Here is a 230686-nt window from a genome sequence, read left to right on the forward strand (position 1 = left end):
CTCCACGTACACGACCACTGCCGCGGCATCGCCCTGGTCCAACACAAAGGCCGACCCGGCGAGGTCTACAACATCGGCGGCGGCACCGAACTGACGAACAAGGACCTCACCGGCCGCCTCCTCGACGCCTGCGACGCCGGCTGGGACCGCGTCGTGCCCGTCACCGACCGCAAGGGCCACGACCGCCGCTACTCCCTCGACATCACCAAAATCCACCAGGAACTCGGCTACACCCCCAGCATCACCCTCGATGCGGGCCTCGCCGACACCGTCACCTGGTACCGCGACAACCGCACCTGGTGGGAACCCCTCAAGACCACACCCACCGCATGAGCTGACAAACGCCGCGGGTGGTGGCGCCGACGGAGTTCGAATCGTCGGCACCACCACCCGCGGCGGTTCTGCGTCTGGTCAGCGACCGCCGGCGCGGAAGACCTCCGAGACGGTGCGGAGCACCACCTTGACGTCCAACCACAGCGACCAGTTCTCGATGTAGTAGTTGTCGAACCGGGCCCGGTCGGAGATGGGCGTGTCGCCCCGCAGGCCGCTGACCTGGGCAAGCCCGGTGAGCCCGACGGGGACGCGGTGGCGGGCCGCGTAGTTCGGGTATTCGGCCGAGAACTTCTCCACGAAGTACGGCCGCTCCGGCCGCGGCCCGACCACGCTCATGTCACCGCGCAGGATGTTCCACAGCTGGGGCAGCTCGTCAAGCGAGGTCCGGCGCATGAACCGGCCGATCGGCCCGACCCGGTTGTCGTGCGCGATGGACCAGTTGGTCTGCGACTCCTGCTCGTTCACGGGCCGCATCGACCGGAACTTGATGACCTTGAATGGCTTGCCGTACCGGCCGATCCGCTCCTGGTAGAAGAAGATCCCGCGGCCACCGTCGATGAACGTGGCGAGGGCGCAGAGCAGCAGCACCGGGCTCAACAGCAGGAGCGCGACCCCGGCGAACAGAATGTCGGAAGCCCGCTTGATGGCCCACCGTGGGCCGCTGAGCGTGATGTCACCGATCTTGACGATCGGGAACGCGCCGATGTGGTCGGGGTAACCGCCGTGCGAGCGTGAGCCCCACAGGCGCGGCACCGCCCAGAGATCGCAGCGTGAGCTGCGGGGCTGCAGCAGGGTTTCCATGAGCGTCGACTCGTCGCAGTCCGGGTCGGCGATGATCAGGACTTCGCACTCCGTCAGCCGGACGAGGTGTTCGAGGTCCGTCATCGTGCCGCTCAGCGCAAGCGCGGCGTTGTCCTGACGGGACGAAGCGTCGACGCAGCCGACGAACCGCAGACCGTACTGAGGGTAGCGACGCAGCAACCGGGCGATCTCGAGGCCGATCGGCCCGCCGCCGACCACTAGCGCGTTGTGCTCGGCCCAGCGACGCTTGCGGGACAACACGGTGAACGACCTGCTGGCCGCACGTCCGAGGATCACCAGCAACGCCGACAGAGCGACATCGCGCATGAACCCGCCGACGTACGCCACCGAGGCGTGACGCTCGGCCGCGATGATGGCCACCACCGAGGCGGCGGCGAGCAGTCGCCCGCAGAGGCTCGGCAGCTCGTCGAGGATGCTCACGTGACGGCGTGGCCGGTAGAGGCCACCGGCGGCGAACAGGGTCAAGGTCAGGGCGGCGTAGGCCATCGTCCCGCGCCAGTAGTTCTGGCTCAGCAGCAGCGGAGCGAGCAGCGCGACGGCGTCGACCGGCGCGTTCATCATCCAGGCCCGCAGCCACCGGGTGCGCGACGAGGTGCGGGACCTGGCGTACGGCAGGACGGCGGTCGTGCCGAGACCGGGCACCTCGACCTTTGCCGGCGCCCGAACCCCAGGCTCCCTGGTCTGGGGCACGGGTGGGGCGCCGCCGTAGCGGCGGGCCCCATCGCCCGGCATGTCAAGGTCGTCCCCGTCGACTGGCGGCATGGACGAATGGCTGGTCGCCGGATGGCCTGACACTAGTGGACCTCCCCGTGAAAACCCTCGGTCATGCATCCCGACCAGAAGGGCGACCGAACTCTACGATCGACCGGGTCGTGCCACCATAGCCGGCAAGTCAGTTCCTTCTCCTACTTTGCGGCGGAGAGGATTCCCGGAACGTCATCGTTACGGACCGCATCGAAGACCTTAGCGGCCTTCTCCTTGTCCGCAAGCACCACGCTCTCGGTGCCCATCATTCCGGTGCCCTTCACCGGGCAGGTGAGGAACGTCAGGTTGCCGCTGCGCAGGTCGCGCATCTCGGATCCGAGGTCTACCAGGTTCAACTTCTTGTCCACGGCGACCGAATCCGCAGTTGCCTTGATGAAGGAGTTGAGCTTGGCCGGGTTGGCGAGAGTGCCGCCAGAGGCCGCCTTGTCCAGGATCGCCTTGATGACCTGCTGCTGGTGCTTGATCCGGGCGAAGTCGCCGTCGGCGAAGGCGTGCCGTTCGCGGGCGTAGTCCAGCGCGGCCGCCCCGTCCATCTTCTGCCGGCCGGCGTTGAACGTCCGGCTGCCGTTGAGCGCGTACAGCGTGGTGAAGCCCTTCTCCACGTCCACGTTGATGCCGCCGAGCGCGTCCACGATGTCCTTGAATCCGCTGAAGTCGACGATCGTCACGTGGTCGATCCGCACGCCGGTGAACTTCTCCACCGTCTGCACGAGCAACGGCACGCCACCCCACGCGAACGACGCATTGATCTTCGCGTCCCGGCCACCCCGGCCGCTCGAGGACTTCGGCACGCTTACCCAGGTGTCCCGGGGGATCGAGATGAGCTGGGCGCTGGACCGGTCCTTCGGCAGGTGGGCCACGATGATCGTGTCGGTGCGGGAGCCGGACTCGCTGTTCGGGTCGCGGGAGTCGCTGCCGAGGATCATGATGTTCATGGCGCCCTTGGCGTTCTCACCCACCTGCGGGCGGTCGGCCTCCGGCACGCCGTCGAAGGCGTCGACGCGCTCGATGCCGGAGTTGATCGAACGGAAGTACAAACCTCCGGCGATCATCCCGCCACCGCCGAGCAATGCCAGGACCACGAAAGTGATCAAAGCGACCTTTTGCCATCGGGGACGCCGCCGCCGCGCCTGCTTGGTCGGCTCCGGTGGTTGCTGCGCCGCGATGAACTGGGTCTCGGGCTCCGCGTACTCTTGGCGATACTGCATGCCGCGATGCTACTGATTCCCGGTTACGGGGATGTACCCCCATCCGGGTCATCGGGTTCCACGTCCCGACCGAAACTTCTCCGACGATCGTTGCGGTGAACCTGTCATGAAGCAGCGGTGGACGTCACTCGGCGGCGCGGAGCTGTCACCCCGCAGGCCATTCGGCCGGTGCGACCGCTGCGCGGTGACGCCTGACCAGGGTCGACCGCCGGCACGTGGCACGCGCCGATCACCGTCGGTCAATGCTGTCTTAGCTTTGGCTTAGCCGACTTGTCCATGCACGCCCCGTTCCGGCAGCATCGCCGTCGTGACGGACGTAAGCGTTGTCGACATCGACCTGGACCATGCTCCCCAGCAGCGGCCCGCGTCGTCGTCCCGCTCGACGCCGTGGCTCGTCGCCGCCGGCGTCACCGTCGTCGCGGCGGCAATGGGGCTCACCCTGACCATGCGGTCCGGCTCCGCCCCGGCCTGTGCCGCCGGGCGGACCCTCGCCGCCGCGCCGCCCACCGGCACCGCCACGCACAGCGGCAAGGCCACCTTCTACGACTCGAACGGCGCCGGCGGCAACTGCTCGAACCCCGCCGCCCCGGCCAACCGGCTCTACGTCGCGCTCGGCCCTGCCGAATACGCCGCCGGTGCCGCCTGCGGTGGCTTCCTCGACGTGACCGGACCGAAGGGCACCGTCCGGGTGCTGATCATGGACCAGTGCCCGGAGTGCGCCCCGGGGCATCTCGATCTGTCCCGCGAGGCGTTCGCCCGGATTGCCGAACCGGTCCAGGGCCTCGTCCCGGTCACCTACCGTGCGGTGGTCAACCCACCGCTGCCCGGTCCGCTCACCTTCCGGATCAAGGAGGGGGCGTCGCAGTTCTGGTTCGCCGTCCGGGTCGGCAACCACGGCAACCCGCTGCGGTCGGTCGAGGTCCGGCAGGGTGACAGCGGTCCGTGGCGCGCGGCCGCCCGGCAGGACTACAACTACTGGCTGATCGTCTCGGGTGCCGGAGCCGGCCCGTTCACCATCCAGGTCACCGACGTGTACGGCAACCGGGCCACCGTCAGCGGCATCCGGATGGCGCCCGGCCAGGTGCAGAACAGCGCGGTCCGGATGTACGGGCGCGCCGCCGCCACCACCCCCCGCCCGTCGGCGTCGGCCCGCCCGCCCGGCAACCGATCCGCCGCCGCGACGCCGCAGCCGACCCGCCGTCCGGTCGAGGTGGCGAAGGCGAGCGCGCCGGCCACCGGCACGCCGAGCACCCAGCCGGCCGTGTCGAACGCCCGCTGGTGCACGGGCTGACCGCTCAGTCGACAGGCGGGAGGTCCAGCCACATCAGGATCTCGTCCCGGTCGTCATCGGGCGCGACCCGCAACGCGCCCGGCAGCCGGCCGACCTCCCGGTAGCCGAGGCGACGGTAGAACCCGTCCAACCCCAACCCGTCGCGGAGCGTCACGTGCAGCGCCTCGTAGCCGAGTCGCCGGCCCAACCGGGCGGCCTCGGTCATCAGCGCCGCGCCGTAGCCGCTGCCCTGGGTGTCCGGGTGGACCATCACCCGCTTCAACACGCACCAGTGCGCCTTGAGCACGAAGCGGTTGTCGGTGAAGATCAGCAGCGCCACCAGCCGGTCGCCGGAGTGTCCGACGAGCAGGCGGTCCGGTCCGTCGGTGATGCCGGCGAAGGTCGGGTCGGCGAGCACGCGCACGTCGGCCGCGGTCACCGGAGGTACGAAGCCGACAGCGCCGCCGGCGTTGCTGACGTCAGTCCAGAGCGCGACGATCTCGGCGCGTAGCCGCGGGGTCAGATCGGGGTCGAGGGTGAGGCGCAGGTTCACACCCGCCATCCTGAACCGCCGACCAGGCCCGTGACCCTGGACAGTGACGTGCCCGACAACCGCTGACACGCGGTGCGTTGACCTGTGCGGGAGAGGGGATTCGAACCCCTACGCCCTTTCGGACAATAGGACCTAAACCTATCGCGGCTGCCGTTACGCCACTCCCGCCAACTCGCTGAGTCTAGAGCGTCCGGCTTCGACGGTGTCGAGCCCGGCCTCCCTGCGAACGATCGAGACCGTGCGGTGGCTGGTCGGCTCAGTCCAGACCGAGGTCGCGGCGGAGCTTGGCGACGTGCCCGGTGGCCCTGACGTTGTAGAGCGCTCGCTCGACCTTGCCGTCGGCGTCGATCACGAACGTCGAGCGGATCACGCCGGTCACTGTCTTGCCGTACAGCTGCTTCTCGCCGTACGCGCCGTAGGCGGTCAACACCGCCCGGTCCGGGTCGGACACCAGCGGGAAGGTGATCGCGTCGCGCTCCCGGAACTTCGCCAGCTTCTCCGGCTTGTCCGGGGAGATGCCGACGACCTCGTAGCCGGCGGCCCGGAGCGAGGCGAGCGAGTCGCGGAAGTCGCAGGCCTGCTTGGTGCAGCCGGCGGTCATCGCGGCCGGGTAGGCGTACAGGACCACCTTGCGGCCGCGCAGTTCGGCGAGGGAGAGCTGGTCGCCGGTGTCGGTGGCGAGGGTGAACTCGGGCGCGGGGTCGCCGGGGGAGAGGCGGTCGGGCGTGGTCATGGCCCGACGATACCGCCGGCCAGGTGGGCGCCGTCGCCGGCCGGTGATCGACTCGTCGTCCTTGAAACCGGGGCATCCCGGGTACGCGGACACCCCGACATCAGGGAAGGCGAGTCGACCATCAGGCGAAGGAAGGTGATCAACACCTCGCGTTGTTGCCAAGCTATGGCAACAACGAGTCTGTGGAAATAGGCTGACGCGTGCTGGCCCGGTCGGGCCCAACTGACGTGTGGGAGGTCGCGTGGAAACACGTGCGATGCACATCTCCAACGGGATCATCGACGGTCCCGTGGCAGCGCTCTTCGCTGCGCTCGCCCTGGCCGCGCTCACCGTCTGCGTCCTGCGCGGCCGGCGCGACCTGGACGACCGGCTGGCCCCGATGGCCGGGCTGGTGGCCGCGTTCATCTTCGCCGTCCAGATGCTCAACTTCCCGATCTTCACGGCCGGCGTGAGTGGTCACCTGCTCGGTGGCGCGCTCGCCGCCCTGCTCGTCGGCCCCTGGGTCGGCGCGCTCTGCGTGTCGGTGGTGCTTGTCGTGCAGGCACTGATCTTCGGTGACGGTGGCGTGGCGATGCTCGGCCTCAACATCACGAACATGGCGCTGCTCGGCACCGCCGCGGCGTACGCACTCATCGCGCTGCTGCTGCGGGTGCTGCCCCGTACCCGGGCCGGCCTGGCCGTGACCGCGTTCGTCGCCGCGACGCTGAGCGTGGTGGTCGCGTCGCAGGGCTTCGTCCTGCAGTACTGGCTGGGTGGCACCACCGACCTGGGTAGCAACCTGGCCGGCCTGTCCGCCACGATGGCCGGCGTGCACCTGCTGATCGGCATCGGCGAGGGGCTGATCACCGCGACCACAGTGCTCACCGTCGCGAAGGTGCGACCCGACCTGGTGTACGCGCTGCGCTCGCTGCGTACCCCCACCGCCCCCGCCGTCGCGGTCTCCGGAGGTGTCCGATGAAGAACCGCTCCTGGGCCTTCCTGGCCGGTGGCCTGCTGGTCGCCCTCCTGCTCGCCGGGGTGGTGAGCAACTACGCCTCGTCGCACCCGGACGGGCTGGACTCGTCACTGCTCAAGGGCTGCACTGTCGACGCCGACGACAACATCGTCGGCGGCAGCTGCCCGGCGCAGCAGGCCAAGGACCACGAGCTGGGGGACAGCCCGCTCGCCGACTACGGCGTGCGCGGCGTGGAGAACAGCTTCGTCTCCACCGGCCTGTCCGGGGTGCTCGGGGTGCTCGTCACCTTCGCGATCGGCGCCGGCGGCTTCTGGCTGCTGCGCCGCCGCGGCACCACGCCGACCGACGGCACCACGACGACGTCCGTCGAGGGCGACTCCGCGACGTCCGGCGACGTCCGTAGCCGCGCCGACGCGGCGAGCTGAGCAGGGGTACGCGGATGGGTGCCGGTCACGGGCATGTGCTGTACCGCGAGTCGGACTCGCCGGTGCACCGGCTCCCGCCCGAGGTCAAGATCGTGGCGATGGTGGTCTTCACCATCGCCGTGGTCGCCACCCCCCGCACGGCGTTCTGGGCCTTCGGCGCGTACGCCATGCTGGTGGCCGCCGTGGCGGCGCTGGCCCGGGTCGGGCCGCGGTGGCTGCTCAGCCGGGCGCTCATCGAGCTGCCGTTCGTGCTGTTCGCCGTGGCGCTGCCGTTCCTCGGCAGCGGCGACCGGGTCGACGTGCTGGGCCTGCGGTTGTCCGAGGACGGGCTGCACGGCGCGTGGAACATCCTGGCCAAGGGCACCCTGGGCGTGCTCGCCTCACTGCTGCTCGCCGCGACCACCAGCACCCGGGACCTGATCGTGGGATTGGACCGGCTGCACTGCCCGCAGGTGCTCACCCAGATTGCCACGTTCATGCTGCGCTACCTCGACGTGCTCGTCGGCGAGGCGAGGCGGATGCGGGTGGCCCGGATCTCCCGGGGTGACGACCCACGCTTCCTGTGGCAGTTGCGCGGCTTCGCCGCCGGGATCGGCGCGCTGTTCCTGCGCGCCTTCGAGCGGGGTGAGCGGGTCTACCTGGCGATGCTGTCCCGGGGCTACAACGGGCGGATGCCTGTGGTGTGGCAGGGCGAGGGCGCGGCGAGCCCCGGTCAGTGGTTGATGGCGGCGACAGTGCCCGTGCTGGCCGCCTCCATCGCCGCCACCGCCGTCGTGCTGTCATGATCGGTGTCGTGCAGACCGCCCTCTCGCTGGACGTGCGTGGCGTCCGGTACGCGTACCCGGACGGGCACGTCGCCCTGCACGGGGTGGACCTGACCGTGCCGCGCGGCGACCGGGTGGCGCTGCTCGGGCCCAACGGCGCCGGCAAGACCACCCTGGTGCTGCACCTCAACGGCATCCTCACCCCGACCGAGGGCAGCGTGAGCGTCGGCGGGCTGACCGTCACGCCGGACCGGGCCACCCTGGGCGAGGTGCGCCGCCGGGTGGGCATCGTCTTCCAGGACCCGGACGACCAGTTGTTCCTGCCCACTGTCGCGGAGGACGTGGCGTTCGGGCCGGCGAACCTGGGCCTGCGCGGAGCGGAGCTGGCCGCCCGGGTGGACGAGGCGCTCGCCGCTGTGGGAATGGGCGAGCACCGGGACCGGTCACCACAGCACCTGTCGTTCGGGCAGCGCCGCCGGGTGGCGGTGGCCACAGTGCTCGCCATGCACCCGGAGATCCTGGTGCTCGACGAGCCGTCGTCGAACCTCGACCCGGCGGCCCGCCGTGAGCTGGCCGAGATCCTGCGCGACCTGCCGGTGACGCTGCTGATGGTCACGCACGACCTGCCGTACGCGGCGGAGCTGTGCGAACGGTCGGTGATCCTCGACGGCGGTCGGATCGTCGCCGACGCCCCCACCCTCGACCTGCTGCGTGACTCGGACCTGCTGGCCCGCCACCGCCTCGAACTGCCCTACGGCTTCACCCCCCGGCCGTAGCCCCACCCCACCCACCCACCCCACCCACCCCACCCCACCCCACCCCCGCCCCACCCCACTCCCGCCTCGTCGATCAAGGAGTTGTGGTGGCGACAAAGGGTCCACGAGGGTGCCATACGGGCACCACAAGTCCATGATCGACGGGGATGGGGGTGCTACCCCTTGGCGGGGTGGGGTGTGGCGGGGTGGGGTGTGGCGGGGTGGGACGCGGCGTGTAGGCGGAGGGTGCCGGCGGCCGTCGCTCCGGCACCGACGATCAGCACCGACGCCACCATGACGCGGGCGACCTCGGGCGACCAGGGCACCGGGGCGATGGACCGGGCGAACACCGTGGCGTTCGCCGCGCCGGCGAAGAGCGCCAGGCAGGCCCCGGCAAGCGCCACCACGAAGTCGGCTGCCGGACGGCGGGCCAGCGCGTACCACCCGGCGGCGATCGCGCCGAGGCCGGTGAACAGGGCCCAGATCTGCCCGGACAGCAGCCCGACCAGCACCCCGCCCGCACCCTGGGCGCCGGCGTCCAGCTCCCGCCCGATCGGATAGACCACTGCCAGTACGCCGCCGAGGACAAGCAACGCGCCGAGCGCGGACAACGCCCGACCACCGGCCGGGGCGGCGGCGGCGAGCAGGCCGAGCGCGCCCACCGCGAGCAGGCCCACGATCGTCACAGCCCACCAGGTGTACGCGTCCGGCGGCGGCACCCAGTCAAGCGTCCCGCCGATCGTCACCGGGTCGGCACCGTCCCGCAGTGGGATCGTCCAGTCCCGGACCCGGTGCTCCCGGTCCGGCGCGGCGCGTACCGCCGCCGGTGCTGCCGACTCCTGCCACAGGGCCCGGCTGTCGTGCCAGCGCACGGTGCTGCCGTCGGCGATGCGCCGCCAGGTCGGTGGGGCGGCCGGGTCGGCCTCGGCCGGGAGCGCGGTGTCCCCGGCGATTGTCTGGTTCAGGTAGGTGGCGGGGGAGCGGCTGTTCTCGAAGACTCCGTCCGGGGCGACCCGCAGGTACGGCTCACCGGAGTAGCCGATGACCTCGACCGCTCGGCCGGTGTTGTTCGTCAACTCCAGTCGGGCACCGGCCTCGACGACGCGTACCTCCAGTCCGGGCCGCTGCGGGGTGACCCCGGTGGTCCGGGTCCGGTAGTTGGTGCCGTCGGGGGCGTCCGCGCCGTGCGCGGCGGCGGGCGCCGCGCTGATCAGCGTCACCAGGCCGGCGGCGGCGGCGACCAGGCCGGCGCGGGCCAGCAGGGTACGGATCACTTGCCGGCCGCCGCCACGGCCGCGGTGAGCGCGTCCGGAGTGGGGTTTTCCAGGGGCTGACCGTTGACCCTTACCGTCGGCGTGCCGGTGACCTTGCTCTGGCTGGCGTCCTCGGTGACGTGTTCGGTCCACGTCTTGTACGTCTGCTCCTGCACACAGCCGCCGAACGAGCTCCGGTCCAGGCCCACGCCGGCACCGATGTCGATCAGCTCGTCGTTGGTGAGCCCGGCGCTGCCCTCCGGCGGCTGCCTGTCGAAGAGGGCTCTGGCGTACTCGCGGAACTTGCCGCCGGCCGCGGCGCAGCCGGAGGCGGCCGAGGACCGGGTGGAGTATCCGGTGGTGGAGAAGCGGTTGAGGAACGCCACCGGGTGGTAGACCACCTTCGCCTTGTGCTCGGCCACCAACTGCTCAAGTGTCGACCCACTGGTCTGCTCGAACTGCTTGCAGACCGGGCAGAGGAAATCCTCGTAGACGTCGACGGTGACCGGCCCGTCGCCGCTGACGATGCCGGTGCCTGGCGCGTTCGCGCCGGGCGGGGTGGTGAAGTCGTCGGAGCGCTGGTTGGACCAGACGACCCAGCCGACGACACCGGCGATGACCAGGACGACGACCGCCGCGGCGGAGACCCAGACCGTGCGCCGACGTCGCCGCTCGCGGGCGAGTTGCTCGCGGACGACCCGGGCGGCGTCCCGTTGCCCCTTGCGACTACTCATCTTCGTCCTCCACAGCGGGTTCGCCGGCCAACCACCCGTCCACCGATACCGGCGTATGCGGCCAGCTCACCAGAAATCCGGCAAGTACCAAGAATCCCAGGTCCCGGAGGATCTCCGGGAGGTAACTGGGTGCCTGCCCCTCGCCCAGTTGCCCACCGCTGCCGAAGCAGCCACAGTCGATGGCCAGCCCACGGGTCCACGCCGAGGCGATCCCCACGATGAAGACCACAAGCAGCGCGACCGACACCCCGGCGACGAGCCGGGTGGCCAGCCCGAGCAGTAACAGCACGCCCAACGCCAGCTCGACGAAGGGCAGCGCCGCGCCGACCACCGTCGCCACGTCGTAGGGCAGCACCTGGTACGCGTTGACGGCGCGCCCGGAGGCGGCGAGGTCACCGACCTTCGACGCGCCGGCGACGAGCCAGACGGCGGCGAGGCCGAGCCGTGCCACAGTGCCGAGCCAGGGCCGGACGACCGGCCAACGGCCGCCCCGGGGGGAAGGTGCAGTCACGCTCATTTGTCGTCCCGTCAGCGCCGGAAGTTCCCCGCTCAGCCGGTCAGGGCGTCGCCGACCGCCTCGACCAGCTCGTCGCGGGCCCGGGCGACCCGGGAACGGATGGTGCCCACCGGCACGCCTTCGACGGCGGCCGCCTCGGCGTACGAGAGGCCGAGCATCTGGGTGAGCACGAACGCGGCCCGTCGCTCGGCGCTGAGCCGGCGGACCAGATCCGCCGCACCGAACTGGCCGGCCGGGTCCGGGTGCGGGTGGTCGGTGTACGCGTTCGCGGCCAGCCGCTCGTCGAGCCGGCGGCGGCGGATCACCGTCCGCAGGTGGTCGGCGCAGGCCCGTCGGGCGATGCCGAGCAGCCAGGTGCGGGCGCTGGACCGGCCCTCGAACGCGGGCAGGGCCCGAAACGCCCGCAGGTAGGTCTCCTGGGTCAGGTCGTCGGCGCTGTCCGGGTCGACCAGCGCGGCGGCGAAGCGCCAGACCTCGAGCTGGGTCAGCCGGACGAACGCCGCCTGCGCTTGCGGATCACCGTCGCGCGCACGGAACGCCCACGCGGTTGCCGGGTCCCGCGCGACGTCACCGGCCGGCGCTGCCGGACCGGCGGCACCGGTGTCACGCGGGACGGGGATCACGAAAAACCAGGTTACGCGGCACCCGGCGCAGCGCCAGGGTCCTTCGGCCCCTGGATGGTCTGCGCCACGTCGGGAACTTTTCCGCGACCCGAGCCGACTACCCCGTCATGACACGCGATCCCTCTGGTGCGGCGCGGGCGGCTGAGCCGAGTTGAGCCCTCTGCCCGACTCGGCTCGCCGAGAGTTACAGCGGTCGGCGACCATGGCTGGCATGACTGTCGCCCCCCGCCGCTGGCTCACCCGGCTGGCCGCCGCCGCCGGCCTGCTGGTCACCGTCGTCGCCCTGTTGATCGCGCCAGCCACCCCGGCCAGCGCCCACGCGGTGCTGGACAGCACCAGCCCGGCCACCTCCTCGATCGTGCCGAGCGCGCCGTCCGAGGTGGTCCTCAGGTTCAGTGAGTCGGTCCGCAAGGTGCCCGGCAAGATCCGGGTCATCGCCCCGGATGGCTCCCGCGCCGATCGGGGGGAGCCGTCCTTCGACGGCGGCGCGGTGCGCATTCCGGTGGACCCGGCCGGCGGGCGCGGCACCTACCTGGTCAGCTTCCGGGTGATTTCCGCCGACAGTCACCCGGTGTCCGGGGCGTTCACCTACTCGGTCGGCGCGCCGTCGACGCCACCTGTCGACTCCGGCACCGACAGCCGCGCCAACCCGGTGGTGGGTACGGCGGTGAAGGTGGCTCGCTTCCTCGGCTACGCCGGGCTGGTGCTGCTCGTCGGGCCGGCGCTGGTGCTCGCCGCGCTGTGGCCGCGACGGCTCTCCCGGCGGGGGCCGGCCCGGCTGGCCTGGACCGGTCTCGGCCTGGTGACCGTCGCCACCCTCGCCGACCTGTGGTTGCAGGTGCCCTACACGGCCGGCGGTGGTCTCTTCGACGTGACCGGTGAGGGGTTCGGAAGTGTGTTCGGCAGCGCGTTCGGTGCCGCCCACCTGGTCCGACTCGGCCTGCTGGCGGCGTCCGTCTTCCTGCTCCGGCCGCTGCTGACCCGGCCGGCCGGCCGCACCGACTCGATCATCCTGGCCGTGCTCGGCGGCGCTGCCCTGCTGACCTGGCCGTTGGCCGGCCACCCGGCGGCCTCCCCGGCGCCGGCGGTCTCGGTGGTGGTCGACGCTGTCCACCTGGGCAGCATGGCGGTCTGGCTGGGTGGTCTGCTGATGCTCGCCGGATTCCTGCTGCGCCAGGCCGACGAGCGGGAGTTGGGCGCGATCCTGCCCATCTGGTCGCGCTGGGCGGCGCTCGCCGTCTCGGCCCTCCTGCTGGCCGGCACCGTCCAGGCGCTGATCGAGGTGGCCACTCCGCAGGCGCTCGTCGACACCACGTACGGGCGGCTGCTACTGGCCAAGATCGGGCTGTTCGCGGTGGTGATCGCCGTGGCCGCGTACTCCCGGCAGTTGGTGCGTCGTCGGGTCGCGGCGCAGCGCCCGGCCCCGATCCGCCGGGCGGTCTGGGTGGAGTTGGCCGTCACAGTGGTGGTGCTGGGCCTGTCCGCAACGCTCGTGCAGACGACGCCGGCCCGCACCGCGGTGGCCGGCCCGGCCAGCGCCGAGGCGGGCGACTTCAGGACCCGGCTGACCAGTCCGCTCTACTCCATGGAGGTCGAGTTGAGCCCGGCCCAGCGGGGCAACAACTCGGTGCACCTGTACGCGTACGGCAAGGACGACCAGCCGCTGCCGGTGGTGGAGTGGCGGGCGACCGCCGCGCTGCCCTCGGCCGGGATCGAGCCGATCGAGATTCCGTTGCTGGGGTTGACCGACAACCACGCCTACGGCGACATCAGCCTGCCGGCCGCCGGCGACTGGCAAATCAAGATCACCGCCCGAACGACCGACATCGACCAGGCCACGGTGACCGCCACCGTGCCGATCCGTTAGAGAGGTTCGCGAAACCCATGACCCGATTCCGGCGCACCGCAACCGCCGCTGCCGCCCTGGCGTTCACCGCCGCCGCCACCGCTGTGCTCGGCTTCGCCGGACCGGCGTCCGCGCACGTCACGGTCAACCCGAAGGAGGCGGCCCAGGGCGGGTACGCCCGGGTGGCGTTCCGGGTGCCGAACGAGAGCGACACCGCCTCGACCACCAAGTTGGAGGTGACGCTGCCGGAGAACGCCCCGGTCGGCTCGGTGTCGACAATGCCGGTGCCCGGCTGGACTGTCGCGACGGAGAAGCGCAAGGTGGACCCGCCGATCGAGGTGCACGGCAGCCCGCTCACCGAGGCGGTTTCCAAGATCACTTGGACGGCCACCGGCGACGCGGCGGTGAAGCCCGGTCAGTTCCAGGAGTTCCCCGTTTCGATGGGGCCGCTGCCGCAGGTCGACTCGATGGTCTTCAAGGTCCTGCAGACCTACTCGGATGGCAACATCTCGCGCTGGATCGACCCGCCGGCGCCGGGTGCGGAGGAGCCGGAGAACCCCGCGCCGGTGCTCACCCTCACCGCCGCCGCGGCGTCGACAAGCTCAGGCGGGTCGAGCGCCGCCGCCGTCGTGTCGTCGCCGGACGACGACGATGACGACGAGGGCAACGGGCTCGCGGTCGGCCTCGGCGTGGCCGGTCTCGTCGCCGGACTGGCTGGACTGGTGCTGGGCGGGCTGGCGTTCACCCGGACCCGTCGGGAGCCGGTCGCCAAGTCCTGACCCTGTCGCGCCCGCTGGCCCGCCGGAACCATCCGGCGGGCCAGCGCGCTTTCACGTGGTCGGACCTGACGGTGCCGTGGATATCCCCTGATCACCGCCCCTGCGTCGGTAAGGTCGGCCGGGTATCTGGCTACGGAGGGAGACGGTGCGAATGCGTGTCGTGCGGGCGATCGTCGGTGTGCTGCTGTTGGCGGTGGGGATTCCGGCGCTGTTCGTTGGTGGCGGGTTGTGGTTGGTGACCCGACACGCCGACCCCGACGGGGCCTTCGCCGCCCGCTTCGAGACGCTCCGCACACCCGGCCACGCGGTGGTGGTCACCGACCTCGACCAGCTGCTGCGCCAGGGGGCGCCGTTCGCGCGTACCGGGCAGACCCGGCTGCGGCTGGAGGCCCGCAGCACCGACGGGCCGGCTTTCGTGGGGCTCGCGCCCACCGCCGAGGTGCGTGACTGGCTGGCGCCGGTGCCGCACGCCGTGCTCCGCCGGGTGGCGCTGGCCCAGGGCCCGCTGCCGGTTCGGCTGGACCCGGCCGGTCCCGCTGCCGGCGCTCCGGTCGATCCGGCCGCCGTCGTGCCGGTCGGCCCATCGGACCGGCCGTCCTGGGTACGCGAGGGCGTCGGCTCGCTTGAGTGGAGCGCGGACGACCTGGCCGGTGAGCCGATGAGTCTGGTGCTGATGCGCCCCGACGGTGCCGCCGACCTGGCGCTGGACCTGCGCGCCGAGGTGCACGCGGGGTGGACCGGCCCGGCCACCTGGAGCCTGCTGTCCGGTGGCGTTCTGCTCGTGGCGTGCGCCCTGCTGCTCCTGCTGCGACCGTTGCGGCCCCGCGAGGTGATCTTCGTGGTGGAGCCGGACCAGGTGCCGGTGCTCGCCGGCCGGCTCGGGGTCACCTCGCTCAGTGGCCTGGGCACCCGGGAGCCCGCGCCGGCCGCGCCCTATCCGGCCGTGCGGCAGCTCAGCATGGTCGGCTCGGGGGCGGGGGAGCGGTCTCGGTCGATCGGTGCCGCACCGGCCCGGTCCGCTGCCCGCACGGACCTGGAGCAGTCGGCCCGGGTGCCCCGGCCCGAGGCGACAGTGAGCCTCGCGTGGCCGCCGGCGGGCGCGAAGGCCACCGTCCGGCCGGTGCGGGTCGACGAAACAGCGGGTGGCCCTCCACGCTGCCGACGCGGAGGGCCACCCTCACCGGGGGATCGGTGCTACCCGAGCGACGCTTGAGGTAGTTGGGCCAGATTAGCGCCACTGGTGGTTACTAGGTAGATCCGTCCATTTGGTGCGATTTTTCCGCAGGTTGCGGTTGGTCGTCGGCGAGGCGCCGGCGAGCGGAGCGCACCGGCAGGGCCACCAACAGCAGCAGGCTGATCAGCACGTAGGCGTTCTGCACAACGAAGTCCACCGGGTTGTGCGTGCGGATCGGTCCCGCCCCCCATTTCTGGAACGTCACCACGCCGTAGACCGTCACGGCGGTGATGCCCAGCGCGAGCCCGGCCAGCCACCATCGCCGACGTGCCTGGTCCGGACGGTCGGCGCGCAACGCCGCGTCGGCGAGCAGCACCACCGCCGGCACGAACCAGTAGATGTGATGGGTCCAGGTGATCGGGCTCGCCAGGGCACCGACCAACCCGGTCAACGTCAGCCCCGTCAACGGGTCACCGGCCCGCGCCGCACGGGCGGCCCGCCACAGCCCGTAGGCGGCCACCACGGCCACCAACAGCAGCCAGAGCAGTCGGTCCGGCTTCGCCGGCTCGGTGAACCGGCTGAGCAGGCCGAACAGCGACTGGTTGCTAACGATGTCGGTGCGGCCGACCCGCTCGGTGGTCCACAACTCGTGCGTCCAGAACCGCCACGAGTCGGCCGGGGCGACCGCCGCCGCGAGCAGTGTCGCCGCCGCCGCGGTCGCGCTCGCCACCGCCGCGGCCCGCCACCGCCTGGTGGCCAGCAGGTACACGATGAAGATTCCGGGAAAGAGCTTGAGCGCCGTCGCCAGCCCCACGCCGACGCCGGCCCAGCGCCGCGCCTGCGGTACGGCGAACAGCAGGTCGGCCAGGATCAGCACGACAAGCAGCATGTTGATCTGCCCGAAGGTGAGCGTTTCGCGGGTGCTCTCCATGGCCAGCACCAGCAGCACGGCGGCGGTGAGCGTGAACGCCCGGGGCAGGTCGTGCCGGGCGATGACCGGCGACACCAGCCAGCGGGTGGTCAGCACCACGGCCGCCGCGGTGAGCACCGTGAAGATCGCCACGGTGGCACCGAGCTTCAGCAGCCCGAACGGCCACAGCAGCAGCGCGCTGAACGGCGGGTAGGTGAAGTACAGCTCGCCCTGCACCCGGTCGGGTTGGACGTAGTCGTAGAGCGGGTGGCCGACGCGCCACCAGTCGACCGCCGACATGTAGATCTTGAGGTCGAGGAATTTGTGGTTCAGGCCCGGCAGGTAGAGCGCTGGCAGCACGGCGATGAGGGCCACCACCGTGACCAGGCGACGGACCGTACGGCCGCCGGGGTCGTCGTCGGTGACGGCGGGCGGTGCTACGGGATCGGCTGGCACCCCGAAACCCTAGCGGTCTGCTCCGCCGAGAGCGCGCAGCCGCGAGGCGTGGGCTGCGCGTAGGCTGTGCCGGTGGCTGATCTTCTTGTCTGGATCGACTGTGAGATGACCGGGCTGGACCTTGGCAGGGACAAACTGATCGAGGTTGCGGCACTTGTCACCGATCCTGATCTCAACGTGCTCGGTGATGGGGTCGACGTGGTGATCCACGCCGACGAGGTGGCACTGGCGGGGATGCCGGAGATCGTCCAGACGATGCACGCCAAGTCCGGCCTCACCGAGGAGGTCCGCCGTTCGGTGGTCACCCTCACCGAGGCGGAGGACCTGGTCCTGGACTACGTCCGCACCTTCGTCAAGGAGCCGCGGACGGCCCCGCTGTGCGGCAACTCGATCGCGACCGACCGGGGCTTCATCGCCCGCGACATGCCACGGCTCGACGCCCACCTGCACTACCGGATGATCGATGTCTCCTCGATCAAGGAACTGTGCCGGCGCTGGTACCCGCGCGTGTACTTCGGCCAGCCGCAGAAGGGCCTGGCGCACCGGGCGCTGGCCGACGTCCGGGAGAGCATCCGGGAGTTGGAGTACTACCGGCGTACGCTCTTCGTCCCGCTGCCCGGCCCGGACGTGGAGACCGCCAAGGCGATCGCCGCCGAACTCTGACCCCACGCGCGGGCGGCCCCGGATACCCGCTGGACGGGGCCGGCCGTGGTGCGGCTATTATTGGTCCGCACCCCGCCCGGGGCGATCGACCGGGCGACGGCGGCATGGTGGCTGTAGCTCAGTTGGCAGAGCACCGGGTTGTGGTCCCGGTTGTCGTGGGTTCAATTCCCATCAGTCACCCAGATGGTCGTACGACTGAGGCCCCCTCCCCGGAGGGGGCCTCAGTCGTGTTCGACGACCCTGATCCACACCGGTTACGCGAAAACCGGGGCATCCCCTCGCTGGGATGCCCCGGTTTCCTGTGACGCGAGTCGACCTTGGCTCAGGCGGTCGGCGTGGCGGACGGGGTGCCAGCGCCGTCCGGGGTCGGCGGGGTGGTGTCCGGGTCGGCGGGCGGCTCGTACGGCAGGGCGCTGCCCTTGACGTACTCGTCCCAGCTCATGTTCCAGTCGGTCCAGCCGTTGCCGTTCTGCAGCTTGCGCTCGGTGCCCTTGACCGTGATCGGGTCACCGATCTGGGTGTTCTTGAACAGCCAGTCGCCGTTGGCCATCGACACGTTCACGCAGCCGTGCGAGACGTTCACGCTGCCCTGCTGCCCCTCGGACCAGGGTGCCGCGTGGATGAACTCCCCGCCCCAGGTGAGACGCTGCGCGAAGTCGATGTTGGTGCGGTAGCCCTCCTCCGGGCCGAGCTCCTCCATCGTGTCGAAGACCGTCTTGCGCAGCTTCTCGATGACCACCATGGTGCCGCTCGACGACGGGGTGCTCTTCTTGCCCAGGCTGACCGGAATGGTCTTGATCACAGCGCCGTTGCGGGTCACCGTCATCCGCTTGGTCTTGTTGTCCACCGTCATGATCACCGACGGGCCGATCTTGACGTCCACCGCGAGGTCGGCGCGGCCGTACCAACCCTCACCCATCGGCAGGCCGCCGGCCTGCACCCGGTAGGAGACCTTGCTGTTGGCCTTCCAGAACTCCTTCGGCCGGTACCGGACCTCGGTGGGGCTGACCCAGTGCCAGATGCCCTCCTGGGCCGGGGTCGAGGTCACCGTCATCCGGCGCTGCACGTCGTCGCGGTAGTCCTCCGGGATGCCCCGGCTGAACTTCACGATCAGCGGCATGCCGACCCCGACCACCTGGTTGTCGCCGAGGAAGCTGCTCACCCGGACCTGGTTGGCCGGCTTGGCCATTGTGGTGAAGGTGCTTGTCGTGGTGGCCGGACGGCCGTCGTCGCCGGTGGCGGTCACTGTCGCCGTGTAACTCGTGCCGTACGCCAACGCGCCGGCCGGCTGCCACGTCTTGCCATCCGGGGCGACCGCGCCCTCGACCGCCTTGCCGGCCGCGTCCTTGAGCTCGACGGCGGTCTGCACGGCGTCCTTGGTGGTGAAGGTGATGCCGGTCGAGGCCGGCACGTCCTTGGCGTCGGCCGCCGGCTCGCTTATCGTCGCGGCGGCCTTCGGTGGCGGGCTCTCGTCGCCGCCGTGCCATGAGGACGGCTTGCCGTCGCCACCGCCGGTGCAGGCCGCGGTGAAGGCCAGCGCCACGGCGAGGAACCCCGCCGCGAACACACGGCGTCGCCAACGTTGCCTGATCAGCTGATCCTGGCTAGCTCGCATGATTCCCTCACAGTCGTGGTCGCTGCCCCATCGTCTCCTACTGACGCACCAGAGCCGGCCCGGGTTGCCGAGGGTGAACCGAAACACGCCGAGAATCCTGCCGGATTTTGCTACTATCCGGCGTTTCGTGAGCGTGATTCGTCTCCGTCCGGGGTGGTGGGGTCGCCGCGGCGTCGTCGCCTCGCCGGAGTGCAAGGGTACGCGCCGGCCCCGCCATCGGCAGGACCAGCGCGTAGGGGACCGACGAGGCTCAGAGCAGCGGGCCGGCGCCACCCTTTGGTACGGGGAGCGCGCTGCCCTTGACGAACGCCGACCAGCTCAGGCTCCACGCCGTCCAGCCGTTGCCGGCGACGATCTTGCGTTCGGTGCCCTTGATGGTGATCGGGTCACCGATCCGGGTCTTGTCGAACAGCCACTTGGCGTTTGCCATCGACACGTTCACGCAGCCGTGCGAGACGTTCTGCCGCCCCTGCACGTGCTCCGACCAGGGCGCGGCGTGGATGTACTCGCCACCCCAGGTGAGCCGCTGGGCGAACTGGATGTCGGTGACGTAGCGGTTGGCCGGGTCCGGGTCGTCGCGGGTGTCGAAGACGGTGGCTTCCTTCTTCTCCATCACGACCATCGTGCCGCTCGACGACGGCGTGCTCTTCTTGCCCAGGCTCACCGGGATGGTGCGCACCAGCGCGCCGCCCTCGTACACCATCATCTTCTTGTTGGCGTTGTCGACCTTCATCACGAACGACCGGCCGATCTTGGCGGTGGCCTTGCGGTCCAGGTCGCCGTACTTGCCGTTGCTCAGCGGCATCCCGGCCAGGGCGATCCGCACCGTGATGGTCGTGCCGGGCTTCCAGTACTCCGGCGCCCGGTAGTAGGCCTGGGTGCCGTTGTCCACCCAGTGCCAGGCCCCCGGCTGCGGCGGATCGGTGCGGACGAACATCCGCTTCTGCACCGCCGCCCGGTCCTTCTTCGGGATGCCCGGGTGGAACTCGGTGACCACCGGCATGGCCACCCCGTAGCTCTTGTCGTCGAAGAGGTACAGACCGGACCCGATCGTCGACTTCGGTTTGGCCATCGTGGTGAAGCTGCTGGTGCCCTGGCTGGTCGTGCCGTCGGCCGCGTTGGCCGTGACCGTGGCGGTGTAGCGGGTGCCCCACTTCAGCGGGGCGGACGGCACCCAGGCGGAGCCGTCGGTGCGTAGCTTGCCCTCCACGGTGCCGCCGCCGTCCGCGGTCAGGGTGACCGCGGCGACCTTCCCGCCGTCCGGGACCTTGGCGCTGATCTCCGTGCTCACCGGCCGGTTCTTCGTGCCGTCGGCCGGGCTCAGCATGAGCGTCGGTCCGGTTGGCGCGCTCGGCGTGGTCGGTGCCGAGGGCACGGACGAGTCCGGCGCGGCGCTCGTGTCGGCCGCCGCCGTCCCGCCGACGAATGCCGGCTTCTTCTGCTCGTCGCCACACCCGGTCAGTGCCAGCGACGCCACCAGAGTCAGCGTGCCCACCACCGCTCCGGCTCGCATGAACCGTGCCATGCCCACCTCTGTTCTCGCGTACCTGGCGGACATCGTGCCGCATCACCGCCGCAACTCAAGCCCCCGTCCCGGGAGCGCTGACCGGTTCGTGGAGTTTTGCCCGCAAAGCTCGACCGAAGGGGGGAGCCGGGTAACCGAATTGGAGCCCGGCTCGTGGGGGTGCTAATCTTCTCTCCGTTGCCGAACGAGCGCCGCTAGCTCAACTGGCAGAGCAGCGGACTCTTAATCCGCGGGTTCGGGGTTCGAGTCCCTGGCGGCGCACCAACTAAAGGCCCTGACCAGCAAAAAGCTGGCCAGGGCCTTTATGCTGATCTATGTAGTTTCGAACCCTCCCCCGAAAACCCCCCAGTAACGGTCGGGGCGATCAGGTTCGGCGGGCCGGGTGGTAGGCGTACCGGCCGCCACCCGCCCCCGGCTATCCGATCGGGGCCGGGCCAGAGTTGTGGGGTTCGGAATCGCCTGGCTCCGGCCTGCCCCCGAGCTGTTCGAGGATGGCAGAGCTGTCGGGGGCAAGGGCTGGCTTGACGATGTAGTGCTTCTTGGTGGTCTCCTTACTCCCGTGGCCGAGTTGTGCGGCGGCGCTGTCGGTGTTGGCCTCCTTGTCGATCAAGGTGGCAACGGTCTTGCGGAACGTGTGGGGAGTGACCCATTCAAGGCCGGTGTCAGCGCGGGCTGCACGCCACTGGCGGCGAACGTTGGGCGGAGACAGCCAGGTGCCACGTCGGGAGGGGAAGATCGCGTCGTTGGGGTCGGCGGCGGCGGTGAGCTTGCGCTCCAAGAGCATCCCGACGGCGAATCGGGGCAGGACGACTGACCGGTAGCCGGCATCGCTCTTTGTCCATTCCTGCCGGAAGAAGCCTTTGCCCTTGATGTAGATGATGGTGCCGCAGATCGTGAGGGTGGGATGTTCAGCGGCGAGGTCGGCGTCTTCCCACCGCACTGCCAGGATCTCGCCGATGCGGGCGCCGGTGGCGAGCATGAGGTCAACGATGTCGGCCAGGTCGCTCGTGGGCCGAGGCCCCGACTTGCCCGGGGTGGGCTGCTGCCACTTCCGGATCGCCGAACGAACGTCGTCCAGTTGCTCCCGATCAAGCGCGACGACCCTCTTGCGGGGCTTTCGCAGTTGGCCGGTGTCGCGGATGGGGTTTGTCGTGAGCGCACCCCGACGGACGGCCAGGGCGAACATCTGGCCGAGGACGACCTTGGCGGTCTTGGCGGCTGAGGGACGGTCCTCGGCGATCCTCCGCAGGAACTTGTCGAGGCGGCCTGCGCTGGCCTCTCGGATTCGTAGTTCGCCTAGAGCGGGCACGATCGAGACGCGCACGCTGATCTCGTACCTGCTGATGCTTTGCAGCGATACCCGTTCCTCTGCGGCTATCTCCTCCAGCCACAGAGCGGCGAGCGTGCTGACGTGCGTCTCCCTGGTGATTTCGTCGTCGTCGTTAGGGGCGACCCGGTCGCGGACTTTGACCTTGAGCGCCCGTATGGCGGCGGGGGCGGTGGTGTCGGTGGCTTCGACGTCGCGGGTTTTGCCGTCGTGGTCGCGGTATCGGGCTCGGGCGCAGTACCGGTTGGACCCGAGCTTCTCGGTACGGATCGTGCCCAAGGTGCCGATGGGTAGTGGGGGTCGGGCCATGGTTCAGCGCTCCGGGTCGGTGTGGTCGTCGAGCCAGCGTTCGACTTCGCTGCGCCGGTAGCGCAGGGTGTTGCCGACGCGGATGGCGCGTGGTCCCTTGCCTCGGCTGTGCCAGGCGTAGAGGGTGTTCTTCGGCTTGCCCAGCCAGGCGGCGACGTCATCGATGGTCAGGAGAGGGTCGGGCCGCCACTGGGCGGGAGTCGGGGCGGTCATCGCTGATCCGGCGTGACGGGCGATCCGGGCTGCGGGTATGGCTTGCCGGGGTCGGTGGTTGCGTTGGGCCGTATGACCCCGGGGATGGGCTGTGAGTTGGGCGGGCACGGATCGGGTGTCCTTTCAACGTCCCGGCCCGCGTGGGACCGGGTGTCGGTGGCGCTGCCGTTGGGATTGCTGTTCGCTGGGCACGCCGGGTGTGCACGTCGATCCATCCGGGACGGGGTGAAGGCATCAAGCCGATCAGTGTGCGCACGGGCGCTGGCTGATCCGCTCTGGGTGAAGTCGTGCCGGGGTGACCGCGGGGCGCGGAGGACCACGACGTCTTCGTGCTGGACGAGCCACTGCGGGTCACCGGTGGCGATGGCGTCACGGGTGTTCTTCTGCTGGAAGAACGAGGCCCTGGGAATGATCACGCTGTCGCGGACGCCGCAGATGAGGGCGATGCATTCCTCGACGAGTTCGAGGCCGGCGTTGATGCCGGCGGCGGCGACCATGCCGGGGATGTCGATGAGTTCGCCGTGGCGGCGGTAGGGGCGGGCGGTGACGACGACATGCCCGCCGGGCCGCAGCAGAGCCCGGCAGCCGGCAAGGATCGCGGTGAACCCGTCAGCGAGCTGGCCGTGACTGCGGTAGGCGAGGTTGTCCGTGCCGCCGTACCTGTGGTTGATCTTGCGGACCTTGCCGCGTCTCGGTCCGGGGGTGCGGACGTGGCCGTGGGTGGACGGCCCGTACGGCGGTGAGGTGATCACCAAGGAGACCTGTCCGTGCAGGCTTGCCGGCAGCAGGGACGGCAGCGCGGTGGAGTCCCCGTGATAGATCTCGCCCCTGCCCGGTGCCCCGGCCTGGACGGTGTGGCGGATGTTGTCCGCTGCCTTGGCGACCCATTCCGCCTCGTACTCGACCCCGATGCCGTGACGGCCGAGACGCATGGCCTCGATGACGGTGGTGCCGATGCCGGCCATGGGGTCGAGCACCACGTCACCGGGACTGGTGTAGGTGCGGATGGCGTAGCGGGGGATGGTCGGCAGCATCTTGCCGGGGTGTGTCAACGACTCCGGGGTGTACCGGCCGCGCCGCAGGTCCCGCGACGCGGTTTGACCGGTGAGCCAGACCGAGCCGAGGTAACCCTCGGCGAGCAGGGCGGCCAGGTCGGACGCGTTGGGCTGCGGCGGTTCGAGGTCGTTGGGCTCGGCGGGGTGGAACGGCGGACGGGGCTCAGGCACGGGCGTTCTCCTCACCGGTGGCGGTAGTGGCGAACACGAGCAGGTCTCGGAAGGTCGGCAGGTGGCGGCCGGCGAGCAGCCGGCGACCGTCGTCGGCCTCGTCGGGGTGTTCCGGGGCGGTGCGCGGCTCGTGCTCGGGCAGCGGGACGAGGACGGCGGGGATGTGCTGGTGGTAGAAGAGTCCGGCGGTACGGGCGGCGGCGATGACCGTGGCGCGGTGGCTGAACTCACCCGGCTGAGGCTGCGAGGCGGTGAGGCCGACAAGCAGGAACCCGCCGGGGCGCAGCAGAGGCCGCCAGGCGGTCATCGCTGTGGCGATGCCGTCTCGGGCGAGGCCCTGTTCGCCCTTCGGCAGGGTCGCCAGCATCAGGTCGACACGTGCGCCGGGACGTCGCATGGCGTGGCGGGTCGGGCGATCGGGAGTGGGCGGCAGGAGCCGCACATGCAGGCGGTGGCGACCGGTGACCAGCCGGGCCGGAACCCGGTCCAGGTAGGCGGTCGCGGCGATGGCGGCGGGGTGCGCGTCGAGGTCGAGCACCACCTCACCGACGCGGGTGTAGCGGCGGATGAGGTAGGCGAGGTGGCTCGGGGAGAGCCCGTGCCAGTCCGGCATCCCCGTTTGGGGCGTGCGGGGGAAGCGGGTACGGGCGAGGAGCAGGCCGACGGGTGCCGGCTGGGGCCGGTCACCGGGGGCGGTGGAGCTGGGCTTCGGCATGGGCGTGTGGGCCACGTCCGCCGACGAGCGCTGACACTAGGGGATTACAAATCCGGGCCTCGGATTGGAAACCCCGCCGCGCGCCAACCTCGGCACCCTGCCCGATACCGAGGGGGTTGAACAAGATCATCGACGGGTTGAACACGCAGGTCAGGGCCGTCGAAACGCACTCTGCTCGCACCATCTGGCCGGCAGAGGACCACGACGGGGCTGTGACCGGTTGAACAAGATCGTTAACCGGGTTGAACAAGATCCTCGTCTGCTTGAACACGATCGGGCTGATCGCCCCCGGGCTTGAACAGGATCGTCCCGGGCGCGTTCCGTGGCCTCTCCTGGCCCTCCGACTGGTTCCGTATAGGTGGATTCGTGGCGGGCGTGTTCAAGCCGGCTTCCTCGAAGCGGCTACGGCCGGCGCGGAGTGCTTGAACAGCCTGACCACGGGTGGAACACCTCGGCTCGGGGTGTCGGCGGGCCGCTGCCGGGCGCATTGACGGGCATTGGCGACGGCCGGGTTGAACATTTGTCGAGCCCGTTTGAACAAGATCATGAGTGTTCATGATCTGTTCAAAGGCCCTGGTGGCGTGGTGGCACAGCGCCGACCGGCACTCCCGCCGGACGGCACACGGTCATCACGAGGGAGCACCACCATGGACCGTCGTACCCCTACCACCGAGCCGGCCGCCCCACAGCGGGGCGAGACGCTGCTCAACGACATCGAGTACCGATTCCGGCTGCTGGGGCAGGGACCGAGCCCGCTGTCGGTGGACGGCCGCAGCCTCGGTCACGGCCTGCCCCGGCGGGCCATCGCCCTGCCCGAGCTGTCGGCGATCCTCATGCACCCGTCCTGCGGTTACGCCGCCCGGGACGCCGCATGGCGGCTGCTGGTGCAGCACGCCCGTACCGGCGACCCGGCATGGCGTGCGGGTGCGGTCGGTGTCGCGCTGCCGGGCCTGCGGTTCAAGGCGTACCTGCTGGCCAAGCTGTCCACCGGCGACGTGCAGGCCGCCATCGTCGAGCACTTCCTCCGCGCCCTCGGCACCGTCGATGTGTCCAAGCCCGGCGTGGTCGGCAACCTGCTTTCGGCGGCGTTCTCCAAGGCCCGCGCCGAGCTGCGCGACCTGGAGCCCGCCTCGTCCGGGGCGCCGAACCACGCCCCGGGGGCGGTGGTGCCGCCGGCCCCGTACGGCCACCCGGATCTTGTCCTCGCCCGCGCGGTCAACGTCGGGGCCATCACCTCGCAGGAGGCGGAGCTGATCGGCGCGACGTACCTGGAGGATGTCAGCCTGACCGAGTACGCCGAACGGAGCGGCCAGCCCCGCTGGAACCTGTACAAGCGGCGCACGGCCGCCGTCGCCCGACTCAAGGACGCGATCGAGTCCGGCGAGCTGTCCGACCCGTACGCCGACGCGATCAACGAGGCCACCGCAACCCTGGTCCTCGATGCTCCGACTGCCCGGAAGCGTCCGTAAGTAGGTTGCCTGAGCTGCGGCTTTCCAATTCGAGGCCCGGATTTGTAATCCCTTAGTGCGGGACTCTTCCGCGCAGGTGACCTGCTCCGACCGGACCCGTTGACGGCGCTGACACCCCGTACGGTCCCCGGCTCACCGCCTTCCCAGTGAGGAGGACGGCCGCGCCGGTCGGCACCACAGGTCACCCACGAGCGCACCGCCCGGTCCCGCCTTCGTCGCCCACTCGCGCACCCACGTCCCGTTGAGGGCTGCCTAGGCGTGCGCACCGGAGGTGCCCAATCCCATGAATCACAACCCCTCTGGGCGTTCCGAGGCGGCGGCTCGCCGCCGCCTCGGGACCGCCGGGCGGGGACGGCCGTCCGTCCGCCGTCCGCGCCGAGACCTATCTCGTCCGGCCCGCGCCTCGCTGATGCTGCTCGGGGTCGCCGCGGTGACGGTCGCCTTCGTCGCCGCCTCGGGAGCGGCGTACGCGGCCGAGCCCGCCCCGGTGGTGCTTGCCGTCGAGTCGATCACGCAGGTGATCGACAACATCCGTCTCTGGCTGCTCGGCATCCTCGCCGCCTGGGCGACCCTGTGCCTGACGGTGGGGTTCCTGCGCTACACCAGCGGCGAGCCCGGCGAGGTCGAGAAGGGCAAGCTCGCCTTCCGTAGCGCCGCCATCGGCTACGCGGGAGCCCTGCTCGCCCCGCTGCTGGTCACGATCGTCGGTCAGTGGGTGGCCTGATGACCATCCGCATCGTGACCCGCCGCGTAGCGCTGCTCGGCGTGGTGATCCTCGCCGGCCTGACCTTCGCCTTTGCCAGCCCGGCGCACGCCGAGCCCAGCCCGGCACCCGGCCCGCCCGCAACCGCGCCGGGGACGCCGCCGAGCCCTGGCGTGCCTGACCCTGGTGTCCGTCCGCCGGGCGTGGAACCAGCTCCGTCCACGCCGCCGACGCCGGCACCCACGCCCGGCCCGGCCCCGACTCCCGGCCAGCCCTCCTACGACGATGATCCGGCCTGGTACGACATCGGAGGCCAGATCCGCAAGGCCGTCGTGGACCTGGTCGTGTGGGTCGCTGAGCAAGCCCTTCAGCCGGTGATGGAAGCCCTCGGCGCGTCGTGGCTGTCGACCCCAGACCTCACCACCAACGAGCACGTCAAGGCGATCTGGACGACCAGCCTGATCGTCGCCAACGGCGTCATCGTGCTGTTCATCGTCGCTGGCGGATTCCTGGTCAGCGCCCGGGAGACCCTGCAAGCCCGGTACGGCCTCAAGCAGGTGCTACCCCGCATCGCTGTCGGCGTGGTCCTCGCCAATTGCAGCCTGCTCCTCGGGCAGAAGGCGATCGAGCTGACCAACGCACTCACCGTTGCCATCGCGGGTAACACGATCGACGGCCCGACCGCCGCGACCGCGATTCGGCAGATCGTGGACAACGCCCTGCAAGGCGATGGGTTCCTGATGGCCCTGATGGCCATCGCCGTGATCGTGATGTGCGTCGTCCTGGAGTTCACGTTCGTGCTGCGGCTCGCCGCGTTGATCATCCTGTTCGGTTTCGCCCCGGCGGCGTTGATCTGCCACGCGAGCCCGCTTACCGAAGGCGTGGCGAACCTGTGGTGGCGCTGCGTCCTGGCCTGCCTGGGACTGCAACTCGGTCAGGCCGTCATCGTCATGTCCAGCATCAAGGTGTTCCTCACCCCCGCCGGGCCGACCGTGATGGGCGTGCCCGCGACCGGAGCCGGACTTCTCGGCGTCGTGGTCTGCCTGACGATGCTGTGGCTACTGATCAAGCTGCCGGGCTGGATGCGTCAGTTCATCCTCGGCCCACTCGGACAGCGCAGCGGCCGAGGACTGCTCGGCCAACTCGTCCACGCCGTCCTGATGATCAAGACGCTCGGCACGGCGGCCGGCTTGCTGGGCGCAGCGAGCACGGCCGGGGGCGGCGGACGGACGGCTCCCCGTCCGTCCGGCCCCCGTCCGTCACCCGGTGGCCCCCGTCCGCCTCGCCCGCCTCGTCCGGGAGCGGCTCCCGTCCCGCCACCCCCACCCGGACCAGTGCCCTTCAGCCACGCCCCGGTCACCCACACTCCGCTGCCCGCGCCGTCCGGGACGACCGCCCCCACCTTCAGCCACCCGGCGGCCCCGTCCACACCATCCGCACCGCCGTCCGGCGGTGTCCCGGCCGCGCAGTTCTCCCATCCGGCCCCGCCCCAGCCGAGTTCGCCGTCCCCGGCCGCACCACCGGCACGCGTCGCCTTCAGCGATGCCACGACGACCGCGCCGAGATCCGCACCCAGCGGTCCGGCACCGGCGGTCACGTTCTCGGCCGCACCAGCGAAGCAGAGCGCGCCACGCCGGGCACCCGTCCCGGTCACGCCGGTGTTCTCCGCAGCTCCGACGGCATCGCCAGCCGGCGGGCCACGACGTGCCTCGACCCCGGGGACGCGGCCCACGGCGGCGAGGCGCGCCAGCCCGAGCGGACAAGCCCTCGGCAACGGAGGAGCCCCGGCGGTTGTGGGCACCACCGCCGCTCGACGGACACCGGCGGCGAGTACGGCCCGGCTTCGTCCGGCGGTCCCGTCCGTACCGCCGTCCCCGGGCGAACGCGGATCGGTCGTCCCGGTCCCGCCGTCGCGCCCGTCCGCGCCTGCGCGGCCGAGGCCGTCCCCGGCGGCCAGTACGGCTCCAGTGCGGTCGACAGCCGTCCGTCCGGGGCCGTCCCCGTCCCCGGTGATTCGGCCGTCCGCGCCGGTCGTCCGCCCGTCATCGAGTTCGATGGGTGATCAGTAGTGAACCGGCTCAGCGACGAGGCCCCGATGCGGGCTCGGGTGCCCGCCGACATCGAGCGTCCCGACCGGATCGCGTTCGGCATGTCGGGACGGCAGGTGGTGATCCTGGCCGTCACGGGACTGCTGCTCTACGCCGCGTGGACGGCGGTGGCGACGCTCGTGCATCCGTTGGTGTACCTCGTGGGGGCGATGCCGATCGCCGCCGGGGCGTTCTCACTCGCGGTCGGCCGCCGGGACGGCATTCCGCTCGACGCCTGGGTCCTCGCGGCGCTGCGGCACCGCCGCAGTCCGCGTCGACTCGTACCGGCCGACGGGCCGGTCACCCCGGCTCCGGCGTGGGTTGCCACCACCGCCGGGCCGGGTGACCGGCTACCGCTGCCCGCACCGCTGCGGCTGCCCGCGAAGGGCATCACCGGCAACGGGCTGATCGATCTCGGCGCGGACGGCACGACGAGCCTGGTCGCCGCCTCCACGGTGGCGTTCGGGCTGCGGACCCCGGGGGAGCAGAACGGCCTGGTGGCCGGGTTCGCGCGGTGGCTGCACAGCCTCGACGGCCCGGCGCAGATCGTCGTGCGGGCGCAGCGGGTCGACCTGACCTACCTCGCCGACCGGTTCCTCGCCGCCGCGCCAGGGCTGCGGCATCCCGCATTGGAGGAGGCAGCCCGCGCGCACGTGGCGTTCATCGATGACCTGGCCGGGCAGCGCGAGCTGCTGCACCGGCAGGTCACCGTCGCCGTGCGCAGCCGACGCGGCCCGCAGCATGCCGCGCACCACGCGGCCGAGGTGGTCCGCGCGCTCGGCGGCTGCGAGGTTCCCGCCCGAGTGCTGGACGGGCCGGACGCGGCGGTGCGGCTGGCGGCCAGCCTCGACCCCACCGCCCCGACCTTCACGCCCTACGCCACATCTGACGGAGGTGACGACCTGTGATCCCGCTCCCCGCGCTGCTGCCGAAACGGCGGCGTGCCATGCCCGAGTCGACCACGATCCTGCCCGGTTCCCCGGACGCCGTCGAGGTCGACGGCCGACACGTGCGGGTCGGTGACGGCCACAGCGCCACCCTGGCCGTCATCGGCTACCCGGCCGAAGTCGGCCCCGGGTGGGCCGAACCGATCCTGTCCTACCCGGGCCTGGTCGACGCCTCCTTCCACATCGAGCCGGTCCCGCCGGCGGTGGCCTCCGAGCGGCTGCGCAAGCAGCGCGGCCGGTTCGAGTCCTCCCGCCGCCACGACGCGGCCAAGGGCCGCCTCGACGATCCCGAACTCGACGCCGCTGCGGCCGACGCGGCCGAGCTGGCCACGCGGGTCGCCCGAGGCGAGGCCCGGCTGTTCCGGCTCGGCCTGTACCTGACCGTCCACGGCACCAGCCCCGACGACCTCGCGCAGAGGGTGGCCGAGGTGCGGTCCCTGGCCGCCTCGCTGCTGCTCACCACCGCGCCGGTGACCTGGCGGCAGTTGCAGGGCTGGATCAGCGGCCTACCCCTCGCGTTCGACGCGCTCGGGATGAAACGGGTCTTCGACACCGACGCCCTCGCCGCAGCCTTTCCGTTCACCAGCCCCGACCTGCCCGACACCGCCGGGGACAACGGCATGGGCGTGCTGTTCGGGCTCAACCTGCACTCGGCCGGAGTCGTCGTCTGGGACCGGTGGGCGCAGTCCAACTACAACGCCGTCATCCTCGCCCGCTCCGGGGAAGGGAAGTCCTACCTGGCCAAGCTTGACCTGCTGCGCAACCTGTGCCTCGGGGTGGAGGCGTTCGTCATCGACCCCGAAGACGAATACCTGCGGCTGGCTGATGCGGTTGGCGGTACCGTCATCCGCCTCGGCGCGGCCGGGGTGAAGATCAACCCTCTTGACCTGCCGGCCGATGATGACGATGCCCTCAACGACCGGGCGCGGTTCATGCAGACCCTGGTCGCGGTCATGGGCAGCGGTGACACCGCTGTCAGCGCGCCCCTGCCCGGCGACGAGGCCCGGTCCCTCGATGTTTCGGTCCTCGCGGCGTACCGGGCCAAGGGCATCACCACCGACCCACGCACCTGGAGGCGGCCGGCGCCGCTCCTCGCTGATGTGATGGCCGCCTTGGAGGGCACCGACGACGCTGGCCGCCGAGTCGCCGCCCGCCTGCACCCCTACGTCGCCGGCAGCATGAAGGGCCTGTTCGACGGGCCGACCACCACCGCCGCGCAGGGGCACCTCGTGGTCTTCGCCATCAAGGACCTGCCCGAGCAACTTCACCCGGTCGGCACGCTGCTCACCCTGGACACGATCTGGCGCACCGTACGCGGCGCGACCGCCTCCGGCGCTCGCCCGGACGTGCTGCGGATGGTGTTGGTGGACGAGGCGTGGAAACTGCTGTCCGGCGGTCGCGGCGGCGTGTTCCTGGAGACCCTGGCCAAGTCCGCCCGCAAATACGGCGTCGGTCTGACCGTCGTGACCCAGGACGCCGCTGACGTGCTCGCCACCAAGACCGGCCGCGCCGTCGTCTCCAACGCCGCCACGCAGGTCCTTTTGCGGCAGGCACCGCAGGCGATCGACGCCGTGGCCGAGGCGTTCGGGCTCACCGACGGCGAGCGGGCGTTCCTGCTGTCCTGCCAGCGCGGCGACGCGCTCCTCACGGCCGGGTCGGCGCGGGTGGCCTTCCACAGTCACGCCTCCGCGACCGAGCACGAGTTGATCGTCACCGGCCCGGTCACCGGCCCGCCTGCCCGCCGCCGCTGACCCCAGCCCACGACCCCCTCCTTCCGTCGATCGGAGTCCCCGATGGTTCCCACCCCTGCCCTGTCCTCACCATCGTCGCCGGAGCCTGCCGGATGTGTTCCTGGTCAGGGCGGCGTGCCCGGCTCCTTCGTGGGCGAGGTGCTGTGCGGCTCCTGGGGCGACCCCACCGACTTCGTGTGGCGTCTCGTCCGAGACCGGTGGCCGCTACTCGTCGCCGCCGGGGCGGTGCTCATTGCCATCCGAGTCCTGTGGGCGGTGTGGCGGCGGCGCGCCTGGCGGCGGCACGCCGCCGGAGCACGGTGGCTGCAGATCACCCCGCCCGTGACCGCCACCCCGGCCGCGACGATCGGCCTGTGGCGGCTGCTCGCCACCGTGCTGCCCGCGCCGCGCCGCTGGGCGCTGCGCCCGGCGCGGCTCGTCTGGGAGGTCGCCGCCGACCCCGACGGGATGCGCTGCGGACTGTGGCTGCCACCAGGGGTCAACCCGACCGCCGTCGTACGGCTGCTGCAACGCGGCTGGCCCGGCGCACGCGCTGAACAGACCACCCCACCGGCCGTCCGGACGACCGGGGCCGTGGCCGCTCTCGCGGTCTGGCCCACCCAGCCGGAATGGCTGCCCCTGGTTGAGGACGCCACACCGGTCCCGCGCCGAGGCGTGGACGTCGGCGCCCCCGAGGAGGACCGGCTACGGGCCGTCTACGGTGGGCTCGCCTCGGCCGGGCGCACCGGCGGTGCGCTCCTGCAAGTCCACCTTGGCCGGGCACCGGCCCACCGCTTGCGGCGGCTCCGCCGCGCGATGACCAACCCGCAGCGCCCCCGCCGAGCCCGGGGAACGGCCCGCGCCGCGACTCTCCTCACCCATGGGCTAAGAGCGCTGCTCATCGGTGTCCTGGACATCTTCACCCCCGGCTCGTCAAGCACGAGGCGACGCCCCAGCCCGACCGACCCGTACACCGCCGAGCTGGCCCGGCAGGCGCGGGCAAAGTACGCCGACGCACCACACCTGCTCGTCGCCGTACACGCCGTCGCCACCGGCCCGACCAAGCCGGCCGCCCTCGCCGCCGCTGCTGATGTCAGCTCGGGGTTCGGGCTGCTGTCGGCCCACTTCACCCGCCGCCGGCTACGGCATGGCGCGGTCACGGCGGCCGACCGGTGGGTGCCCGAGGCCCGGATGAGCCTCGTCTCCGTCGCGGAAGCCGCCGCCTTCGCCGGACTGCCCGCCGAACCGGCCGCGTACGGCCTGCCCGGCGCGGCGTCTCGGCGTCGGGCCGCCACCCGCGAGGTCTTCCGCGCCGCTCCGGCCCCGCGCCGCCGGCCCCTCGCCGATCCACCAGCCGAGTCGGAACAGCCCCACGATCCACCGACCGTTTGGAGCACACCTTGAACAAGATCAAGACCAAGGCGGCCGGGTCGAACACCCGCGCCGAGGGTCGCAGGCTCAACCTGGTGCCGCTCGATCAGCGGCACGGCCTGGGCGGCAAGGTCATCGGCGTTGCCAACGCCGGCCCCGCGATGCGGGTCGGGATCTCCCTGACCGATTGCCGGTACCACGTCCACGCGCTCGGACCGACCGGTACGGGCAAGACGACGCTGCTGATGCGGATGATCCTGGACGACGTGGAGGCCGGGCGCGGTGTCGCCGCTTTTGACCCGGCCAAGGGCGACCTCATCCGCGACCTCCTGGCCCGGCTGCCCAAGTCATGCGGTGACCGGCTCGTCTTGATCGACCCGGATGAGCGGGCCGCGCCCCCGGCGATCAACCTGCTCGACCCGAGTGTGCACGGCGGTAGCGCGCATGACGTGGCCGCGAATCTCACGGCGGTGATGGCGAAGGTGTGGTCGCGGTGGTGGGGCCACCGGACCGCCGATATCTGCTACCACGGCCTGCTCACCCTCGCTCACCTCGACGGCGCCACCCTCGCTCAGCTACCGCGGCTGCTGTCGGACTCGGCGTGGAGGGCCGTCCGGGTCAACGCCGTCACCGGCAGGTTGAACGCGTGGGAGGGCAACACGCTGGGCGAGTTCTGGGAAGGGTTCAACGAGTTGCCCGCCGCGCAGCGCTCCGGCCTCGTGGCTCCGCTGCTGTCCCGGCTGCGTCTCGTGCTGGCGCACCCCATGGCGAACAGCCTGTTCGGGGTGCCAGCGACCACGTTCTCCTTCGCTGACATCCTCGACGGCGGCATCATGCTCGCGCGGCTACCCAAGGGCGTCATCGGCGAGGACGGCACCCGCCTGGTCGGCTCCCTGCTCCTCGCTGGGCTGTGGCAGGCCACCACCGCCCGCGCCCGCATCCCCGAGGACGAGCGTCCCGACGCGATGATCGTGCTGGACGAGTGCCACAACTTCCTGCACCTGCCCATCGGCATCGATGACGCGCTCGCCGAGGCCCGCGGCTTGCACACCTCGTTCGTCCTCGCCCATCAGTACCTCGGCCAACTGTCCGGGGACATGGTGGAGGCGATCGACGCCAACGCGAGGAACAAGGTGTACTTCGCCCTCGCCCCTCGCGATGCCATCGATCAGGCCCGGCACCTGCGCCCGTACCTCGATGACGGTGACCTGATCCGCCTCGGCGGCTACGAAGTCGTCCTGCGACCGGTCGCCAACGGGCGGGTCGTACCACCGGTCACCGCCGACACCGAGCCCCCGTCACCTCCTCTGCCGGGCCGAGCCGGCGAGTTGCGCCGCGCCGCCCGTGACCACACCGGCCTCGCCGCCGAGGAACGTCGCCGGCTGCTCGGCGAGACCGCTACCGCTGCCGAACCGGCCGAGCGGTCGACACCCGTCGAGGGTGCGGTGGTGGAACTGGTGGGCCGCAACACCTTCGCTGTTCAGGGCGAGTGGTCTAACGAGACCTCTAACGAGTGGTCCAACGAGGAACGCAACGACCACGAACAGCCGGGTGAACACCCCCCCTTGAACACGTCATACGCGCACGTGGACGGCGGTGAGGAGGACCCGTGGACCGGAACCGACTGATAAGAGATATCCCTCCTACCAACACATCTGCCAAGGGCAGTCTTCGCCTCACGGCGTCCGTGGTGGCCGCCGAACTCGGTCGACTCACCCCCCGAGACCGGCTCCTCCTGGACCTGCTCGACCAACACCGGACGTTCACCACCGACCAGCTCGTCGACCTGGCCTTCGGCTCGGTCGGTCGTGCCCGAAACCGGCTCAACACCTTGCACGATCGAGACATCCTCGACCGGTTCCGCCACTACCAGCGGCCCGGTTCGCAAGCCTGGCGATGGACCCTCGGCCCGGTCGGCGCGGCCCTCATCGCGGCCGGACGAGGCGAGGCGTTGCCCCGTCCGGCCGTCGTACGCGACGCCACCGCGCGTCTGGCCATGTCCCCGACGTTGGCGCACCTGGTGACCGTGAACGGGTTCTTCGTCGCGCTCACGGCTCATGCCCGCGCGCACCCCGGCGCACGGTTGGTGCGCTGGTGGAACGAGGCACGGTGTCGGGACGCGTGCGGCAACCTGGTCCGCCCGGACGGGCACGGCGTATGGGCCGACAACGGGCGGGCGGTGCCGTTCTGGTTGGAGGCCGACCTCGGCACCGAAACGCTGGGCCGGGTGGTGGACAAGCTGACCGGCTACGCCGCCCTACCGCCCCGGCGGGCGTACCCGGTGCTGTTCTGGCTACCCACCACCGCCCGTGAGACCAACCTCCGCGCCCACCTAAACCGGGCCGGGGTGCCGGACGGGGTGACCGTCGCCACCGCCGCCACCGACCACGCCGCCGCGTCCGGCGGCCCGGCGGGGCCAGCGTGGCGCATAGTGGGGCACCCCGACCGGGTGAGCCTGACCGGGCTACCCGCGCCGACCGGCGACGGTGGCACGCCGTGGGACGGGTAGTCGGGTGGGTCGCGGCCGGGGTCGCCGTGGTGTTGCTGCTGATCATCGCCGCTACCGCCGGCGTCGTCTCCTCGGTGTTCGGTGGCGGCGGTGGCGGCGGTAGTTGCGTCGGCGCGGTCACCGCGCCGGGTGCCACCCCGCCGGGGTTGACGGCGGAACAGGCCCGTAACGCCGGGGTGATCGTGGCCGTGGGTGAGCGGACGCGGGTACCGGTGCGCGGGTGGGTGATCGCCGTAGCCACCGCGTTGCAAGAATCGTCATTGATCAATCACGGCGACCTCGGGCCGGACAACGATCATGACTCGTTGGGGCTGTTCCAACAGCGACCGTCGCAAGGATGGGGCACCCCGGAACAGATCATGAGCCCCGACTACGCCGCCGGGAAGTTCTACGAGGCGTTGCTACGGGTGCCGGGCTGGGAACGGCTACCGCTCACCGACGCGGTGCAACGGGTGCAACGGTCGGCGTACCCGGACGCGTACGCCAAACACGAGACGCGGGCAACCGAGATCGTTGCGGCGTACACCGGCGGGACACTGCCCGTCTGCGACGACGCCCCGGTTAGTGCCTCCGGGTGGACGCGTCCGGTGGCGGGCACGGCGGGTTCCGGGTTCCGTACCGGTGAGCGGCCCGGACATGACGGCGTTGACATCATGGCCGGGAAGGGCACCGTCATCCGTGCCGCGTCCGGGGGCGTGGTGGTGCGCGTGCGGTGCAACGTCGGGGGCGACTCGTGGGAACCTACCGGCGGGCCGATGCCGTGCGACAGTGACGGCTACCCCGGGCTCGGCGGGTGTGGCTGGTACGCGGAGATCCGCCACGCGGGGGACATCGTTTCGCGTTACTGCCACATGGTGCGACAGCCGATGGTGCGCATAGGGCAGATGGTGATCGCGGGGCAGCCTATCGGCCACGTCGGCAGTTCCGGAAACTCGTCCGGCCCTCATTTGCACTACGAGATTCACGAAGGCTATCCCGCCACCGGGAACAATGCCGTTGACCCGGTCCCTTTCATGCGCCGAAAAGGCGTGGCCCTGTAAATTCATGAAGTGATTTTCCGCACATTCTAAGAAGGCCCCCGTGGGTTGCCGTGAGCGCCGCGCGTCCGGTCCGCCGGGCGCGCGGCGTAGTCGTTTCGACCCGGAAACCACGACCCCGTAAGGCGGTGTGAGCGGCCCCCGTACCGCCGACCCTATGCAGCACCAGGGAGCCGCGTCGAACGTGTCACAGCGTCGGACATGGGGCCGTCAATGGCGTTTCGGGCGGCGGTAGTGGTTCCTGAATCGAGAACGGAAGTGGCGCGGCGCGGTCCCCGTAAAGAGTCTTGCGCAACGGGGTTGACAATCGTCGCGTGCAGAGGGTCCATGGACGTGGGCAACAAAAACCGCCCCGGCGGAACCGCAAACAATGCGCACCACGCGCACCACGCGCACGCGGAATCGCTATTGCCGACCCCTATTGCACGGAGGTTTATTCGCCATGTCCACCAACGCCAACGCCGCGCCGACCACCACCGCCGCCACCGTCACCCGGACCCTCGCCAACCACCCCGACGGCATCACCGTCCGTGACCTCGCGGCCGAGGCCGGGGTGGGTCAGTCCACCGCCTCCAAGGCCCTCGCCGCGATGGAGGCCGACGGTACCGCCACCCGCACCCCCGGCCCGACCAACGGCAACCGCAAGAGCGCCGACATCTGGCACCCCGCCACCACCGACGCGACCGACGAGCCGACTCCGGCCGACGACGCCACCGACGCGACCGATGAGGCGATCCCCGGCGACGACGCGACCGACGCGACCGACGAGGCGACCCAGGGCGACGACGACACCGACGCGACCCCGGACGCCACCGACGAGGCGACCCCCGCGACCGACGCCACCGACGCCACCGACGAGGCGACCCCGAGCCACGACGACACCGACGCGGCCCCGGACGCCACCGACGAGGCGACCCCCGCCGACGACGCGAACGGGGGCGGCGGGGCGGACGAGTCCGCGCTCCCGGAGGCCCCCGTGTCCGGTGCGCCGGTGTCGGGGGTGCCGGTGTCGGGGGTGCCGGTCGCCCCGCGTCAGCCTGACCTCAAGGTGTTGATCATGGCTGGCGTGTTGGGCGGGCACCCGGACGGCATTACCGCCGACAACGCGATCAACGAGAGCGGTCTGTCGGTCGTCATGGGCGACACGATCCTCGCCGCGATGGAGGTTGCCGGGGCCGCGCGTCGCCTGCCGGTTGACGACGACGGTAACGAGTTGTGGGTCATCGGGGACGGTGACCTCGCCACGGTGGACCCGGCCAACGCCCCGACGCACACGACGTGCCCGACGTGCGGTCACACCCGCAAGATCCGCCGCCCCTCGGCCCGGCGCACCACCGGCACCGGCCGCACGACCGGCGAGATCAACAGTGACGGGTCGGTGAAGCTGGCTAAGAACGAGTTGCGGCACCGGGTTGAGGCGTTCATGCGCGACCTCGGCACCGGCCACGACGTGACCCCCGGCACCGTCGCCCGTGAGATCGGCGGACGCAGCCCCGGCGCGGTCCGCAACGCCATGGAAAAGCTCGCCGGGGCCGGGGTGCTGATCCTGACCCGCGAGGCCCCGGAAACCTACGCCCTCGCGGACAACCCGCCCGCCCCGCCCGCCGAGGTTCGCGCGTTCATGGCCCCGCCCCAGACCGACGACACCACCGCCACCGAGGCCGCCGCCGCGCCGGTAGCGGCCTGACCGACCGCCCCGCCGGGGCCGGGCACCACGCCCGGCCCCGGCACCCGCACGCCCACCCACAAGCGCACGGAAGGAACGGACAATGACCACCCCCGAAGGCCACCCCGACCACGACCACGACGCTCACGGCCCGACGTTCGCGCCGGGGTCGCTGCGCTGCCCCGAATGCGGGGAACCGGCCCGGCCAGTACCGCCGCGTGACTGGTCCCTCAACGGATTCACCCCGCGTCCGGCCGCGTCCCACCACGACGGCACGTCGCTATGCCCGGTGCCCGGTCCGAACGGCTCACAACCGGCGGACCCAATCGGCATCTCGCCACGCCTGACCATGTGGCAAGCCGTACGGCAATCGTGGCTCGTCCATCCTTATTGGACCGTCGCCGATCACCTCGCGTGGCTCGATGGCGAGGGCTACGACACCGACGACATGACCGGCGACCCGGCCGAGGTGGTCGGCCGGTGGCTGGCCGAGCACCGCCGTAACGCCCCGGTTCCCCGGCCCGTCGATGACCGCCGCGTCTACATGGTTGCCGGGGGTGACATGGTGGCCGTGTTCGACTCGGCGGAAGAGGCCGACATCATGGCCGTGACGATGACCGCTGCGAACCTCGAACCGGTCACCCTGCCTCTGACCGAGGCGCAATGGGAAAAGGCGCACGCCGTGTTGCGGTCACAGCTACCGCATATCACCGTGACCGACGTCCGGCCCGGCCGTGCGGACGATGCGTCGTGACCGGCCCATTGGCTACCGGTCCGACCGCCGATCGGCCCGACATCCCGCCCTCGCTGGCCGCGCGTCCCCACGACGCGCGGCGCGGCCTGCCCATCCCGCCGGTCAACATCCACCCCGACCCGACCGGCGACGGGTCGCACGTGGACTTCACCACGATCAACACCACCACCTCAACCCGCCTCGCGGTCGAACGGAGGTGTTCGCTGTGCGGTGAGGCAATGGGCTATTGGGTCGCGTTCCTCGGCGGACCCCGGGCCGCTGAGTTGATGCGCTACGCCGACCCGCCGGGGCACCCCGAGTGCATGACCGCCGCACTGTCGCTGTGCCCCCATCTGGCGCTCGGGCGGCACCGCCGCGCCCGTGCCGACCGTCCCGGGGCGGGCATCATCCCGCCGGGGTCGCACGGCGACAAACCCGACCGGTACCTGTTGGGCATCACCCGTGACTACCGCACCCGGTTCATCCCCGAACACGGGTTCGCCGTGTACCTACCGGCCCCGTTCAAAACCGTCCACGTGTACCTGTACGGCCCGGACGGGCGGCTAAACCCGGCCACCGACACCCGGTAGGCCACGCCCGACGGCGGGCGTCAGATTCGCCGCAGAAACCTTCATCGACTCCAACCGATCGTCTTGATCCACCGATAGAGGTAGGAAACATTGTTAGTGACGGCGCGGCCGGGGTTGCAATCCCCGGCCCGCCGCCCGCCAACACACAACCTGGAAGGGGTGCCACCGTGGCACACGAACTGGAAACCTTCGCGAATGGGCAGACCGCCTTCGCCTCAGCGCGGTTGACCGCCTGGCACCAGCTCGGCACCGTGGCCGACGAGTGCATGACCGCCGAGGAGGTCATGAGCAAGGCGTGGCTCGGCGGCTGGGAGGTCCGCAAGATCGCCATCCAGGGCATCGAGGTCACCGAGCGCGGCGTGACGAAGGTCGACTGCCCCGACAAGTACATGACCGTTCGCACCAACCCTGCCACCGGCGAGACCGAGTACCTCGGCGTGGTCGGCGAGGACTACAGCGTGGTGCAGAACGAGCAGGTCGCCGAGACCCTCAACCTCCTGGTCGACGCCTCCGGCGCGCACTTCGAGACCGCCGGCTCGATGCGCAAAGGCCGCTCGGTGTTCGTCACGATGAAGCTGCCTACCGCGATGCAGATCGCCGGGGTGGACGACATGGATCTCTACCTCGCGGCCACCACCTCCCACGACGGCACCGCCGCCCTACGCCTCGATGCGACCCCCGTGCGGATCGTCTGCAAGAACACGCAGAACCTGGCCTTCGCCCGGTCGGTCAGCTCATACACCTTCCGGCACACCTCGAACGTCACCAGCAAAATCGCCGAGGCCCGGCAAGCCCTCGGCCTGATGTGGAAAGCGTTCGCCGACTTCGAGACCGAAGCCGAAAAGATGATCAACGAGTCGTTGACCATGGGCGAGTTCGAGAAGATCGTCGCGCAGGTTTGGCCTGTTGCGCCCGACGCCTCGGACGTGGCAAAGAACAACTCCAAGCAGCGCACGGCCACGTTGCGGTACCTGATTCGGGACGCGGACACGCAGAAGGCGATCAGGGGCACCCGGTGGGCCGGGTACCAGGCCATTACCGAGTACGTGGACCACTTCGCCCCCGCCAAGACCGACCTCGCCCGCGCCACGCGGGCGCTGACCGGTGCCGGTGCGGACCTCAAGGCCCGCGCGTTCGAGCTGCTGGCGGTCTGACGTGGCCCGGCACGGGGGCCGGGCCACCACGCCCGGACCCGGTACCGGCGCGCACCCCGCCACCGGCACCGCACCCGTCCCTACGCCCGCAACCGAGCCCATGCTCGCGCCGGAGCCCACCGCCGCCTCCATGATCGGGCTGGCCAACGACGTGTCCCGCCACTTCGCGGCGGCCGAGGTCGCCCGCGCGATGGCCGAACACTCGACCAGCGAAGCCGAACACGCCCACCTGATCGCCCGCGCCGAGCACTGGGAAGCCCTCGTCAACGAGCAGTGGAACGCACTCTGCTCAGCGATCTGGGCGACCGCACCCGGCGGGGCGACGGTCGAGCGGTTCATGCCGGTCCGGCCGCTGACCAACGGCCACGTCGAGCTGCACACCTACAGCACCGAAGGCCGCCGCCTCGTCGTGCTGCTCACCGGCGCACAGGCCCTCGCCGTCGGCGCGCACCTGACCGCGTACGGGGCGCTCAGCCTCGACCGCAGCGGCCAGAAACTCGACCCCGGCCTACCCCACATCAAGGCCGCACCACCCTTCGCCGACGGCACCACCGAGGCGTGCACCGCCCTGGACAACGCCGCCGGACAGCCACCCGCCAACTCCTGACCGCCCCGACGAGCCGCGCGGCCACGGTCGCACCCCGGGCCGCGCGGCACGCCCCGGCGTCCCCTCGACATCATCGCGGAGCATCCATGAGACCCGAACACCTGTTCGCAGTCGCCGTCGAATTCGCGGAGGCGACCGGCAAAGCCGAACGCGCCCGCGCCCTCGCGGCCAGCGCCACCGGCGACGAGCGCACCGTCCTCACGAACACGGCAACACGCTGGGAGGCGGTTGCCATGCGCCGAGGTGAGTTCCTCCGCGCCTCGCTGCGCGAGGCCCTGAGCGGAGCCGTCATCGCCGAGCCAGACACCGAGCAGCCCGCCGCGCTCTGGCGGCGGCGCCACGTCGAGGTCCGCGCCCGCACCGACGACGGCTCCCGCGTCCGCGTGCGCTGCACCCCGACGCAAGCCGTCGCCCTCGGCACCGCCCTCATCGGCCTCGCGGCCCTGACCGACCAACTCGGCGGCGGCGTCCTCGGCGACACCATCGCCACCTTCCCACCCACCCTCGACCCCACCGCGGAGCCCGAGGCGAGCGACGAGAACGGGAAGCCGGCATGACGAACCCGACCGACCCCTCCGAGGACACCGACGGCATCAGCGACGGCCAGCGCATCCTCGACGGTCAGCAGCTCACGGGCGCACTCGCTCTGCTCGGCGCGGTCGACCCTGTCTGCGTCGAGGTGCTGACCCGGCTCAACCTGCGGATCTACCCCGGCGAGCCCGGCGACCGCACCGCCTACGTCGTCCTCGACGTGCACGGCGTCTCCATCGGCGTCAAACGCCGCGCCGACGACCTCTACCTGCACGCCGACACCACCGAGACCGACGACCGGTACATCGCCTTCGAGATCAACGGCCACGGCGAGACCGACCACACCACCCACCCCTTCTCGTGAACGGAGCACCGATGTACCGATCCATGGACCTCGGCGACACCGCCCGCGTCATCACCCCCGCCGACGCCACCGAATACCGCCTCGGCACCGTCACCGACGTCACCTACTCGACCCCGCACACCACCCACGCACACCGCTACACCCTGCGCTTCCCCAGCGGCACCGAGCGCACCTACCCGGCCGACCGCGTTGCTCGGCGTACTCGCGCCGACGACCACGCCGCCCTGGAGGCCGCCTTCACCCAAGCGAGCGCGGCTCTGCGCGACGCCTGCCGCATCGCCCACGACTACAACCCCGACCTCAGTGCGGGCACTGCGAGCCTGCTCCGGCGGCTGGTCGACCTCGCCCGCCTGCGCCTCGGGCTGCCCCTTGACCCCGCCCGGCCACACACCGGTACCCAGGACGGAGGCGACCAGTGATGCCACCGCACTTCCCACGTCCCGAGGAATTCGCCCATCCGCCCGAGGCCGCAGCGCTCGACACGGGCATGACGCCAGGCCAGGAGCCGACCTACTGCCGCCGCTGCCGTCGAGGACTCAACATCCGCTTCGACGACCTCGGCCTCATCGTCGGATACCTCCACGCAGCCGAGCAACGCGGCCAGCAAAGCGACCACCGCCCCGAGCCCGCACCCATCACCGACATTCCCGATCCGATCATCGAGTGCGACTTCTGCTCCGCACCCGAGGCCGCCTGGATCTACCAATGCGCCAACCAGGTCACCGACGCGCGCCGGATCACCGGGCAAGTGGTGTCCGTCAACGACTACCGATCCCGCAACCACGCGGCCAGGGTGCGCCGTACCGACACCGAGCACGCCATCACCCAGGCGTGGGGCGAGCGCTGGACGGCCTGCCAGGGGTGCGCCGACCTCATCGAGGCCCGCGACCTGTACGGGCTGATCCGCCGCGTGACCGACGCGATGCCCGCGAAGCTCACTCGAGGTAAACACCTGATGCGGACCCGGGGTGAGTTGCACGACAGGTTCTCCGCAGTGTTCGACACCCTCGCACCCGGCCGAGGCCAGATCACCCCCGGCCACCCCCTCGGCATCTGGCCCGACACGACAGAGAAGACGTCATGACCGACGCCGCACGGCACCAGCGGCCGGCGTTCATCCACGCGAAGGCCCGACGCCGCCTCGGCGCGGTGTGCGCAGCCGACGACGAGCCGCTGAACCGCATCACTGACGACCCGCACCTCGTCACTTGCCCGGACTGCGAAGGACTGGTCGAGTTCGACGCGCTACCCGACGACGCCACCGCAGGCGATCCGCGAGTCATCGAGGTACTACGCGAAGTCACACGCGGCAACTGCCGCAAGATCGACGGGGTGATGGTGGACATGACCACCGCTGCCGCGATCCTGACCGTCTACGACGCGCTCAAGCCCGCCACACGGGTGAAACTGGCCGCGCTGCGCATCGACCGAATGGCGCAGGTGGCGTGGCGGCTGCTACGCCCGCACGTCTAGGCCGAGTGGGTCGGTGGCCGGCGGGCACACCCGAGGGTGCGTGCAATTCCCGACCGGCCACCTCGCCCACTTCGGGCCGCCTGCGGACACACGGCCGCTTCTACCCGAGCCAGGGCGTGCCGCCGATCCTACGGCGAGTCCTGCCCTGCCCGCCTCGGCGGCACGGCGCCGGCAGCGAGCCACCACCGGAGGGAGGATGGGGGCCGTGGCACAACGCATGATCGGCGGACGGACCGCCCTCGACCGGGCCGAAGTCGCCGCGTTCACCGGCGCGGCCTACTCCACGGTCAACCACTGGCACCGCCACCGCGACCGCTTCGACTTCCCGCAAGGCTTCCAACACGACGGCCGCGACTGGTTCTGGCTCGACGACATCAAGGCGTTCCACGTCACGCACCAGGCGGCGAAACGCGCCGAGCTGACGAAGGTCGACCGCCGCGGCGACCCCGAAGACCTCATCGGCTCCGGCGCGGCGGCGAGGGTCCTCGGATACGGCTCGTATCGCAACCTGCCCGACACCCTGTACGACCACCCCGACCGAGTTGAGGTGCTGCCGGACGGGCGGCTGCGCCGACTGTGGTTCCGGCGCACCGTGTGGGCCGTGGCCGACGCCCGTACGGGCCGACAGTCCACCGGCCGCACGCCCGGCACGACCGGTGCCCGCAAACCACACCCATACGCCGACGACCCTCGATTCCCGGCCGCCGTCGCGCTGCTGGCCGAGGCCGACCGCACCGGGCTTGACCAGCGTGGGCTCGGCGTGACGCTGGCGCGGAAGCTCGGCATCACCCAGCGCACCGCACAACGACTGCTTGCCGCTGCCTGTGAGGTGAGCGGGCACCCTTCCGAGTAGGCGGCCCGGCTTGATTTGTGGGAATAGCAGCCAGAGGCTTAGGGACCGATCGGTGGCTGTTGTGGGATTGGTGGGTGGACTTGTCCGGCCGGTCAATGCGCAGGGCTGCGAATGCGCGGACAGAGCCTGTACGCTCTCGGAGGGTTGAACAGAAGATGATGGGAGCGTCGTGGATCCACTTATTAGGGGCCTCTTCAAGGAATTCAGGGAGACCCAGGAACTCCTCGGCATGGCGGAGTCGGACGCTTTTGAGCTATTTGTTGCAACCTTACTGCTCCGCGATGACGTGTTGGATCAAGTGGACATGACGGATCTCTTGTTGGATCCCGCCACCATCGGCATCGACTTGGCGATCCTCGAGGTCAACGGTGAACTCGTGACGCAGCGTAGCGAAGTGTCGGGTGTGTGCGAAAATAAGAGAAGCCTCGACGTCGTGCTCACCTTGATGCAGGTCAAGGCCTCGACGAGTATCAGCAGTTCGGAGATTTTGAACTTTGGGGATGCGACAAAGAAGGTTCTTTCAAATACAGTTCCTTCGCAGCATCCGAAGCTTGCAGCCGTCTCCGACGCACTGTTCGGAATCTTTGATGACTATGCATCGAAACTGAAGGGGCGGCCTCGCGTAAACTTGGCGTTCGTCAGCACGGCCAACGATGCTTCGCTCGTGGATGGGAACGTGCTCGACAGGGCGGCGACAGTCCAGCGGGAAGTGCAGGCCCTTAGTTACGTTGGCGAGTTGGCGTTTGAGCTTTATGGGGCGACCCGCATTTATGAGGCGTCGAGGAAAAAGACTCAGGCTAACGAGACGGACATCGTGCTCGAAAAGGCCGTAAACTTGCCTGAGATGCCTGGCATTAATCAGGCTATTCTCGGCGTTGTTTCCGTTCGGGAGCTTCTCAAGCTCATTCAGACTGAGGATGGAACTCTGAATGAGAGAGTGTTCTACGATAACGTGCGAGGCTTCAAAGGTGAAGAAAACGACGTAAATCAGCAGATAATAGAGACTCTAGGATCGCCGCAGCGTGCACTGCTACCCGTCTTGAATAACGGCGTCACGGTGGTTGCTCGGTCGTATGCGCCCAAGCCCGGCGACGCCGTGTCTTTGACTGGTTACCAGGTTGTCAACGGGTGCCAGACGAGCCATTGCATTTACTTGGCGCAGGAGTCACTTGGTGATGCTGCTGACTCTGTCTACGTGCCTATTCGTCTCGTAGTTACGGATGACGAAGAGGTGGCGACACGCATCATTCGCGCAACAAACTCCCAGACCGCTGTCAATGACAGCGACTTGGTCGCCCTTACGAAGTTTCAAAAGCGCCTTGAGGACTTTTACTTGCAAGACCAGCTCGGGGCTGGTTTGACTTACGAGCGACGCGCTGGACAGTTCTACTACCGTGACGTCACGCGTACGCGCATCGTTACTATTAGTGAGCAGATGCGAGCCGTCGCGGCTACGTTCCTTGACCTACCGCACCTTGCTGCTCGATACCCCCAGCACCTTTACGCAGAGGTCGGGGACTCGATCTTTGACGACGACCACCGCCTTGCCCCGTACGTTGCCTCGGCCTTCGCCGCATATCGACTAGAAACGGCTTTTCGTACAAGTCTAGAGGCTGAATACAAGCCTATTCGCTACCACATACTGATGGCCTATAAATATGAGTTGTTTGAAGGTCGAGCCGCGCGGCTGAATGAGCGATCCATCGATCAACGAAGTCAACAGATGGTTGATTTGCTGCGTCAGGCCGACTACGTGTCGGCCTTCAGGGCAACCGCGCAAAGGATCGTTGAGGTGGCAGGTGGACAACTGCCGACGGCGGACCGACTGAAGCGCCCACCCTTCACACAGGAATTGATTAGCCGTCTTATCCGGGGTTAGGGGCGGCCGAAGCACCGACAGGTGCCGTCGCGCGTCCACGATGGTGTGGAACCGACGGCACCCGTCTGCGGGCTGTCTCAGTCCTCGTCGTCGTCCGTAGCGGCCCGAGGTGTCGGAACCTCCATCAGGTAGCGCAGCGCGCCGTTGATGTCCGTGCCTCGGCTGTCGGCAGTGCGCTTCAGCAGGTCGTACACCTCGTCAGCGACCTCGATCGTCCGGACGCCGGGCGTTCTGTCGGTCATGCGTGGTCCCTTCTGGCAGCGTTCGGTGTGGTGCCCGTTCGGGCAACCGTGCCTATCCACGCTGACCTCGACGGAGCGATCAAGACGGCCGCTGGTCCCGGGCCAGGCTCACGACTGAGGCGCTATTCGAGGGTGGAGCGTCGCCCTTCGCGTTTGGTGTGTGTCACTGGGGGCGTCGCCTCGAATGGCCGCGTCGGCGGCGCGAGGCAGGGCGGCGGCGAGGCCGCGAGCGTGCTCCGGGTTGAGACTTAGTTGTAGGCCGTCTTGGGCCGGAACGCTGGACTCGACGCAGGGGCGTTCCAGATCGGCAGGGTTGGTGCCGATCCAGCTCGGGGCCTTGTACCAAAACGCGACGCGCACGTGTGCCTCTAAGAGGCACGCCTGGTCGCAGACGTGCACGGTGTCCGCGACGCCTCGGTGTAGGGGTGCCCGAGGCGAGAAAGGGTCGGCGTCATCGTGGCGGCACTCGGTACACCAGGGCGGGCAGTGCTGCGGGTGCGGTGGGCGGGCGGCGCTGGCCGCTCGGGCAGGCTCGCTCACCTACGGCCTCCTCGCGCGTTTGATCATGTGTGGTGAGCCGACGATGGCACGTTAGACCGATGCGGTGGGGCGAGAGCCGTTGACCGAACGGACCTCCTGGCGCAGCGTGGCGAGAAGTTCCGACACGGCACTGTTGCGGATCGAATGGCCGTTCTGGCGTATGCGGCGCGCAAGCGCATCTCGACTGACGGTCTGGCCCTCGCGGATCAGCTCGTCACGGGCCGCGCGGGCGATGGGCAGCAGCGGTACGAGATCCGGGGCAAGGTCCACATCGGCATAGTCCGTGTCGTCGGACGAGTCGTCATCGTGGGATTCTGCGTCGAGGTCATGACTAGTCTGATTGGCATCTGATTCGTGGTCCTCCTCCGGGCGTTCGCCGGTGTCAGGAGCCTCATCGAGACGCGACCTGTCGACATCCACATCCACGTCCACATCGACGGGCGGGCGCTCGGGTAGCGGTCCCCGATCGGGTGGTGGGGATTCGTTGTTGCCGGGCGAGGGCTCGAGAGGTGCCGCTGTGGCGCGCTCGGCTGGTGACGGTGCCGCTGGTGCCTCGGCTAGCACGGCGTGTGGTTGGTTCTCGGCTTCGCGGCGGCGGGCGGCGAGTTCCACGAGCGATACCGAGGCGACGATGATCAGTCCGTCTACCGAGAGCGGTAGGAGGTAGGGCACGGTGCCGGTCTCGCCGTATCGGGCGACGACTCCGACCATGTGGTGATAGCTGATCCACGAGGCGATGGCGGCGATAGCCGAGGCGGCGACGACTCGGATGGCGCCGAGTGAACGCCGGTGCACGGGTACCCGGGTGACCAGCTCGACCGTGATCAGCAATGCCAGAGGTGGCCACGCCGCGATGGCCTGGGAGATCGGGTTTGCTTGCGCGTGCAGGACGTTCGCGGTGACCGAGGCCGCCACGCCGAGGGCCAGCGTCGCCCGCACGGCCCATTGCATCCGCTGGAGCTGGCTGTCGTTCATAGCCGTCCTCCACTGGCAGGGGCGACGGGTCGGAGCTGCCGTTCGGCGACGCGGCGGGTGGCCTGGGACGGTTCGGCGTCGCCGAGGTCGGCGAGACGTTCCTCCAAACGGCGCAGGGTGCGCCGCACGGCGTCGGGCCGTTGCTGCCTGCCGTGGATGCGCATGATCCGCTGGTACAGCTCCTCGTTGACCGGGTCCAGGTCGGCGGTGCGTTCGAGGACGGCGATGGCCTGGTCGGGGTGGTCAGGTTCGAGGATCTCGGCGATCCGGGCGTAGGCGGTGAGGATCTGATGGCGGTAGCTGGTGGCGTAGTCGGTGGCCCAGGTGTGGTCACGGCCTTCGGCGAAGTCACCTCCGTACAGCTCGGTTGCCCGGCGCAGCGCGGCCAGCATCATCGCCTCGTCGTCGGTGGTGGTGGCCCGTTCGATGGCGGTCAGCATCTGCCAGAGGTCCACGGTGACGGCCTCGGGGTCGAGCTGGTATCGGCCGGTGGCCGGGTCGTAGACGATGAACATGGGCTCCTCGTGGCCGGTTGCGGCGCGTAGCACCCGCCGGGCGGAGGTGATGTCGGTCCGGACGCGTTTGACGGCGGCGGTCGGTTCGATGTCGGGGTGCAGGTCGGCGGCGAGCTGATCGAGGGTGCGGCCGGTGGGGTGGGCGGCGAGTACGGCGAGCGCGGTGTAGGAGCCGCTACGCATTCCGGTGGCGATCGGACCGGCGTCGGTGGAGACGGTGACGGGGCCGAGCACCCGAAGCCGGACCAAGGCCGCCGCGTCGTCGGGCTGGACCGGTACCGCCTCGTTCGTCTCGACGGTCGCCGCGGCCGGCGAGATCTCGGCGGGCGGGTCGTCGACGTCAGCGCCGGCCTCGGGTCGGGCTATCGCGTCGGTGAGCATGGAGAGGATGGCGGCGAGGTCATCCGCGCCGAGGGTGGACAGCCGGGTCACTGGATGCGGTTCGTCGCCGGTGGCGGTGCCCTCGGCGCTGATCTCGACGGTGGGGATGCCGTCGTGCGGGCCGAGGATGACGGGGTGCAGGTCCAGGGCGGCGCGATGGGTGGCGACGGCCTGGAGGCGGGCGGCGTGCCGGGGGCTGGACTCGATGAGCAGCAGGTACGGCGGTTGCGTCTCGGCGTGGTCGGTGCGGGCGTTGAGGTCGCTGATTGTCTCGGCGTCGAAGGTGTCCAGCAGCCGGCGACGGCCGATCATCTCCTCCTCGGCGTGGGTGATCGCCGCAGCGATGTCGGCGAGCATGATGAGGCGTTCTCCGTCGTAGGCGGTGCCGTCGGGGTCCAGCCCTATCAGCGGGGCGCCCGGGGGCAGAAGTCGGGCGAGTAGGTCTGCCGTGGTGACGACTACCGGGCGGGCGGTGGCGCTGTCGGTGACGCCGGTGGTCAGGACAGCGGCGAGGACGGCGCGGGCTGCCGGGATGGCTGCGTTTCCCTTGAGGGCAAGGCCAGGACCGGGCAGGTGGAACAGGCTCACCTCGTTGCCCTCCACGTCGACGCCGATCGGAGCCGGTACGGCGGGGCTGGCATGGCGGTGGTCACCGACGGCGGTGCTGAGGTCGCGGCTGCCGATGGTCTCGACGTGAGTGAGAGACGGCGGCATCGGAGAGGGCTGCGGACCCGGGTTGAGCGCCTCCGGGAAGATCAGCCGGGCGCGGCGGCGTCGGTGGAGACGGAGTAGGGCGGCTACGGCGGCGATGGCTGTGGCCAAGCCGAGGCTGATCCAGCCCTGCGTTGGCAGTGCGATCCCAGCCTTGTCGGCTGGCTGATCGCGGGGCGATTCGGAGGCGGGCGCCGTGCCGTCGGCAGGGACGCTCGGTTTGCTAGGCGCGGGGGTGGGCGGCCTCGGCGTACTCGTTGTCGGGGTGTCGGGGGCCGGTATGGCGCTGGCTGGTGGTGTCGGCGGCGGGGTGGGCGCGGTGTCGGTGGCCCGGGGTGCCGCGACGTCAGGGCTGCCGGGGGTGGGGGCGGTGGGATCAGGTAGGGCAGTTGCTGGCGCGGGTTTACGGGCGGGGAGCGCGAGTGTCCATCCGACGTGGATCTCGTCGGGGTCGGTGAGGGCGTAGCCGTTGGCCTGCTTGTGCCCGCGGTTGAGTGTGTAGATCTCCCGCCAACGTGTTGGGTCACCGAGATGCTTCGCGGCGAGATCCCACAAGGTGTCTGCGGCGACGACTCGGCACGTCCCGCCCGGGGCGGCGCGAGTCACGTTGGCGCCGGCCTCCTGGCGAAAGGCCGGCGGCGGGGTGGATCGGACGGAGACGGTCAGGGCCGTTGGCGTTTCCAGGGTTTCCCCTCCTGGAACTCGTGATGCGGGTGCCGGAGGGGCATCCAGGGTGTCGAGGGTGAGTCGCCTCTCGGCTACCGACGAGGGGGCGTCTGGTGGCGGCTCGACGTCCATCGCGGTGGTGTTGTCGGCGGCAGCGGGCAAAGCGGCCACGGTGGTGACGGCGGTGGTGCCGAGCAACACCGCCGTGAGCGTTTGCAGTGGCCGGGGCAAGTGCAGCACGACGTGCCAGCGCAGGCGATCGGCGAGGTGCTGGTGGGTGTGTTCCGCGATAGCAGTGACTAGGAGCAGCCACAGCAGCCAGGCCCCGACTTGCCCCAGCAAGGCGAGGAAGTCGGCGCTCAATGGCTGGCTCAGCCACACGCGCAACTGGTCCGCCGACACCACCCCCGGGCTGATCCAGCCGGCCCGGTAGAGCACCACCGGCGGTGCCAGCGCGAGCACGAAGGTTCCGGCGCGTACGAGCAATGCTGAGGATCGTCTCGCCATGGCGTGTCTCCCTCCCGAGGTGCGCAAGGGGCGGTGAGACTGACCGTAGGAGCTGGATGCGCTGCTGATACCGATGCCGGTGCTAACAGCACCTCACACGGCCTTACACGGCCTTACATCCGCAGGTCACAGCCTTGCGGTCCTCCGTGCCTCCGACTTGGGGTAGTGAGGTGACGATGCGGATTCGTTGCCGCTTCCTCCTCTCTTCACAAACACGCTCTTCGATGGACATGATCGCTGTAGACGATTGCCGTCTACCCGATGTCGAGGAGGCCGCTATGCGGATACGACTCTCTGCCCGCTTCCCCCGCGCTGTGCAGACCGCCGTGGTTGCTGCCGCCGTCGTCGCGAGCGCTGGACTCGTCGGCGTCAGCGCGCAGCCGGCGTCCGCTACGCCCCCGGGTATCCCATCGAAGGCGACCGCGCAATCGCAGCTCAACGCGTTGACCGTGGCCACAGAGGGCTCGAGCAGCGGCTACTCTCGGGACCTGTTCCCGCACTGGATCACCATTAGCGGCAGCTGCAACACTCGGGAGCAGGTCCTCAAGCGCGACGGCACCTCGGTGGTCGTCGACAGCTCCTGCGCGGCTACCTCAGGTCGTTGGTACAGCCCGTACGACGGAGCGACCTGGTCGGCTGCCTCCGACGTCGACATCGACCACGTTGTGCCCCTCGCGGAGGCGTGGCGCTCCGGCGCCAACTCCTGGACCACCAGCCGCCGGCAGAGCTTCGCCAATGACCTGAGCCGCCCACAGTTGATCGCGGTCACGGACAACGTCAACCAGTCCAAGGGTGACCAGGACCCGTCCACGTGGCAGCCGTCGTTGTCGTCGTACCGATGCACGTACAGCAAGATGTGGATCACGGTGAAGTACAACTGGGGCCTGAGACTGCAGTCGTCGGAGAAGTCCGCGCTACAGGCCATGCTCAACACCTGCAGCTCCTGACCTCAACGTCGGCCAGCGGCGGCATCACACACAGGATGCCGCCGCCGGCCGGATGCGTCGTTAGAGCTCGTCATCCATGAAGCGATGAGCTGCCGAGCGCGCGGAGGGTACGCGAGTAGACGGACCGATGCCGGTTCAGGTTAGGCGAGTCGGGCTACTGCCGGCTGACGCCGGTTGCGCTGCTGTCCCTGCTCGGGAGACTATCGGGGGCCTCGTCGTCAAGCCCTGCCTCCGACAGCAGTCGCAGGTAGCGGCCCTGCAGATCGGTGGCCGCTTCGTGGTCACCGTGAGCGGTGAGCGCGCGGCGGGCACGGGCATGGAGGTCCGCGTTGTACGGGTCGATGCGGAGGCCTGCCTGCAACACGGCAAGGCTGTGCCCCGGGTCAGGTTCGGCGTCGGCGAGGGCGGCGCAGATGTCGATGACATGCCGGCGGGTCGCTTCGCGAATGGGATCGAGCCATGGCCAGATGCGTCCGGCGGCGAGGTCAGCGGGGTAGGCGTCAACGATGGCCTGCCAGGCAGCGGTGGTGTTGGTGACGGCGCTGGCGGCGTGGTGAATGGCGGCTTGCAGCTGCCACAGGTCGACGTTCACGTTTGCCGGGTTGAGGCGATAGCGGTCGTCGGTGTGTTCGATGACGTGCAGCCCGCTGGCATCCCGGATGGCAGTGCGGAGTTCGCTGAGGGTGGTGTAGAGCCGCCCGGTGAGGGACCGGCGGGGGACACCCGGCCAGATGGCATCGGCCAGCTGTGAGGTGTTAGCGCCGGTGGGGTGACTGGTGGCGAGGAAGACGAGGATCTGGAGGGCGGCGCTGCGGCGGATGGTGAGGGGTTCACCATCGACGAGAAGGGTGGGCTCGCCCAAGACGCGTAGGCGAAGCCGCCGATTGGAAGCACCGGGCCGGAGGTGGGGCTCGCCTCGGGTTGCCTGCCGCGGCAGCCGGGCCTTCGGTGGCACCACGTGCCGCGGGGGAGGGCCCGGAGTCGCTGGGGCGGGCGGTGCCGGGTCGGGGTGGACGATGACGGCGAGCAGGTCAGTCGCCGCCACCTGGTCCAGGACACACAGTCGAAGCCCAGGCTCTTCGGGACGCAAGGGGTCGTGCAAATGGCCTGTCGGGGCGGCCTGCCAGGTCGGACCCGCCGGCCATCCTCCCAGCACAACGACCCGACCACCCGCCATGGCCGCGACATCAGCGACGTCTCTCACGTCGTGGGTGTCGCACTCCTCTTCCAGCAGGAGGACGATCCTCGGTGAGAGGGCCGACTCGACGAGCCGCGCTGCGTCGTGGATGGTCTCCACGGCAGTGAGCTGCGGTAGACGGCGGGCGAGCGCCTGCGCGCCGCCGCCCAGGAGGCTGGTCAGCGTTGTCCTGGTGGTGACCAGCGTTCGGGTGCGGAGGTGATGCCCGGCCAGCATGGCGGTGACCAGCAGACCTCGCCCGATCGACAGAGCGCCTGGTCCGCTGACGCCCAGACCACTCACCGGGAGAGCATTGACGAGGTCGGCGAAGCTGCCCGACGGCTCCGATGCAACCGGCGGGGCGGGGGCGTCGGCGAGGGCTGCCTGCACGGCCGCGACGGTCGGGGGCAGTCCTGCGGCATCGAGTTGCTCGCGCCGGTGTGGGTCAGGTGGGCGGGGCTGGTAGTCGCGGCGGCGGCGCAGCCAGACGAGGGCTGCGGCAGCAACGACTTGCCCGGCGACCTCATCAGGCAGCCACCCTCCGGTGAGGTGAATCCCGTCATCGCTCGCCGTCGTGTCGTTATTTATGGGGCTGACCCCGTCGGAATTCTCGGGCGTCCCTGCGGCGAGCGGAGGCGATGGTTGCGGCGGGGCGGTGGTAGCCGTGTTGGTGGCGATGCCGAAGACTGCGGCTCCGGCCATTCCGCTTGCCGTCGCCTGCAGTGGTGTCGGTAGCGGAAGCCGGCGCAGCCATCCCGCGGTCGTGCGCAGACGGGTCAAGACGCGTATGGCGACGGTATAGGCGAGCAGCAGCCACAGCAGCCACGCTCCGATCGTTAACGCGGCGGTGAGGGTCTGCTCGGTCAGCGGCTGCTGCACCCACGCCCGTACCTGTTCCGTGCTCGGCCATCCACGTACCGGTGGACCGACCAGAAGTACCAGCACCACGGGCGGGCCGGCCAGGAGCGCGAGGACGACCAGCAGCGACATCACCTGGCGCGGCCACCGCACCTCACCCACCCCCACCCGACGGCCCGGCACCCGCTGATCGCCGCGCAGTGACAGGGCTCGTGGCGGCGGGGCGGACGATCCTGGTCCACAACCGGGCCGCCCACCACATCGCCACCGCCACGGCGTAGCTGACCCCGAGGATGCCGGCGGCCTGGTTGCTGACGATCGCGGCGGTGATCACCGCGACCGGGGCACCGAGTATGAGGCGGAACATCAGCGGCGCCACCAGCGCCATGACCAACCCGACGCCGAGGAGAAGACCACCGACGCGCCCGGAGATGTCGATCCACAACAGCCGATCCGGCCACCTGTCGGCCGTCAGCGAGTATTGGATCAACACCATGCCGAGTGCTGCGGTGACGATCGAACCGGTCGGCGCGGCGAGCAGCGCCGACCAGCCGCCGTGCGGGGCACGCCATTGTCGGGCGGCCACCAGTGCCATCGCTACGGCCATCAGCAAGATCGGAGTGATCGGCCACAACGCCCACCTCAGGAAGGGGCCCACGGGTTCGCCGAAGTACTGGCTGGTGACGACCGCGTAGAGACCGGCAATCGCCGCGCCGAGGCTCGCTGCGGCGAGGATGCCGATACTGACCCTCCCGCCCTCGGTGCGGGTACTCGGCGTTGGGTTCCGTGCGGCAATCACTGAACCAAGGACGGTTCCTGCGGCGAGGCATGCCAGCAGGGCGAACACGGCGGCCATCGTGAACTCGCCCCAGTTCAAGCGCACCGAGCGATACACCAATACGTTGTGCTCTTCGGCGGTCAGCAGACACTGCCAGATCAGGGCTAGTGACGCGAAGCCGGGCACCGCGATTGCCACGGCCCGTCGCACTGGCGGAACCGGCACCTCGACCGCGACCGTCCCCGCGTTCGTCGAGCCAGCGTCGGCAGCGCCCCGGGCCGCGACCAGTTGAGGTTCGGAGACAACTGTGGGGGTGATGCCCGTGCGCTCGGCGACGACTGTGTCCAGGTGCGGCAGGTGTGCGCTGCCGCCGACACAATAGATCCCTGCCAGGTCGCTGGGGGAGAGTTCGGCGGCAGCGATGGTCTCCCCGACCAGCTCCGCCACGCGTCGAATTACTGGCAGAGCGGCATCGACGAGCATGGCCCTGCTCGCGATGACCGGCGCCTGCCCCGCGAGAGGCACCGTGACCGCGGGGTGGACTCCCAAGGTTTCCTTCGCCGCGCGGACGCTCTCCGCTACCGCCCAATCGCCTACGCCGTCGCTGGGCGCGCTCCGAAAGACGGTCAGAGCGGCAGCTAAGGCTAGGTCGACGGCGTTGCCGCCAGCGGCAGAGTCCGCGAGGGTCGAGAGGACCTCAAACCCCGCCGGGCCGCGGCGAAGCACTGTCACCTCCGCGCCCGCGCCGATGTCGCAGACCACGATGAACGCCCCAACCGGCAATTGCAGACCGGTCGCGAGGAGATGTTCGGCGACGGCTACTGGAGCCTCGACAAGACGCGGCTGCGCAAGACCCGCCCGATGCGCAGCCTGCCTCATCCAAGTACGCCGGCGCGGCCCCCAATCTGCCGGTACCACCAGCCGGACATCCCGCACCGGCCCGCCGGCAACCCGCTCGGCCTCGGCCGCCGCCGTGCGCAGCGGCGCCGCCGCGAGCGCTAGTGCCTCTACCGGCGTCTCATCGATCACCACGCCGCCCTCGACGGCGCGGCGAGGGCTCGGAATGAGCCTGCTCGGCTGCTCTACGGCGGCCTGCCACGCCCGCTGCCCTGTCCGTACCTCCCCGTCGGGGCCTACGTATACAGCGCTGGGCAGATACGGCAACCCGTCAAACGACAGCGCAGACGCACTGCCGTCAGCCCAGGCAAGAACAGCCACGGTGCTGGCGTCACCACAATCGATTGACAGCCGCGCTTCCCCCGCCTGCATGAAGACAGTCAAACATGAAGATCTCGTTCACGTCATCTGTTGATCACGCAGAGGTAGCTCGGTGCCGCCCCGTCTGCCGGCGATACCGCTACCAGCTGAGTGGGCGTCGCTGGTAGAAGAGTCCCCCGGTCGGGCCGTCTGGCGGCAGCGTGGCAAGCCATACGAAGGTGTCCGCCGCTTCGTCGGGCGTGGAGTTCGCCTTTCCATAGGCCAACCGGGTGTCGACCTTTCCCGGGGACGCCGCGTTTACCAAGATGCCGTCGTCCTTGAGCTCAGCTGCGAGGATGCACGTTAGGGCGTTCACCCCAGCCTTCGACACTCGGTAGGAAACGCTTCCGGTTCCCATCTCGCCAAAGGTCCCCATGTGGCTGGTGACGTTGACGATCCTGCCGTACCCGCTCTTCCTCATCTCGGGGATGGCTGCGGTGCAGCAGCGCCAGGTCCCCATGATGTTGGTGTCCAGGGTGGCTCGCACCTTCTCGATGTCGGCGCTGGCCGCTGCCTGGCCCCGGTCGATGGCGATGCCGGCATTGTTGACGAGGATGTCTAGCCGGCCGTGCTGGTAGCCCACGTCCGCCATGGCGCGAGCGACGCTGGCCGGATCGGCGATGTCTAGTTGCTGTCCGGATGCAGAGAGTCCGTCCACGAGTAGCTCGGTGGCGGCCCGATGTGCGGCTCCCTCGGTACGGGCCGTGACGACCACGTGGGCGCCGGTCTCGGCTAAGCCGCGGGCGATGGCCTTGCCGAGGCCGCGGTTGGAGCCGGTGACAACTGCGACCCTATTGGCCTCACTCATGTCAGCAGACTACGCACGCACTCGTCCAGTGCTGCTGCGGCCGGGTGTCGATGCACCACGAGACGACCGTGAATGTCCAGCAATCGGCGGTGGTTGCGTACCGATCGCGTGGCGACGACATCTGGAGCAGCCTGGGCAACGAGGCTGCATGCCTGCTCGACATCTCCGAGATTCAGTACGGAATCGGCACGCCAGATCAGATAGGTTGCGCGGTCCCGGCTGCGCTCGGCCGGTTGGAGTGCGAGGGTCTGTTGAAGCCAGTAGTCGCTGGCTTGGTGGCGCTGTAGAAGCAGGTAGCAGGCCGCCACCTGGGCCGAGTACTCCGCATGATCAAAGTAGCTGGCCCAGGCCGGGCTTGCTTCATCGTCAGCGCGTGACATCTCTGTGTCGGCCTCTGCGAGTCTTCGCTCGCACGCTACCGATTCACCAAGCACTGCATGTGTACGAGCCAAACGCGTAGTGAGCATGGCTCGCACGCGGGCGGGCGCATCCTTCGCCCCAGCTCGCGCAGCGTCGGCCAAACGGAGGGCCTCGGCGGGGCGTTCAGTGTCGACCCGTTGAAGGCTCATGCACTTCAGGATGTTCGCGCCTGCCGCGCGGTCGGCTGCGGAGTGGGCAGCGTGGAGGGCGGTGAACCAGTAACGCTCGGCCGCCGCGTGGAATCCTGCATCGAAACTGGCCCAGCCAGCGATTCGTCCCAACTCGGCGGCGACAACCAGCAGGCGATTGCCGGCACCCTCTGAGTAACTGCTATGTCGCAGGAGATCCGTCACCAGCCGAAGCTCGGCGTCAACCAGCGACCGCACGCTCCCGCCGCCGAGGCTGGCGTCCATGCGGCGCAGGGCCGGGAGCCGCTGTTCAAAGCAATCTAGGAGATCTGTGTCGACGCGGCCTCCCTCAAGCGCTGCGTTGATCTTAGGAGGCTCGGTTGCGAGCCACCGTTCGGCTATCGCGGCAGCTAACCCGGCCTGCATGATCAGAAACCCTCGGCGGTCTAGCACTGCTGGTCCTGCAGTCTCGTCAAGCAAGTCCACTGCTCCCTTGACGGTCCAGGGCGCTGACGCGCTGATTGCGGGACCGGTAGGGAGCCAGTGGGGCCACCCGAGTGCCTTAACTGTTTGCCTATCAACGCCGAGCTCGTCGGCCAATGCGACCTGCGAATCCTCATCCGGCACCACGCCCCATCGCTCCCAGCGCCAAGCCTTCTCGCGCCGGGCTGCAGTGTTTAGACGGCGCGCGATGGCATCGACGAGATCTTGCTGCGTCCAGCTTCGCTGTTCTCGAACGTAGCTCAACGGATGCACCAAGAGCTGACTCCGTGGCGATGGCGTCCGCGTCATCCTGCCTCCCCGATCGTCGCCACCACTCTAGTCCGATCGGGTCAAAGAAACGTGCTCCCAACTGCGGAAACTGCTCGGATTCGGCATGAGACAACAGCGAGACAACAAGCTAAGCGTCGATTTGCTCTGATCGTTCGGCTTTCCTGAACGGGGCAATCCATTTCGGTGCCGACCGGTCGCTGTCGGTGATTGGACTGCGCAGAAATTAGGTCGCTGGCTCGGCGGTGAGGAGGGATGGTCCCGCCCAGAGGCGCTGGCGAGCCTCTGCCTGGAGGTGCCAAGTTGAGGCGGAGAGAAGGGTGACATATCGATGTGCCGGAGAAAGTGGTTTCTTCCTGCCGACGATCGGTCGTTCGACCCCGTGGGCAGCGACGTGACGCGGCACAGGGCGATCGAGGCGCGGGTAGAGACGTGCGCGGGAGGCCCGAAGACCAGTCGGACCCTGCTCAGCGCTCGTGGTGTCCGCGTGCCCAGGACGAGCCGGCGCAATGGCTGACCTGGGACTCTTCCTGGCGGTCGCCCTCGCCTCGCACGGCCGAGCCGCCGACCACTTCTGGTCGTTCATGGAGGACCGTAGCGTGCGGCTGCTTCCGCATCAGTTTGCGCCGGTGTTCTTCTCAACGCTTGGCCGGGTGGTCGCAGGTCGGGGTGATCCAGCTGGTCGGCGTGCGGCGTTCGCGGTGCTGGGTCGGATGCACCGGCGTTTAGATCTTCAGTCGTATCACGAGACGGCCATCGCGGCTGCGTTGGTCGATACGGTGCGCCAGTTCGCGGGCGAGGGCTGGGAGCTCGAGCTGGCAGGTCAGTGGGAGCTTGGTTGTCGTCGGGCGCTGCGGCTCGCGGAGCGGGCGGCGGGGGCGTTGGGCGATGGCCCGCACGTGACGTTCGGCGAGGTGGAGGTGTGTGAGCGAGTCTCCGAGGGTGTCGCGGTGTTGACTGTCCGACCGATGCGGAGGCTGCGGCATCTGCCTGGTCAGGCGATGCCGGTGTGCACGCCTCGGCTGCCGGGGCTGTGGCGGTGGTATTCGCCGGCGAGCGTTCCTCGCCCGGATGGGCGGGTGGAGTTCCACGTTCGTGCGGTACCGGAGGGTGTGGTCTCGCCTGTTCTGGTCGAGCAGGTGGCCCCGGGGGAGATGTTGTGGCTGGGGCCGGCCTTCGATGTCGGGTTGTCGCTGGAGGCCGCTGGTGACAGCGATCTGCTGTTGGCTGCCGGGGGTACTGGTCTTGCGCCGCTGCGGGCGCTGGTCGAGCAAGTTGCCGTGTCGCCGAAGGGGCGACGGGTGACGTTGGTGGTGGGTGTGCGGACGTTTCTGGATCTTTACGACGCGGTCGCGGTGGACAAGCTTCAGCAGGCGTATGGCGAGTGGCTCACGGTGGTGCCGGCTCTCTCGAACGACCGTGAAGTGGAGCAGGCAGCGCAGGGCGACCTGCTCAGCATGGCTCTGTATCACTATCGGCCGGGGCAGGCGGTCTATGTCTGCGGCTCACCGCGGTTGATCGAGGCCGCGCGGAAGCGGCTGCCTCTCGCGGGGGTCGCTGCTGACAGCCTGCATCTCGCCGCGACTTTCCATCGCGCGCTCGATTCGGCGCTGTGGGCGTCTCGGCAACGCTCAGCACACGCTGCCCACCTGGTAGCCGTGCTGGAGGCGGCCGGGGGCGGTAGTGGGCTCGGCAAATCCCGGGGGGATGCGCCGTGAGCTTGAGGGGGGCGGCGGTCCGTCGCGCGACCGGCGAAGACGTTGAGGATTTGTCGTCGGTTATGGCTGACGCGCTGATGACGCAGCCCATGGGTGTTTGGCTGGTTCCCGATGTGGCCATGCGCGCAGTGGTTCTGCGTCGTTGGGCGCGGCTTGTGCTGTTGCAAGGGCTGGAGCGCGGTCGAGTCGATACGACCGACGATCGCGCGGCGGTGGCGGTGTGGTACCCGCGGTTGGAGCCATCCCCGCCGGCTGCCGCATGGGTGTACGACCTTCACAGGCTCCTCGGCCCGCATGCGGCTCGGTTCGCCTTGCTGCATGCCTGTGTCGATGGGCTGCGCCCTCACCGTCCGCATCACCAGCTGGCCCACGTCGCGGTCCGTCGCGGGCACGGGGATGCCGCGCGGGCGTTGCTGGCTGCCCATCACCAGACCCTGGACCGTGCGGGGCTGCCGTCGTGTGCGGAACACAGCAGCGACCTGCCCGGAGACGGACTGCTCGCGGAAGTCGGCTATCAGCCGCGTTCGCCGGTGCTGCTCGCGCCCGGAGGTCCCGCTCTGTGGCGGATGTGGCGCCCCCAACCTCGCGACGAGCAGCCCCACGGATCGGCTGGAGGTGAGCTGCCGCGACGAGTCCGCCTGGACCGCACCGTGACTCCTTTTCTTGGCCGCGTTCTCCCGGCGACACCGGCGCGTTCTCCCTGACCACCCAGTAAGGCGCCCGATTCATTACCTGCTGGCGGCGACATCTCGGCTAGCGGGCCACGTCCTCACACCCTCATGCCGAAGGAAGGCACCCCTCATGCTGACCCGAGCCGATCAGCCCACCACCGCATTGCGACCACTGAGTCCCGTCTTGGGGCGCTGGTTGAGGTTGGATGCGCCGAACGCGATTGCCGGCACCGGCACCGACCTCACGCTCGCAGCCGACGTGACGTCAACGGAGTACGCGTGGGGGTATGCGATCCGGCGCGAGTGGCCAGACGGGGCGCACGACCTGTTTGGATTCACGCCCGATACCGACACCGCGATCCGCCGGCTGCACCGCGACCGAAGCTTCTGGCGCGGCGGCCCGGTACGGCCGACGGCGGTCTACCTCGTGCCCACCAACGCCGCCGAGGTGGACGGGCATCCAGTAGATGGCTGCCGCAGGTCGGGGTGCCCGGACTCCCCGCAGCGGGGGCAGCGGTGAAGTCGGCGCAGGTGCAGGTGGGGCTCGCGCGGCGGACGCTGACGCCGTTCGGGTTGTGGGTGTTTGGGGCGGCGGCGTCGGCGCCCATGGTGGTGCTTACCGGAGGCATCGTCGAGACGTACAAGACGACGCAGGTGACGGCGCTGCCGCTGACCTTCGTGATCGTGGCGGGCACGGTCGCGCTGCTGGCGGTGGGGTACGCGGCGATGGCCCGCCAGCTCGGGCACCCGGCGGCCTACTACGCGATCCTCGCGCACGGGCTGGGCCGGAGTTGGGGTGTCGCAGCCGGCATGGTCGCGCTGGTGGCCTACAACGCCATCCAGATCAGCCTGTATGGGCCGTTCGGGGCGACGATGGCTGCGCACCTGGGCGGCGCGTGGTGGGTGTGGGCGGGCCTCGCCCTGGCCGTCGTCGGAGTGCTCGGTGTGCGGGCGATCATGTTGTCGACCCGGGTCTTGGCCGTCGTGCTGGCCGTGTCGTTGCTGATCGTCGCGGCGTTCGTCCTCGCCGGGGTGGGACAGCCGGCCGGCGGGGAGGTGTCCTGGGACGGCTTCCACGTCTCAGGTCTGGCGGTCAGCGGCATCGGCGGTGCGGTCGCCTTCGGCGTAGCAGCGGTGATGGGCTTCGACGCGCCGGGGTCGCTCGTCGAGGAGGCCGTTGACCGCAGGTCGGTTGGCCGGGCCACTGTCGGCGGGGTACTTGTTCTCGGCGGTGTGTATGCCGTTGCCGCGTTCGCGATGGGGGTGGCGGTCGGCCCTGACGTCGTTGGGGAGGTGGCCGCTGATCCGGCGGCCGGATTGCCGTTCTCGGTCCTGGCGCGCCTGGGTAGCTGGTGGACGGCCCTCGCGAACGTGGTGCTGATCTTCGCGATCGTCACGTCGATGCTGGCGTTCCATGCGGTGCTCGCCCGGTACGTGTTCGCGATGGCTCGGGAGAAGGTGCTGCCGGCGGGTCTTGCCCGGAGCAGTAGCGCGACCCGGGTCAGTGCGCCGCGTGGTGGGTCGTTGGTGCAGACGGCCGTCGCGGTGGTGGTGGTGGGGGTGTTCGCGGTCAGCGGCGCTGACCCGGTGGCGGTGATGTTCACCTGGTTGTCGGCGTTGGGGGCGATGGGTCTGCTGTGTCTGCTGCTGGCCGCGTCGGTGGCCGCGATGACGGCACCGGCCAGGGTGCGCGGCCCGCAGGCCGGTGCGTGGGAGTGGCGGCTTGCGCCCGCCCTGGGTGTGCTCGGTGGATCGGTGGTGCTCGCGCTGATGGTCGGCAACGCCGGGTCTCTGCTCGGTGCCGCGCCCGGGTCGCTGTATCCGTTCTTGCTGCCCCTGATCCTCCTTGCCACCGCTGTCGGTGGCGGAGTGTGGGCCGGTCATCTGCGGCAGGCCCGCCCGGAGGTCTACGCCGGTATCGGCCGTGGCACACCAAAGCGACATGCCGTTCCCGACGCCATGAACCTCTCGATCTGAGGAGGGTGTTGATGAGGACTCACGCGGCTACGTCACCTGGTGGGCACTACGACGTCGATCCCCTCAACCCGCGCTGGCGAGCGGGCTACCCGCCCGCCGCACCACCTGCCAGTCACCCTGAGTCTGCGCCCGCCGCGCTGCCGCTCGGCTACGGCGCGGCACCTGTTCCCACCGGGTACCAGCGGCCACCCGACGCCGCCGTGCCCCCGATCCCGCCCCCGGGCCCGTCCGGCTATGACCAGCGCTCTGCCGACGGCGAGATGCCGGCTGACCTGCGTTGGGCTGACCTGCGGCTACAGGTCGTGTACCGGTCCAAGCGGCTGAACACCGGTCACCTTATTGAAGCCGACCAGGCGTTTGGGGGGCGCGGCGCTGTCGGTCCTCACGCGCTGATGTTGTTCTTCGTCTCTGACGCGCCCAATGAGCCGCACGGCTACCGGTTGCACACCGCCCACCGCACGTGGCCGCAGTCGCCGGACTCGGATGTTTTGCCGCAGCTACTCGCGGAGATGGCTGAGGTCGCCGGAGACAACATCGCCTCCATCGGACGCGGGTGGAGTCCCCTCGGTCCAGAGGGTTCCATGGTCAACGGCGGGGACATGACCCTGCCTCCAGGTGCGTGGTACGTCGGCGTGGGCGTCAGCACCCTCGACTCCGACCAGGGCCGCTGGTACCAAGTCGCCCGGACACTACGCGACGCCGCCGCCGCTGGCCGATACATGTCGGCGTTCAACCTCAAAGGTCAGTGCTACATCCTGTTAACCGACGGCACCGCCCTACATATCGACCGCGACCCGCAGGCCCGCGTCGGCGACGACGGCGTGCGCTGCAACAAAACCCTCAACCCGGACCGGATCACCTACTACAACCCGTACGAACATCTCACCGAGCAGGGCGACGACGAGACCCGCGATATCTGGCGGCAGCTCAGCGGGCTGCATCACACCCTCACTACGCACCTGCTCGCGGGGCGGCGGGCATGACCGGTCACCAGAGCCTCAGCCTCGCCGACGCCGCGGACCTCAGCCACGCGCCAATCGACGTCACGGTCGTCCTCGACCACCTGATCCAGGAGGCCGACGCCGCCGCTGCGACGAGCATCGGGTTTCCCGGCGCCGTAGACCTCGACTATGGCGAGGTCTTGACCCGCCTCGGGAACCGGCTGTGGAACAACATCGGCGACCCGGCAGACCTCGGCGGAGTCGCCCACACCCGCGTGCTGGAACGGGCCGTCATCGCCTGGGTCGCCGACACCCTCGCCATGCCCCGAGACGACCGGTGGGGCTACGTCACAGCCGGCGGCACCGAAGGCAACCTTTCCGCCCTGCACACCGCCCACCACCGCCACCCCACCGCCCGCATCTACTACTCGACCGCCGCCCACTACTCCGTACCCAAGATCGTCCGGATACTCGGGGCGCGCGGCGTCGTGGTCAACGCCGACGCGGGCGGGGAGATGGACTACGCGCACCTCGGCGCGCAAGTCGGCCGCCATCGACGCTGGCCCGCGATTGTGGTGGCCACCGCTGGCACGACTCTGACCGAAGCCGTGGACGACACCACCGCCATCCGCGCCGTCCTCAATGAGCACCAGGTCACCGGACACCTGCACGTCGACGCGGCGCTGTCCGGCATCCCCCTCGCACTCGACGGCCGGCTACGCCTCGATGACGACAGCGGCATCAGCAGCATCACCATCAGCGGCCACAAATTCCTGGGCGTGCCAACGCCCTGCGGAGTTGTCCTCATCCGCGACAGCGCCCGCCACGCGGCTAGCCGCGTCACCTACACCGCCGCCCTCGACACCACCATCACCGGCTCTCGCTGCGGTCTGGCCGCCGCCCTGCTCTGGCACGCCATCGCCACCCACGGCCACGAAGGGCACCGCTGGCGAGCCACCCAAGCCCGCCGCCTCGCCGCCTACACCGTGGATCAACTGAACGCCGTCGGTTGGGCCGCCTGGCGACATCCACACGCCTTCACCGTCGTCCTGCCCACCCCACCCGAGCAGGTGCGCAAGAAGTGGCTACTTGCCACCGACGGAGCCACCAGCCACCTCATCTGCATGCCCGGCGTCACCCACGGCCAGGTCGACGCCTTCGTCGCCGACCTCACCGCTACCGCGCCGCCACGGTTGATCCCGAGACCCCGGGCGGACGGTCTATCCACCCCGAGCAGGACGTCATGAGCCCCATCCTCACCAGCCCTCAGAGCTGTCCCGGCGATGACATGGCCCCACCGCGGACTGTCCTTTCGGGCGGTGTGGACACCCGCACTCCGTCTCTATCCTCCGTCGCCGCCTCTGGCCGGCGGGCACATCACGCGACAATCGGGGTGGCCGTCCTCGTCACTGCCCTCATCGCCGGACAGGTCCCACCGCCGCCCAGTCAAGAATCGCCGCTTCTGCTCGCCGCATCGGACGGTTGCGACGTGCCGTCGCCGAACGATGACCTCGCCGGCACCGCGCACACCCCGATGTCGACAAAGCTGCGGCCCGGCCAACCGGCCCGCTCGATCCTGCTCCACCTAGCGCACCACACAGCAGCGGACCCCTGCGACTCGGCGGTCGGCCGATTCAATCTGGTCCACCACCGCGCCTGGTACGACAACGAAGGCGAGCAGAGCACGCGGGACATCGTGCGCTGGTACGCCGACGACGACTCCGGTGCGGAGTTGATGACCCAGCACCCGAGTGATGGGTTCGGTGTCATCGAGGACTTCTGGCCACCAGGGTGGCTACACGACAGAAACCTGTTCCACGCCTACCGCAGCACCGATTGGCTCCGCGCCAAGTCAAGGCTGCAAAACGGGCAGCTCAACAGGACCACACAGCTCGTGGCCGGTCTCGCCGCGCTCGCCACCTGGCACAGCCCCGGCCCGCCGCAACGCGCCCTCGCCGCGCAAGCCCTCGCAGACACCACCGGGCTGACCGCACACCCCAACACGCCCGACCACGCCGGCCGCACCGGCATCGCCGTAGCCGCCACCAGCGACAACGGCCGTGAGCGGCACCTGCTGATCCTGCGTCCCAGCAGTGGAGCTGTCCTGGCCTACGAACGCGCCATCCTCACGCCGACCGGCTGGCGCACACGCGTCTACCTGCTCCTGCTCACCCACACCCACACGTCCCACCGCTATTGGGAGCCACCCGCCACCAACACGCCACCCGTGGCCTTAACGGTCCAACGGGAGATGCCCCGCCGGTCCGGTGTGTGGCTTGTCCCCGCCGAGCACCCCTGCACGCCCGAACTCGAACCAGAAGAGGTATCACCGCGATGACGACTACTCACAGCGGCCAACTGCGCCCTGCCCGGCTGCGTGAACTGCTCAACCCGATCATCCGGCAGCAGCTGGACCGGCTCGACATTCAACCCGGCCAGCGCGTCCTGGAAATCGGCGCCGGTGGCGGCGAGGTCACCGCCTACCTGGCCCGCCTCGTCGGCCCCCACGGCAGGGTCACCGCGGTCGACAAGGACACCACCCACCTCAACCCAACGAGCATCATCGACGTCTACCAGCGCGACCTGAACGGTGACGACCTTCCCGGCGAGCCCGACAGCTTCGATGTCGTCGTCGCCCGATGGCTGCACGGCGCACTGCCACACCCCGCCGAGGCGCTGGAACTGATGATCGCCCGGCTGCGTCCCGGTGGCTGGCTCGTCCTGGCCGACGTCACCGACACCCCGCCACGAGTCTTCTGGGCAACCGACGACGACACCCGGCTGATCCACACCGTCATGCGACGCGTCTACCGCACCATCGCCGGACTCGACGGTGCCGGCACCTGGACGGCCGACACCCCCGCCCTGCTCATCGTCAAGGGCATGCCGCAGGTCTGTACCCACGCGTCCACCGAGACCTGGACCGGAGGCGGTCCCGGATGCCAGCTACTCGCCAACGTGGTCGACCACCTCCGTCCCGTCCTGACCACACCCGATGTCACCGATGCCGACCTCGACCGGTTCGTCACGCTCATGGCCGACCCAAACGTGCTCTTGGGCTCCTACGAAGGCAGGGCTATCCACGCCCGCAAGGCAACCGCATGACATGTGTCGCACGGCGCGCGGGCAGGGTGCGATCCGTCCGGCTGAGTCTGTGGCAGACACGACGGAAATCATCTCAATCTCCTACGTCAAGAACTTGGGCCACCGGCAGGCCGCCACCTACAACCAGCCATTTCCGACCTGGGTAGTCGCCGTGCGACGACTACCCAACCGGCCGCCGCTCATCGAGATGGGCGCGGTGGCCGGTCCCGGCCGGCGGCAGGGGTGCCCCCGTTCCCCTGCCGCCCCCGGCCTGACGCTCCGCAAAAGTCCGTGCCGGTAGCTGCGGGGGCTACCTGCCCACCGGTCATCCCAACTCCCTAGGAGGAACCATGAACGACCTGCTCGCCGTCAACGACGACCCGTTCCAGCTGGACGTCCAGATCGTCACGGACGGTCCGGTCGCCGCCCTGTTGGCCGACACGGACGACGGCTGCGACACCCAGAAGAACGGCGACTGCTAGTCGCTTGTCCTTGCCGGTTCCGGTGAGCGACCCGAACGCCACCGGAACCGGCGACCCCCTGCAACCGAGCAAATTCCCGTGTGAGGAGTGGATCGTGGTGGCGAGAAGCAGTCTGTACCGGCATGTTGATGCCGCCACGATCCGCATCGCCGTGCACTCGTGGCGAAGCGGCGGCCTGCCGTGGCCGCATCGAGGCGATGCCGCAGGCATTGACGGTTGGCTGCGGGAAACGTGGAAGCTCCCCGGCGCGGCCGAAGCCGTGTGGACCGCCAGTCCTGAGTTCGCATCCCGGATCAAGGCGGTGTGCGCCGGAGGGACACTCGATGCCGGCCGCGGCTGGCGGATGGCTCTGGCACTGGCGCGGTACCTGGTGCGTGCTCAGCGGCGGGCAACGCCCTTTGGGTTGTTCTCGGGGATCGCCGCACTGCGCTTCGACTGGGCTGCCTCGGTCGTACCGTCAGGGCACTCGACCATCCGGGTACGGCCGGACGCGGGCTGGCTCGCGTCTCTGATCGCGCGGCTCGAAGCCAACCCGCATGTGCGCCGCAACCTGCGGGTGCAGGCAAACAACCTCACGGTGGGACAGGGACTTCGGCTCGCGGTAGGGCGCCGGCCACACGCCTCGCTACCAGCAGACGGCGTCTCCTCGGTGAGAAACACGACAGCCGTGCGGCTGGCCGTGTCGCTAGCCGCCGCGCCGGTGTCGTGGACGGAGTTGGTCAACAAGGTGACCGCCGCGTGCCCACAAACTCCGCGTGAGTCCGCGGACGCGCTGGTTGCCGATCTGGTCGACCACGGCGTGCTGATCTCCAACCTCCGGCCGCCGTCGACCTGCGCCGACCCGCTGCGACACATCCTGGACCAGCTCGACACCGTGCAGGATGACCACCTCAACGAACAGCAGCCCGTCGCGGCTGCACTCGGGTCGTTGCACATTGACCTGGGTGGCATCGCAGCCGGTACGACACATCTTCGTGAACTGGCTGACCGGATGAGTCGGGTGGCGGCGGATCCACAGCCGGTCGCGGTGGATCTTCGGCTTGCGGATCAGGTCATCCTGCCGATCCAGGTCGCTGCCGAGATCGCGAGCGCTGTAGGCGTGCTACAACGCTTGACGTCACATCCGGGCGGTCGGCCGGAGTGGCGCACGTACCGTGCCCGGTTCGTCGACCGCTACGGCATAACGGCGATAGTGCCGCTGGCTGAGGTGCTCGATCCCCTGACGGGGCTGGGCTACCCGGAACACTTCACCCGCGCGGCCGAAGCACCCCCAGCCTCGTTGTCCAGCCGTGACGAACGGCTCTTGGCACTGGCCCAGCAGGCAGTGATCAACGGTGTCCACGAGGTGAAGCTCGACGACGCCGCCGTGAAGGTTCTGGCCAGCCCTGCGCCCGAAGAGGGTCACATCAGCCCACACGTCGACGTCACGGCAGAGATCCGCGCGGCATCGCTGGACGCACTGGCGAAAGGGCGCTTCACGATCGCGCTGACCGGCATGGGTCGCTCGGCGATGGCGACGAGCGGACGCTTCCTCGACGTGCTGCCCGCTCCCGAGCGGGAGCGAATGTGCAAGGAGTTCGCGCGGCTACCCGTCGCGGTGGACGGGGCCATGCAAGCGCAATTGAGCTTCCCACCACACCGCCTGCATGCGCAGAACGTACTGAATGCCCCGCTGGTCCTTCCGTGGCTGATTTCCTTGGCTGAGCATCGTCCGGCAACCGAGGATGTCATCAACATCGGTGATCTTGGTGTGGTCGCCGGTCGGGATCGGCTGATGTTGGTATCGATGTCGCGGGGGAGGGTTGTCGAGCCGACGGTCGCGCATGCCGCCGCCCTGCACACGATGCCGCTGCTCGGTCGGTTTCTCGTGGAGTTGCCACGAGCCATGGACGCCCGGCTGAAACCATTCGACTGGGGCGCGGCTTCCTGCCTGCCCTTTCGGCCCGCGCTGCGATACGGGCGGATCCTGCTCACGGCCGCCCGGTGGCGCGTCGACCCGGCCTGCCTGCCCGCTGCGGACGCGAGCGACAGCGAATGGTTGTCAGCCTGGGAATTAGTGCGTGCGAGGCTGCGGCTACCCGGGTGGGTGCAGGTCGGCAGCGGCGACCAGAGGCTCCGGCTCAACCTCGATCAGGCCATGGACCGGTCCCTGTTGCGCGCCCACCTGGACGCCAACACCGAACCGATCACCGTGGTCGAGGCGGCGGGTCCGAAGGACTTCGGGTGGCTGTCCGGGCGTGCCCACGAGATCGTCGTACCGGTCGCCTCCACGGCCGAGCCCGCCGTGGTGCCGGCCGTCGTCTCCGCACGAGGCTCGGGGCCGCCGCCCGCTCCTGCCCCGCCGGTCATGCCCGGAGCAGGCGACATCGTGTCCGCGTCGCTGGCCGTCGAGCCGCCAATGATGGAGCTGGTCTTACTCCGAGGGCTTCCACCGCTGCTCGCCGACTGGCCCGAGCCGCCGCTGCGATGGTTCGTCCGCCTCCGACGCCCCACATCGCACCTACGACTGCGGCTGCACACCGACGACTACGGCCACGCGGCCGTACGGATCGGCCGGTGGGCCGCTGCCCTTCGACGGCAGGGCCTCGCCGGAGACCTGAGCCTGGACACCTACCATCCCGAGTCCGGCCGATACGGAGACGGCCAGCCGCTGGTCGCTGCGCATGAGTTGTTCGCCGCCGACTCCACCGCGGCCTTGGCGCAGCTCAGCGCGCACCCCGAGGGTCAGGTCAATCGGCACGTTCTTACCGCCGCGAGCATGATCGATCTGGCAGCCGCGATGCTCGGCAGTCGCAACGACGCATGTGAGTGGCTGGTCGGCCACCCGGAGCAGGCCGGCCCGACGCCCATCGACCGGCATCTGCTGCGCCAGGCAGTCACCCTCGACCCGACCCTCCTGCCGGAGCCGGTCCAGCGGGCATGGCAGGAGCGATCCCGGGCCGCGGCCCGCTACGCCGACACACTGTCCACCTCTCGCGGCCCACTGACCCCTACCGCCGTGCTCACCTCGCTGCTACACCTGCACTTCGTTCGCGCTCACGGTCCCGACGAGCCAGCCGAGCAGGTCACATATCGGCTCGCTCGCCACATCGCACTGGCGACCGTACGCCGCCGCGTCCGCACCGCAGGAGCGTCTCAATGACCGCCGTGCCCCTCCCGAGTCCACTGCTACGGGCAGCCGAAACGATGGCCTCGTGCATCACCCACACTCTCACCCAGCCACCCCCTCCGGACTTCACGGCGGACGACTACGGGCCACGAAGTACCCGCTGGCACGCCCAATCCCTATCGCGAGGTGCCGCCGGGGTAGCGATCCTGCACGGCGTGCGCGCCCAAACTGGGCACGGAGGATGGGAACCGGCCTACGAATGGCTGCGACACGCGACCACTGACACCCTGAACAACGGCAGCGGAGCAGGACTGTGGTTCGGTGCACCGGCAGTCACCCACGCGCTGACCACGGCCGCGCCGCACGCCCACCCGGCATCCCTCGACGCGCTCGACTACTCGGTCGCGGACCTGACCAGACGGCGTCTGGCCGCCGCGGAGGCGCGCATCGCGGCATGCACCCGGCCCACCCTGTCGGAGTTCGACCTCGTACGCGGACTGACCGGCCTCGGCGCCCACCTGCTACGCCGCGAACCAGACGGACAACTGCTCCGGCAGGTGCTGACATACCTGGTGCGGCTCACCGACCCGATCGACGCCGACGACGAGGCCGGACGGCTCGCACCAGGCTGGTGGAGCAGCGACCCGCCCGACCCCGACAGCCCTGCATCAGGTGGGCACGCCAACTTCGGCATGGCGCACGGCATCACCGGCCCCTTGGCGCTCCTGGCGCTCGCCATGCGCCACAACATCATGGTGCCGGGACAGGCCGAAGCAATCGGCCGGATCAACACCTGGCTGGACGACTGGCGGCAGACCAGCCCAGCCGGACCATGGTGGCCCGAGAGGATCACGGCAGCCGAGCTGCACGCCGGCAAGCCCGCAGCACGCGGACCGGCTCGGCCGTCCTGGTGCTACGGCACCCCCGGCATAGCCCGTGCGCAACAGCTCGCCGGGATTGCCCTTCCCGATTCCGCCAGGCAGCAGACAGCGGAGGACGCCCTGGCCCGCTGCCTGGCCGACCCCGTTCAGCTCAACCGACTCGTCGATCCATCGCTGTGCCACGGCTGGGCAGGACTCGCCGCGACGGCTTGGTACGCCGCCGTTGACGCCCAGACCACCAGTCTGCACACCCATATGACCCACGTGATGCGCCTGTTGATCCAGCACGCCACCGACGCCACCCCGGCGCGATCCGGCCTGATCGCCGGCCACGCCGGAGTCGCTCTCACCCTGCACACCATGGCCGCCGGCACCGACATCCGCTGGGCAACCAGCCTGCTAATCCACTAGACGAGGAGACCACCCATGGACGTCGACCTCGGCTCCGACATCGCCCCACCCGTCCAGGTGGATTCGGTGAGCCGGTGGCGTCAGGTCAATCTGACCTTTGCCGACTGGCAAACCGCCGAAAAGTACGCCGCAACCCGACTCGCCTCCGCGCTAACCAGCGCCGAGGACAGCGGTGTGATCACCGCCTTCTGGTTCATCCGCAAGATGCAGACATGGCGGTTGCGGCTCTTGCCCGGCGACCGGCAAGCCAGGGTCTATGCCCTCCTCGCTGACCTCACCAACGACGACCGCATCCGCGGCGTCACCGAGCCCATCTACCGGCCCGAGGCATACGCGTTCGGCGGCGACCAAGCGATGACGGTCGCGCATACTCTCTTCCACGCCGACAGCCGCCACATCCTCGACCATCTCGCTGCTGGCGGCGCCCATCGACGCGAACTCGGTGTCGTGCTTGCCACCCGCCTCATGCGTGCTGCCGGACTGGAGTTCGCCGAGCAAGGCGATGTCTGGCGACTCCTCGCGATCCGCCGCCACCAGTCCAACGCGCCAGGACCAAGCCCTCAGCTGATCGCCGCCGTGCAGCGGCTGCTCATCGCCGTCGACGACGCGCCGGGTAGCCCGCTGGCAGCCACCCCCCAATGGCCGCAAGCCCACGAGCGGGCGGGGGCAGACCTCGGCTTCCTCGACCGGCACGGCGCACTGACCCGCGACCTGCGCGGGGTGCTAACCCACCACCTGCTGTTCCTCTTCAATCGGCTCGGCATCTCGGCCGCCGACGCCTGGCTCCTCGCGACGGCAGCCACGCACGTCACCTTCCACCACTCGTCCACCGACGCCTACGACAAGCATCAACTCGGCCAAACAACAGAGAGAAGCACACACATGGTCTACTCGTCTGACGCTTCCAGCGCAGCCGTGCTTCGCGAACAGCTCGTCAGCGCTTTGAAACAGCGCGGCCACGTCCGCTCGGCTTCCGTCGAGCAGGCGTTCCGCAGAGTGCCCCGCGAGCAGTTCCTCCCCGGTGTCGATGTGGAGACCGTCTATACCCGCCGCCAGATCGTCACGAAGCGCGATTCCAGCGGTGCCGCGCTGTCCTCGGCGTCGAGCCCCAGCCTCGTCGCGGACATGCTCGAACAGCTCGATCCGCACCCCGGACATCGCGTCCTGGAGATCGGCGCTGCTACCGGCATCAACGCAGCCCTGCTGGCCGAGCTGACCACCCCCAGCGGCAAGGTCGTCACCATCGAACTCGACCAAGACCTCGCCGACGGCGCCCGCGCCAGCCTCGCCCGCGCCGGCTACGACACCGTCGACGTGATCCACGGCGACGGAGCCCTCGGCCACCCCGCCACCGCGCCCTACGACCGGATCATCGTCACCGCCGGAGCGTGGGACATCCCTACCGCCTGGTGGGACCAACTCGCCAACCACGGCCGCATCGTCGTACCCCTGCGCGTACACGAGAGCGGCCTGACCCGATGCTTCGCCTTCGACCGCACCGACACCCACCAACTTCTCAGCACCACGACACCGCTGGTCTGCGGATTCGTCCCCATGCGCGGCACCGCAGAACACACCGACCACCACGTACGCCTCGACACCGACGTCGCCCTCAAACTCGACGCCGCCGACCACCCCGACCGACAGGCGCTCAGCCGCGCCCTGAGCCACCCCCGGCGCGAACGCTGGACCGGCATCGAAGTCGCCGATGCGGACCCCGTCGGCCATCTCGACCTATGGCTACTCGTGCACAGCAGCACACCGTTCGGCCGCCTCGGCGTCGGCGACACCGCCCGCACCAGCGGACTGGTCACCCCTGCCTACAGGTGGGCCGGAGTTGCCATCTACCAGGGGGGCACCATCGCCTACCTCGCCTTCCAACCAACCAGCGAAGGCCACCACGAAATCGGCGCCGTCGCGCACGGACCAGACGCTGACAAGCTCGCCGCCGAACTCACCAATCTGCTCGATCAATGGGACGAAGCAGGCCGCCCCAACCAACCCACCGTCACCGCCCAGCCAGCAGGAATGCGACCCGCCGAGCCCGGCGACGTCCAACGGTCCGATACCACCTTCACCATCTCCTTCTGACGGCAGACGACGGGGCGGGGACCAACCCCGCCCCGGCCACCCCAGGCACAAGGACCGCCAACCACTACGCATCAATAAACAGACCTCGATGCCAATACGCGCCTCAGCCGTACGTGAGGACACCATGACACTGCCCCTTGCCTCCACCATCGCCGAACGCTTCCCCCTCGTCCCCCGCAAACGACCGCCAGCCAAACCGCTCGGCGCACGAGTGAACCGACTCATTGCACTCGCCGAGACCGCCCACCGCGAACGCGATCCGGAAAGGGCGTCCATGGTTTTCAACGGAGCTGCCCTCGTCGCCTCCGACTGCGGAGACGCGGAACTCGCCCGCACCTGGTGCCACCAACACGCGAACCTCTACCTCAGCAGAACGCCGCTCAACGGGCACACCGCCCGCTTCGCCCTCGAACCAGTCATCAACCTCGCCCGCCTACGCATCCGAGACGGCGACGGCGACGGCGCACACCGCCTGCTCACCGACCTACACACAGCAACCGTCAGCGACAGGCACGCCGTCATTGACCACCTGGAGATACATCCCCAGCAGCTCACTGCCGATCCCGGCGAACTCCAACAGATCATCGATTGGCTACGCGGCATCCTGCTTTCCGATGGAACCCGCGCCCTCACCCTGTCCGGCCGCTGGGCCGACGCACTGGCTCACGTGCAGCACTACGACGGAATCAGCACCGCCCTGCTCGACGGGCGACAGGCCACGATCGTCGCCCACCTCATGCAGGGCAACGGCATCGAAGCCGCCGACCTGCTCAGCCGAACGAAGATCGAACAGCCATGGGAGCAAACGGTGCACGACCTCCTCCATAGTTGGCACGCAACGACGATCAGAGGCACCCCCACAACTGATTACGCTGCCCTGATTGACCGAGCGTCGGCCACCGCGGCGGGCAGAGGAATTTCGGTGTTCCGCGTGCGGCTCAGTCTTACGGCTCTGGAGCTGTCCACCGGCGTGCCGCCGCACATCGCAGATGACTTCATCAAGCGGCTCGCGGCAGACGTGATCCGCGACGAGGATGCCAACGCGGCGCGCGATCTTCTCAACCACCCAGCCGTCGGCGCTGAGCACCAGGGGTCGCTGGGTCTCCTGGTCGAGTCGAGCGGGTTGGGTCTGGGGACCTTGCCAGACGCAGCACGGGACCCACTGTCGTTAGCCGTCGCTCTGGCCGGCACCGTCATAAGCGGTGCGCTTAGCTCGGCGTAACCCGTTGAATGAGCAGATACACGTCAGGGCCAAAGACGAATCCATCGCCGACACCAGTACGCCTCGACACCGATGTGGTCCTCAAGCTCTACGCCACCGATCAGACCGGACGTGCCGTCCTCGCCAGCGCCCAGGGCAATCCCCGGCTCGACCGCTGGACCGGCATCCAGGTCACCGACGCGGACCACATCGGCCACCTCGACCTATGCTCCTCGTGCACGCCAACAAGCCGTTCGGCCGCCACGGCGTCGGCGACACCGCCTGCACCAACGGACTGGTCACCCCCGCCTACCGTTGGGCCGGTGCCGCCGTCTACCACGGCGACACCATCGCCTACCTCGCCTTCCAGGACGCTGGGCAACGGCCACCACGAACTCGGCGCGATCGCCCACGGAACGCACGCCACCGACCTGACCAACCTGCTCGACCAATGGGACGCGGCGGCCCGCCCCAATCAGCCCACCCTCACCGCCTACGAGGTAGGACCCCGGCCCGTCCGGCCTGGCGACATCAGGAGATCCGACACCATCCTCACGATCACATCTGACTGCATGCTCGGGCCGGGCGGCGTACCGTCCGGCGAAGCCGGCCGACTTCGCGCACTACAGCCTCTGAGAGGCCGGTGGGACGCGGTGAGAGGCAGAGCCGACCATGCGGTCGTGCGGTCTGGGGACCATGTCCGCCCACTGAGATCGTTGCTCCTGGATGGCGACGAACTCGTCACGACGGCGGCGCGGCCACGACAGCCCGTCGGTGGGCCCTAGTAGGTTGGGCCGACGTCCGCAGATTGATCACACGCCCGTGGCGTGGAGGAGATCCACTCGAACATGAACCAGTTGACAAGAAGCTGCACGATCGACCCTAGCGCGAGGGTAGTGGTGTGGTAGTGACTCCTAAGACGAAGGAAGCTCAGCGCGCCGAGCTGCACAGAACCATCTGGAGGATCGCGAACGACCTGCGCGGCAGTGTCGACGGCTGGGATTTCAAGAGCTATGTCCTGGGAATGCTGTTCTACCGGTTCATCTCGGAGAACCTGACCGCCTACCTTAACGACCTGGAGCGCAAGGCGGGTGATGCGGACTTCGACTACGCGAAGCTCAGCGACAGGGACGCCGAGTTCGGCCGTAAGGACACGGTGGAGGAAAAGGGCTTCTACATACTCCCGTCGGAACTGTTCGCGAACGTTCGCAAGCGTGCACCGCGGGACGAGAACCTCAATGAGACGCTCGAGCGGGTCTTCAACAACATTGAGGGTTCCGCAGTCGGTGCTGAGAGCGAGGACGCCATTAAGGGCCTCTTCGACGACCTCGACGTGAATTCGGCCAAACTGGGCAACACCGTCGCGAAGCGTAACGAGAAGCTTGTCAAGCTACTTGGAGCAATCGGAGACTTGAACCTCGGCGGTTATTCTGACCACACGATCGACACGTTTGGCGATGCCTACGAGTATCTCATGCAGATGTACGCCTCGGCAGCCGGCAAGTCAGGCGGCGAGTACTACACCCCGCAGGAAGTCTCCGAACTGCTCGCTCGCATCACCGTTGTCGGAAAGAAGTCGGTGAACAAGGTCTACGACCCGGCTGTTGGTTCGGGCTCGCTACTTCTGAAGTTCCAGAAAGTCCTCGGGCCCGGCAACGTCCGCCAGGGCTTCTTCGGTCAAGAGATCAACTTGACTACGTACAACCTCGCGCGGATCAACATGTTTTTGCATAACGTCCCTTACGAACAATTCAGCCTCGCCCACGGCGACACCCTGATCGACCCACATCACTGGGACGAGGAGCCGTTCGAAGCGATCGTCTCCAACCCTCCGTACTCGATCAGGTGGGAAGGCGATGCAAATTCGCTACTGATCAACGATCCGCGGTTCTCGCCGGCCGGGGTACTCGCCCCGAAGTCGAAGGCTGACCTCGCGTTCACAATGCACATCCTCAGCTGGCTTGCCGTCAGCGGGACTGCGGCGATCGTCGAGTTCCCTGGGGTGCTCTACCGTGGTGGCGCGGAGCAGAAGATCCGCAAGTACCTGGTTGACAACAACTACGTCGATGCGGTCATTCAGCTCCCGCCGGACTTGTTCTTCGGCACAGGCATCGCGACCTGCATTATCGTTCTGAAAAAATCGAAGAGGGACAACGCGATCCTCTTCATCGATGCCTCGGCCGAATTCGTTCGGGGCGGTAACAAGAACAGACTCGGAAGCGCGAACCGGGAGCGGATCCTCGACGCCTTCACGAAACGTGCGGCCATCGAATATTTCGCGGCGCTCGTGCCTTACTACGAGATCCGCGATAACAACTACAACATCGCAGTCTCGTCCTACGTCCAGCCCAATGACACTCGCGTAGCCACAGACATCACGGAGCTGAACGCCGAAATCGCCCGTATAGTCACCCGCCAGTCAGCGCTCCGCGCCGCCATCGACGAGATGGTCGCCGACTTGGGGAATGCGCCGTGAGCCGTATCGACGACGTGATAGCAGAGCTGACGTCGGGTGGGGTGCGCGAGGCGTGTATGGGCGAAATCGGCAAATTCATCAGGGGGCGGCGGTTCACCAAGGACGACATCGTCCGAGATGGCATCCCGAGCATCCACTATGGCGAGATTTATACCCACTACGGAGTTGCGGCGACATCTGCTCTGTCGCATGTGCGACGAGATCTCGAGGATCGGCTGCGGTTCGCGAGACCAGGCGACGTGATCATCGCGGCGGTCGGTGAGACGGTCGAGGATGTAGCGAAGGCGGTCGCTTGGCTTGGCGCTGAGCCGGTTGCGATTCACGACGATACCTTCCTCTTCCGCAGCGCGCTGAATCCAACATTCGTCTCGTACTTCATGCGAACAAAAGCCTTCCACGTGCAGAAAGATAGGTACGTGGCGCGGGCGAAGGTGAAGCGGCTATCTGGTGAAAGCCTCGCAAAAATCCGAATCCCTGTTCCGCCGCCCAAGGTGCAAGCCGAGATCGTTAAAGTCTTGGACCGTTTTAGTGAATTGAAGGAGGAGTTGGAGGTGGGGCTGAAGGCGGAGCTGGAAGCGCGCCGCCGCCAGTTTGCCTTCTACAAAGAATCGCTTCTGACTTTCCGCGACACGGATGAGGTCCGAAGGATCCCTATGGGCGATCTCGGCACCTGGTACGGTGGCGGAACCCCGTCGAAGGCCGTCCGTGAGTACTGGACGGATGCGACGATTCCGTGGCTTTCCCCGAAAGACATGGGTGTGGACACTGTGATGTCAACGGTGGACCGGGTCGCGCAGATCGCGCTCGAACGCACCGCACTGAAGCTTGTTCCGCCTGGCTCTATTGCGTTCGTGGTTAGATCGAATATCCTTCGTCGGCACCTGCCGATCGCCTTCGTGCCGATTTCAGTGACCCTCAACCAAGACATGCGCGCACTGATCCCGCGCGACGACATCCTTCCGGCGTATGTCGCTCAAGTGTGTCAGGCAAGGCGGGAAGAAATCCTCGCGATCGCTGGTCGCACGGACGGCTCAATGGCCGCAATTCAAAGTAAAGAATTAATGGCATATCGTATTCCTGTTCCATCACTCGTCGAGCAGAAGCGTATTGTTGCGGTCCTCGACAAGTTCGACGCGTTCGTGAAAGGCCTTAGCGCGGGCCTTCATGCCGAGATCGCGTCCCGCCGCAGGCAGTATGAGTACTACCGCGACCGTCTGTTGACCTTCGAGGAGGCTGCCGCATGAGCGAAGCATCTCGCTCTTGCTACGAACCGATCGCGGTGAGTAGCGAGGATACAGTAGTCGCTGGATTTATCCCGAGCACCACAGTTGTGGCGGCTGTCCGCCAGTCTGAAGCTGACCTCGAGCGCGAGTTCATCAGTCTGCTGCAGGGGCAGGCGTACGAATACCTGCAGGTCAGGGACGAGGCGCACCTGATAGCCAACCTGCGCACCCAGCTTGAATCGCTGAACGGCATCACGTTCTCAGATGACGAATGGGAGCGGTTCTTCGCCAACTCAGTGGCGGGTGCGAACGAGGGTGCGGCGGAAAAGACGTTCCGCATCCAGGAAGACTCCGTCCAGCTCTTGGTACGCGATGACGGCTCGACGAAGAATGTATCGTTGATCGACAAAAAGAACATTCACAACAATCGACTGCAGGTCATCAACCAGTATGAGATCAACCAGGCCGAGGGTGGCGCTTTAAGGTCGAACCGCTACGACGTCACTGTGCTCGTCAACGGACTACCGATGGTGCACGTCGAGTTGAAGCGTCGCGGGGTTGACATTCGTGAGGCGTTCAACCAGATCGACCGTTATCAGCGCGACAGCTTCTGGGCGGGCTCAGGGCTCTTTGACTACGTGCAGCTCTTCGTGATCAGCAACGGCACCCTGACGAAGTACTACAGCAACACCACTCGCCGCCGGCACGTTGAGGACGTGAGGGGCAAGAAGCGGGTCCGGAAGACAAGCAACACATTCGAGTTCACCTCGTGGTGGGCAGATGCGACAAACAAGCCGATCCAGGATCTGTCCGATTTCACGAGGACGTTCTTTGCGAAGCATGCGCTGCTGGCGATACTGACCCGGTACTGCGTGCTGACCGCTGACCGGATGTTGCTTGTCATGCGGCCCTACCAAATTGCAGCGACCGAGAAGATCCTTCAGAAGGTCGAGGTCTCGACCAACTACAAGAAACTCGGCACAACGGCCGCTGGTGGCTATGTCTGGCATACCACCGGCTCTGGCAAGACCCTGACCTCATTCAAGACTGCACAGCTCGCCTCGCGGCTGCCGAGCGTGGACAAGGTGCTATTCGTCGTGGACCGCAAGGACCTCGACTACCAGACGATGCGCGAGTACGACCGGTTCGAGAAGGGAGCCGCGAACTCGAATACCTCGACGCGGGTCCTGAAGAAGCAACTCGAAGACCCTGGCGCGCGGATAATCATTACGACGATTCAGAAGCTCTCGACCTTTATCAACGCGCCAGCAAACAGAGGCCACGCAATCTTTGATGGTCACGTCGTGATCATCTTCGACGAGTGTCACCGGTCGCAGTTTGGAGACATGCACACCGCAATCACCAAAGCATTCAAGCGGTACAACCTGTTCGGCTTCACCGGCACGCCGATCTTCGCCATCAATGCCGGCCGCGGTGGCAACCCGCGACTCAAGACCACCGAGCAGGCATTCGGAGAGAAGCTTCACACCTACACGATCGTTGACGCGATCAACGACAAGAATGTGCTGCCGTTCCGCGTCGATTACGTCAACACGATCAAGCTGCCCGAGCGCCTCACTGACAAGCAGGTGTCGAGGATCGATACCGAGCGGGCGCTGCTTGCGCCGGAGCGGGTGCGCCAGGTCGTCGGGTATATGTTGGAGCATTTCGACCAGAAGACCCGCCGCAGCGAGCGCTACGCCCTCAAGGATCGTCGGGTGAGCGGCTTTAACGCGCTGTTCGCGACTGCCTCCATCGAGGCTGCCCGGATCTACTACAACCAGTTCTTCCTGCAGCAGGAAAACCGCACACCGGACCAGCGGCTGAAAGTCGGGCTGATTTACTCCTACGCACCAAACGTCGTTCTGGAGGACGACTACCTGGACGAGGAAGGCTTCGAGACCGACACGCTCACCAACGATGCGCGCTCGTTCCTGGAAGATGCGATCCAGGACTACAACGAGATGTTCGGCACGTCGTTCGACGCGTCCAGCGAGAACTTCCAGAACTATTACAAGGATCTGTCGCTTCGGCTCAAAAACCGCGAGATCGATCTCGTCATCGTCGTCAACATGTTCCTGACCGGCTTCGACGCGACGACGCTGAACACTCTCTGGGTCGATAAGAACCTGCGCTCGCACGGACTCATCCAGGCATACTCGCGCACCAACCGGATCCTCAACTCCGTCAAGACCTACGGCAATATCGTCAGCTTCCGCGATCTGGAACAGGAGACGAACGACGCCATCGCGCTGTTCGGCAACAAGGATGCCCGTGGTGTCGTGCTGCTCAAGCCGTACAACGACTACTACAGCGACTATTCTGAAAAGGTGCGCGAGCTGCTCGAGCGTTTCCCGCTCGGCACTCCAATTGTCGGCGAGTCTGCGCAAAAGGACTTCATTGTCCTGTTTGGCGCGATCCTGCGGCTGCAGAACATCCTGGCTTCGTTCGACGAGTTCGCTGGTAACGAGATTCTGACGGATCGCCAGGCGCAAGACTACCGCAGTATTTACCTCGACCTTTACGCCGAGTTCCGCAAAGACAAGGATGCCGAGAAGGAGTCGATCAACGATGACATCGTCTTCGAGATCGAACTCGTCAAGCGGGTCGAGATCAACGTCGACTACATCCTGATGCTCGTTCAGAAGTACCGCGAAGCGCGCGGTGACGGTGACGACAAGGAGATCCGCGCCGAGATCACTCGCGCGGTCGACGCCAGCCCGAGCCTGCGGAACAAGAAGGACCTAATCGTAGCCTTCGTAGACCGTGTCTCAGCTGACAGCACCGTCGATGCGCAGTGGGCAGCGTACGTCGAGGCACGTCGTAGGGCTGAACTCGACCGCATCATCGACGAGGAGAATCTGCGCCCAGACGAAGCTCGCGAATTCGTCGAACGGGCATTTCGTGACGGTGTCATACAGACGAGCGGGACGGCGATCACGAAGGTGTTACCTCCGGCCTCGCGCTTCGCGGGCGGCGGCGGGCACGGTGAGAAGAAGCAGCGCGTCCTCGCCAAGCTCGTCGAGTTCTTGGAGCGCTTCATGGGGCTGAACGCTGGTGCCGATTGACGGATCAGGGAGCAGGCCCAAGTGCTGGTACGCGGCGGGGCCTAGAGGCTGCGGGCCTGCCAGGGGGTGTCCGTCAGGCGCCAGCCCGCATGCCGTCGAGCTGGTGTCTCGCCACACCCCCAGTACGCGGAGACCTGCATACTTCCGCGCTCCACTGCGGCCCCCAGGACGGCCGGACGGGCGATCTCACCGTGAGACCTTGCGCCTTTCAAGCCTGCCAGGGCTCACATGCACTACCCTCGATCGGCCTGCATCCTAGTTGAGTTCATGCAGGCCGGGTGGACGGATCGATGATGCGAAGGGGAGTAGCCACATGACGGCGATCTTTATCGATCATCAACCGAGAGACCGCATCGCCTTCACCGACAAGCTCGGACGCGACAGCTACACCGACAGCGCCCCAATCGGCAACGACCTGCCGAAGTACGCTGTGGCGGTCATCTGCGCGCGGTCTTCATCGGAGCCCATGTCCGTTGAAGCGATCGCGATCGGATCGTTTCGCCGCAGCGTGCGGGTAACCAGCTTCGCCCGACGGTACGAGGTCTCCGGCATTTCGTTGCTCAAGCGTCCCGTTCCGTTCGGAGCTGTGCTGGATCGGGTGTCGTCGCAGATCAAACCGCACGTCGCCCCGGCGCGCACCGCGAAAAGCGCTCTGCCCGAGGGAAGCTCCACCGCCGTTGTTCGTGTATTGAGCGAGCTGGCCAGCGACGCAGCCGACCTGATCGAACAGGCGAGGGGCTACCCCACCGGGACCAGGCAGATCACCGAAGCGCGGCGAACCTTGCTTGCCGAGGAGAAGGACACCCTCGGGCTTATCGCTGAGATATCCGGCCTCGGTCGTCGCCTAGGTCAGCCAGGCCGCGTGCTGATGACTCCGCCGGACGAACTGGACACGCGACGCACCCTGATGGAGACGGTGCGGCTCAGCTACAACGATGAGGATGCGCTCATCGAGCGTGACATGGAACGGTTCGACGGCATTCTGGGGCAGCGCGCACGCAGAAACGCGCGGGGCATGCTGATCCCCCTTCGCGGCGGCGGCCGGCTCACCGTCCTTAACACGAACAAGCGCGACTTGGAAAACACCAGAGGCAGCGACCTCATCTACTACCACGCCGACCGGCACTGCGGGATCCTTGTGCAGTACAAGCGCATGAAGAAGGACCCTGACGGCGGATGGACCTACCGCGGCGATCCCCAACTGGCGGCGCAACTTCGCAGCATGCGCGCGCTCGAAGTAGGGAAACAACCCGGCACTGTCGGGCAATACCGGCTCAGCACCCAGCCGCACTACCTCAAGATCGTTCGGCCCAGCGACTACGACGGCCAGTCCGCGGAACTAATGAAGGGCCTCTATCTTCCGCTGGACCTCGTCGGCCTCATGCACGAATCCACAGCCGATACGACCAGGGGAGGCGGCAACCTACGCATCACGTGGGACGACGAGCGGTGGCCAACTCAACGGCATTTGAACAACACCGACTTCACGCAGCTCTTCCGTGACGGCTGGATCGGTTCGTACGGCACCACAAGCGATGAGATCCGAAGTTGGTTGGAGCCACTGTTCGACGCAGACGAACTGATCACTGTCGCCATCGCCGAAGGGGCATCGGTAAGAGCCAGAACGTAACGGCACGCTGTATCGACGGCGCAGCGCGGCCTACCCTGGTCTGGTGCCTACGCATCGCGGCCAGGCGCCCACCAAGCCGATCAAGGGCCGAGGAGTCGCCTTCGGGATGAGGAGTACCTAAGGCGGACCGCTGAAGCGATAGAATGTATCGCCGAAGCGGTCGCCGGTCCCATAATCCCCATTGGGGCTGAAGCTCTATCAAGCTATCCCGTCCTTGCCGCAGACCGCACCGAGCCGCAGCGAACCGATGCATCCGAGCTGTACCTCGGCTGCTGGGCCGGGTCGCTCTACTTCACTGTGTGCACCCTCTGCCCGGGGACGCCCGGCCAAGCCGTCGACCCAGGCGCCTCGTCCACCTGGCTGGAGCACGCCCAGTCATCCCACGACCCGGACGAGCGACGCGCTGCCCTGACCCGCCACCTCCAGTTTGCCGACCCCACCGCAGCACTGCCGATCTGGACGTGACCGGGACCCCTTGCTGGCTGGGCAGACGCCCTAGAGGTGGCGGGGAGCGGTCCTGTCCGTCCACGCTTCCGTGCCGTTCCGGATGTCACGGCCATGAACTACGTCGGTTAGCAACTGCTGCGGCAGTGCCGGACGGACGGTGTCAGTTCCACCATGTCCTAGGCTATCGAGGCACCTGCCGGTCCAGTCTTTGAGGGATTCCACCAAGATGAGGACGGCATTTTCTTGTGACGGTGGTGATTTTGTGACAACCGTGGAGCGTTCCGATGTACCGCGTTTGACGGTGGTGGGCGCGGGCGAGCAGCCCGTCGGCGCGCAGGGCTTGCGTGCGTTGGTGGTCGATGGGTCGGCTGTCATCGCGGTAGGGGGCCTGGTCGCCGGAACGTTTCTGACGGAGGTGGGCAAGTCGCTGATGACCGGTGAGAAGCCGGGCCGGCTGGGGTTCGTGGTGGCCGTCGTCGTGGGTCTGATCGTCATGGCGGTCGGCTTCTGGCTGCGGCACCGGGCTCGGATGGGGCTGCGGGTGGGGATCATCGTGAATGCAGTGGATGTCCATCGAGGTCGGGCCCGTGCCGAGCAGCGGAATCAGCAGGCGGAGCGGTTCAGTCAGGCTTCAGCGGCGGTAACGCTGAAGGCGGAGATCGAGCTGTCGGGTTATCCCGTTCGTGATCGTGAACTGGTCGATCTGCTGGCGGAGGAGACGCTACGGGCCACGACGATCGCGGAGCGGCTCGCTCCGGACGCGGCCCACGTCAATGTGATCCCCACGATGCCGCTGCATGTGGCGTTCTGGTTGGGTGCGCGGCTGGGGTACACGCACGCCCAGCATGTCGCCGTGCATGAGCTTCGGCAGGACACGGGGTCTCCGGCGTTCTTCGCGGCGACGTCGCTGCGGGCGGTGGACGTGAACGCCGCCCCGCTCACGGTGGAGCGGCTGGAGGCGGTCGATGGCGGCGACATGACGAAGGTGGCGCTCGCGCTCGATCTGCAGAATCGCGGGGATCAGTTCCGGGACGCGGTGGTGAAGGCGTGTCGTGAGCGCGGCATCGGGTGGCTGCTGCTGCTTCGCAACGAGAACCGGCTGCTGAAGCAGAACATAAGGACGTTCAACGGGGTCATCTCGCAGACGTGCAACGCGTGGGACACCGCGCCGTTGCCGGCCGAGGCGCGGACGGGTCACCACGCAATCTTTCTGAGTGGGCCGGTAGCGATCGCTGTGGCGCTCGGCGCCCGGCTGGCTGCGCCGACCCCCGGGCAGTGGACGGCGTACACCTTCAACCCTGTTGCGAACGTGTACGAGCCGTTCCCTGCTCCCCCGAACGGCTGACGTGGCGTTCCGCCGGTACACCCAAGGCTGGCGGCCGGTCCTGCTGGCGGGGCGAGGTTGTCGTACCCGCGCCGTACCGTCTCGTCGGTGCTCGGCTCTTTCGGGAATGCGGGTGCCGACCACAGCGTCGTAGAAGCTGGCCGTGACCTCACCCCCTCGGCGGCCGTACCAGGCGCACCTGCCAGCCCAGGGAACGGAGAGCACATGGCCACGCTGGCCACCCACTTCAAGACGGCACTGAGCAACATCGAGCCGAGCGAAGACGCCAAGAACGCCCAGTCGGCGCATGCCGAGGTCACGGCGGCGCTGGAGGCGGACGACCTCCTGGTGAAGCTCGGGGTCGATCCGTTGCTGATCGGCTCCTACGGCCGGCACGTGTCCATCCGTCGGGTCAAGGACGTCGACGTGTTCGCCCGGCTGAGCAAGGCCGGTAAAGACCTGCGCCCCGGCAAGATCCTCGACCACGTCGAGGCTGTTCTGGAGGCGGCGTTCCCCGGCCGGGTCACGCGCCAGCACCGGTCCGTGATGGTGGACTTCCCGGACTACGATCTGTCCGTCGATGTGGTCATCGCCCGGCCGTGCGGGGATCACTGGGAGATCCCGGAGAAGATTGAGAAAGACGGGAATGCCCGGTGGGTCGAGACCAACCCCACCAAGATGGCCGAGCTGACGACGCAGGCGAACAAGGACTACCTGCTTTACGACGACGATCCCGGCAGCGGGGTCTACGTTCCCGTGGTCAAGCTCGTCCGTCAGATCCGCCGGGTCTGGGTCGATGACCAGCCCGGCGGTTACTTCTTCGAGGTTCTCACGTATCACGCGTTCAGGAACGTCAAGCCGGACGAGACGACGTACGCCGGGTACCTGACCGTCGTGCTCCGCGAGATCGCCGACCTGCTCGTGGACGTCGCTGACGAGGGCCTCGACGACCCGACGCTGGACGGCAAGAAGATCAAGACCAAGGCCACGGCGGATCAGTTGGCTGCCGCGGCCGACCGGATCGCCGAGTCGGCGACGCTGGCCGAAGACGCCCTGGACGCGGAGGACTGCCCGGCCGCGGTGAAGTGGCGTGAGCTGATCGGCACGACCAAGAACACCACGACCGAGGAGTACGTCTTCCCGCTGCCGGTGTACTGCAACGCCGATGGCACCAGGAAGCAGACGTCGGCGGTGACCCGGGGCGCGTCTACCGTTCCGGCCGGGAGCGGCCGCTACGCATGAGCAGCTCCTGGCAGAGCGACCTCGTCGCCGAAGCCGACTCCTGGCGTGCGCGCCTCGGGGAACTCGGCTTCGGCGACGACGGGCATCGGCTACGCGGCGACCTGGCTTGGCAGCACCCGGTTTACGGCCTCGTCCATGCCCGCATCGAGGTGGAGCTGACCGATCGGTTTCCGTTCGCCGCGCCAGCGGTTCGGGTGCTCGATCCCGGAACAACGATGGAGCTGACCTTCCACATCGACCGGCCTGCCCTGCCGGGGCTTCACGGCAACCTTTGCCTCTGGGACGGCAGTGCCCATCCGGTCGACGCCGCGCCATGGCGCGAACCCCAAGTTCTGCTGGATCGGGTGCGGAACTGGCTGGAACAGACGGCCGTCGGCTGGCCGGACGACGATGTCTGCGACCTTGAGCGGTACCTGGAGCAGGACGCCGACACTTTCGTGCTTTACGACACCGACGTGCTCACCGGGAAAGTCGGGCTCTACAAGACGGCACCGGGGCCCACACCGCGCACCATCGAGGTGACCGGCAACCGGCGGCCGGGGGTCATCGCGCTGCGAGGACCTCAGCAGTTACACCCAAAGGACCGTGGACTCGCGTGGGTCGATGATCTCGGGGAGGTCAGTTCCCCACCTCGGGAATGGTCCGATCTCGCGCAGGCTCTTGGGCGTGCCGATGAAGTCACTCGTCTGATCGCGCTCGGCGCCGTTGGCTATCTCCTGTTGCGGTACGCCCGCAACGGCCACCGCGCGGCCCTGGCTGTTGCCGTACAGCGCGGCGGCCCCGTTCCGTCGATCACAGCCTGCGAAAGCGCCGACACCAGCTTGGCCACGCGGTCGATACGCGCCGGTAACACCGCTGTGGAACTGGCTGATGTCCGGATCGCCGTGGTCGGTGCTGGCGCGCTCGGGTCTTTCGCCGCCGACATCCTGTTCCGCTCCGGCGTCCGCCGTCTCACTCTGGTCGACGGTGAACGTCTGCGTCCCGGCAACGTCGTGCGGCACCTCGCCGCCGGTAGCGACGTCGGGAAGTACAAGGTCACCGCTGTCATGGACCGGCTGGCGGCCACGGGGTTCGACGTTGGCGAGGTGGAGCGGCGGAACCGGGACCTCACCCGGCTGGGCGACGCCGTCGAACTGGTCAAGACCCACAACGTGGTGCTCGACGCCACCGCCCACGCCGGTGCCAGCAGCCTGCTCACGACGGCCGCTAACATCGTCGGTGCGTGGACCGGTCACACGGTCATCTCCGCCTGTGTGCAGCGCGAGGGCGACATCATCAGGGCTGACCGTTTCCCTCTGCGTCGCGCAGAGCAACACCTACCGGCCCTGGCCCGCGAACCAGTCCGCGCAGGAGTACGGGAGGCCGGGTGCGGTGAACCTGTCTCGCGGACGCCTCCAGCGGCGGTCATCGCCGCCGCCGAGCTCGCTTGCCGGATGATCATCGACGAGGCGACCCACCAATGCGCCCTGCCGGCGACTATGGCCGACGTTCGCCGGCCCCAGCCTGTTCCGCCCTTCGACCGGCTCGGTCTGCTCACACCAGATGCCGTTTCCGTCCCCGTGGCGTTGTGACCGGCCCTGTTCCAGTGGTGATTCACTCTGACGCTCGTCAGACGATCACCAAAGCGGCCGGACATGCCGCACCGCTGGAGGCCGGCGGCCTGCTCCTTGGGTGGTGGGACAGCGGCAGGGTGATCGTCCATGCTGCCGTCGAGGTAGTGGATCCGGCCGCCTCCGGCACCTCGTGGATCAGGCGCGAGAACCTTGCCCAGCAGGCCCTCGACCGGGCGATGGCCGCTCTCGAGCACCCCTGGATGGGTTATGTCGGCGACTGGCACAGCCACCCCGCGCCGTGTGGGGCAAGCGTGCAGGACCTTAAATCCATCCGAATGGCATCCCGTGCCTATCCCCAGCCACTGCTACTCATCGTGCACCGTTCCGACGGCGTCCTCGACATACGAGCGGCTCGTCGTGGCAGGTCACAGATCGTTCTCGAGGTTACGGCCTGAAGCGATCGGGATAGCGCCCCCCGTTTACCCCCCGAAAATCCGTGCTGGGCCGTGACCACTAACAACAAGTTGTGATCGACGGCTGGCTGCGTTTGTGCAGGCCAAAGCTGGTTCTCGACGATTGATGACAAGGCCGCGAGGGCATCGATCGACAACCGCGGGTTCGGGGTTCGAGTCCCTGGCGGCGCACCAACACGTAAGGCCCTGGTCTGGTATTCGTTACCGGTTCGGGGCCTTTTCCGTGTCCGGCCGTGGCACCTGCTGGTCGGGCAGCCGGTGGACCTCGTCCGGCGTGCGCCTGTCTGCCGCGGAGGCGCGGGTGCGCTGGATCAGTACGACGCAGGCCAGCACCACCACTGCGGCCCCGATCGAGGCCGGGGTGACGGTCTCTCCGAGCAGCAGCGCCGACCAGATCAGGGTGAGCACCGGCTGGGCGAGCTGAAGCTGGCCGACCCGGGCGACGCCACCCCGGGCCAGCCCCGCGTACCAGGCGAAGAAGCCCAGGAACATGGAGATCACGGTGAGGTACCCGAACGCCGTCCAGGCGGCGGCGTCGGGGCCCGGCGGGTGGGCCCGGGCGGCGACGAGCGTGATCGGCAGGGTGACGGGCACCGAGAGCAGCAGCGCCCAACAGATCGTCCGGGCCCCGCCCAGCTCGCGGGCGAGCGCGCCGCCCTCGGCGTACCCCAGTCCGCACAGCACGACCGCGGCGAGCAGGAAGAGATCGGCGGCCGACAGTTCCCCGCGCACCGTGCCGCTGGTTGCCAGGAAGGCGAGGACTGCCGTCAGCCCGCCGGCGCTGGCGACCCAGAACGGCAGTGGTGGGCGTTCGCCGGCCCGCAACACCGCCGACACGGCGGTCAGGGCCGGCAGCACGGTGATGACGACCGCGCTGTGTGCGGACGTCCGGGTGGTGAGCGCCAGCGAGGTGAACAGCGGGAACCCCACCACCACACCCAGGGCGACGACGGCCAGCCGTCGCCACTGGTCGCGGGTGGGCCGCGGCGCGCCGGTCAGCCGCAGGTACGCCCACGCCAGCAGTGCCGCGCCCACGGCCCTGCCGAAGGCGACGAACCAGGGGTCGAGCTCCTGCACGGCGACGCGGGTGGCGGGCAGCGACATGCTGAACGCGAGCACGCCCAGCGCGCCGAGTCCGAGGCCGGCGACCCGAGTCGCCGTTACCGGCGTCGGTGCAGTAGCGCTACTCTTCTCTCTCATGGATGACGGTAACGCAGCCGCACGTGTTATCCAAGATCTACGTCGGCTGGTGGCCGCCGCGCGCCCCGGGACGCAGCTGCCGTCGGTGCGGGAGCTGACCGCCCGGCACCAGGCCTCGCCGGTCACCGTGGCGACAGCGATCCGGCAGCTGGTGGCGCAGGGGCTCATCGAGACCCGACCGGGCAGGGGCACCTTCGTGGCCGCCCGATCCGACGAGCGGCGCACCCCCGACCTGTCCTGGCAGACCGTGGCCCTCGGCGCCCGCAGGCCGGGCGAGGACGAGATGCAGTCCCTGCTCGCGTTGCCGTCACCGGGGGCGATCCCGCTGTCCGGCGGCTACCTGGACGCGGAGCTGCAGCCGGCCGCCGCGCTCGGCGCCGCGCTCGCCCGCGCCGCCCGCCAGCCGGCGGCGTGGCTGCGCGGGCCGACGGAGGGCCGCGAGGACCTGCGAGTGTGGTTCGCCCGGGAGGCGGGGGCCGGGCTGCGGGCCGACGACATGGTGATCTGCCCGGGTGGGCAGGCGGCGCTGTCATCGGCGATACGCGCGCTCACCGCACCCGGCGACACCCTGCTTGTCGAATCCCCGACCTACCTGGGGGCGCTGGCAGTCGCCCGGGCGGCGGGGCTGCGGGTGGTGCCGGTGCCCGCCGACGCCGACGGCGTCCTGCCCGACCAACTCGCCGCCGCCTTCGCCCGCACCGGCGCCCGGCTGTTCTACTGCCAACCGCTGCACGCCAACCCGACCGGCGCGACCCTGGCCGCTCATCGCCGCCGCGCGGTCGCCAACGCCGTACGCGACGCCGGCGCCTTTCTGATCGAGGACGACTACGCGCGCGACCTCACCATCGACGGGGAGGCTCCGCCACCGCTGACCGCTGACGACGCGGACGGCCACGTGATCTACCTGCGCTCGCTGACCAAGTCGACAGCTCCCGGCCTGCGCATCGCCGCGATCGGCGCCCGCGGCCCCGCCGGTGCCCGGCTGCGCGCGGGCAGGTTGCTCGACGACCTCCTCGTCGCCGGGCCGCTGCAGCAGGCCGCGCTGGAGTTCGTCACCGCACCAGCCTGGACGCGGCACCGCCGGACCCTGTCCACGGCGCTCCGGACGCGGCGGGAGGCGCTGCTGACCGCCCTGCGCCGGGACCTGCCGGAGCTCGTCCCACCGACGATCCCCCGCGGTGGCCTGCACCTGTGGGTGCGCCTGCCCGACGGCGTCGACGACGTGGCGCTGGCCACCAGAGCTGCGACCGAGGGCGTCACGGTCTTCCCCGGCCGCCCCTGGTACGCGGCCGAACCGCCGGCGCCGCACCTTCGGCTGACGTACGCCGCAACGCCACCCGACCGCATGGACGATGCCGTTCGCCGCCTCGCCCGCGCACTCGGACGAGGGACGACACGTCCGGGGACCGCCGACTGAGGCGCGGACCGGTCGCTCGTCGGAGCGTCGCCCTGTGGCGATCACCGGCGGCTCGTCGCCCGGCGCGCAAACGATCAAGACCCTGACCTGGCAGTCACCTGCCGGGCCGGGGACTTCTCCGTTCCTGGTCACGTCCCACCCTCGGTTGCCGTCGCGGGTCGTGGTCACCCGCCGGGAAAGCTCCGCCGATACGCCTGCGGGCTGGTGCCGGTGATCCGCTTGAAGTGCTCCCGGAAGGCGGTGGTGGAGCCGAAGCCGACACGCGTCGCCACCCGGTCGACGGGATGGGTGGTGGTCTCGAGAAGGTGTTGCGCCTGGTGGACGCGGACCCGGTGCAGCCACCGCAGCGGGGTGGTGCCGGTCTGGTCGCGGAAACGCCTGTTCAACGTCCGGGTACTCATGCCGGCGTGGCGGGCGATGTCGGCGAGGGTCAGCTCGCGCGGGGCGTTGTCCCGCATCCAGGCCAGCAGCGGTTCCAGTGTCGCCCCCTCCGGGGCCGGTGGTTCGTGCGTGATGAACTGCGCCTGTCCGCCCGCGCGTTCCAACGGCATGACTGACAACCTCGCCGCGTCGGCGGCGACGGCGGCACCGTGGTCGCGGCGGACCAGGTGCAGGCACAGGTCGAGCCCGGCCGCCGCGCCGGCGGAGGTCAGAAACTGGCCGTTGTCCACGTAGAGCACGTTGGGGTCGACCTGGATCCGCGGATGCTGGGCGGCGAGCCGGTCGGTGGCCAGCCAGTGCGTGGTGGCGCGGTGCCCGTCGAGCAGGCCGGTGGCCGCCAGGGTGAACGCGCCACCGCAGATCGAGGCGATCCGGGCGCCGTTCGCGGCGGCGGCACGCAGCGAGTCGAGCACCGGGGCGGGTGTCGCGGCGGCGGGGTCGGAGACCCCCGGCACGACGAGGGTGTCGGCGTCGACGAGGACGTCCAGGCCCCACGGCACCGCCATGCTGAACGCGCCGGTGGTGACCGTCGGTGTGGCGGCGCAGACGAGGACGCGGTAGCCGGCGCGCCCGTCGGGCAGGCGGGTGCGGTGGAAGACCTCCATCGGGGTGGCCAGGTCGAACGGGACGACGCTGTCGAGGGCGAGCACGGCCACTGTGTGCATGGCGGAATTCAACCAGTCAGGACTGGGCGCTGACCGCCGGGCGCGCGTCGTGCGCCCGCCGCACGACCCGGTCGTACAGGTCTCTGACCGACAGGCCACCGGCGAAGCACCACAGCGCGATGACCGGGTCGCAGAGCGCGCAGCCGAAGGACGAGTCGTGCAGCGACGGGATGATCGGGGTGCCGCGTCGGTGGTGCAGGACGTCCCAGACGGTGTGCAGGAGCCATCCGACGCCGATGAAGGTGTACGAGGTGAGCCCGGCGTAGCTCACCACCACCAGCAGTACGCAGAAGGCCAGCTCCCACAGCCCGAACCCGCCACCGCTGATGTAGGCGGCCCCGGCACCGGTCACGACGAGCGCGTTCAGGCGCCGCCGGTGCGGCTCCGGCACGAGGGAGTTGAGCCCGACGAAGACCAGCCCGATCACCACGGGCATGACATAGCGAAGCACGATCCAGCACCGTTCTCGTTCCCGTTGAAGCATGTCGGGAAGGAGCCTAGGAAGGCCCGCGGTGGAGGACGAGAGGCGAAAATGCCACGGTCCGCCGGATTCTCGCCACCCCCCAGCGCCGCCGCTCGCTCCCGCGCCGCGACGGTCCACACAGGAGCGACGAGGTCCGTACAATCGGCACCTCCCTGCCCCGCGCGGCTCCGCCGGGACTGCCCAGCGCCGCTCCGAAGGAGATCTGTGATGCCCGCCGACCCCAGGGTGCCCAACCGACGCCCACGACCCGGGTGGGGCCGGGCCCTCGCCGTCGCCGTGGCGGCTCTGCTGGCCACCGGCGGCCCGGCTGCGCCCGGCAGCACCCCGGCCGCCGCGGCCGGTGCGGCGGACGTCTCGTTCCGCGACGACTTCCAACGCACGGACGGGCCGGTCGGCAACGGCTGGGCCGCGCCCCGTGGCACGTGGTCCATCGCGGCCGGCACCGCCCAGGCCGCCGGTCCCGCCGAGCGGGTGCTGGTCCGGGACTCGCTCTTCCTCGGCCCTACCTACGACATCACCACCTCGCTCGGGCTGCCCACCCCGGCCGGGTCCACCCGGCTCTGGGCAGGCATCGCCTTCCAGGTCATCGATCACGCCGACGGCACACAGACCTTCTACGCCCTGCGCGTCGGGCAGAACCAGGTCGACGGGGCGCGGGCCCGGTGGCAGTTGGTGCGGATCGACAACTCCGCCGGCGCGACGGACGCCGGACTGCTGGGCGAGGGAGATCTCGCCGCCGCCCCCGGTGCCACGCTGGGCGTACGGGTTACCGGCACCGCGGACGGCCGGGGAGCCGTGGTCCGGATCAGCGCGGGCGCCACCCAGGTGGACCAGACCGTCCCGCTGCGCCTGGCCGACCGGATCAACGGCGGCAAGGTCGGGCTCTATTCGCAGGCCGGCACCGTCGGCCTGCGCGACTTCACGGTGACCGCCACGACGTCGCCCGGCTACCGCTCGTTCCACGACGGGTTCGACCGGGCCGACGGGGCGGTCGGCAGCGGCTGGCGGGTCGCCCGGGGCACCTGGCGTGTGGCCGGCGGGACCGCCGTCCCGTCCGGCACCGCCGATCGGCTGATGTACCCGAGCGGATTCACCCTGGGCGAGACATTCCTGCTCAAGACGTCGTTGACCCTGCCGAAACCGGCCCTGACCTACCGGCCGTGGACCGGCATCGCCTTCAACATCGTCGATCACGGGGACAGCACCCAGACCTACTACGTGCTGCGGGTCGGCCAGTCGCAGGCGGACGGCGGGCAGGCCCAGTGGCAGCTGGTCCGGATGACCCGGTCGTCAGCCGGCGCCTCCGACGCCCTGCTCGCCGGTGGGGGCGTCACCGCGCAGCCCGGTGCGACGCTCAGCATGAGCATCGACGGCAAGAACCGGGGCAGCGGCGTCCACGTCGCCATCGACGGCGCGGGCGTCGCGGCCGGACAGGCCGTCGACAGGTACGTCGGGCTCCGCTGGCGGGACCTGCTCACCGGGGGTGGCGCGGGCCTGTACTCGCAGGGCGGTTCGGTGAGCCTGCCGTTCTTCGCCGCGGAGACCAGCAGGGCACCGGCCGTCGCGCCCGCCGAGCCCGGGCCGCTGGACTGCTCGCCCCGCGCGCCCGGCGACTACCCGCTGCCGGGCGCGTCCCGGGCCGTCAGCCAGGTCATCGACGTGGGGACCACCTGGGCGGGGCATCCGGTCGAGCAGGCGGTCCTGACCTCCGGGGCCGACCAGTACGTGGCGTACTACGACGCCGACCGCAGGATGACAGTGGCGAAGCGCTCGCTCGACAGCACCACCTGGACGCGCCGGACGCTGGACTCCACAGTCGGCTGGGACAGCCACAACGGCATCACGATGGCGCTGGACAGCACCGGGAACCTGCACGTGGCGGGCAACATGCACGCCGTGCCGCTTGTCTACTTCCGGACCTCGGTGCCGGGTGACGTGTCCACGCTGACCCGCATCCCCACCATGGTCAACAGCTCCGTCGAGGGGTCCGTCACCTATCCGCGCTTCCTCCGCCACACCAACGGTGACCTGCTGTTCAGTTACCGCAACGGGGTCAGCGGCGACGGTGCCGACTACTACAACCGGTACGACCCGGTCAGCCGTACCTGGTCCAGCCTGCTCGGCCGCCCACTGGTCGACGGAGCCGGCCGCAACGCCTACCCCGAGGGGCCGCTGCGCGGGCCGGACGGCTACTGGCACCTGGCGCTGGTCTGGCGGGACACCCAGGATGCCGGCAGTTCCAGCATGCCGTCGTACGCCCGCAGCCGTGACCTGGTCACCTGGGAGGACAGCGCGGGCCGGCCACTGGCCCTGCCGCTGACCTACCTCCGGTCCGAGGTCATCGACCCGGTGCCCACCTACGGTGGCGTGGTGAACGGCAACGTCCGGCTCGGCTTCGACGCCGCCAACCGGGTCGTGGTGACCTACACCAAGTACGACGCCTACCTCGGCAACCAGCTCTACGCGGCACAGCCGGACGGCGCGGGCGGCTGGCGGATCACCCGCCTCACCGACTGGACCGGCCGGTGGGAGATCCTCGGGTCCGGCACCCTGGCCTTCCCTGTCTCGTTGCAGTCCGCCGCGAGCGGGCTGCCGGACGGCAAACTGCGGGTGCCGTACACGTGCCGTGGGGTCAAGCGGTCCCTGATCGTCGACCCGTCCCTGATGAGCGTCGTGGCCGACGTGCCCGATCCGCAACTGCCCAGCGAGATCACTCAGGTGCGGTCGACGTTCCCCGGCATCGGCGTGCGGACCGCGACCTCGGTGGCTGGTGACCGCACCTACGTGCTGCGCTGGGAGAGCATGCCCTCCAACCAGGACCAGCCCCGGCCTGCCGACCAGACACCGCCGGCCCAGCCCGTGCAGATGTACGTGCTGGCCACCTCGTGACGGGACGGCCCGCACCCTCGCGGCGCGGCGCTGGGTGGCTGAGCCACCCGACCGGGCCTGTGCTAGCGTCTCGTCCCGTTGTCGGTGAGCGCCGCTAGCTCAACTGGCAGAGCAGCGGACTCTTAATCCGCGGGTTCGGGGTTCGAGTCCCTGGCGGCGCACCAACCAAAGGCCCTGGCCAGCAAGAAGTTGGCCAGGGCCTTGATGGCTGTCCGGGTGGTTCGGAACCTTCCCCGAGCTCCGGCCTGCCCCGAGCTGTTCGAGGCTGGCCGGAGCGGGCGTTCGAGGTGTGGACAGGCCTGCGGCAGGAGTGGTGGGCCACGTCCGCCGGCACGGAGATCAGCCAGCCGCTGCCTCGTCTGTCGCCCTCATCCCGTGCAGGTCGTAGCTCAGTTCGCCGGCCTCCAGGCGCGCCCGCAGTCGGGTCTCCTTCGCTATCCGGGCCGTGGCCGCCGCAGCCACCTCCGCGAGGCTGTCCCTGTCGACGACCACCGCGCCGTCGGCGTCGAGCAGCACGATGTCGCCGGGTGCGATGCTGGCGCCGCCCACCTGTACCACGACGTCGAGGGAGCCCCGCTCCTGTTTGGTCGCGCCCCGTACGCGGCACCAGCGGGCCCAGACCGGCAGGCCGAGTGCGCGCAACTCATCCACGTCCCGGACCGCCGCGTCGACAAGTACGGCAACCGCACCGGCCACCTTGGCCTGCGTTGCCAACAACTCGCCGATCAACGCGACCGGTGCGGGCTCGGGCATGCTGAGAACCAGGACCTCGCCGGGCCTGAGCACCGTCATGGCCTCGTGTACGGCCCGGTTGTCGCCCTGTCCGCACTGGACGGTGCGGGCCGGGCCGGCGACAGTGGTGCCCGGCACGATCTGCGTCAGCTCCACGTCGATCAGGCCTCGCCGCCCGGACGCCTCGTACGCGGTGGCAACGCCACCGGCGATCAACGCGGCAAGGGCGTCACTGTCGGTCCCGGCGGGCGAAGGGGTGGCGCTCACAGCGTACCGACCACATTCGGGATCAGCCGCTGGAACGCCTCGGCCTGCCGGATCGCGCTGTTGCCGGTGACCCGGCGAGCGTGATTGCCTCGCTGGTCGGCCCGCTGGGTGTAGTACTCACGGAGGTAGCCCTGGGCACCCATCGCGGCCATCGCCTCCTGCTTGGCGGGCATCACGTCCGTGATGTCGACGAAGACGGTGGGTGTGAAGCCACACAGCTCCGGCTGGTGTGGCTCGAAGACCAGGAACTCCGAGGGCGGTGCGGTCTTGAAGCCGCTGGCGACGCCCGCACCTGCGGTGAGCTGCCGGGCGGTCGCCACTGCGGCGTGCGCGGCCGGGTGGTCCGGATTGAACGGGTCCCGGTCCGGGTGAGTGAGCACCACGTGGGGGGCGTAGTCGCGCATCAGCTCGGCCAGCCGATCGATGTCCTCGTTGCCGATGCGCAGGGGGTAGTCGCCCAGGTCGAACGCCTCGAATCTGGCGCCCACGGCGGCTGCGGCCCGCTCCGCCTCGGCGTGCCGGATCCGCTTGACGCCCTCGATCGTCTGGTTCGGGTCCTTCCACAGCTCGCCGGACTCGCCCCGTTCGCCGTACGAAAGGGCCAGCACGAGGGCCTCCCCGCCGGTGGCGGTGTGGGCGGCGACAGTGCCGGCCGCCCGCCAGACGAAGTCCGCGCTGTGTGCCCCGACCACCAGCAGCCTGCGCTCACTCATGCCGGCACCTCCGTCTTCGCCGCCGCGACGCGCCGGGAGTTGACCACTGCCATCGTGTGGATGTCCTGCTCGCTGAAGCCGGCGTCCAGCAGACGGTCGGCGAAGAGCGCGAGACCGTCTTCGACTGGCGGGTTGAATGGTTGTCCCAGGTCGCTGGAGAGGATCGAGTGTTCGGCGCCGACCTGCCGGATGTTGGCGAACAGGTCGTCCCAGTCAACCTTCCCGGTGTGCGGCGTGGTGAAGCACCGTTCCAGCAGAGCGCCGGCCTCGGCCAGTTCCCGCTGTCGATGCACCGGCAGACGCTGGGAGGTGAATTCGGGGTGGGTGACGACGACGCGACGTACGCCCTCCTCCTTCGCGGCCCGGACCACGGCGAGGATCTCGTCGCCGTTCAGGTGCCCGGTGGCCAGCACCAGGTCGTGACGGGCGATGACCCGCAGCACCTGCCGCACCTGGTTCAGCACCTGGCCCTCCTCGTCGACGACCTCGACGACGGCCGGCACGATTCCCTGGGCGTGCAGGTCGGCCTGGAGCGCTCCCCACATCGCCGGCTTGGCGCCGGGTAGGTCGGTGGCGCTGCTGCGGCGTTGGTTGCCCGAGTCGACGGTGGGCATCCAGACGATCCGCGCGCCCTGACGGCCCGCGATCTCGACTGCGGCCGGGTTCATGCCACCCATCGATCCGTTCAGCGTGACCGCGCCGAGCACGTCCACGTCGGGGACGACCTTGCGGACTACCGCCGCGCGCTCAGCGGTCGCCACGTAGTGGGACTTCAGTACGAAGCCGGCGAGGCCGACCTCGGCGCACCGTCGGGCCAGGTCGAGATCGTCGATCCGCCGATCCATCACGTCGGGAGCGACGTGGACGTGGGTGTCGTACGCCCCGGTGACCAGGGCGCGGGCGCGCGGGGACGGGGTGGGATGGTCTGACATTCTGCTCCTTGGAAGGGCTGGTGAGGTGACGCTCGACTCAGGCCGCGTGGGTGGAGTCGACAGGACTGGACCGCCGCCGGATCGCGGTAGCGGTCTTGTCCAATGCGGATACGACGCTCAGAAGGTGCTGGCGCATGGCGAACTCCGCGGCGTCGGGATCGCGATCGACGATGGCCTCCACGATCGCGGTGTGCTCGGCGAGCGACTTGGGTGGTCGGCCGGCGACCAGGATCGTGCGGAACTGGAACCGGACGAGTTGTGCGCGCAGGCCGGCAATGAGCTGCGCGGCGGTCCCGTGCCGGGCGGCCGCGATGATCGCCGCGTGTAGCTTGGCATTTCCCTCGGAATAGCCGAGCAGGTCATCCTGCTTGAGCTTCAGGGCCATCTGGTCGAGCTGCCGCCGGATCGCGGCGATCTCCTGGTCGGTTGCGTTCACCGCCGCCTGCCGCGCGGTCAGCGCTTCCAGGGCGGCACGCACCTGGAGGATCTCGACCGCCTCGGCCTCGGTGAACATCCGCACGTGTGCCCCGCGGTTGGGGGTACGAACGACCAGACCATCCTGGGTCAGTCGGATCAGCGCGGTGCGCACCACACCGCGGGTGACCTGAAGCCGGTCGGCCAAGGTGGCTTCGACAAGGCGTTCGTTGGGCCCGAGATCACCACTGTGGATCGCCTGGCGCAGCTGCTCGTAAGCCTCGTCGGCAGAGATGCCTGCCGGACGTCGTGGCGAAGTACCCATGGCTACGGTCACCGATTTTCCGTGTCGCCGGGCCCGGCTTGCCGAGCCCGAACCGATTGGACACCACCAGGTGCCGTGCCCCTTGCGGTGGATCGCCGGGGGCCGTGGCGGCCCGGCCGCAACCCCGCTACCGGAGGGCGCCTGCAAACTGTGCGCGAAATCTCGCACAATCTTGTAGACAGGATCGTTGCTCATGATCCGGATGTCAACACGCCGTTGAGCTGCCGAAAGAGCCAGATGGCCGACTGCTGGGGTGGTCACCGTCGCATCTCGGCGGTGACAGGCGCGGCGTGAATCCTCTACAGTCCACGATCGATGATCAGTGGCGGGCTCTACCCAACCTGCTCGGGCGCTCCCCGCGTCCGCTTCTCAAACCCCCCTGGAAGCTGGAGAAATGATGATTGAGCGGTCCCGTGTGCTGGTAGCCGCGGTCCTTGCCGCGGCCCTCGTAGCCGTGAGCGGCTGCAGCGGCTCAGACGCCGACACCAAGGAGTCGAAGAAGGTCGACAAAGTCGCCTACATCACGGCCTTCGGTGCTGTCGGCCGGGACGCCTTCGCGTGGGTGGCCAAGGAGAAGGGCTTCTTCGCCGAGGCCGGCATCGAGGTGGAGATCAAGGAGGGGTCCGGAAACGTACCGAACCTGACCGCACTCAAGGCTGGCCAGGTTCAGTTCGGCGCCCTCGACTTCACCGGCGCGGTGATTCAGGCAGGCAAGGGCGAGTTCACCGACTGGCGCGCCATCGCCGCTGTCCACCAGCAGACCCTGGTCGCCGTGATGACCACCAAGGACACCGGTATCAGCGCGCCGCGGGACCTCGCGGGCAAGACGATGGCCACCGGCGCCGGCTCGGTCACGGAGCTGCTCTTTCCCGCCTACGCCAGGATGGCCGGACTCGACCCCAACACGGTCAAGATCCAGGGCGCGCAGACCACCGCACTGAACGGGCTGATGGCCAGTCGCCAGGTGGACGCGCTCGGCACCTTCCTGCTCAGCCGTGGCGCCCTGGCGACGGTATCGAAGAAGGAGGTCGTGGTGTTGCCGTACAGCGACTACCTCGGCGACCTCTTCGGCAACGCCATCATCACCACCCCGGCCCTGATCAAGGACAACCCGGACCTGGTCCGTCGCTTCACCGAGGCGATCCTCAAGGGACTGCAGTACAGCGTCAAGAACCCGCAGGAAGCCGCGACGATCCTGAACAAGGTGAAGCCGACCTACACCGTAGCGGCGGGCGTGGGTGAGATCGAGGCGATGGCCGCGTACGTGGCACCGGCCGGTGGAGCCCCGATCGGATCCATGGACGAGGTGCGGGTGTCGCGGTCGATCGCCATCCTGCAGGGCGCCGGCGTGGTTCCGAACGGTCTGACCCCGAAGGACATCGTCGACAACAGCTTCATCCCCAAGGGCTGACGAGAAGCGTCACCTCGCGGACCTGGCGTGGGGGGATGGTTGCCGCAGGTGGCGCCATCCCCTCACTGCCACCGGGCACAACCCCTGCCACCCGACCTCCACGGAGAAAGCCACCATGCCTGTCGAACGGACCAGCTCCAGGTCAACACACATATGGTCGACTGCCGGGCTGCCTGTCCTGGGCGCGGTGCTGGCGGTCGCCCTGTGGTGGCTGGCCACCAAAGCCTTCAATATCGAGCCATTCTTCCTGCCTGCCCCACCCGACGTCGTCGATGCGTTCCTCCGCCTGCCGGACTATCTCCTCAGGGAAGCCTGGGTGACCCTCCTGGAGACGGTCACCGGCTTCGGCATCGCCGCGGTTGGCGGACTGGCGATCGCGATCCTGCTGGCCGCCTCCCGAACGGTAGAACGAATGACGCTACCGCTCATTGCCGGGATCAACGCGGTACCGAAGGTTGCGCTCGCGCCTCTCCTCCTGGTCTGGATCGGGTTCGGCACCCAACCCAAGATCGTGATGGTCGTCCTTCTCTGCTTCTTCCCGATCCTGGTCTCCGCCATGGCCGGCCTCACCTCGACGCCGAACGACCTGAGCGAGCTGGCCAACTCGCTCGCCGCGTCGTGGTGGCAGACCTTCGTGAAGGTCCGCCTCCCCTGGGCGCTGCCGCAGGTCTTCGTGGGCCTGAAGGTAGCTACCTCACTGGCCATCGTCGGTGCGATCATCGGTGAGGTCATCCAGCCTGACCGGGGTCTCGGCTCGGTAGTCGTCAGCTCCGGACAGTCCGCCGACACCCCGCTCGCCTTCGCCGCACTGACCCTGCTCGCGCTCATGGGAGCCGGCCTGTTCTACCTCGTCGGCGCACTCGAGCGAATCCTCGTGCCATGGGCCCGGGCGATCTCATCATGACCGGCGCTCGGACCTCTGGGAGCATGATGATCAATCTTAGTGAAGTGTCACGGACGTTCAAGAGCCGGACCGGCACCGTCAAGGCACTGGAGAACATCAATCTGGACATCCGCGACGGCGAGTTCATGGCCGTGATCGGGCGTTCCGGATGTGGCAAATCCACACTGCTGCGGCTCATCGCCGGGCTGATCCCGCAGTCGGCGGGTGACGTCCGGGTCGGCGGCGAGCCGGTGACCCGACCTCGCCGTGATGTCGCCATGATGTTCCAACGCCCCGCGCTGCTGCCCTGGCGGACGGTCCTCGGTAACGTGCTGCTGCCAGTCGAGATATTCCGGTGGCATCGGTCGGAGCACCGCGATCACGCCATGCGCCTGCTGGAGATGACCGGGCTCGACGGATTCGCCAAGCGGCTTCCCCACGAACTCTCCGGCGGCATGCAGCAACGGGTCTCGCTCTGCCGAGCGCTCATCCAGCGACCAAAGGTCCTGTTGATGGACGAGCCGTTCTCCGCACTCGACGCGCTGACCCGGGAGGAGATGGCGGCGGAGTTGCAGCGCATCCACATGGACCTCGGCACGACCGTCGTCTTCGTGACCCACTCCATCCAGGAGGCCGTCCTGCTGGCGGACCGGGTCGCGGTGCTGAGCGCCCGGCCCGGCCGGCTGCAACGGCTCGTGGACATCGACATCCCACGGCCGCGTTCCTTCGGACACAACGCCCACATGGACCAGGTGGCCGCCTGCTCGGCAGAACTACACCAACTGCTGCTGGGCGACGACTACTCGCCGGACGGAGCCAAGTCGTCTGACCTTCCCGTCTGACATCGGTCGCGGGCCGCCGCGGCTGCGGCTCACCGTGCAGCATCCAGGGGACAGGACCGACAGGTCCTGTCCCCTGAGCCATTTCTTCAGCGGCAGGGCTGTCCCGCGTCGCGATGCAGGATGGGCCCCCGTCCCCGCTCGTCTGCGGGCTTGGCGGGGGCCAGCTCGGTGTCGGCGCGATGGTCGGCAATGAGACACCGACCGGAAGCGCGCAGCGCCCGACCTTGTACCGCCATAGATGCGCACCTATAGTTGCGCGAATCGCACCCCTTCCTGACCGTGGTGGTGCGGTGGCATCGTCGAAGCGCTTCGACGATCCGTCGTTCAGGCCCGTCAGCCGGGTGTCGAGCCTGGCCGCGCCGGTCTCGGCGCCCCTTGGCGCCGGTCGTACGACATGAGGAGAAGCAAATGGGGAACAAGCGCCTTCGGCGCGGAATCGCCGTGCTCGCGCTCGCCCTGCTGGCTCTACCGGCCGTTCCCGGCACCGCCCTCGCCGAACCCACCTACCCGTTCCGAGATCCACACCTACCGGTGCAGGCCCGGGTCGACGACCTGCTCGGCCGGCTCACCCTGGACGAGAAGATCTCCTGGCTGCACCAGTACCAGCCGGCCGTGCCCCGGCTGGGCATCGGCCTGTTCAAGACCGGCACCGAGGCCCTGCACGGGGTCGCCTGGTCGACCGACATCGACAACAACGGTGCTGTCGTCAAGGCCCGCGGCACTACCTTTCCCCAGCCGGTGGGCATGGCGAGCACCTGGGACACCGACCTGATCAACCGGGTCGGCTCGGCCGTCGGCGACGAGGCGCGCGGCTACCACGCGCAGAACCCGCGCGTCTGGGGTCTCAACCTGTGGGCACCGGTGGTCAACCTGCTGCGCGACCCCCGCTGGGGCCGCAACGAGGAGGGCTACTCCGAGGACCCGCTGCTCACCGCCGAGATCTCCACCGCGTACGGCTCGGGGATGACCGGCGGGGACCCGGACCACCTGAAGAGCGCGCCGACGCTCAAGCACTACCTGGCGTACAACAACGAGGTCCGTCGCGACGTGACCTCGTCGAACGTGCCTCCCCGCGTGCTCAACGAGTACGACCGGGCGGCGTTCAAGCCGGCCATCGCCGCCGACGCGGCGACCGGGGTGATGGCCTCGTACAACCTGGTGAACGGGCGGCCCGCCACTGTGGACCCGGACCTGGCCACTGTGGTACGCGGCTGGACCGACCAGCCGCTGATGAACGTCACCGACGCCTGGGCCCCCAACAACCTCGTCGCCTCCCAGGGGTACTACGCCACCCAGCCCGAGGCGAACGCCGCGATCGTCAAGGCCGGCCTCAACAGCTTCATCACCGACGACACCAACGCCCAACCGACGGTGACGGCCCTCAAGCAGGCGCTCGCGACCGGTCTGCTCACCGAGGCGGACATCGACGCCCGGATCCGGGAGATCCTGAACGTGCGGTTCCGGCTTGGTGAGTTCGACCCGGGCGGTGGCCGCCATGGCGGCATCACCCCGGACGTCATCAACAGCCCGGAACACCAGCGGTTGGCCCGGCAGGCTGCCGGTGCGGCGATGGTGCTGCTGAAGAACTCCCGACAGGCGCTTCCGCTGGACCCGGCCCGCACCCGCAAGGTGGCGGTGCTCGGCCCGCTGGCCGACACCCTCTACTCCGACTGGTACGGCGCCGACCTGCCGTACCAGGTGACCGCGCTGGACGGGATCCGCGAGCGGCTGGGCAACTCCGCACGTGTCAGCGGGCTCGACGGGGCGGACCGGATCGCCCTGAAGGACGTGGCGACCGGCCGGTACGTCTCGGCCACCGGCACCACCGACGCCGACCTGGTCCTCGGGACCGGCGCCACCCCGGCGCTTGTCGCCCAGTTCGACGCGGTCGACTGGGGTCAGGACGTGGTGACGCTGCGCAACGCGGCCAACGGCCGGTACCTCGGCTACAACTGGGGTCCGTTCATCACCCGCGACGAGCAGCCGAACGGCTGGTACGTCCAGCAACAGTTCACGTTTGAGCCGCAGGACGACGGCACGGTGGTGCTGCGCTACGTCGGCTACGAGACCAAGGAGAGCTGGTTCGCCGCCGAAAAGTACGTCACTGTCGGCGAGGACGGCGCGCTCAAGCTCGGCGCGTCCACCCCGGCCGCCGCTACCCACTTCAGCCGTGAGGTGATCAGCAGCGGGATCGACCGGGCCGTGGCGGCGGCCAAGGCGGCGGACACCGCAGTGCTGGTGGTGGGCAGCAACCCGTTCATCAACGGACGCGAGGCGCACGACCGCGCCTCCACGGCCCTCAGCGCCGGCCAGGAGGCGCTGGTCAAGGCCGTCGTCAAGGCCAACCCGCGTACGGTGCTGGTGCTCCAGACCAGCTACCCGGTCACCCTGACCTGGGAGCAGGAGCACGTCCCGGCGATCGTGTGGACCACCCACGCGGGCGCCGAGACCGGGCACGCAGTGGCCGACGTCCTGTTCGGCGACCGCAACCCGTCCGGCCGGCTCACCCAGACCTGGTACCGCTCGGACAACCAACTGCCACCGGACCTGCTGGAGTACGACATCATCTCGTCCGGGCAGACCTACCTGTACAGCACCGCGAAGCCGCTCTACCCGTTCGGGCACGGGCTGTCGTACTCCCGGTTCCGCTACGGCCAGGCGCGCACCGGCGACCGGCCGATCGCTGCCGACGGCACCATCACGGTGAGCGTCGACGTGACGAACACCGGCAGCCGGGCCGGGTCCGAGGTGGTGCAGCTCTACACCCACCAGCGCACCTCGCGGGTGAAGACCCCGATCCGTCAGCTCAAGGCCTTCCAGCGGGTGCAACTCGCACCCGGGCAGACCCGGACCGTGACGTTGCGGCTGCCCGCCGCCGAGTTGGCGCACTGGGACGTCACCCGTAGCCGCTGGGTTGTCGAATCGTCCACCTACGACCTGATGGTGGGGGCGTCCGCCGAGGACATCCGGGCCCGCACCGCGGTTCGGGTCCGCGGCGAGACAGTGCCCGCCCGGGACCTGTCCCGGCCCACCCGGGCGGAAAACTTCGACAGGTACGCGGGGGTCCGGCTGGTCGACGAGACGAAGGCGCGGGGCACCTCCGTCGGCGCCACAGCGGCCGGCCAGTGGATCTCGTTCGCCGGTTCCGCCCTGCGTCCGGGCGCCCACACCTTCACCGCCACTGTCGCCAGGGCCGGCGCGGACGCCGGCACGATCCAGGTCCGCCTGGGCTCGCCCACCGGCCGGCTGCTAGGCACGGCCACCGTGCCCAGCACCGGCGACGACTACCGGTACGTGAACGTCAGCGCCGAGTTGGCCCGCGCCGCCGGCACCCACGACGTGTACCTGGTGTTCGACTCCCCGCTACGGCTGGCCGACTTCGCCATCAGGTGACCGCAACCCGGGCCGGGACGATAGTCGTCCCGGCCCGGGTCGGCCGGCGCTCTGACCTGGTCAGCGGGTCGCGCTACAGCTCAGGGTGGGTGTGCTGGGGGTGCCGGTGGACGAGCCGAGGAAACCGAAGGTGGTGCTGGCGCCCGCGCCGAGGGCGCCGTTGTAGGCGACGTTGCGGGCGGTGACGGTGGATCCCTGACTCGTGACTGTCGCGTTCCAGGCCTGGGTGACGTTCTGCCCGTTGGCGAAGGTCCATGTCACAGTCCAGCCGCTGATCGCCGCTGTCCCCGCGGTGACCCGTACCTCGCCCTGGAAGCCGCCGGTCCACTGGCTGGTCAGCGCGTACGTGGCGGTACAGCCGGCCGACGGCGGCGGGGTGGTCGGAGACGGCGGCGGCGTCGTGGGTGACGGCGGCGGTGTCGTCGGGGAGGGCGGCGGCGTCGTGGGTGACGGCGGCGGCGTGGTGACGGACCCACCCCAGCCGGCGGTGGAGTCCAACCAGGCGGCGCGGCGCAGCATCCAGTCCTGCATCACCTGGACCTGACCCTGCCAGGTGGGTGAGGTCGGGGTGCGGAAGAAGCTGACCGTCGGCGACGTCAGGTTGGGCCAGCGTTGGAAGTTGCGCTGCGCGGCGTTGGTGAGTGGGGTGGCGAGCGCGTTGATCCGAGCCTGTAGCGCGGTGTCGGAGAGCAGGCCGCGTCGCAGCGTCTGCCAGCGCGAGCGGGCCTGGTTGACGAAGGCGGGGTCCCGCAGCAGCTGGGCGAACCAGTCGTTCGCCGACGGCTGCCTGGTCTGCTGGTACTGCCAGCCCGTCACCTGGTCGTTCGCGAAGAACCCACCCACGCCGAAGCTCAGGTCGAAGTCCCACAGCGGACCGGCGAAGATCTTGCTGTCCCGGTCCTTGTAGAAGTGGGAGCTGCGCACGTACGCGTCCATCTCCCGGCTCAGCTCGTTGACGATCATGAGGTCGACGAACGAGTCGACATCGATGTACCTGCGGTAACCGGTGGTCGGGTCGGCGAAGTTCGACGCGTGCAGCACGTCGTTGAACTCCTGGAGGTGACCGCGCAGCCAGTCGCGCTGTTGCGGTTGCAGCGGCGACGGGTCGACCACCTCGAGGTAGTTCCAGCAGGTGGCGGCCGGTCCGGTGCAGGGCAACGTGGGCTCCTCGGCCGCCATCCACTCGAACTTCCAGATGTACCCGCCCTGGATCTTCGGCAGGGTCACGTCGTCGGAGTCCAACTGCTTGAGGTCGAGACGGTCCTTGGAGTTCTTGATCGTCTCCACGATCATGTAGACGCCCAGGTAGTCACCGGCGCCCACCGGGGTCGCGTCCGTGTTGAGGTAGAACTCGGCGAACGCGTAACGCGGAGCGGGCAGCCCCATCTCCCGGCCGAGGTCGTAGACGAGCGCCTCCCGGATCAGCGCCTTGTCGGTGAACGGGCCGCGCAACGCCCAGTCCGAGTCGGCGGGCATGCCCAGCACCGGATAGTCGGCGTCGTCGTCCTCGTTGTCCCAGAACTCGACGCGGAACGGCGTCTTCTCGAATGTGGCCGACGAGTTGCCGCGCAACCGGAAACCCGCCCGGGTGCTGACCGTCGGGGTGGCTGCCAGCGAGGTGGTGCCGTTGGCACCCGGCTCGAAGATCATGGCGGTGGCGTCGAGGTACTCGCGGTCGGGCCGACCGGCACCGTACGAGTCGATGAGCACCACCGGCAGATCGTGGGCGGTGGTGACGTTCTGCGCGGCGTACATGGCGGTGCCGGGCGCACCCGTGGGCGTCTGACCGACGAACGCCTGCGCCCGCAACTGGGTGGTACGGGTGAAGCGCAGCGCCGAGCCCGAGTAGAGCGACGACTGGGCGGTGGGCGGTGTGCCATTGGTGGTGTAGCGGATCTGCGCGCCGACGACCGTGCTGCTCAGCGTCACCGTCACCTCGCCCTGGAAGGTGCCGCTGGGAACGGAGAAGACGATGTCGCCGACCAGGTCGTCCGCCGCGGCAAGGGCATCGGCGGCCGCGGTGTCCCGGTCCGTGCCGGTGCCGGTCCAACCGGTGGCCGGTTCGGCGGCATTGGGGCCGGTGGATGCGCCGGCCATCGGTTGGGCGCCGGCCATCGGGTGGGCTCCGGCGAGCGGCTCGGCTCCGGCCGATGGTGAGGACACCACGAGGAGGCCCGCGACGAGGATGGCGGCGGCGGTGATCCCGGCGGCCCGGAAGCCGGCCGGAACGCGGGTGCTGCGGACGGTCATGAGCACGATGCCTCCTGTTCTGATCGGATGGGGACGGTCGAGGCCGGACCCGCCAGCGGCGGGCGGGCAGGGAAGTGGCGGCGCAACGTCCGTCGCCACGGCACGTCGGGCAGATCCAGGCGCAGCGCCGCGAGGCCGGTGGCGTACTTCGAGATGCGGACGGGTCGGATCCCGCGCTGCCACAGCATGCGGTCGACAAGTGAGGCGGCCGAACTGGTCTTGGTCTCGACCACGGCGATGCCTGGCAACTGCAGGGTGCGGTCACCGGCCTGCCAGGTGAGCCCGGTGTCGATGGTGACTCGACTCGCGGTTGCTGGCAGCAGCAGAGTGCTACGGCGGTAGTTGGTGGTCAGCACCGGATCAAGCGGGCTGGTGGCGAGGCTGGGCCAGATCAACTCCCGGACGAGGGCCTCCTCCACGAACCCGCGCCCGGACCGGACGGTGTGCCGGTCCTCGGCGAGGTATGGCAGCCGGTGCTTGGTGACAAGCCCTCTCGCCCCGCTGATCTTGACCTCCAGCCAGCACTGGGCGGAGTCGAGGTAGGTGCGGGTCCGTACCTTGAAGCGCCGCCGCCGCCGGTACGCCGCGCAGTGGTAACTGGCCAGGCACGGCGTGTCGAAGTACACCGACTCGTACGCGAAGACGCGCCGGCCGTCGATGTCCAGCACCCGGGCGTACGGGGTGAGCTGGTGCAGCAGGTGCGGCACCTCGTCCACCGCTACCACGTACTTGCGGTCCACCCGGCACTGCAGGGCGGCCCGCTCCATCAGTTCGGCGAGCGCGATCGGGGCGATCCCGGCCAGCGGTGACGGGGTCATCGGGCCGCTCCGGCCCGTGCCGGTCTGGTGGCCCTGGCCGCCCCGCTGCGCCCGGCAACCGAGTATCGGACGTCGACGATTGTCGTCTCGTTGACCATGTCGACTCGTTGCACGGTGGCGGTGTGCACCCGGGCGTTGAGCAGCTGCTCCAGCTGGGCGACGAGAGCGACCTGATCGGTGACGGCGGAGTCGAGCACCATGATCTGGTGCCGGTAGTGCCGGAGCATCCGCCGGTGGTCGCCGACGAACATCACCGCGACGATGAGCGCCATCAGGCCGCCGCTGAGCCAGACCGAGGTGGTGCTGAGCGCGCCGAGGATGCCGAGCGCGAGAGCGGAGAAGTAGTACGCGACCTCGTGTTGGTCGAGTTCGGTCGACCGGAGCCGGATGATGGAGAGCACCCCGAACAGCGCCAGACCCAGCCCGAGCCCGGCCCCGACGTCGCTCGCGCTCAGTGCGCTCGCCACCGCGAGGACGCCGACGTTGACCCCCAGGTAGGCGACGACCAGGTCGCGCCGGCGGTGCCGCGGGAAGTAGAGCCCGAAGACGAGCAGCGCCACCGCGCAGATGTCGATTGCGAACAGGACGAGCTGCGACATCTCTGGGGTTCCTCCTGGTCACCAGGTGGTTCCGGTAAACTTTCGGTATATATCTGGTGACTGTAAGGATGGCATCAGTGTGTGTCAATGTCTTGAGAGTGCGGTAGGCAGGGAAGCGGCCTCCCACAAGGGAGTGCGGCTCTCGACTCGCCGCCGAAAGTTTCGGAGCAGGTGATGCTCGTCCCGGAGGTTGCGGTCCCGGCTGGCCCTTCGGGCTCGGGTCGCCGCCGTCTGCGGGGTGCGGTGTTACGTCTCGTCCCGTTGCCGGCGAGCGCCGCCAACTCACCTGGTAGAGCAGCGGACTCTTGATCCGCGGGTTCGGGGTTCGAGTCCCTGGCGGCGCACCAACGAGATAGGCCCTGACCTGGTGGTTCACACCGGGTCAGGGCCTTCTTCGTGTACGGCCGCGGCGGATGGTGGCTCGGCGGGTGCTCGGAAGCCGTTGGACCTGGCCGGGGTCGGTGGGACGCGGTGCGATGCCGGCGAGCGCCGTTCAAGCGGCTTCGGGCACGGTGACAGCCGGTGGGTCGGACACGGTCGAGATCAGCGCTGATGGCAGGGCGGCATGGCTCACTTCGGACGATCGACAAGGCGTAGGAACCGCGATGGTCACCTGAACCGGCCAGCCCTGCCCTGCTACCACCAGCAAGGGCGCGTCTGCACCGACCACATCAGGCCGGGCACCTCATGACCTTGCCGGGGCCCTGGCCGCCGGCCGTCTCCGCCGGCTTTCTCCACGCGTTCCATCCGCCCCAGGCCACATTTGTGATTGATCACGACGCGCACGACCCGGCCACGGGTCGGGTTTACCACCACGATGCCGGATCTGAGGCAGGGCATTTCGGAACGGGGATTTCAAGCCACTGGCGTGTTCGCCCACTGGGCGAGCAACTTCAGTGCCTCGTGGGATGGGCTGTCTGGTTCGGCGGTGAACACCACGAGGTGCTGGTCGGACTTGCCGTTGACGTCGAATTGCTGCGAATCGAGGGTGAGTGGGCCGACCAGCGGGTGCTGGTAAATCTTGCGGCGCAGTGCGGCGCCGGTCACCTGCTGGCTGCCCCACCATGTGCGGAAGTCCGCGTCTTTGACGGAGAGAGTCCCGACAAGTTCAGCCAGTCGCTGATCGCTAGGGTAGTTACGGGCCTCCATGCGTAGGTAGGCGACGCATTCCTGGGCGGCCCTGGCCCAGTCGGTGTTCATTACCCGATAATCTGGATCGAGAAAGGTGAGCCAGATAAGGTTCCGGTGCCGCTCCGGTAGCGCCCGATAGTCGGTGAACAAGGCGGCGGCCAGGGGATTCCAGGCGAGGATGTCCAGTCTCCGGCCGAATACGTAGGCGGGAACTTCGTACAGGCTATCGAGCAATCGCTGGGTCTGCGGGTCAACCCGCGACGTGGTCTGAGTACGGGATCCTGGGCGCTGTTTCGGCCCTGCGATCGAGTGCAAGTACTCGCGGCCGTCGCGGTCGAGACCAAGCGCGTCCGCGAGGGCGTCGAGGACCTCGGGTGACGCAGTGGTGACGCGGCCCTGCTCGAGCCGGGCCAGATAGTCCGCGCTGACATTGGCCAGTTGAGCGACCTCTTCACGGCGCAGCCCGGGAACGCGGCGCCGCCGGCCGCCGTCGGGTAGGCCGACGTCGTCCGGTCGGATACGTGCACGACTGGCCCGCAGAAACTCGGCAAGCGGATTGCTCACGCTGAACTCCGGGCGCTTGGACATGAAACCCAATCTACCCCCGGGCTCCGGCGGATACCTGGGACTGTCTTTCCCATGAAAAACCGAACCTGGCCGGCCCGACCTACCACGGTGAGACTAGGACGCATCAGCAAGCCACCCCCTGCCCGGACAGCAGCAAAGCCCAGAAAGGGCACTGATGTCCGGGCGGGACGAACTAATAGGTGAGGAAGCCCTCTATGTCGAAAACGATCGTGGTGACCGGTACCGCAACTGGAATAGGCCGGGCCATCGTCGAGAAGTTCGCCTCCGAAGGCTGGAACGTGGTCGCGACAGTCCGCAAGGAGGCCGACCTGACGGTGCACGACGGATTGCAGCGGATCAGGACGCTGCTGCTGGACGTCGATGACGAGCAGGCGGCAGGGCCCTTCGCGCAGACCGCCGTGGAGCAGTTCGGACAGGTCGACGTCTTGGTCAACAATGCGGGTTTCTACCAGATGGGGCCGGTGGAGGTGAGCAGCATGGACCAGATCCACCGGCAGTTCCAGACCAACGTGTTCGGACTGATCGCGCTCAGTCGGGCCTTCCTGCCGATCTTCCGCGCCCAGCGCTCCGGAACGATCATCAACATCTCCTCGTTGACCGCCGAGCAGGGTTATCCGTACAGCGCCGTCTACGCCGCCTCCAAGGCAGCCGTGGCGGCCCTCAGTGAGGGGATGAGCCTGGAGGTGGCCGGTTTCGGCATCGCGGTCAAGGCCGTCCTGCCCGGACAGCACTCGACCCGCATCTTCACGAAGATCGACATTGCGCAGGACGTCCCTGCGGACTATCAGGCTGGAATCGATGCGTTCTTCTCCAAGAACGCGCCAACCGGCTCCGACCCGTCGATCACCGCCGACGTCGTGTACCGAGCCGCCGTCGACGGGGACAACATCAAGGTTCGTTACTACTCCGCACCTGACTCGGCAGCCATTCCCAGGGCCAAGCAGATCCTGGGCACCGACGGCTACTGGGCGGAGTTCCGTAGCGCCGTCCTCGCAGAGCCCAGCCCGCTGTTCACTGCGTTGATCCCGCGCCCGGGCGAGCATCCGATCGATTGGCAGATTTCCTGACCATGCGCTGACTCCGTCTCGGGTGACAGGCGGGGCGGTCGGCTGGCCGATCCCGGCAACCGCCACCGGGGCCGACCAGCGGCCGTCAGCCATGGCTCCCACAGACGCTGCCCGGTCCCGACATGCGACTTGATCAGCTCGACTGAGGTGACGATCCTCGGTCGCCTTCGAAATGCCGGATCTCGCCTTCTTTGTCCTTATGGATGGGAGAGTGATTATCGTGACGACGAACCATCCGACAGACCCGCGGTACGCCGCCGCGCTGGACACTGCTGAGCGTCTGCTGGGCTTCCGCTTGGAGCGCTTTCTTGGCGCCACGCCTGGTGAGCCAGCTAACGGCGCAGACTTCAAACGGATCGCGACGATGCACGCCTTCGGCGACGTCTGGCCGCGCACCGAGCACCTAGATACACGGACGCGGGCACTGGTGTCCGTCACCATCGCGGCGACACTCGGGGTCCTGGAGCCCCTCCGTGGTCAACTTCGCATCGCGCTCAACGCCGGCGCAGCCAAGGAAGAGATCGCCGAAGTCTTCCTTCAGGTCGCGGCCTACGCTGGCGTAGCACGCGCGTTCGACGGCTACCAGGTCGCGGCCCAGGTCTTCGCGGAGAACCCGCAACGCTCAGACCCTGGTAAGTAAGGGGTTCAGGGGTCAGGCCCGGTACGGTTGGACCGGGCCTGGTCCCTTCCGGCCAGCGCCATGAGCCGGACGAAGTGCCGGTTCAGAGCACCGACCCTGGCTGTGGAAGCCTCAGTAGTCGATGTTGATGGCCGCGATCTGGCGGCTGCCGTTGGAGACGATGGCGGGGCCGGCGAAGCGGGAGCTGGCGTAGGTCAGCGCCGTCTTGTGATCGGGGCTGTTGAACCAGGCCTCGATCATCCCCTCGGGCGTGGCGGTCCCCGAGGACGCGAAGAGGACCTCATGGCCGCAGTGCGTCATCGTGCCCGCATCCAGGTTCTTCTTGACGCACTCTTCCGCGGCGCGGTGCTCCGTCGTGCGCAGCGCGACCGCCGGCAGCCCGAGCGCGCGGCGCCGCTCGTTGAGCAGCACCAGCAGCCGCTGTTCCGTGGCGGACACGCCGGCGGGCGCGCTGGCCGCCTTCGTCGGCGCCTTCGTCGGTGACGTGCTCGGCGTCGGCGATCTGGTCGGCGTGGCTGACCTGGTGGGGATGGAACTCGCGCGCGAGGTGGACGGCGACGCCGTGACCGCCGTCGGGGAAGGCGACGCGAACGCGGGTTCGGTGGTCTCATCGCCCGATTCGGTGGTCGTGGTGGAGGGCTGGACGCCGGTCGCGCTCACCGGCCGTTGCCTCGGCTCGTTCGTGTAACCGGCGAAGACGATCGCACCCCCTCCGATCACTGCGGCCGCCGCGAAGGCACCGATCAGGGCCTTGGGCAGGGACAGTGCCGCGACGCCGGCCCGCTGCGCCGCCCCGGCGGTCCTCGCGGACGTGACGCCCCGCAGCGCCCCGGCGGTCTTCACAGGCGCGCCGGTCGGCGCGACTCCCCGCGACGCGCCAGAGACGGTGTACGCCGTGCGCGCCAGGTCCGACGCGAGGCCGGTCGGGAGCGGTGTGAGCGCCAGGCCGGCCAGCAGCCGCTCGGCCGGAACCAGATCCGACGTCGCGTTCGGGCACTGCCCGCAGGTGCGGATGTGCCGCGCCAACCGCTTGCGCCACACCTGCGCGGGCCGACCGTCCCAGTCGGAGGCCGTGTCGATCAGGCCTGCGCAGCCGGGCCGGGCGGAGAGAGCCCGCACCACCAGCCGGGCGGTGTCCAACTGCGCCTTCATCCGGGCCACGCGGACGGTCACGTGGTGTGGGTCCAGTTGGAGGGCATCGACCAGGTCGGCGCGGGAAAGGTGACCGGCCTCGACCAGCCACCACAGGGACAGCAGGTGGCGGTGGTCGTCGTCCAGCCAGCGCGTGGCCAGAACCACCTCCCGGCGCTCGTCCGACAGGCGCAGCTTCGTCAGGGTCAGGTCCTCGAAGTCGGAACCCGGGACGACCAGACTGTCGATGTCCTCCGGCGGCGTCGGCGTGGTGTGCTGGTACTGCCGGTAGGCCCGTACCTCGTTCATGGTGACGGCCACCAACCACGACCGGAAGAGCCGCGGATCGCGTACGCCCGCCAGCCCTCGCACGACGCTCAACATCGTGTTCTGCACCACGTCGTCGACGTCCACCGACCGGCTCAGTGCCCGGCCCACGATGTTGTACACCAGTGGCAGATAGTGCGAGACCAACGCGTCCATCGCCGCCGGGTCGCCGCGGCGTGCCGCGTCCACCACCGCAGACATGTCGGTCCTGTTCGGGTACGCGTGATCGGTCACGCTCACAACCTCGCCTTCACGGGCATCTTCTTACATCGTGGAGACTGGTTGACGCCCGTCCAGGTCACACAAACTGGCAGCGTTACGCAAAGGTTGGGGAGCGGTGGCCGGAGGGTGCCTCAGCGAAGGGCTGACGCCAACCCTCGGCCGAGGAGCACCACAGAGTTCATCAGTTGCTGTTGAGGCGGACGATGGTGCCGTTGAGGGCTGTGGCGAACAGCGTCCACGCGACGTAGGGGGCGAGTGCGGCAGCCGCGATACCGTCGGCCCGCGAAGCGCGGCGGAGCAGCGCGAAGTTGGAGGCGTTGAGCGCGGCGATCTCGGCCAGCGCCACCGCGGGTTTGCGGGCCTTGAAGAACAGCGCGCTCCACCCGAAGTTGAGAGCCAGGTTGAGCGCGTAGGCGCGGGTGAACGCGGCGCGTTCGGCGTCGCTGGTGCGGTCCAGCACGCGGGCGCCGGCCACCGCGATCAGCGCGTACAGCGGCGTCCACGCCAGCGGGAACACGACGGGCGGCGGCTGCCAGGTCGGCTTGCGCAGCCGCTGGTACCAGCGATTGTTCGTGTCGTTCACCGCCGTCCCGGCGGCGGCCGTGGCGGCGACAGCCGCCGCGGTCTTGACCAGAGTTGGAAGTCGCATGCGGTTCTGCTACCCGGCCTGCGCCGGGCCAACCCCCGCCCGGTCAACGGTCATCGGGCGGGGGACGAGCGCGAAATACGTGTCGGAGTGCTCGATTAGTCTCTGCGCCATGCCGTTGATCACAGTCGTCGAGCAAACAACCGGAGCGTCGAGCGGGCCCGAGTGGACCATGGAGGTCTTCGAGGAGACACTCCGTCTCGACGAGTTGATCCGTCGACGGACATTCCTGGAGGTCGCCGAGTCCGGTGCGCAGGTCGACCCCGAGGAACGCACCCGGGTGGCGCTCGAGGGATTCACCCGTAACCGTTTCGTGGTGCTTGTCGACGACCGGCAGGTGACCGCCCTGGACGAGAAGGTCCGCCTGCACGCCGGGTCCCGGGTCACCTTCCTGAAGCTCGTGCCGCTGGTGGGTGGCTGATGGGCACCTACGACTCGGAACTGGACCTGCAACTCCTCGCCGCGCAACCGGTGCCTGTGCGGCAGGCGCTGTTCGACGAATGGACGGTGCCGGGCCAGGACAGCAACCAGTTGTACGGGCGGATCCGCGCTCTGCTCTCGGGCGGCGGCTTGACCGGATCGGGGTGGTTGGACCGACTGGGCGGTCAGGCATGGCTGGGATTCGGTAGGTGGAGCAGGTTGCTCGTGACATTCACCCGGGAGTCGCTACGAACCGAGTACCTCGCTGGGCGTTCGCACCCGGCGGCCCTGGCGACCTGGCGTCGTACGCGCATCGAGTTCTCGTTCCGCGACATGGGCGACGAGGACGCGGCGATGTGGCCCACCGTCAACGTCGGCGAGAAGTGGGCTGACCGGGCCATCGCGGAGATCGAGGCGATGTCGGAGGAGCGCCGATCCCGGTGGCAGGCGTTGCTTTCTCATTGCCTGCTCGGTGCGGACAAGGCACGACCGACGGCCGCCTGGCAGAAGAGTGCCCGGGCCCTGCTCGACGCGGTCGGCGTCGACGAGTTCACCGATCGGCTCGACGACTGGCTTCCGCTGGTGGGTCTGCCACGCAGTCTGCCGCTGCGGATGACCACGTGCTGCCCCGGTCACATCGACGATTTCCCGCCGCGGTTGGCCGACCGCCACAACGTCGGGGTGTTGTGGGGCCTGCTCTGGATGCGGGCGATGTGCCCGCCGTCGGAGGAGACCCTGCGCAGCCTCGGCCACATCGCGGAACGGGCCGCCCGCAAGGTTCCCGGCCACGGCCCGTCGAGCCCGAAGCTGGCGAACGTCGCGGTCGCGGTGCTCGTCGACACCGAGCACCCCGCCGCCCTCGCGCAACTGGCGCGATTGGCGTCGCGACTGACCTACAAGAGCACGCTCCGCATCGTCGAGAAGGGCCTGACCAAGCACGCCGAAGCGCTCGGCGTCGGCCGCGAGGACGTCGAGGAGATGGCCCTGCCCGGCTTCGGGCTGCCGCTCGCCGACAAGCTGGGCGACTGCGCGTACGAGCTCGAGGTGCGCGGCATCGACGCTGTAGTGGTGTGGCGCAACGCGGACGGCAAGGTGGTCAAGGCCCCTCCGGCGCAGGTGCGCAAGGAGCACGGCGAGGAGTTGAAGGAGCTGAAGGCGACGGTCACCGACGTCGGCGTCACCTTGATCGCCACCCGTGATCGCCTGGAGGGGCTGCTGCGGCGCGACCGTACGTGGACCGTCGAGCAGTGGCGGGAGCGGTTCCTGGACCATCCGCTGGCCCGAACCCTGGCCCGCCGCCTGATCTGGTCCGTGGACGGCGTCGCCTGCTGCTGGAGCGGCGACGCCCTGCGGACCGCGGACGACACCGTCTTCGAGCCCACCGCCGACGCGACGGTCCGACTCTGGCATCCGGTGGACGACCCGACCTCGGCACCAGCCTGGCGGGACTTCCTGGCCCGGCACGCGATCACCCAGCCGTTCAAACAGGCACACCGCGAGCAGTACCTGCTGACCGACGCGGAGCGGGCCACCGGCACGTACTCCAACCGGTTCGCCGCGCACATCGTGCGCCAGCAGCGCCTCAACGCACTGCTGTCCCGGCGCGGATGGTCGTACGTCCAGCACCGCGACAACGGCGCCAGCTACGACGCGCCCTGGGTGGCGCTTGCGGACTGGGGGCTGCGCGCCGAGCTGAACATCGCCGGCATCAGTGACGCGTCCGTCGACGGGGTGTTCGACACCATGGTCACCGACCAGCTGTGGTTCGCCAGGGACGGGCGCACACCGGTGCCGCTGGAGGAAATTCCGCCGGTCGTGCTGAGCGAGGTGATGCGCGACGTCGACCTGTTCGTGGCCGCCGCCGGGGTGGGCAACGACCCGAACTGGTTCGACGGTGGTCCGCAGGGCCGCTACCGCGACTACTGGTCGCAGAACAGCTTCGGTGACCTCACCCCGACGGCCCAGACCCGCCGGGAGGTGCTGGCCGAGCTGATTCCCCGGCTGGCGATCGGCAGCCGGTGCACGGTCACCGACCGGTTCCTCGAAGTCCGGGGTGACCTGCACACGTACCGCATCCACTGCGGCTCGGGCAACATCCTGATCGCCCCGGAGGACCGGTACCTGTGCATCATTCCGGATTCGGCGAAGGCGAAGGAGCCGGAGATGTTCCTGCCCTTCGAGGGTGACAGCCGGCTCGCCGAGATCATCAGCAAGGCGTTGCTGCTCGCGGCCGACAAGAAGATCAAGGACCCGGTGATCCTGCGCCAACTGTGAGGCGGCAGGTGACGGCGCCCGGCTGAGGCCACGGCGTCGTCACCTGGATGCCCGCTTCGGGAGTAGCAGCTCCTCGTGGTCGAGTTCGCGTTCCAGGATGCGGAGCTCCTCGTCCGGGAGTCGGCCGGAGTCGCGCCAGCGTACGAGCTCCTCGCGCTGCGCGTCGATGGCTGTCCGGCGGACCCGAAGTGCTGTCTCGTACTGCGGTGAGGTGGGGATCTCGGAGGAGTCGCTCTGCTCCAGAAGGTCGAGCCGTCCCCGGTAGCGCGCCAGTCGGGCCAGCAGTTGGGTACGGGTGGTGCTGACCGCCGTCGCGCTGTCCGGCTCGCTGGCGGCGACCTCGTCGAGGCGGGCCAGGGCGGCCTCGACCGCCGCCGAGCGGGCCTCGTTGCGTACCCGCGCCTGGTCTGTCTCGTTGGCGCGAAGCCCCAGCTTCCGCACGAGCGGCGCGAACGTCAGGCCCTGCCCGACGAGCGTCACCAGGACGACCACGAAGGTGCAGAACAGCAGAAGGTCACGGTCGGGGAAGGGCGCGCCGCTGTCGGTGGTCAGCGGCAGGGTGAAGATCGCGGCCAGGCTGATCACGCCGCGGGTGCCGGACCAGCTCAGCGCCGTCACCTCGCGGAGCGAGAGCCGACGGGCGTTGCGGTCGGCGCGGGCGACCTGTCGGGCGCTGGCCGGCTCGTCGGGGTCGTCCTGCTCGGAGATGCCGCCCAGTCGGGTGTGCAGCGAGCGGGGGAGGGACTGGGTCAGCACCAGCCAGGCGGGGCGCAGGAGCAGCACCACGCCGACCGAGACCGCGACAGCGATGACGATCGTCGAGGTCTCGTACTGCCGCAGGTTCTTGATGACCTCGGGAAGCTGCTGACCGATCAGCAGGAAGACGAAGCCTTCGAGGAGGAAGTCGACAAGCCGCCACACCGCGCTGGTCTGCAGCCGGGCGGCGCCCGAGGTGAGCTGGGGCGTCTGGTGGCCGACGATCAGCCCGGCGATCACCACGGCGAGCACCCCGGAGACGTGCAGTTCCTCGCCCAAGAGGTACGCCACGAACGGTGTCGCGAGGGAGACGGCGTTCGCCAACAGTGGGTCCGCGGTGAACGGTCGGGCCAGGCGAACGACCCAGGCGACGGCGGCGCCCACGGCGATTCCGCCGACCGCCGCCACCAGGAACTTCCCCACCGCTCCCGGGAACGAGAACTCGCCACCCACGGCTGCCGCCACCGCGACGCTGAGCATCGTCAGCGCGGTGGCGTCGTTCAGCAGCCCCTCACCCTGGATGATCGTGACCATCTTCGGTGGCAGGTTGACCCGGCGGCCAACCGCCAGGGCGGCCACCGGGTCGGGCGGCGCGACGGCGGCACCGACCGCGATGCCGGCGGCCAGCGTCGCCCCGGCGACGAACAGGTGGAACCCGATGCCGACGAGCACCCCGGTGAGGAGCACCAGCAGCACGGACAGGCTGACCACGATCCGCAGGTTGCGGCGGATGTCCAGCAGTGAGGAGTCCAGCGCCGCGCTGTAGAGCAACGGCGGCAGCACGACCATGAGCACCAGGTCGGGATCAAGGCCGACGTTGGGGCCGGGGAGCAGCGCGTACGCGATGCCGATGAGCGGCAGAAGCGCCGCCGCTGGCAGACCGGTACGGGCCGCCACCCACCGGACGGCGACGATGACCGCGACGGCGGCGAGCACGAACAGCAGCATCGAATGGGTGCTCACCTGGTTACTTCCCCTGGATCGACGCGAGGTTCCTCGGAGCCACTGCGGGCTTGCGGCCGAGCCGGCCGTCCGGCGCCGTTGGTGCCGGGCAGCGCAGCGTGCAGCGGTAACGAGCCTACCCGCTTGATCAACCGGGCCTGGCCGGCTGCTGCATTGCGGCCACCATGCCCAGCGTCGGCGACCACTACCGGTACGTCACCGTCACGGCTGGGACCGGTCCCCGACAGAGCGTGCGGAGACCGGCCGTCGCGCCCCTACAGTCCGCACCATGAGGTGGACGGTGCGACTCGCGGCCACATTTCCCGTACTGCTGAGCGCCCTGGCCGCCGGCACGGTGAGCGCCGCCGCGGCCCCCGCCGACGGCGGCCTCGGCCTGGCCCTGCGGCCCGGCCAGGCCGTCTACCGGGCCGGCGACCAGGTCCGTCTCGACCTCACTGTCACGAACACCACCGACGCGGCGTGCGCGCTGCCGACCAGCGCCGTCGGCACCGTCCAGGTGACCGGGGTACGCCTCGACGGGCGCGACCTCACGCCGACGCTGGCCCGCAGTTTCCACGACGACGGCATCGGTGCTGCCGCCACCGCCGGTCTCACCACCGTGGAAGCCGGTGCGGCAACGACGGTGAGCCTGACCGGCGTACGCCTGCACGACGGTGACACGCCCGACGCGGTGCTGCTCCGCTCGGTGGCCGCCACCCCGGACGGCGGTGGACTGGACACGCTCTGGCCGGTCGGCGCGCCCGGCCGGTACGAGGTGACCGCCGGCTACCTGCCACTGCCGGTGACCGGCGCGACAAGCCTCTGCGCGGGCGGGACCACACTGCGCAGCGCCACCTTCACCGTTGGCGACGGCGGCGGCCCGACCGGACGGCGCTGGCTGTGGCTGGCCGGCGGAGGGCTGCTGCTGGCGCTGCTCGGCGTCGCGCTGGTGATGGTCCTGCTGCGGACGCGCCACCGCCGGCTGACCGCCGCCGCGGTGGTCCTGTCGCTGGTGTCCGCCGGCGCGCTTGTCGTCGGCGGCTCCCGCCCGGCCCGTGCCGACTACGCTGTCGACCCGACCGGTGGCGTGCCGGTCAGCGGCGTCGACTTCCAGAGCGCTGTCGACAACTGCCTGAAGGGGTTCGCCGCGCCCGGCGGAGACCCGTCCGGCCTGCTGCCACGGCTGCGGGACAAGAAGTCTCCCCGGGTTCGGATCATTCCGACCCCCGGCGGCTCGGGAGCGTTCGAGACCCCGGACAGCCCCGACGGGAAGGGCTCCTCGACTGTCACCTGGAATCCGACCTCCGTCGACCCGTACGGGGACGGCGTGTCCCGGGACCCCTGCGCCGCGCTCTACCACGAGCTGAACCACGCCGACGACATCTCCCAGGGCAAGGTTCCGCAGGGCGACTGCGGCGGCACCGGCATCCGCACCGCCGAGGTGAAGGCGACACTCGCGGAGAACCGCTACCGGACGGCGAAGGGACTGCCGCCACGCACCGAGTACGACGGGAAGCAGCTGCCGAAGAACCTCGACGAGTGCAGGAAACCGGCGAAGAAGACGCCCCCGCAGAAGGGTCCGGTGAAACTCTGCGAGGAGGGCGCGAACTGCGGCGGCAGCAACGGCGACCCGCACCTGGTCACGTTCGACCGGGTCGCCTACGACTTCCAGGCCGTCGGCGAGTTCACGCTTGTCACCGCCACCGGCAACGACCCGCTGGAGGTGCAGGTCCGACAGGCGCCGATGGCCGGCAGCCGGGCCGCCTCGGTCAACTCGGCTGTCGCGTTCCGGGTCGGCGCCCACCGGGTCGCGCTCACGCTCACCGACGGCGGCACCCGGGCGCACGTCGACGGCGCACCACTTGCCGCGCCGCCGGAACGCACCGACCTGCCCGGCGGCGGCACCCTCACCCGCCGTCCCTCCGACACCGGGCCCACCGACGGGTACGACGTGACGTGGCCGGACGGCTCCGCGGCGGCGGTGGACCAGATCGGCCACTACGGCTACCGGGTGCTGGTCAAGCTCGCCGACGGCCGGGCCGGGAAGGTACGCGGCCTGCTCGGCGACTTCGACGGCGACCCGACCGACGACATCGAGTCCTCCTCCGGGACCGCGCTCACCCAACCGGTGCCGTTCGCGCAGCTCTACCCGACGTACGCGGACAGTTGGCGGATCACCCCGGACCGATCGCTGCTGCACTACGACGACGGGCAGGACACCGGCACGTTCACCGATCGCTCCTTCCCCGAACGGGAGGTCACGGTCGGCGACCTCGACCCGGCCCGCCGCGCCACGGCCGAGCAGATCTGCCGGTGGGCCGGCGTCACGGCCCCCGCCCAACTCACCGAGTGCGTCTTCGACGTCGCGGTCAGCGGCCGACCCGAGTTCGCGGTGGCCGGCGCCACCACCGAACGGGTCGTCCCGCCCGCCACCACGCCGATCACCGCCGTGCCCGTGGCGACCGCCAGCCTGACCCCCGGCGGGGCGCCGCTGACGTTCCCCGGCCGGGCCGGTGACGCCGTCTTCGTCGACGCCACCGCGCCCGGGATCGCCAACCGCTGCTCGCCGTACACGCTCATCGACCCGACCGGCCGGGAGATCGCGAGCGGCTGCAACATCAACGGCGTCGGGCACATCGACCGCGTCGACCTCACCGCCACCGGCACGTACACCGTGCGGGTCATCGCCGCCCCCGGCGACACCGGACGGGCCGCCGTCGGTGTGTACGCGGCTCGGGACGTGGACGGCACGCTGCAGGCGAACGGCCCGGCGGTCACCGCGACCCTGGACCAGCCCGGCGCGCGGGCCCGGTACCGGTTCACCGGGAGGCAGGGTGAGCGCGTCTTCGTCGAGGTGCCCACGAGCACACTTACCGACCAGTGCTCCCCGCTGGAACTACGCGACACCGAGGGCCGGCTGCTGCACAGCGGCTGCGTGATCAACGGCGTCGGCGAGATCGACGGCACGCTGCTGCCCGCCGACGGGACGTACACAGTGGTGGTCGACCCGACCGGACGCGGCACCGGCGCGACCACACTGCGGCTGGTCAGCAGCCGCGACCGGGCGGCGACGATCACCGTCGGCGGGCCACAGGTCGTCGCCACCGTCGACCAACCCGGCGCGGTCACCACCTACCGGTTCATCGCCAGCGCCGGCACGTCGGTGCGGCTGACCGCGACCGCCTCCGACCTACCCGACCAGTGTGGCGTACTGGAACTACGCGCCCCCGATGGCAGCCCGATCACCAGCGGCTGCGTGGTCAACGGCGCCGGCGACATCGGGCCGACAGTCCTGCCGGCCTCCGGCACGTACGCCCTGGTGGTGGACCCGTCCGGGGCCGCGACCGGGCAGGTCACGCTGACGCTGCGGTAATGCTTGTTCGGGGCGGCGGCCGGGCGTGCCACCGTCTCGTCCCGTTGTCGGCGAGCGCCGCTAGCTCAACTGGCAGAGCAGCGGACTCTTAATCCGCGGGGTTCGGGGTTCGAGTCCCTGGCGGCGCACCAACGAGATAGGCCCTGACCTGGTGGTTCACACTGGGTCGGGGCCTTTTTCGTGTGCTTCGGTGGTGGGCGGTCGCTCGGTGGGTGCTCGGGAGCCGTTGGACGGCTCAGGCGCTGTCGGGCTCAGGCGCTGTGCTCGTGGGCATCAGCTTCATCGGGTGGCGCCGGTGTTGTGCAGCCACGACCCGGGCCGGGCTGAATCCACTGCTTGTCGGTCGAGTGCGGCAGGGGCATTGCCGTCCTACCGTCTGGCCGGCGAGCGATTGCAGGGTCGTCAGCCGGTGCGACCGCGACACCTCCGTGTTTTTCATGGCCGGCCGCCCCGTACGTGGCCAGGGTAGATTTCCGCTTGTCTTGAGCGGCCTCTAAGTGTGATCCTTCATGCTGGACATGAAGGACGTACGAAATGGCATACGCCCGTTGGCGCCACATCCTGACCGAGTCGCAGCGACACGCCCTAAAGGCAGTGGACGAGTGGAACTGCTCAAGCGGCAACTACTGCGACTTCCTCACCCACATGCACAAGGCCTGGCACTACCTGTTGCATGCTGAGTTCCACCAGGCAAAGATCGACTATCACTACAAGGACGCCCAGACCGGCGAGTACAAGTTGATCGACGGCGAACCGAAGGCGTGGGATCTTGAATTCTGCTTGAAGCAGCGCTATCCCAACAGCAGCGACCCGGTCAGGCTGAACGCAGAGCTATTCGTAGCGCTGCGTAATAAGGTAGAGCATCGATACGAGCACAACGCGAAGGTCGCGACAGGCGGCAAGGCGCAGGCGCTTGTCATGAACTACGAGCATGAGATGGTTAGCCACTTCGGAGGCGCCTTCAGCCTCGCCGAACGACTCCGCTTCCCCGTCTCGCTCCAGTCCCTGACCGCCGAAGGACGTGAGCAGCTTCGAGCGACTGCCGCGAAGTTGCCGAAGGGCACTCGCGATCTGGTCGCGAAGTTCGAAGCGGCCATCGATCCGGCTGTGCTGGATGACTTGAAGTACGACTACCGGGTTCGGCTGGTGCCAGTCATCGGTTCGAAGACCGATGCCGACTTGGCGATCGACTTCGTCAAGCTCGATGACCTGAGCGAGGATGAACGCAAGGTCATGATGGAGGCGGGCCGGCAAGGCACAGTCATCATCAAGAATCGGCATGTCGAGGTGGCGGACAAGGACAAACTGCTTCCCAGTCGCGTTGCTTGTCTTGTCGAAAGCCAGTTGCCCTTTGAGTTCAACGTTCAGCGCGAGCACATCGAGATGTGGAGGCGGCTCGCGGTACGGCCTACTGCCGGGGCTTCCGATCCGTGTGACACCGACGCGCGGTACTGCGTCTACAACGAGGCTTTCAAGAGCTACGCCTACACTCCGGCTTGGGTGAAGCGGATCGTCAAGGAGATCGGCACCGTGGAGAAGTATCGGGCCTTCTTCGGGCGCGAGCCCCGCATGAAGAAGGTGACCAGCCTGCCGAGGCAGGAGGGCCCGACGTCCTCCTCCCTGCACGATGGGCAGCCCATGAGGGAGACAGCCTGAGCTTGCCGAGAGCTCATCCAGCCTGGTTAGTGATCTTATGGTCGCCCGGATCCTCTATGAGATGTCCCAACGGGCCGATGTCGGTTGGGACATGGGGGCCTTCGGCGAGGCCGACCTCATCCTGACCCCTTTGGTCAGGGCGTCCAGGTGTGCGCAGTGCTGCATCACATTCTCGTTTGCAGCGGTGAGTGGACCGTAGGTGTTGAGGAGGCTCTCGCGTAGGTCTGGGCGGAGGGGCCAGATGCGGGTGGCGAGGCGTACGAGGTCGCGGGGCGCGAGGTCGTAGCGGCTGTGTTCGAAGTCGATCAGCCGGACTATGCCGTCGCCGCCGTAGATCATGTTGCGAGGCATGAAGTCGAGGTGACACGGCACGGTCGATAGCGGTGCGAGTTTCTCGTAGTGCTCGCATGTGGGCCCGTACCTCGTTGCCGTCGCTGGATGTGATCCGATCTTCGGCGACATGAATCCAGTACTCGGCTCGGTCGGCGAGCCAGGCCGTCCAGTCCGGTTCGAGGTGGGGCGGTCCGGCGGCGTGCAGTGTCCTGAGTAGTTGTCCTGCCTGCCGGTAAGCGTCCTGCTCGGCTTCGGGGTCGAGCCGCCGCTGGCTGAGCGGGATGCCCGGTACGGCAGTGATGACGATGGCCGGTGGGTCGTCGGTTGTCGCGAGCAGCCGGGGTGCCCGGTCACCGAGGGCGGGGACCCAGGTGAGGTAAGCCTGGACTTCCTGAGTGTGGCGTTCCGCGCTGCGGTGGATCTTGACGATCACCTCACCCTGTGCGGGCCTGGATCCGGACCTTCTCACGCCGGACCCGGGCTGCCGCGTTCATGCCACCACCAGCCGGATACCTCATCACCCCGACCTATCCAAACCATCGACGCAGATCACGTAGACACGTCGAGAGACGTCAGCCTTTCAATCTCTGTAGCGCATTCCAGTCGATGGAGCTTCCTCGGTTGAGCACGATGTCGGTGAGCCGTGTTTGCATCCACTGTTCGGCGGGGTCGTAACCTTCTTCGACGAAGTGGTCGCGGAGCGCTCCAGGTACGCTCGCGAGGCGGTCACCCCTGCTGGAGGTCATCAATTCCTTGATTTGCCGGGTCAATTCCCGTCCAAGTTCGATGTCGTCCCCAACGGCACGGCGCGTCAGGTAAGCAACACCACTGCGCCGGTCAACCAGAGAGATCGTCGCATCCGGGGGTGGAGCCGGGAACCCTCCGCTTTCTGCTCCATGCCATACACAGTTGGCTAACGTCATCTCAACACACCACATCATAAATGCTTCGGGATCGGAGCGCTGGTCCCATCCCCAGCCGATAACGCAGCCACATCCTTGCTCGATGGGCGTCCACTGCCCCTGTTCCGGGTACGGCACGAGGCCCAGCGGCGACGTGCTTCCCGCCGCTGGGAAGATCAGCTCATGGAGGGTTGCGTCCACTTGGGCGGCGATCCCAAGAAGCCTAGCGGCCATGGGGTCTCCTGAGTCCAAGGACCGCCGGATCCACGGCATCGCCTCGTCCGTGTGTCCATGGGTGTACAGGAAAATTCCGTAGCGGGCGTGTATCGCCGGTTCCGGGTATTCGGTAGCCAGTTTGGCCATCCACCGTCGTGCGCCTTCGAGATCTCCGAGGTCTTCCAGTTGCTCGGCAAGCCATCCCACCGCGTTGACCTGGCCGGCTTCGGCGCCGCGAGTAAGCCACCCAAGACCGTCCTCGACGTGACCCTGTTGAGCGAGCAGTTGTCCCAGCAGGCCCCATGCCGGCGCGTAACCGGCGTCCGATGCCTTGCGAGCCCAGTCCATGGCTTCCTCGTGCTGTTCGTGCCCGAGTAGTTGCTCAGCGAGCATTCCCATGGCCTCGACGACGCCGAGTTCTGCGGCTGCTCGCCACCACCGTTCCGCGCCGAGCGTCTTGCCCATGTTCAGGTCGTAACGGGCCAGATTCATCATCGCCATCGGTTCACCGCCTGCGGCCGCCCGTTTCCAGAAGGCCATGGCCTGCTCATCCTCGCCGCGCTTGGCGTGAAGACCGCCGAGACCAGAAGCGGCGGGCACGAACCCTCGATCCAGGGATTGCCTATACCAGTGGAATGCCCCGGTGTCGTCGCCTTGGTCTTCGTGGAGTTGCCCCAAGCCGAACATCGCGGATCTGTCGCCGGCTTCCGCGGCGATGGTAAGCCACCGCCGCGCTTCATCGGTCTCGCCCCGGCTGTGGTAGACGACCGCGATGAGAGCTGCGGCATCGGGTTCGCCGTAGTCGTAGCTTGTGGTGAGCCAAGTCAGAGCTTCAACGAGGTTGCCGCCGTCGAGGTACGACAGTCCGAGCATCGTTGCGGCGTGGCCCACGCCCTGTTGCGCACAGTGTCGCAGCGCCTTCTGCCCGCTGTGGACGTGTCCCGAACGGAGGGCGTTGAACCCGATAAACAGGCATGACTCGATGTCGGTGGTGTCCGCGAGGAGCGCCCAGGTACTCGCTTGCACGTTGCGTGGCGTGAAACCTGACCGCCAGACGTGGGAGGCGACGATGTCGCTGACCTCGTAGCCCGCCAGGACGCCGATTTCCCGGGCGTACGGCTTGAGCAGCGAGACGACGCCGCATACGGGCTGGCGCGCCCATGTAATCGCGTCGTTGAACCAGTCAGCCGGCGAGGTTGCTTTGTCTTCCGGAGTCATTCTAACTGTGGCAAGCCGTTGAAGGAGATCGGCCGGGACAACCTTTGAGTGACCAGACAATCGGGCTTCCACGGCCGCCTCGACGACGAGCCTTCCGGGCGAGTTTGGTGCGGTCGTGAATCGGGATATCAGGTCTGGCGCGCACGCCAGAACGGCGATCGGTGACTGCCCAGCGACTGCGTAGTGCGCCGCCTCGTCGATTCGGGGATCTACGTCGCTGAGAGACCTCGTCTCGTTGAATTCCGCCTCGCTCAGTGAAGCCGGCAGGTCCCAGCGTCGGGCCAACTTCAGCAGCCGACGCGCTGCCTGGAATGGATCTGGTTGGGCCTGCGCCGGTTGCTCGGAGAGTTGGTCGTGGTGCTCGGGCCACATCGTGCCGACGATGATGACAGGGCGGTCGGGGTTGCTGATCAGATCGCGGAATGCCCGCATGGAAAGGTCCGGGTCGATGAGCAGAGGCAGGAGCTCGTCGACCCAGACGATGATCCGCCCGTCGCCGATTTCAGCCTCCGCAAGGCCGTTGACTTCGGCGGCATCAGACGGCACAAAGATCCGCCACGCGGATAGCTCTGCCTTGATTGCCTCGTACGCGGTGCGGGACTTGCCGCACGCTGCCCTTCCCACCAGGACGATGAAGCCCCCGCGGCTGAGATCTTCGCGAAGGGCCGTGCGGAGGTCTGTGTCGAGGTCGCGGCGTATGTAGGTCGGTAGCTGAGAATCCAGGCCCTCCACCGATGTCTTCAGAGGGATCGCCCGGTGGATTCCCAGTAGGACCGGGTCGGTGACTGTGCCGACGGTGCCGAAGGTTTGCGGGTGGAGTGGAGTTACCGGTCGGCGTGCCTGTGCGGGGCGGGCGATGTCGATACCTTCGAGGCGCTGCTCGACCCACCGCTCATGTTCATGCTTGACTTCCAAGAGCCACTCGACGGTGTAGGTCGCCGGCTGGGAGTCGATGAGCTGGTGGTGCACATTGCACAGCAAGATCAAATTTTCGTAGCGGTTGCGTTCGGGCTCCGATAGGGGCGAATCGCCGCGTGGTCCACCGGGGCTCTCGGCGACGATGTGCGCGACTTCGCTCACCACAACGGCCGGGTCCGCGCCGGTGCCCGCCGACGTCAGCCTGACGGTGCATCCCGGGTAGGCACACACATTGCCCGATCGCTGAAGAAGCTTACGCAGTTCAGTGATAGCGACGGTCACTTGGCGCGACCACCTTCATGGTTCAGGCCCGCCATCGTGGGCCGCAACGATGAGGAGACGCTACCGCACCCGCGGCCGGGCGATGTAGGTGCGGGCGCGGGGGTCGTGGCCCGCGCGGACCAGGGCGACGGTGTAGAGGGCGCGGTTTAGGCGTCGGTAGCCGCCGTGGTTGTGTCGGTCGCGGCGGGTGCTGCCCGATGACGCCGAAGCGGTGAGGCTCCGGCCAGCGCAGCGAAGGCCGCCGCGTTGCGGATGCGTCCGGGATGCGACCAGGTGAGCAGGCGGTGGCGACGACGACGGCGCCACCGTGCCGCCCGGGATCTATCTTGAAGGCCGGTCATGGCGTATTGATGGTGGCAGCCCTCGGGGCCGTTGGTCGTTTACTGTGTCGCGGTGCCGAGGTCGTGGGAGGGCGGAGATGGCGAAGACCTTCGAGAGTGGCGACGTTCCCTTGTCGGACTTGCTCAGCCAGGCGCACCAGGGGGTCCTGCAGTTGCCGGATTTCCAGCGCGGCTGGGTCTGGGACGACGACCACATCGTGAGTCTGCTGGCGTCGGTTTCTCGATCCTTCCCGATCGGCGCGATGATGACGTTGGAGACCGGCAACGCGGAGGTCCGGTTCCAGCCGCGGCCGTTGGAGGGGGTTCCGACCCCGACACTCAGGACGGACCCAAAGTACCTGTTGCTGGACGGGCAGCAGCGAACAACGTCGCTGTATCTGGCCTTGCGTTCTGGTGCGCCGGTGCCGACTTGCGACGCGCGGAAGAAGGATGTCGACCGCTGGTATTTCGCTGACATTGACGCCTGCATCGACCCGGATGCCGACCGCAGCGACGCCATCGTGTCGTTGCCGGCGGACAAGCGTCGTGTGGATGGCCGCGGCAACGTGGTGCTCGACGCATCGACGACCGAGGCGCAGGTACGGGCCGGACGGGCGGGCCTGTTCCCGCTTGACATTGTGCTCGACTCGGCGGCCATCACGGACTGGCAGATGGCGTATCTGGACGCCGGGGCACCGAAGGAGCAGGTGCAGATCTGGAAACGGTTCCACGAGGCGTTGATCCAGCCGTTCCAGCATTACAGCGTGCCACGAATCGCGCTGAACCAGAACACCAGCAAGGAGGCCGTCTGCCAGGTCTTCGAAAAGGTCAACACCGGCGGTGTTGAGCTGACGGTGTTCGAGTTGCTGACCGCGACGTTCGCTGCGGAGAACTTCCGCCTGCGCCCGGACTGGGAACGGCGACAGGCCACGTGGTCCGACGAGCCGTTACTCGCTGACCTCGACGCCACCACGTTCCTGCAGATCGTCACGCTGCTCTGGACCCACGGCCGCCGGACCGAGAACCGCCGAGGTGGCCCACGGGACCGTGTACCAGCCGTATCGGCGAAGCGGCGCGACATGCTGTCACTTCCGGTGGACGAGTACCGGCGCTGGGCCGACGCCGTCACTGACACCCTGGACCGAGTTGTGCGATTTCTGCACGGAGAGCGGATCTTCCGCGCCCGCGACCTTCCCTACAGCACACAGCTTGTCCCGCTGACCGCGATCCTCACGCTGCTCGGTGAAAACGCGTTCACGGCGGGGCCTCGCGCGAAGCTGCGCCAATGGTACTGGTGCGGCGTGTTGGGCGAACTGTATGGCGGAACCACCGAGACCCGCTTCGCCAACGACCTCCAGGATGTCCTCCCCTGGATCCAGGACGGTGGCGACGAGCCACGCACCGTGCGAGAGTCCCAATTTCAAGCGGAGCGGCTGCTCAGCCTACGTACCCGAAACAGCGCAGCGTACAAGGGTCTCTACGCGCTCATGATGAAGCGGGGCGGCCAGGATTTCCGCACCGGCGAGCCGATCGACGCCAAGGCGTACATGGCCGACTCGATCGACATCCGCCACGTATTCCCACAGAGGTGGTGTGCCGCGAACAAGATCGACGCCGCGTTCGCCAACTGCATCGTCAACAAGACTGCCATCGACGGCCAGACCTGGAGCTACATCGGTAGCAGCGCACCTAGCCACTATCTGGCGGCGATCGAGACCGGGGTGCCGATCGATCAGCAGGATCTCGACGTGATCATCACGAGCCATGACATCGACCCGGTCGCCCTACGCCAAGACGACTTCGGAACGTTCTTCGACGCCCGCTACGAGCGGCTGATCCGCCAGATCGAAGCCGCGACCGGCCGGCCGGTGAACCGGGGCGACAGCCACGGCAGTCCGTTCGCCGCACACCGGAGCGGTGCGGCGGTCGCGCAGGCCATCCAGTCGCTGATCAAGGCGGGTGAAAGCAAGGTCGTCGAGTTCAAATCGACTGGCCGGAAGAACCTGTCCACCGGCGTGAAGGACTCAGCGATCGAGTGGTCGGTGGTCAAGACGATCGCCGGCTTCATGAACAGTCACGGCGGTACCCTGCTCGTCGGTGTCCAGGACGACGGCTCCGTCCTCGGTCTGGAGGATGACTTCACCGTGTTCTCCAAGAAGGACACCGATAGCTGGGAACAGTGGCTAACCCAGCTGCTGATCAATTACTTCGGAAAGCCGGTGACGACCAATGTCACCGTCAGGTTCGGCACCGTCAACGACCGCACGGTCGCACGGATCGACGTGGCGCCGGCTCCCGAGCCGGTATACACACTGCTAACGAAGACAGGGGCAAAGGGCGAGTCATTCCTCGCGCGGATTAATAACACCACTCAGGAGCTGACCGGATCACAGGCCGCTTCCTACCAGCACAAACGGTGGGCCAGATAGTCCGGCGGCCACCTGGCGCAGCGCCGTCATCCTGTTCCACCCCGGGGTTGATAGAGACACGAGCAGTCGCGGCCTTCCTTCACGCACTGCGGGGCGAACGGTCTCGATTCCCATCGAGCGCAGTCCGATGATCCAGGCTCCGTCCTACCCGGCGTGCTGCTGGGCAAGACGGGCGGCGCTCGGGGCCTATGTCACCTGATCGAGTGAACAGAATGCGCAGGACGAACGCCGAACGTCATACCCGGGCGGTAGGTTCTCCGGCCGTGGATACCTCGGATTCTCGCCTGGATGCCTGCACGCCGGCGGACCGGTCGCCGCGTGGTGCCAGGTTTGCACGGGGCACTCTGTTGCGCGACATGTTTCCGCAGCTGCTGCCGCTGATTCATCCGACCAAGAATCCTGACGTGGACCTGACGACGTTGACGGCCGGGAGTGGGCGGAAGCTATGGTGGCTGTGCCCAGTGGGTGGCGACCACGTGTGGTCGGCGGTCGTATCGAACATGACCCGGCCGAACAGCCGCTGCCCGTTCTGCGTGAACCAGCGGGTGTCAGTGACCAATTCCCTGGCGTCGCGGTATCCGGAGGTGGCGGCGGAGTGGCATCCGACCGCGAACGAGGGCCGCCGCCCGGATCAGGTGGTGTATGGCAGCAACGAACGTGCGTGGTGGCAGTGCGCTGTTGATGCTCATCATCAGTGGGAGACGCAGATTGTCCAGCGCACCGCGGACGGTACGCGGTGCCCGTACTGCACGAACAAACGGGCGTCGGCAACGAACAACCTCGCGGTGCGGTACCCCGAGGTGGCCGAGCAGTGGCATCCAACTCGGAACGGGGCGCTGACGCCGACGACCGTCCCGGCCGGCAGCGGCACGAGAGCCTGGTGGACATGCCCAGCCGGCCCTGACCACGAATGGCAAGTACGGGTAGTGGAACGTACCACCGGCGGATCCTCCTGCCCGTTCTGTGTGAACCAGCGGGTGTCGGTGACCAACTCGCTCGCCACGCTGTTTCCTGAGGTGGCCGCGCAGCTCGACGCCGAACTGAACGACGGGCTGACCGCGACCGAGGTGATCGCCGGGAGTAACCGTCGGCACTGGTGGCGCTGCCTAGCCGGACCCGACCACATCTGGAAGGCGATGCCCAGGGACCGGACGGCCAAGGGCGGGACCGGCTGCCCGGCTTGCTCAGGAAACCAGGTGTCGGTGACGAACTCGCTCGCGACCTTGTTGCCGGAGGTGGCCGCGCAGTGGCATCCGACCCGCAACGGCGTCCAAGGGCCGCAGGACGTGACTGCGTACAGCAACAAACCGGTTTGGTGGCATTGCCTGCAGGACTCCAACCACGAATGGGAAGCCGCACCGAACCAGCGCAACCCGGACGGCACTTGCCCGTACTGCAAGAACCGGCGGGTGTCGGCGACGAACAACCTCGCCGTGATGCATCCCAGTCTGGCGGCCCAATTCGATCCCATCCTCAACGATGGTCGCACCCCGGATCAGGTAGTCGCCGGCAGTTCCTTGTGGGCTGTGTGGCGGTGCACTATGGGCGAGGATCATGTATGGGCAATGCCGGTAGTCTCGCGCGTGGTCCGGGATGCCGGTTGCCCGGCCTGTCGCGGCCGACAGGTGTCGGTGACCAATTCGCTTTCGACGCGGCGCCCGGATCTGGCCGCACAGTGGCACCCGACCCGCAACGGCGATCTCACCCCGGCCGACGTGGTGGCTACAAGTAGCACGACTCCGGTCTGGTGGAAGTGCCCGCAGGGGTCAGACCATGAGTGGTCGACGATGGCATACCAGCGGACTGTCGTCGGCACCGGCTGCCCCTGCTGCGTTAACCTGCAGCTATCGGTGACCAACTCCCTCGCAACACGGCGCCCGGACCTGGCAGCCCAGTGGCACCCCACCCGCAACGGCGACCTCACCCCTGACCACGTGGTATTCGGTGCCAGGACCTCGGTCTGGTGGAAGTGTCCGAAGGGCCAAGACCACGAATGGTCCGCGACGCTCGACAAACGGGCGGGGCGAGAGTCGACCGGCTGCCCAGCCTGCGCCGGAGTGCAGGTGTCGGTCACCAACTCCCTCGCCACCCGATCTCCGCGGATCGCCGCCCAACTCGACTCCCTGCTCAACGACGGGCTCACTGGAGACCGGGTAAACAACGGCAGCGGTGACAAATTGTGGTGGCGATGCCCGGAAGGACCTGACCACACATGGCCGGCCGTCGTGTCCAGCCGCACCGCCGCCAACGCCGGTTGTCCCTGCTGCGCCGGCCAACGCCTGTCGGTGACCAACTCCCTCGCCACCCGGTTCCCGGACATCGCTGCCGAGCTCGACCCGGAACTCAACGAGGGGGTAACCGCCGACCAGCTCACCGCCGGCACCCACAGGCGAATCGGATGGCGCTGCCGCAACAATCCCGAGCACACCTGGACCACCAAGGTGTCGATGCGGACGGCCGGCGACACCAACTGCCCAATCTGCGCCGTCACCGGCTACAACCCGGCCAAGCCTGGGTTTCTCTACCTGCTGCGCCGCGAGTTCGACGGCCGGGAACAACGCAAGATCGGCATCACCAACGTGCCCGATGCCCGGCTGGCCAAGCTACGCCGGTACGGATGGCAGCCGATCGAGGTCTCACCGCCACTGGACGCGACCGTGGCTCGTGAACGGGAGCAGGCGTTCCTGGCCGTCCTGGTCGCTCATGGCCTACGCAGCAGCCGCACGCGGGCATTAACAGCCAAGGAGGACGGCTACACCGAAACGTGGAACTACGCTGACCTGCCGGTTGGGTCGTTGATCGATATCGCTACGACGTCAACTGCGGTGAGCTGTGCGTCTCCTTAGAGGGCGCCCGAGGGGCTGGCCGAGCGGATCCAGGCGCGGCAGCCGGCTGCGGCCCCCAACCGGCGGCGGCGTAGTACGCATCGGTCAGGCGGCCGCGGGTGCAGGTGAACTCCTTCAACTCTGTGGCGTGTGGGAACGTAACCACGAGGTCGCGCTGCATCCGGGACATGAGAGTGAACTGGGCCAGCACGGCGTGGATCATCTCGTCGATCGGCGCCAGCACGACACAGACGGGGCGGACGCGTTGGCGTCCGCCCTGTCGGTCAAACCCGTTCCCATGTTCTACGTGCCCCCGGCAGGGCACCAACCTGCGGTATGCAACGCATCAGCCCCGGCCATGTGGGTGACGGGCAATCATCCCCCGTTTCCCCCGAAAACCCTTGCCAACGGTCGACCAGCGGCGACAAGCGGTGATCACCTTGCCGGGACGTTTGGACAGGTCAGTGCCAAGTTCTGATGGTCGGTAACTAGTTCAAGGTCACGATGTTCGAGGACCGCGGGTTCGGGGTTCGAGTCCCTGGCGGCGCACCAACGAGATAGGCTCTGACCTGGTGGTTCACACTGGGTCGGGGCCTTTTCGTGTCTGAGGGCGATGGGTGGTCGCTCGGTGGGTGCTCGGGAGCCGTTGGACCCGGCCGTCGTCCGATTGGATGCCTGGCTGTCGTCATGGACTCATGGGTCAGATGTCCGGCTGTCTTTCCCGTCGTACGCGGTCGAGGAACCTGTCGGCGTGGCGTCGGCTGGTGAGAGTGATGAGCTGGACGTGTGGCTCGTGATGACGGAGCAGGCTTCGGACGCGAGGTCGCATGGTGTGCCGGTAGCTGACGATGTAGCGGACGAAGTTCCAGGTGATTCGGTCGTAGACGCCGTTGGCCTGGTGCTGGCCGCCGCGGTATCGCCACCGTCGTTGGACGATGCCCCACAGGCATGCGGCGGCGGGTAGGTCGAGGAAGATCACGGTGTCGGCGGCGGCGAGCCGGATGGGCAGGCTGCTGGCGTAGTTGCCCTCGATGATCCACCGCTCGCCGCTGACGAGCTTCTCCTGTTGGGCGGCGAACTCATCCCTGGGGAGCGGCGTCCAGCGCTCGTCGTAGTAAATCGCGTCGAGGTGGACCAGCGGTACGTCGAGGATCCGAGCGAGCTTCCTGACAACGGTGGATTTGCCGCTGCCGCCGCAGCCGATGATGGCGATCCGATCCACGTCTTCCACGGTAGGGCCGAGGAGGCGCACTCCGGCGGAAGGAGGGTTAGCGGCGCTCGGATCCTGCGCTTCATCCCATGGGGACATGGTGAGGCCCCATCGTGGTGTTCCGGATGCTGCCGCATGGGTCAACTCTGAGGTGAGCGCCAACGACTCGACGTGTCGCTGACTTGATGTGACGGCACGCATGCGCTGTGCTTGCAACTGGTCGTCGTTCGATCGGGGTGAATCGTGGCTGCACAGGTGGATCCTGAGTGGTGGAGTTCGGGGCTTTGGAACGGTCGACCGATCAGTGAGTTTCTGCGGCGGCGCGACATCACCGCGGTCTTCCACTTCCTCCACGCCAGGGGCGTGTCATACGGCCGGATTGCGGCTCTTGTTGGCGTCTCGCCCAACCGCGCTGCTGAAATCGCCAAAGGCGTCCGCCAGGTCACGGCCTACGAGGTTTTGGAACGGATCGCAGCCGGTCTGAACATTCCGCGTCCGGCCATGGGACTCGGGCTCGACGAGGACATCGTTGTGCCTCGCGACCCCGACCGCCTGGCTGTGGAGGGTGGAGCGGACCGATCGCCGGCCGGTGCCGCCGCCCGCATCGAGGTCAGCAATCTGGTCAGGCTCCGACTGGGACTGGACGAGGCTCTGGCAGCGGCGAGTGTCGCTCCTCGGCAGCTCGAGCTGATTGAACAAGCTGCGGGCGAGCATATGAGGGTCTACCCCTCGGCCTCGCCGCAGATCATGCTTGCGCTACTGGCTGCCGATTGCCGAGAGGTCCAGGCGCTGTCGCTTCGGCGGCAGCCGGCGGCACTCCAGTCCCGGCTGTCCGGGGTGGCGGCGTTGCTGGCGACGATGTGCGCTGATGCGTTGATGAGGCTCGGAGACGTGTCCGAGGCTCGACGGTGGTACGGCACGGCGATCCACGCGGCGGACGACAGCGGGGATGCTCGTTTCAGGGTGCTCGTGCGGGCCCAAGCGGCGATGCTGCCGTACTACTTCGGGGATCCAACCCAAACCGTTGCCCTGGCAGATGCGGCTCTGGCGGTGACGTCGAAAGCATCGTCGCCGGGTGCCCTGGCGGCGGCGGGCCGGGCGCGTGCTCTGGCCCGGATCGGCGCCATCGAGCAGGCGCGGTCGGCCATCGATCAGGCACGGCGGCTGTTCGATCAGGCTGGCGACGAGGACACCGACGTGGCGTTCAGGTTTCCGGCGAAGCGGCTGCTGTTCTACCTCTCCGGGGCATACACCTGGCTCGGTGACACGGTGGAGGCGTACCGGGTCCAGGACGAGGCATTGCGGCTCTACGGCGCGATACCGGCCGTACCGATCGACGCGGCGCTCATCGCCCTGGACCGATCGATGTGCCTCGCGCAGGACCGGCGGGCGACCGAAGCGGCCCTGACCGCGCGTGATGCCGTCGCGGACCTGCCCGAGACGCAGCGTACGGAGATCATCCTGACCAGGGCCACCGACGTGGCCACGGCGATCCCCGAGAGAAAGGGGCGCGGCGAGGTTGCCAGCTTGACGGATTACCTACGGGCGTGCCGCGAGCGCGCCCGTAGTCTTGGGACCACAGCCGCACTCGGTCCCTAGGAGCCCCATGTTCGTCGAGGCGCGCACCCGACCGGTGCTCGCCGAGGTGTGTCGTCTCCTCGGCTATTCCGACTCGGACGCGGTCCTGCTGCGGCACCACACCAACGCCGTCTACGCAGTCGGTGACGTGGTCGTCAAGATCGCCCCTGGCGATCATGACCTGGAACGGGTGCGCGGGATGGTGGCCGTGCTCGCCTGGCTGGTGGCCCGAGGTTTCCCCACGGTAGGCCTTCATCCGGGCGTCTCCCAGCCGATGCGGGTGGGCGGGTACGCCGTTACGGTCTGGCAGCGTCTGGACCCGGCATACGACGACCCCATCACCCTCTCCGAGCTCGGAAGCCTTCTCCGGGACCTGCACGACTTGCCCGCTCCGCCGGTGCCGCTGCCCGCACTGCGACCGATCCACGGCATCGAGCGGGCCGTCACCCGTTCGGAGATCCTCAACGGCAAGGAACAGGATCTGTTGATGGGCAGGCTCGAGGCGCTGGCCGCAGGCTGGGAGGCGATGCGGTTTCCCCGCGGCACGAGTTTGATTCAGTCAGATCCGCAGGTCCGCAACGCGCTCCGGCGCTTCGACGGCACGCCCGTATTGGCCGACTGGGACGGCGCCGCCCTCGGGCCCCGAGAGTGGGACATCGCCACGGTCGCTGTCCACTGCCGTCGGTTCGACCCGCCCGGTCCCGATGCCTTCGCCGGCTTCACCGCCGCCTACGGCTGGGATGCCACATCCTGGCCGAGATTCGAAGAGTTGTGCCAGCTCCGTGAGCTGCAGATGATCGCCACCAACGCTCGCAAGTCGCGGCCCGGAACTGACGCCGCCGACGAGGTGCACCACCGCATCGCGGGCCTCGTCGATGATGCGTCGGAACTCCGCCGCTGGCACATCCTCTGAGCCGAGCCTTTTAGGGCGGGCACCGCCAGTCCTCTCCGCATTGGCTCAGGCGGGACACGGTGAGGCCCACCGTGGCCCACCACGCTGGGTCTGTCTCCCGGCCAGTGCCGCAAGCGATTGTGGACGTCAGGAACACGTCGGCGAACGGTCCAGGACCATCCTGACCCCCATGGCGCGCCGACGGGCCAGCGGCAATGTCACGCCAGGGAGACCCAGATGGATGTGCCGATCGGCGACAGGTCGGAATGCGACCCGACGCACCGGCAAGTGCTCGCGCTGGGCACTCCGTCGACCGCGAGGGTGACTCCCCGTTCGCGTACCGTCAGTAGGGCTGCGTGGGCGGGTGACCGGCGGTCTGCTCCCAGCCGCTGGCCGACAGTGGTGGGCTTGCCGGTACGCCGGCAAGCCCACCCCGCACCGAGGCCAGCACCGGCCGAGGGCCGGCCATGACGGTGTACGTGTCGCGGTACGCCGTGACCGGCGAGCTGACGACAGACCGCGCAGCGGTGGCCCCGGCGGCGGTGGGACCGGGTTCGGCCGACCCACCGCTGTTGACGCACGTCTGGTGGGTCTTGTTCGAGCAACAGGCACGGAAGCACCGCCGCCGATGAGTACGGACGGGACCGGTGCGGCCGAGCAGCACCGGCCCGTGCCGGCGGAGCATCTGCCGTTGCGTCCGCTCTGGCTGTGTCGCCGCTGCGGGCAGCCCTGGCCCTGCGGACGGGCGCGGCTCATACTGGTCGCCGAGTACCGCGACAACACAGTCGGTCTCTTCCTCTACCTGGCCGGCCTACTCGCTGAGGCCATCGACGATCTTCACCAGCTCACCCCGAGCGCCGGCGGCGACGTCACGCACCTGTTCGACCGGTTCCTCGGCTGGCCCGCCCGACGCCACGGCGGGGCCGAATCGCCGCGCTGACCGGGATCTCCCACCGTCTAACCGCTTTCCTTCCACCGCCTTCTCGGCCGCGACCACTGATCGCGTACTTGCTCTGCGACGTCTGGTGGCGTTGGAGCCGTGCCGGTAGGTTCAACCCTCCTGAGAGCTCTCGTCGTCAGGTGGAGGAATCCGGCAGCGTGTCGCAGGTCGAGAAAATCACTACGGAGCTACGTACGCTGTCGGCCGGGGTCGAGCGCGCGCAGGGCCTCGCTGCCGCTGCTGATCAGCAGGCGCAGGAGGTCGCGCTGCGGGCGGCGGGTGCCGGGTTCGCTGCGGTCGCTGCCGGTGTGGCGCGGGTTCGCGGGGCCATCGCCACCATCCGGGGTGGACTGGGCGGCCTCGGCGGGGCTGTCGGTGATGCCGCGAAGGCGGCCGCTGCTGTCCCGAAGCAGGCCAGTCCGGGGGAGACGATCAGCGGGCTGACTCCGGTCCAGAGTGCGGTCGACGGCATCCGTGACCAGACGGCCGCCACGATCACGCAGGTCGGTGAGGCGCAGCAGCTTGTCGTCGGGGTCTTGCAGGGTGGGCAGCCGGGGCCGCTGATACAAGGTCTGGAGAGCGTCAAACAGGTGCTTGTCATGCTGGTCCAGCGCACCGCCACCACCCGACAGGCCGTTGACGCGGCGATCGCCGAGGCACGACAGTTGGGGTCTTCGGGAAACTGAGCGGGGCTGGCGGTGCCGTACCGGCCAGCCCTGCCTCGGTTCCCACGCCATCCCCCGGCAGGGGCGTGACGACGCCATGGACGCGCAAGCCCACCGGAGAGCGCGGCGGCTCGCCTACCGGCCGGCGTACCCGGATCCCTCCGAAGGAGGACGAACGCGTGCGGCGCTCCCTGGAACTGGAGAACCAGTGCGCCGATACCGTCGCTGCCCAGGGGTACCGACTCCACCAGAACCCGACCCGGCAGGAGATCGCCGATGCCCGGCTCGGTACCGGTGATTCCGGGAAAGCGGGCAAGGATCCCGACTACCTGATCGAGGGACATGTCTTCGACTGTTACTCCCCGATGCCGGCGAAGAGCGTGCGAGGTGTGTGGAGCGGGGTATCCGACAAGATCGCCAGCGAGCAGACCCAACGGGTGATGGTGAACCTCCACGACTGGCGTGGCGATCTCGGGTCGTTGCAGAAGCAGTTCGACGACTGGCCGATCGCAGGATTGAAGGAACTGGTCGCGGTGACGCGCAGCGGGGCGATAATCCAGATTCTGCGACGAGACTGAAGGGCTGTCCATGGCGACCGAGTACCGCTTGACGCTGGCCGGCGATATTCCTCTCGATGTGCTGGCCGGTGTCGTCGCTCCGGACGGCACCGAGGAGTCGGCGGTGGATGGCAGGCCACGGGTGTTGAGTGCGGACCTCAGCGATCGGTGCGGTTACACGGTGAGCATCCACGCCGGATCCCACGGCTACTTCGAGGCCGAGGATGGTGGTGGCGCGATGTGGGAGTGGGAACCGGAGCGGTACGTGACCATCGGCTTCCGGCTGGTTAAGGGCGAATCCTCCGACCGGGCGACGCGGGCGATGCTGGCGTCCGTGGCCCGGGTGCTGGACGAGCGGTCGGAGGACGCCGCGCTGATCCTCGACGCCGACTGGCTGCTGCTGACCCGCTTCTCGGGAACGCTGCGCAGGCACGCGCCGAGTTGGTGGAGCGTGCACGGCGGGGAAGATCTTGTCGACCGGTGACTGGTTCGGAGCCGATCGTCGGCGAACGATCAGACGTTATGGCTTGACCGAGACCACGGCCCTGGACGAGGCCGCCCAGGCCCTCGCGGCTGCCGCCGGGCCAGCCCAGACCGGCCACGACGACGACACGCTTCCACCCGTCGGGTCCCCGTAGAGCGGCCCAGTCAGTTACCGATGATGCAGTGCCGACCACGGCACGAGGGCGGCCAGTGCCCGACAAGGTCATGGCCGTGGCCGGCGTCGGTGGTTCCGGGCCCGCGACGCCAGCCAGTGGTGAGCCCCGGGCCCTCGGGCTACAGGTTGCTGATGCGGGCCAACAGCTCTGCCTCGGTCAGGTTCTCCAGGGCCGCGTCCTGCTTGCGGTCCAGGACCGCCAGCAGCTTTTCCTTCTCCAGCTTCTTGGCCGCCGCCGCCTTCGCCGCCTGGTCCTCCGCGATGCGGATGGCGATGACGTGCTTGACGACCTCCAGCTTGGACTCCAGGGTCGCCTTGGCCGGATTGGCCTCGGTGGCCACGAACGAATCGGTGTCGACGGCCTTGAGTTCGGCGTTGACCGCCTTGGCCACGTCGTCAAGGCTGAAGCCGGACTTGGCGGTCAGCGGAAGCTCCCACAGCTGTTCCGTGGTCAGCAGTCCCTTAATCGACGGGTAGCGGAACTTCTCCCGCGTGGCCTGCTCGAAAATGGTCACGATGGCCTCTCTAGGAAATCAGAACTGGATGCTGATGAGGTGGCGCCGGCCGCCGGCCATTGTCACCTTGGCGATCACCGAGTCGCGGACCGTGGAACTGAAGCCGAGGCCGGACAGCTGATCGGGGGAAGGCTCGCACTTGGTGCGATCGCCGAGAACCTCGAACACCTTGCGGTGCGGCTGCAGGTCGCCACGGAGAAACTCGTTGTAGATGCCCCGGGTCGGCTGGTCGTTCACGCACCCCTTCAGCATGAAGAAGTAGTGGCGATTGCCGACTTCGTTGTCGTCGAAGTAGTTCGGCGAGTACATGATGGTGGACAGCGGCACGAACTGTTCGGTGGTAACACCCCACAGGTCCTGGCTCGCGCTGCCCTGCTGCATGTCCTTGCCCGGGCGGAAGGCGGTGATCACCTCGTCGGCGACCGTCATCCGGCCCACCTCGATGGTCTCCTTCTGGCCGACCGCCCGCTCGTGGCGGTACTGCTCGATCTTTCCGTTGCTCTCGGTCTCGATCACGAAGCCGACCTGCGCGCTGTCCCGCTTGCGGTACTGGTTCACCTCGATCCGGTACTCCCCGTCGGGGATACGGCCTCTCCAGGTGACGTTCTCCACCGGCTCGCGGGAGAGCGTCCCGCCGGCGTTCATGTCGACGTCCAGCTTGTTGCGCCTCTCCTGGTACCAGATGTGTTCGCCGTTGGGTTCATACACGTGCAGGTCGAGGTCGTCACGGTTGAACCAGGACAGACTCACCCGCAGCTTGCCGGTGACGTTGCCGCCCGCCCGCTTGACCCTCTCCCTGATCGAGTCGGTGACGTTGCCGCCGTAGGACCAGGCGAAATCGTTGTCCCACCGGAACAACCTCGGAGCCGTCGGATGCTGGCCGGTGGTGAGGCTGACCAGGTGCGGTTCGTGGGTGCTGGCGACCCACAGGTCGATGGCGGTGGCGCCGGGCAGGATGTTCTTCATGAAGGCGACCACGGGCATCTCCTCCGGCTTGGCGTCGCGGAGGAACGCACCCGACCGGGTGGTGGCCGCCTGCATGAGCAGCCCTTCGAGGCCGTCCTTCATCCGCGGCTGTGTGTCGTTGTCGACCCACAGCACATTGGTGACCGACATGTCGGATAGCCGGGCGAACCGTCGCTGCAACGACTCCTCGATGCCCAGCTCGGCGATGGTCTTCATGGCGGCCTTGACCATGCTTGGGGTGATCAACGCGGTGGGGCGCTGGTAGTTCTGCGGTGCCACCTTCGCCTCGAACGACCGGACCGCCTGCTCCAGGTCCGCACCAGTGGACAGGTCCTGGACGAGGGTGCCGATCACTGTGTTGCGGAACCGGGCCGCCGGGTTCGCGGCGTTGGCGAAGACGAAGGCGCGTCGGTCGGTCGCCTGGGTCCACCGCTTCTGCAGTGAGCGGAACTCGGTCACCGCCGGGCGATGTTCCGCGCCGCGGTAGAGGGCGTTGTCGTCGATGAGGCCGAAGACGGTGTCCAGAGCGTGCGGGGTCAGTTCGTCCAGGCCACGCTGGAAGACCTGCACCGCAGCGTCGAAGGTGCCCTGTGCCGCGCCGACGTCCTCGGTGCGGTGCCGCTTCTCCACCGGGCCGTGCAGGTGGTGCCACACCTCGACCTGGCCGTCGCGCAACGACCGGGTGGTCCTCGTCCCGTACTGCGCCTGACTCGACCGGAAGATGGTGGACAACGGCAGCGTGCCGACGAATTCGTCCATTGCGGCGGCGACCACTGAGAAGACCGGGTCGGATGCAGACACCCCGGACCAGACGGAGCGGACCTGACCGTCGCGGATCTCGACGACGTTACCGAAGTGCTTGATGAACCCGCGGCAGGTCGCGCAGTCGTACGCGGCTCGCTCACGGAACCGCGGGTTGGTACCGGGAGGGAAGGAGTCGAGGAAGGTGAGCCAGAGTGAGTCCCTGTCGAGTCCGTCGCCGACGACGTACAACTCGCCCTTGGCCATAGTGGACAGACGTTGCGTCACATCCTCCACGAACCGCTGGAAATCGCCCACCGAGTCATCCTCCTTGATTGTTGGAGATCTTATGGAGTCCCTGCAATCGAAGGAACACATTTCCAGCCTGTCCGCAGGCTCAGCGACGCATGGTCGTGGGGCAGTGACCGAACGCTCCGTTCTGAGGTCTCCTCCTCGTGAACAAGACGGCACCTCGTTCAGGGTCTGAGGTCCCTGGGTGGTAGCAGCCCGCAGCGTCGGCGTCAGGTACGGCGACCAGGCCCTGTAGCAGCAGCGCATGAGCGCATCCTCGGCTAACGCGGTGGTGAGACGTACAACCCGGTGTTGCAACCCATCTCGCCCGGTTCCAGCCACTCCCGGTCGTACCCCGGTTGTTTGATGGCTCCGTCGGCGGTGCGGACCAGCAGGACGCACTCCCGCTCGGCGGGCACGGCCAGCACGGCGACCAGGGCGTTCTGGTGGGTGGTCGTGTCGACGGTGACGTGCTTCTCGGGGAAGGCGGCCCGCACGGCGGCCGCGAGGGTGTCGGGCGTGGCGGTGCGCAGCACCGCGGTGAGTCGTTCGACAGCGTCCTTGGGCATGTCCGGGTACGGCTTGGCCGTGGGCACCGGAGGGGTCACCACGGACGGGCAGTCGATCTCCTTGAATGATGCGGAGCGATAGAGTTTCAGCAGGTACCTGTAGCACCGGGTGGCCTGGCCGGCGGAGTTGCCGGGAGCGCCGAAGTTCCCGTGACTCTCCTCGACCCGCACGGTGATCCGGACGTCGATGATGGCCTGCTCGTCCCCGAAGACCCGGCCTGACCAGGCCAGCGGCTCACGTTGGACGCCCGGCGGGTCGGCGCTTGTCGGTTCGAGGATGGCGGTCGCGGCGATGTACTCGGCATCCCGCACCCGGTTCGGCGTACCGAGCTTCTCGTTGAGGTTTCTCGCCTCGGCCGCGGCCTGATTCCGTGCCATCGAGTCGCCGTCGCCGTACTGCGCGCAGCCGGCCGACAGCAGGCAGAGCGCCACCACAATTGCACTGGCCAGTGGCGAGGCGATGGCGCGACGACGGGTGCCGGCAGGTCGTCGAGGCGTTGTCCGTCGCCGGCCACGCGGCCGTAGCGGGAAAGCCGCAGTGCCTCGATCGACGTGGTCGGTCGTTGGGTGGGGATGAGCCATGGCGTCGAGCATGCCGACCGACGGTAGCGGCAGGATGAGTGCTCGTACTCATCCTGCTTGGACCGTCCCGGATGCGGTCCGGTCCTCGGCGCGGATTCATCGGACGATGCAGGCAGGCCGTGGAGTGGGCGTCGGACGATCTGCCCGGTACGGGGGACTTTGCGTATTGACCACTCTTAATTGCTGTTGCATTCGTCACACGTTCGACATACAGTCCGGGGGAGAGCTTCGTAGCGATTGGAAAAAGAGTGCGGTCGGGCAACAGCAGCCCTCCGCCAGTCCTTAGTGGCGTCGCTGTTCCGTGCTCGTCGCTCGATACCCACATTCGGCATCCCGTCGACGGCAAGTGAAGGGAACAGTACGTGAAATCAGCCATATCCACCGCTCGAACGTCGTTGTTGGCGCTCGCGGTCTTCGTCTCGGCCGCAGTGCCGGCCGTGCTGACGAATCAGTTGCCGGCCTCGGCCGCGGTCCAGGCGACCTACTATGTCGCCCCGAACGGTAACGACGCGAACGCGGGCACGCTCGACTCCCCATTCAAGACTCTGCAACGCGCCCGGGACGTCGTTCGTACGGTGAACACGAATATGACCGGCGACATCAACGTGTTGCTGCGCGGCGGCAGTTATCCGATCAGCAGCACTGTCGAATTCGGCGCGAGTGACTCGGGCACCAACGGATTCCGGATCAGCTACGGCGCCTACCCCGGTGAGCGGCCCGTCCTCGACGGCGGTGTCCAGGTGACCGGGTGGACCCAGCACAGCGGCAACATCTGGAAGGCGCCACTGGACCGCGCCAACAAGCTGCGGGCGCTGTACGTCAATGACAAGCGGGCCGTCATGGCGACGAAGACGGTCAGCTCCGGGGGCTGCTACGGGACGTACAACATCACGGCCAACCAGGCCGCGTGGGCCTGGGAGTCGGGGTCGCAGTGTGACGGCGCGAAATACAGCCAGAGCGACTTCCCCGCCATCGCGCGCAACCAGGACGACATCGAAATCGAGACGGGCACGACCTGGACCACTGCCATCGTGGGCGTCCGCCAGGTGACCACCGACGGCGCGAACCGGGTTGCCCTGTTCCAGCAGCCGGGTGCCGCGATCGCCCAGGGCGCGTTCAACGGCAACGCCCAGGTCGGCGGCACCCACAAACTCATGAACGCCTACGAGTTCCTGGACGCACCCGGCGAGTTCTACTTCGACAAGGGCACCAAGACGGTCTACTACTACAAGGCCAGCGCCGACAACATGTCGACCGCGACGGTCTACGCACCGAACAACGTCACCACGCTGCTGCGAATCGCCGGCACCTCGACGAGCAGCCACGCCCGCAACATCACCATCTCCGGCCTGACGATCCAGCACTCCGACTGGAACCTGTTCAACGTCGCCGGCTCGTCCTTCAAGCAGGCGCAGCAGGGCAACCTCGGCGCCCAGGTGTACGCGAAGGGCAACTTCCACGTCTACTACTACCGCAACGTCGACGTCACTCCCGGCATCGTCCAGGTGCAGAACGCCGACGGGATCCTGCTTCAGCGCAACAAGATCCAACACACCGGCGCTGATGGCGTCAGCATGGTCAACGACGTGCAGAACTCACAGTTGATCGGCAACCACACGAACGATGTCGCGGGATCGGCCATCGATGTCGGCCATCCCCAGCACGTCTACATCGGAGACGGCACGTCGACCAACCGGGAGAAGTACTCCGCGCAGGTCGAGGGGCTGCCGAAGAACATCGACATCAAGAACAACTATCTGTACGACAGTGCCGTCCTGTTCAACGGGCACAGCCCCATCTCGGCGTACTTCGTCGACACCCTCACCATCCAGCGCAACCGGATCGAGAAGGCGCCGTGGTCCGGCATCACGATGGGCTGGGGCTGGTGGAACTTCGACGGGTCGTCGGGCTCGATCGTGCCCAACCGGCCGACCACGACGGCGCGGAACAACACCATCAGCTACAACCACATCATCGACACGGTGCAGCGCCTCAGTGACACCGCGCCGATCTACACGCTCGGCAGTCAGCCCGGGACGACGATCACCAACAACTACCTTCAGGGCGTGCCCTCGGGTCACAAGTACGGGCTGCACCCGGACGAGGGATCGGCGTTCATCACCTTCCGCGACAACGTGCTGAGCATCGACAAGAACGTCACCTGGATGATCAACTCGGACGACTTCGGCCGCAAGCACGACCTGAGCATCACCCAGATCTACGGTCCCATCAACAAGGTCTCGAACAAGAACCTGCCGAACAGCACTGTCGCCGACATCCTCGTCTCCTCCGACTATGTCTGGCCGGCGGCGGCGTACAGCATCGCGGCGAACTCCGGCCTTGAGGACGCGTACCGGGACATCATCCCGGCGGGCAACTTCTCCGCGCCGAACTACGTGTTGCCGGCCAGTACGTTCGTCGCCAGTGCCACGGCGTCGATCCCGATCCGGAGCACCGGCGACGCCACCAAGTCGGTCTGGCTGGCGCCGTACGGCACTACCACCTTCACCGCCGGGGCGACGATGACCAGGGCGGCCGGCACCGCCACCTCCATCGCCGTACCGGCGACCCAGGGCGAGTACCGCCTCTACGTCGTCGACGCACAGGGCAACCGGTCGGCGGAGTCGACCTCGATCGTCCGGCAGCAACAGGGTGGTGGCAGCGGTACGGGCAGCGGGCAGCTCGTGGGTAGCCAGTCCGGCCGCTGTGTCGAGGTGCCCAACTCCTCGACCACCAACGGCACCCAGACGCAACTCTGGGACTGCTCCAACGGCACGAACCAGCGTTGGACCCAGACCGCCAGCAAGCAGCTGACCGTGTACGGCAACAAGTGCCTGGACGCCTCCGGGGCCGGTACCGCCAACGGCACCCAGGTCATCATCTGGGACTGCCACGGTGGCACGAACCAGCAGTGGAACGTCAACAGCAACGGCACCATCACGAACGGTCAGTCCGGGCTCTGCCTCGATGCCAACGGCGCCGCCACCGCCAACGGCACCAAGATGATCCTCTGGTCGTGCAACGGCGGCGCGAACCAGCAGTGGACGCTGCGTAGCTGACCGATCAGACCCCGGGGCCAGGCCGACACGGGCCTGGCCCCGGGCTTTTTCTGGCCCTCCCCGGGGTGTGCGGCTCGGGTGTCCACACTGGTCGGTGTGTCACTGCTGGCCACGGCCGCGGAGCAACCGAATGTTACGGATTGTCGTTCTTCATTGGTGATATCTATCGCGCTGACGTCCCGTCGCGGGCTGCGGCCTGCCGGGACTAGCGTGACGACGGTTCGAAGATCATCGTGGGCGGCCGGCACCGGTCGCACCGCGGGAACCGGGTAATCACCCGAAGGAGGTTCCATGGCACGCACCCGCATAGCTGGGGCGCTCGCCGCCGTCCTCGTCCTACCGGCGCTCACCGTGGTGGCCGCTACCTCGCCGGCGTCGGCGCAAGCCGTCGCACCGAAGGTCGCCCCGCCGAGTGACATGCGTGAGCTCACCCGCAAGGACTTCACGCTCGACGGGCAGCCGGTCGAGACACCGTCGCGGTACCAGCCGCGCACCGGCGCGCGGAAGCAGGCGCAGTCGGTCGAGACGCCGGCGGTCGGCACTGTCCGTCAGTGGCTCGGCCTCGACGACGTCCAGGGCTCGATCTACCGCAAGGACTACACCCTGCGGGCCGTCGGTGAACACATCGAGGTCTGGGTCGCCAACGACCTGGCGTTCCCGGCCGGTGACTGCCGGGCGCAGGTGCCGTCGTCGACGCAGATCACCGACGCGCAGGTGCAGCACCTGGTCGACGCGTTCGACACGAACATGTACCCGAAGGAGACAACCGCCTTCAGCACCCCGCCGGACCGGGACGGCACCAACGCCCTGATCGGGCCGGACGCCAACGGCGGTGGTGGGGTCTACACCGGTGCCGGCAACAAGACCGTCACGCTCGTGGACAACGTGCGGGACGACAACTACTACACGTTCCCGGCCGCGCCGACGTACATCGCCGGGTTCTTCTCCGCGCAGTTCAACGAGTTGTTCGACCGCAACGTGATGACCGTCGACGCGTTCGACTGGCTGCACCGGATGACGGCGAACCCGCCGGACGAGCCGACGAACGACCTGTGCACCAGTCGGGGCGCCCGGCCGAACAGCTACGAGGGCACGTTCGCGCACGAGTGGCAGCACCTCACGCACTACTACGCGGACCCGTTCGAGGGTAACTGGATCAACGAGGGGCTCTCCGACTTCGCCATGTCGCTGACCGGGTACAGCGACTCGAAGGCGACCGTCTTCGACCGGGGCGCCGACAGTCACCTCTACTGCTACCAGGGGTTCGGCACGGTCCAGACGCCGTACAACACCAACCCGCGTGACTGCGGCGGACCGGAGAACTCCCTCACCCTGTGGGACGAGAGCCCCAACCCGAACGCGGTCCTCGCCGACTACGGCAGCGCGTACTCGATGATGTTGTTCCTGTACGACCGCTACGGGGCCGCCTTCATGTCGCGGCTGCACCGCGACGGGGAGCGGCAGGGCCTCGCGAGCCTGGACGCCGCGCTGGAGACGGTCGGGGTGCACGACGTCTACCAGGTCATCCACGACTTCCAGTCGATGACGCTGCTGGACAAGCTCGTCGGCGAGTCGAAGTTCGGCATCACCCTCGGCGTAGCCCGGAGCCGGGTCACCACGCCGAGCCTGCGCTCCACTGTCAACCTCGCCAGCACCGCGGCGAACGGTACGCCGGGGGCCGCCCCGAACGGCGCCGACTACGTGCAGCTGGGCACGGCCAAGGGCAAGGTGCTCAGCGGTCGCGACCTGCGGTCGGTGAAGTTCTGGGGCGCGCAGACGCTGCCCGCGCTCCCGCTGTCCTGGACGACCACCAGCCAGGACCCGGACCGGCCGGGCAACGCCGTGCTCTTCTCCGGCAATGCCAACAGCCTCGACTCGGTGGCTGTCACCTCCGTCGCCGTGCCGACCGCCGACCCGACGCTGCGGTTCCAGGCCAAGTACGGCGCGGAGGCCGGTTACGACTACGGCTACGTCACGGTGTCGACGGACGGCGGCGCCACGTACACCGCGATCCCCGGTGACCGGACCGTGGACGGGCCGCGCGGCCCGGCGCTCAACGGCACGACCACCGGCTTCGAGGCGCACTCGTACGACCTGTCGGCGTACGCCGGGAAGACCGTGCTGCTCGGCTTCGAATATGTGAGCGATGGCGGCACCAACGAGGGCGGCCTGCTGATCGACGACATCACCGTCGGCGGCAAGCTGGTCAGCGACGGCAGCAGCCTGGCGCCGTTCGACTCGCCTACCGAGATCCGGCCGATCCGGGTCAGCAACTGGAACCTGCGGCTCATCGGCATCGACGAGAAGCACTCGATCGCCTGGCAGTTCGAGTCCAACGGGCGCTCCGAGGTCACCATTGGCAAGCTTGAGCTGGCCGTGCTGGACGCCTTCCCGAAGGTCGTCGCCGTGGTGGCGTACGACGAGCCGACCGAGCAGGTGCGGCAGTACGCGCCGTACCAGCTCACCGTGAACGGTGTGGTGCAGCCCGGGGGTAGCGGCTCGCTGAGCTGATCTCCACCCAGGTCGCGGGGCACCCGGCGTCGACATCGACGGCGGGTGCCCCGCCCGCGCCGCCAGGTCGACGGGCCCGGAAATTGTCGGCGGGGGAGGTGCTGGCGCTCGACGTGCGGGTAAAGCGGGGTGATGAAGTCGACCTGGAAACCCCACGAGAAGCACGGCGGCCTGTCGAGCAAGGACAAGCGCGAGCTGCCGGAGACCGTCTTCGCGTTCCCCAAGGAGCGCAAGGAACCCATGACCGACGCGGGTCACGTCCGTAACGCCATCGCCCGGTTCGACCAGGTGCAGGGCGTCACCGACGCGGACCGGGAACTGGCCTTCCAGAACATCCTCGCCGCCGCCAAGCACTACGGCGTCGAGGTCGCGGAGACCGACTGGCGGCAGCTCGGCAAACTCCCGCACACCCCCAATCCCGCCCACTGACCGGGCCACCCACCCGGTTCGCGGATAGGTACGCCGTCGGCGGGTAAGCGGCGCGAATGCCCGCGAAGCAGGAGCCGACGGCCCACCCCGGCCCGGAACCGAACGGGGTGTCCCGACGGTTGGCCGGCCTGCGCGAGCGGGCTTGGCGCACGGTACGCATCCGCGCCTGGCGGTTGCGCCTGTTCGGGCTGCTCGCCGTGCAGGCCGGCGTCGCGGCGTCAGTCGCCTGGTTCGTGGGGTACCAGTTCCTGGACAATCCGACCCCGGTCCTCGCGCCCACCACGGCGGTCGGCATCGTGGCCGCCTCGATGGGGTCACGGGTGCGGCGCACCATCGAGCTGCTGGTCGGGGTGGTCCTCGGGCTTGCCGTCGGTGACCTGCTCATGCCGCTGTTCGGCATCGGCGCCTGGCAGACCGGTGTGGTCGTCGTGCTGGCGATCATCGTCGCCGTGCTGCTCAAGGGTGGTGGATCACTGCTCACCCAGGCCGGAGGCACGGCGGTGCTCATCGCCACCCTGGAACCACCCGTGCGTGATCTGTCCATCCCCCGCTTCGTCGACGCCGCGGTCGGCGGGTTGGTCGGGTTGGTGGTCGGCCTGCTGTTGGTGCCCATCCACCCGCGGCGGACGGTGCGGCGGCTGGCCGAACCGATCATCGACCCGACACTCGCCATCCTGCACGACCTGGCCACGGCGCTGCGTCGTCGGGACCTTGGGGTTGCCGAGCAGAGTTTGGGCAAGCTACGGACTCTTGGACCGCGGATGACCGCGCTGGACGAGGGTCTCGGGGCTGCCCAGGAAGTGGCGCGACTGGCACCGACACGGTGGCACGAACGTCGGTCAGTGGACTTCTACTCCGAGGCCGTCCGACATATGGAGCGCAGCTTCTACGCCTTTCGGGCCATCGCGCGCAGACTCGTCAAAGCGCTCCGGGATGAGGAGCCGCTGCCGGAGGAGTTCGCCACGGCCGTCGACCTGCTGGCCACCAGCATCCAGACCCTGAGATGCGCCATCCGCGCAAAGGCCGAGCCGAAGGTTGCGCGCCAGCAGATCCTGACGGCCGTCGAGCTGATCGGAAAGGCCCAGGGGGGCGCCGCGCCAGATCCCACCCGCCCGCACACCCACCGGCTGGGCTACTCGGGAATGATCGCCACGGGTGATTTCCGCACCGCCGCCCAGGACCTCCTCATCGCCAGCGGGTTGGAGACCGACAGGGCGGCAGCGCTGGTGCGGCAGACGGCGGACCGGGAAGAGTGGGACTGAGCCGACAAGCGGCGCCCGCGTGGGAGCCGGCCACGTCAGGTCGGCTTGAGCGAGGCCAGCACGGAAAGGTGGTGCGCGCCACCGAGTGGTTTCGACGGTGTCGGGGCGTGTACGCACCCCGGTTCCCGGGTAGTCGCCGCCGTCGCGACGACTGATGGCGGGGGAGAGCGTGGAGAGCTACCCGGCGGTCGAGAACCACGGGCTGATCGGTGACCTGCAGACCGCGGCGCTGATCAGCACGGATGGGACAGTCGACTGGTTCTGTGCGCCGCGTTTCGACTCGCCGAGCGTCTTCGCCGCGCTGCTGGACCGTCGCAGGGGCGGCCACTTCCAGCTGTCGCCCGACGGCGTCGACTACACGAGCAAGCAGCTCTACCTGCCCGGTACGCCGATCCTGATCACCCGTTTCCACAGCGCCGACGGCGTGGGCGAGCTGTTGGACTTCATGCCCGTCACCGGCGAACGCGCCACCGACCAGCACCGCCTGATCCGACTGGTCCGAATGGTCCGGGGCAGCATGCGCTTCCGCTTCGACTGCCGCCCACGGTTCAACTACGGGCGCGACCCGTACGAGCTGGAGGTGCACCCCGAGGGCGACGTCTTCCGGAGTCGGACGCTCACCCTCACCCTCGCCGCCTTCAAGAACGTGGAACGGATCTTCAACGCGACGGACATCCGACGTGACACCGAGGGCGTGTCCGCGTCGTTCACGCTTCGCCACGGCGACATCGGCGGGGTCACCCTGGAGACGGCCTCCCCACACGCGCCCCGAGCGCTCAGCACCGACGAGGCGTGCGAACTGCTCGCCGAGACCCGCGACTACTGGCGGCGGTGGGCGGGCGGTTCCCGCTACACGGGTCGCTGGCGGGAGATGGTCGAGCGGTCGGCGATGACCATCAAACTGATGACGTACGCGCCGACCGGCGCCCTGGTCGCCGCGCCCACCGCGGGCCTACCGGAGCAGATCGGCGGGCAGCGCAACTGGGACTACCGCTTCACCTGGATCCGGGACGCGTCCTTCTCGGTGCACGCGTTGCTGAGCCTGGGCTTCACCGAGGAGGCCCAGAAGTATCTGCTCTGGTTGGACGCCCGTATTCGTGCGGCCCGCGACGGCGACATCCCCCTCCAGGTGATGTACCGGATCGACGGCTCACCGGACCTGTCGGAGGAGGTGCTGGATCACCTGGAGGGGTACTGCGGTTCGGCCCCGGTGCGGATCGGAAACGGTGCGGCGGGCCAACTGCAACTCGACATCTACGGGGAGGCGCTCCTCTCGTTGGAACTCGCCGACCGCAACGGGCTGATCCCGCCGTACGAGGGTTGGCGCAAGACGACAGGGCTGATGGACTGGCTCTGTGCGCACTGGGACCAACCCGAGGACGGCATCTGGGAGACCCGGTCCGGCCGTCAGGACTTCACCTACGGGCGGGTGTTGTCCTGGGTCGCACTCGACAGTGCAATCCGCATCGCGCAGCGCAGGGGGCGCCCCGGTGACACCGCCCGCTGGGCTGCCGAACGCGACGCGATCTACGAGCAGGTCATGACCCGTGGGTTCAGCCAGCAGCGGCGCGCGTTCGTGCAGCACTACCGGTCGGAGATCCTGGATGCTTCGCTCCTGGCGATGCCCGGGCTGAACTTCATCTCACCTACCGACCCGATGTGGGAGTCGACGCTGAAGGCGATGGACGCCGAACTCGTCTCCGACAGCCTGGTCTACCGCTACGACCCGAGGGCCTCGCCGGACGGCCTGGCCGGCACCGAGGGCACCTTCAACATGTGCACCTTCTGGTACGTCCAGGCGCTCGCCCAGGCCGGTCGACTCGATGACGCACGGTTGACCTTCGAGAAGATGCTCACCTACGCCAGCCCGCTCGGGCTGTACTCGGAGGAGATCGCCCCGACCGGTGCGCAGATCGGCAACTTCCCGCAGGCGTTCAGCCACCTGTCGCTGATCAGCACCGCCGCCCACCTGGACGGCCTCCTCGACGAGCGGCGCTGAGCACCCCGGGTCAGAAGAGGGTGAGGGGCTCGACCGGTATCGGTTCGGGCAGCGCGTCGAGTGCGGGTACGCGGGCCCGTACCTCGTCGTGGAATCGGCGGGCGAGCACCGGCGCGTCGGCGTTGTCCGGGGTGTGGATGAACACCGTCGGCGAGCGCCCCTCGCGGAGCCAGGTGACAGTGGTGTCGACCCAGCGCTGCCACCCCTCGACGGTGCGCACCGGGTCGTCGCGGCCGAGGTAGCGCACGATCGGCCGGTCGGTGAGCGCCACCGTTCGGCGCGGCACGCGTGGTTTCTTGGTCCAGGCGTCCCGCTCGGCGTCGCTGCTGGGTGGGCTCGCGAAGAAGGCGGTGGTGTCGAACGGGATCCACTCGGCGGACGCGACGTCGAGGGTCGCCTCCAGCAGCCGGGCCGCGTCGGCGTCGGTGAAGAACGCGGGATGGCGGACCTCCACCGCGTACCGGTGTGACTGCGGGAGTTGACCGAGGAAGCGGCGCAGGGTCGGGACGTCGGCGGGGGCGAACGAGCCGGGCAACTGGATCCAGAGGGCGTGTACGCGCGGGCCGAGCGGTTCGATCGCGTCCAGGAAGGCGTGCAGCGGTTCGCCGACGGCGGTGAGCCGGCGTTCGTGGGTGATCACCTTCGGAAGCTTGAGGACGAACCGGAAGTCGGAATCCGTCTGCGCGGCCCACGACGACACGGTGTCCCGGGCCGGGGTCGCGTAGAACGTCGTGTTGCCCTCCACGGCGTCACACCAGCTGGCGTAGTGCCGCAGGCGCTCCGCCGGTGGCAGCGGGTGTCCCGGCCACGACCGGTGGCTCCACATCGCGCACCCCACGTGCAGACGCATGCCCGCCCTTCCCGCCGGTGACCCCGCGCTTCGACCGGAGCCCACCGTAGCGGGCCACCGCGCCCACCAACCGCCGACCGTCGTCAACTCGTGGTTGACGAAGTCAGGTCGTCAACCTATGGTTGACGCATGACAGAACCTCTTCCGATGAGCAACACCGTCAAGCTCGACGACCTGATCCAGGCCATCAAGAAGGCACACACCGACGCGCTCGACCAGCTCACCGACGCGGTCATCGCCGCCGATCACCTCGGCGAGGTCGCCGACCACCTGATCGGGCACTTCGTCGACCAGGCCCGCCGCTCGGGCGCCTCCTGGACCGACATCGGCCGCAGTATGGGGGTCACCAAGCAGGCGGCCCAGAAGCGCTTCGTGCCGAAGGCGACAGATGGCACGCCGCTCGACCTGAACGAATCCTTCGGGCGGTTCACGCCCCGGGCCCGCAATGTGGTGATTTCCTCCCAGGAGGAGGCCCGCGCCAGCGGAAACGCCGAGATCCGCCCCGAGCACCTGGTGCTGGGCCTGCTGGCCGAGCCGGAGGGGCTGGCGGCCAGGGTGATGGCCGGCCGGGGTGCCACCGCCGAGGCCGTGCGGGAGGCGGTCGCCGCCGTCCTCCCGCCGCCGGCCGCGCAGGTCCCGGACCTCATCCCGTACGACGCGCGCGGCAGGAAGGCGCTGGAGTTGACCTTCCGGGAGGCGCTGCGCCTCGGGCACAACTACATCGGCACCGAACACCTCCTGCTCGCCCTGCTGGAGCAGGAGGACGGCACCGGCGTGCTGACCGATCTCGGCCTGGACAAGGCGACGGTCGAGGCCGACCTGGCCGCCGCGCTCGCCGCCTTCACCGCGCCGCAGTGAGGACCCGACGTCAGGGTGCCTCGGGGAAGCCGTAACGCAGGGCGTGCTCCGGATCGGTCGGATCGATCTGGCGCACGCCCGCGTCGGCGAGGCGCTTGTTGACCTCGTCAAGTTGCTCGCGCACCAGTCGGGCCTCCTCCTCGGTGACCCGGCCGCGGTGTGGCTTGCCGGCGTGCTCGAGCGTGCTGTAGTCGATCTTCTCGGCGCTCTTGCGGGCCTTCGGCGGGCGGACCCGCTCGGCCGTCCGCAGCAACCGCGCCATCGGTACGTCGGTGGCCATCGCGTCGAACTCGCTCGCCGTCAACACCACTCGACGCGGCTCGCCGCCACCGTGCCGGTCGTGGATCTCCACCACCGCCACGTCCAGGGCGGCGTCGTCGATGTTCTCCACCTCGCCCGGGGTGGCGTCCAACTGCACGGGCCCGGCGACCAGGTCCGGGTGCTCCAGCACGACGACGCGCACCACCTCGTCGTCCTGCTGCAGAACCGTGCCGGTGAAGTCGGAGACGTGGATCGTCTTCTTGCCCATGCGCGGAGCTTCTCCTGTCGTAGGCCGGGATGCCGGACCACAAGAAATTACCCGACAGGTGTGCGAAAGCCCGCGCTGGACCTCCCCGGTGTGTCGCCACCCGACGCACCGCGGGCACCCGGGCCGGCGGGTCAGTGCGTGTTCGGCCGGTGCCGGCTGGAACTGCCGGCGGCCAGGTTGTTCAGCCCCGCCCAGGACAGGACGCTCCCGCCGATTCGGCGGGGATTCCGGTAACGGGGCTGCGGCGGGATGCCGCGTGCGGTCTGCGCCGCGTGCCAGCGCGACTCGGGGTCCTGCTGATAGCGATGGTACGGCTCATTCGGCATGGCCCTACCGTTGCAAACAAAGGTGTCCAGGTAAGGAAATACCTATGACGGTCGATCGGTGCGTCCGGTCGAGGTGTCCCGACCGATCGTCCGCCCGGCCGGCCCAGCCGGCGTACGGTGATCCACGACGGGTGGACCGACGGGGAGGTGGACATGCTCGACCGGCGGGTCCATCTGCATCTGGCCACCTGGCTCGGCCAGTGGCCAGCCGGAGCGGGGCTGCACGTGGTCGCCTCGCACCGGCGGGCCGCACCGGCCTGGGACGGCAGGCTGCGCCCCGCGCTCGCCGTGGACACCGGGCGCAGTGGCGTGCTCTCCGTCGCGCCGGACCGGGTGGCGGCGATCCGCTCGCTGCTCCGGCGTACCCCGGACCGGTTGCTCGCCGCGCTGCCGCAGGCCGTGGGGCTGCCCGACTGGTGCGTGCACGACGGCTCCTTCCGGTGGAGTGTGTCCCCCGCGCCGCTTCCCGACGTGGGGGAGTGGACCCCGCCGACGGCTCCCGGGCTGCCGCCCTGGCTGCGGCTCTTCGACCGGCCGGTGCTCGTGGTCCGCGACCCGGACGGCGACTACCTGGCCGGTGTCGGGATCAAACGGCACGACGCGTACGGGCACGAGTTGGCCGTCGGCACCGCACCGGTGGCCCGGGGTCGCGGCCTGGCCCGCCAACTCGTGGCACAGGCGGCCCGGCGGGTCCTCGACGAGGGGGCGGTGCCGACCTACCTGCACGAGCGGGACAACGTCGCCTCGGCCCGGGTCGCCGACGCGGCCGGGTTTCCGGATCGGGGCTGGCGGGCGTACGGGGTCTATCCGCGCTGAGCGGCGCCGGGCGCGGGCGGACCGTGGATCCCGGGCCGGATCCACGGTCCGCAACCTCCCCCCCAGGCCCCGGTTTCGGAATGCCGACCCACCTCGGGCCGGCACGTGTCGATCACGCTACGTATCGAATTGGCGTGGGGCAAGGTGTGAGCTGTCGGTTCGGAGTGTCGAAAAGTGGACTTGACCTGCGGTTGAGCTGATTGAGGGTGTCGGCCGGCTCGGTAACGTAGCGTGCACCATCGTGACCTGTCGGGACCGGTGGCCGCCGTGAGACGCTCAGCGGGCCAGCCCGAGCGCCTCGGCGGCCGCGCGGCCGTTGGCGTGGCTCGCGCCGTAGGTGGTGACGAAGGCGCGTACGCCCGCGGGGCGCCACTGTGCCGGCCACCCCATCTCCACCACTGTCACCGGATGCTCGGCGGCCAGCCCGGCGACCAGTTCCGGGCCGCCGGGCAGGCGGTGCAGGTGCCGCCCCACCAGCACGATGGGACGGTCCCCGGCCAACCCGCGCAGCGTCGCCGGGTCGGTCTCGGTGGCGATCACGCGGATTTCCGGGACCCCGTCGAGGTGGGGGCCGAGTCCCCACGGCACCCGCCCCTCGGCGATCGTCGATTCGGTGTGCAGCTGCACCACGAGCGGGCGGTCCAGGCCGGTGAGCTCCCCGTCCACCCGGACCGCGCGCCGCGCTGCCGCGTACCCCAACTCGGTGTCCCCGGCCGTCGACGACCCGGCGGCGGCCCGGGTCCAGGCGGCGAGCTCGGCGGCGCGACCGGCGGCCTGCTCGACCCGGGCCATCGCCAGCCGGCCGTCGGCGAGGGCGTCGACGATCTCGGCGGCCACCCGCTCGACAAGGTCGGCGTCGACCCGCGCGCCGATGCAGAGCAGGTCGGCGCCGGCCGCCAGGGCACGGACCGCGGCCGGGCCGACCCCGCCGGCAGCCAGGGCGGCCCCCTTCATCTCCAGCGCGTCGGTGATGATGGTGCCGGTGAAGCCGAGGTCGGCGCGGAGCAGGTCGACAAGGACGGCCCGGCTGAAGGTGGCCGGATCGGCGCCGGTGAGCGACGGCACCCGGATGTGCGCGGTCATCACGGCGCGGGCCCCGGCGGCGACGACCGCCCCGAACGGCGGCAGGTCCCGTTGGCGGAGCAGGCTCAGCGATGCGTCCACTGTGGGCAGTTCGTGGTGGGAGTCGGCGACTGTGGCGCCGTGGCCGGGGAAGTGCTTCGCGCAGGCGGCCACACCGGCGGCCTGCAACCCGGTCACGGCGGCGGCCGAGTGGGCGGCCACCCGCACCGGTTCCGCGCCGAAGGACCGGGTGCCGATCACCGGGTTCTCGTCGGCGGTGTTGACGTCCACCGTCGGGGCGAGGTTGACGGTGATGCCCAGCGCCGCCAGTTCGGCGCCGATCGACTGGTAGACCCGGCGGGTGAGCGCCACGTCGCCGATCGCGCCGAGGGCGGCGTTTCCGGGGTACGGGCTGCCGGTGGAGTGCGCCAGCCGGGTCACGTCACCGCCCTCCTCGTCGATGGCGATCAGGGCGTCCGGTCGACCGGAGCGCAGCGCGGCGGTGCTCGCTGCCACCTGGGCCGGGTCGTGCACGTTGGTGCCGAACAGGGTGTGCCCGGCCAGGCCGTCGGCCAGCAGGTCGATCGCCCAGTCCGGCGGGACCGGTCCCGGGTACGCGGCGAGCAACGTGCCGAGCGCCAGCCGGCGCAGTCCTGGATCCAGCCCCACGCGATCTCCCCCTTCGGTGCCCCTGCGGGTACGAAACGTCGTACCGGTGGTGGTGCCCGCCCTGCCGAATCGGCGGAGCGTCCCACCTCCGGGTGGCCGATACGCTACGGCTACCCGTTCGCAGGTCGGTTTACAGTTAGCAAAGTTTACTAAAACTAGAGGACGTGTCATGAGTGCGACCCGGCTGCCCGGCACCCCCCGTCTGTTGCGGGCGCTCAACGACCGTGCGGCACTGGAACTGCTCCTCGAACGCGGTCCACTCACCCGGGCCCGGCTCGGCGAGCTGACCGGGCTGTCGAAGGTCACCGCCTCCCAACTCGTCGAGCGGTTGGAGGAGCGCGGTCTCGTCACGCGGGTCGGCGAGCAGGCCGGCGGGCGGGGGCCGAACGCCCAGCTCTACGCGGTCAGCCCTGGCAGCGCGCACGTGGTGGGCGTGGACGTCGGGCCGGACCGCGTGGTGGCCGCCTGTGCCGACATCACCGGCTCGGTCATCGGCCGGGTGGAGCAGTCGACCCGGGACACCGACGACCCGGTGGGCGTCGTGCACAACGCGGTGGTGCGGGCCGCCAGCAGCGCCCAGGCGCAGCTCAGCAGCGTACGACGGATCGTGCTCGGCACCCCGGGCCTGGTCGATCCGGGCACCGGCGACATCACGTTCGCCTTCAACCTGCCGCGCTGGCACAGCGGTCTGCTCGCCGCGCTGCGCGACGACCTGCGCACCCCTGTGGTCTTCGAGAACGACGTCAACCTGGCCGCCGTGGCCGAGGCGCAGTCCGGCGCCGCGCAGGGGTTGGCGGACTTCGTGCTGGTCTGGGTGGGCGCGGGCGTGGGCCTGGCGATCATGTTGGGTGGGCGGTTGCACCACGGCAGCACTGGTGCGGCCGGTGAGATCGGCTATCTGCCGGTGCCCGGCACGCCCATCCCACGCGACGTCTCCCGCCGCGCCAAGCCCGCCTTCCAGCAGTTGGTCGGTGCGGATTCGGTCCGGGAACTGGCCCGTGAACACGGCTACCCGGACACCGACGCCGCCGGGGCGGTGCGCGCGGCAGTCGCGGCCGGCGCCGACGGCGGCCCGATGCTCGACGAGTTGGCGCGTCGGCTCGCGCTCGGTGTGGCAAGCACCTGCGTGGTGCTCGACCCGCCGCTTGTCGTGCTCGCCGGCGAGGTGGGCCAGGCCGGCGGCGCCGCACTCGCCGAACGGGTGCAGCACGAGGTGGCCGCGATCACCCTGGTTCAGCCGCGCGTCGTGCCGACCGGGCTGACCGAGGAGCCGATCCTGCACGGCGCGCTGCGCACCGCCCTGGACGCCGTGCGCGACGAGGTCTTCGGCTCCACCGTCGGCTGAGCCCGCTGCGCCGGTCATGTGAAGGAATATTTCACCGGTGCTTGAAAGGTTGCAAGCTCTTGTCGTGCTGCCACGGCGCCCGGAGAGCGCTCGGGTCGCCGGGGCACGGCTCGCCACCGGGCCGCCCGCGGCTGGGCGGGCGGCCCGGTGGACCGCGACTCAGAGCAGGTCGCGGCGACGGAACACGGCGAACGCCGCAGCGGTCAGGCCGCCGGTCAGCACGAGCAACACCGCCAGGGCCGGGCCCCAGGTCAGGCTGTAGGTGCCGTCGCAGAAGCCGGTGTCGGAGGAACACCGCTGCGGATCCCAGAACTCGCCCTTGCCGGTGAGCCACGCCGCGATGTAGCTGGAGAGCATGTACTGGTCCGGCCGGCGGGCATCAACGATTTCCAGGACCAGTCGCGCCCCCAACTCCCACACCACCAGGTACGCGGCAGCCGCCCCCAGCGCCGCCGAGGTGTGCCGACCCAGCGTGGCGATCGAGAAGCCAAGCGCCGTGGCCAGCAACACAAGCACCAGGCCACGGCCGTGTACCGCACCGAGGGACGCCCAGAAATCGCCGTCCAACTGGCTGGGCAACCCGGCGGTCTGCCCGATCACCCAGAACGTGGCGAGGTAGGCCACCGAGGCCAGCAGCGCCAGGACCAGCACCGTACCGAGCAGGGTGCCCAACTTGGCCCCGAGCACCGTCAACCGGCGTGGCCGCCAGAGCAGCAGGTTCACCACACCGCCGGAGTTCAGGTCAGCGCCGATGTAGGAGGCACCGACCAGGAAACCGAACAGCACCAGGAACGCGATGAGGAAGTAGAGCAGCGGCCGCGCCTCCTGGGCGAAGCTGAACACCCCCGGCAGGAAGTCGGCGACGATCGGCAAGCGCTCCTGACGCACCGGGTCGATTTCGGAGCAGTCGGCGGGCAGGTACCGTCCGCTGTCCTCACCCGGGAACGACCCGCTCTGCCGGGCCAGGCACTCCTGGTAGGCAGCCTCCATGCTCTGCCGCCGCTCGGCGGCCTGCTCCCGCGCCGAGTTCAGCTCGCTGGCACTCGGCTTGTGCGAGCCGGCCAGGGTGGTCGCCGCCGTCACGGCGAACGCCAACGCCAACAGGACGACCATGAGCTGCACGAAGCGACGACCGGAGAGCCGCTCCACCTCGGCACGAACCAGGTTCACGCGTCCACTCCCCGATCGAGGTCAATCACAGCTTCGCCCCGCTCGCCGTCCGGCGGCGCCGAGCCGTCGACCTGCCGGGGCACCGACGGCGACTGGTACCCGCCGGTCAGTTCCAGGAAGACGCTCTCCAGATCCGGCCGCAGCGGCGTCAGCTCGCCCACCCACAGCCCCTGCTCGCCGAGCACCCGACTGACCTCCGTCGGGTCACTCACGCCACTCACCACGAGCGCCTCGCCGTCGACGACCGCCGTCAGCCCGGCCGCGTGCAGCAGCTCGACAGCGCGCTCCCGCTCGGCCACCCGCACCAGGAACTCGTGCCGGTCGTGGCCCGCCAGCACCTCGTCCACCCGACCGGCCGCCACCCGGCGCCCGCGCGAAATGATCGTGACGTGGTCGCAGATCAACTGGATCTCACCCAGGATGTGACTGGACACCAACACGGTCACGCCGTTGGCCGCCAGCGACCGCATCAGGTCACGCATCTCCCGGATGCCCGCCGGGTCCAGCCCGTTCGCCGGCTCGTCCAGGATCAGCAACCGTGGGTCCTTCAGCAGCGCGGACGCCACCGCGAGGCGCTGCTTCATGCCGAGCGAGTAGCCCTTCACCCGCTCGTCGGCCCGGTCACGCAGACCCACCAGGTCCAGCGTCTCGTCCACCCGCGAGACCGGCACCCCACCGGCCCTGGCCAACAGGCGCAGCGTGCGGTACCCGGTGAAGTTGCCGAAGAACTGCGGGCTCTCGACGATCGCGCCGACCTGTCCCGCCACCCGGGGCAGCAGCTCCGGCGACGGTTCACCGAGCACTGTCATCCGCCCACCGTCGGCGCGGACCAGCCCGAGCAGGGCCCGCAGGGTGGTGGTCTTGCCAGAACCGTTCGGGCCCAGGAAGCCGTGCACCTGACCGGCCTCGACCAGCAGGTCGAACCCGTCCACCGCCACCCGCCGGCCGTTGCGCAGGCTGCGGAAGGTCTTGCGCAGACCCTCGATCTCGATGACCGCGCTCATCCGCGCGGCTCCGAATCTTGCCGGTACATCAGCGTCCTCAGGGTTGGTGATCAACGACACGGCGCTTCACCCTATGGCCGGGGCGCTGCCCGTGGGGGGCGCTGCGCCCTTGCGTGGTTGGATGGTGCCGTGACTGGTGACCTGATCCCTGGCGCTGCCGGCGCCGTGCCTGTGGACCCGGATCTGGTGGTCAGCCTGGACGGCGTCGGGGTACGCCGCTCCGGCACCGCCCTCCTGCAGGACCTGACCTGGCGCGTCGAGTTGGACGAGCGCTGGGTGGTGCTCGGCTCCAACGGTGCCGGCAAGACCACACTGCTCAACCTGGCCGCGGGTCGGCTGCACCCCAGCACCGGTGTCGCGCACGTGCTCGGCGAGCGGATCGGCCGCACCGACGTCAACGAGCTGCGTACCCGGATCGGGCTCACCACCGCCGCGCTCGCCGAACGGCTCCCCGCCGACGAGCGGGTCAGCGACGTGGTGGTGACCGCCGCCTGGTCGGTGGTCGGCCGCTGGCGGGAAAACTACGACCCGGGCGACGAGGCGCGGGCGCGCGCACTGCTCAGCCAACTGGGCGTCGGTGGGCTCGCCGAGCGCCGCTACGGCACCCTCTCCGAGGGTGAGCGCAAGCGGGTGCAGATCGCCCGCGCCCTGATGACCGACCCGGAGCTGTTGCTGCTCGACGAGCCCGCCGCCGGGCTCGACCTGGGCGGTCGGGAAGACCTGGTCGCCCGACTCGCCGAGCTGGCGTACGACCCGGACGCCCCGGCGATGGTGCTTGTCACCCACCACGTGGAGGAGATCCCGCCCGGGTTCACCCACGCGTTGCTGCTGCGCGAGGGCGGGGTGGTCGCCCAGGGTCTGCTCGCCGAGACGCTCACCGGCGACAACCTCTCCAAGACGTTCGGCCTGCCGCTGGTGGTCGAACGCCGGGGCGACCGCTACACCGCCCGGGCCGCCTGAGCGCCAGGACAGGGCGGAGACGACAGTGCCGCAGACCCGCGTTGCCGTGGTGGGCAGCGCCAACATGGACCTTGTCGCGATGGCACCCGCGTTGCCGCGACCGGGCGAGACCACGCTCGGCACCGACTTCGTGATGGTGCCCGGCGGTAAGGGCGCCAACCAGGCCGTCGCCGCGGTCCGGGCCGGCGCCACCTGCGCCTTCCTCGGCGCGATCGGCTCGGACGCCTTCGGCGTCACCCTCAAGGCCCGCATCACCGCGGCCGGGGTGGACACCAGCCAGCTGCGCGTTGTCTACGGCACCTCCGGGGTCGCGCTGGTGATGGTCAACGCCCAGGGGGAGAACGCCATCATGGTGACCCCCGGCGCCAACGACGCGCTCGTCGGCCTCAGCGAGGAGGAGTTGGCCACGGTACGCGCGGCTGACGTCCTGGTCGCCCAACTGGAGATCCCGGTGCAGACCGTGACGGCCGCCGCGGTGGCCGCCCGCGCCGCCGGCACCCGGGTCATCCTGAACGCCGCACCGGCCCGCGACCTCCCGGCCGACCTGCTCGCCGCCGTGGACGTCCTCGTCGTCAACGAGGGCGAGGCGCAGACGCTCACCGGCCGTGGCCGGGAGGATCCCCGGGCGTTGCTCGCCCTGACCCCCCGGGCCGTGCTCACTCTCGGCGGGGAGGGCGCCCGGTACGTCGACCGGGACGGCACCGACGTGCACGTGCCGGCGGTACGTGTCGACGTGGTCGACTCCACCGCCGCCGGTGACGCGTTCACCGCCGCGCTTGCCGTCGGCTGGGGTGAGGGACGCGACATTGTCGACGCGGTGCGGTGGGCCTCGGCGGCCGGCGCGGCCTGCGTACGCAAGCTCGGCGCCTCGGTGGCGCTACCGAGCCGCGCCGAGATCGACGAGCTGTACGCGCCGGTCTGACCCACCCGCGTCACGCCGGCCGGCCCGCGCCCGTCCGGAAGGCCCGGCGGTGCGCCGACGGTGAGGTCAGCACGACCCGGCCGAAGTGGTGTCGGAAGATCGCGCGGGCGGGCGAGGCCTCAGCTCACGGGTTCGTCGGCGAGCTTCTCGCCGCGTCGCCGCAGCATGCCCAGCCCGGGAATGCCAGCCACGGCGAGCTTGAGGTCGCGGGTCACGTCCAGCAGGTCGTGCAGGTCGGGCCCGACCCGGTCCAGGGTGGCCAGGATCGGCAGGATGTCGGCAGTCAGGTGCTCCTTGAGCTTGGGCAACTCGTCGACCAGGTGGATCGCCGCGCTGATCTCCTCGTGACTCAGCTCCTCGACGAACCGCCCGGCCATCGGCGCGGCCCGGCGCAGCGCCGGCTCGTACGCCGCAAGCAACTCAGCGGCCGTGGCGGCGGCCTCCGCCGCGGTGCCCACGGTGCCGGCGGCCTGGCCCGCCACCCGATCGGCCTCGGCCACCACCGTGCTCGCCGCCCGGGACACCCGGTCGGCCTCGGCCACCACCACGGCGGCGGCGGTGGCCACCTCGGTGGCGGTGTCGATGGCGGTGGTCGCGGCGGCGCTGATGACTGCCACCTCGCGAACCGCCGCCTCAGCGTCGGTGAGCACCTGATCGGTCCGGTCCAGTGTCGTCTCGATCCGGTCCACCACGCCGTTGATCCGGGCCAGCAGGGCCTCCACCCCGTCCAGCACCGCGAACGCGCGGGCGGGCACGGCGGCCATCGAGGTGGCCGAGCCGAGCGCCTGGTCGAGAGCGGAGCGGGTCAGACCGACCACGGCTGCCGGGGTGGGGAGGGGAATCGCCATGGGGTCAAGTGTGCGTCGGCCGCGCCGCAACCGCTCGACCGTCTCAGCTCAGCGCCGACCGTCAATGCTCACTCTGCTGCTCGACGGCACGCTGCACGGCCCGGTAGATCTGCCCGAACCGCAGCGCGTCCGGGGTGCGCACCAGCAGATCCTCCCGGCCGTGGTGCTGCACCCACAACTCGTGCACGTGGCTGCCGCGCTCGTAGGAGCGGTCCAGCCAGCCGAGCGGGATCTCCAGGAACGGCAGCGCCACCAACGCCCCCACCGCGCAGGCGGCGAGGATGATCAGCGCCAACTGCCAGTTACCCCGGTCCTGTGCCGACCAGGCCAGGGACAGCACGCAGACCACGGCGACCAGCGGCGGCAACGACAGCAGCAGGACCAGGACACCGCGACCGAGTACGCGACCGCGTACGGCGAGGGTCTTCTGCCCGCGCGCGTGCCAGACGAACGTCACGTCGGACAGCGCGATCACGTGACCACCGGCCCGGATCGACTCGGAGGTAACCTGCACCGCGTCGTCCCGGTAATAGAGGGCCATCACTAAGCCTAACCACCGACGGGCAACCCCGCGCCTCGTCGGACCCCGCTCAGTCGGCCTCTGTTCACCCGGCCTCCGCCGCGGCGGGTTTCGACGGAGGCCGCCCAAGGGCGAATGTCGGTGCAGCGCCCTTTGGAGCTGAATCGCTTGTGACATCGCGCGGTGCCCTCTCGGCGCAGCGGCAACGAGGGCTTCGGTCGAGGCGACGGGGAGTTGCAGCCGATTCGTTTGCGGCATCAGCTCCAAAGGCAGTCTCGGAACATCGCTGTCCGCTGCGGGCTGTCCGTTTTGCGGCCCGTCCCCTCGCTGTCGCTGTCCGTTGCCGCTGTCCGTTGCCGCTGTCCGTTGCCGCCGTCGGCGGCGCTGGTGAGCGTGGTCGCTCCGCGGGTGGCACCGGGCCGGGCCGGGGTGGGTTGGTGCGGTCCGGTGCGTTGGGGTGCGGTGGGTGGGGGTGGGTTGGGGCGAGGTGCGGTGGGGTGGGGCGAGGTGTGTGGAGGCCAGGGTGATTAGCGGCGGATGGCGGGGCGGGCCGGTTGGCTCTGCTCGACCGCGCGCTGCACCGCCCGGTAGATCTGCCCAAAGCGCAACGCGTCGCCGGTGCGCAGCAACCGCACCGGCTGGCCGCGCCAGCGGGCCCAGATCTCCAGTTGGCGGCTGCCCCGGGTGTACGAGCGGTCCAGGTGCTCGAAGAGGAAATCGGCGACCGGCCCGACGGCCAAGCCGACCAGCACCGACGCGCCGACGATCGCGATCGTCACGGTGGGTGAGCGGTGCAGCCAGACGGCTACGCCGATGCCGAGCACCGCGGCGACCAGCGGCCCGGCGAGCGCCGCACCGATCGCGCCGCGCCCCACCAGGACGCGCCAGGAACGGCTGCCGCGCCGGTGCCAGATCATTGTGATGTCGGTGAGCGCGTAGCTGCGGCCGTCGGCTCGGAGGGTGGTGGAGGTGACCTGCACCGACCTGTCGTCGTAATACGTGACCATTGTTGGACTCCCGCCCATCGGGCTGACACCACACTACTTACCCAAACGAGCCGGGTCGTAAGGTTGGCACGCGACTTCGACGAGGAAGTGAGGCAGCGTGGGCGAGTTCGTTCGGCTGGAGATCAACGGCGGCATCGGCACGATCCGGCTGGAGCGGCCGCCGATGAACGCGCTGAACACCCAGGTGCAGGAGGAGTTGCGCGCCGCCGCCGCGGTGGCCACCGCCGACCCCGAGGTCCGCGCCGTCATCCTGTACGGCGGGGAGAAGGTCTTCGCCGCCGGTGCGGACATCAAGCAGATGGCCGAGATGTCCTACGTGGACATGGTGGACCGGGCCCCCAACCTGTCGAGCGCGCTCGGCGCGATCGCCCGGATCCCCAAGCCGGTGGTCGCCGCGATCACCGGGTACGCCCTCGGTGGCGGCTGTGAACTGGCGTTGGCCTGCGACTGGCGGGTGGTCGCCGAGGACGCCAAGCTCGGCCAGCCGGAGATCAGGCTGGGCATCATCCCCGGCGCGGGCGGCACCCAGCGGCTGGCCCGGCTGATCGGCCCGGCCCGCGCCAAGGACCTGATCATGTCGGGGCGGATGGTGGACGCGCAGGAGGCGCTGCGGATCGGCCTGGCCGACCGGGTCGCGCCGGCCGCCGAGGTGTACGACACCGCCGTCGCGCTGATCACTCCGTACCTGACCGGCCCGGCGCAGGCGCTGCGCGCGGCGAAGCTGGCTGTCGACGGCGGCCTGGACATGGATCTGAACTCGGGCCTGGCCTGGGAGACCCAGCTCTTCGCGGCGCTGTTCGCCACCGACGACCGGCGCGAGGGCATGACCGCCTTCGTCGAGAAGCGCAAGCCGGACTTCACCGGTCGTTGACCCGGCGGCCGCCCGCAACCGCCCGTGACCTCGGTGGCGCCCGTCGGCCGGGACCACGCTCGGACGGCCAAGTGACTGGCCGGTAACCTGTGATCCCGGCCACGGACGATGGGAGCGACATGACGGAGCGGATCGAGGGTCACGGCGGCGAGTTGGCGCTCGCGGCCCTACGCGCGCACGGCGTACGGGAGATGTTCACCCTCTCCGGCGGGCACGTCTTCCCGCTCTACGATGCCGCGCACAAGACCGACTTCCCGATCTACGACGTCCGGCACGAGCAGTCCGCTGTCTTCGCCGCCGAGGCGGTGGCCAAGCTGCAGCGCCGGCCCGGTCTCGCGGTGCTCACCGCGGGCCCCGGTGTCACGAACGGCATCTCCGGCATGACAAGCGCGTTCTTCAACGCCTCCCCGGTGCTGGTGCTCGGCGGGCGGGCGCCCGCGTTCCGCTGGGGCTCCGGCAGCCTCCAGGAGATGGACCACCTGCCACTGGTCACCCCGGTCACCAAGCACGCCGAGACGGTGTTCAGCACCGACGACATCCCGCGGGCGGTGGGTGCGGCGCTCACCGCCGCGCTCACCCCGCACCGCGGTCCGGCCTTCCTCGACTTCCCGCTGGAGACGGTCTTCTCGGTCGCCGAGGTCGACCTGCCCGCCGTCTCGGGCGTCGACCCGGTAGCGCCGGACCCGGAGGAGATCGGCCGCGCCGCGCTCCTCATCGCCGCGGCGCAGCGACCGGTCATCATCGCCGGCTCCGACGTGTACGCGGGCGACGCGGTCGCCGCACTGCGCGAGGCGGCCGAGGCGTTGCAGGTGCCGGTCTTCACAAACGGCATGGGTCGCGGCGCACTCCCGCCGACGCACCCGCTCGCGTTCGCCAAGGCCCGCCGGGCCGCGCTCGGAGGCGCCGACGTGGTGGTGGTGGTGGGCACCCCGCTTGACTTCCGGCTCAGCTTCGGTGACTTCGGCGACGCGAAGGTGGTGCACATCGTCGACGCGCCAAGCCAGCGGGCGACGCACGTGCAGCCCGCCGTGGCCCCCGCCGGCGACCTGCGCCTGATCCTCTCGGCGCTCGCCGATCACTCAGGTGACCGGGCCGACCACACCGACTGGATCGCCGACCTGCGCCTGGCCGAGGACGCGGCGAAGGCCCGCGACGCCGCCGAGATGGCCGCCGAGACCGACCCGATCCGCCCCGCCCGGATCTACGGCGAGCTGCGTCGGGTGCTGGCCCCGGACGCGATCACCATCGGCGACGGTGGCGACTTCGTGTCGTACGCCGGGCGCTACCTGGAGCCGTCCCAGCCCGGCACCTGGCTGGACCCGGGCCCGTACGGCTGCCTCGGCACCGGCATGGGCTACGCGATGGGCGCCCGGGTCAGCCACCCGGACCGGCAGATCTGTGTGCTGATGGGCGACGGCGCCGCCGGGTTCTCGCTGATGGACGTCGAGTCGCTGGTCCGGCAGAAGTTGCCGGTGGTGATCGTGGTCGGCAACAACGGCATCTGGGGGCTGGAGAAGCACCCGATGAAGGCCATGTACGGCTACGACGTGGCCGCCGACCTCCAGCCGGAACTGCGCTACGACACGGTGGTCAGCGCGCTCGGCGGTGCGGGGGAGACGGTCGCCAAGGCGGCCGACCTGGGCCCGGCCCTGCAGCGGGCATTCGACGCCGGAGTGCCGTACCTGGTGAACGTGCTCACCGACCCGACCGACGCGTACCCCCGCTCGTCGAACCTGGCCTGACGCGCACCCGTCGCCGTCGTCGCTCCGCAGGGGGCGACGGCGGCGCGCTCACACCTCCGGCCGGTCACCCTCGCGGGGTGGCTCACCGTCGTGCCGGCGCAGGTCGTCCTCGCGCCGGCGCAGGTCCTCCTCCCAGCGGCGGAAGAGCTCCTGGTCGTCCTGCTTGGCGCGGTCCTGCACGGAGCGCAGGAACTCCGGGTCGTCGTCCGGCGCGACCGGCCGGGGGCGTTGCCGCTCGGGCAGCCCGGCGCTGCCGGGCCAGCTCGGCCGGGCACCTGGGGTGGGCTCCCGGCCGGCGACGAACCAGGCGATCGAGCCGACCAGCGGGAAGAACAGGATGATCAGCACCCAGGCGATCCGGGGAAGGGCACGGATCTGGCCCTCCTCGGCGGAGAGACAACTGATAAGCGCGCAGACGGCGAGAACGATCTGCACCAGGAAGAGGAGTACGCCAAGCCGGGCCATGCACCCATGATGACGCACCGAGTCGCGTCACCACAGTCCGCGAAGCACCAGCAGCACCCCCAGTAGCGCGAGCCCTACGGTGCCCACCGCGACCAGCGGCAGGGTCCGACCGCCGGTGCGAGCAGGCCCGGTGCCGGTGCCGCGCGGCCAGCAGAGCACCAACAGGGTGCCCCAGACCAGCACGGTGACCCCGGCGAGCAGCGCCCCGAACGGGCCGCCCTCCGCCGCCAACCGGACGGCGAGCGCTGTCACCACCGTCACCGTGAGCAGTGTGCGTCGCCAGGCCAGCCGGGTGCGCTCCGGTTGCAGCCCGGCGTCGCGCCCGGTGTTCATCGCCCACCGATCGCCCGGGCCAGGACGGCGATCACCAGTAGCACCGCGCCGGCACCCACGGCCAGGGCCAGGATGGCGGGAAACCGGGACGCGGGCAGCTCCTGACCGAGCCGGATGGCCCGCTCCGTCCGCGCCCAGTGGTCCACGGCGCGGACCGCGACCGCTCCGCCGAGCAGCAGCAGCGCCACCGCGATCACCTCCCGCAGGTGGCTCATCGGCAGCGGCGGCAGGAACTGCGCGGCGGCCAACCCGCCGCCGACGAGTGCCAAGCCGGTGCGCAGCCAGGCGAGGAAGGTGCGTTCGTTGGCAAGCGAGAACCGGTAGTCCGGCGGTTCACCTACCGAACGCAGCTCCGCCGGGTCGAACCATCGCCTGATCGCCGCCCACACGCTGGGAGAATATCCGCTTCCCGTGCCGCTTAGCCTGACTCGGTGACTGATCTCGACGCCATGACCCTGCGTGCCGCCTACGACAACCAACTCCGCCCGGAGATCCCCGACCCGGTTCCGGCCGGGGTGACCGTGGAGCGGGATGGGCCGCTGGTCCGGATCACCGGGCTCGACGCCGGGGGTTTCCTCACCTACCGCGACCTGGGCGGCTTGACCGGGGACGCGCTCGACGAGTTGATCGCCCGGCAGGTGGCGCTGTTCCGCGAGCGCGGCCAGTCGGTCGAGTGGAAGCTCAACGGGCACGACGAACCGGCCGACCTGGCGGACCGGCTGCGCGCCGCCGGCTTCGTGCCGGAGGACCGGGAGACAGTCGTGGTCGGGCCGGTCGCCCCGCTGGCCGCCGCGCTGCCCGTCGTCCCCGAGGGGGTACGCCTGCGTGAGGTGACCGCCCGGGAGGACCTGGAGCGGATCGCCGCGATGGAAGAGGAGGTCTGGCAGGAGGACCGCTCGCACCTCGTGTGGGGGCTGGCCAAGGAGATCGACGCCGACCCGAACTCGATCACCGTGGTGGTGGCCGAGGCGGACGACGCGGTGGTGAGCGCCGGCTGGGTGCGCTTCCCGGCGAACACCGGCTTCGCCACCCTGTGGGGCGGCTCGACCCTGCCGCAGTGGCGGCGCAAGGGCATCTACCGGGCGCTTGTCAACTACCGGGCGCGGCTGGCCGAGCAGCGCGGTCGGACGCTCATGCAGGTCGACTGTTCCGAGGACAGCCGGCCGATCCTCCAGCGGCTCGGCCTCGTCGCGGTCACCACCACCACCCCGTACGTCTACACTCCGTGATCATGGTGCAGCGGTTGACGGACGAGGAGCGGTTGACGCTCAAGACCGGTGCCTTCGGTGCCGTCTTCCTGGTTTCCAACGCCGACCCGGGGGTGCTGGGGGTGATCCGGGAGAGCGTCGCCGCGTCCAGCGCGCTCGCCGACGCCAGCGGAACGGTGAAGGAGGCTCTCACCACCGGTCCGCTGCCGAGCCTTCCCCGTGACTCGCAGTTGGAGATCGAGTCGGTGGTGCTGCCGGCGTTGCGGCTGGCGGTGCGGATCCTGCGGGACAAGTCGCCGCAGGACGTGGCGGCGTACCGCTCGGTGGTGTTGGGCGCGGCGGACCGGGTGGCCCGGGCGCACGCCGGGGTGGCGCCGGCCGAGGCGGCGGCCATCGACCAGATCCGGGGGGCGTTGGCCGACCCGGCCTGACCGGCTGCTCGTCGGTGAGCTGTGTCACTCTGAGTGCCTCGGGGAGCGCAACCTACCGGCAGGTAACATTGCGTCGTGGGCAACTGCACAACAGCCCGCGGTTGACCTGGCGTCGACCGACGCGCGACGCTGCGCCCCAGACCGGGCGAGCGAATCGCATCACCACACAGGAGGGTCGTCGAAGCGCGATGAATATCGTCGTACTCGTCAAGCAGGTGCCTGATTCGGGCGCGGACCGCAACCTGCGCAATGACGACAACACCGTCGACCGCGGTTCGGCGAACAACGTGATCAACGAGATGGACGAGTACGCCATCGAGGAGGCGCTGAAGATCAAGGAGGCGCACGGCGGCGAGGTCACCATCCTGACCATGGGTCCAGACCGGGCGACCGAGTCGATCCGCAAGGCGCTCTCCATGGGCCCGGACAAGGCCGTGCACGTGCTGGACGACGCCCTGCACGGCTCGTGTGCCGTCGCCACCTCGAAGGTGCTCGCCGCCGCGCTCGGTCAGCTCAATGCCGACCTGGTCATCTGCGGTGCGGAGTCCACCGACGGTCGGGTCCAGGTCATGCCGCACATGATCGCCGAGCGGCTGGGCGTCGCTGCGCTCACCGGTGCCCGCAAGCTCACCGTCGACGGCAGCACGCTCACCGTCGAGCGGCAGACCGAGGAGGGCTACGAGGTGGTCACCGCCGCCACCCCGGCCGTGGTCTCCGTCTGGGACACCATCAACGAGCCGCGCTACCCCTCCTTCAAGGGCATCATGGCCGCCAAGAAGAAGCCGGTGCAGACGTTCTCCCTGGCCGACCTGGGCGTCGCGCCCACCGAGGTGGGCTTCGACGGCGCGACAAGCGCCGTCGTCGAGCACACCAAGCGCCCCCCGCGCTCCGGCGGCGCCAAGATCACTGATGAGGGCGAGGGCGGCGTCAAGCTTGTCGAGTTCCTCGCCACCGAGAAGTTCGTGTGAGAGGCGGGTTCTGACATGTCTGAGGTTCTCGTCGTCGTCGAAGCCACAAAGGAATTCGGCGTCAAGAAGGTCACCCTGGAAATGCTCACCCTCGCCCGTGAGCTGGGCACCCCGAGCGCTGTGGTGCTCGGCGGCGCCGGTGCCGCCGAGGCGCTGAGCGGCAAGCTGGGCGAGTACGGCGCGGAGAAGATCTACGCCGCCGAGGGTGACGAGATCGACGGCTACCTGGTGGCCCCCAAGGCCACAGTGCTGGCCGAGCTGGTCCGGCGGGTGCAGCCGGCCGCCGTGCTGCTGGCGTCGGCCCAGGAGGGCAAGGAGATCGCCGCCCGGCTCGCCGTCAAGCTCGACAACGGCATCCTGACCGACGTGGTCGGCCTCGACGCCGACGGCACCGCGACCCAGGTCGCCTTCGCCGGCTCCACGATCGTCAAGTCCAAGGTCACCAAGGGCCTGCCGCTGGTCACCGTCCGACCCAACTCGGTCACCCCCGCCCCGGCGGCGGCCACCCCGACGGTCGAGCAGCTCACCGTGTCGGTGGGTGAGGCGGACAAGCTGGCGAAGGTCGTCGAGCGGGTCGCCGAGCAGAAGGGCTCGCGCCCCGAGCTGACCGAGGCCGGCGTGGTCGTCTCCGGTGGTCGTGGTGTCGGTAACGCCGACAACTTCAAGCTGGTCGAGGAGCTTGCCGACCTGCTCGGCGGCGCGGTCGGCGCGTCCCGTGCGGCTGTCGACTCCGGCTTCTACCCCCACCAGTTCCAGGTGGGCCAGACCGGTAAGACGGTGTCCCCGCAGCTCTACGTGGCGCTCGGCATCTCCGGTGCCATCCAGCACCGGGCCGGCATGCAGACCTCGAAGACCATCGTCGCGGTCAACAAGGACGGCGAGGCGCCGATCTTCGAGCTTGCCGACTTCGGCGTGGTGGGCGACCTGTTCAAGATCGTCCCGCAGGCCGCCGAGGAGATCCGCAAGCGCAAGTAACCCGTCAACGAGACGGTGGCCGCCCCCTCCAGGGGGCGGCCACCGCTTTTCCGATGGGAGCTGATCGGCGGGCCGGGGAGCTGAACCGGCCCGCCGATCAGCCCGTCAGGGTGCCCCTCAACAGGCTGTCGCCGGAGTGGCGGGTGTTGTTGTCGTACTGCTCGGCGGAGACGTCGACCACCGAATAGCTGGTCAGGTCGACATTCGGGGGCAGCGGCAGCAGCGCGTCCGAACCACCTCCCAGGGTGCCCACCGAGAACATCGCCATCGTCGTCGGATTGATGAGCCAGACCTCGTAGTACCCCGGGACGCGCGGGAGATTCGCCACATGCAGATGTAGTTGGCCGTCGCGCAGCACCCGGGCGTCGCCCTTGGCCGTCGGGGGCGTCGACCCGTACGCCGCCAGCGGCGCGCTCGCCACCACCGCCTGCGTCGGGGCGGGCGCCGGGTCGTCCGGGCGCAGCACGGAGACAGTGCCCACCACACCGACCGCCGCGGCGGCTGCCGCGGTCACCGCGGTGGCCGCCCAGCGCGACCAGCCGGAGCCCCGGCGGGACCGGTGGGACCGGCGGGTCGGATCCAGCCGGGTGACCGTCGCCTCCGTCGTGCCGGTGGTCGGCCCCGACGATGTGTCGTCGTCGGTCTGCTCGGCCACCGTGCCGACGGCTTGACCGGGGACCTGCTGCCGACGGGTCTCGACCCGTGACGGCTGGGCCTCGGCCGCTCTGACCTCGGTGACGGCCTCGGCCGCTCTGACCTCGGCGACGATGCCGTGCCAGATGTGCTCCGGTGGGGCGGGCAGATCGGTCAGGCCCTGCGTCTCGGCGCCGAGCCCCGCCACCCGTTGCAGGGTCGCCAGCTCCGCCCGGCATTCCGCGCAGGTCCCGAGGTGGGTGCTCTCCCCGTTGTCCGCCTCGCTCTCACCGAGCGCCAGAAAGACCAGCCGCTCGTGGTCCAGGTGCTGCACCGTCCACCTCCCATCTGCGTTTCAAGCTCGCCATGCCGCGCCGGATGTGGCTCTTCACGGTGCCCAGCGGCACCCCTGTCATCGCCGATATCTGCTGGTGTGTCAGATCGTCGTAGAAGGCCAACTCCAGCATGCGCCGCTGGTCGTCGGGGAGGCGGGCCAGCTCGTCGGCGATCACCAGGCGGTCCACCACCTGATCCGGTCCGGGGCCGGTCTGCGCCGGCTCGGGCAACTGCCGGACCGTGTCCACGACCCGGGTCTCGCGGGCCGAGGCGCGCATCCGGTCGATCACCTTGCGCCGGCCGATGCCGAGCAGCCAGCCGATCAGCGATCCCTTGGTGGGGTCGAAAGTGTCCCTCCCCAGCCAGGCGGCGACGAATGTCGCCTGGGTCACGTCCTCGGCGTCGGCGCGGTTGGCCAGCATGGAGGTGGCCAGGTGGAGCACGGCACGGCCGTAGCGGTCGTACGCCTCGCGCAGCGCCACCTCGTCGCCAGCGCGGAACCGGAGGGCGATGTCGTCCACCGGGGGGTCTGGATTCTGGGGTGGCGCCGTCATCGGGCGGCTCGCCTTCGATGGGGCATACCCGACTGTAGCTGCCACAGCCTCCGCCCCAGTCTCCCGGTCGATGTCATCTCACCTGCTCTTCGTCTCGGGACCCCGATCTGGATGCGGTCCGGGCCGAAAAAAGAAACTGCGTCCAGAGCGCATCCGTCCGTCCCGCGGCCGGCGTAACCCGTTCTGCAAGCCAGGTGTGACGAATCAGCAGTAATCACCAGGAGGCAGACATGCAGCTCTCGTACTTTCGTCGGGTCGCCGCCGGCGGCGCCGTCGCCGCGCTGGCCTTCACGGGTGTCGGCGCGTTGACGGCAACCCCCGCGTACGCCGCCACGTCGAAGGTCTCCGTCGTGCACGGCATTCCGGACACCCCTGTCGACGTCTACGTCAACGGCAAGAAGACGCTCGAGAACTTCAAGCCCGGTGACGTGGCCGGCCCGCTGAACCTGGAGGAGGGCGACTACGACATCGCGCTCACCAAGCCGGGCGAGCCGATCGGCAGCGCGATCCTCAAGGCCGACAACGCGGCGGTGCCGGGTGGGGCCAACATCAGCATCGCGGCCCACCTCGACGCCGCCGGCCAGCCGAAGATCACCCCGTTCGTGAACGACGTGTCGAAGGTCGACGCCGGCAAGGCCCGGCTGATCGTCCGGCACACCGCCGCCGCCCCCGAGGTGGACGTGCGCGCCGGCGGCACCCCGGTCTTCAAGGGCCTCACCAACCCGAACGAGGCCAAGGGTGACGTCGACGCGGGCAGCGTGAAGGCGGACGTGGTGCTGGCCGGCACCGACACCGTGGCCATCGGCCCGGCGGACCTCAACCTCAAGGAGGGCACCGCGACGATCGTCTACGCGATCGGCTCGGCCGAGGGCAAGAACCTCGATGTGGTGGCCCAGACCATCACCGGCCTGCACTCCGCCCCCGGCGGCGTGCCGAGCGGTGACGGCGGTCAGGCCGGCACGGGCGTGGACACCTGGTGGTACGCGCTCACCGGTGCCGGCGTACTCCTGCTGCTCGCCGGTGGGGTGCGGATGGCGACCGCGCGGACCGGTCGCAAGTGACGGTGCGCAACCGCGGCGCGCTGGCGGCCCTGGCCGCCGGCGTTGCCGCGCTCACCGTCGCCACGTTGGTGGCCTGCGGCTCCCAGCCGGCCGAGGACGTTGGCGCGGAGGAGGCGAGCACCCTGGCTGCCACGCCCGCGACCCCACCGGCCGGCGGTGACGCGACAGTTCCGGTGACCACCGGCGACCTGCCGGCCAGCGCGGACATCGTCCCGCCGGTCCGGCTGGTGATCCCGGGGATCGACGTCACCGCCACCGTCAACGCGGTAGGCATCAACAAGCGGACGAACGAGTTCGAGGTGCCGCCGAGCGTCGACCAGATCGGCTGGTACCGCTACGGGCCCGGCCTGGAGACCGACGCCGGCTCGGTGGTCGTCGCCGGTCACGTGGACAGCGCCACGCAGGGCAAGGGCGCGTTCTTCCGACTGCGGGAACTGGACCAGGGCGACACCCTGACCGCGACCGGCAGCGACGGCAGGGAACGGCAGTACCGGGTCGTCGCCCGGGAGGAGTACGCCAAGACCAAGATCCCGTTGGACCGGTACTTCGCCCGGGACGGCAAACCGCGGCTGACGCTGATCACCTGCGGCGGGCCGTTCGACGCCAAGGCCCGCAAGTACCGCGACAACATCGTCGTCACCGCGGTGCCCGCCTGACCGACCGCGCCGCCACGGCCGGGGTGGGGAATCCCGCCCCGGCCGTCGCGCGGGTCCCCTCCGGCATCGGGGTGTCACCAGGTCGGCCGTAGGCTGAACGGTGATGGCATACCTGGATCACGCGGCGACGACTCCGATGCTCGATGAGGCACTGGAGGCGTACGTCGCTACCACCCGCGAGGTCGGCAACGCGTCCTCCCTGCACGCGGCGGGTCGTCGTGCCCGCCGCCGGGTGGAAGAGTCCCGCGAGCGGGTGGCCGCGGTGCTGGGCGCCCGACCGTCCGAGGTGATCTTCACGGGCGGTGGCACGGAGAGCGACAACCTCGCGGTCAAGGGCGTCTTCTGGGCCCGCCGGGGAGCCACCCCGGGCCGCCGTCGGGTGGTGTCCAGCGCCGTCGAGCACCACGCGGTGCTCGACGCGGTCGACTGGCTCGTCGAGCACGAGGGGGCCGAGGTCGGTTGGCTGCCGGTGGACGCCGCCGGTCGGCTCGACCCGGGAGACCTGCGCGCCGAGTTGGCCGCGCACCCCGACCAGGTGGCAGTGGTCACCGCGATGTGGGCCAACAACGAGGTGGGCACCGTCCAGCCGGTCGCCGAGCTGGCCGCCGTCGCGACCGAGCACGGTGTGCCGTTCCACACCGACGCCATCCAGGCGGTCGGCCAGGTGCCTGTGGACTTCGGCGCCAGCGGCGTCGCCGCACTGACAGTGACCGGGCACAAGTTGGGCGGCCCGACCGGGGTGGGCGCGTTGCTGCTCGCCCGGGACGTGGCGGCCACCCCACTGCTGCACGGCGGTGGCCAGGAACGTGACATCCGGTCCGGCACCCTGGACACGGCCGGCATCGTGGCCTTCGCGGTCGCCGTCGAGACGGCGGTGAAGGGCCAGCAGGAGTACGCGGCCCGGGTGGCCGCACTCCGCGACGACCTGATCGAGCGGGTGCGTCGGGCGGTGCCCGAGGTGATCTACAACGGTGACCCGATCGACCGACTGCCCGGCAACGCGCACTTCTCCTTTCCGGGTTGCGAGGGCGACGCCCTGCTGTTGTTGCTCGACGCGCAGGGTATCGCCTGCTCGACGGGGTCGGCCTGCTCCGCGGGGGTGGCCCAGCCCTCCCACGTGCTGCTGGCGATGGGCGCCGACGATGACCGCGCCCGTTCCTCGCTGCGCTTCTCCCTCGGCCACACGAGCACCCAGGCCGACGTCGACGCCCTCATCGCGGCCCTGCCCGCGGCGGTGGACCGAGCCCGCCGAGCCGCCGCCCTCCGCACCCCCCGCCCCTAACCACCACTCCCTCGTCGGGTCGATCATGGAGTGGTGGTGGGCACAAAAGGTGCTTCTTTGTCGCCTTCGGGCACCACAACTCCATGATCGGCGGGGTTGGGGCGGGCGTGGCGTGGGGGGCGGGGATTTCGGGCTGGTGGATAGGGTTGTGGTGGTGGAACGGGTGGGTCGGGGGAAGGGGAGTGGGTCGGTGAGGGTTCTGGCGGCGATGTCGGGCGGGGTTGACTCGGCAGTGGCGGCGGCGCGGGCCGTGGCGGCCGGGCACGACGTGACGGGCGTACACCTGGCGCTGGCCCGCAATCCACAGACCTATCGGACCGGTGCGCGCGGCTGCTGCACGCTCGAAGACTCCCGGGACGCACGACGGGCCGCCGACGTGATCGGCATCCCGTTCTACGTGTGGGACATGGCCGACCGTTTCCACGAGGACGTGGTGGACGACTTCGTCGCCGAGTACGCCGCCGGCCGCACGCCGAACCCCTGCCTGCGCTGCAATGAGAAGATCAAGTTCGCGGCCGTGCTGGACCGCGCGGTGGCCCTGGGCTTCGACGCGGTGGTCACCGGGCACCACGCCCGGCTCGGCCCGGACGGGCTGCTGCGGCGCAGTGTCGACCTCGCCAAGGACCAGTCGTACGTGCTGGCCGTGCTCACCCGCGAGCAGCTGGACCGGTCGATCTTCCCGCTGGGCGACTCGACGAAGGCGCAGGTGCGCGCGGAGGCCGCCGAGCGTGGCCTGGCGGTGGCCGACAAGCCGGACTCGCACGACATCTGCTTCATCGCCGACGGCGACACCCGCGGCTTCCTGGCCGGCCGGCTCGGCGAGGCGCCCGGCGACGTGGTGGACGCCAGCACCGGCGCGGTGGTCGGCAGTCACAGCGGCGCGTACGCGTACACGGTGGGGCAGCGGCGCGGGCTGCACCTGGACCGGCCGGCCCCGGACGGTCGACCGCGTTACGTGCTCTCCATCACGCCGAAGACCAACACGGTGACCGTCGGCCCCGCCGAGGCGCTCGAGGTGTCCGAGGTCCGGGCCGTCCGAACGGTCTGGACCGGCGGCGCGCGTCCGGACACGCCGGTGGAGTGCGAGGTGCAGCTGCGGGCGCACGGCGACGTGGTGCCGGCGACCGTCGCCCTCGACGGCGACCTGCTGCACGCCGAGCTGCGCCGGCCGGTACGCGGCGTCGCCGCCGGCCAGGCCGTGGTCGCCTACCGGGCGGACCCGGCCGGTGACGTGGTGCTCGGCTCCGCCACCATCACCGGCTGACCGCACGGCCCAGGTGTCCGCGGGATAGCCTTCGGCCGTGACAGATCAGGCGTGGCCCTGGCCGGCCGGAGCGGCAACCGGAATCGGTTCGCTGCCCGGCACCGACATCGGCGAGGCCCAGCGGGTGATCCTCGGTGAGCTTCCCGACCTGCCCCACCTTGCCGAACTGCCCGCCCGGGGTCCCGGTGCCGACCTGATCGGCAGGTCCGCCGGGTTGCTCGTCGACCTGCCCGTCGAGGTCTACGCCGGCCGGTGGCGGGTCGCCCCGCGCCCGGGCCGCGACCTGCGCCGGGCCGCTGACCTGATGGAACGCGACCTGGACCAGCTCGCCGAGCAGGCCGAGGAGTACGCCGGGCCGATCAAGGTGCAGGCCGCCGGTCCACTGACCCTGGCCGCCTCCGTGGAGTTGCCGATCGGTGGTCGCCTGCTGCGCGACCCCGGCGCGGTCCGCGACCTGACCGGCTCCCTCGCCGAAGGGCTGCGCGCGCACCTCGCGGCGGTCACCCGGCGGCTGCCCCGGGCGTCGGTGCTGCTCCAACTGGACGAGCCGTCGCTGCCGACGGTGCTGGCCGGGCGGGTGCCGACCGAGAGCGGGCTGGGCGCGTACCGGGCGGTCGACGCGGTGGACGCCGCCGCACTGCTGCGCACCGTCGTCGACGCGGTAGGCGTACCGACGCTTGTGCACTGCTGCGCCCCGGACGTGCCGCTGGAGCTGATCCGCTCCGCCGGCGCCGTCGCGGTCGCCCTCGACCTGGACCTGGTCACCAAGCTGGACCCGCTCGGCGAAGCGCTCGACGCCGGCCTCGGACTGCTGGCCGGGGCCGCGCCGACCCGACCACCGGCGGCCGGCGGCGGGCCGACCTCCGCGCAGATCGCCGACCGGGTACGCCAGGTCTGGGACCGCCTCGGCTTCCCCCGTCGGCAGCTCGCCGAGCAGGTGGTGATCACGCCGGCCTGCGGTCTCGCCGGTGCCACCCCGGAGTACGCGCGGGCGGTGCTCGCCGCGTGCCGGGACGCCGGTCGGCGACTCGCTGAGGTGTGAGGTTTCCTGTCGTACCCGGTGGCAGGATGACTGTCATGATTGGACAGCTGCGTTCAGTGGTGATCGACTGCCCGGATCCGCGCGCGCTCGCGGAGTTCTACGCCGAGCTGCTCGGCGTGCCTCTCGCCGAGGGTGAGACGGAGGACGACTGGGTGGTGCTGGGCGGTCCGCCCGGTCACCAGCCGCGTCTGGCCTTCCAGCAGGCGCCCAACCTGCGGCCACCGGCGTGGCCGGATCCGGAGCGCCCGCAGCAGTTCCACCTGGATGTGACGGTGGACGACATCGAGAGCGCGGAGCAGGCGGCGCTGGCGCTCGGTGCCCGGCGACTGCCGGGCGAGGGCGAGGGTTTCCGGGTCTACGCGGATCCGGCCGGCCACCCGTTCTGCCTCTGCTGGGACTGAGCTGGCGCGGGTCACGGCGGCCGGGCATCATGGCCGCCGTGATCTCCACCTCCGCGCTGCGCGCCTCCGGGTCGCTCTTCGGTCTTGCCTACGGCGACGCGCTGGGCAGGCCGACCGAGTTCCTCACCGTCGCCGAGATCGAGCGCCGGTACGGCCCGGCCGGCCCCCGTGAGCTGTCCGGGGAGCCGGCGTTGGTGACCGACGACACGCAGATGGCGTTGGCGGTGGCCTGGGCGCTGCACGAGGCGTCCGCGCTCACTCCGGAGGTGGTGGAGCCGCTGGTGCGCAGGCGTTTCCTGGCCTGGGCGGTCAGCCCGGACAACAACCGTGCGCCGGGGATGACGTGTCTGCGCGCCTGCGCGGAGTTGGGCCGGGGCCTGCGGTGGCAGGAGGCGACGGTGGCCGGCTCGAAGGGGTGCGGGGCCAACATGCGGGTTACTCCGGTCGGCCTGCTCGACGTCGACCTGGACACGCTTGCCGGGTTGGCCCAGTTGCAGGCCGGGTTGACCCACGGGCACCCGACCGGGCTGGCCGCCAGCGAACTCACCGCTTACGCCGTCCACGCGCTGCGGGCGGGCGCCACGCTCGCCGAACTCCCCGCCGTGCTCATCGAGCGGGCGCGGTCTCAGCGCCAGGTCTACCGGGAGCAGTGGTTGGGTGATCTCTGGCAGCGCCCGGGGGTCGGCACACCTGAGGAGTTCATCGCCCGAGGTTGGGACGAGTGCCTGGCGGCGCTCGGCCGACTGACGAACGCGCTGGGGCAGCCGGACGACGGCGGCGACCCGTGCCGGGCCACCGGCGAGGGTTGGGTGGCGGAGGAGGCCCTGGCCACCGCGCTGCTCTGCGCCGTACGGCACGCCGACGATCCGGTGGCCGCGCTGGCCCGGGGCGCCACCACCGCCGGCGACTCCGACTCGATCGCCGCCCTGGCTGGCGCGTTCGTGGGCGCGGCGGTCGGGATGGTGGCCTGGCCGACCGAATGGGCCGACCGCATCGAGTACGCCGACCAGCTCGCCACCCTCGGCGCCAGCTGGGACTGACCCGCCGTGGCGCTGGGTGCGCCGGGCCGGTCGGCTTGATCGGCGCTGGGTACGCCGGGCCGGCCGGCTTGATCGAGTCGGATTCCTGGAAGCCGGGGTGTCGTGGGGCCGTTGATGCCGCGCCTTTCAGGAAGCCGAGTGGATCACGGCGCGGGGACACACCTTCGGCGGCGGCCGGCGGCCGGCGGCTGGCGGGGCGACCGGACGACCGGGCGGCGGGTGGTCAGGCGGTGGGTAGGTGGCGCAGGCTGCGTACCGTGCGCCACAGGTCGGCGTCGCAGCGACCCGCGTGGTCGGCGAAGGCGGCCGAGTCGATGCGGATCGGCTCGGCCAGGCTGAGGTAGCTGTCGTGCTCCGCGTCGGGGTCCCAGTCCCGGGTGGGGATCCGTACGTGGTCGTCCCGGTCGCTCTTGTCCTGGCTGGTGATCTTCAGGACGTCGGCGCCCCGGGAGTCGACGCGCAGCACCAGGCAGGGACGGACCTTCGATCCGCTGCCGTCGGCGTACGGCACGTCGGCCCACCAGATCTCTCCCGGTGCCGGAGCGCCGGTCGCACGGTCGGTGCCGCGGGAGCGGGGCTTGGTGGCCGGTCGGTCGGTGCCGCGTGGCCTCGGCGCCGTGGAACGGCGGTCAGGCCGGGTGCCCCGATCCGGCCGGGTGCCCGGACGCCGGTTGGCCACCCGGTGCCGCCAGCTGTTCCACGCCCAACCGGCGGTCACCGCCAGCAGGATCGCCACCGCCCAGAGCAGCGCCTCGGGCATCCGTACCTCCGCCTTTCGGCGACCCCGGGGGTCGCACCGTCCGGCGATCCTCGCACGTCGCAGCCCGTCCCGCCCGTCGACGACACCGCAGCGTGACCGAATCCAGGTCGCCGCTGTGGTGTCGGTCATCGTGCGGACGGAGCCCGAACGACCACGGGACGGGGTGCGGGCGGCGTCGCCTCCGGCACGGCCGGACGACGGATTGTCCCACCGGCCCGATACCGTGCCGGAGTAGCGTGATCAGGGAGGTCGCAGGCGTGTCCGAAGGTGGCGGTGTGTCCGAGGAGCAGATCGGTCAGCAGGTCAGCCCGGCCCAGGAGGCGGCGGCCGGGGCTGAGCCGACGCCGCAGGCCCGGGAGCGGCATGCCACGCTCAGCCAGGAGTTGACCGAGCATCAGTACCGCTACTACGTGCTGGACACGCCGACCATTCCCGACGCCGACTTCGACAGGCAGTTGCGCGAGTTGGAGGCGTTGGAGGCGGAGTTCCCGGCGCTTCGGACACCCGACTCGCCCACCCAACGCGTCGGCGGCACCTTCTCCACCGACTTCACCCCGGTCACCCACGCCGAACGCATGCTCTCGCTCGACAACGCCTTCGCCGACGAGGAGTTGGCCGCCTGGGCCGAGCGGGTCGAACGGGACGCGGGCGGCCCGGTGCCCTACCTGTGCGAGCTGAAGGTCGACGGGCTGGCCATCAACCTGACCTACGAGAAGGGCCGGCTGGTCCGGGCGGCGACCCGGGGTGACGGCCGCACCGGCGAGGACGTCACCGCCAACGTGCGCAGCATCCGGGACGTGCCCAGCCAGCTCACCCCGTCCGCCGAGTTCCCGGACATCCCCGAGCTGGTGGAGGTGCGGGGCGAGATCTACTTCCCGGTCGCCGCGTTCGCCGACCTCAACGCCGGCCTGGTCGAGCAGGGCCGGGCGCCCTTCGCCAACCCCCGTAACGCCGCTGCGGGCAGCCTCCGCCAGAAGGACCCACGGGTCACCGCCTCCCGGCCGCTGCGCCTGGTGGTGCACGGCATCGGCGCTCGCAAGGGCTTCCAGCCGACCGCGCAGTCCGAGTCGTACGCGGCGCTCAAGTCGTGGGGGTTGCCGACAAGCGACCGTTGGCGGGTCGTGCCCGACCTGGCCGGCGTGGCCGAATACATCGGCTACTACGCCGAGCACCGGCACGACGTCGAGCACGAGATCGACGGGGTGGTGGTCAAGGTCGACCCGGTGTCCATCCAGGGCCGGCTCGGCTCCACCAGCCGCGCGCCGAGGTGGGCGATCGCCTTCAAGTACCCGCCGGAGGAGGTCACCACCACGCTGCTCGACATCGACGTCAACGTGGGCCGCACCGGGCGGGTCACCCCGTTCGCCGTGCTCGAGCCGGTGCGGGTGGCCGGCTCGACAGTCGCGCTCGCCACCCTGCACAACGCCCGCGAGGTCGAACGCAAGGGCGTGCTGATCGGCGACACGGTGGTGCTGCGTAAGGCCGGCGACGTGATCCCCGAGGTGCTCGGCCCGGTGATCGACAGGCGGCCCGCCGACGCCCGGCCGTTCGTCATGCCGACCACCTGCCCGGCGTGCGGCACCCCGCTCGCGCCGTCGAAGGAGGGCGACATCGACATCCGTTGCCCCAACACCCGCAGCTGCCCGGCCCAGCTGCGCGAGCGGGTGTTCCACCTCGCCGGTCGTGGTGCCTTCGACATCGAGGCGCTCGGCTACAAGGGCGCGGCGGCGCTGCTGGACGCGGAGGTCATCGCGGACGAGGGCGATCTGTTCCAGCTCGACGCCGAGCAGCTGTCCCGGTCCCCGTTCTTCGTCAACAAGGACGGCAGCCTGGGCAGCAACGCCAGCAAGTTGCTCGACAACCTGGCGGTCGCCCGGGAACGGGAGCTGTGGCGGGTGCTGGTGGCGCTCTCCATCCGGCACGTCGGCCCGACCGCGGCCCAGGCGCTCGCCCGGCACTTCCGGTCGATGGACGCCATCGACGCCGCCACCGAGGAGGAGCTGTCCTCGGTCGACGGCGTCGGGCCGACAATCGCGGCCAGCCTCCGGGAGTGGTTCACGGTGGACTGGCATCGCGAGGTCGTCCGCAAGTGGGCCGAGGCCGGCGTACGGATGGCGGAGGAGGCGGGCGACGAGGGGCCGCGCCCGCTTGAGGGCTTGACAGTGGTGGTGACCGGCACGCTCGCCGGTTTCTCCCGGGACCAGGCAGCCGAGGCCGTGCAGAGCCGGGGCGGCAAGGTCAGCGGGTCGGTCTCCAAGAAGACGAGCTTCGTCGTGGTGGGGGACAACCCGGGGTCCAAGGCCGACAAGGCGGCCAGCCTCAAGGTGCCGGTGCTCGACGAGGCCGGGTTCCAGCTCCTGCTGGACGCCGGCCCGGACGCCGCACGGGAGGTCGCGCAACCGGGCGGCTGATCGCGCGTCCGCGTCGCGCGACCACCGGTCACGTATACCAACTTAATTACGACTACGACCGATTCGTGACTGTCATACCGGGAAACCAGGGCCCGAGGGCGTTTCATTGGGTCACGGCGTGCGCACCGGCACGTCGACGGTCGGTCGGGAGGTGTGGTGGAGGTCGCCGACCCACGCAACTCGCTGCCCCCGGGACGGGTGGCACCGTTCGCCACCTTCGTCGTCGGCATCCTGGTGGTGGCCACGGTGACCGCCGCCGTTCCCCTCGCGACGGTTCCCGATCAGGTGTCCCGGCTGCCGGTGGCGTTCTGGACGATGGCCGCGCTCGCCGTGGTCTGCGACGCCCGCCCGTTCGTCCCGCCGGGGCGCCGGCAGACCTCGGCGGTGTTCCCCTCCACCTGCTTCACCTTCGCGATCCTGCTCGGCTGGGGCCTCGGCCCGGCGGTGCTGGTGCAGGCGGTGGGGGTGGTCGTCTCGGGTTGGCGGATGCGGCACGCGGCGTGGCGGACGGCGTTCAACGTCGGGCAGTACGCATGTGCGCTCGCCGCCGCTTACGGCGTACTCCTGCTCGGGCCCGGCACCATCTTCCCCGGCGGGGGGTTGCACTGGCCCGACGTGGCTGCCGTCGGCGGCGCGACGCTCGCCTGGTTCGTCGTCAACTACGGGTTGGTCAGCTGGGCGGTGCGGCTGCGCTTCGGTGACCGGTGGTGGCCCACCCTGCGGCAGGGGCTCGGCTTCGAGTTGCTCTCCACCGGCTCCCTGCTGCTCCTCGCGCCGGTGCTGGTCGCGGCGGCGCGGGTCAGCGCGGCACTGATCCCGCTGGTGCTGGTGCCGCTGTTCGCCGTCTACCGGATGGCGCGGCTGACCGTCGAACAGCAGCACCTCGCCGCCGCCGACCCGCTCACCGGCCTCCCCAACCGCAAGGCCCTGTTGGCCGAGGTGGCCGAGCAGGTGCACGTGCATGCCGAGCGGACGGCCCGCGGCGAACCCGACGGCCAGCTGGCACTGCTGTTGATCGACCTGGACCGCTTCAAGAACGTGAACGACGCCCTCGGGCACGCCGTGGGCGACCGGCTGCTTGTCGAGGTGAGCGCGCGGCTCACCGACGTGCGGCCCCGACCGCAGATGATCGCCCGGCTCGGCGGCGACGAGTTCGCCATCGTGATGACCGGGCTGACCGACGTCGGTCAGGCGCGGGAGTTGGCCGACCAGGTGGTCCAGGCGCTGGCCGAGCCGGTGCCGCTGGACGGGCTTCCGTTGGACGTGGGCGGGTCGATCGGGATCGCCCTCTTCCCCGAACATGGCGAGGACTTCGCCACCCTGATGCGCCACGCCGACGTGGCGATGTACGACGCCAAGCACCGCAACGACACGGTGGCCGTCTACGCCCCCGAGTCCGACCACAACTCCGCCGAGCGTCTCGGTCTGCTCGCCGACCTGCGCCGGGTGCTGGAGTCCGGCCCACCGGTCGACGAACCGTTCGACGCCGCCGGTCACCGCGACCGCGAGCCGGCCGACCAGGTCGAGTCGGCCGAACGGGGCGACCGGCACGACCACGCCGGTGGGCCGGGTCAGGTGGCCGGCACGGAGCGGGTGGTCGACGTACCCCGTAACGCGACGGCCGAGGTGCGCGGCGGTGACGGGGCGGCGCTGCCCACCGGGGCGCCGGCCGAGACCGTGCCACACGCGGACCTGGCACCGGCGATCGTGGCGGCACCGGCGTCCGGCGGCCGGTGGTGGGGACGCCGACGGCGCGACGCCGCCGAGCCGCCGCACGCCGACGAGCTGATCAACCAGATCGCCACCGGTGCCGACCCGATCCGGGGTCGCAACACCCGGGCCGCGGTGACCGGCAACCGGTCGGGTCGGGCCCGGGAGCGCCGTGCCGGACTCGGCAACGGCCGGCGGTCCCCGAACGCAAGCGCGGTCGCCGCGCTGGGCAACGGCGGCCTCGGACCGCGCCGGGGCATCGGGCCGGACACACCGGGACGACAGTTCGACCCGACGGGCTGGGTGCACGCCACCGGTGGGCTGGCCGACGACGCCGGCGAAATCACCATGTACTACCAGCCGCAGATCGCCATCGCGACCGGCGAGGTGGTAGGTGTCGAGGCCCTGCTGCGGTGGCGACACCCGAGGCGGGGCATGGTCGACCCGGAGGAACTCATCCGCGTCGCCGAGCAGAGCGCCGTGATGCGGCTGCTGACCCGGCGGGTGGTCGACGACGTGGTGGAGCAGCTCGCCAAGTGGTCGGCGGCCGGCATCGGCCTACGCGCGGCGCTGAACGTGAGCGTGCGTGACCTGCACACCGGCGAGATCGCCGACCAGATCGCCGACCGGCTGGCCCGCTACGGGGTGCCGGCCGAGCGGCTACAGGTGGAGATCACCGAAGGCGCGTTGATGGCCGACCCGCGCCGGGTGCTGGCGACCATCTCCCAGCTGCACCGGATCGGGGTGGGCATCGCGCTTGACGACTTCGGCACCGGCTATTCGTCGCTGCAACACCTCCGCCGGTTGCCGCTGTCCGAGGTGAAGGTGGACCGGTCGTTCGTACTCGGCATGGCCGACGACGCCGACGACGCGGCGATCGTCCGGTCGATGATCGAGTTGGCCGGCGCGTTGGGGTTGCGGGTGGTGGCCGAGGGCGTCGAGGACGAGCGGACCTGGCGGCTGCTGCACGCCGCTGGTTGTGACGCGGCACAGGGCTGGTTCTACGCCCGGCCGATGCCCGCCGCGGAGCTGGTCACCTGGCTGGCCCGGTACCGGCCGGTGCGCCCCACCGGCGGGCACCCGCAGTCGGACGTGGCACGCCGCCCCACCCGCTGACCCGGCACGAGGGCCGCCGGAGGGGGAGTCCGGGGACGCGGCACCGAGGCGGAACAATAGACTCGCTCCGGTCACCGCGCGTCACGCTCCAGTCGTGGCGCGGCGGGCACACCGCCCGACCAGCAGGACATCAGAAGGGGGCACGGATGGCCGCCATCTCCCGCGAGGAGGTCGCGCACCTGGCGCGCCTGTCGCGGCTCGCCGTCACCGAGGAGGAGCTGGACACGTTCGCCGGTCAGCTCGACGTGATCCTCCAGGCGGTCGCCCAGGTCGGCGAGGTCGCCGCCGCGGACATTCCGCCGACCTCGCACTCGGTGCCGTTGACGAACGTGTTCCGTGAGGACGTGGTCACGCCGTGCCTGACCCCGCAGGAGGCGCTGTCGGGCGCGCCCGACGCCGAGGACCAGCGGTTCCGCGTGCCGCGGATCCTGACCGAGGATGTGGCCTCATGAGCGAGCGCGAGCGAGCGAATCAGCAGTGCAGCGCTGTGCTGCCTCATGGCGTCGCGGAGCGAAGCGGAGTGACGGCATGAGCGACTTGATCAAGATGACCGCGACGGAGATCGCGTCCCTGGTCGCCGGGGGCGAGGCCTCCGCCGTCGAGGTGACCCAGGCGCACCTGGACCGGATCGCCGCTGTCGACGACCGGGTGCACGCCTTCCTGCACGTGGACAGCGACGGCGCGCTCGCCGCCGCCCGCGCGGTGGACGAGCGCCGGGCCGCCGGCGAGGTGCTGGGCCCGCTCGCGGGTGTGCCGGTCGCGGTGAAGGACGTGCTCGCCACCCGCGGGGTGCCGACCACCGTGGGGTCGAAGATCCTGGAGGGCTGGCGTCCTCCGTACGACGCGACGATCGTGCAGCGGCTGCGCGACGCCGGCACGGTGATGCTCGGCAAGACGAACATGGACGAGTTCGCCATGGGCTCCTCCACGGAGTACTCGGCGTACGGGCCGACGCACAACCCGTGGGACCTGAGCCGGATCCCGGGCGGCTCGGGCGGTGGCAGCGCTGCCGCGCTGGCCGCGTACGAGGCGCCGCTGGCGATCGGCTCGGACACCGGCGGTTCGATCCGCCAGCCGGGCGCGGTCACCGGCACGGTGGGTGCGAAGCCCACCTACGGCGGCACCTCCCGCTACGGGCTCGTCGCCTTCTCCTCGTCGCTGGACACCCCCGGCCCGTGCGCCCGGAACGTGCTCGACGCGGCCCTGCTGCACCAGGTGATCGGCGGGCACGACCCGCGGGACTCCACCTCGATCCCGCTGCCGGTGCCGGACGTGGTGGCGGCGGCGAAGCTCGGCGCGACAGGCGACCTGACCGGCATGCGGCTCGGCATCGTGAGCGAGTTCGTCGGCGAGGGCGCCGAGCCGGGCGTGATGGCGGCGTTCCGCGAGTCGGTGGACGCGCTCACCAAGATGGGCGCCGAGATCGTGGAGATCTCCTGCCCGACGTTCGCGTACGCGCTGCCGGCGTACTACCTGATCGCTCCGAGTGAGTGCTCCTCCAACCTGGCCCGGTTCGACGGCGTCCGGTTCGGCCTGCGGGTCGGCGACGACGGCAACCGGTCGCTTGAGGAGGTCATGTCGCTGACCCGGGAGGCCGGCTTCGGCCCGGAGGTCAAGCGCCGCATCATGATCGGCACGTACGCGTTGTCGTCTGGTTACTACGACGCGTACTACGGGCAGGCGCAGAAGGTCCGGACGCTCATCACGCGGGACTTCACCGCCGCGTTCGAGCAGGTCGACGCGTTGATCTCGCCGACCACGCCGTCGGTGGCGTTCCCGATCGGCGCGCGTACCGCCGATCCGTACCAGATGTACCTGGCCGATCTGTACACGATTCCGACAAACCTGTACGGCGGGCCGGGCATCTCGGTGCCCTGCGGGCTCTCCGAAGGGCTGCCGGTCGGTCTGCAGGTGATGGCCCCGACGATGGCCGACGACCGGATGTACCGGGTCGCCGCCGCGTTGGAGTCCGCGATCGGCACGTTCACCCCACCGACGCTCTGAACCCACTTGGTACGGAGGCAGGTCGCCCGCGTCCGTACCGGACGTCGTCACGCGCCCGGCGCGGTCACCACGACCGCGCCGGGCGCCGTGTCGTCGCGGCGACAACACGACGATCTGCGGTCGGTGGATTGTCCGTGTCCAGTTGCACTGGTCGAATAAGCTCCGAGTCTGCTGGATCGACTGGACCTGGTCCGCTGGCGGTCGCGAGCGGTCCCGATCAAGACCTGGATGTGCGATGGGGACACTTCGCCCGGTCATGGCCCTGACGATGGCTGTCGCAATGCTGCTGGGCGCCGCGCCGCCAGCCGCCGCCGCCCCCGCCCCCGCCCCCGCCGAGACCGTAACGATCACCTCGGGTAAGCCCCGCTCGCTCATGTATCTCGGGCAGACGTACGCGATCCATACCGTCGAGGCGACCGGTGGCACCGGGCCGTACGCGTTGTCGGTGGTGTCGGGCAGTCTGCCGCCGGGGATGCTGGTGGTGGGGACGTCGCTCGGTGGCGCGCCGAACACGCCGGGCACGTACACGTTCACGCTGCGGATGACCGACAAGAACGGCCTCTTCGGCCAGCAGAAGGCGACGATCGAGGTACGCCACCAGAAGGTCGTCATCACCTCGGGCAAGCCCCGGTCGCCCAGGTATCTCGGGCAGACGTATGCGATCCATACCGTCGAGGCGACCGGTGGCATCGGGCCGTACGCGTTGTCGGTGGTGTCGGGCAGTCTGCCGCCGGGGATGCTGGTGGTGGGGACGTCGCTCGGTGGCGCGCCGAACACGCCGGGCACGTACACGTTCACGCTACGGATGACCGACAAGAACAAGCTCTTCGACGAGCAGGACGCCACGATCGTCGTCGCCACGGCCGCGGCCGCGTTCACCTCCGACGATCCGCCGACCGGCACGGTCGGCCGGCCCTACTCCTTCCGGTTCACCGCCGACGGTGATTCGGACATCGCGTTCGCCCTGGCCGGCGGGGCGCTGCCGGGCGGCCTCACCCTGGACAAGGATGGCCTGCTCAGCGGCGTCCCCGGCAGCGTCGGCACGTTCACCTTCACCGTCGGAGCGAAGGGGCGCAGCACCAGCGCCACGAGCGAGGTGTCGCTGATCGTCGCCGCCCGGGCCCCCAGCACCCCCACGACGACCCCGACCGGCCCGACGGCCACGCCGACAGTGAGCGATCCGGCCGCCACACCGTCGGAGAGCAGCCCTGCGGCGTCCCAGCCGACGCCCGTGCCCACGCCGTCGAAGTCGATGGCGAGTGGCGGGTGGCTGCCGGTCACCGGACCGGGCTCGCCCCTCGTGCTGCTGCTGATGGGCGTCGTGGCGTTCTCCATCGGCGGCATTCTGCTCGTGCTGGCCTACAACCGTCGGCGCTTCACCACACCCGAGTGACGCCCGGCCCCGGGCCGTCCCGCCCGTGCCGGCGGCCGGCCCGCGCGCGTCCGGGCGGGGTGGGTGTGGATCAGGGCTGGTTCGGCGGCCCGGCGAGGTAGCGGCGGGCCTCCCGCAGGCCACGCCAGTGATACCAGGCGGCACCTCCCCAGAGCAGGAGCAGCGGTACGGCCAGCACGCGGGTGAACGGGTTGACCGGACTCACCAGGGGTGGCAGTTGGCTGAGGAAGCCTGCCGTGAACAGCAACAGCAGCCAGCGTCGACTGATGCGGGATCGAGCCTCCTCGCGAGTCAGCGCGTCCAGACGAGGGTCGTCGGTGGATCCGTCGCGTAACACCTGCGCGATCCGCCGCTTGGTCGTCGGGTCGGCACCGGCCGTCGGGGGGAACCGCCTGATCAGCCGGCGGCCGATGACGAGGGCGACGACCGCGCCGACCAGCGGCGGAATGAGCATCAGCCCGAACGCCGCGAGGAGGTCGGGCCGCCCGGTGTCGCCGTCGGTCAGCGCGGCGGTGCCCATTGCGGCAGTGCCGACCACGGCTATCGCGGCGACGGCGTAGGTGCTGGGGCGGTGCCGCCTCTGCGTCACCTGGTCATCGGCGGTGCCACGGCCCTCGGTGGTCATTGTCGCTCCCTACCTCGCTGCCAGCGACGCCACGCGCGCCGGTGTCACGACTTCGCCCGGTCGCGCTGACGCCACTCCACCAATCTGCCCGTCCCCCAGGCGACGGCCAGCCCGATCAGGCCCGGGATGATGAGCAGGACCACAAGTAGACCGAGGTCGTCGGGCTGCCGTTCACCGTCGGCGACGGCCCAGCCGATCAGAGCGACAACGGCCCCCACTGCCCATGCGGCCAATAGCACAAGCAGGATCTGTCTGTTGTTGTACCGACGCCCCGACCCGGCCTGGGTGACGGATCGATCATTCCCCGTATTCGTCATGGTCGACAGATACCCCGGTGTTGGTACGGACACACTCGGTCACGGGCATCGCCGGTGGGTCGGGAAACCCGGGCGACGCCCACCCCGGCAACCCCATTAGGCTGGACAGGTTCTGTCCGGATCGCGCCTGGAGCGTCTCATGACCACGACACTGCCCGCGTACGACGAGGTCGTTGCGCGCTTCGAACCGGTGATCGGCCTGGAGACCCACGTCGAGCTGGGCACGAACACCAAGATGTGGTGCGGCTGCCCGACCGACTTCGGTGGCGAGCCGAACACCCGGGTCTGCCCGGTCTGCCTGGGCCTGCCCGGGTCGCTGCCGGTGGCCAACAAGGCGGCGATCGAGGCGATCATCCGGATCGGCCTGGCCCTGAACTGCTCGATCGCCGAGTGGTGCCGGTTCGCCCGGAAGAACTACTTCTACCCGGACATGCCGAAGAACTTCCAGATCAGCCAGTACGACGAGCCGATCTGCGTCGACGGCTACCTGGACGTCGAGGTCGGCGGCGAGACGGTGCGGATCGAGATCGAGCGGGTGCACCTGGAGGAGGACACCGGCAAGACGCTGCACGTCGGTGGGGCCACCGGCCGCATCCACGGCGCTACCGAATCGCTTGTCGACTACAACCGGGCCGGCATCCCGCTTGTCGAGATCGTCACCAAGCCGATCACGGGCACCGGGGCGCTCGCCCCCGAGGTGGCCAAGGCGTACGTCGCCGAGCTGCGCGACGTGATCCGCACCCTCGGCGTCTCGGACGTGCGGATGGAGGAGGGTTCGCTGCGCTGCGACGTGAACACCTCGCTCAACCTGCCGGGTCAGGAGTGGGGGACCCGTACCGAGACGAAGAACGTCAACTCGCTGCGGTCGGTGGAGCGGGCGGTCCGCTCGGAGATGCTGCGGCAGGCGTCGGTGCTCGACGCGGGCGGCCGGATCACCCAGGAGACGCGGCACTTCCACGAGGACACCGGCGACACCACCCCGGGCCGCTCGAAGGAGACGGCCACCGACTACCGGTACTTCCCGGAGCCGGACCTGGTGCCGATCGCCCCGGACCCGGCCTGGGTCGCCGAGTTGAAGGCGGCGCTGCCGGAGTTGCCCCGGGTGCACCGGCGTCGGCTCCAGGAGCAGTGGGGCCTGTCGGACCTGGACATGCAGTCGGTGCTGAACGCGGGCGCGGTCGAGCTGATCGAGGCCACCGTGGCCGCCGGCACCACCCCGGCGGCGGCCCGCAAGTGGTGGCTGGGTGAGTTGTCCCGCCGGGCCAACGAGAACGGCGTGGAGCTGGCCGACATCGGTGCCACCCCCGCCCAGGTCGCCGAGCTGCAGGGGCTTGTCGACGCCGGCAAGCTCAACGACAAGATGGCCCGGACGGTGCTGGAGGGCGTGGTCGACGGTGAGGGCTCGCCCACCGAGATCATGACCAGTCGGGGCCTGGAGGTCGTGTCGGACACCGGCGCGCTCACCGCCGCCGTGGACGAGGCGATCGCCGCGAACCCCGGCATCGCCGACAAGATCCGCAGTGGCAAGGTCGCGGCGGCCGGTGCGCTTGTCGGCGCGGTCATGAAGAGCACCCGTGGCCAGGCCGACGCCGCCGCCGTCCGCACGCTGATCCTGGAGCGCCTCGGCGTCCAGGGCTGAGACCGACCGGAGCAGGCCGCCGCCGTGACCGGCGGCGGCCTTCCGTCACCCCTGTCGACCACGCGGCCACCCCGCACCCCCGCACGAGGGCGTCAACGGCGACGCCTGGATGGAGCCACAGTGAACCAGCACGACCTCGATGTCCTCGACGAGATCCAGCGGCGGGTGCTCTGGCTCGCCACCCGGATCGTGGACGCCGCCAACCACGACCGCACCACCGGCGACGGGGTGAAGGTCGGCGGCCACCAGGCGTCCAGCGCCTCCCTGGTCACCGCGATGACAGCGCTCTGGTTCGCGCACCTGGACGCCGAGGACCGGGTGGCCGTGAAGCCGCACGCGTCCCCGGTGTTCCACGCCATCCAGTACCTGCTCGGCAACCTGGACCGCTCGTACCTGCCCCGGCTGCGGGCCCGGGGCGGCCTCCAGTCGTACCCGTCGCGCACCAAGGACCCGGACGCCGTGGACTTCTCCACCGGCTCGGTGGGGCTCGGCGCGGCGGCGCCGCTCTTCGCCGCCGCCACCCGGCGGTACGTCGACGCGCACTTCGGGGCCCGCCCCCACTCCCGGTTCGTGGCGCTGATCGGCGACGCCGAGCTGGACGAGGGCAACATCTGGGAGGCGGTCGCCGACCCGGCCACCACCGGGCTGGGCAACGTCATGTGGCTCGTCGACTTCAACAGGCAGTCGCTGGACCGGGTGGTGCCGGGCATCCGGATCAACCAGTGGCGCGGCCAGTTCGAGGCGGCCGGCTGGCACGTGGTGGAGGTCAAGTACGGCCGGCGGCTCGCCGAGGCGTACGCCCGGCCGGGTGGCGAGGCGCTGCGCGACTGGATCGACGCGATGCCCAACGAGCAGTACCAGTCGCTGTTCGGGCTGACCGGCCCGGTGCTGCGCAAGCAGTTCCTGGACGGCGCGCCGGCCGGCATCGACGAGCTGATCGCCCACGTCAGCGACGAGGAACTGAGCCCGCTCGTCACCGACCTGGGCGGGCACGACCTGTCCGCGATGCTCGACGCGTACGCCCAGTGCGACGCGGTCACCGACCGGCCCAGCGTCGTCTTCGCGTACACAGTGAAGGGTTGGGGTCTGCCCATCGCCGGCAACCCGCGCAACCATTCCGCGCTGCTCAGCTCGGAGCAGGTCGCCACGCTGCGGGCCGCGCAGGGGTTGACCGCCGAGACCGAGTGGGACCGTCTCGACCCGGCGTCACCGGCCGGCATCCGGGCCGGCGCCCGCCGGGAGGCACTGTCCCGCGCGCCCCGCGAGCGCGCGCTGGGGGTCACCGTCCCGGAGAGCACGGGAGTACGCGCCACCAAGCCGATCTCCACCCAGGAGGTCTTCGGTCGGGTGCTCGTGGACCTGGCGCGGCACCGGGAGGTGGGCCGCTACCTGGTGACCACCGCCCCGGACGTGGCCACCTCCACCAACCTGGCCGGGTTCATCAACAAGACCGGGGTGTTCGCCCCCACCGAGCAGCGTTCCTGGACCGAGGACCGGATGCTGCGCTGGACGGAGAGCCCGGCCGGGCAGCACATCGAGCTGGGCATCTCGGAGATGAACCTGTTCCTGCTGCTGGGTCAGCTCGGCCTGTCCTGGGACCTGTCCGGGCAGCCGCTGCTGCCGGTGGGCACCGTCTACGACCCGTTCGTGCTGCGCGGCCTGGACGCGTTCCTCTACGGCACCTACTCGGGGTCCCGGTTCGTGGTGGCCGGCACCCCGTCCGGCATCACCCTCGCGCCCGAGGGCGGTGCCCACCAGTCCACGATCACCGCGTCGGTGGGCCTGGAACTGCCCGGGGTGACGTTCGTGGAGCCGGCGTACGCGGCCAGCCTGGACTGGCTGCTCTGCGACGCGCTGGGGCAGATCGCCGGCGGGTCGACCCCGGCGGCGACCGCCGCGCCCGCCGAGGACGGCGCGTACTACTTCCGGTTGAGCACCCGCCCGCTGGACCAGGCGCCGTTCGAGGCGGCCCGGACCCGACTCGGTGACGCGGTGCTGCGTCGGCAGGTGGTCGCCGGGGCGTACCGGCTTGTCGACGCGCACCAGGCGTACCCGCATCTGGTCGACGCCCCGGTGGTGCAGTTGGCCGCCTCCGGTGCGGTGCTGCCCGAGGTGCTGGCCGCCGCCGCGGAGCTGGCCGAGGAGGGCGTCGCCGCGCACGTGGTGGACGTGACGAGCCTGGACCGGCTCTACCGGGCCTGGCAGCGCACCCTGCGGCAGGGCGTACGGACGGCCACCGTGCCCAGCGTGCCGGGTGCGCTGCGGTCCGCGTTCGCCGACCGGGTGCCGGTGGTGACGGTGCACGACGCCGCCTCGCACGCGATGGCCTGGCTCGGTTCGGCGGTCGGCGCTCCGGCGGTGCCGCTCGGGGTGGACGAGTTCGGCCAGTCCGGCAGCGTCGCCGAGCTGTACGACCTGCACGACCTGCTCCCCGGCAGCATCGTCAACGCCGCCCTCGCCGCCATCGCCCTACGCTGACCCCGCCGCACCGCGTCCTGCCGCGCCTCGCCTCGGCCCCGCCGCGCTGGGTCGCGGCGCGGCGCTGCGCCGGCGGCGTGGGGCCAGGATCAGCTGGTCGGGCTGGGGGTGGGGCTCTGCAGCGGGTTCGGTGACTCCGGCCCGCCCCGGGTCGGCGTCGGGGTGACCGACGCCGGCGCGCCCTGCGCGGGATCGGCCACCACGTGCCGCTCCAGGTTCACCTGGGACTGGCCGGTGCCGCCCACTGTGATGTCGTCGTACGCCTGGAGCATCTTCTGCTGGTCGAAGTAGAGCACCGTCATCGTCAGCGGGGTGGGTTTCTCGCCCTCCAGGCCGCGCAGGCCGGCGCCGCCGGTGGAGCCCTCGACCATCAGGGCGGTGGGCTGCTGGCCGGGCGCCTCGGGCAACCGGGACACCTGCCGGGCGTGGGTGTGCCCGGCCAGCACCAGCGGGCAGGTGCCGGCGAGCGGCCCGGCCGACGCCGGGTCGTGCACCAACGCGATGTTCACCGGCCGGGGTGAGCGGCGCACCGTGGTCGCGAGCTGCTCCCCGGCGTCGATCACCTGGTCGGCGACCTGTTGGGTGAGGCCGCTGCCGGCGGGTGAGGTGTTCTTGTCCGGGGTGAACCGGGGGTCGCCGATGCCGGCGATGGTCAGCCCGGCGACGGTGGTCGTGGAGTTGTTCAACACGATCGCGTTCGGCTGGCGGGCGACCGCGGCGGCGGTCTTGCCGGAGTCGTGGTTGCCCCGGATGAAGACGTACGGCTTCTTGAGCAGGCCGATCGAGCCGACGAAGGACGCCTCCGGCTCGCTGCCCCAGTCGGTGATGTCACCGGTGTCGATCACCACGTCGATGCCGAACTGCTCCACCACGGTCCGGATCAGTTGCCAGCCGGTCGGGTTGAGGTGCATGTCGGAGACGTGCAGCACCCGCGTGGTGCCCGGGGTCGGCTCCAACAACGGCAGCGCCGAGACTGTGGTGTAGAGCTGGCTGACGTTGCCGACCAGGCGTTGCAACTGCTCGGCGTACTTGGTGTAGTCGTTGGCGATCCGGCGCGCGTCGCCGACGATGGCCGGCGCGTTGACAAGCAACCCCTCGTAGCGTGGCTCCTCGATCGCCTGGGGACGGATGGTGGCCGCCGCCGCGCCGAGGCTCCCGGCGGTGACCAACAGCGCCAGCCCACCCGCCCAGGCGGTCCGGCGGACGTTGCGGAAGATCAGCCCGGCCAGGATCAGGGTGACAAGCACCGACGCGCCGAGCGTCCGCAGGCCGAGTCGCATCACCCCGGAGCGGACGTCCTCCACGGCGCTCTGGCTGGCCCGGCTGATGCTGGCCGGGTCGTCGATGAGCGCCTCGGTGCGGCCCTGGTCGAGTGCACCCAACCGCACTGTGAGATGGGTCGGCCCGTCGTGGCTGTCGAGCAGCAACGCGCCGAGCGGCGGTATGTCGACGGTGGTGCCGCCGTGGCGGGCGGGGGAGATGCTGAGGCTGGCCCGGAACGGCCCGATGTCGGTGTCGACCTGACCGCCGGCCAGCACCCCGAGCACCGCCCCGGCCAGAGCCACGGCGAGGACGGCGACGATCAGCCCGAGGCGGCGCAGCGGGCCGTTGGGGCCGACAAGCGAACGCGTCGGGCGTGGCGAACCGCTGTCGGTCACCGGGGTGTCCCGGTCACCGGCGTCGTCGTGCTGCTCGTCGCGCTGCCCGTCCATGCTGAGATTCTGACCTGCCCGTCGGAAGATCTTGGTAAACCTGAACGGATGGTGACGAAGGTCAGCTGCGGCCGCCGTCGCCGCCGGCGAAGACCACCCGCAGGAGCCGGTCGTCGTCGCCGCCGGGGTTGCCCCGCCCATCGTGGTTGGAGGTGCTCACCCAGAGCGAACCATCCGGCGCGGCGGCCACCGCGCGCAGCCGGCCGTACCGGTTGGTGAGCAGTTCACTGGGCTGGCCGAGCAGCGTGCCGGTGTCGGTCAGCTCCATCACCCAGAGGCGTTTGCCGCGTAGGCAGCCGGTGACCAGCAGCCGGTCCGTGGCGGCCAGACCCGAACAGGACGCGTCCTCGGTCGCCCACTGCGTGATCGGGTCGGTGAACCGCCGGTCGCCGGCCCGCCCCTCGACCTCCGGCCAGCCGTAGTTGCCGCCCTTGGTGATCTGGTTGATCTCGTCCCAGGTGTTCTGGCCGAACTCGACTGCGTACATCCGCTTGGCGGCGTCCCAGGCGAAGCCCTGGACGTTGCGGTGGCCCTGGGACCAGACCGGGGAGCCGGGGTACGGGTTGCCCGGGGCGGGCTTGCCGTCCCGGGTGATCCGGAGGATCTTGCCGCCGAGGCTCTTCACGTCCTGCGAGAGAGGGCGCTGACCGGCGTCACCGGTGCTGACGTAGAGCTGCCCGTCCGGGCCGAAACCCAACCCGCCGCCGTTGTGCACGTTGGCCTTGGGGATGCCGGTGAGGATCGGGGTGGGCTGCCCGCCGAGTTGCAGCCGAACGACCCGGTTGTCCCGCTCGGCGGTGTGGTAGACGAAGACCGTCCGGTCGCGCGCGTAGTCGGGGGAGACGGCGATGCCGAGCAGGCCGCCCTCGCCGGCCGCGGCCACGTCGGCGATCGTCTGCACCACGCGGATCCGCAGCCCGTCCGGCCCGGACTCGGGGCCGACCTGCAGGATCCGCCCGCTGTCCCGTTCGGTGACAAGCGCGCCCCCGTCCGGCAGGAAGGCGATGGCCCACGGCACCCGCAAACCCTTCGCGAGGACCGTCGCCACCGCCTGCTGGCCGGCGCCGCCGGCGCTCGCCGACGCGGACGGGGTGGGCAGGTTGGGTGGCTCGCCGGCCGGGTCGGGCTCCGGTTCGCCGAAGCTGCAACCCGTGCTGAGCAGCAGGGCCGCGCAGGACGCCGCGAGCGTCACCCGGAGGCTACGGACGCGAGGGTACGGGGGACGGGCTCTCACCCGGCCCAGGGTAGCCCGCCGGACGGCCCGGTCGAGTCCGATGGGTGCCGGCGACCCCGGCCGGTGCACCGTTCACCGGGCCCGTACGGCCAGCAGTGCGGTGTCGTCCTCCCGGTGACCGATGGCGGCGAGCAGCAGGTCGCACAGCGTGTCGAGGGGCAGCGTGTCGGTGCCGGTCAGCCGGGCCATCAGCTCGGCCAACCCCTCGTCGATGGGCCGGTCCCGCCGCTCGATCAGCCCGTCGGTGTAGAGCAGCAGGGTGTCGCCGGTGGCGAGGCTCGTCGACTGGCTGGTCCGCGGCGACGGCCGGGCCAGGCCGAGCAGCGGCTCCGGTGTCGCCTCGAGCATCTCGACCGAGCCGCCGACGCGGATCACCAGGGCCGGCGGGTGCCCGGCGTTTGACCAGGTCACCTCGTGGACACCGGCGTCCTGCGGACAGATCCGGACCAGCGTCGCGGTGGCGGCGATCGGCAGCCGCAGGCCGCGGATCGCGCCGTCCAGGTTGCTCAGCAGCGCCCCGACCGTGTCCGGCCGGCCGAAGGCGTTGCCCCGCACCAGGTTGCGCAGCTGACCCATCGTCGCCGCCGCCTCGATGTCGTGCCCGGCCACGTCCCCGATCGCCGCGATCAGATCGCCGTCGGGCTGGATGAACGCGTCGTACCAGTCGCCGCCCACCTGCACCCGGTCGGCCGCCGGCTGGTAGCGGGCCGCCAGCTCCAGCTCCGCCACGACCGGCAGCCGCGGCAGCATGCTGTGTTGCAGCACCTCGGCGACGTGTCGCTGTTCGCCGTACATCGAGCTGTTGCCGACGGCCTGGCCGGCCCGGCGGCCGATATCGACGGCCGTGAGCAGGTCGCGGTCGTCGAACTGCTGCCGCTCGGCGCCGTTGACGAGCGTGATCGCGCCCAACACGGTGCCGCCGGCGCCCCGGACCGGCACACTCAGGTAGGACGCGATGCCCAGGCGGTCGGCGATCGACGTCATCTCCGGGTCGGTGGTGCCCCTCGTCACGTCGGCCAGCGAGGCGACGCTGCCGAGCCGGGGCTGGCCGGTCCGGAGCACCGCCCGGATCGACGATTCTGGGCTCAGCCCGGTGCGCAGCAACTCACCGAAGCGCTCGATGTCCGCCGTGCGGGCCGGATCGCGGTGCACCGAGACCACCTCACGCGGCACGCCGGTCGGGTCGATCAGGGTGAGCAGGCACCAGTCGGCGAGCAGCGGCACCATGGCGGCGGCGAGTCGGCGCAGCGCGGTGCCCACGTCCAGGGTGCCGGCAAGCGTCTCGCTCACCCCGGCCAGCAGCTCCAGCCGCTCGTGTGCCTGCACGACCCGCCGCCGTGCCTCCTGTGCGCCGTCCAGCGCGATGCGCAGCCGCAGCTCCGACGAGCAGGCGGCCGCCAGGTCGGCCAGGGTCCGCAGCTGCGCGGCGGTCCACGCGCGGGGCTTGCTGTCGATGGCGCAGAGCGAACCGAGCACCCGACCGGAGAGGTCGGTCAACGGCATCCCGGCGTACGCGACAACACCGAGGTCTTCGATGGCCAGATTGTTGCGAACGCGGGGGTAGAGCCGGGCGTCCGGCAACACCATCGGCACCTCGATGTCCACCACGTGCTGGCAGAACGAGTGGCTCAACGGTGTCTGCCGCCGCTCCGACCAGGGCTCCGGCAACCCGAACGCGCCGGGGAAGAACTGCCGGTCGGCGGAGACCAGGGAGACCAGCGCGACAGGCACGTCCAGCAGGTCGCTCACCAGCCGGGCGAACCTGTCGAACGCCTCGTCCGGGGCGGCGCCGAGCCCGGTGTCGCCGAGCGCGCGCAACCGCTCCGGGTCGGCGAGTGCCGCGGGTGCGGCGATCGGGCGCCGGGCGGTGGCGGGGGAGCCGTCGGTCATCGAGAACCTGTCTGCTGGGGCGGAGGCCGACCGGCCCTCCGGCCCTTCGTTATACCTCGTTCAGGCCCGCGTCGAACATCTGTGTGCTGAGTCTCGCCCGCCCCGGCGGCGCGCGCCATCCCCCGGCACGCCGGTTCGCGCCCGTGCCCGCGCCAGCCGCGGCGGTGGGGACTATCGTCGGCTGACGTGAAGGTATGGATTCCGAACCCGGCCGGCCTCAACCTGATGGGCGAGCTGCCCGCGGATGTGACGGTGGAGGTCCTGGAGCACGCCGACCGGCTGCCCTCGTCGGTGGCCGACGTCCGCATCTGGGTGCCACCGTTCCTGACCGGCGGCGACGCGACGGCGCTGTTGGGTGAGCTGCCCGACCTGGCGGTGGTCCAGTTGCTCTCGGCAGGTGCCGACGCCTGGGCCGGCCGGACGCCGCCGGGCGTCACCCTCTGCGACGCCCGGGGCGTGCACGACCCGTCCACCGCCGAGTGGGTGGTCACCGCGGTCCTCACCCAGCTGCGGGCGTTCCCGGCGTTCGTCCGCGCCCAGGCCGACCGGCGCTGGGCGTACCAGGGCAACGCCCCGACCGACGAGCTGACCGGCAAGCGGGTGCTCATCATCGGCGCCGGTTCGATCGGCACCGCGGTGCGCGACCGGCTCGCCCCCTTCGAGGTGAGCTTCACCCTGGTCGCCCGGACGGCCCGCCCGGAGCAGGGGGTGCACGCGGTCGAGGAGTTGCCCCGGCTGCTGCCCGAGGCGGACGTGGTGGTGGTGCTGGTGCCGCTCACCGACCAGACGCGGGGCCTGATCGACAAGGACTTTCTGGCGGCGATGCCGGACGGGGCGCTGCTCGTCAACGCCGCCCGCGGGCCGGTGGCGCACACCGAGGCGCTCGTCGCCGAGCTGGGCACCGGCCGGATCTCGGCCGCGCTGGACGTCACCGACCCGGAGCCGCTGCCTGCCGACTCGCCGCTCTGGGTGATGCCGAACGTGCTGCTCACCCCGCACGTGGCCGGGTCGGTGCGCGGCCTGCTGCCGCGGGCCTACCGACTTGTCGGTGATCAGGTTCGCCGGTTCGCCGCCGGCCAGCCGCTGATCAACGCGGTGGTCGACGGTTACTGACCGGACACCTCAGCCGGCGTGCGGCAGGCTCTGACCGGTGGCCGAGATCAGTCGGGGCAGGTCCACGCCCCGGACGGCCGGCAGGGTGACCTGCTGGCCGTCGTCGAGCCGGGCGATCGCCCGCCCGCGCTTGTCGGTGGCGAGCTCGACGACCTGGTCCCAGGTGAGGCGGCGTTGCCCGACCAACGCCCGCAACCGTAGCTCCCGCGCGTCGGCGTCGGTGCCGGCCCGCCAGGCCCAGACCCCGACGGCGAGCGGAACGAGCAGCACCGGCAGCAGGTAGACCCGGGCGTTGGCAAGTGGCAGCGCACCGAAGAAGGCGATGACCGCGGCGATCAGGATGGCTTGGTTGTAGCGGAAGCGGACCGTGTCGGACTTACTCACCCTCCGATGATCCCACCCCCGACCGGTCCGGCTCGCGGCGGGCGGTGCCGAGGGGGTGCAACGTCGTAGAGTGACACAGGTCGTTGTCTCCTCTGGGTGACCGACACGTAACCGATTTGGCCGCCGATCGTTCACAATTGTTGGACAGCGGACCAGGAATGTTCGATGTCCCGCACCGTCGTACCGCCCCGTGCCCCCTCACGAAGGCGACCGCCGTGCTCCTCGCGTACCCGTTCCGCGTCCTCGTCCCCCGCCGGGCCCCGGAGACCGCCACGTCCACGGCGGTGGCGCTGCTCCTCTTCGCCGGTGCCCTCGACCTGGTGCCGACCGCGGTGGTGATCGCGTCGGCAGCCGGTGCCGGCGCCACGCTCGCCGGGCTACGGCTCTCCCGGCTGGCCGTCTCGCGCCGCGTGGGCCGGTCACCGCGAACGGCAGGCGTGCTGCTCGACGCGGCGGTGGTGACGGCCGGGCTGACCGCCGTCGCACTGCCGTTGGCCGGTGGCGGGCACGGCGTCGCCGTGCTGGTCGGGGCGCTACTCGTGGCGGCCCTCGCCGGGGCCGGGCTGCGCCGGCTGCCCGGCCGGACGCGCCCGGCTGTCCGGGTTCGGCTGCGCGGGCTCGTCGAGTCGGCCGGGCCGGCCGTCGGGCTCGCCCTTGCCGGCTGGTTGCTGCTGCCCGGTGCCGGCCCGCCGGTTGCGCCCCGGCTGCTTGCCGCGTTGGCGCTCGGTGGGCTCGGCATGGCCGCGCTCACCGCGTTCGCCGGGCCGCGGCCACGCTCGGGGACAGCGGTCTGCCGGGGCGGTGTCCTGCTGACCCTCGGCGGGCTGGTGCTGCTCGCCGCGCTGCCGTCCGCGCCGACCGGTCGGGTGGCCCTGCTGGCCGTACCCCCGCTGGTGCTCGGAATGTTGCTGGTCGCGGTCGGAGCTGTCGACGCGGCGGACGCGGACGGCACCGAGCCGGCGGCGGCGATCGCTTCGGCCTGGCCCCGGTCGGTGCTGCCCGCCGCGGTGGTCCTGCTGGCGACGGGTCTGCACGTGGCCTCCGGCCACGCACCGGATCGGACGAGCGTGTTGCTGGCCCTGGCGGCGGTGCCGCCCCTGGTGCTCCGCGAGCTGCTGCGTGCGGGTGACGCGGCCGGTATGGCGCGACCCGCCGCCCACCGTCGATCCGCCGGCAGCCAGGTGCGGCACCGCCATGCGGTCCAGCCACGCTGGCTTGGTGCTCTTCCGTCGGCGGACCCCGGGCACGACCAATCCCACCCCGCCGGTGACACGGCCGACCCGGCGACCGCGCAGGGTGCCGGCTCGGCCTGGACCCCGGCGGATGGCACCGGCTGGTCGGCGCTGAGCCGGCTGCCCGTTCCGGCGGGCGGTGGTCCGCCCGGTGACCGGGCGGCCCTGCTGGACGCCCTCGCCGCGATCGGCGACGTGCCGGCACCGTCCGGCGCGCTGCTGCTTGTGGACCTGCACGTCGCCGACGTGATCGGCCCGACCGCCCGGGAGGACGTGCTGGCCGAGGCGGTGCACCGGGTGCGCGCCGTGATCGCTCCCGAGGACCTGGTCACCGGCTGCGCGGGTGCCGGCTTCGCCGTGGTCACCCCCGCCGGCCCGGTGCTGGCGTACGCGCTGGGCACCCGGCTGCTCGGCGCGCTGGCCCCGCCCTACCTGTTGGCCGGCTCGGCGGTGCGCGTACAGGCCAGCATCGGGCTGGCCGAGGTGCGCGGGGACCGACCGGCGGACGTGCTCCGTCAGGCCGAGCTGGCCCGACGGCGGGCGGTGCAACTGGGCCGGGACCGGGTCGAGTGGTACGACGCGTTCCTGGAGGAACAACTGGTACGCCGGCTCGACCTGGAACGCGAACTGCCCGGGGCGGTGGCCCGGGGCGAGTTGGATCTCGTCTACCAGCCGGTGGTCGACCTGGCCGACGGGCAACCGGTGGGCGCGGAGGCACTGCTGCGCTGGCGGAGCCCGGTGCTCGGCACTGTGCTTCCGACCGAGTTGCTGCCGGTCGCCGAGGACCTGGACCTGGTCGGCGAGTTGGAGTGGTGGGTGCTGGACCGGGCCTGCCGGCAGCTGTCCAACTGGTCGGTGGGCGTCCGGGAGTTGTGGATGGCGGTCAACGTCACCACCCGGGAGTTGACGACGCCGGACTTCGTGCAGCGGACGGCGGCGGTGCTGGCCGCGTACGGGGTGCCGCCGGAGCGGCTCGTGGTGGAGGTGAGCGAGCCGAGGGTGGCGGGTGACCTGACGACAGTGGTGGCCCGGCTGGCCGGGCTACGGTCGCTTGGCGTCCGCACCGCGCTTGACGACTTCCGGGCCGAGCACGCCTCGCTCGCCCAGCTTCGTCGGCTGCCGATCGACCTGCTCAAGGTGGGCCCGGAGTTGGTGAGCGCCCGGCCGGACGGGCAACCACCGCTGATCGACGTGGTGGTCAACGTCGGTGAGCGGCTGGGCGTCGAGATCGTCGCCGAGGAGTTGGAGTCGTCGACGCAGGTCGAGGTGGCCCGCCGGGGTGGCTGCCGGTACGGGCAGGGGTTCGCGTTGGCCCGCCCGGCGACCGCCGAACGGGTGGAGGCGTACTTCGAGGAGTTTCCGTCAGCATCTCGCTGAACCGGTTCATCTCTCTCGGGGTGGTGCGGTGCTGCCCCGCGGGGTCAGCTGCGGCGTCTCGTCCTGCACCCGGCGCGCCGGCTCCCCACCGATGACGGCGAGCAGTTGCCGGGCGGCGTGGGCGCCGTACGCCGGGATGTCCCGGCCCAGCGCGGTCAGCGCGGGGTGCACCAGCCGGCACAGCGGTGAGTCGTCCCAGGCCACGATGGACAGGTCGGCGGGAACGCCGAGCCCCATCTCCTGAGCGACGGAGAGCCCGGCGATGGCCATCACGTCGTTGTCGTAGATGACAGCGGTGGGCCGCCGGGCGGAGCTGAGCAGCCGGCGGGTGGCCCGCCCGCCCTCCTCGCCGGTGTAGTCGGACCAGACGGTGACCGCGTCGAGCAGACCGAGCCGTTGACACACCGTCGCGAACGCCTCGGTGCGGATCTCGGTGTGCCGCAGGTCGGGCAGGCCGGCGACCCGGGCGATCCGCCGGTGCCCGAGCGCGACCAGGTACTCCACCGTCTCGGTCAACGCCGCCGCGTCGTCGGACCAGAGACTGGCCAGCGCGCCGGTGCCACCGGGCCCGCCGATCACCACGGCGGGCAGTTGGAGCTGCTCCAGGGCGGGGATGCGGCGGTCGTCGGTGCGCAGGTCGCAGACGAGCACCCCGTCCACCCGACGCTCGCCCCACCAGCGCCGGTAGACCGCGATCTCGGCGTCCGGGTCGGCCACCACCTGGAGGGTCAGCGCGTACGAGCGGGCGGACAGTTCGGCTTCGACGCCACTGATCAGCGCCATGAAGAACGGCTCGATGCCGAGGATCCGGGCCGGTCGGCACAGGGCCAGGCCGACCGCCCCGGCGGTGGCGGCGGAGAGCGCGCGGGCGGCGCTGCTCGGGCGGAACCCGATCTCCGTGGCGATGGCCAGGATGCGCTGTCGGGTGGCCTCGGAGACCCCGGGTTGCCCGTTCAACGCGTACGACACCGCGCCCTTGGACACGCCGGCGTGCCGGGCGACGTCGGCGATGGTCGGCCGCTTCACCGGCGTGCTCCTTCGCTAGCTGGCCGTTGACAGTCCGAAATCCGAACCATACGGTGGCTCAGCTTATCCGGTTCAGTGGACGTCTCTCGATGCGGAAGGTGCGGTGCGGAGTTGAGCCGACAGGCACTCTACGACGGTTGGACCCTGCGGGCGGCACCCGGAGCGGAGGTTCCCGACACCATCGCCGGTCGGGCCGTGCCCGCGACAGTGCCGGGGTGCGTCCACACCGACCTGCTCGACGCCGGGTTGATCCCCGACCCCTACCTCGACGACAACGAACTGGCGGTGGCCTGGATCGGGCGCACCGACTGGCACTACCGGACGAGCATCCGGCGCCCCGTCGGCGAACACGACCGGGTGGACCTGGTCTGCGCCGGCCTGGACACCGTGGCCACGCTCACCGTCAACGGCGTCGAGGTAGGCCGCACCGCGAACATGCACCGTGGCTACCGGTTCGACGTCCGCGCGTTGCTGCGCGACGGCGACAACGACCTGTCCGTGGCGTTCGACTCCGCGTACCGCTACGCCGAGGCGCAGCGGGAGCGGCTCGGCGACCGGCCCAACGCCTATCCGGAGCCGTTCCACTTCATCCGCAAGATGGCCTGCAACTTCGGTTGGGACTGGGGGCCGACCCTGGTCACGGCCGGCATCTGGCAGGACATCAGCCTGCACGCCTGGTCCACCGCCCGGCTGGCCGCCGTCCGGCCACTCGTCACGATGGACGGCCGCGACGGCCGGGTCGAGCTGCACATCGACATCGAGCGGGTCGCCGACGTTCCGCTTACCGTCCGGGCCGTCGTCGCCGGCACGCACGCCGAGGTGTTCGTTCCGGCCGGGCAGCGCACGGCCGTGCTGACCCTCACGGTCCGCGAGCCCGCGCTCTGGTGGCCCCGGGGGTACGGCGCGCAGGCACGCCACCCGATCGAGGTGACAGTGCACGCAGCGGCTGGCGACACCCTGGACACCTGGTCACACCGGATCGGCTTCCGCTCGGTGCGACTCGACACCACCCCTGACGAGCACGGCACCCCGTTCACACTGTCGGTGAACGACGTCCCGGTGTTCGTCCGTGGGGTCAACTGGATCCCGGACGACACGTTCCCCACCCGGATCACCCGCGACCGGCTCGCCCACCGGTTCGACCAGGCCGCCGAGGCCAACGTCAACCTGCTGCGGGTCTGGGGCGGAGGCCGGTACGAGTCGGCGGACTTCTACGACCTCGCCGACGAGCGGGGGCTCCTCGTCCAGCAGGACTTCCTCTTCGCCTGCGCCGCGTACCCGGAGGAGGAGCCGTTCGCCAGCGAGGTGGCCGCCGAGGCCGCCGAGCAGGTCACCCGGTTGACGCCCCACCCGTCGCTGGTGCTGTGGACCGGCAACAACGAGAACATCTGGGGCTGGCACGACTGGGACTGGCAGGAGCCGCTGGCCGGGCGGACCTGGGGGCGCGGCTACTACCTCGACGTACTACCCCGGACCGTCGCCGAGCTGGACCCGACCCGCCCGTACTGGCCGGGCAGCCCCTGGTCGGGCACCGAGACGATCCACCCGAACGACCCGGCGCACGGCACCACCCACATCTGGGACGTGTGGAACACCGACGACTACACCAGATACCGGGAGTACGTGCCCCGCTTCGTCGCCGAGTTCGGCTACCAGGCCCCACCGGCGTACGCGACAGTGCGCCGGGCGCTGAGCGACGACCCCCTGGCGCACGACTCACCGGGCATGGCGCACCACCAGAAGGCGGCAAACGGCGACGCCAAGCTCCAACGAGGGCTGGACGCCCACCTGCCCGCACCTGCGGACTTCGACGACTGGCACTACCTGACGCAACTCAATCAAGCCCGCGCCATCCAGCTCGGGGTGGAGCAGTTCCGGTCCCACCGGGGCATCTGCGCCGGCACCATCGTCTGGCAGCTCAACGACTGCTGGCCGGTCACCTCCTGGTCGGCCGTCGACGGCGACGGCCGTCGCAAACCCCTGTGGTACGCCCTGCGCCACGCGTACGCCGACCGGCTGCTCACCGTCCAGCCCCGCGACGGAGGGCTGGCCCTGGTCGCGGTGAACGACGGCGGCACGCCCTGGCAGGCCTCGGCCTCGGTGAGCCGGGTGGCCCTCACCGGCGAGCCCAGGGCGAAGACGACGGTGGAGCTGGACGTCCCGGCGTACTCGGCGGTGACGCTGGCGCTGCCGGCGGAGCTGGCACGACCGGAGGATGCCCGGCGTGAGTTGCTTGTCGCGGAGGCCGGTGACACCGCGGAGCGGGCGCTGTGGTTCTTCGCCGAGGACCGGGACGTGGACTGGCCGGCGGCGGTCTGGGACGCGACTGTCGAGCCGGTCGACGGTGGGCAGCGGGTCCGGGTCACGGCCGGTACGGTGCTGCGCGACCTGGTCCTGTTCCCGGACCGCCTGGACGGCTCAGCCACTGTGGACGCCGCGCTTGTCACAGTGCTGCCGGGTGAGTCGACGACCTTCACCGTGCGGGCGAGCGGGCCGCTGGACCCTGCGGCGCTGACCAGCCGTCCGGTGCTGCGTTGCGTCAACGACATCGAGCGGAGCTAGGTAAAGGGCCGGACGAGATCACCGGGACGTGGCCGAGACCGCCGCTGAGTAACCGTGTCCGAGGAATACCGCGCGGTGCCCGCCGAGTCGCAGAAGTCGCGAGGCGGCCCGTGGCGTGGGGCGGGCGACGCCCGCCCCACGCGTCGGTCAACGTCGAGTCCAGCCACCGTTGAAGAGTGTGGTCAAACGGTTGTTCACCGCAATGGAGTAAGCCGTCTGCCCTGAAGACTTGGGGTGGAAGCTGCCGGAAGCATCGTATGGAAGTGCGCCGGCAGCGGTTTGATTGATGTATTCGCCGTTCGTCGAGCAGGCCGCGTGGCCGTCGAACTGGGCCACCGTCTCGTCCACGGCTTCCATGACCCCGGCTGTGCGAGCCGCGTCCTTGATCACTGCATTCAGTCGAGCGCCGAGGCGCAGAATCATGTACTTCTCGTCATCCTTCAATTGAAGGTTGACGAACAGATTGCAGTCGCCTGATCCTGGCGGCTCGATCAGTAAGGGGTAGCCGGCGACCACGATATCGGCGCCCGGAACCTGGGTTCGAATGTCCGAATACAGCGACACCAAGCTGGGCTTGAGGTTGTCGATCTTGTCAGCGATGGACGGTTCGAGGCCAGCGCAGGAAGAAGTCTGGGTCAGGCAGGTCTGCAGCGAGTTGCCGAAGCCGACGTCGTTCCCACCGATGGTGAGTGTTACCAACCCCTCCTCGCCTGGGTTGTGGAAGACGGTGGAAAGTTGTCCGGCCCGCAAGCTCGGGATGGTCGCACCCGAGCAGGCCTGGTGATCGAAACTCGACCGGTCGAAGGGCGCTACGAAGTAGGGCCAGGCGTTTGTCGTTCGCTTGCAGTTGCCACCCGTGTAGCCGCCCTGCCCACCGGCGCCCAGCCCTGAGGAGTAGGAATCTCCAAGGGAGTTGATCTTCTTGTAACGGTCAAACGGCCGTCCCTTTGTGCGCGCCTCGACAGGCAGCGAGGGTGTGCCTTCGTTGAACCCGTTTACCGGAACAACCCGAAACCTGTACCAGTGGCCAGGATAGAGGACGTCCTGCGTGAAAGTGGTGCCAGGAATTGGCCAGGGTAGGCGAATCCAGTTCGGTTCGGTGCGGTACTTCGTCAGGTCGAGATATTCAATGTGGTAGCCGCTCGCGTTCGGGACCGCGCTCCACGATAGCCGAATTGAGTTTTCGGTCGCGGGAGCGGCCGTCAGCGTCGGTCGGCTGGACGGGTCGGGTCCGCCGACCGTAACTGCCGTGGGAGTGCCGGGGCGGCCGATCATGGTGCCCTTTGTGGGCACTATTCGGAATTCCACTCGTGCCCCCGGAGCGAGAGACTTCGAGACGAAGCTGGTGCCGTTCGCCGGGTAGGGGAGCCGGGTGAAGGCGGTTTCGCCGAGCGTGACGTTGCGCTGTTCGACGAGGTACCCAGTTGCCCCCGGTTTGCTGGCCCAGGTGAGCGAGGCTGCGCTGTCGAGCGGTGCGACGCTCGGCTGATTACCGGTGCTGTTCCACTGGACGAACGATGGCCGGCTTCCGTACGGCGAACCAATCCCCAATCCGGCGAGCGCATCCGTGAAGGCAGCAGCAATTCGTGCCTCGCCTGTCGAATTCGGGTGAGTTCCGTCCCAGGTGTAGTATTCGGGGTACCATTCGAAATCGGGGCTGGCGATGGTGACTCGCGAATTGGAGGTGTTGAGTTCCGCCGCGAGTTGATCGTAGAGCACGTTCAGTTGCCTGGTGTCCTGGACGTTTTCCGGAGTGGACTGCCAGATGTCGTACCGGGAGAGGGTGTGACCGATGATGAAATCCACCCCGGGGTTGGCCGACCTCGCGTTGGCGATGAAGCCCCGCATGTCTTGGGCAACCTGACTCGGGCTTGCTCCCTGCACGAGGTCGTTGATTCCGAGTAGCACGAGCAGGACGCCGGCCCCCGACGTTGCGACTTTGCCGGAAATTGCAATCTTCTCGTCGGACAGCCGGCGGCCCCAAAATGCGTTGTGGGCCTGGTCGAATGACGGGTTTGCGTAGGCGGTCGAGCCGTGTTGATTCGTTACATTATTGTAGAGGTCGGTTTTTGGGCCCACGAAATCAACTGCACCCGGAGCGGTTGTGGCCAGTCTCTCGTGAAGACGGAAGCGCCAGGTGAAGTCACCAGAGGATCCCTGGCTGATCGAGTCGCCGACAATCATCATTTTGGTAACCGCCGCCTGTGCCGGTGTGGGCGCTACTGCTAGAAATCCCGCCATCAGCAGCAATGAGCACAGCAAACGTCCAATATTGCGCATGTCACCCCCGTGACAACTCATGAAAATACGTGGTTGACACATTAGGATCTGACGACTCTGCGCGTAACAGCCCTATGGGCCATTGACCTGTATGCGTGCCGATGCTAGTGATCTCCACGTGAGAGGAGCGGCCTGGCCGTACGGATCAGGTGGATTGACCAGATTCCGCCGCTCACCGCGATTGCGCATCGCGCCGGCCGGAGTAATCAGCGGGCGCTGTGGTTCTTCGCCGTGGACCGGGACGTGGACTGGCCGGCGCCGGCCCGGGACGCCGCGGTCGAGCCGGTCGACGGTGGGCAGCGGGTCCGGGTCACGGCCGGTGCGGCGCTGCGCGACTGTGCCCGAGCCGTCTCGACGCCTCCGCCACTGTGGACGCCGTCCTCGCCACCCTGCTCCCGGGTGAGTCGGCGACCTTCACCGTGCGCGCCGACGCCGCGTTGGGCCCGCCGGCGTTGACCAGCCGCCCGGTGCTGCACTGCGTCGACGACATCTGAGCGGACAGGCCTTTGGTCAGACCCTTGGTGGTGGAGGGCCTGATTGATCACGTGGCGGACCACTAGCCCGCACGGCCCACGATTGAAGACTTCTTCAAGTGCTAAAGTCTTCGCATCCATAGGGAGAGGTGCTCATGTCGGTCCCGCTGTACCAGGCGAAGGCGGAACTTTTCCGCACCCTCGGGCACCCGGTGCGCATCCGGGTCCTCGAACTGCTCCAGGACGGCCCGAAGCCGGTCCGCGACCTGCTCGCCGTCATCGAGGTCGAGGCATCCAACCTCTCCCAGCAACTCGCCGTGCTGCGCCGCGCCGGGATGGTCACCTCACATCGCGACGGACCCCTCGTCATGTACGCGCTGAGCACCCCGGACGTGGCCGACCTGCTGGCCGCCGGGCGGCGGATCCTCGGCGCGGTCCTCACCGACCGGGACGGCCTCCTCGGGGAGCTACGCGCCACCGGCGCGGACAGGTGAGCCGCGCCATCCCGGTGGCCCGAGAGCGGATCCTCGGGCTGCTGCCCGGTCGGGCCGACTGGGCGGCCGTCCACCGCTCACCGCGCCGGGACCTGCTGGCCGGGCTCACCGTGGCGGTGGTGGCGCTGCCGTTGGCCTTGGCGTTCGGCGTCACCTCCGGGCTGGGCGCCGAGGCCGGATTGATCACCGCCGTGATCGCCGGCGCGGTGGCCGCTGTCTTCGGTGGCTCCAACCTCCAGGTTTCCGGGCCGACCGGGGCGATGACAGTGGTGCTGGTCCCGGTGGTGCAGCAGTTCGGAGCCACCGGCGTGCTCATGGTCGGGGCGATGGCCGGCCTGGTGCTCATCGCGCTCGCCCTGGCCCGCCTGGGCCGGTACGTCCGCTACCTGCCCACCCCGGTGCTGGAGGGTTTCACCGCCGGCATCGCCGTGGTCATCGCGCTGCAACAGGTACCCGCCGCACTCGGCATCAGCGACGCGCACGGAGAGAAGGTCTGGGCCGTCGCCTTCGACGCGGTCGCCCGTTTCGTCGTACACCCGCAGCCGGCCGCACTGGCGGTGGCCCTCGCCGTCGCGGCGCTGATGCTGCTGGGTGCCCGGTGGCGACCCGGCCTGCCGTTCTCCCTGCTCGGCGTGGGAGCCGCCACCGTCCTCGCCGAGTTCATCCCGGTCGATCTGGCCCGGATCGGCGCGCTGCCGCAGGGCCTGCCGGCGCCCTCCCTCGGCTTCCTCGACCTCGACGCGCTGGGCGTGCTGCTGCCCAGTGCGCTCGCCGTCGCCGCGCTCGCCGCCCTGGAGAGCCTGCTCTCCGCCACCGTCGCCGATGGCATGACCGTCGGCCAGCGGCATGACCCGGACCGGGAGTTGTTCGGTCAAGGGCTGGCCAACCTCGCCGCCCCACTCTTCGGCGGCATCCCGGCGACCGCCGCCATCGCCCGGACGGCGGTCAATGTCCGCGCCGGGGCGGCATCGAAGTTGGCGGCCCTCACCCACGCCGTCGCCCTCGCGGCGATCGTGCTCGCCGCCGCGCCGTTGGTCGGCCGGATCCCGCTCGCCGCCCTGGCCGGGGTGCTGCTGGCCACCACCGTCCGCATGGTGGAGGCCGGCTCGCTGTGGGCGCTGGCCCGGGCCACCCGAGGTGATGCGGTAGTGCTGGTACTCACCTTCGCCGTCACCGTGATCTGGGACCTCGTCACCGCCGTCGCGGTCGGCGTCGGCGTTGCAGTGGTGCTCGCCCTGCGCGCGGTGGCCCGCAGCGCCCGGTTGGAACAGGTGCCCCTCGACCCCGGGGAACACAACGCCGAGGAGTACGCGCTGCTCACCGAACACATCGTCGCGTACCGGCTGGACGGGCCACTCTTCTTCGCTGCCGCCCACACCTTCCTCCTCGAACTCTCCGAGGTCAGCGACGTCCGTGTCGTCATCCTGCGGATGTCCCGGGTGACCACGATGGACGCCACCGGTGCACACGTCCTCGGCGATGCGATCCGGCGGCTACGCGGACGCGGGATCACCGTCCTGCTCTCCGGCATCACCCCCGCCCACGACCAGGTCCTCGCCACCCTCGGAGTCGCTGACGACCTGCGCCGCGAAGGGCTGGTCTTCCCGGACACCCCCGCCGCCATCCGGTACGCCCGCGCGGTAGCGCTTCCTGCGATGGGCCAGCCGACGGTCGTACCCGCCGACTGAGCGGTACGGCCTGCTGTCGCCTTCCGGATAGCGGGGGACGTGCGGTGGCGCGGTGACCGTTCAATGACAGACATGCGGGAATTCAGCGCCACAGTCGTGGCGAAGGCACTTGTCGTGGCCGCCATTCCTGTCGGTGCCGTGGGGTTCGTCGTCCCCGATCCGTGGGCCGTCGCCTCGATCGTGGCCAGCCTCGTCCTCGTGGTCGCCGCCGGCGCGGTGTGGTGGTTGATCGTCCGCACCCTGGGGCGGTGGCACCGTCGACACGGCACCGGTGAAGCTGGCGGCCCGGCTGCGACAGGCGGCGGCAGCGACTACTACTACGACCCCGAGCTTGTGGTGTATGCCTCCCGGTCTGTCCGCAGGCACCAGCTGATGGTGTCGAGCACCAGCCGTGTCCGCCGGGCCGGCATGAGGCGCAACGTGGCGCGCATCGCGACACTGGCCGCTTCCGCGCAGCGGAGCGCCCGGCGCGAGCAACTGTGGTGGCTGGTCGTGGGCCTGGCGGCGTCCATCCCGATCGGCGTCGCCATCAACCTCGCCACCGGGTGACTATGCGCTGACGCGGTCGGCTGCCTCGCTGATCAGGTGGGCGAGTTTGCTGGCCTTCTCGGCAGCCGTTCTATTCTCTGTCACTACGCCGTTGCGGGTGGGTGTCCGGGCGACTCCCGAGACACCCACCGAAGCCTCAGCGGATGGTGGCGGTCGCTTGGACGAACGTGGCCCAGGCGACGGGAGCAAAGGTGAGGGCCGGACCGTGCGGATCTTTGCTGTCGCGTACGGCGACAACGTCGGGCAGGTTGTCGGCGACTTCGACGCACTCGCCGCCGTTGCCCGCGCTGCGGGTGCTCTTGCGCCACCGGGCGGCGGTCAGGTCAACCATTGTGAACCTCTCCGATGATCTTATTGATCAGTTGGAACGATTGTCCCTCATCGAGGGCGAGTGACAGCAAGCTCGACCAGACCTTCTCGTAGGTCGCAAACTCGTGGGGACGGTCGAGGTAGAGGGCGCCGGTGATCGCCTCGCTGTAAACCAACGGAGGCTCAGGGGTGGTGCGGTTCCCGAGCGGAAAGTCAAGAAGCACGAACTCGCCCCCAACGGTGCCGTGATGCGGTCCGGCGGCCAAGGGCAACACGCGAATCGAGATGTTCGGCAGGCGAGTCAGTCGTAGCAAGTTGTGGAGTTGGTCCGCCATAATCTCGGGGCTGCTGACCGGCCGTAGGAGCACCGATTCGCAGAGCATCACCTGCACCTGCGGAGCCTGGGGTAGGCGACGGGTCAGCAGGGACTGCCGTTGCAGTCGAAGTTCGACCGCGCGCTCTCGGTCGTCGTCGCTCATGTCGGGCTGGTCGATGCGGTAGATGCCCCTGGCGTAGTCCCGGCTCTGAAGGATGCCGGGCACGAGGCTGTTTTTGTAGAAGCGGAGCTTCGACGCGGCGGATTCCAGGCCCACGTACAGCTCGAACCACTCCGGGACGGCGTCGCCGTACGCGTGCCACCAGCCCTTCGCCTTTGTCTCGCTGGCCAGTGAGGTCAGCGCCCGGGTCAGCTCGCCCGTTGCCCCGTACAGCTCGCACATCGCCCGGACGTCGACGCCGCGCACCGAACCGAGCCCACTTTCGATCCGCCACACCTTCTGACGGCTGCACTCCAGCGCTTCGGCGACCGCGTCGAGGGTCGCGCCCGCCTCGGTGCGCAAGTCACGTAACGCCCTGCCGAGCTGGCGTCGGGGCACCGTCGAGCCCATGTCATCGGCCACCCGGCTCTCCTTCCTGTTGAGTTTTGCAACATCCCGACAGCCGTTCTGCAACAGGTAAATGTTGCGCACGAATACTGGAACAATGTGATCGGATATCCATTGTGATAGCGCCCTGACCTTACAAGACGGTTCCGAAAACGGCGGTGGACGCGCAATTACCGCGCCGATGAGTGTCGGTCGGAATTTCAGGAAGGGTGGTGCTGCTTCGTGCGCGCCCTTCCGGCGCGACGACGACGGGGTACGCCTTCTCGCTCGGACCCGTGACCCGCGCCGCCAGCGGTAGGAGTTGGAAGCTGGACGGGCGGTGGAGCGTCCTGCAATGACCGCACCCGTGGCTACGGAGCGTGAGATGACGTGTCCGCTCTGCCAAGCTCTGGCACGGTATCGATACCGATCATCCTGACATCTTCCTTACCTGCCGCCACATAGCCTTCCGGTGTTCCTGACCGTGATCGATCCTGGAGGCTGCAACGTGTGGATCAACGGACGGCTGCTCGTGCCGATCTCGTTGGTGTTGGTGATGGCGACCGCCGCCTGTGACACGGCGATGGCGCCGGCTTCCGGGCGGGGCGATGTTCCGCGCTCAGGTCCGAGTGCTGCGCGTCCCGGTGATACACCGACCTCCAGCCCGACTCCGGATATTCCGACCGACGAGCAGATCCCCACCCGGGCTGCTGGCACCTTCACCACCGCCACCGGCAACGGTCGCGTGATCGGTACGGGCCGGAAGCGGGTGCGCTACAGCGTCTCGGTGGAGAAGGGCATCGCCTGGGGTGACATCCCGGCCTGGAAGCCGGACCGGTTCGCCGAGAGCATCGAGCAGGTGTTGGCGGCACCGAACGGGTGGGCCGATTCCGCAGAACACCCGGTCACCAACTCCGCGGTGAACCTGAACCGGGCGTCGTGGTCCTTCCAGCGGGTCGGCAGCTCGAAGGTCGACGTCGACGTGAGGCTCGCGACACCGAGGACAGTGGACCGACTCTGCGGCGCGAGCGGCGTCGACACCGAGGGCGTCTACTCGTGCAAGTACGGCAAGACGATCATGATCAATTTGCGGCGGTGGCTCCAGGGCTCACCGGGATATCCGGTCAGCATCGACGAGTACCACGCGGGCGTCATCAACCACGAGTTCGGCCACTTCCTCGGATTCGCGCACATGAAGTGCGGCGGTCGCGGCAAGCCGGCCCCGGTCATGATGACGCAGACGATAGATCTGGGCGGGTGCGTGCCCAACGTCAGCCCGTTCGTCGGCAACGGGCAGTTCGTCAGCGGACCGTGGGCACCATCCTGACCCGGTGATCCCCGCCCCGCCGCAACGTTGATCAACGAAGCGCAGCGATCATGTGCCCAACGGAGGTCGACGGATTGCCGTCCGGGGGCGGGTCGAGTTGACCAGCCCGCCGACAGGCGTCCTCAATCCGGTCGCGGAAGTTGCCGAAGTTGAGTCTGGTCTTGTCCCAGGAGGGGTCATGCTCCCGCAGCAGGTCGCGGGCTCTTTTGGCGTTCTCCACGAACCGGGTGCAGTTGCCATAGTGGAGCAGTAGCCACACCTCGAAGCAGGGATTGGACCAGGCTAGATTGACGTCGTTAGCGGCAGATTCGCGGTTTGCCGGCTCAGTGGCGAAGTCGTCGACGTAGCAGACGGCCCATGCTTCGTCGAAGTCGTCGCGCTGCCGCCGCCGCGCCGCACCTCGTACCACGTTGACCGGGGACCCGCGCTCTGCCACGACGACCACCCGAGGGCGCACCCACGCCTCCTGCTTGAGACCGTTGAAGTAGTCCCGTTCGGTGGATTCACCATTGGTGGCGATCAGTATGGTCTTCCGCTGCTCTCGGGTCGATGCGCGTCGGCGGAGATCGGTCTCGTGGCCACGGCCGGACCGTATCGAGCCCGAGGCACGCCGATCACCCTGCCGGGGCGTCATCCGAGCCTCCACGGGTGGCAAGGGCCTGCTCAAACAGGTCGGTGGACAGGTTGGGAACTGCGCCGTAGTTGCCGTTCAAGTAACGGCGCTGACGGTTCTCACCTTCTTTCCGAGGCTTGAAGTCGGTCAACGGATACAGCGAGGAGGCGCCCTCGTTATCCTTCTCCACGAACCAGATTTCGTCGCGGCGCAGGATCTCCTCAGCGTCGAGGGTGCCGAGCAGGGCGGCGTCGTGGCTGGTGAAGATGAGTTGGCCACCGAGCGGGTTCGCGGCCGGGCTACGGAACAGGCTGATGAGCTTGGCGGTCAGGATCGGGTGCAAGCTCGCATCGATCTCGTCGATCAGCATTGTGGTGCCGGTACGTAGCATCGCTGCGGCATGCAGACCCAGGGTCAGCAGTTGCCGGGTGCCGGTCGACTGGTCCTGCAGGTCAAGCAGTGCTGTGCCGTGCGGGCCCTGATGAGCGAACTGAACGCGGGGCGAGGGCCGGATAGCCGCGACGGCTTTCTTTAGTCGGTCGCTTAATCTTCTGGCTGGCAGGTCGGACCAGACGGCCTGATCATCACCCGAATCAGAGGCGATCACGACGTCAACGATCCCCACGTCGGCGGCCTGCAACAGGTCAACGACCAGGCGGCGTACCTCATCGGCATCCGACTGGCCGATACGGACGAGGGCGGACAGCCCGGAGTTGGGGTCAGTCCGTTGGCCTGTCAGGTAGAACCACCGGTAGGTGTCATGCAACGGCTGTGGGTTTGTCGGATCCGGTTGGGGTCGGCTGTGGCCAAAGCGCGCGACCGTGCTGAGAAATAGAGCTGTTGGCGCGGTGATACCAGCGATCTGCTCCAGGTCGCTGCGCCGGCCCGACTCCTCACCCCAGTTGAAGACGTCACCGTCGCGCTCGAAGACGCGCCGGCGTGTCCCAGTGGATAGTGGTAGAGCCACTCCTCCAGCACCCGGTCGTCGTCGATCGTGAAGCCATAGGTGTGTCTGATCCCGCCGAGCCGAAGGTCGACGACGTAGCGCGATGGTTGGGTGCCGGCTAGCGGATCCAACCGGAACGGCTCCCGGGACAGCCCCACCCCGGGCTCGACCGCCCGGTCAGACTCCACGACCATCTGTCGCATGAACGCCAGCGCGCCCAGACAGTTCGACTTGCCCGACGCGTTGGCTCCGAAGATGCCGACGACCTGGACCGCCTTGCGGAGCCGGCTCGTCGGCCTCGGCCCCGTCGCCGTAGACGGGCGTCAGGTTCAGCTGATGCTCGTCGTGAAAAGAACGATGGTTGGCGAAGCGGAAACTCAGCAGCATTGGCCGCATGCCCCTAGCTCGTGGGCGGTTACAAGTACATCTCTGCGAGTAAACCACGAGAAGGCGGCGCAACGGGCCGATGCAGGCCAGCCTTGCCGCTGGCGGCGTTTTAATCGCGGCGTATGCAGTCGCTGCCGAAGCTGCGCGCCTCAGGCCCGTGAGGCGATCCTGACCGCCTCGGCGAGCATGGCATCCAGCTCGTTGTCGGTCAGGTTTTCCTCCGTAAGGATTTTCTGCACCGTGGCCGCCTGGATGCGACCGATCATCTCCTGACTGATCGAGTAGTCGATTGACGGATCGATGATCGACATGATCAGTGTCTCGGCGGCCTCAGCATCGATCTCGGGTCCACCGTCAGCGAGCCCTGCTCGGAGGCCACCGACGAACGTGATGACCTCAGCACGCCCGGTGGTTTCGCCGAAGCGACGATCGACGGCGAGGAAGAAGACCGCCGCGAGGAAGCGAGGAAGCCCGTCCCACCCTTCGACGTCAAGCCTTGCCTCAACCGCATCGTTGGCGGCGTGATCGCCGCGCACCATCGTCCGGATGTACTCCGGCAGCTCAGGCCTGATCATCTTCGTCTCGCTCCCTCGCTCGTCGAGCTTTGCCATGGTTCCATATGGCCTTCGCGGTCACCGCCAACGCGCCAGCTGCCATCACTACGGCGGTCACCGGGTTGTCTACCTGCGGGCGTTCGTGAGCCGGCGTGGGTTGAGGGCTCGTCGTGCCGCTTGTGGGGCGTTCCTGCTGTTGCTTGAAAAACTTGAATACTGCTTTGGCGTTGGTCTCGGCATTCTTCAGGCTGTCCTCGGTGTTGTCGGCCTTCTGGACCTGTTTGCGCCAGGCGATGTCGGCCCGGCGCCCACGCCTTTCGGCTTCGGTCAGTAGACGTTCCCCCGTCGGGGAGGCGTCGCCCCCTGCCGGTTCGGTAGGGGCGGCACCGGGGGCGATGGTGTTGACATACCCGGTGATGTGCCGGGCAGCCTCGGCCAGGAGGCGGGCGTAGCGGCCGGCTTTGTCGCGGGCCACCTCGGCGTCCGCGACTGCCGCGCTCAACCCTCGGTCAGCGCTGCCCCGCTGCACCCCGGCCAGGTGCGCCAGGGCCTGCTCCGCGTCCGTCCGGGCGCGCAGCGCCGTAACGGCTGCGGTGTCGAGCTTTCCGCGTACGGCGAGAAGCTGCGCGACGACCTCGGCGATGCTGCCACTCATCCGAGGCGGGTGAGGTAGGTGTTTGCGTGTTTGGCGGCGTTGTCGAAGCGGCGGCGGGTCGGTTCGACCTCTGCGCTTGCTGCGACAAGCGCCTGATGTACCGCTTCCACGTCGTCGTCGCGGCTGCCCCGCAGCACGGCGTCCGCCATTCGGGTGGCTGCCTCCGTGTCAGAGGCTGCCTGGTCGAAAACCCGCCGTCCCTGGCGGGCGGCTTCGATGGCGGCGCGGAGAGACGCCTTGACCTCGCCAACGCTCATCGCTGCGGCCGATACTCAGCCGAGGACGCTGATGTAGCGGCGTGCCGCCTCTGAGCTGCCCTGCACCAGGGTCATGGCTTCGGCCAGGCGCTGCTTGCTCTGCTCACCTCGGGCGATGGCCTCGGCGATCGTCGGATGCCCGGTGCCGGCGGAGATTGCGCGTAGCCGGGCCAGCATCTGTTCGGTGTTGTCGGCGGCGGCCCGGATCTGGTTGATGGTGGCGTTGCCCTGCTCGGCGGCCTGCATCAGCGCTGCCTTGACTTCCTCGATGCTCGCCATGCCGCCCTCCGTCTGACGATCCCGCAACGAGTTCACGTTTGCGTGGTCGGACGGACACTATCGGAGATGAAGGTGGCACGCAGCCCCGCCGCTTACAGGTATTCCGCCGCCATCCGTTCCACGTCGGCGATGAACTCTTCAAGCTGTGTCTCGGTGGGACCGCGGTCCTGAAGCGGTCTTTGCTGCCGCGGACCGCGACGATGCCGGGCAGGTTACGGCGCTGCCCGGCCGGTGCGTCTCTTCGCCGGCCGGGCAGCGGGGCGGTGCTTGTCAGGTGGTGGTGGTGAGGCGGCTCTTCAGCATCTCGGCCAGGTCAGCGGTCTCCGCCGCCGGCGGCGCCTCGATGGTCACCGTCTTGCCGTAGTCGGTGTAGTCGATGACCATGTCGCTGACCTTGCCCATGACCAGGCTCACCCGGCGCGGCCGGTACTGCTCGTCGACCCACAGGTCGAGCTTGATCTCCTTGACGCCCTGCGCGGTGAACGCCTGCTCGCTGGCGGCCCGCATCTTGGCGTCGATCTGCTTGAGGTAGGTCGCCACCGGCGTGGTGACGGTGTAGTGGACGGTCGTCGCCCCGTTCACCGTCTCCTGCCCGACCACGGTCGTGCCCTCGATGCCCAGCAACGTCCTGACCTGCTTGATCGGGTCCATGTCATCGAACTGCTTGGCGAAGTCGGTGCCCGTCTTGCCGCCGTTCATCGCGGTCATGTCCATCTTCATCCAGCGCTTCCCGCCGGTGGTCGCGCGTTGCGCCGCCGGAACCTCGACGAAGACCACCGGGCCGATCATCCGAGCGGTGACCTCGGGGCCGTCCGGGACTGTCATCCTCAACTCGGCCTGGGCCGGGTCACCCAGGTTCAGGTGACCCTGCATCGAGATGCTCTGACCGTTGACGTTGCCCTTCATCGTCAGGGCCACCGAGTCGGTCTTGGCGGTGCTGTCGACCGTCTTCTGCAGCGACCCCTTGAGGTCGCTGGCAAGCAACTCCAGGACGCTTGGCTGCTTGTCTGACGCCTCGGTCGAATCGGTCTGCGGGCTGCAGGCAGCCCCGGCGAACGCGGTGAGCGCCGCGATCGTCAACCCGGCGGTCTTCTTCCACAGTGCCACGTTCATGCCTCTTCCCCCGTAGGAACCTGGCTTTCCAGATAGACCGACGCCACGCTAGTCCATGGAGTCCACCCAAGGGCACTCGGTTTACCTGCCCACCAGGGTGTGCATGTGGCGATCAGGCGAGCGTGACGGTGGTCCCGGCTGGGGTCGACGCCCCTACTCCGGGACGCGGCGGTAGGCCCCGTCGCTGGCCGAGGTGGCCATCGACGCGTACGCGCGCAGCGCCGCCGACACGGGCCGCTGCCGATCAACCGGCGTGTACGGCTTGTCGCGCTTCTCCTCCGCCACCCGTCGCGCCTCCAACTCGTCCTGCGGCACGTTCAGCTCGATGGACCGGCCCGGGATGTCGATGACGATCTCGTCGCCCTCGCGGACCAGGGCGATCAGCCCGCCGGAGGCCGCCTCGGGGGAGGCGTGACCGATGGAGAGCCCCGAGGTGCCGCCGGAGAAGCGGCCGTCGGTGAGCAGCGCGCAGGACCTACCCAGCCCGCGGCCCTTCAGGAACGAGGTGGGGTAGAGCATCTCCTGCATGCCCGGCCCGCCCCGGGGGCCCTCGTACCGGATCACCACGACGTCGCCCGCGACTACTTCCTTGGCGAGGATCGCGGTCACCGCGTCGTCCTGCGACTCGTAGACCTTCGCCGGGCCGCGGAAGGTCAGGCAGTCGTCCGGCACCCCGGCGGTCTTCACCACGCAGCCGTCCGGAGCCAGGTTGCCGTGCAGGATGGCCAGGCCGCCGTCGGCCGAGTAGGCGTGCTCGCGGTCCCGGATGCAGCCACCGACCGCGTCGGTGTCCAGCGACGACCACCGGTTGGTGGTGGAGAACGGCACGACGGTACGCACGCCACCGGGCGCGGCGTGGAACAGCTCGACCGCCTTCGGGGTCGGGGAGCCGCCGCGCACGTCCCAGTCGGTGAGCCACTGGGCCAGCGAGGGGGAGTGCACGGCGTGCACGTCCCGGTTGAGCTGCCCGGCCCGGTCCAACTCGCCGAGGATCGCGGGGATGCCGCCGGCCCGGTGCACGTCCTCCATGTGGTAGTTCGGCGAGTTCGGTGCGACCTTCGCCAGGCAGGGCACCCGCCGGGAGATGGCGTCGATGTCGGTGACGCCGAAGTCCAACTCGGCCTCGCGGGCCGCGGCGAGCAGGTGCAGCACCGTGTTCGTGGAGCCGCCCATCGCCACGTCCAGGGCGACCGCGTTCTCGAAGGCGGCCTTGGAGGCGACGGTGCGGGGCAGCACCGAGTCGTCGTCACCGTCGTACCACCGCTTGGAGATCTCCACGACGGTGCGGCCGGCCTCGACGAAGAGGGACCGGCGCGCGGCGTGGGTGGCGAGCGTCGAGCCGTTGCCGGGCAGCGCCAGCCCGATCGCCTCGGTGAGGCAGTTCATCGAGTTGGCGGTGAACATGCCGGAGCACGAGCCGCAGGTCGGGCAGGCGGAGCGTTCGATCTCACCGAGCTGCTCGTCGGTGACCGACTCGTTCGAGGAGGCGATCATCGCGTCGATCAGGTCGATCTTGCTGTGCACGACGCCCTCGATCGCCATCGTCTTGCCGGCCTCCATCGGGCCACCGGAGACGAAGACTGTCGGGATATTGAGCCGCAGGGCGGCCAGCAGCATGCCGGGCGTGATCTTGTCGCAGTTGGAGATGCAGACCAGGGCGTCCGCGCAGTGCGCGTTGACCATGTACTCCACCGCGTCGGCGATCAACTCCCGGCTGGGCAGCGAGTAGAGCATGCCGCCGTGGCCCATCGCGATGCCGTCGTCGACAGCGATGGTGTTGAACTCCCGGCCCACTCCGCCGGCCTCGGCGACCGCGTCGGCGACCAGGCCGCCCATGTCCTTGAGGTGTACGTGACCAGGCACGAACTGGGTGAAACTGTTGGCGATGGCGACGATCGGCTTACCGAAATCGTCGTCGGTCATCCCGGTGGCCCGCCAGAGGGCCCGGGCGCCGGCCATCGTCCGACCGTGTGTGGAAGTCCTCGACCGCAGCTCAGGCATACGTACCAGCATGACACCGTCGCCGCGCCGAGCCACCCGCGTATGCGCCGTGTCCCAACAGTTGCACACCCAGCCCCCCATGGCGTGCGTCGATCCGGCACTCTTGAAAGGTGCAACTCCCCCCGGGCCTGGTCGCTGTCGCGGGGCTCAGTGGGCTCGTCGCCGCTGTGGCCACCGTGCTGCTGACCCTGGTCGCCCGGCGGCGCAGCGGGCCTCGTCGACCGGCGCACGTGCTGCTCGCGGCGGCCGCCGGCGTCGCCCTTCTCAGCCTGCTGACCGGGGTGGTCGCCGCGCTCAACGCGCACCCCCACTGGGCTCACGAGCAGGGGCAGCGCACCGGCTGGGCGATCGCTGTGGCGATCGGCACGGCGGTGAGTGGGCTGGCCTTCGCCGCCGGGCTGCTCCGGCTGCCGGGGGTGGCCGCCACCGCGGCGGGCACGGCCCGGCTCGCCCTGGACGGGCTGGTGATGGCGGCGGCGCTGTGGTTCGTCGGCTGGGTGCTGTTCTCCGAGCCCACCCGGTTGCTCGGCGCCGCCACCCCGACGGCCTGCCCGGCGATCCTGGTGGTCACGGTGAGTGCCGCGCTCGGGGCCGGGCTCGCCGTGATCGTCATCTTCCGGGCGGCCGCCCCACGTCGGCGCCTCGCCGCCCTGGGCGTCGGCATCACCGCGGTCAGCTGCGGCGGGATGGGGCTCAGCGCCGGGCTCTGCCAGACCGGGCCGACCATGGCGTTGGCCGGCGCGGCGATGCTCGCCGCCGGGCTGCTGACCGTCGCGCTCGCCGTGCACCGGGCGGGCCGGCCGGGGCAGGTCGAGGTCGATCTGATCGGCCGCGACGGCGAGTACGCGATCGCCCCGATGGTCGCGATGGCCGGCTCGGCGATGTACCACCTCGCCCAGAACGGCCGCTTCACCGCGGCGGGCATCGTGGCCGGCAGTGTGGAGGGCTTCGCCCTGGTGGCGCGGCAATACCTCACCCTGCGCGACGTCCGGGGGTACGCGGGCCGCCTGGCCGAGCGGGAGGCGCACTTCCGCGAGCTGGCGCACACCGACCCGCTGACGTCCCTGGCCAACCGGCGCGGGCTGCTGCGCGCACTGCACGACAGCGCCGCGGCGCGCATTCCGTGTGTGCTGCTCGGTCTCGACCTGGACGGCTTCAAGAACGTCAACGACATACGGGGTCACGACGTGGGTGACGCCGTGCTGGCCGAGGTCGGCCGGCGGCTGCGGAGCAACCTGCGCCCCGGCGACGTGGCCGCCCGGCTGGGCGGCGACGAGTTCGCCGTGCTGATGCAGGGCCGCCCGGCCGAGGCGGACCGCGTCGCCGAGCGGTTGCTCGGGGTGCTCAACCGGCCGTACGACGAGCCGGAGGGGCCGGTCTTCCTCTCGGTGAGCATCGGGGTGGCCGGCTGGGCCGGCGAACCGGACGTGGAGTTGCTCCTGCGCCACGCCGACCTGGCCCTGCGCTACGCGAAGCAGCGCGGCAAGAACCGGATCGAACGCTACGACGCCGCGTACGACCAACTGCTGCGCCGGCGGACGACTGTGGAGCACGAGCTGCGCGGTGCCATCGATCGCGACGAGCTGCGGTTGGCCTTCCAGCCGGTGGCGTCGCTGCCGTCGGTGCGTCCGGTCGGCGCCGAGGCGCTGTTGCGCTGGCACCACCCGGAGCTGGGCAACGTCGGTCCGGACGAGTTCATCCCGCTCGCCGAGGAGTGCGGCATGATCTCCCCGCTGGGCGCGTGGGTGCTGCACCAGGCCTGCTACCAGCTCTCCCGTTGGCTGGCGGACGGCCACGACGTCTGGGTGTCGGTGAACGTCTCCCCGCGCGAGTTGCACGCACCGGAGTACGTGGTCCAGGTCGCCGAGGCGCTGCGCGCCCACCATGTGCCGCCGCAGCGGCTGGTGCTGGAGGTCACCGAGCACGCGGTCGCCACCGACCTGGACGAGCTGATCCGGCGGCTGACCGCGCTGCGGTTGACAGGTGTCCGGATCGCGCTCGACGACTTCGGGGCCGGCTACTCGTCGTTGGGGCAGTTGCGCCGGCTGCCGATCGACATCCTGAAGATCGACCACAGCCTGGTGGCGGAGCACGAGCCGGTCCGGCCGGTCGGTCAGGACGGTCCGGCGTTCGCCCCGATGGTCGACATCGTCATGCGACTGGGCCACCAGCTGGGGCTGGAGGTGATCGCCGAGGGGGTGACCACGCCGACCGAGTTGGCCGCGGTGGTGGCCGCCGGTTGCCGCTTCGGTCAGGGCGCTCTCTTCGGCTGGGGGGTGCCGGCCGAGCACCTGGAGGCGATGCTGGAGGCGGCGACGTCACCGGGCGCACGGTCCACGCCGGTGCCCGCGCAGCGCCGGGTTCCGGGCGGGTACGCGCAGGTCACTTCGCCCTCCGATGGCGAGTCGCCGGGCGACGCGCCGACGTCCGTTGACCAACATGTGGGAGCAGTTGACTCATCGCGTGAGATGCGTCAGGCTTAGCCGCATGTCGTCGTACCGGTCGCTGCGAGTACTTACCTGAGCGCACTCTCCCCCGTCGAGAGTGCGCTGGCCCCGTGCATCTGCACGAGGGCCGTTTTTATTGCCATCGGAACCTGGCGAAGCGGGCCCCGCCCGTGTCGCATCGCTTGACTAGCCACCAGCCACTCCAGCCGAAGGCCAGAAACCGTCATGACGAGACCCACGCCCGAGACCCTCGCCCACTCCGCCCGGCGGGCCCGCGCGGCCACCGACCCGACCATCGACGTCGACCAGGCCGTCGCACGTCCCGCGGCCACCCCGGCCGCTCCGGCGGTACGGCCCTCCGCCCCGGCCCAGGTCTCCGGGGCCGGCTCCCTCGTGCGGTCCCTTGAGGCGCTCGACGTCGACGTCGTCTTCGGCATCCCGGGCGGCGCGATCCTGCCGGCGTACGACCCGCTCTACGACTCCACGGTCCGGCACATCCTGGTGCGCCACGAGCAGGGCGCGGGGCACGCCGCCACCGGGTACGCGCAGGCCACCGGCAAGGTCGGCGTGTGCATCGCCACCTCCGGCCCGGGTGCGACGAACCTGGTCACCCCGATCGCCGACGCGTACATGGATTCGGTGGCGATGGTGGCGATCACGGGGCAGGTGGCCCGCCCGTCGATCGGCACCGACGCCTTCCAGGAGGCCGACATCCAGGGCATCACCCTGCCGATCACCAAGCACAACTTCCTCGTGCAGAACGCCGAGGAGATCCCGCAGGTGCTGGCCGAGGCCTTCCACCTGGCCAGCAGTGGTCGGCCCGGCCCGGTGCTCGTCGACATCCCCAAGGACGTGCTCCAGGCGCAGACCACCTTCACCTGGCCGCCCACCCTGGACCTGCCCGGCTACCGGCCGACCCTGCACCCGCACGGCAAGCAGATCCGGGAGGCCTCGCGGTTGATGGCCGCCGCCCGCCGGCCGGTGCTCTACGTCGGCGGCGGTGTCCTGAAGGCCGGCGCCACCGACGGGCTGCGCCGGCTGGCCGAGCTGACCGGCATCCCGGTCGTCACCACGCTGATGGCGCTCGGCGCGTTCCCCGACTCGCACGAGCAGCACCTGGGCATGCCCGGCATGCACGGCACTGTCGCCGCGGTCTACGGCCTGCAGAAGGCGGATCTGATCGTCGCGCTCGGCGCGCGGTTCGACGACCGGGTCACCGGCAAGCTCGACTCGTTCGCCCCGGACGCGACTGTGGTGCACGCGGACATCGACCCCGCGGAGATCGGCAAGAACCGGCACGTGGACGTGCCGATCGTCGGGGACGCCAAGCACGTCATCGACGAGCTGATCACCGCGGTGACCGTCGAACGGTCAGCGGGGCGGAGCGCCGACCTGGGCGACTGGTGGACCCAGCTGAACGACCTGCGCGACCGCTACCCGCTGGGCTACGACGAGCCGGCGGACGGCACGCTCTCCCCGCAGTACGTGATCAAGCGCCTGGGCGAGATCGTCGGCCCGGACGCGATCTTCGTGGCCGGGGTGGGCCAGCACCAGATGTGGGCGTCGCAGTTCATCTCCTACGAGAAGCCGTACACCTGGTTGAATTCCGGCGGTCTCGGCACGATGGGTTACGCGGTGCCGGCCGCGATGGGCGCCAAGGTCGGCAAGCCGGACACGGTGGTCTGGGCGGTGGACGGTGACGGCTGCTTCCAGATGACCAACCAGGAGTTGGCCACCTGCGCGTTGGAGGGCATCCCGGTCAAGATCGCCGTGATCAACAACGGCAACCTCGGCATGGTCCGGCAGTGGCAGACCCTGTTCTACAACGAGCGCTACTCCAACACCGACCTCGGCACGCACAAGCACCGCATCCCGGATTTCGTCAAGCTCGCGGAGGCGCTTGGCTGCATCGGGTTGCGCTGCGAGAACGCCGACGACGTGGACAAGACCATCGCCGCCGCCATGGAGATCAACGATGCTCCGGTCGTGATCGACTTCGTGGTCGGCAAGGACGCGATGGTCTGGCCGATGGTCGCCGCAGGCACCAGCAATGACGAGATCATGTTCGCCCGTGGCGTCCGCCCGGTCTTCGACGAGGATGACATCTAGTCATGACCGAATGCACCGAGCGCAGCGAGGGCCATGAGGGCTTGACAAAGGAGACGCAGTGACCATGCACACCCTGTCCGTGCTTGTGGAGAACAAGCCCGGCGTGCTCGCCCGGGTCTCGGGCCTGTTCTCCCGGCGCGGGTTCAACATCGACAGTCTCGCCGTGGGTGAGACCGAGAACCCGGACGTCTCCCGGATCACCATCGTGGTCAACGCCGAGTCGTCGCCGTTGGAGCAGGTCACCAAGCAGCTCAACAAGCTCGTCAACGTACTCAAGATCGTTGAGCTGGATCCGCAGGTCTCGGTCGCCCGGGAGTTGCTGCTGGTGAAGGTCCGCGCGGACCGGGCCGCCCGCTCCCAGGTGCTGGAGACCGTCAACCTGTTCCGCGCCCGGGTGGTCGACGTCGCACCTGACACGCTGACCATCGAGGCCACCGGCACCCCGGACAAGCTGGACGCCCTGCTCCGCGACCTCGAAGCCTTCGGCATCAAGGAAATGGTCCAGTCCGGGCTGGTGGCGATCGGGCGTGGCTCGCGTTCGATCACCGCCGGGCCTGCGCTCCGGGCCGCCTGACCGCCACCGGTCGGCCCGGCCGGGTCGATCCGAACCCATCCGCACAGACCACGACGGGCCGCCCCGGCCGTCGTACGAAAGGGAAGTTCTCATGAGCGTTGAGGTGTACTACGACGACGATGCCGACCTCGGCCTGATCCAGGCCAAGAAGGTCGCGGTCATCGGCTACGGCAGCCAGGGCCACGCCCACGCGCTGTCGCTGCGCGACTCCGGCGTCGACGTGGTGATCGGTCTGCCGGAGGGCTCGAAGAGCCGCCCCAAGGCCGAGGACCAGGGCCTGCGGGTGGTCACCCCCGCGCAGGCCGCCGCCGAGGCCGACGTGATCATGGTGCTCGCGCCGGACACCGCCCAGCGCTCCATCTACACCGAGTCGATCGCCCCGCACCTCACCCCGGGCAAGGCCATCTTCTTCGGCCACGGCTTCAACATCCGGTACGGCCTGATCAAGCCGCCGGCCGAGGTGGACGTGGCGATGGTCGCGCCGAAGGGCCCCGGCCACCTGGTTCGCCGCCAGTACGCCGACGGCAAGGGCGTGCCCTGTCTCGTCGCCGTCGAGCAGGACGCCAGCGGCAACGCGTTCGCCCTCGCCCTCGCGTACGCGAAGGGGATCGGCGGCACCCGGGCCGGCGCGATCAAGACCACGTTCACCGAGGAGACCGAGACCGACCTCTTCGGCGAGCAGGCGGTGCTCTGCGGCGGTGCCTCGGCGCTTGTGCAGACCGGTTTCGAGGTGCTCACCGAGGCGGGCTACGCCCCGGAGGTCGCCTACTTCGAGTGCCTGCACGAGCTGAAGCTGATCGTCGACCTCATGTACGAGGGCGGCATCGCGAAGATGCGCTACAGCATCTCCGACACCGCCGAGTACGGCGACCTCTCCCGTGGCTCGCGCATCATCGACTCCCGGGTCAAGGACGAGATGCGCAAGATCCTGGGCGAGATCCAGTCCGGCGAGTTCGCCCGCGAGTGGGTCGCCGAGGACGAGGCCGGCCGGCCCAACTTCACCAAGTGGCAGGCCGAGGGCGCGGCGCACCCGATCGAGGAGACCGGCAAGAAGCTGCGCGGCATGATGAGCTGGGTGGACCGCCCGATCACCGAGACCGCCTGACCCGTACGACCCACAACGGTCCACCAGCGGCCGGCGATCCTGCGCTCTCCCCGGCGCGGGTCGCCGGCCGCTGGCCGTGGCGCTCCGGGTCACCGGTCTTCGATCGCCTCGGCCTCACCGGCCGCCCGGCCGGCCTCTTCGTACCGGCCGAGGTGGTTGAGGAGGTCGGCGAACGCGCGCAGCGCGACGACCAACCGACGCTGGTACCGAGCGGGGTCGCGCCTCCTGGCCCCTGCGCGAGCGCGGATCCGACGGTGCGGTCGTCGGGGACCGAACCCTGCGCGACGAGCGCCCGCGCGAGTCCCACCTCGTGTCGGCCCGGCTGGTCCCGGACCAACCGCCGGTAGAGCGCTACCGCCTTGTCGGCGGCGGCGGTCCGCCGACGCACGAAGCCGCGGCGGATTTTCACCTGCTGGGACCGGGTGACAAACGCCTCGGCAAGCGTCGGCACGAACCGCGCGAGATCGATGCGGGTCAGCTGTCGCAGCAGGGTGATGCGCGCGGCGAGCAACAAGGGCGGTTCCTTCCCGAGGGCGGTGCCTCCGGTTGTAGTGGACGCGGGCAACCGTGTCGGTGCGGTGAACGGCCGATGTCCGTCCCTCGACCGGGCGTGTGAGGGCACTCACCCCGCAGAGCGGAACACGCCGCCCAGCCAGGCCCCTACGATCGCGGGTAGGTGCAGCAGCCGGCACCTGACGGCCACGGCACGGATCAGCGCAGGGCGCAGTGCGGCGCCCGGCCGCCCGCGCCGATCGCAAACACGACCTCTACGAGGACCGATGAATCCTGTCGTACTGATCGCCGAAGAACTCGCCCCCGCCGCCATCGAGGTGCTCGCCCACGACTTCGACGTCCGGCACGTCGACGGCACCGACCGTCCGGCCCTGCTCTCGGCGCTCTCCGAGGCTGACGCCGTCATCGTGCGCAGCGCGACCCAGATCGACGCCGAGGCGGTCGCCGCCGCACCGCGACTCAAGGTGGTCGCCCGGGCCGGCGTCGGGCTGGACAACGTCGAGGTGGCGGCCGCCACCGCGCGGGGTGTGATGGTCGTCAACGCGCCCACCTCGAACATCGTCTCCGCCGCCGAGCAGGCCGTCGCGCTGCTGCTCGCCGTTGCCCGGAACACCGCCAGCGCCAGTGCCGCGCTCAAGGCGGGGGAGTGGAAGCGGTCGAAGTACACGGGTGTCGAGGTGCAGGGCAAGACCGTCGGCGTGGTCGGGCTCGGTCGCATCGGGGTGCTCTTCGCGCAGCGCATCGCCGCGTTCGGCACCCGGCTCATCGCGTACGACCCGTACATCCAGCCGGCCCGTGCGGCGCAGCTCGGCGTACGCCTGGTCGGGCTGGAGGAGCTGCTGCGGGAGAGCGACTTCATCTCCATCCACCTGCCGAAGACGCCGGAGACGGTGGGCCTGATCGGGGAGAAGGAGTTGGCGATCGTCAAGCCCGGCGTGCGCATCGTCAACGCCGCCCGGGGTGGCCTCGTCGACGAGCAGGCGCTGGCGAACGCCATCGCCGAGGGCCGGGTCGCCGGTGCCGGCATCGACGTGTACAGCAAGGAGCCGTGCACCTCCTCGCCGCTGTTCGCGTTCGACAACGTGGTGGCCACCCCGCACCTGGGTGCGTCCACCGGTGAGGCGCAGGACAAGGCCGGCCTCGCCGTGGCGAAGAGCGTCAAGCTGGCGTTGCAGGGCGAGTTCGTGCCGGACGCGGTGAACGTGCAGGCCGGTGGTCTGGTCGCCGAGGACGTGCGGCCGCTGCTGCCGCTTGCCGAGAAGCTCGGCCGGGCGTTCACCGCGGTCGCCGGCGGCGTCGCGGCCAGTGTCACCGTCGAGGTTCGCGGCGAGATCGTCGCGCACGACGTGTCGGTGCTCAAGCTCGCCGCGACGAAGGGGCTGTTCAGCTCGGTCGTCGAGGAGCAGGTCACCTACGTCAACGCGCCGCACCTGGCCGCGGAGCGGGGCGT

At 69.6% G+C, this 230686-nt stretch carries 193 protein-coding genes, 6 tRNA genes and 5 pseudogenes (1 of these 204 cut by a window edge); 122 read left to right on the forward strand and 82 right to left on the reverse strand.

The genetic code is table 11. The features are described from left to right. A partial coding sequence (locus tag AB0B86_RS14695; RefSeq protein WP_357406423.1) for a GDP-mannose 4,6-dehydratase occupies window positions 1-333 on the forward strand: 333 nt, incomplete at its 5' end. 78 nt (window positions 334-411) lie between these two features. On the opposite strand, the gene AB0B86_RS14700 is transcribed toward AB0B86_RS14695, so the two are convergent. Together AB0B86_RS14700 and AB0B86_RS14705 are read right to left on the reverse strand one after the other, a co-directional pair. Then, entirely contained in the window at window positions 412-1887 is a 1476-nt protein-coding gene (locus AB0B86_RS14700) for a sugar transferase (protein WP_357413748.1), read from the reverse strand. Between the two features lie 173 nt (window positions 1888-2060). Next, window positions 2061-3128 carry an LCP family protein gene (locus AB0B86_RS14705; protein ID WP_357413750.1) on the reverse strand — a complete coding sequence of 356 codons (1068 nt, stop codon included), beginning with the start codon at window positions 3126-3128 and terminating at the stop codon, window positions 2061-2063. Window positions 3129-3435: 307 nt separating this feature from the next. On the opposite strand from AB0B86_RS14705, the gene AB0B86_RS14710 reads away from it, so the two are divergent. Continuing rightward, on the forward strand, window positions 3436-4419 hold the full coding sequence (locus tag AB0B86_RS14710; protein WP_357413752.1) for an expansin EXLX1 family cellulose-binding protein: 984 nt from the start codon (window positions 3436-3438) through the stop codon (window positions 4417-4419). Window positions 4420-4423: 4 nt separating this feature from the next. Here AB0B86_RS14710 and AB0B86_RS14715 read toward each other — a convergent pair whose 3' ends face one another. The 3 genes from AB0B86_RS14715 to bcp all read right to left on the reverse strand — a co-directional run bounded on the left by AB0B86_RS14715 (window position 4424) and on the right by bcp (window position 5684). After that, window positions 4424-4951, reverse strand: a complete 528-nt coding sequence (locus AB0B86_RS14715; RefSeq protein WP_357413754.1) for a GNAT family N-acetyltransferase — start codon at window positions 4949-4951, stop codon at window positions 4424-4426. Window positions 4952-5036: 85 nt separating this feature from the next. After that, window positions 5037-5119, reverse strand: a tRNA-Leu gene (locus AB0B86_RS14720). An 88-nt stretch (window positions 5120-5207) separates the two neighbouring features. Beyond that, window positions 5208-5684 carry a thioredoxin-dependent thiol peroxidase gene (gene bcp / locus AB0B86_RS14725; RefSeq protein WP_357413756.1) on the reverse strand — a complete coding sequence of 159 codons (477 nt, stop codon included), beginning with the start codon at window positions 5682-5684 and terminating at the stop codon, window positions 5208-5210. A 241-nt stretch (window positions 5685-5925) separates the two neighbouring features. Between bcp and AB0B86_RS14730 the strand changes: the two genes are divergently transcribed. The 4 genes from AB0B86_RS14730 to AB0B86_RS14745 are packed head-to-tail and all read left to right on the forward strand — an operon-like array spanning window position 5926 to window position 8604. Beyond that, entirely contained in the window at window positions 5926-6642 is a 717-nt protein-coding gene (locus tag AB0B86_RS14730; protein WP_357413758.1) for an energy-coupling factor ABC transporter permease, read from the forward strand. After that, window positions 6639-7064, forward strand: a complete 426-nt coding sequence (locus AB0B86_RS14735) for a PDGLE domain-containing protein (protein ID WP_357413760.1) — start codon at window positions 6639-6641, stop codon at window positions 7062-7064. Before AB0B86_RS14730 ends, AB0B86_RS14735 begins: the two co-directional genes overlap by 4 nt. A gap of 14 nt (window positions 7065-7078) precedes the next feature. Continuing rightward, window positions 7079-7849, forward strand: coding sequence for a cobalt ECF transporter T component CbiQ (gene cbiQ, locus AB0B86_RS14740; RefSeq protein ID WP_357413762.1), 771 nt, complete (start codon window positions 7079-7081; stop codon window positions 7847-7849). Next, complete coding sequence (locus tag AB0B86_RS14745) at window positions 7846-8604, forward strand: ABC transporter ATP-binding protein (protein ID WP_357413764.1); 759 nt, start codon at window positions 7846-7848, stop codon at window positions 8602-8604. Before cbiQ ends, AB0B86_RS14745 begins: the two co-directional genes overlap by 4 nt. Before the next feature lie 155 nt (window positions 8605-8759). Here AB0B86_RS14745 and AB0B86_RS14750 read toward each other — a convergent pair whose 3' ends face one another. The 4 genes from AB0B86_RS14750 to AB0B86_RS14765 are packed head-to-tail and all read right to left on the reverse strand — an operon-like array spanning window position 8760 to window position 11710. After that, window positions 8760-9857, reverse strand: coding sequence for a hypothetical protein (locus AB0B86_RS14750; protein ID WP_357418149.1), 1098 nt, complete (start codon window positions 9855-9857; stop codon window positions 8760-8762). Continuing rightward, on the reverse strand, window positions 9854-10570 hold the full coding sequence (locus AB0B86_RS14755) for a thioredoxin domain-containing protein (RefSeq protein ID WP_357418151.1): 717 nt from the start codon (window positions 10568-10570) through the stop codon (window positions 9854-9856). Before AB0B86_RS14755 ends, AB0B86_RS14750 begins: the two co-directional genes overlap by 4 nt. Beyond that, a complete protein-coding gene (locus AB0B86_RS14760; protein ID WP_357407664.1) occupies window positions 10563-11087 on the reverse strand; it encodes a MauE/DoxX family redox-associated membrane protein in 525 nt (174 codons plus the stop codon). Before AB0B86_RS14760 ends, AB0B86_RS14755 begins: the two co-directional genes overlap by 8 nt. Window positions 11088-11119: 32 nt before the next feature. Then, window positions 11120-11710 (reverse strand): sigma-70 family RNA polymerase sigma factor, encoded by a 591-nt coding sequence (locus AB0B86_RS14765; RefSeq protein WP_357407666.1) that lies wholly within the window; start codon window positions 11708-11710, stop codon window positions 11120-11122. A 202-nt stretch (window positions 11711-11912) separates the two neighbouring features. Here AB0B86_RS14765 and AB0B86_RS14770 point away from each other — a divergent pair, with 202 nt between their 5' ends. From AB0B86_RS14770 to AB0B86_RS14780, 3 genes and pseudogenes are all read left to right on the forward strand, one after another. Next, the gene (locus tag AB0B86_RS14770; protein WP_357407668.1) at window positions 11913-13577 is read left to right on the forward strand and encodes a copper resistance protein CopC; all 1665 of its coding nucleotides are present in this window, start codon (window positions 11913-11915) and stop codon (window positions 13575-13577) included. 17 nt (window positions 13578-13594) lie between these two features. Then, on the forward strand, window positions 13595-14335 hold the full coding sequence (locus AB0B86_RS14775; RefSeq protein WP_357407670.1) for a YcnI family protein: 741 nt from the start codon (window positions 13595-13597) through the stop codon (window positions 14333-14335). Window positions 14336-15026: 691 nt separating this feature from the next. Beyond that, window positions 15027-15242: pseudogene (locus AB0B86_RS14780) on the forward strand (hypothetical protein); the annotation flags it as partial. A 340-nt stretch (window positions 15243-15582) separates the two neighbouring features. Here the strand turns inward: AB0B86_RS14780 and AB0B86_RS14785 are convergent. Continuing rightward, on the reverse strand, window positions 15583-16875 hold the full coding sequence (locus AB0B86_RS14785) for a glycosyltransferase 87 family protein (protein WP_357407672.1): 1293 nt from the start codon (window positions 16873-16875) through the stop codon (window positions 15583-15585). Between the two features lie 66 nt (window positions 16876-16941). Between AB0B86_RS14785 and orn the strand changes: the two genes are divergently transcribed. Together orn and AB0B86_RS14795 are read left to right on the forward strand one after the other, a co-directional pair. Further along, complete coding sequence (gene orn, locus AB0B86_RS14790) at window positions 16942-17538, forward strand: oligoribonuclease (protein WP_357407674.1); 597 nt, start codon at window positions 16942-16944, stop codon at window positions 17536-17538. 107 nt (window positions 17539-17645) lie between these two features. After that, window positions 17646-17718 (forward strand) — tRNA-His (locus tag AB0B86_RS14795). Window positions 17719-17860: 142 nt separating this feature from the next. Here AB0B86_RS14795 and AB0B86_RS14800 read toward each other — a convergent pair. Further along, on the reverse strand, window positions 17861-19153 hold the full coding sequence (locus tag AB0B86_RS14800; protein ID WP_357418154.1) for an Ig-like domain-containing protein: 1293 nt from the start codon (window positions 19151-19153) through the stop codon (window positions 17861-17863). Between the two features lie 250 nt (window positions 19154-19403). Beyond that, window positions 19404-20678 carry an Ig-like domain-containing protein gene (locus AB0B86_RS14805; protein ID WP_357407678.1) on the reverse strand — a complete coding sequence of 425 codons (1275 nt, stop codon included), beginning with the start codon at window positions 20676-20678 and terminating at the stop codon, window positions 19404-19406. Between the two features lie 188 nt (window positions 20679-20866). Here AB0B86_RS14805 and AB0B86_RS14810 point away from each other — a divergent pair. Then, window positions 20867-20942, forward strand: a tRNA-Lys gene (locus AB0B86_RS14810). 151 nt (window positions 20943-21093) lie between these two features. Here the strand turns inward: AB0B86_RS14810 and AB0B86_RS14815 are convergent. The 4 genes from AB0B86_RS14815 to AB0B86_RS14830 all read right to left on the reverse strand — a co-directional run bounded on the left by AB0B86_RS14815 (window position 21094) and on the right by AB0B86_RS14830 (window position 24468). Beyond that, a complete protein-coding gene (locus tag AB0B86_RS14815) occupies window positions 21094-22314 on the reverse strand; it encodes a site-specific integrase (protein ID WP_357418157.1) in 1221 nt (406 codons plus the stop codon). Window positions 22315-22317: 3 nt separating this feature from the next. After that, on the reverse strand, window positions 22318-22527 hold the full coding sequence (locus AB0B86_RS14820) for a helix-turn-helix domain-containing protein (RefSeq protein ID WP_357418159.1): 210 nt from the start codon (window positions 22525-22527) through the stop codon (window positions 22318-22320). Continuing rightward, window positions 22524-23678 carry a DNA methyltransferase gene (locus AB0B86_RS14825; RefSeq protein WP_357418389.1) on the reverse strand — a complete coding sequence of 385 codons (1155 nt, stop codon included), beginning with the start codon at window positions 23676-23678 and terminating at the stop codon, window positions 22524-22526. Before AB0B86_RS14825 ends, AB0B86_RS14820 begins: the two co-directional genes overlap by 4 nt. A 67-nt stretch (window positions 23679-23745) precedes the next feature. Beyond that, window positions 23746-24468: a hypothetical protein gene (locus AB0B86_RS14830; protein ID WP_357418161.1), complete on the reverse strand. Its 723-nt coding sequence runs from the start codon at window positions 24466-24468 to the stop codon at window positions 23746-23748. Window positions 24469-25115: 647 nt separating this feature from the next. Between AB0B86_RS14830 and AB0B86_RS14835 the strand changes: the two genes are divergently transcribed. The 21 genes from AB0B86_RS14835 to AB0B86_RS14935 all read left to right on the forward strand — a co-directional run bounded on the left by AB0B86_RS14835 (window position 25116) and on the right by AB0B86_RS14935 (window position 46171). Continuing rightward, entirely contained in the window at window positions 25116-25937 is an 822-nt protein-coding gene (locus tag AB0B86_RS14835; RefSeq protein WP_357418164.1) for a hypothetical protein, read from the forward strand. Between the two features lie 283 nt (window positions 25938-26220). Further along, a complete protein-coding gene (locus tag AB0B86_RS14840) occupies window positions 26221-26661 on the forward strand; it encodes a pilin (RefSeq protein WP_357418166.1) in 441 nt (146 codons plus the stop codon). A gap of 311 nt (window positions 26662-26972) precedes the next feature. Further along, entirely contained in the window at window positions 26973-28709 is a 1737-nt protein-coding gene (locus AB0B86_RS14845; RefSeq protein ID WP_357418391.1) for a hypothetical protein, read from the forward strand. Then, on the forward strand, window positions 28709-29635 hold the full coding sequence (locus tag AB0B86_RS14850) for a PrgI family protein (RefSeq protein WP_357418168.1): 927 nt from the start codon (window positions 28709-28711) through the stop codon (window positions 29633-29635). Before AB0B86_RS14845 ends, AB0B86_RS14850 begins: the two co-directional genes overlap by 1 nt. A gap of 38 nt (window positions 29636-29673) precedes the next feature. Then, window positions 29674-31425 carry a DUF87 domain-containing protein gene (locus AB0B86_RS14855; protein WP_357418394.1) on the forward strand — a complete coding sequence of 584 codons (1752 nt, stop codon included), beginning with the start codon at window positions 29674-29676 and terminating at the stop codon, window positions 31423-31425. A gap of 114 nt (window positions 31426-31539) precedes the next feature. Further along, on the forward strand, window positions 31540-32808 hold the full coding sequence (locus AB0B86_RS14860) for a hypothetical protein (protein WP_357418170.1): 1269 nt from the start codon (window positions 31540-31542) through the stop codon (window positions 32806-32808). Next, a complete protein-coding gene (locus tag AB0B86_RS14865) occupies window positions 32805-34403 on the forward strand; it encodes a type IV secretory system conjugative DNA transfer family protein (RefSeq protein ID WP_357418172.1) in 1599 nt (532 codons plus the stop codon). The genes AB0B86_RS14860 and AB0B86_RS14865 overlap by 4 nt, the downstream gene beginning before the upstream one ends. 62 nt (window positions 34404-34465) lie before the next feature. Further along, a complete protein-coding gene (locus AB0B86_RS14870) occupies window positions 34466-35284 on the forward strand; it encodes a replication-relaxation family protein (RefSeq protein WP_357418175.1) in 819 nt (272 codons plus the stop codon). Next, window positions 35272-36324: a M23 family metallopeptidase gene (locus AB0B86_RS14875; protein ID WP_357418178.1), complete on the forward strand. Its 1053-nt coding sequence runs from the start codon at window positions 35272-35274 to the stop codon at window positions 36322-36324. The genes AB0B86_RS14870 and AB0B86_RS14875 overlap by 13 nt, the downstream gene beginning before the upstream one ends. Before the next feature lie 439 nt (window positions 36325-36763). Further along, window positions 36764-38008: a MarR family transcriptional regulator gene (locus tag AB0B86_RS14880; protein ID WP_357418180.1), complete on the forward strand. Its 1245-nt coding sequence runs from the start codon at window positions 36764-36766 to the stop codon at window positions 38006-38008. Between the two features lie 82 nt (window positions 38009-38090). Continuing rightward, complete coding sequence (locus tag AB0B86_RS14885) at window positions 38091-38741, forward strand: hypothetical protein (RefSeq protein WP_357418182.1); 651 nt, start codon at window positions 38091-38093, stop codon at window positions 38739-38741. Next, window positions 38738-39310: a hypothetical protein gene (locus AB0B86_RS14890; protein ID WP_357418184.1), complete on the forward strand. Its 573-nt coding sequence runs from the start codon at window positions 38738-38740 to the stop codon at window positions 39308-39310. The genes AB0B86_RS14885 and AB0B86_RS14890 overlap by 4 nt, the downstream gene beginning before the upstream one ends. A gap of 167 nt (window positions 39311-39477) precedes the next feature. Further along, window positions 39478-40464 (forward strand): DUF932 domain-containing protein, encoded by a 987-nt coding sequence (locus AB0B86_RS14895; protein ID WP_357418186.1) that lies wholly within the window; start codon window positions 39478-39480, stop codon window positions 40462-40464. Between the two features lie 100 nt (window positions 40465-40564). Further along, window positions 40565-41071, forward strand: a complete 507-nt coding sequence (locus AB0B86_RS14900) for a hypothetical protein (protein ID WP_357418188.1) — start codon at window positions 40565-40567, stop codon at window positions 41069-41071. A gap of 86 nt (window positions 41072-41157) precedes the next feature. Next, window positions 41158-41628: a hypothetical protein gene (locus AB0B86_RS14905; protein ID WP_357418190.1), complete on the forward strand. Its 471-nt coding sequence runs from the start codon at window positions 41158-41160 to the stop codon at window positions 41626-41628. Then, window positions 41625-41966, forward strand: coding sequence for a hypothetical protein (locus AB0B86_RS14910; protein ID WP_357418192.1), 342 nt, complete (start codon window positions 41625-41627; stop codon window positions 41964-41966). Before AB0B86_RS14905 ends, AB0B86_RS14910 begins: the two co-directional genes overlap by 4 nt. Window positions 41967-41977: 11 nt before the next feature. After that, window positions 41978-42385 (forward strand): hypothetical protein, encoded by a 408-nt coding sequence (locus AB0B86_RS14915; RefSeq protein WP_357418194.1) that lies wholly within the window; start codon window positions 41978-41980, stop codon window positions 42383-42385. After that, entirely contained in the window at window positions 42385-43050 is a 666-nt protein-coding gene (locus AB0B86_RS14920) for a hypothetical protein (protein WP_357418196.1), read from the forward strand. The genes AB0B86_RS14915 and AB0B86_RS14920 overlap by 1 nt, the downstream gene beginning before the upstream one ends. After that, window positions 43047-43439, forward strand: a complete 393-nt coding sequence (locus AB0B86_RS14925) for a hypothetical protein (protein ID WP_357418198.1) — start codon at window positions 43047-43049, stop codon at window positions 43437-43439. The genes AB0B86_RS14920 and AB0B86_RS14925 overlap by 4 nt, the downstream gene beginning before the upstream one ends. Window positions 43440-43656: 217 nt before the next feature. Further along, window positions 43657-44292, forward strand: coding sequence for a hypothetical protein (locus AB0B86_RS14930; protein ID WP_357418396.1), 636 nt, complete (start codon window positions 43657-43659; stop codon window positions 44290-44292). 169 nt (window positions 44293-44461) lie between these two features. After that, window positions 44462-46171 (forward strand): AIPR family protein, encoded by a 1710-nt coding sequence (locus AB0B86_RS14935; protein WP_357418200.1) that lies wholly within the window; start codon window positions 44462-44464, stop codon window positions 46169-46171. Between the two features lie 77 nt (window positions 46172-46248). Here the strand turns inward: AB0B86_RS14935 and AB0B86_RS14940 are convergent, their stop codons facing one another. The 3 genes from AB0B86_RS14940 to AB0B86_RS14950 form a co-directional block, all read right to left on the reverse strand. Then, a complete protein-coding gene (locus AB0B86_RS14940; RefSeq protein WP_357418202.1) occupies window positions 46249-46413 on the reverse strand; it encodes a hypothetical protein in 165 nt (54 codons plus the stop codon). Between the two features lie 591 nt (window positions 46414-47004). Further along, entirely contained in the window at window positions 47005-47928 is a 924-nt protein-coding gene (locus AB0B86_RS14945) for a DUF2637 domain-containing protein (protein ID WP_357418204.1), read from the reverse strand. Then, window positions 47925-50708 carry a BTAD domain-containing putative transcriptional regulator gene (locus AB0B86_RS14950; RefSeq protein WP_357418206.1) on the reverse strand — a complete coding sequence of 928 codons (2784 nt, stop codon included), beginning with the start codon at window positions 50706-50708 and terminating at the stop codon, window positions 47925-47927. Before AB0B86_RS14950 ends, AB0B86_RS14945 begins: the two co-directional genes overlap by 4 nt. A 278-nt stretch (window positions 50709-50986) precedes the next feature. Here AB0B86_RS14950 and AB0B86_RS14955 point away from each other — a divergent pair, with 278 nt between their 5' ends. Next, complete coding sequence (locus AB0B86_RS14955) at window positions 50987-51655, forward strand: DUF1524 domain-containing protein (RefSeq protein ID WP_357418209.1); 669 nt, start codon at window positions 50987-50989, stop codon at window positions 51653-51655. A 154-nt stretch (window positions 51656-51809) separates the two neighbouring features. Here AB0B86_RS14955 and AB0B86_RS14960 read toward each other — a convergent pair whose 3' ends face one another. The 4 genes from AB0B86_RS14960 to AB0B86_RS14975 all read right to left on the reverse strand — a co-directional run bounded on the left by AB0B86_RS14960 (window position 51810) and on the right by AB0B86_RS14975 (window position 57366). After that, window positions 51810-53822 (reverse strand): hypothetical protein, encoded by a 2013-nt coding sequence (locus AB0B86_RS14960; protein WP_357418210.1) that lies wholly within the window; start codon window positions 53820-53822, stop codon window positions 51810-51812. Between the two features lie 22 nt (window positions 53823-53844). Further along, window positions 53845-55500 (reverse strand): Hsp70 family protein, encoded by a 1656-nt coding sequence (locus AB0B86_RS14965; protein WP_357418213.1) that lies wholly within the window; start codon window positions 55498-55500, stop codon window positions 53845-53847. A 325-nt stretch (window positions 55501-55825) separates the two neighbouring features. Further along, window positions 55826-56533 (reverse strand): SDR family oxidoreductase, encoded by a 708-nt coding sequence (locus AB0B86_RS14970; RefSeq protein WP_357418215.1) that lies wholly within the window; start codon window positions 56531-56533, stop codon window positions 55826-55828. After that, complete coding sequence (locus tag AB0B86_RS14975; RefSeq protein ID WP_357418216.1) at window positions 56530-57366, reverse strand: transcriptional regulator; 837 nt, start codon at window positions 57364-57366, stop codon at window positions 56530-56532. Before AB0B86_RS14975 ends, AB0B86_RS14970 begins: the two co-directional genes overlap by 4 nt. Window positions 57367-58361: 995 nt before the next feature. On the opposite strand from AB0B86_RS14975, the gene AB0B86_RS14980 reads away from it, so the two are divergent. The 13 genes from AB0B86_RS14980 to AB0B86_RS15040 all read left to right on the forward strand — a co-directional run bounded on the left by AB0B86_RS14980 (window position 58362) and on the right by AB0B86_RS15040 (window position 74439). Beyond that, window positions 58362-59570: an FAD-binding oxidoreductase gene (locus AB0B86_RS14980; RefSeq protein WP_357418219.1), complete on the forward strand. Its 1209-nt coding sequence runs from the start codon at window positions 58362-58364 to the stop codon at window positions 59568-59570. A gap of 62 nt (window positions 59571-59632) precedes the next feature. Then, window positions 59633-60274: an N-acetyltransferase gene (locus AB0B86_RS14985; RefSeq protein WP_357418222.1), complete on the forward strand. Its 642-nt coding sequence runs from the start codon at window positions 59633-59635 to the stop codon at window positions 60272-60274. A gap of 97 nt (window positions 60275-60371) precedes the next feature. Next, entirely contained in the window at window positions 60372-60761 is a 390-nt protein-coding gene (locus AB0B86_RS14990) for a hypothetical protein (RefSeq protein ID WP_357418224.1), read from the forward strand. An 11-nt stretch (window positions 60762-60772) separates the two neighbouring features. Beyond that, window positions 60773-62218 (forward strand): APC family permease, encoded by a 1446-nt coding sequence (locus tag AB0B86_RS14995; RefSeq protein ID WP_357418398.1) that lies wholly within the window; start codon window positions 60773-60775, stop codon window positions 62216-62218. An 11-nt stretch (window positions 62219-62229) separates the two neighbouring features. Next, window positions 62230-63201 carry a hypothetical protein gene (locus AB0B86_RS15000; protein ID WP_357418226.1) on the forward strand — a complete coding sequence of 324 codons (972 nt, stop codon included), beginning with the start codon at window positions 62230-62232 and terminating at the stop codon, window positions 63199-63201. After that, complete coding sequence (locus AB0B86_RS15005) at window positions 63198-64406, forward strand: histidine decarboxylase (RefSeq protein WP_357418228.1); 1209 nt, start codon at window positions 63198-63200, stop codon at window positions 64404-64406. The genes AB0B86_RS15000 and AB0B86_RS15005 overlap by 4 nt, the downstream gene beginning before the upstream one ends. A 242-nt stretch (window positions 64407-64648) precedes the next feature. Next, the gene (locus AB0B86_RS15010) at window positions 64649-65497 is read left to right on the forward strand and encodes a hypothetical protein (protein ID WP_357418230.1); all 849 of its coding nucleotides are present in this window, start codon (window positions 64649-64651) and stop codon (window positions 65495-65497) included. Beyond that, window positions 65494-66264 (forward strand): methyltransferase domain-containing protein, encoded by a 771-nt coding sequence (locus AB0B86_RS15015; RefSeq protein ID WP_357418232.1) that lies wholly within the window; start codon window positions 65494-65496, stop codon window positions 66262-66264. Before AB0B86_RS15010 ends, AB0B86_RS15015 begins: the two co-directional genes overlap by 4 nt. 329 nt (window positions 66265-66593) lie before the next feature. Further along, entirely contained in the window at window positions 66594-66725 is a 132-nt protein-coding gene (locus AB0B86_RS15020; RefSeq protein ID WP_357418234.1) for an FxLD family lanthipeptide, read from the forward strand. Between the two features lie 22 nt (window positions 66726-66747). After that, entirely contained in the window at window positions 66748-69867 is a 3120-nt protein-coding gene (locus AB0B86_RS15025) for a lantibiotic dehydratase (RefSeq protein WP_357418235.1), read from the forward strand. Window positions 69868-69911: 44 nt separating this feature from the next. Continuing rightward, window positions 69912-71126 carry a lanthionine synthetase C family protein gene (locus AB0B86_RS15030; RefSeq protein WP_357418400.1) on the forward strand — a complete coding sequence of 405 codons (1215 nt, stop codon included), beginning with the start codon at window positions 69912-69914 and terminating at the stop codon, window positions 71124-71126. 15 nt (window positions 71127-71141) lie between these two features. Next, a complete protein-coding gene (gene fxlM / locus AB0B86_RS15035) occupies window positions 71142-73217 on the forward strand; it encodes a methyltransferase, FxLD system (protein ID WP_357418237.1) in 2076 nt (691 codons plus the stop codon). A 124-nt stretch (window positions 73218-73341) separates the two neighbouring features. Next, window positions 73342-74439: a hypothetical protein gene (locus tag AB0B86_RS15040; protein WP_357418239.1), complete on the forward strand. Its 1098-nt coding sequence runs from the start codon at window positions 73342-73344 to the stop codon at window positions 74437-74439. A 23-nt stretch (window positions 74440-74462) separates the two neighbouring features. Here AB0B86_RS15040 and AB0B86_RS15045 read toward each other — a convergent pair whose 3' ends face one another. After that, entirely contained in the window at window positions 74463-74636 is a 174-nt protein-coding gene (locus AB0B86_RS15045; RefSeq protein ID WP_357418241.1) for a hypothetical protein, read from the reverse strand. Window positions 74637-75325: 689 nt separating this feature from the next. Between AB0B86_RS15045 and AB0B86_RS15050 the strand changes: the two genes are divergently transcribed. The 8 genes from AB0B86_RS15050 to AB0B86_RS15085 all read left to right on the forward strand — a co-directional run bounded on the left by AB0B86_RS15050 (window position 75326) and on the right by AB0B86_RS15085 (window position 87836). After that, window positions 75326-76894, forward strand: coding sequence for a type I restriction-modification system subunit M (locus AB0B86_RS15050; protein ID WP_357418243.1), 1569 nt, complete (start codon window positions 75326-75328; stop codon window positions 76892-76894). Further along, window positions 76891-78138: a restriction endonuclease subunit S gene (locus tag AB0B86_RS15055; protein WP_357418246.1), complete on the forward strand. Its 1248-nt coding sequence runs from the start codon at window positions 76891-76893 to the stop codon at window positions 78136-78138. Before AB0B86_RS15050 ends, AB0B86_RS15055 begins: the two co-directional genes overlap by 4 nt. Window positions 78139-78224: 86 nt before the next feature. Continuing rightward, window positions 78225-81185, forward strand: a complete 2961-nt coding sequence (locus AB0B86_RS15060; protein WP_357418248.1) for a type I restriction endonuclease subunit R — start codon at window positions 78225-78227, stop codon at window positions 81183-81185. Window positions 81186-81498: 313 nt separating this feature from the next. Continuing rightward, the gene (locus AB0B86_RS15065) at window positions 81499-82815 is read left to right on the forward strand and encodes a hypothetical protein (protein WP_357418250.1); all 1317 of its coding nucleotides are present in this window, start codon (window positions 81499-81501) and stop codon (window positions 82813-82815) included. 709 nt (window positions 82816-83524) lie between these two features. Beyond that, window positions 83525-84607 (forward strand): SAVED domain-containing protein, encoded by a 1083-nt coding sequence (locus AB0B86_RS15070; protein WP_357418252.1) that lies wholly within the window; start codon window positions 83525-83527, stop codon window positions 84605-84607. Window positions 84608-84811: 204 nt separating this feature from the next. Beyond that, window positions 84812-85828: a nucleotidyltransferase gene (locus AB0B86_RS15075; protein ID WP_357418254.1), complete on the forward strand. Its 1017-nt coding sequence runs from the start codon at window positions 84812-84814 to the stop codon at window positions 85826-85828. Further along, entirely contained in the window at window positions 85825-87399 is a 1575-nt protein-coding gene (locus AB0B86_RS15080) for a ThiF family adenylyltransferase (protein ID WP_357418256.1), read from the forward strand. The genes AB0B86_RS15075 and AB0B86_RS15080 overlap by 4 nt, the downstream gene beginning before the upstream one ends. Then, entirely contained in the window at window positions 87396-87836 is a 441-nt protein-coding gene (locus AB0B86_RS15085) for a Mov34/MPN/PAD-1 family protein (protein WP_357418258.1), read from the forward strand. The genes AB0B86_RS15080 and AB0B86_RS15085 overlap by 4 nt, the downstream gene beginning before the upstream one ends. Before the next feature lie 219 nt (window positions 87837-88055). Here the strand turns inward: AB0B86_RS15085 and AB0B86_RS15090 are convergent, their stop codons facing one another. Beyond that, a complete protein-coding gene (locus tag AB0B86_RS15090) occupies window positions 88056-89054 on the reverse strand; it encodes a DMT family transporter (RefSeq protein WP_357418260.1) in 999 nt (332 codons plus the stop codon). On the opposite strand from AB0B86_RS15090, the gene AB0B86_RS15095 reads away from it, so the two are divergent. Further along, window positions 89053-90471, forward strand: a complete 1419-nt coding sequence (locus tag AB0B86_RS15095; RefSeq protein WP_357418262.1) for a PLP-dependent aminotransferase family protein — start codon at window positions 89053-89055, stop codon at window positions 90469-90471. The two genes, AB0B86_RS15090 and AB0B86_RS15095, sit on opposite strands and share 2 nt — an antisense overlap. A gap of 164 nt (window positions 90472-90635) precedes the next feature. On the opposite strand, the gene AB0B86_RS15100 is transcribed toward AB0B86_RS15095, so the two are convergent. Together AB0B86_RS15100 and AB0B86_RS15105 are read right to left on the reverse strand one after the other, a co-directional pair. Further along, window positions 90636-91577, reverse strand: coding sequence for a helix-turn-helix domain-containing protein (locus tag AB0B86_RS15100; protein WP_357418264.1), 942 nt, complete (start codon window positions 91575-91577; stop codon window positions 90636-90638). 16 nt (window positions 91578-91593) lie between these two features. Beyond that, window positions 91594-92028 (reverse strand): DUF6010 family protein, encoded by a 435-nt coding sequence (locus tag AB0B86_RS15105; protein ID WP_357418266.1) that lies wholly within the window; start codon window positions 92026-92028, stop codon window positions 91594-91596. 240 nt (window positions 92029-92268) lie between these two features. On the opposite strand from AB0B86_RS15105, the gene AB0B86_RS15110 reads away from it, so the two are divergent. Next, entirely contained in the window at window positions 92269-94950 is a 2682-nt protein-coding gene (locus AB0B86_RS15110) for a BNR repeat-containing protein (protein WP_357418268.1), read from the forward strand. An 88-nt stretch (window positions 94951-95038) separates the two neighbouring features. Beyond that, window positions 95039-95114, forward strand: a tRNA-Lys gene (locus tag AB0B86_RS15115). 175 nt (window positions 95115-95289) lie between these two features. On the opposite strand, the gene AB0B86_RS15120 is transcribed toward AB0B86_RS15115, so the two are convergent. Genes AB0B86_RS15120 through AB0B86_RS15135 form a run of 4 tightly spaced genes read right to left on the reverse strand, consistent with a single transcriptional unit; the run spans window position 95290 to window position 98594 of the window. After that, window positions 95290-95949 carry a 4-carboxy-4-hydroxy-2-oxoadipate aldolase/oxaloacetate decarboxylase gene (locus AB0B86_RS15120; RefSeq protein WP_357407686.1) on the reverse strand — a complete coding sequence of 220 codons (660 nt, stop codon included), beginning with the start codon at window positions 95947-95949 and terminating at the stop codon, window positions 95290-95292. Continuing rightward, window positions 95946-96662, reverse strand: a complete 717-nt coding sequence (locus tag AB0B86_RS15125) for a PIG-L deacetylase family protein (protein ID WP_357407688.1) — start codon at window positions 96660-96662, stop codon at window positions 95946-95948. The genes AB0B86_RS15120 and AB0B86_RS15125 overlap by 4 nt, the downstream gene beginning before the upstream one ends. Continuing rightward, entirely contained in the window at window positions 96659-97594 is a 936-nt protein-coding gene (locus AB0B86_RS15130) for a DUF6282 family protein (protein WP_357407690.1), read from the reverse strand. Before AB0B86_RS15130 ends, AB0B86_RS15125 begins: the two co-directional genes overlap by 4 nt. 37 nt (window positions 97595-97631) lie before the next feature. After that, window positions 97632-98594: a GntR family transcriptional regulator gene (locus AB0B86_RS15135; RefSeq protein WP_357407692.1), complete on the reverse strand. Its 963-nt coding sequence runs from the start codon at window positions 98592-98594 to the stop codon at window positions 97632-97634. Between the two features lie 193 nt (window positions 98595-98787). On the opposite strand from AB0B86_RS15135, the gene AB0B86_RS15140 reads away from it, so the two are divergent. From AB0B86_RS15140 to AB0B86_RS15155, 4 genes are all read left to right on the forward strand, one after another. After that, window positions 98788-99744 carry an ABC transporter substrate-binding protein gene (locus AB0B86_RS15140; RefSeq protein ID WP_357407694.1) on the forward strand — a complete coding sequence of 319 codons (957 nt, stop codon included), beginning with the start codon at window positions 98788-98790 and terminating at the stop codon, window positions 99742-99744. 187 nt (window positions 99745-99931) lie between these two features. Next, window positions 99932-100648, forward strand: a complete 717-nt coding sequence (locus AB0B86_RS15145; RefSeq protein WP_357407696.1) for an ABC transporter permease — start codon at window positions 99932-99934, stop codon at window positions 100646-100648. Window positions 100649-100674: 26 nt separating this feature from the next. Then, window positions 100675-101469 carry an ABC transporter ATP-binding protein gene (locus AB0B86_RS15150; RefSeq protein ID WP_357407899.1) on the forward strand — a complete coding sequence of 265 codons (795 nt, stop codon included), beginning with the start codon at window positions 100675-100677 and terminating at the stop codon, window positions 101467-101469. A 408-nt stretch (window positions 101470-101877) separates the two neighbouring features. After that, entirely contained in the window at window positions 101878-104862 is a 2985-nt protein-coding gene (locus tag AB0B86_RS15155; protein WP_357418271.1) for a glycoside hydrolase family 3 C-terminal domain-containing protein, read from the forward strand. Between the two features lie 60 nt (window positions 104863-104922). Here AB0B86_RS15155 and AB0B86_RS15160 read toward each other — a convergent pair whose 3' ends face one another. From AB0B86_RS15160 to AB0B86_RS15175, 4 genes and pseudogenes are all read right to left on the reverse strand, one after another. Next, entirely contained in the window at window positions 104923-106617 is a 1695-nt protein-coding gene (locus AB0B86_RS15160; protein WP_357418402.1) for a CotH kinase family protein, read from the reverse strand. 24 nt (window positions 106618-106641) lie between these two features. Continuing rightward, a pseudogene (locus AB0B86_RS15165) lies at window positions 106642-107112 on the reverse strand (chitobiase/beta-hexosaminidase C-terminal domain-containing protein); the annotation flags it as partial. Continuing rightward, window positions 107109-107930 carry a polyphosphate polymerase domain-containing protein gene (locus AB0B86_RS15170; RefSeq protein ID WP_357407700.1) on the reverse strand — a complete coding sequence of 274 codons (822 nt, stop codon included), beginning with the start codon at window positions 107928-107930 and terminating at the stop codon, window positions 107109-107111. The pseudogene AB0B86_RS15165 and the gene AB0B86_RS15170, both read right to left, overlap by 4 nt. Next, a complete protein-coding gene (locus tag AB0B86_RS15175; protein WP_357407702.1) occupies window positions 107927-108529 on the reverse strand; it encodes a DUF4956 domain-containing protein in 603 nt (200 codons plus the stop codon). The genes AB0B86_RS15170 and AB0B86_RS15175 overlap by 4 nt, the downstream gene beginning before the upstream one ends. A gap of 271 nt (window positions 108530-108800) precedes the next feature. Between AB0B86_RS15175 and AB0B86_RS15180 the strand changes: the two genes are divergently transcribed. Continuing rightward, window positions 108801-108876: transfer RNA gene (locus AB0B86_RS15180), tRNA-Lys, on the forward strand. 508 nt (window positions 108877-109384) lie between these two features. On the opposite strand, the gene AB0B86_RS15185 is transcribed toward AB0B86_RS15180, so the two are convergent. Continuing rightward, on the reverse strand, window positions 109385-110248 hold the full coding sequence (locus tag AB0B86_RS15185) for a helix-turn-helix transcriptional regulator (protein ID WP_357418273.1): 864 nt from the start codon (window positions 110246-110248) through the stop codon (window positions 109385-109387). 194 nt (window positions 110249-110442) lie between these two features. Between AB0B86_RS15185 and AB0B86_RS15190 the strand changes: the two genes are divergently transcribed. Together AB0B86_RS15190 and AB0B86_RS15195 are read left to right on the forward strand one after the other, a co-directional pair. Further along, complete coding sequence (locus AB0B86_RS15190; RefSeq protein WP_357418275.1) at window positions 110443-111315, forward strand: SDR family NAD(P)-dependent oxidoreductase; 873 nt, start codon at window positions 110443-110445, stop codon at window positions 111313-111315. A 211-nt stretch (window positions 111316-111526) separates the two neighbouring features. Then, on the forward strand, window positions 111527-111955 hold the full coding sequence (locus AB0B86_RS15195) for a carboxymuconolactone decarboxylase family protein (RefSeq protein ID WP_357418277.1): 429 nt from the start codon (window positions 111527-111529) through the stop codon (window positions 111953-111955). 111 nt (window positions 111956-112066) lie between these two features. On the opposite strand, the gene AB0B86_RS15200 is transcribed toward AB0B86_RS15195, so the two are convergent. Then, window positions 112067-113647 (reverse strand): sigma-70 family RNA polymerase sigma factor, encoded by a 1581-nt coding sequence (locus tag AB0B86_RS15200; protein WP_357418279.1) that lies wholly within the window; start codon window positions 113645-113647, stop codon window positions 112067-112069. A 169-nt stretch (window positions 113648-113816) separates the two neighbouring features. Beyond that, window positions 113817-114284: a TspO/MBR family protein gene (locus AB0B86_RS15205; RefSeq protein ID WP_357407712.1), complete on the reverse strand. Its 468-nt coding sequence runs from the start codon at window positions 114282-114284 to the stop codon at window positions 113817-113819. A 109-nt stretch (window positions 114285-114393) separates the two neighbouring features. Between AB0B86_RS15205 and AB0B86_RS15210 the strand changes: the two genes are divergently transcribed. Then, window positions 114394-114702: a hypothetical protein gene (locus tag AB0B86_RS15210; protein ID WP_357407714.1), complete on the forward strand. Its 309-nt coding sequence runs from the start codon at window positions 114394-114396 to the stop codon at window positions 114700-114702. Next, a complete protein-coding gene (locus tag AB0B86_RS15215) occupies window positions 114702-116975 on the forward strand; it encodes a DUF4132 domain-containing protein (RefSeq protein WP_357418281.1) in 2274 nt (757 codons plus the stop codon). The genes AB0B86_RS15210 and AB0B86_RS15215 overlap by 1 nt, the downstream gene beginning before the upstream one ends. Before the next feature lie 39 nt (window positions 116976-117014). Here AB0B86_RS15215 and AB0B86_RS15220 read toward each other — a convergent pair whose 3' ends face one another. Next, window positions 117015-118679, reverse strand: coding sequence for a Na+/H+ antiporter (locus AB0B86_RS15220; protein ID WP_357418404.1), 1665 nt, complete (start codon window positions 118677-118679; stop codon window positions 117015-117017). A gap of 283 nt (window positions 118680-118962) precedes the next feature. Between AB0B86_RS15220 and AB0B86_RS15225 the strand changes: the two genes are divergently transcribed. From AB0B86_RS15225 to AB0B86_RS15235, 3 genes are all read left to right on the forward strand, one after another. After that, on the forward strand, window positions 118963-122046 hold the full coding sequence (locus AB0B86_RS15225; protein ID WP_357418283.1) for a VWD domain-containing protein: 3084 nt from the start codon (window positions 118963-118965) through the stop codon (window positions 122044-122046). Window positions 122047-122100: 54 nt separating this feature from the next. Beyond that, window positions 122101-122177 (forward strand) — tRNA-Lys (locus AB0B86_RS15230). Window positions 122178-122580: 403 nt separating this feature from the next. Then, entirely contained in the window at window positions 122581-123702 is a 1122-nt protein-coding gene (locus AB0B86_RS15235) for a DUF3644 domain-containing protein (protein WP_357418285.1), read from the forward strand. Window positions 123703-123756: 54 nt separating this feature from the next. On the opposite strand, the gene AB0B86_RS15240 is transcribed toward AB0B86_RS15235, so the two are convergent. From AB0B86_RS15240 to AB0B86_RS15255, 4 genes and pseudogenes are all read right to left on the reverse strand, one after another. Next, on the reverse strand, window positions 123757-124164 hold the full coding sequence (locus AB0B86_RS15240; RefSeq protein ID WP_357418287.1) for a phosphotransferase: 408 nt from the start codon (window positions 124162-124164) through the stop codon (window positions 123757-123759). Further along, window positions 124136-124504: pseudogene (locus AB0B86_RS15245) on the reverse strand (phosphotransferase); the annotation flags it as partial. The gene AB0B86_RS15240 and the pseudogene AB0B86_RS15245, both read right to left, overlap by 29 nt. Window positions 124505-124607: 103 nt before the next feature. Next, the gene (locus AB0B86_RS15250; RefSeq protein WP_357418290.1) at window positions 124608-127571 is read right to left on the reverse strand and encodes a hypothetical protein; all 2964 of its coding nucleotides are present in this window, start codon (window positions 127569-127571) and stop codon (window positions 124608-124610) included. A gap of 102 nt (window positions 127572-127673) precedes the next feature. Next, a pseudogene (locus AB0B86_RS15255) lies at window positions 127674-127843 on the reverse strand (transposase); the annotation flags it as partial. A gap of 146 nt (window positions 127844-127989) precedes the next feature. Here AB0B86_RS15255 and AB0B86_RS15260 point away from each other — a divergent pair. Then, entirely contained in the window at window positions 127990-130320 is a 2331-nt protein-coding gene (locus AB0B86_RS15260; RefSeq protein WP_357418292.1) for a DUF262 domain-containing protein, read from the forward strand. A gap of 356 nt (window positions 130321-130676) precedes the next feature. Further along, window positions 130677-133166 carry a zinc-ribbon domain-containing protein gene (locus AB0B86_RS15265; protein ID WP_357418295.1) on the forward strand — a complete coding sequence of 830 codons (2490 nt, stop codon included), beginning with the start codon at window positions 130677-130679 and terminating at the stop codon, window positions 133164-133166. Between the two features lie 679 nt (window positions 133167-133845). Here the strand turns inward: AB0B86_RS15265 and AB0B86_RS15270 are convergent. Then, window positions 133846-134367, reverse strand: coding sequence for a topology modulation protein (locus AB0B86_RS15270; protein WP_357418297.1), 522 nt, complete (start codon window positions 134365-134367; stop codon window positions 133846-133848). Between the two features lie 231 nt (window positions 134368-134598). Here AB0B86_RS15270 and AB0B86_RS15275 point away from each other — a divergent pair, with 231 nt between their 5' ends. Together AB0B86_RS15275 and AB0B86_RS15280 are read left to right on the forward strand one after the other, a co-directional pair. Then, complete coding sequence (locus AB0B86_RS15275; RefSeq protein WP_357418299.1) at window positions 134599-135954, forward strand: hypothetical protein; 1356 nt, start codon at window positions 134599-134601, stop codon at window positions 135952-135954. A gap of 7 nt (window positions 135955-135961) precedes the next feature. After that, window positions 135962-136846 (forward strand): phosphotransferase, encoded by an 885-nt coding sequence (locus AB0B86_RS15280; RefSeq protein WP_357418302.1) that lies wholly within the window; start codon window positions 135962-135964, stop codon window positions 136844-136846. Window positions 136847-137168: 322 nt separating this feature from the next. Here AB0B86_RS15280 and AB0B86_RS15285 read toward each other — a convergent pair whose 3' ends face one another. Continuing rightward, the gene (locus AB0B86_RS15285; RefSeq protein WP_357418304.1) at window positions 137169-137294 is read right to left on the reverse strand and encodes a hypothetical protein; all 126 of its coding nucleotides are present in this window, start codon (window positions 137292-137294) and stop codon (window positions 137169-137171) included. On the opposite strand from AB0B86_RS15285, the gene amcA reads away from it, so the two are divergent. The 5 genes from amcA (at window position 137293) to AB0B86_RS15310 (ending at window position 139471) form a co-directional block, all read left to right on the forward strand. Continuing rightward, complete coding sequence (gene amcA, locus AB0B86_RS15290; protein ID WP_357418306.1) at window positions 137293-137457, forward strand: multiple cyclophane-containing RiPP AmcA; 165 nt, start codon at window positions 137293-137295, stop codon at window positions 137455-137457. The two genes, AB0B86_RS15285 and amcA, sit on opposite strands and share 2 nt — an antisense overlap. Beyond that, a complete protein-coding gene (locus AB0B86_RS15295; protein WP_357418308.1) occupies window positions 137454-137765 on the forward strand; it encodes a hypothetical protein in 312 nt (103 codons plus the stop codon). The genes amcA and AB0B86_RS15295 overlap by 4 nt, the downstream gene beginning before the upstream one ends. A gap of 158 nt (window positions 137766-137923) precedes the next feature. Next, window positions 137924-138451 (forward strand): DUF6244 family protein, encoded by a 528-nt coding sequence (locus tag AB0B86_RS15300; RefSeq protein WP_357418406.1) that lies wholly within the window; start codon window positions 137924-137926, stop codon window positions 138449-138451. A gap of 158 nt (window positions 138452-138609) precedes the next feature. Then, window positions 138610-139008, forward strand: coding sequence for a hypothetical protein (locus tag AB0B86_RS15305; RefSeq protein ID WP_357407732.1), 399 nt, complete (start codon window positions 138610-138612; stop codon window positions 139006-139008). A gap of 10 nt (window positions 139009-139018) precedes the next feature. Then, a complete protein-coding gene (locus AB0B86_RS15310) occupies window positions 139019-139471 on the forward strand; it encodes a SitI3 family protein (RefSeq protein ID WP_357418310.1) in 453 nt (150 codons plus the stop codon). 293 nt (window positions 139472-139764) lie between these two features. On the opposite strand, the gene AB0B86_RS15315 is transcribed toward AB0B86_RS15310, so the two are convergent. From AB0B86_RS15315 to AB0B86_RS15325, 3 genes are all read right to left on the reverse strand, one after another. Beyond that, on the reverse strand, window positions 139765-140160 hold the full coding sequence (locus AB0B86_RS15315; RefSeq protein WP_357407736.1) for a hypothetical protein: 396 nt from the start codon (window positions 140158-140160) through the stop codon (window positions 139765-139767). A gap of 18 nt (window positions 140161-140178) precedes the next feature. After that, entirely contained in the window at window positions 140179-142185 is a 2007-nt protein-coding gene (locus AB0B86_RS15320; RefSeq protein WP_357418312.1) for a hypothetical protein, read from the reverse strand. A gap of 254 nt (window positions 142186-142439) precedes the next feature. After that, the gene (locus tag AB0B86_RS15325; RefSeq protein ID WP_357418314.1) at window positions 142440-143105 is read right to left on the reverse strand and encodes a hypothetical protein; all 666 of its coding nucleotides are present in this window, start codon (window positions 143103-143105) and stop codon (window positions 142440-142442) included. A gap of 566 nt (window positions 143106-143671) precedes the next feature. Between AB0B86_RS15325 and AB0B86_RS15330 the strand changes: the two genes are divergently transcribed. The 5 genes from AB0B86_RS15330 to AB0B86_RS15350 all read left to right on the forward strand — a co-directional run bounded on the left by AB0B86_RS15330 (window position 143672) and on the right by AB0B86_RS15350 (window position 152569). After that, complete coding sequence (locus AB0B86_RS15330) at window positions 143672-146368, forward strand: ricin-type beta-trefoil lectin domain protein (protein ID WP_357407742.1); 2697 nt, start codon at window positions 143672-143674, stop codon at window positions 146366-146368. Between the two features lie 291 nt (window positions 146369-146659). Then, window positions 146660-148879, forward strand: a complete 2220-nt coding sequence (locus tag AB0B86_RS15335; RefSeq protein WP_357418315.1) for a choice-of-anchor J domain-containing protein — start codon at window positions 146660-146662, stop codon at window positions 148877-148879. A gap of 132 nt (window positions 148880-149011) precedes the next feature. Beyond that, window positions 149012-149308 carry a DUF6582 domain-containing protein gene (locus AB0B86_RS15340; RefSeq protein WP_357407746.1) on the forward strand — a complete coding sequence of 99 codons (297 nt, stop codon included), beginning with the start codon at window positions 149012-149014 and terminating at the stop codon, window positions 149306-149308. A gap of 56 nt (window positions 149309-149364) precedes the next feature. Beyond that, window positions 149365-150570 carry an FUSC family protein gene (locus tag AB0B86_RS15345; protein WP_357407748.1) on the forward strand — a complete coding sequence of 402 codons (1206 nt, stop codon included), beginning with the start codon at window positions 149365-149367 and terminating at the stop codon, window positions 150568-150570. 169 nt (window positions 150571-150739) lie between these two features. After that, complete coding sequence (locus AB0B86_RS15350; protein ID WP_357407910.1) at window positions 150740-152569, forward strand: glycoside hydrolase family 15 protein; 1830 nt, start codon at window positions 150740-150742, stop codon at window positions 152567-152569. 10 nt (window positions 152570-152579) lie between these two features. Here the strand turns inward: AB0B86_RS15350 and AB0B86_RS15355 are convergent, their stop codons facing one another. Continuing rightward, a complete protein-coding gene (locus AB0B86_RS15355; RefSeq protein ID WP_357407911.1) occupies window positions 152580-153395 on the reverse strand; it encodes a DUF72 domain-containing protein in 816 nt (271 codons plus the stop codon). A 153-nt stretch (window positions 153396-153548) separates the two neighbouring features. On the opposite strand from AB0B86_RS15355, the gene AB0B86_RS15360 reads away from it, so the two are divergent. Then, on the forward strand, window positions 153549-154277 hold the full coding sequence (locus AB0B86_RS15360) for a Clp protease N-terminal domain-containing protein (RefSeq protein ID WP_357407750.1): 729 nt from the start codon (window positions 153549-153551) through the stop codon (window positions 154275-154277). Window positions 154278-154287: 10 nt separating this feature from the next. Here AB0B86_RS15360 and AB0B86_RS15365 read toward each other — a convergent pair whose 3' ends face one another. Together AB0B86_RS15365 and AB0B86_RS15370 are read right to left on the reverse strand one after the other, a co-directional pair. After that, on the reverse strand, window positions 154288-154806 hold the full coding sequence (locus AB0B86_RS15365; RefSeq protein WP_357407752.1) for a hypothetical protein: 519 nt from the start codon (window positions 154804-154806) through the stop codon (window positions 154288-154290). Between the two features lie 131 nt (window positions 154807-154937). Next, window positions 154938-155132, reverse strand: a complete 195-nt coding sequence (locus AB0B86_RS15370; RefSeq protein WP_357407754.1) for a DNA repair protein — start codon at window positions 155130-155132, stop codon at window positions 154938-154940. Between the two features lie 153 nt (window positions 155133-155285). On the opposite strand from AB0B86_RS15370, the gene AB0B86_RS15375 reads away from it, so the two are divergent. Next, window positions 155286-155948, forward strand: a complete 663-nt coding sequence (locus tag AB0B86_RS15375; RefSeq protein WP_357407914.1) for a GNAT family N-acetyltransferase — start codon at window positions 155286-155288, stop codon at window positions 155946-155948. A gap of 276 nt (window positions 155949-156224) precedes the next feature. On the opposite strand, the gene AB0B86_RS15380 is transcribed toward AB0B86_RS15375, so the two are convergent. Beyond that, window positions 156225-157679, reverse strand: coding sequence for a glycoside hydrolase family 3 N-terminal domain-containing protein (locus tag AB0B86_RS15380; RefSeq protein ID WP_357407756.1), 1455 nt, complete (start codon window positions 157677-157679; stop codon window positions 156225-156227). Between the two features lie 169 nt (window positions 157680-157848). Here AB0B86_RS15380 and AB0B86_RS15385 point away from each other — a divergent pair, with 169 nt between their 5' ends. Then, complete coding sequence (locus tag AB0B86_RS15385) at window positions 157849-159024, forward strand: ROK family transcriptional regulator (protein ID WP_357407758.1); 1176 nt, start codon at window positions 157849-157851, stop codon at window positions 159022-159024. 159 nt (window positions 159025-159183) lie between these two features. On the opposite strand, the gene AB0B86_RS15390 is transcribed toward AB0B86_RS15385, so the two are convergent. Together AB0B86_RS15390 and AB0B86_RS15395 are read right to left on the reverse strand one after the other, a co-directional pair. After that, window positions 159184-160194: an ABC transporter permease subunit gene (locus AB0B86_RS15390; protein ID WP_357407760.1), complete on the reverse strand. Its 1011-nt coding sequence runs from the start codon at window positions 160192-160194 to the stop codon at window positions 159184-159186. Beyond that, on the reverse strand, window positions 160191-161198 hold the full coding sequence (locus AB0B86_RS15395; protein WP_357407762.1) for an ATP-binding cassette domain-containing protein: 1008 nt from the start codon (window positions 161196-161198) through the stop codon (window positions 160191-160193). The genes AB0B86_RS15390 and AB0B86_RS15395 overlap by 4 nt, the downstream gene beginning before the upstream one ends. A 129-nt stretch (window positions 161199-161327) precedes the next feature. On the opposite strand from AB0B86_RS15395, the gene AB0B86_RS15400 reads away from it, so the two are divergent. Together AB0B86_RS15400 and AB0B86_RS15405 are read left to right on the forward strand one after the other, a co-directional pair. Beyond that, on the forward strand, window positions 161328-162158 hold the full coding sequence (locus tag AB0B86_RS15400) for an ABC transporter ATP-binding protein (protein ID WP_357407764.1): 831 nt from the start codon (window positions 161328-161330) through the stop codon (window positions 162156-162158). A gap of 25 nt (window positions 162159-162183) precedes the next feature. Then, the gene (locus tag AB0B86_RS15405) at window positions 162184-163080 is read left to right on the forward strand and encodes a ribokinase (RefSeq protein ID WP_357418318.1); all 897 of its coding nucleotides are present in this window, start codon (window positions 162184-162186) and stop codon (window positions 163078-163080) included. 119 nt (window positions 163081-163199) lie between these two features. Here the strand turns inward: AB0B86_RS15405 and AB0B86_RS15410 are convergent, their stop codons facing one another. The 3 genes from AB0B86_RS15410 to AB0B86_RS15420 form a co-directional block, all read right to left on the reverse strand. Continuing rightward, on the reverse strand, window positions 163200-163928 hold the full coding sequence (locus tag AB0B86_RS15410; protein ID WP_357418319.1) for a hypothetical protein: 729 nt from the start codon (window positions 163926-163928) through the stop codon (window positions 163200-163202). 61 nt (window positions 163929-163989) lie between these two features. Next, window positions 163990-164469, reverse strand: coding sequence for a DUF6232 family protein (locus AB0B86_RS15415; RefSeq protein ID WP_357407770.1), 480 nt, complete (start codon window positions 164467-164469; stop codon window positions 163990-163992). A 506-nt stretch (window positions 164470-164975) separates the two neighbouring features. After that, a complete protein-coding gene (locus tag AB0B86_RS15420) occupies window positions 164976-165455 on the reverse strand; it encodes a DUF6232 family protein (protein WP_357418321.1) in 480 nt (159 codons plus the stop codon). Between the two features lie 97 nt (window positions 165456-165552). Between AB0B86_RS15420 and AB0B86_RS15425 the strand changes: the two genes are divergently transcribed. Further along, on the forward strand, window positions 165553-166326 hold the full coding sequence (locus AB0B86_RS15425; RefSeq protein ID WP_357407774.1) for an enoyl-CoA hydratase-related protein: 774 nt from the start codon (window positions 165553-165555) through the stop codon (window positions 166324-166326). 119 nt (window positions 166327-166445) lie between these two features. Continuing rightward, window positions 166446-168068 carry an acetolactate synthase gene (locus AB0B86_RS15430; protein ID WP_357407775.1) on the forward strand — a complete coding sequence of 541 codons (1623 nt, stop codon included), beginning with the start codon at window positions 166446-166448 and terminating at the stop codon, window positions 168066-168068. Window positions 168069-168116: 48 nt separating this feature from the next. Here the strand turns inward: AB0B86_RS15430 and AB0B86_RS15435 are convergent, their stop codons facing one another. The 3 genes from AB0B86_RS15435 to AB0B86_RS15445 are packed head-to-tail and all read right to left on the reverse strand — an operon-like array spanning window position 168117 to window position 169255. Beyond that, the gene (locus tag AB0B86_RS15435) at window positions 168117-168533 is read right to left on the reverse strand and encodes a PLD nuclease N-terminal domain-containing protein (RefSeq protein ID WP_357407777.1); all 417 of its coding nucleotides are present in this window, start codon (window positions 168531-168533) and stop codon (window positions 168117-168119) included. A 27-nt stretch (window positions 168534-168560) separates the two neighbouring features. After that, the gene (locus AB0B86_RS15440; RefSeq protein ID WP_357407779.1) at window positions 168561-168866 is read right to left on the reverse strand and encodes a DUF202 domain-containing protein; all 306 of its coding nucleotides are present in this window, start codon (window positions 168864-168866) and stop codon (window positions 168561-168563) included. Next, window positions 168863-169255: a DUF202 domain-containing protein gene (locus AB0B86_RS15445; RefSeq protein WP_357407781.1), complete on the reverse strand. Its 393-nt coding sequence runs from the start codon at window positions 169253-169255 to the stop codon at window positions 168863-168865. Before AB0B86_RS15445 ends, AB0B86_RS15440 begins: the two co-directional genes overlap by 4 nt. Before the next feature lie 42 nt (window positions 169256-169297). On the opposite strand from AB0B86_RS15445, the gene AB0B86_RS15450 reads away from it, so the two are divergent. From AB0B86_RS15450 to AB0B86_RS15465, 4 genes are all read left to right on the forward strand, one after another. Beyond that, window positions 169298-170095 (forward strand): GNAT family N-acetyltransferase, encoded by a 798-nt coding sequence (locus AB0B86_RS15450; RefSeq protein WP_357407783.1) that lies wholly within the window; start codon window positions 169298-169300, stop codon window positions 170093-170095. Beyond that, on the forward strand, window positions 170092-170505 hold the full coding sequence (locus AB0B86_RS15455; protein WP_357407785.1) for a hypothetical protein: 414 nt from the start codon (window positions 170092-170094) through the stop codon (window positions 170503-170505). Before AB0B86_RS15450 ends, AB0B86_RS15455 begins: the two co-directional genes overlap by 4 nt. A gap of 188 nt (window positions 170506-170693) precedes the next feature. Further along, window positions 170694-171473, forward strand: a complete 780-nt coding sequence (locus AB0B86_RS15460) for an electron transfer flavoprotein subunit beta/FixA family protein (protein WP_357407787.1) — start codon at window positions 170694-170696, stop codon at window positions 171471-171473. Window positions 171474-171488: 15 nt separating this feature from the next. Continuing rightward, window positions 171489-172448 (forward strand): electron transfer flavoprotein subunit alpha/FixB family protein, encoded by a 960-nt coding sequence (locus tag AB0B86_RS15465; RefSeq protein WP_357407789.1) that lies wholly within the window; start codon window positions 171489-171491, stop codon window positions 172446-172448. A 97-nt stretch (window positions 172449-172545) separates the two neighbouring features. Here AB0B86_RS15465 and AB0B86_RS15470 read toward each other — a convergent pair whose 3' ends face one another. Further along, window positions 172546-173415: an anti-sigma factor gene (locus tag AB0B86_RS15470; protein ID WP_357407791.1), complete on the reverse strand. Its 870-nt coding sequence runs from the start codon at window positions 173413-173415 to the stop codon at window positions 172546-172548. Beyond that, entirely contained in the window at window positions 173369-173971 is a 603-nt protein-coding gene (locus AB0B86_RS15475) for an RNA polymerase sigma factor (RefSeq protein WP_357407793.1), read from the reverse strand. The genes AB0B86_RS15470 and AB0B86_RS15475 overlap by 47 nt, the downstream gene beginning before the upstream one ends. Before the next feature lie 230 nt (window positions 173972-174201). On the opposite strand from AB0B86_RS15475, the gene AB0B86_RS15480 reads away from it, so the two are divergent. The 7 genes from AB0B86_RS15480 to AB0B86_RS15510 all read left to right on the forward strand — a co-directional run bounded on the left by AB0B86_RS15480 (window position 174202) and on the right by AB0B86_RS15510 (window position 180717). Then, window positions 174202-175032: a DUF4397 domain-containing protein gene (locus AB0B86_RS15480; protein WP_357407795.1), complete on the forward strand. Its 831-nt coding sequence runs from the start codon at window positions 174202-174204 to the stop codon at window positions 175030-175032. Next, a complete protein-coding gene (locus AB0B86_RS15485; protein WP_357407796.1) occupies window positions 175029-175688 on the forward strand; it encodes a class F sortase in 660 nt (219 codons plus the stop codon). Before AB0B86_RS15480 ends, AB0B86_RS15485 begins: the two co-directional genes overlap by 4 nt. Before the next feature lie 103 nt (window positions 175689-175791). Beyond that, on the forward strand, window positions 175792-176970 hold the full coding sequence (locus AB0B86_RS15490) for a cysteine desulfurase family protein (protein WP_357418324.1): 1179 nt from the start codon (window positions 175792-175794) through the stop codon (window positions 176968-176970). A gap of 190 nt (window positions 176971-177160) precedes the next feature. Further along, window positions 177161-178234 (forward strand): tRNA 2-thiouridine(34) synthase MnmA, encoded by a 1074-nt coding sequence (gene mnmA / locus AB0B86_RS15495; protein ID WP_357407800.1) that lies wholly within the window; start codon window positions 177161-177163, stop codon window positions 178232-178234. A 37-nt stretch (window positions 178235-178271) separates the two neighbouring features. Then, window positions 178272-179276, forward strand: a complete 1005-nt coding sequence (locus AB0B86_RS15500) for a methionine synthase (RefSeq protein WP_357407802.1) — start codon at window positions 178272-178274, stop codon at window positions 179274-179276. Between the two features lie 35 nt (window positions 179277-179311). After that, window positions 179312-179677, forward strand: a complete 366-nt coding sequence (locus tag AB0B86_RS15505; RefSeq protein WP_357407804.1) for a VOC family protein — start codon at window positions 179312-179314, stop codon at window positions 179675-179677. Between the two features lie 29 nt (window positions 179678-179706). Beyond that, window positions 179707-180717, forward strand: a complete 1011-nt coding sequence (locus tag AB0B86_RS15510) for an ADP-ribosylglycohydrolase family protein (RefSeq protein WP_357407806.1) — start codon at window positions 179707-179709, stop codon at window positions 180715-180717. 223 nt (window positions 180718-180940) lie between these two features. On the opposite strand, the gene AB0B86_RS15515 is transcribed toward AB0B86_RS15510, so the two are convergent. After that, window positions 180941-181477: a type II toxin-antitoxin system PemK/MazF family toxin gene (locus AB0B86_RS15515; RefSeq protein WP_357418327.1), complete on the reverse strand. Its 537-nt coding sequence runs from the start codon at window positions 181475-181477 to the stop codon at window positions 180941-180943. A gap of 275 nt (window positions 181478-181752) precedes the next feature. Here AB0B86_RS15515 and ligA point away from each other — a divergent pair, with 275 nt between their 5' ends. The 5 genes from ligA to AB0B86_RS15540 all read left to right on the forward strand — a co-directional run bounded on the left by ligA (window position 181753) and on the right by AB0B86_RS15540 (window position 190111). Continuing rightward, window positions 181753-183888, forward strand: coding sequence for an NAD-dependent DNA ligase LigA (gene ligA, locus AB0B86_RS15520; protein WP_357407810.1), 2136 nt, complete (start codon window positions 181753-181755; stop codon window positions 183886-183888). Between the two features lie 156 nt (window positions 183889-184044). Then, window positions 184045-186714: an EAL domain-containing protein gene (locus tag AB0B86_RS15525; protein WP_357407812.1), complete on the forward strand. Its 2670-nt coding sequence runs from the start codon at window positions 184045-184047 to the stop codon at window positions 186712-186714. A gap of 146 nt (window positions 186715-186860) precedes the next feature. Continuing rightward, window positions 186861-187166: an Asp-tRNA(Asn)/Glu-tRNA(Gln) amidotransferase subunit GatC gene (gene gatC, locus AB0B86_RS15530; RefSeq protein WP_357407814.1), complete on the forward strand. Its 306-nt coding sequence runs from the start codon at window positions 186861-186863 to the stop codon at window positions 187164-187166. Window positions 187167-187242: 76 nt separating this feature from the next. Then, the gene (gene gatA, locus AB0B86_RS15535; protein ID WP_357407816.1) at window positions 187243-188718 is read left to right on the forward strand and encodes an Asp-tRNA(Asn)/Glu-tRNA(Gln) amidotransferase subunit GatA; all 1476 of its coding nucleotides are present in this window, start codon (window positions 187243-187245) and stop codon (window positions 188716-188718) included. A 268-nt stretch (window positions 188719-188986) separates the two neighbouring features. Further along, on the forward strand, window positions 188987-190111 hold the full coding sequence (locus AB0B86_RS15540) for an Ig domain-containing protein (protein ID WP_357407818.1): 1125 nt from the start codon (window positions 188987-188989) through the stop codon (window positions 190109-190111). 70 nt (window positions 190112-190181) lie between these two features. On the opposite strand, the gene AB0B86_RS15545 is transcribed toward AB0B86_RS15540, so the two are convergent. Then, the gene (locus AB0B86_RS15545) at window positions 190182-190736 is read right to left on the reverse strand and encodes a hypothetical protein (RefSeq protein WP_357407820.1); all 555 of its coding nucleotides are present in this window, start codon (window positions 190734-190736) and stop codon (window positions 190182-190184) included. A gap of 44 nt (window positions 190737-190780) precedes the next feature. Continuing rightward, window positions 190781-190954, reverse strand: coding sequence for a hypothetical protein (locus AB0B86_RS15550; protein ID WP_357407822.1), 174 nt, complete (start codon window positions 190952-190954; stop codon window positions 190781-190783). A gap of 238 nt (window positions 190955-191192) precedes the next feature. Here AB0B86_RS15550 and gatB point away from each other — a divergent pair, with 238 nt between their 5' ends. Then, window positions 191193-192692 (forward strand): Asp-tRNA(Asn)/Glu-tRNA(Gln) amidotransferase subunit GatB, encoded by a 1500-nt coding sequence (gatB, locus tag AB0B86_RS15555; protein ID WP_357407824.1) that lies wholly within the window; start codon window positions 191193-191195, stop codon window positions 192690-192692. 120 nt (window positions 192693-192812) lie between these two features. Next, window positions 192813-195170 carry a pyruvate dehydrogenase gene (locus tag AB0B86_RS15560; protein WP_357407826.1) on the forward strand — a complete coding sequence of 786 codons (2358 nt, stop codon included), beginning with the start codon at window positions 192813-192815 and terminating at the stop codon, window positions 195168-195170. 89 nt (window positions 195171-195259) lie between these two features. Here AB0B86_RS15560 and AB0B86_RS15565 read toward each other — a convergent pair whose 3' ends face one another. The 3 genes from AB0B86_RS15565 to AB0B86_RS15575 all read right to left on the reverse strand — a co-directional run bounded on the left by AB0B86_RS15565 (window position 195260) and on the right by AB0B86_RS15575 (window position 200006). Then, window positions 195260-196882, reverse strand: coding sequence for a metallophosphoesterase (locus AB0B86_RS15565; RefSeq protein WP_357407828.1), 1623 nt, complete (start codon window positions 196880-196882; stop codon window positions 195260-195262). 61 nt (window positions 196883-196943) lie between these two features. Next, the gene (locus AB0B86_RS15570; protein ID WP_357407830.1) at window positions 196944-198116 is read right to left on the reverse strand and encodes a PQQ-dependent sugar dehydrogenase; all 1173 of its coding nucleotides are present in this window, start codon (window positions 198114-198116) and stop codon (window positions 196944-196946) included. A gap of 72 nt (window positions 198117-198188) precedes the next feature. Further along, window positions 198189-200006 (reverse strand): SpoIIE family protein phosphatase, encoded by a 1818-nt coding sequence (locus tag AB0B86_RS15575; RefSeq protein WP_357407832.1) that lies wholly within the window; start codon window positions 200004-200006, stop codon window positions 198189-198191. A gap of 186 nt (window positions 200007-200192) precedes the next feature. Here AB0B86_RS15575 and AB0B86_RS15580 point away from each other — a divergent pair, with 186 nt between their 5' ends. After that, complete coding sequence (locus AB0B86_RS15580; protein ID WP_357407834.1) at window positions 200193-201119, forward strand: 2-hydroxyacid dehydrogenase; 927 nt, start codon at window positions 200193-200195, stop codon at window positions 201117-201119. A 9-nt stretch (window positions 201120-201128) separates the two neighbouring features. On the opposite strand, the gene AB0B86_RS15585 is transcribed toward AB0B86_RS15580, so the two are convergent. After that, on the reverse strand, window positions 201129-201503 hold the full coding sequence (locus AB0B86_RS15585; RefSeq protein ID WP_357407836.1) for a PH domain-containing protein: 375 nt from the start codon (window positions 201501-201503) through the stop codon (window positions 201129-201131). A 215-nt stretch (window positions 201504-201718) separates the two neighbouring features. Between AB0B86_RS15585 and AB0B86_RS15590 the strand changes: the two genes are divergently transcribed. Then, on the forward strand, window positions 201719-204112 hold the full coding sequence (locus AB0B86_RS15590) for a GGDEF domain-containing phosphodiesterase (RefSeq protein WP_357407838.1): 2394 nt from the start codon (window positions 201719-201721) through the stop codon (window positions 204110-204112). A 6-nt stretch (window positions 204113-204118) separates the two neighbouring features. Here AB0B86_RS15590 and AB0B86_RS15595 read toward each other — a convergent pair whose 3' ends face one another. Then, the gene (locus tag AB0B86_RS15595; RefSeq protein ID WP_357407840.1) at window positions 204119-205138 is read right to left on the reverse strand and encodes a LacI family DNA-binding transcriptional regulator; all 1020 of its coding nucleotides are present in this window, start codon (window positions 205136-205138) and stop codon (window positions 204119-204121) included. Window positions 205139-205249: 111 nt separating this feature from the next. Between AB0B86_RS15595 and AB0B86_RS15600 the strand changes: the two genes are divergently transcribed. After that, window positions 205250-207700 (forward strand): glycoside hydrolase family 2 protein, encoded by a 2451-nt coding sequence (locus AB0B86_RS15600; RefSeq protein ID WP_357418330.1) that lies wholly within the window; start codon window positions 205250-205252, stop codon window positions 207698-207700. A 147-nt stretch (window positions 207701-207847) separates the two neighbouring features. On the opposite strand, the gene AB0B86_RS15605 is transcribed toward AB0B86_RS15600, so the two are convergent. Beyond that, window positions 207848-209980 carry a GDSL-type esterase/lipase family protein gene (locus tag AB0B86_RS15605; RefSeq protein WP_357418333.1) on the reverse strand — a complete coding sequence of 711 codons (2133 nt, stop codon included), beginning with the start codon at window positions 209978-209980 and terminating at the stop codon, window positions 207848-207850. Between the two features lie 368 nt (window positions 209981-210348). Between AB0B86_RS15605 and AB0B86_RS15610 the strand changes: the two genes are divergently transcribed. From AB0B86_RS15610 to AB0B86_RS15625, 4 genes are all read left to right on the forward strand, one after another. Next, window positions 210349-210474 (forward strand): hypothetical protein, encoded by a 126-nt coding sequence (locus tag AB0B86_RS15610; RefSeq protein ID WP_357407846.1) that lies wholly within the window; start codon window positions 210349-210351, stop codon window positions 210472-210474. Between the two features lie 134 nt (window positions 210475-210608). Next, window positions 210609-210947: a metalloregulator ArsR/SmtB family transcription factor gene (locus AB0B86_RS15615; protein ID WP_112604395.1), complete on the forward strand. Its 339-nt coding sequence runs from the start codon at window positions 210609-210611 to the stop codon at window positions 210945-210947. After that, complete coding sequence (locus AB0B86_RS15620; protein ID WP_357407848.1) at window positions 210944-212635, forward strand: SulP family inorganic anion transporter; 1692 nt, start codon at window positions 210944-210946, stop codon at window positions 212633-212635. The genes AB0B86_RS15615 and AB0B86_RS15620 overlap by 4 nt, the downstream gene beginning before the upstream one ends. A 72-nt stretch (window positions 212636-212707) precedes the next feature. Next, complete coding sequence (locus AB0B86_RS15625) at window positions 212708-213184, forward strand: hypothetical protein (protein WP_357418336.1); 477 nt, start codon at window positions 212708-212710, stop codon at window positions 213182-213184. Window positions 213185-213320: 136 nt separating this feature from the next. Here AB0B86_RS15625 and AB0B86_RS15630 read toward each other — a convergent pair whose 3' ends face one another. Further along, on the reverse strand, window positions 213321-213515 hold the full coding sequence (locus tag AB0B86_RS15630; protein ID WP_357407852.1) for a DUF397 domain-containing protein: 195 nt from the start codon (window positions 213513-213515) through the stop codon (window positions 213321-213323). Continuing rightward, complete coding sequence (locus AB0B86_RS15635; RefSeq protein WP_357418338.1) at window positions 213508-214392, reverse strand: helix-turn-helix transcriptional regulator; 885 nt, start codon at window positions 214390-214392, stop codon at window positions 213508-213510. The genes AB0B86_RS15630 and AB0B86_RS15635 overlap by 8 nt, the downstream gene beginning before the upstream one ends. Before the next feature lie 436 nt (window positions 214393-214828). Between AB0B86_RS15635 and AB0B86_RS15640 the strand changes: the two genes are divergently transcribed. Beyond that, window positions 214829-215683, forward strand: coding sequence for a DUF3152 domain-containing protein (locus tag AB0B86_RS15640; RefSeq protein ID WP_357407856.1), 855 nt, complete (start codon window positions 214829-214831; stop codon window positions 215681-215683). A gap of 31 nt (window positions 215684-215714) precedes the next feature. Here AB0B86_RS15640 and AB0B86_RS15645 read toward each other — a convergent pair whose 3' ends face one another. The 9 genes and pseudogenes from AB0B86_RS15645 to ilvD form a co-directional block, all read right to left on the reverse strand. Beyond that, window positions 215715-216317: an RloB family protein gene (locus tag AB0B86_RS15645; protein ID WP_357407858.1), complete on the reverse strand. Its 603-nt coding sequence runs from the start codon at window positions 216315-216317 to the stop codon at window positions 215715-215717. Further along, complete coding sequence (locus tag AB0B86_RS15650) at window positions 216298-217263, reverse strand: AAA family ATPase (RefSeq protein WP_357418341.1); 966 nt, start codon at window positions 217261-217263, stop codon at window positions 216298-216300. Before AB0B86_RS15650 ends, AB0B86_RS15645 begins: the two co-directional genes overlap by 20 nt. A 35-nt stretch (window positions 217264-217298) precedes the next feature. After that, window positions 217299-217499 (reverse strand): annotated as a pseudogene (locus tag AB0B86_RS15655) (AAA family ATPase); the annotation flags it as partial. Window positions 217500-217778: 279 nt separating this feature from the next. Then, complete coding sequence (locus tag AB0B86_RS15660) at window positions 217779-218204, reverse strand: hypothetical protein (protein WP_357407862.1); 426 nt, start codon at window positions 218202-218204, stop codon at window positions 217779-217781. After that, window positions 218191-218838 carry a hypothetical protein gene (locus AB0B86_RS15665; protein WP_357418343.1) on the reverse strand — a complete coding sequence of 216 codons (648 nt, stop codon included), beginning with the start codon at window positions 218836-218838 and terminating at the stop codon, window positions 218191-218193. The genes AB0B86_RS15660 and AB0B86_RS15665 overlap by 14 nt, the downstream gene beginning before the upstream one ends. Then, window positions 218835-219095 (reverse strand): hypothetical protein, encoded by a 261-nt coding sequence (locus AB0B86_RS15670; RefSeq protein ID WP_357407866.1) that lies wholly within the window; start codon window positions 219093-219095, stop codon window positions 218835-218837. The genes AB0B86_RS15665 and AB0B86_RS15670 overlap by 4 nt, the downstream gene beginning before the upstream one ends. Window positions 219096-219110: 15 nt before the next feature. Beyond that, window positions 219111-219374 (reverse strand): hypothetical protein, encoded by a 264-nt coding sequence (locus tag AB0B86_RS15675; protein ID WP_357407868.1) that lies wholly within the window; start codon window positions 219372-219374, stop codon window positions 219111-219113. A gap of 270 nt (window positions 219375-219644) precedes the next feature. After that, on the reverse strand, window positions 219645-220487 hold the full coding sequence (locus tag AB0B86_RS15680) for a hypothetical protein (RefSeq protein ID WP_357418345.1): 843 nt from the start codon (window positions 220485-220487) through the stop codon (window positions 219645-219647). Between the two features lie 153 nt (window positions 220488-220640). Beyond that, window positions 220641-222488 (reverse strand): dihydroxy-acid dehydratase, encoded by a 1848-nt coding sequence (gene ilvD, locus AB0B86_RS15685; protein ID WP_357418348.1) that lies wholly within the window; start codon window positions 222486-222488, stop codon window positions 220641-220643. Between the two features lie 110 nt (window positions 222489-222598). On the opposite strand from ilvD, the gene AB0B86_RS15690 reads away from it, so the two are divergent. The 5 genes from AB0B86_RS15690 to serA form a co-directional block, all read left to right on the forward strand. Further along, the gene (locus AB0B86_RS15690) at window positions 222599-224971 is read left to right on the forward strand and encodes a bifunctional diguanylate cyclase/phosphodiesterase (protein WP_357407874.1); all 2373 of its coding nucleotides are present in this window, start codon (window positions 222599-222601) and stop codon (window positions 224969-224971) included. Between the two features lie 189 nt (window positions 224972-225160). Further along, on the forward strand, window positions 225161-227044 hold the full coding sequence (locus AB0B86_RS15695; protein ID WP_357407876.1) for an acetolactate synthase large subunit: 1884 nt from the start codon (window positions 225161-225163) through the stop codon (window positions 227042-227044). Window positions 227045-227102: 58 nt separating this feature from the next. Next, a complete protein-coding gene (gene ilvN, locus AB0B86_RS15700) occupies window positions 227103-227618 on the forward strand; it encodes an acetolactate synthase small subunit (protein WP_088991111.1) in 516 nt (171 codons plus the stop codon). A gap of 91 nt (window positions 227619-227709) precedes the next feature. Then, window positions 227710-228723, forward strand: coding sequence for a ketol-acid reductoisomerase (ilvC, locus tag AB0B86_RS15705; protein WP_357407878.1), 1014 nt, complete (start codon window positions 227710-227712; stop codon window positions 228721-228723). Between the two features lie 779 nt (window positions 228724-229502). Next, on the forward strand, window positions 229503-230686 hold the 5' portion of the coding sequence (gene serA / locus AB0B86_RS15710; protein ID WP_357407880.1) for a phosphoglycerate dehydrogenase. 415 nt of this gene lie beyond the right edge of the window; 1184 of the gene's 1599 nt are visible here — the first part of the coding sequence; the start codon lies at window positions 229503-229505; its stop codon lies beyond the right edge, outside the window.

Source organism: Micromonospora sp. NPDC049047 (assembly GCF_040649135.1).
In the GTDB taxonomy this organism is placed as follows: domain Bacteria; phylum Actinomycetota; class Actinomycetes; order Mycobacteriales; family Micromonosporaceae; genus Micromonospora.

Excerpts from the sequence above, each read along its gene's own strand:
- AB0B86_RS14700 (WP_357413748.1), bottom strand. The coding sequence starts at position 1,887 with ATGCCGGGCGATGGGGCCCGCCGCTACGGCGGCGCCCCACCCGTGCCC.
- AB0B86_RS14705 (WP_357413750.1), bottom strand. The coding sequence starts at position 3,128 with ATGCAGTATCGCCAAGAGTACGCGGAGCCCGAGACCCAGTTCATCGCG.
- bcp (WP_357413756.1), bottom strand. The coding sequence starts at position 5,684 with ATGACCACGCCCGACCGCCTCTCCCCCGGCGACCCCGCGCCCGAGTTC.
- AB0B86_RS14735 (WP_357413760.1), top strand. The coding sequence starts at position 6,639 with ATGAAGAACCGCTCCTGGGCCTTCCTGGCCGGTGGCCTGCTGGTCGCC.
- cbiQ (WP_357413762.1), top strand. The coding sequence starts at position 7,079 with ATGGGTGCCGGTCACGGGCATGTGCTGTACCGCGAGTCGGACTCGCCG.
- AB0B86_RS14745 (WP_357413764.1), top strand. The coding sequence starts at position 7,846 with ATGATCGGTGTCGTGCAGACCGCCCTCTCGCTGGACGTGCGTGGCGTC.
- AB0B86_RS14755 (WP_357418151.1), bottom strand. The coding sequence starts at position 10,570 with ATGAGTAGTCGCAAGGGGCAACGGGACGCCGCCCGGGTCGTCCGCGAG.
- AB0B86_RS14760 (WP_357407664.1), bottom strand. The coding sequence starts at position 11,087 with ATGAGCGTGACTGCACCTTCCCCCCGGGGCGGCCGTTGGCCGGTCGTC.
- AB0B86_RS14770 (WP_357407668.1), top strand. The coding sequence starts at position 11,913 with ATGGCTGGCATGACTGTCGCCCCCCGCCGCTGGCTCACCCGGCTGGCC.
- AB0B86_RS14775 (WP_357407670.1), top strand. The coding sequence starts at position 13,595 with ATGACCCGATTCCGGCGCACCGCAACCGCCGCTGCCGCCCTGGCGTTC.
- AB0B86_RS14800 (WP_357418154.1), bottom strand. The coding sequence starts at position 19,153 with ATGCGAGCTAGCCAGGATCAGCTGATCAGGCAACGTTGGCGACGCCGT.
- AB0B86_RS14805 (WP_357407678.1), bottom strand. The coding sequence starts at position 20,678 with ATGGCACGGTTCATGCGAGCCGGAGCGGTGGTGGGCACGCTGACTCTG.
- AB0B86_RS14815 (WP_357418157.1), bottom strand. The coding sequence starts at position 22,314 with ATGGCCCGACCCCCACTACCCATCGGCACCTTGGGCACGATCCGTACC.
- AB0B86_RS14820 (WP_357418159.1), bottom strand. The coding sequence starts at position 22,527 with ATGACCGCCCCGACTCCCGCCCAGTGGCGGCCCGACCCTCTCCTGACC.
- AB0B86_RS14830 (WP_357418161.1), bottom strand. The coding sequence starts at position 24,468 with ATGCCGAAGCCCAGCTCCACCGCCCCCGGTGACCGGCCCCAGCCGGCA.
- AB0B86_RS14835 (WP_357418164.1), top strand. The coding sequence starts at position 25,116 with ATGGACCGTCGTACCCCTACCACCGAGCCGGCCGCCCCACAGCGGGGC.
- AB0B86_RS14840 (WP_357418166.1), top strand. The coding sequence starts at position 26,221 with ATGAATCACAACCCCTCTGGGCGTTCCGAGGCGGCGGCTCGCCGCCGC.
- AB0B86_RS14855 (WP_357418394.1), top strand. The coding sequence starts at position 29,674 with ATGCCCGAGTCGACCACGATCCTGCCCGGTTCCCCGGACGCCGTCGAG.
- AB0B86_RS14880 (WP_357418180.1), top strand. The coding sequence starts at position 36,764 with ATGTCCACCAACGCCAACGCCGCGCCGACCACCACCGCCGCCACCGTC.
- AB0B86_RS14885 (WP_357418182.1), top strand. The coding sequence starts at position 38,091 with ATGACCACCCCCGAAGGCCACCCCGACCACGACCACGACGCTCACGGC.
- AB0B86_RS14900 (WP_357418188.1), top strand. The coding sequence starts at position 40,565 with ATGCTCGCGCCGGAGCCCACCGCCGCCTCCATGATCGGGCTGGCCAAC.
- AB0B86_RS14905 (WP_357418190.1), top strand. The coding sequence starts at position 41,158 with ATGAGACCCGAACACCTGTTCGCAGTCGCCGTCGAATTCGCGGAGGCG.
- AB0B86_RS14910 (WP_357418192.1), top strand. The coding sequence starts at position 41,625 with ATGACGAACCCGACCGACCCCTCCGAGGACACCGACGGCATCAGCGAC.
- AB0B86_RS14915 (WP_357418194.1), top strand. The coding sequence starts at position 41,978 with ATGTACCGATCCATGGACCTCGGCGACACCGCCCGCGTCATCACCCCC.
- AB0B86_RS14920 (WP_357418196.1), top strand. The coding sequence starts at position 42,385 with ATGCCACCGCACTTCCCACGTCCCGAGGAATTCGCCCATCCGCCCGAG.
- AB0B86_RS14925 (WP_357418198.1), top strand. The coding sequence starts at position 43,047 with ATGACCGACGCCGCACGGCACCAGCGGCCGGCGTTCATCCACGCGAAG.
- AB0B86_RS14930 (WP_357418396.1), top strand. The coding sequence starts at position 43,657 with ATGATCGGCGGACGGACCGCCCTCGACCGGGCCGAAGTCGCCGCGTTC.
- AB0B86_RS14940 (WP_357418202.1), bottom strand. The coding sequence starts at position 46,413 with ATGACCGACAGAACGCCCGGCGTCCGGACGATCGAGGTCGCTGACGAG.
- AB0B86_RS14945 (WP_357418204.1), bottom strand. The coding sequence starts at position 47,928 with ATGAACGACAGCCAGCTCCAGCGGATGCAATGGGCCGTGCGGGCGACG.
- AB0B86_RS14950 (WP_357418206.1), bottom strand. The coding sequence starts at position 50,708 with ATGGCGAGACGATCCTCAGCATTGCTCGTACGCGCCGGAACCTTCGTG.
- AB0B86_RS14955 (WP_357418209.1), top strand. The coding sequence starts at position 50,987 with ATGCGGATACGACTCTCTGCCCGCTTCCCCCGCGCTGTGCAGACCGCC.
- AB0B86_RS14960 (WP_357418210.1), bottom strand. The coding sequence starts at position 53,822 with ATGTCGCTGCTGGTCGTCCTCGCGCTCCTGGCCGGCCCGCCCGTGGTG.
- AB0B86_RS14970 (WP_357418215.1), bottom strand. The coding sequence starts at position 56,533 with ATGAGTGAGGCCAATAGGGTCGCAGTTGTCACCGGCTCCAACCGCGGC.
- AB0B86_RS14975 (WP_357418216.1), bottom strand. The coding sequence starts at position 57,366 with ATGGACGCCAGCCTCGGCGGCGGGAGCGTGCGGTCGCTGGTTGACGCC.
- AB0B86_RS14980 (WP_357418219.1), top strand. The coding sequence starts at position 58,362 with ATGGCTGACCTGGGACTCTTCCTGGCGGTCGCCCTCGCCTCGCACGGC.
- AB0B86_RS14985 (WP_357418222.1), top strand. The coding sequence starts at position 59,633 with ATGGCTGACGCGCTGATGACGCAGCCCATGGGTGTTTGGCTGGTTCCC.
- AB0B86_RS14990 (WP_357418224.1), top strand. The coding sequence starts at position 60,372 with ATGCTGACCCGAGCCGATCAGCCCACCACCGCATTGCGACCACTGAGT.
- AB0B86_RS15000 (WP_357418226.1), top strand. The coding sequence starts at position 62,230 with ATGAGGACTCACGCGGCTACGTCACCTGGTGGGCACTACGACGTCGAT.
- AB0B86_RS15005 (WP_357418228.1), top strand. The coding sequence starts at position 63,198 with ATGACCGGTCACCAGAGCCTCAGCCTCGCCGACGCCGCGGACCTCAGC.
- AB0B86_RS15015 (WP_357418232.1), top strand. The coding sequence starts at position 65,494 with ATGACGACTACTCACAGCGGCCAACTGCGCCCTGCCCGGCTGCGTGAA.
- AB0B86_RS15020 (WP_357418234.1), top strand. The coding sequence starts at position 66,594 with ATGAACGACCTGCTCGCCGTCAACGACGACCCGTTCCAGCTGGACGTC.
- AB0B86_RS15030 (WP_357418400.1), top strand. The coding sequence starts at position 69,912 with ATGGCCTCGTGCATCACCCACACTCTCACCCAGCCACCCCCTCCGGAC.
- fxlM (WP_357418237.1), top strand. The coding sequence starts at position 71,142 with ATGGACGTCGACCTCGGCTCCGACATCGCCCCACCCGTCCAGGTGGAT.
- AB0B86_RS15040 (WP_357418239.1), top strand. The coding sequence starts at position 73,342 with ATGACACTGCCCCTTGCCTCCACCATCGCCGAACGCTTCCCCCTCGTC.
- AB0B86_RS15065 (WP_357418250.1), top strand. The coding sequence starts at position 81,499 with ATGACGGCGATCTTTATCGATCATCAACCGAGAGACCGCATCGCCTTC.
- AB0B86_RS15075 (WP_357418254.1), top strand. The coding sequence starts at position 84,812 with ATGGCCACGCTGGCCACCCACTTCAAGACGGCACTGAGCAACATCGAG.
- AB0B86_RS15080 (WP_357418256.1), top strand. The coding sequence starts at position 85,825 with ATGAGCAGCTCCTGGCAGAGCGACCTCGTCGCCGAAGCCGACTCCTGG.
- AB0B86_RS15095 (WP_357418262.1), top strand. The coding sequence starts at position 89,053 with ATGGATGACGGTAACGCAGCCGCACGTGTTATCCAAGATCTACGTCGG.
- AB0B86_RS15090 (WP_357418260.1), bottom strand. The coding sequence starts at position 89,054 with ATGAGAGAGAAGAGTAGCGCTACTGCACCGACGCCGGTAACGGCGACT.
- AB0B86_RS15100 (WP_357418264.1), bottom strand. The coding sequence starts at position 91,577 with ATGCACACAGTGGCCGTGCTCGCCCTCGACAGCGTCGTCCCGTTCGAC.
- AB0B86_RS15110 (WP_357418268.1), top strand. The coding sequence starts at position 92,269 with ATGCCCGCCGACCCCAGGGTGCCCAACCGACGCCCACGACCCGGGTGG.
- AB0B86_RS15125 (WP_357407688.1), bottom strand. The coding sequence starts at position 96,662 with ATGAGTGAGCGCAGGCTGCTGGTGGTCGGGGCACACAGCGCGGACTTC.
- AB0B86_RS15130 (WP_357407690.1), bottom strand. The coding sequence starts at position 97,594 with ATGTCAGACCATCCCACCCCGTCCCCGCGCGCCCGCGCCCTGGTCACC.
- AB0B86_RS15150 (WP_357407899.1), top strand. The coding sequence starts at position 100,675 with ATGATCAATCTTAGTGAAGTGTCACGGACGTTCAAGAGCCGGACCGGC.
- AB0B86_RS15155 (WP_357418271.1), top strand. The coding sequence starts at position 101,878 with ATGGGGAACAAGCGCCTTCGGCGCGGAATCGCCGTGCTCGCGCTCGCC.
- AB0B86_RS15160 (WP_357418402.1), bottom strand. The coding sequence starts at position 106,617 with ATGTACGCCGCGCAGAACGTCACCACCGCCCACGATCTGCCGGTGGTG.
- AB0B86_RS15170 (WP_357407700.1), bottom strand. The coding sequence starts at position 107,930 with ATGACCCCGTCACCGCTGGCCGGGATCGCCCCGATCGCGCTCGCCGAA.
- AB0B86_RS15175 (WP_357407702.1), bottom strand. The coding sequence starts at position 108,529 with ATGTCGCAGCTCGTCCTGTTCGCAATCGACATCTGCGCGGTGGCGCTG.
- AB0B86_RS15185 (WP_357418273.1), bottom strand. The coding sequence starts at position 110,248 with ATGTCCAAGCGCCCGGAGTTCAGCGTGAGCAATCCGCTTGCCGAGTTT.
- AB0B86_RS15190 (WP_357418275.1), top strand. The coding sequence starts at position 110,443 with ATGTCGAAAACGATCGTGGTGACCGGTACCGCAACTGGAATAGGCCGG.
- AB0B86_RS15205 (WP_357407712.1), bottom strand. The coding sequence starts at position 114,284 with ATGCGACTTCCAACTCTGGTCAAGACCGCGGCGGCTGTCGCCGCCACG.
- AB0B86_RS15210 (WP_357407714.1), top strand. The coding sequence starts at position 114,394 with ATGCCGTTGATCACAGTCGTCGAGCAAACAACCGGAGCGTCGAGCGGG.
- AB0B86_RS15215 (WP_357418281.1), top strand. The coding sequence starts at position 114,702 with ATGGGCACCTACGACTCGGAACTGGACCTGCAACTCCTCGCCGCGCAA.
- AB0B86_RS15220 (WP_357418404.1), bottom strand. The coding sequence starts at position 118,679 with ATGCTGCTGTTCGTGCTCGCCGCCGTCGCGGTCATCGTCGCCGTCCGG.
- AB0B86_RS15225 (WP_357418283.1), top strand. The coding sequence starts at position 118,963 with ATGAGGTGGACGGTGCGACTCGCGGCCACATTTCCCGTACTGCTGAGC.
- AB0B86_RS15235 (WP_357418285.1), top strand. The coding sequence starts at position 122,581 with ATGGCATACGCCCGTTGGCGCCACATCCTGACCGAGTCGCAGCGACAC.
- AB0B86_RS15240 (WP_357418287.1), bottom strand. The coding sequence starts at position 124,164 with ATGTCGCCGAAGATCGGATCACATCCAGCGACGGCAACGAGGTACGGG.
- AB0B86_RS15260 (WP_357418292.1), top strand. The coding sequence starts at position 127,990 with ATGGCGAAGACCTTCGAGAGTGGCGACGTTCCCTTGTCGGACTTGCTC.
- AB0B86_RS15265 (WP_357418295.1), top strand. The coding sequence starts at position 130,677 with ATGTTTCCGCAGCTGCTGCCGCTGATTCATCCGACCAAGAATCCTGAC.
- AB0B86_RS15280 (WP_357418302.1), top strand. The coding sequence starts at position 135,962 with ATGTTCGTCGAGGCGCGCACCCGACCGGTGCTCGCCGAGGTGTGTCGT.
- amcA (WP_357418306.1), top strand. The coding sequence starts at position 137,293 with ATGACGGTGTACGTGTCGCGGTACGCCGTGACCGGCGAGCTGACGACA.
- AB0B86_RS15285 (WP_357418304.1), bottom strand. The coding sequence starts at position 137,294 with ATGGCCGGCCCTCGGCCGGTGCTGGCCTCGGTGCGGGGTGGGCTTGCC.
- AB0B86_RS15295 (WP_357418308.1), top strand. The coding sequence starts at position 137,454 with ATGAGTACGGACGGGACCGGTGCGGCCGAGCAGCACCGGCCCGTGCCG.
- AB0B86_RS15310 (WP_357418310.1), top strand. The coding sequence starts at position 139,019 with ATGGCGACCGAGTACCGCTTGACGCTGGCCGGCGATATTCCTCTCGAT.
- AB0B86_RS15325 (WP_357418314.1), bottom strand. The coding sequence starts at position 143,105 with ATGGCACGGAATCAGGCCGCGGCCGAGGCGAGAAACCTCAACGAGAAG.
- AB0B86_RS15335 (WP_357418315.1), top strand. The coding sequence starts at position 146,660 with ATGGCACGCACCCGCATAGCTGGGGCGCTCGCCGCCGTCCTCGTCCTA.
- AB0B86_RS15340 (WP_357407746.1), top strand. The coding sequence starts at position 149,012 with ATGAAGTCGACCTGGAAACCCCACGAGAAGCACGGCGGCCTGTCGAGC.
- AB0B86_RS15345 (WP_357407748.1), top strand. The coding sequence starts at position 149,365 with ATGCCCGCGAAGCAGGAGCCGACGGCCCACCCCGGCCCGGAACCGAAC.
- AB0B86_RS15355 (WP_357407911.1), bottom strand. The coding sequence starts at position 153,395 with ATGTGGAGCCACCGGTCGTGGCCGGGACACCCGCTGCCACCGGCGGAG.
- AB0B86_RS15360 (WP_357407750.1), top strand. The coding sequence starts at position 153,549 with ATGACAGAACCTCTTCCGATGAGCAACACCGTCAAGCTCGACGACCTG.
- AB0B86_RS15365 (WP_357407752.1), bottom strand. The coding sequence starts at position 154,806 with ATGGGCAAGAAGACGATCCACGTCTCCGACTTCACCGGCACGGTTCTG.
- AB0B86_RS15370 (WP_357407754.1), bottom strand. The coding sequence starts at position 155,132 with ATGCCGAATGAGCCGTACCATCGCTATCAGCAGGACCCCGAGTCGCGC.
- AB0B86_RS15375 (WP_357407914.1), top strand. The coding sequence starts at position 155,286 with ATGCTCGACCGGCGGGTCCATCTGCATCTGGCCACCTGGCTCGGCCAG.
- AB0B86_RS15385 (WP_357407758.1), top strand. The coding sequence starts at position 157,849 with ATGAGTGCGACCCGGCTGCCCGGCACCCCCCGTCTGTTGCGGGCGCTC.
- AB0B86_RS15395 (WP_357407762.1), bottom strand. The coding sequence starts at position 161,198 with ATGAGCGCGGTCATCGAGATCGAGGGTCTGCGCAAGACCTTCCGCAGC.
- AB0B86_RS15410 (WP_357418319.1), bottom strand. The coding sequence starts at position 163,928 with ATGGCGATTCCCCTCCCCACCCCGGCAGCCGTGGTCGGTCTGACCCGC.
- AB0B86_RS15415 (WP_357407770.1), bottom strand. The coding sequence starts at position 164,469 with ATGGCCCTCTATTACCGGGACGACGCGGTGCAGGTTACCTCCGAGTCG.
- AB0B86_RS15420 (WP_357418321.1), bottom strand. The coding sequence starts at position 165,455 with ATGGTCACGTATTACGACGACAGGTCGGTGCAGGTCACCTCCACCACC.
- AB0B86_RS15430 (WP_357407775.1), top strand. The coding sequence starts at position 166,446 with ATGACGGAGCGGATCGAGGGTCACGGCGGCGAGTTGGCGCTCGCGGCC.
- AB0B86_RS15435 (WP_357407777.1), bottom strand. The coding sequence starts at position 168,533 with ATGGCCCGGCTTGGCGTACTCCTCTTCCTGGTGCAGATCGTTCTCGCC.
- AB0B86_RS15440 (WP_357407779.1), bottom strand. The coding sequence starts at position 168,866 with ATGAACACCGGGCGCGACGCCGGGCTGCAACCGGAGCGCACCCGGCTG.
- AB0B86_RS15460 (WP_357407787.1), top strand. The coding sequence starts at position 170,694 with ATGAATATCGTCGTACTCGTCAAGCAGGTGCCTGATTCGGGCGCGGAC.
- AB0B86_RS15465 (WP_357407789.1), top strand. The coding sequence starts at position 171,489 with ATGTCTGAGGTTCTCGTCGTCGTCGAAGCCACAAAGGAATTCGGCGTC.
- AB0B86_RS15475 (WP_357407793.1), bottom strand. The coding sequence starts at position 173,971 with ATGACGGCGCCACCCCAGAATCCAGACCCCCCGGTGGACGACATCGCC.
- AB0B86_RS15480 (WP_357407795.1), top strand. The coding sequence starts at position 174,202 with ATGCAGCTCTCGTACTTTCGTCGGGTCGCCGCCGGCGGCGCCGTCGCC.
- AB0B86_RS15490 (WP_357418324.1), top strand. The coding sequence starts at position 175,792 with ATGGCATACCTGGATCACGCGGCGACGACTCCGATGCTCGATGAGGCA.
- AB0B86_RS15505 (WP_357407804.1), top strand. The coding sequence starts at position 179,312 with ATGATTGGACAGCTGCGTTCAGTGGTGATCGACTGCCCGGATCCGCGC.
- AB0B86_RS15510 (WP_357407806.1), top strand. The coding sequence starts at position 179,707 with ATGGCCGCCGTGATCTCCACCTCCGCGCTGCGCGCCTCCGGGTCGCTC.
- AB0B86_RS15515 (WP_357418327.1), bottom strand. The coding sequence starts at position 181,477 with ATGCCCGAGGCGCTGCTCTGGGCGGTGGCGATCCTGCTGGCGGTGACC.
- gatC (WP_357407814.1), top strand. The coding sequence starts at position 186,861 with ATGGCCGCCATCTCCCGCGAGGAGGTCGCGCACCTGGCGCGCCTGTCG.
- gatA (WP_357407816.1), top strand. The coding sequence starts at position 187,243 with ATGAGCGACTTGATCAAGATGACCGCGACGGAGATCGCGTCCCTGGTC.
- AB0B86_RS15540 (WP_357407818.1), top strand. The coding sequence starts at position 188,987 with ATGGCTGTCGCAATGCTGCTGGGCGCCGCGCCGCCAGCCGCCGCCGCC.
- AB0B86_RS15545 (WP_357407820.1), bottom strand. The coding sequence starts at position 190,736 with ATGACCACCGAGGGCCGTGGCACCGCCGATGACCAGGTGACGCAGAGG.
- gatB (WP_357407824.1), top strand. The coding sequence starts at position 191,193 with ATGACCACGACACTGCCCGCGTACGACGAGGTCGTTGCGCGCTTCGAA.
- AB0B86_RS15565 (WP_357407828.1), bottom strand. The coding sequence starts at position 196,882 with ATGGACGGGCAGCGCGACGAGCAGCACGACGACGCCGGTGACCGGGAC.
- AB0B86_RS15575 (WP_357407832.1), bottom strand. The coding sequence starts at position 200,006 with ATGACCGACGGCTCCCCCGCCACCGCCCGGCGCCCGATCGCCGCACCC.
- AB0B86_RS15605 (WP_357418333.1), bottom strand. The coding sequence starts at position 209,980 with ATGCGCAATATTGGACGTTTGCTGTGCTCATTGCTGCTGATGGCGGGA.
- AB0B86_RS15615 (WP_112604395.1), top strand. The coding sequence starts at position 210,609 with ATGTCGGTCCCGCTGTACCAGGCGAAGGCGGAACTTTTCCGCACCCTC.
- AB0B86_RS15625 (WP_357418336.1), top strand. The coding sequence starts at position 212,708 with ATGCGGGAATTCAGCGCCACAGTCGTGGCGAAGGCACTTGTCGTGGCC.
- AB0B86_RS15630 (WP_357407852.1), bottom strand. The coding sequence starts at position 213,515 with ATGGTTGACCTGACCGCCGCCCGGTGGCGCAAGAGCACCCGCAGCGCG.
- AB0B86_RS15645 (WP_357407858.1), bottom strand. The coding sequence starts at position 216,317 with ATGACGCCCCGGCAGGGTGATCGGCGTGCCTCGGGCTCGATACGGTCC.
- AB0B86_RS15660 (WP_357407862.1), bottom strand. The coding sequence starts at position 218,204 with ATGATCAGGCCTGAGCTGCCGGAGTACATCCGGACGATGGTGCGCGGC.
- AB0B86_RS15665 (WP_357418343.1), bottom strand. The coding sequence starts at position 218,838 with ATGAGTGGCAGCATCGCCGAGGTCGTCGCGCAGCTTCTCGCCGTACGC.
- AB0B86_RS15670 (WP_357407866.1), bottom strand. The coding sequence starts at position 219,095 with ATGAGCGTTGGCGAGGTCAAGGCGTCTCTCCGCGCCGCCATCGAAGCC.
- AB0B86_RS15675 (WP_357407868.1), bottom strand. The coding sequence starts at position 219,374 with ATGGCGAGCATCGAGGAAGTCAAGGCAGCGCTGATGCAGGCCGCCGAG.
- AB0B86_RS15680 (WP_357418345.1), bottom strand. The coding sequence starts at position 220,487 with ATGAACGTGGCACTGTGGAAGAAGACCGCCGGGTTGACGATCGCGGCG.
- ilvD (WP_357418348.1), bottom strand. The coding sequence starts at position 222,488 with ATGCCTGAGCTGCGGTCGAGGACTTCCACACACGGTCGGACGATGGCC.
- AB0B86_RS15695 (WP_357407876.1), top strand. The coding sequence starts at position 225,161 with ATGACGAGACCCACGCCCGAGACCCTCGCCCACTCCGCCCGGCGGGCC.
- ilvC (WP_357407878.1), top strand. The coding sequence starts at position 227,710 with ATGAGCGTTGAGGTGTACTACGACGACGATGCCGACCTCGGCCTGATC.